225 protein-coding genes, 1 tRNA gene, 3 pseudogenes, 2 riboswitches and 3 other annotated features (2 of these 234 only partly in view) are annotated in these 230,686 nt (G+C 40.3%); of the genes and pseudogenes, 183 read left to right on the top strand and 46 right to left on the bottom strand.

What is annotated here, in order from left to right; translation table 11 throughout:
- The 11 genes from UR08_RS10020 to UR08_RS09970 all read left to right on the top strand — a co-directional run.
- Nucleotides 1-103 carry the 3' end of a LicD family protein gene (locus UR08_RS10020; protein WP_115753497.1) on the top strand. The gene continues 722 nt to the left of window position 1, outside the view, so the window shows 103 of its 825 coding nt (coding positions 723-825); the start codon falls outside the window, past its left edge; the stop codon is at nt 101-103.
- Between the two features lie 5 nt (nt 104-108).
- Nucleotides 109-543 carry an FAD synthase family protein gene (locus tag UR08_RS10015; protein ID WP_115753496.1) on the top strand — a complete coding sequence of 145 codons (435 nt, stop codon included), beginning with the start codon at nt 109-111 and terminating at the stop codon, nt 541-543.
- A 37-nt stretch (nt 544-580) separates the two neighbouring features.
- Nucleotides 581-2,122 carry a lipopolysaccharide biosynthesis protein gene (locus UR08_RS10010; RefSeq protein ID WP_165849984.1) on the top strand — a complete coding sequence of 514 codons (1,542 nt, stop codon included), beginning with the start codon at nt 581-583 and terminating at the stop codon, nt 2,120-2,122.
- 34 nt (nt 2,123-2,156) lie between these two features.
- A complete protein-coding gene (locus UR08_RS10005; protein WP_115753494.1) occupies nt 2,157-3,200 on the top strand; it encodes a glycosyltransferase family 4 protein in 1,044 nt (347 codons plus the stop codon).
- Entirely contained in the window at nt 3,197-3,886 is a 690-nt protein-coding gene (locus UR08_RS10000; protein ID WP_115753493.1) for a YveK family protein, read from the top strand. Before UR08_RS10005 ends, UR08_RS10000 begins: the two co-directional genes overlap by 4 nt.
- Before the next feature lie 18 nt (nt 3,887-3,904).
- A complete protein-coding gene (locus UR08_RS09995; RefSeq protein WP_115753492.1) occupies nt 3,905-4,609 on the top strand; it encodes a CpsD/CapB family tyrosine-protein kinase in 705 nt (234 codons plus the stop codon).
- A gap of 18 nt (nt 4,610-4,627) precedes the next feature.
- Nucleotides 4,628-5,419: an accessory Sec system protein Asp2 gene (locus tag UR08_RS09990; RefSeq protein ID WP_240616069.1), complete on the top strand. Its 792-nt coding sequence runs from the start codon at nt 4,628-4,630 to the stop codon at nt 5,417-5,419.
- Between the two features lie 45 nt (nt 5,420-5,464).
- Entirely contained in the window at nt 5,465-6,733 is a 1,269-nt protein-coding gene (locus UR08_RS09985; RefSeq protein WP_205757239.1) for a hypothetical protein, read from the top strand.
- Nucleotides 6,714-6,959: a helix-turn-helix domain-containing protein gene (locus UR08_RS09980; RefSeq protein WP_240616068.1), complete on the top strand. Its 246-nt coding sequence runs from the start codon at nt 6,714-6,716 to the stop codon at nt 6,957-6,959. Before UR08_RS09985 ends, UR08_RS09980 begins: the two co-directional genes overlap by 20 nt.
- Nucleotides 6,960-7,380: 421 nt before the next feature.
- Complete coding sequence (locus UR08_RS09975) at nt 7,381-10,707, top strand: SpaA isopeptide-forming pilin-related protein (protein WP_115753785.1); 3,327 nt, start codon at nt 7,381-7,383, stop codon at nt 10,705-10,707.
- Nucleotides 10,708-11,121: 414 nt separating this feature from the next.
- The gene (locus UR08_RS09970) at nt 11,122-12,876 is read left to right on the top strand and encodes a Cna B-type domain-containing protein (protein ID WP_165849983.1); all 1,755 of its coding nucleotides are present in this window, start codon (nt 11,122-11,124) and stop codon (nt 12,874-12,876) included.
- A gap of 64 nt (nt 12,877-12,940) precedes the next feature.
- On the opposite strand, the gene modA is transcribed toward UR08_RS09970, so the two are convergent.
- Nucleotides 12,941-13,726 carry a molybdate ABC transporter substrate-binding protein gene (modA, locus tag UR08_RS09965; RefSeq protein ID WP_115753489.1) on the bottom strand — a complete coding sequence of 262 codons (786 nt, stop codon included), beginning with the start codon at nt 13,724-13,726 and terminating at the stop codon, nt 12,941-12,943.
- A gap of 149 nt (nt 13,727-13,875) precedes the next feature.
- Here modA and UR08_RS09960 point away from each other — a divergent pair, with 149 nt between their 5' ends.
- From UR08_RS09960 to UR08_RS09930, 7 genes are all read left to right on the top strand, one after another.
- Nucleotides 13,876-14,307: a VOC family protein gene (locus UR08_RS09960; protein WP_115753488.1), complete on the top strand. Its 432-nt coding sequence runs from the start codon at nt 13,876-13,878 to the stop codon at nt 14,305-14,307.
- 338 nt (nt 14,308-14,645) lie between these two features.
- A complete protein-coding gene (abc-f, locus tag UR08_RS09955) occupies nt 14,646-16,265 on the top strand; it encodes a ribosomal protection-like ABC-F family protein (protein ID WP_115753784.1) in 1,620 nt (539 codons plus the stop codon).
- Nucleotides 16,266-16,405: 140 nt separating this feature from the next.
- Complete coding sequence (locus UR08_RS09950; RefSeq protein ID WP_115753487.1) at nt 16,406-17,083, top strand: Crp/Fnr family transcriptional regulator; 678 nt, start codon at nt 16,406-16,408, stop codon at nt 17,081-17,083.
- A gap of 55 nt (nt 17,084-17,138) precedes the next feature.
- Nucleotides 17,139-17,675 (top strand): O-acetyl-ADP-ribose deacetylase, encoded by a 537-nt coding sequence (locus UR08_RS09945; RefSeq protein WP_115753486.1) that lies wholly within the window; start codon nt 17,139-17,141, stop codon nt 17,673-17,675.
- A 718-nt stretch (nt 17,676-18,393) separates the two neighbouring features.
- A complete protein-coding gene (recQ, locus tag UR08_RS09940) occupies nt 18,394-20,175 on the top strand; it encodes a DNA helicase RecQ (protein WP_115753485.1) in 1,782 nt (593 codons plus the stop codon).
- 19 nt (nt 20,176-20,194) lie between these two features.
- A complete protein-coding gene (locus UR08_RS09935; RefSeq protein WP_115753484.1) occupies nt 20,195-22,354 on the top strand; it encodes a DNA topoisomerase III in 2,160 nt (719 codons plus the stop codon).
- A gap of 135 nt (nt 22,355-22,489) precedes the next feature.
- A complete protein-coding gene (locus UR08_RS09930) occupies nt 22,490-23,752 on the top strand; it encodes an MFS transporter (protein ID WP_165849982.1) in 1,263 nt (420 codons plus the stop codon).
- 270 nt (nt 23,753-24,022) lie between these two features.
- On the opposite strand, the gene UR08_RS09925 is transcribed toward UR08_RS09930, so the two are convergent.
- On the bottom strand, nt 24,023-24,268 hold the full coding sequence (locus UR08_RS09925) for a hypothetical protein (protein WP_115753482.1): 246 nt from the start codon (nt 24,266-24,268) through the stop codon (nt 24,023-24,025).
- A gap of 502 nt (nt 24,269-24,770) precedes the next feature.
- Here UR08_RS09925 and UR08_RS09920 point away from each other — a divergent pair.
- The 17 genes and pseudogenes from UR08_RS09920 to UR08_RS09840 all read left to right on the top strand — a co-directional run bounded on the left by UR08_RS09920 (nt 24,771) and on the right by UR08_RS09840 (nt 39,517).
- Complete coding sequence (locus UR08_RS09920; protein ID WP_115753481.1) at nt 24,771-25,460, top strand: cyclic nucleotide-binding domain-containing protein; 690 nt, start codon at nt 24,771-24,773, stop codon at nt 25,458-25,460.
- A 64-nt stretch (nt 25,461-25,524) separates the two neighbouring features.
- Nucleotides 25,525-26,958 (top strand): Ig-like domain-containing protein, encoded by a 1,434-nt coding sequence (locus tag UR08_RS09915; RefSeq protein ID WP_115753480.1) that lies wholly within the window; start codon nt 25,525-25,527, stop codon nt 26,956-26,958.
- 369 nt (nt 26,959-27,327) lie between these two features.
- A complete protein-coding gene (locus UR08_RS09910) occupies nt 27,328-28,512 on the top strand; it encodes an SIR2 family protein (RefSeq protein ID WP_240616067.1) in 1,185 nt (394 codons plus the stop codon).
- A complete protein-coding gene (locus UR08_RS09905) occupies nt 28,490-30,226 on the top strand; it encodes an ATP-binding protein (protein ID WP_115753478.1) in 1,737 nt (578 codons plus the stop codon). The genes UR08_RS09910 and UR08_RS09905 overlap by 23 nt, the downstream gene beginning before the upstream one ends.
- A gap of 538 nt (nt 30,227-30,764) precedes the next feature.
- Entirely contained in the window at nt 30,765-31,706 is a 942-nt protein-coding gene (locus UR08_RS09900) for a peptidoglycan amidohydrolase family protein (protein ID WP_115753477.1), read from the top strand.
- Nucleotides 31,707-32,148: 442 nt separating this feature from the next.
- A pseudogene (locus UR08_RS13140) lies at nt 32,149-32,376 on the top strand (recombinase family protein); the annotation flags it as partial.
- Nucleotides 32,377-32,576: 200 nt separating this feature from the next.
- Nucleotides 32,577-32,765: a hypothetical protein gene (locus UR08_RS09890; RefSeq protein ID WP_115753476.1), complete on the top strand. Its 189-nt coding sequence runs from the start codon at nt 32,577-32,579 to the stop codon at nt 32,763-32,765.
- A 128-nt stretch (nt 32,766-32,893) separates the two neighbouring features.
- A complete protein-coding gene (locus UR08_RS09885) occupies nt 32,894-33,268 on the top strand; it encodes a hypothetical protein (protein WP_115753475.1) in 375 nt (124 codons plus the stop codon).
- 404 nt (nt 33,269-33,672) lie between these two features.
- Nucleotides 33,673-33,966, top strand: coding sequence for a WXG100 family type VII secretion target (locus UR08_RS09880; RefSeq protein ID WP_036071444.1), 294 nt, complete (start codon nt 33,673-33,675; stop codon nt 33,964-33,966).
- A 125-nt stretch (nt 33,967-34,091) separates the two neighbouring features.
- Nucleotides 34,092-34,343 (top strand): hypothetical protein, encoded by a 252-nt coding sequence (locus tag UR08_RS09875; RefSeq protein ID WP_115753474.1) that lies wholly within the window; start codon nt 34,092-34,094, stop codon nt 34,341-34,343.
- A gap of 13 nt (nt 34,344-34,356) precedes the next feature.
- Nucleotides 34,357-34,719, top strand: coding sequence for a hypothetical protein (locus UR08_RS09870; RefSeq protein ID WP_115753473.1), 363 nt, complete (start codon nt 34,357-34,359; stop codon nt 34,717-34,719).
- Entirely contained in the window at nt 34,710-36,377 is a 1,668-nt protein-coding gene (locus UR08_RS09865; RefSeq protein ID WP_240616066.1) for a T7SS effector LXG polymorphic toxin, read from the top strand. Before UR08_RS09870 ends, UR08_RS09865 begins: the two co-directional genes overlap by 10 nt.
- Entirely contained in the window at nt 36,374-37,165 is a 792-nt protein-coding gene (locus tag UR08_RS09860) for a hypothetical protein (RefSeq protein WP_115753472.1), read from the top strand. The genes UR08_RS09865 and UR08_RS09860 overlap by 4 nt, the downstream gene beginning before the upstream one ends.
- A 127-nt stretch (nt 37,166-37,292) precedes the next feature.
- On the top strand, nt 37,293-38,141 hold the full coding sequence (locus tag UR08_RS09855; protein WP_133296345.1) for a hypothetical protein: 849 nt from the start codon (nt 37,293-37,295) through the stop codon (nt 38,139-38,141).
- A gap of 109 nt (nt 38,142-38,250) precedes the next feature.
- Nucleotides 38,251-38,547: a hypothetical protein gene (locus UR08_RS09850; RefSeq protein ID WP_115753470.1), complete on the top strand. Its 297-nt coding sequence runs from the start codon at nt 38,251-38,253 to the stop codon at nt 38,545-38,547.
- Entirely contained in the window at nt 38,520-39,002 is a 483-nt protein-coding gene (locus UR08_RS13030) for a hypothetical protein (RefSeq protein ID WP_165849981.1), read from the top strand. Before UR08_RS09850 ends, UR08_RS13030 begins: the two co-directional genes overlap by 28 nt.
- 323 nt (nt 39,003-39,325) lie before the next feature.
- The gene (locus UR08_RS09840) at nt 39,326-39,517 is read left to right on the top strand and encodes a hypothetical protein (protein WP_115753468.1); all 192 of its coding nucleotides are present in this window, start codon (nt 39,326-39,328) and stop codon (nt 39,515-39,517) included.
- Nucleotides 39,518-39,704: 187 nt separating this feature from the next.
- Here the strand turns inward: UR08_RS09840 and UR08_RS09835 are convergent, their stop codons facing one another.
- The gene (locus UR08_RS09835; RefSeq protein ID WP_115753467.1) at nt 39,705-40,898 is read right to left on the bottom strand and encodes an MFS transporter; all 1,194 of its coding nucleotides are present in this window, start codon (nt 40,896-40,898) and stop codon (nt 39,705-39,707) included.
- A 112-nt stretch (nt 40,899-41,010) separates the two neighbouring features.
- Between UR08_RS09835 and UR08_RS09830 the strand changes: the two genes are divergently transcribed.
- From UR08_RS09830 to UR08_RS09800, 7 genes are all read left to right on the top strand, one after another.
- Nucleotides 41,011-41,391 carry a winged helix-turn-helix transcriptional regulator gene (locus UR08_RS09830; protein ID WP_115753466.1) on the top strand — a complete coding sequence of 127 codons (381 nt, stop codon included), beginning with the start codon at nt 41,011-41,013 and terminating at the stop codon, nt 41,389-41,391.
- Between the two features lie 263 nt (nt 41,392-41,654).
- Nucleotides 41,655-42,716: a linear amide C-N hydrolase gene (locus UR08_RS09825; RefSeq protein ID WP_115753465.1), complete on the top strand. Its 1,062-nt coding sequence runs from the start codon at nt 41,655-41,657 to the stop codon at nt 42,714-42,716.
- 554 nt (nt 42,717-43,270) lie between these two features.
- Nucleotides 43,271-44,575: a D-alanyl-D-alanine carboxypeptidase PBPD1 gene (gene pbpD1, locus UR08_RS09815; protein ID WP_133296353.1), complete on the top strand. Its 1,305-nt coding sequence runs from the start codon at nt 43,271-43,273 to the stop codon at nt 44,573-44,575.
- A gap of 107 nt (nt 44,576-44,682) precedes the next feature.
- Complete coding sequence (locus UR08_RS13025; RefSeq protein WP_165849980.1) at nt 44,683-44,853, top strand: hypothetical protein; 171 nt, start codon at nt 44,683-44,685, stop codon at nt 44,851-44,853.
- Between the two features lie 25 nt (nt 44,854-44,878).
- Nucleotides 44,879-45,217: a DUF805 domain-containing protein gene (locus tag UR08_RS09810; RefSeq protein WP_115753463.1), complete on the top strand. Its 339-nt coding sequence runs from the start codon at nt 44,879-44,881 to the stop codon at nt 45,215-45,217.
- A 55-nt stretch (nt 45,218-45,272) separates the two neighbouring features.
- Nucleotides 45,273-45,372: riboswitch (guanidine-I (ykkC/yxkD leader) on the top strand.
- Nucleotides 45,373-45,434: 62 nt separating this feature from the next.
- Entirely contained in the window at nt 45,435-45,776 is a 342-nt protein-coding gene (locus tag UR08_RS09805; protein ID WP_115753462.1) for a DMT family transporter, read from the top strand.
- Nucleotides 45,776-46,090, top strand: coding sequence for a DMT family transporter (locus UR08_RS09800; protein WP_115753461.1), 315 nt, complete (start codon nt 45,776-45,778; stop codon nt 46,088-46,090). The genes UR08_RS09805 and UR08_RS09800 overlap by 1 nt, the downstream gene beginning before the upstream one ends.
- A gap of 38 nt (nt 46,091-46,128) precedes the next feature.
- Here the strand turns inward: UR08_RS09800 and UR08_RS09795 are convergent, their stop codons facing one another.
- Nucleotides 46,129-47,148 (bottom strand): LacI family DNA-binding transcriptional regulator, encoded by a 1,020-nt coding sequence (locus UR08_RS09795; protein WP_115753460.1) that lies wholly within the window; start codon nt 47,146-47,148, stop codon nt 46,129-46,131.
- Between the two features lie 189 nt (nt 47,149-47,337).
- On the opposite strand from UR08_RS09795, the gene UR08_RS09790 reads away from it, so the two are divergent.
- The 12 genes from UR08_RS09790 to serS all read left to right on the top strand — a co-directional run bounded on the left by UR08_RS09790 (nt 47,338) and on the right by serS (nt 59,847).
- Nucleotides 47,338-47,991 (top strand): ribulose-phosphate 3-epimerase, encoded by a 654-nt coding sequence (locus UR08_RS09790; protein ID WP_115753459.1) that lies wholly within the window; start codon nt 47,338-47,340, stop codon nt 47,989-47,991.
- Between the two features lie 15 nt (nt 47,992-48,006).
- On the top strand, nt 48,007-48,447 hold the full coding sequence (gene rpiB, locus UR08_RS09785; protein ID WP_115753458.1) for a ribose 5-phosphate isomerase B: 441 nt from the start codon (nt 48,007-48,009) through the stop codon (nt 48,445-48,447).
- An 87-nt stretch (nt 48,448-48,534) separates the two neighbouring features.
- Nucleotides 48,535-50,358 carry a beta-glucoside-specific PTS transporter subunit IIABC gene (locus UR08_RS09780; RefSeq protein WP_115753457.1) on the top strand — a complete coding sequence of 608 codons (1,824 nt, stop codon included), beginning with the start codon at nt 48,535-48,537 and terminating at the stop codon, nt 50,356-50,358.
- A 186-nt stretch (nt 50,359-50,544) separates the two neighbouring features.
- Nucleotides 50,545-51,609, top strand: a complete 1,065-nt coding sequence (ulaG, locus tag UR08_RS09775; RefSeq protein WP_115753456.1) for an L-ascorbate 6-phosphate lactonase — start codon at nt 50,545-50,547, stop codon at nt 51,607-51,609.
- 31 nt (nt 51,610-51,640) lie between these two features.
- A complete protein-coding gene (locus UR08_RS09770; protein WP_115753455.1) occupies nt 51,641-53,065 on the top strand; it encodes a PTS ascorbate transporter subunit IIC in 1,425 nt (474 codons plus the stop codon).
- A gap of 20 nt (nt 53,066-53,085) precedes the next feature.
- Complete coding sequence (locus UR08_RS09765) at nt 53,086-53,367, top strand: PTS sugar transporter subunit IIB (RefSeq protein ID WP_115753454.1); 282 nt, start codon at nt 53,086-53,088, stop codon at nt 53,365-53,367.
- Between the two features lie 11 nt (nt 53,368-53,378).
- Nucleotides 53,379-53,861, top strand: coding sequence for a PTS sugar transporter subunit IIA (locus tag UR08_RS09760; RefSeq protein WP_115753453.1), 483 nt, complete (start codon nt 53,379-53,381; stop codon nt 53,859-53,861).
- A 5-nt stretch (nt 53,862-53,866) separates the two neighbouring features.
- Nucleotides 53,867-54,514, top strand: a complete 648-nt coding sequence (locus tag UR08_RS09755) for a 3-keto-L-gulonate-6-phosphate decarboxylase UlaD (protein WP_115753452.1) — start codon at nt 53,867-53,869, stop codon at nt 54,512-54,514.
- Nucleotides 54,511-55,398: an L-ribulose-5-phosphate 3-epimerase gene (locus tag UR08_RS09750; protein ID WP_115753451.1), complete on the top strand. Its 888-nt coding sequence runs from the start codon at nt 54,511-54,513 to the stop codon at nt 55,396-55,398. The genes UR08_RS09755 and UR08_RS09750 overlap by 4 nt, the downstream gene beginning before the upstream one ends.
- Nucleotides 55,371-56,072 carry an L-ribulose-5-phosphate 4-epimerase AraD gene (gene araD, locus UR08_RS09745; protein ID WP_115753450.1) on the top strand — a complete coding sequence of 234 codons (702 nt, stop codon included), beginning with the start codon at nt 55,371-55,373 and terminating at the stop codon, nt 56,070-56,072. The genes UR08_RS09750 and araD overlap by 28 nt, the downstream gene beginning before the upstream one ends.
- A gap of 59 nt (nt 56,073-56,131) precedes the next feature.
- Nucleotides 56,132-58,246 (top strand): HTH domain-containing protein, encoded by a 2,115-nt coding sequence (locus UR08_RS09740; RefSeq protein ID WP_115753449.1) that lies wholly within the window; start codon nt 56,132-56,134, stop codon nt 58,244-58,246.
- Between the two features lie 20 nt (nt 58,247-58,266).
- Nucleotides 58,267-58,491 (top strand) — a binding site (T-box leader).
- Between the two features lie 69 nt (nt 58,492-58,560).
- The gene (gene serS, locus UR08_RS09735) at nt 58,561-59,847 is read left to right on the top strand and encodes a serine--tRNA ligase (protein WP_115753448.1); all 1,287 of its coding nucleotides are present in this window, start codon (nt 58,561-58,563) and stop codon (nt 59,845-59,847) included.
- A gap of 54 nt (nt 59,848-59,901) precedes the next feature.
- On the opposite strand, the gene UR08_RS09730 is transcribed toward serS, so the two are convergent.
- Entirely contained in the window at nt 59,902-61,425 is a 1,524-nt protein-coding gene (locus tag UR08_RS09730) for a helix-turn-helix domain-containing protein (protein ID WP_115753447.1), read from the bottom strand.
- A gap of 170 nt (nt 61,426-61,595) precedes the next feature.
- Between UR08_RS09730 and UR08_RS09725 the strand changes: the two genes are divergently transcribed.
- On the top strand, nt 61,596-62,303 hold the full coding sequence (locus tag UR08_RS09725; RefSeq protein WP_165849979.1) for an EAL domain-containing protein: 708 nt from the start codon (nt 61,596-61,598) through the stop codon (nt 62,301-62,303).
- Nucleotides 62,304-62,356: 53 nt separating this feature from the next.
- Here UR08_RS09725 and UR08_RS09720 read toward each other — a convergent pair whose 3' ends face one another.
- Together UR08_RS09720 and UR08_RS09715 are read right to left on the bottom strand one after the other, a co-directional pair.
- A complete protein-coding gene (locus UR08_RS09720) occupies nt 62,357-62,596 on the bottom strand; it encodes a hypothetical protein (protein WP_115753445.1) in 240 nt (79 codons plus the stop codon).
- Nucleotides 62,597-62,681: 85 nt separating this feature from the next.
- Nucleotides 62,682-64,229, bottom strand: a complete 1,548-nt coding sequence (locus UR08_RS09715; protein WP_240616065.1) for a helix-turn-helix domain-containing protein — start codon at nt 64,227-64,229, stop codon at nt 62,682-62,684.
- 357 nt (nt 64,230-64,586) lie between these two features.
- Here UR08_RS09715 and UR08_RS09710 point away from each other — a divergent pair, with 357 nt between their 5' ends.
- The 4 genes from UR08_RS09710 (at nt 64,587) to UR08_RS09695 (ending at nt 67,844) form a co-directional block, all read left to right on the top strand.
- On the top strand, nt 64,587-64,832 hold the full coding sequence (locus tag UR08_RS09710; protein WP_115753443.1) for a helix-turn-helix domain-containing protein: 246 nt from the start codon (nt 64,587-64,589) through the stop codon (nt 64,830-64,832).
- A 344-nt stretch (nt 64,833-65,176) separates the two neighbouring features.
- A complete protein-coding gene (locus UR08_RS09705) occupies nt 65,177-65,959 on the top strand; it encodes a WxL domain-containing protein (RefSeq protein ID WP_115753442.1) in 783 nt (260 codons plus the stop codon).
- A gap of 26 nt (nt 65,960-65,985) precedes the next feature.
- The gene (locus UR08_RS09700; protein ID WP_165849978.1) at nt 65,986-66,744 is read left to right on the top strand and encodes a WxL domain-containing protein; all 759 of its coding nucleotides are present in this window, start codon (nt 65,986-65,988) and stop codon (nt 66,742-66,744) included.
- Nucleotides 66,745-66,821: 77 nt separating this feature from the next.
- On the top strand, nt 66,822-67,844 hold the full coding sequence (locus UR08_RS09695) for a WxLIP family cell surface protein (protein ID WP_115753441.1): 1,023 nt from the start codon (nt 66,822-66,824) through the stop codon (nt 67,842-67,844).
- Nucleotides 67,845-67,883: 39 nt separating this feature from the next.
- Here UR08_RS09695 and UR08_RS09690 read toward each other — a convergent pair whose 3' ends face one another.
- Nucleotides 67,884-68,393, bottom strand: coding sequence for a GNAT family N-acetyltransferase (locus UR08_RS09690; protein WP_115753440.1), 510 nt, complete (start codon nt 68,391-68,393; stop codon nt 67,884-67,886).
- Between the two features lie 344 nt (nt 68,394-68,737).
- Between UR08_RS09690 and UR08_RS09685 the strand changes: the two genes are divergently transcribed.
- Complete coding sequence (locus UR08_RS09685; protein ID WP_115753439.1) at nt 68,738-69,253, top strand: GNAT family N-acetyltransferase; 516 nt, start codon at nt 68,738-68,740, stop codon at nt 69,251-69,253.
- Nucleotides 69,254-69,337: 84 nt separating this feature from the next.
- On the opposite strand, the gene UR08_RS13165 is transcribed toward UR08_RS09685, so the two are convergent.
- From UR08_RS13165 to UR08_RS13130, 3 genes and pseudogenes are all read right to left on the bottom strand, one after another.
- Nucleotides 69,338-69,514 (bottom strand): hypothetical protein, encoded by a 177-nt coding sequence (locus UR08_RS13165; protein WP_420812336.1) that lies wholly within the window; start codon nt 69,512-69,514, stop codon nt 69,338-69,340.
- Between the two features lie 57 nt (nt 69,515-69,571).
- Nucleotides 69,572-69,739 (bottom strand): annotated as a pseudogene (locus UR08_RS13160) (peptidoglycan recognition protein family protein); the annotation flags it as partial.
- Nucleotides 69,740-69,766: 27 nt separating this feature from the next.
- Nucleotides 69,767-70,099 (bottom strand): annotated as a pseudogene (locus UR08_RS13130) (NlpC/P60 family protein); the annotation flags it as partial.
- Between the two features lie 408 nt (nt 70,100-70,507).
- Between UR08_RS13130 and UR08_RS09675 the strand changes: the two are divergent.
- From UR08_RS09675 to UR08_RS13015, 18 genes are all read left to right on the top strand, one after another.
- Nucleotides 70,508-71,395: an Rgg family transcriptional regulator gene (locus tag UR08_RS09675; RefSeq protein ID WP_115753437.1), complete on the top strand. Its 888-nt coding sequence runs from the start codon at nt 70,508-70,510 to the stop codon at nt 71,393-71,395.
- 383 nt (nt 71,396-71,778) lie between these two features.
- Complete coding sequence (locus tag UR08_RS09670; protein WP_115753436.1) at nt 71,779-72,072, top strand: WXG100 family type VII secretion target; 294 nt, start codon at nt 71,779-71,781, stop codon at nt 72,070-72,072.
- A gap of 136 nt (nt 72,073-72,208) precedes the next feature.
- A complete protein-coding gene (gene esaA, locus UR08_RS09665) occupies nt 72,209-75,577 on the top strand; it encodes a type VII secretion protein EsaA (RefSeq protein ID WP_115753435.1) in 3,369 nt (1,122 codons plus the stop codon).
- On the top strand, nt 75,567-76,073 hold the full coding sequence (gene essA / locus UR08_RS09660; protein ID WP_115753434.1) for a type VII secretion protein EssA: 507 nt from the start codon (nt 75,567-75,569) through the stop codon (nt 76,071-76,073). Before esaA ends, essA begins: the two co-directional genes overlap by 11 nt.
- Nucleotides 76,074-76,087: 14 nt before the next feature.
- On the top strand, nt 76,088-76,339 hold the full coding sequence (locus tag UR08_RS09655) for an EsaB/YukD family protein (RefSeq protein ID WP_115753433.1): 252 nt from the start codon (nt 76,088-76,090) through the stop codon (nt 76,337-76,339).
- A 15-nt stretch (nt 76,340-76,354) separates the two neighbouring features.
- On the top strand, nt 76,355-77,530 hold the full coding sequence (gene essB / locus UR08_RS09650) for a type VII secretion protein EssB (RefSeq protein WP_115753432.1): 1,176 nt from the start codon (nt 76,355-76,357) through the stop codon (nt 77,528-77,530).
- A 12-nt stretch (nt 77,531-77,542) separates the two neighbouring features.
- Nucleotides 77,543-82,042 carry a type VII secretion protein EssC gene (essC, locus tag UR08_RS09645; RefSeq protein ID WP_115753431.1) on the top strand — a complete coding sequence of 1,500 codons (4,500 nt, stop codon included), beginning with the start codon at nt 77,543-77,545 and terminating at the stop codon, nt 82,040-82,042.
- A 15-nt stretch (nt 82,043-82,057) separates the two neighbouring features.
- The gene (locus UR08_RS09640) at nt 82,058-82,453 is read left to right on the top strand and encodes a chorismate synthase (RefSeq protein ID WP_115753430.1); all 396 of its coding nucleotides are present in this window, start codon (nt 82,058-82,060) and stop codon (nt 82,451-82,453) included.
- The gene (locus UR08_RS09635; protein ID WP_115753429.1) at nt 82,446-82,745 is read left to right on the top strand and encodes a WXG100 family type VII secretion target; all 300 of its coding nucleotides are present in this window, start codon (nt 82,446-82,448) and stop codon (nt 82,743-82,745) included. The genes UR08_RS09640 and UR08_RS09635 overlap by 8 nt, the downstream gene beginning before the upstream one ends.
- Entirely contained in the window at nt 82,742-83,458 is a 717-nt protein-coding gene (locus UR08_RS09630) for a DUF5081 family protein (RefSeq protein ID WP_115753428.1), read from the top strand. Before UR08_RS09635 ends, UR08_RS09630 begins: the two co-directional genes overlap by 4 nt.
- Nucleotides 83,439-83,786 (top strand): hypothetical protein, encoded by a 348-nt coding sequence (locus tag UR08_RS09625; RefSeq protein ID WP_115753427.1) that lies wholly within the window; start codon nt 83,439-83,441, stop codon nt 83,784-83,786. The genes UR08_RS09630 and UR08_RS09625 overlap by 20 nt, the downstream gene beginning before the upstream one ends.
- Complete coding sequence (locus UR08_RS09620) at nt 83,783-85,549, top strand: HNH endonuclease signature motif containing protein (protein ID WP_115753426.1); 1,767 nt, start codon at nt 83,783-83,785, stop codon at nt 85,547-85,549. Before UR08_RS09625 ends, UR08_RS09620 begins: the two co-directional genes overlap by 4 nt.
- A gap of 24 nt (nt 85,550-85,573) precedes the next feature.
- The gene (locus tag UR08_RS09615; protein ID WP_240616064.1) at nt 85,574-86,059 is read left to right on the top strand and encodes an SMI1/KNR4 family protein; all 486 of its coding nucleotides are present in this window, start codon (nt 85,574-85,576) and stop codon (nt 86,057-86,059) included.
- Nucleotides 86,060-86,439: 380 nt separating this feature from the next.
- Nucleotides 86,440-86,586 (top strand): hypothetical protein, encoded by a 147-nt coding sequence (locus UR08_RS13020; protein ID WP_165849977.1) that lies wholly within the window; start codon nt 86,440-86,442, stop codon nt 86,584-86,586.
- A gap of 197 nt (nt 86,587-86,783) precedes the next feature.
- Nucleotides 86,784-87,080 (top strand): SMI1/KNR4 family protein, encoded by a 297-nt coding sequence (locus UR08_RS09610; protein ID WP_133296344.1) that lies wholly within the window; start codon nt 86,784-86,786, stop codon nt 87,078-87,080.
- 339 nt (nt 87,081-87,419) lie between these two features.
- Nucleotides 87,420-88,115, top strand: a complete 696-nt coding sequence (locus UR08_RS13125; protein ID WP_240616063.1) for a DNA/RNA non-specific endonuclease — start codon at nt 87,420-87,422, stop codon at nt 88,113-88,115.
- Between the two features lie 12 nt (nt 88,116-88,127).
- Complete coding sequence (locus UR08_RS09600) at nt 88,128-88,568, top strand: DUF600 domain-containing protein (RefSeq protein WP_115753424.1); 441 nt, start codon at nt 88,128-88,130, stop codon at nt 88,566-88,568.
- 213 nt (nt 88,569-88,781) lie between these two features.
- Nucleotides 88,782-88,949 (top strand): hypothetical protein, encoded by a 168-nt coding sequence (locus tag UR08_RS13015; RefSeq protein WP_165849976.1) that lies wholly within the window; start codon nt 88,782-88,784, stop codon nt 88,947-88,949.
- Nucleotides 88,950-89,271: 322 nt separating this feature from the next.
- Here UR08_RS13015 and UR08_RS09595 read toward each other — a convergent pair whose 3' ends face one another.
- A complete protein-coding gene (locus tag UR08_RS09595; protein ID WP_115753423.1) occupies nt 89,272-90,033 on the bottom strand; it encodes an MBL fold metallo-hydrolase in 762 nt (253 codons plus the stop codon).
- A gap of 132 nt (nt 90,034-90,165) precedes the next feature.
- Here UR08_RS09595 and UR08_RS09590 point away from each other — a divergent pair, with 132 nt between their 5' ends.
- Entirely contained in the window at nt 90,166-90,579 is a 414-nt protein-coding gene (locus UR08_RS09590; RefSeq protein ID WP_115753422.1) for an Lrp/AsnC family transcriptional regulator, read from the top strand.
- A 142-nt stretch (nt 90,580-90,721) separates the two neighbouring features.
- On the opposite strand, the gene UR08_RS09585 is transcribed toward UR08_RS09590, so the two are convergent.
- Nucleotides 90,722-91,878, bottom strand: a protein-coding gene (locus UR08_RS09585; RefSeq protein ID WP_115753421.1) for an IS3 family transposase whose coding sequence is annotated in 2 segments (ribosomal slippage) — nt 90,722-91,620 and nt 91,620-91,878 — 1,158 coding nt in all. Because the reading frame shifts where the segments join, the coding sequence is not laid out codon by codon here.
- Nucleotides 91,879-92,011: 133 nt separating this feature from the next.
- Between UR08_RS09585 and UR08_RS09580 the strand changes: the two genes are divergently transcribed.
- The 3 genes from UR08_RS09580 (at nt 92,012) to UR08_RS09570 (ending at nt 94,167) form a co-directional block, all read left to right on the top strand.
- On the top strand, nt 92,012-92,389 hold the full coding sequence (locus tag UR08_RS09580; protein WP_115753420.1) for a hypothetical protein: 378 nt from the start codon (nt 92,012-92,014) through the stop codon (nt 92,387-92,389).
- Nucleotides 92,390-92,655: 266 nt separating this feature from the next.
- On the top strand, nt 92,656-93,120 hold the full coding sequence (locus UR08_RS09575; RefSeq protein ID WP_115753419.1) for a hypothetical protein: 465 nt from the start codon (nt 92,656-92,658) through the stop codon (nt 93,118-93,120).
- Nucleotides 93,121-93,390: 270 nt separating this feature from the next.
- The gene (locus tag UR08_RS09570) at nt 93,391-94,167 is read left to right on the top strand and encodes an SDR family NAD(P)-dependent oxidoreductase (RefSeq protein WP_115753418.1); all 777 of its coding nucleotides are present in this window, start codon (nt 93,391-93,393) and stop codon (nt 94,165-94,167) included.
- 45 nt (nt 94,168-94,212) lie between these two features.
- Here UR08_RS09570 and UR08_RS09565 read toward each other — a convergent pair whose 3' ends face one another.
- From UR08_RS09565 to UR08_RS09540, 6 genes are all read right to left on the bottom strand, one after another.
- Entirely contained in the window at nt 94,213-94,833 is a 621-nt protein-coding gene (locus UR08_RS09565) for an HAD family hydrolase (protein ID WP_115753417.1), read from the bottom strand.
- Nucleotides 94,834-94,844: 11 nt separating this feature from the next.
- Nucleotides 94,845-95,204, bottom strand: coding sequence for a hypothetical protein (locus UR08_RS09560; RefSeq protein WP_115753416.1), 360 nt, complete (start codon nt 95,202-95,204; stop codon nt 94,845-94,847).
- Nucleotides 95,205-95,286: 82 nt separating this feature from the next.
- Nucleotides 95,287-96,246: a LacI family DNA-binding transcriptional regulator gene (locus tag UR08_RS09555; protein WP_115753415.1), complete on the bottom strand. Its 960-nt coding sequence runs from the start codon at nt 96,244-96,246 to the stop codon at nt 95,287-95,289.
- Nucleotides 96,247-96,300: 54 nt separating this feature from the next.
- Nucleotides 96,301-97,644, bottom strand: a complete 1,344-nt coding sequence (locus UR08_RS09550; protein WP_115753414.1) for a hemolysin family protein — start codon at nt 97,642-97,644, stop codon at nt 96,301-96,303.
- A 106-nt stretch (nt 97,645-97,750) separates the two neighbouring features.
- Nucleotides 97,751-98,449: an NAD-dependent protein deacylase gene (locus UR08_RS09545; protein ID WP_420812329.1), complete on the bottom strand. Its 699-nt coding sequence runs from the start codon at nt 98,447-98,449 to the stop codon at nt 97,751-97,753.
- Between the two features lie 5 nt (nt 98,450-98,454).
- Complete coding sequence (locus UR08_RS09540; protein WP_115753777.1) at nt 98,455-99,657, bottom strand: multidrug efflux MFS transporter; 1,203 nt, start codon at nt 99,655-99,657, stop codon at nt 98,455-98,457.
- A gap of 155 nt (nt 99,658-99,812) precedes the next feature.
- Between UR08_RS09540 and UR08_RS09535 the strand changes: the two genes are divergently transcribed.
- Nucleotides 99,813-100,049: a hypothetical protein gene (locus UR08_RS09535; protein WP_115753413.1), complete on the top strand. Its 237-nt coding sequence runs from the start codon at nt 99,813-99,815 to the stop codon at nt 100,047-100,049.
- A gap of 71 nt (nt 100,050-100,120) precedes the next feature.
- On the opposite strand, the gene UR08_RS09530 is transcribed toward UR08_RS09535, so the two are convergent.
- Nucleotides 100,121-100,471 carry an SH3 domain-containing protein gene (locus tag UR08_RS09530; protein WP_115753412.1) on the bottom strand — a complete coding sequence of 117 codons (351 nt, stop codon included), beginning with the start codon at nt 100,469-100,471 and terminating at the stop codon, nt 100,121-100,123.
- Nucleotides 100,468-101,112, bottom strand: a complete 645-nt coding sequence (gene fsa, locus UR08_RS09525; protein ID WP_115753411.1) for a fructose-6-phosphate aldolase — start codon at nt 101,110-101,112, stop codon at nt 100,468-100,470. The genes UR08_RS09530 and fsa overlap by 4 nt, the downstream gene beginning before the upstream one ends.
- A 170-nt stretch (nt 101,113-101,282) precedes the next feature.
- Between fsa and UR08_RS09520 the strand changes: the two genes are divergently transcribed.
- Nucleotides 101,283-101,732, top strand: coding sequence for a MarR family winged helix-turn-helix transcriptional regulator (locus UR08_RS09520; RefSeq protein ID WP_115753410.1), 450 nt, complete (start codon nt 101,283-101,285; stop codon nt 101,730-101,732).
- Nucleotides 101,729-103,084, top strand: coding sequence for an MATE family efflux transporter (locus UR08_RS09515; protein ID WP_115753409.1), 1,356 nt, complete (start codon nt 101,729-101,731; stop codon nt 103,082-103,084). The genes UR08_RS09520 and UR08_RS09515 overlap by 4 nt, the downstream gene beginning before the upstream one ends.
- A 35-nt stretch (nt 103,085-103,119) precedes the next feature.
- Here the strand turns inward: UR08_RS09515 and UR08_RS09510 are convergent, their stop codons facing one another.
- From UR08_RS09510 to UR08_RS09495, 4 genes are all read right to left on the bottom strand, one after another.
- Nucleotides 103,120-103,797, bottom strand: a complete 678-nt coding sequence (locus UR08_RS09510; protein ID WP_115753408.1) for a VIT1/CCC1 transporter family protein — start codon at nt 103,795-103,797, stop codon at nt 103,120-103,122.
- Between the two features lie 114 nt (nt 103,798-103,911).
- Nucleotides 103,912-106,179 (bottom strand): bifunctional metallophosphatase/5'-nucleotidase, encoded by a 2,268-nt coding sequence (locus tag UR08_RS09505; RefSeq protein WP_115753407.1) that lies wholly within the window; start codon nt 106,177-106,179, stop codon nt 103,912-103,914.
- 132 nt (nt 106,180-106,311) lie between these two features.
- Nucleotides 106,312-107,568 (bottom strand): GHKL domain-containing protein, encoded by a 1,257-nt coding sequence (locus tag UR08_RS09500; protein WP_115753406.1) that lies wholly within the window; start codon nt 107,566-107,568, stop codon nt 106,312-106,314.
- 18 nt (nt 107,569-107,586) lie between these two features.
- Nucleotides 107,587-108,330 (bottom strand): LytR/AlgR family response regulator transcription factor, encoded by a 744-nt coding sequence (locus UR08_RS09495; RefSeq protein WP_165849975.1) that lies wholly within the window; start codon nt 108,328-108,330, stop codon nt 107,587-107,589.
- Nucleotides 108,331-108,618: 288 nt separating this feature from the next.
- On the opposite strand from UR08_RS09495, the gene UR08_RS09490 reads away from it, so the two are divergent.
- The 4 genes from UR08_RS09490 (at nt 108,619) to UR08_RS09475 (ending at nt 113,376) form a co-directional block, all read left to right on the top strand.
- Nucleotides 108,619-109,269 (top strand): cyclic nucleotide-binding domain-containing protein, encoded by a 651-nt coding sequence (locus UR08_RS09490; RefSeq protein ID WP_115753404.1) that lies wholly within the window; start codon nt 108,619-108,621, stop codon nt 109,267-109,269.
- 76 nt (nt 109,270-109,345) lie between these two features.
- Nucleotides 109,346-110,371 (top strand): DUF916 domain-containing protein, encoded by a 1,026-nt coding sequence (locus tag UR08_RS09485; RefSeq protein WP_115753403.1) that lies wholly within the window; start codon nt 109,346-109,348, stop codon nt 110,369-110,371.
- The gene (locus UR08_RS09480) at nt 110,355-112,679 is read left to right on the top strand and encodes an L-type lectin-domain containing protein (RefSeq protein WP_115753402.1); all 2,325 of its coding nucleotides are present in this window, start codon (nt 110,355-110,357) and stop codon (nt 112,677-112,679) included. The genes UR08_RS09485 and UR08_RS09480 overlap by 17 nt, the downstream gene beginning before the upstream one ends.
- Before the next feature lie 25 nt (nt 112,680-112,704).
- Nucleotides 112,705-113,376, top strand: a complete 672-nt coding sequence (locus UR08_RS09475) for a WxL domain-containing protein (protein ID WP_240616062.1) — start codon at nt 112,705-112,707, stop codon at nt 113,374-113,376.
- Nucleotides 113,377-113,414: 38 nt separating this feature from the next.
- Here the strand turns inward: UR08_RS09475 and UR08_RS09470 are convergent, their stop codons facing one another.
- Nucleotides 113,415-114,923, bottom strand: coding sequence for an IMP dehydrogenase (locus tag UR08_RS09470; RefSeq protein ID WP_115753401.1), 1,509 nt, complete (start codon nt 114,921-114,923; stop codon nt 113,415-113,417).
- Between the two features lie 164 nt (nt 114,924-115,087).
- Between UR08_RS09470 and UR08_RS09465 the strand changes: the two genes are divergently transcribed.
- Nucleotides 115,088-115,696 (top strand): LysE family translocator, encoded by a 609-nt coding sequence (locus UR08_RS09465; protein WP_115753400.1) that lies wholly within the window; start codon nt 115,088-115,090, stop codon nt 115,694-115,696.
- 67 nt (nt 115,697-115,763) lie between these two features.
- On the opposite strand, the gene UR08_RS09460 is transcribed toward UR08_RS09465, so the two are convergent.
- Nucleotides 115,764-116,273, bottom strand: coding sequence for a DUF2165 family protein (locus tag UR08_RS09460; protein WP_240616061.1), 510 nt, complete (start codon nt 116,271-116,273; stop codon nt 115,764-115,766).
- A 172-nt stretch (nt 116,274-116,445) separates the two neighbouring features.
- Between UR08_RS09460 and UR08_RS09455 the strand changes: the two genes are divergently transcribed.
- The 3 genes from UR08_RS09455 (at nt 116,446) to UR08_RS09445 (ending at nt 120,390) form a co-directional block, all read left to right on the top strand.
- A complete protein-coding gene (locus tag UR08_RS09455) occupies nt 116,446-117,093 on the top strand; it encodes a uracil-DNA glycosylase (protein ID WP_115753399.1) in 648 nt (215 codons plus the stop codon).
- A gap of 118 nt (nt 117,094-117,211) precedes the next feature.
- Entirely contained in the window at nt 117,212-119,587 is a 2,376-nt protein-coding gene (locus UR08_RS09450) for an ATP-dependent DNA helicase (RefSeq protein WP_115753774.1), read from the top strand.
- Complete coding sequence (locus tag UR08_RS09445; protein WP_115753398.1) at nt 119,584-120,390, top strand: Cof-type HAD-IIB family hydrolase; 807 nt, start codon at nt 119,584-119,586, stop codon at nt 120,388-120,390. The genes UR08_RS09450 and UR08_RS09445 overlap by 4 nt, the downstream gene beginning before the upstream one ends.
- Nucleotides 120,391-120,597: 207 nt before the next feature.
- On the opposite strand, the gene UR08_RS09440 is transcribed toward UR08_RS09445, so the two are convergent.
- Nucleotides 120,598-121,035 carry a MarR family winged helix-turn-helix transcriptional regulator gene (locus UR08_RS09440; RefSeq protein ID WP_115753397.1) on the bottom strand — a complete coding sequence of 146 codons (438 nt, stop codon included), beginning with the start codon at nt 121,033-121,035 and terminating at the stop codon, nt 120,598-120,600.
- A gap of 130 nt (nt 121,036-121,165) precedes the next feature.
- On the opposite strand from UR08_RS09440, the gene UR08_RS09435 reads away from it, so the two are divergent.
- Nucleotides 121,166-122,119, top strand: coding sequence for an alpha/beta hydrolase (locus tag UR08_RS09435; protein ID WP_115753396.1), 954 nt, complete (start codon nt 121,166-121,168; stop codon nt 122,117-122,119).
- A gap of 224 nt (nt 122,120-122,343) precedes the next feature.
- Entirely contained in the window at nt 122,344-122,853 is a 510-nt protein-coding gene (locus UR08_RS09430) for a DinB family protein (protein ID WP_115753395.1), read from the top strand.
- 46 nt (nt 122,854-122,899) lie between these two features.
- Here UR08_RS09430 and UR08_RS09425 read toward each other — a convergent pair whose 3' ends face one another.
- Nucleotides 122,900-123,730, bottom strand: a complete 831-nt coding sequence (locus UR08_RS09425; protein ID WP_115753773.1) for an STAS domain-containing protein — start codon at nt 123,728-123,730, stop codon at nt 122,900-122,902.
- Nucleotides 123,731-123,929: 199 nt separating this feature from the next.
- Between UR08_RS09425 and holB the strand changes: the two genes are divergently transcribed.
- The 23 genes from holB (at nt 123,930) to UR08_RS09310 (ending at nt 146,753) form a co-directional block, all read left to right on the top strand.
- Nucleotides 123,930-124,934, top strand: a complete 1,005-nt coding sequence (gene holB, locus UR08_RS09420) for a DNA polymerase III subunit delta' (RefSeq protein WP_115753394.1) — start codon at nt 123,930-123,932, stop codon at nt 124,932-124,934.
- The gene (locus UR08_RS09415) at nt 124,927-125,760 is read left to right on the top strand and encodes a PSP1 domain-containing protein (protein WP_115753393.1); all 834 of its coding nucleotides are present in this window, start codon (nt 124,927-124,929) and stop codon (nt 125,758-125,760) included. The genes holB and UR08_RS09415 overlap by 8 nt, the downstream gene beginning before the upstream one ends.
- 10 nt (nt 125,761-125,770) lie before the next feature.
- Nucleotides 125,771-126,139, top strand: a complete 369-nt coding sequence (gene yabA, locus UR08_RS09410) for a DNA replication initiation control protein YabA (protein WP_115753772.1) — start codon at nt 125,771-125,773, stop codon at nt 126,137-126,139.
- A 62-nt stretch (nt 126,140-126,201) separates the two neighbouring features.
- A complete protein-coding gene (locus UR08_RS09405; protein WP_115753392.1) occupies nt 126,202-126,942 on the top strand; it encodes a tRNA1(Val) (adenine(37)-N6)-methyltransferase in 741 nt (246 codons plus the stop codon).
- Nucleotides 126,926-127,189: a GIY-YIG nuclease family protein gene (locus UR08_RS09400; protein WP_115753391.1), complete on the top strand. Its 264-nt coding sequence runs from the start codon at nt 126,926-126,928 to the stop codon at nt 127,187-127,189. Before UR08_RS09405 ends, UR08_RS09400 begins: the two co-directional genes overlap by 17 nt.
- A 2-nt stretch (nt 127,190-127,191) precedes the next feature.
- On the top strand, nt 127,192-128,070 hold the full coding sequence (gene rsmI / locus UR08_RS09395; protein WP_115753390.1) for a 16S rRNA (cytidine(1402)-2'-O)-methyltransferase: 879 nt from the start codon (nt 127,192-127,194) through the stop codon (nt 128,068-128,070).
- 104 nt (nt 128,071-128,174) lie between these two features.
- Nucleotides 128,175-128,696 carry an SMI1/KNR4 family protein gene (locus UR08_RS09390; protein WP_115753389.1) on the top strand — a complete coding sequence of 174 codons (522 nt, stop codon included), beginning with the start codon at nt 128,175-128,177 and terminating at the stop codon, nt 128,694-128,696.
- Between the two features lie 121 nt (nt 128,697-128,817).
- Entirely contained in the window at nt 128,818-130,809 is a 1,992-nt protein-coding gene (gene metG / locus UR08_RS09385) for a methionine--tRNA ligase (RefSeq protein ID WP_115753388.1), read from the top strand.
- A gap of 119 nt (nt 130,810-130,928) precedes the next feature.
- Nucleotides 130,929-131,693 (top strand): TatD family hydrolase, encoded by a 765-nt coding sequence (locus UR08_RS09380; RefSeq protein ID WP_115753387.1) that lies wholly within the window; start codon nt 130,929-130,931, stop codon nt 131,691-131,693.
- A gap of 297 nt (nt 131,694-131,990) precedes the next feature.
- Complete coding sequence (locus UR08_RS09375) at nt 131,991-133,232, top strand: G5 and 3D domain-containing protein (protein WP_115753386.1); 1,242 nt, start codon at nt 131,991-131,993, stop codon at nt 133,230-133,232.
- A 102-nt stretch (nt 133,233-133,334) separates the two neighbouring features.
- Complete coding sequence (gene rnmV, locus UR08_RS09370) at nt 133,335-133,910, top strand: ribonuclease M5 (RefSeq protein WP_115753385.1); 576 nt, start codon at nt 133,335-133,337, stop codon at nt 133,908-133,910.
- Nucleotides 133,903-134,787 (top strand): 16S rRNA (adenine(1518)-N(6)/adenine(1519)-N(6))-dimethyltransferase RsmA, encoded by an 885-nt coding sequence (gene rsmA, locus UR08_RS09365; protein ID WP_115753384.1) that lies wholly within the window; start codon nt 133,903-133,905, stop codon nt 134,785-134,787. Before rnmV ends, rsmA begins: the two co-directional genes overlap by 8 nt.
- Before the next feature lie 109 nt (nt 134,788-134,896).
- Nucleotides 134,897-135,154 (top strand): biofilm formation stimulator Veg, encoded by a 258-nt coding sequence (gene veg, locus UR08_RS09360; RefSeq protein WP_115753383.1) that lies wholly within the window; start codon nt 134,897-134,899, stop codon nt 135,152-135,154.
- Nucleotides 135,155-135,290: 136 nt separating this feature from the next.
- A complete protein-coding gene (ispE, locus tag UR08_RS09355) occupies nt 135,291-136,160 on the top strand; it encodes a 4-(cytidine 5'-diphospho)-2-C-methyl-D-erythritol kinase (RefSeq protein ID WP_115753382.1) in 870 nt (289 codons plus the stop codon).
- Between the two features lie 179 nt (nt 136,161-136,339).
- Nucleotides 136,340-137,161 (top strand): pur operon repressor, encoded by an 822-nt coding sequence (purR, locus tag UR08_RS09350; protein WP_115753381.1) that lies wholly within the window; start codon nt 136,340-136,342, stop codon nt 137,159-137,161.
- Between the two features lie 122 nt (nt 137,162-137,283).
- Nucleotides 137,284-137,970, top strand: a complete 687-nt coding sequence (locus tag UR08_RS09345; protein WP_115753380.1) for an efflux RND transporter periplasmic adaptor subunit — start codon at nt 137,284-137,286, stop codon at nt 137,968-137,970.
- A 29-nt stretch (nt 137,971-137,999) separates the two neighbouring features.
- The gene (locus UR08_RS09340) at nt 138,000-138,686 is read left to right on the top strand and encodes an ABC transporter ATP-binding protein (protein ID WP_115753379.1); all 687 of its coding nucleotides are present in this window, start codon (nt 138,000-138,002) and stop codon (nt 138,684-138,686) included.
- Complete coding sequence (locus UR08_RS09335; protein WP_115753378.1) at nt 138,683-139,894, top strand: ABC transporter permease; 1,212 nt, start codon at nt 138,683-138,685, stop codon at nt 139,892-139,894. Before UR08_RS09340 ends, UR08_RS09335 begins: the two co-directional genes overlap by 4 nt.
- Before the next feature lie 715 nt (nt 139,895-140,609).
- Nucleotides 140,610-140,915: a septation regulator SpoVG gene (gene spoVG / locus UR08_RS09330; protein WP_115753377.1), complete on the top strand. Its 306-nt coding sequence runs from the start codon at nt 140,610-140,612 to the stop codon at nt 140,913-140,915.
- A gap of 128 nt (nt 140,916-141,043) precedes the next feature.
- Nucleotides 141,044-141,349, top strand: a complete 306-nt coding sequence (gene spoVG / locus UR08_RS09325; RefSeq protein ID WP_115753376.1) for a septation regulator SpoVG — start codon at nt 141,044-141,046, stop codon at nt 141,347-141,349.
- Nucleotides 141,350-141,706: 357 nt separating this feature from the next.
- Nucleotides 141,707-143,086, top strand: coding sequence for a bifunctional UDP-N-acetylglucosamine diphosphorylase/glucosamine-1-phosphate N-acetyltransferase GlmU (gene glmU / locus UR08_RS09320; RefSeq protein ID WP_115753375.1), 1,380 nt, complete (start codon nt 141,707-141,709; stop codon nt 143,084-143,086).
- Nucleotides 143,087-143,159: 73 nt separating this feature from the next.
- Nucleotides 143,160-144,119, top strand: a complete 960-nt coding sequence (locus UR08_RS09315; protein ID WP_115753374.1) for a ribose-phosphate diphosphokinase — start codon at nt 143,160-143,162, stop codon at nt 144,117-144,119.
- A gap of 309 nt (nt 144,120-144,428) precedes the next feature.
- Entirely contained in the window at nt 144,429-146,753 is a 2,325-nt protein-coding gene (locus UR08_RS09310) for a hypothetical protein (RefSeq protein ID WP_115753373.1), read from the top strand.
- 497 nt (nt 146,754-147,250) lie between these two features.
- On the opposite strand, the gene UR08_RS09305 is transcribed toward UR08_RS09310, so the two are convergent.
- The 6 genes from UR08_RS09305 to ptcA all read right to left on the bottom strand — a co-directional run bounded on the left by UR08_RS09305 (nt 147,251) and on the right by ptcA (nt 153,088).
- Nucleotides 147,251-147,571 carry a putative heavy metal-binding protein gene (locus tag UR08_RS09305; protein WP_115753372.1) on the bottom strand — a complete coding sequence of 107 codons (321 nt, stop codon included), beginning with the start codon at nt 147,569-147,571 and terminating at the stop codon, nt 147,251-147,253.
- Between the two features lie 46 nt (nt 147,572-147,617).
- Nucleotides 147,618-148,430, bottom strand: a complete 813-nt coding sequence (locus UR08_RS09300; RefSeq protein ID WP_115753371.1) for a MurR/RpiR family transcriptional regulator — start codon at nt 148,428-148,430, stop codon at nt 147,618-147,620.
- Between the two features lie 139 nt (nt 148,431-148,569).
- Nucleotides 148,570-149,514, bottom strand: a complete 945-nt coding sequence (gene arcC, locus UR08_RS09295) for a carbamate kinase (RefSeq protein WP_115753370.1) — start codon at nt 149,512-149,514, stop codon at nt 148,570-148,572.
- 16 nt (nt 149,515-149,530) lie between these two features.
- Entirely contained in the window at nt 149,531-150,625 is a 1,095-nt protein-coding gene (gene aguA / locus UR08_RS09290; protein ID WP_115753369.1) for an agmatine deiminase, read from the bottom strand.
- Complete coding sequence (locus UR08_RS09285; RefSeq protein ID WP_115753368.1) at nt 150,622-151,998, bottom strand: APC family permease; 1,377 nt, start codon at nt 151,996-151,998, stop codon at nt 150,622-150,624. The genes aguA and UR08_RS09285 overlap by 4 nt, the downstream gene beginning before the upstream one ends.
- A 67-nt stretch (nt 151,999-152,065) precedes the next feature.
- On the bottom strand, nt 152,066-153,088 hold the full coding sequence (gene ptcA, locus UR08_RS09280; protein ID WP_115753367.1) for a putrescine carbamoyltransferase: 1,023 nt from the start codon (nt 153,086-153,088) through the stop codon (nt 152,066-152,068).
- Between the two features lie 569 nt (nt 153,089-153,657).
- On the opposite strand from ptcA, the gene UR08_RS09275 reads away from it, so the two are divergent.
- The 4 genes from UR08_RS09275 to UR08_RS09260 all read left to right on the top strand — a co-directional run bounded on the left by UR08_RS09275 (nt 153,658) and on the right by UR08_RS09260 (nt 156,963).
- Nucleotides 153,658-154,650, top strand: a complete 993-nt coding sequence (locus tag UR08_RS09275) for a mannose/fructose/sorbose PTS transporter subunit IIA (RefSeq protein ID WP_115753366.1) — start codon at nt 153,658-153,660, stop codon at nt 154,648-154,650.
- Between the two features lie 33 nt (nt 154,651-154,683).
- A complete protein-coding gene (locus tag UR08_RS09270) occupies nt 154,684-155,493 on the top strand; it encodes a PTS mannose/fructose/sorbose transporter subunit IIC (RefSeq protein WP_115753365.1) in 810 nt (269 codons plus the stop codon).
- A gap of 24 nt (nt 155,494-155,517) precedes the next feature.
- Entirely contained in the window at nt 155,518-156,432 is a 915-nt protein-coding gene (locus UR08_RS09265) for a PTS system mannose/fructose/sorbose family transporter subunit IID (protein ID WP_115753364.1), read from the top strand.
- A 153-nt stretch (nt 156,433-156,585) separates the two neighbouring features.
- Entirely contained in the window at nt 156,586-156,963 is a 378-nt protein-coding gene (locus UR08_RS09260) for a DUF956 family protein (protein WP_115753363.1), read from the top strand.
- A gap of 55 nt (nt 156,964-157,018) precedes the next feature.
- Here UR08_RS09260 and UR08_RS09255 read toward each other — a convergent pair whose 3' ends face one another.
- The gene (locus tag UR08_RS09255) at nt 157,019-157,957 is read right to left on the bottom strand and encodes an L-lactate dehydrogenase (protein WP_115753771.1); all 939 of its coding nucleotides are present in this window, start codon (nt 157,955-157,957) and stop codon (nt 157,019-157,021) included.
- 335 nt (nt 157,958-158,292) lie between these two features.
- On the opposite strand from UR08_RS09255, the gene UR08_RS09250 reads away from it, so the two are divergent.
- From UR08_RS09250 to rplL, 36 genes are all read left to right on the top strand, one after another.
- Complete coding sequence (locus UR08_RS09250; RefSeq protein ID WP_115753362.1) at nt 158,293-158,919, top strand: 50S ribosomal protein L25/general stress protein Ctc; 627 nt, start codon at nt 158,293-158,295, stop codon at nt 158,917-158,919.
- A 173-nt stretch (nt 158,920-159,092) separates the two neighbouring features.
- Nucleotides 159,093-159,647, top strand: coding sequence for an aminoacyl-tRNA hydrolase (pth, locus tag UR08_RS09245; RefSeq protein WP_115753361.1), 555 nt, complete (start codon nt 159,093-159,095; stop codon nt 159,645-159,647).
- 110 nt (nt 159,648-159,757) lie between these two features.
- The gene (mfd, locus tag UR08_RS09240) at nt 159,758-163,300 is read left to right on the top strand and encodes a transcription-repair coupling factor (protein ID WP_115753360.1); all 3,543 of its coding nucleotides are present in this window, start codon (nt 159,758-159,760) and stop codon (nt 163,298-163,300) included.
- Between the two features lie 36 nt (nt 163,301-163,336).
- Complete coding sequence (locus UR08_RS09235) at nt 163,337-164,926, top strand: polysaccharide biosynthesis protein (RefSeq protein ID WP_115753359.1); 1,590 nt, start codon at nt 163,337-163,339, stop codon at nt 164,924-164,926.
- Nucleotides 164,927-164,954: 28 nt separating this feature from the next.
- Complete coding sequence (locus UR08_RS09230) at nt 164,955-165,236, top strand: RNA-binding S4 domain-containing protein (RefSeq protein WP_277619993.1); 282 nt, start codon at nt 164,955-164,957, stop codon at nt 165,234-165,236.
- A gap of 151 nt (nt 165,237-165,387) precedes the next feature.
- A complete protein-coding gene (locus UR08_RS09225) occupies nt 165,388-165,774 on the top strand; it encodes an FtsB family cell division protein (RefSeq protein WP_115753358.1) in 387 nt (128 codons plus the stop codon).
- Nucleotides 165,775-165,870: 96 nt separating this feature from the next.
- Complete coding sequence (locus tag UR08_RS09220) at nt 165,871-166,293, top strand: S1 domain-containing RNA-binding protein (RefSeq protein WP_115753357.1); 423 nt, start codon at nt 165,871-165,873, stop codon at nt 166,291-166,293.
- Between the two features lie 72 nt (nt 166,294-166,365).
- Nucleotides 166,366-168,306, top strand: a complete 1,941-nt coding sequence (gene hpt, locus UR08_RS09215) for a hypoxanthine phosphoribosyltransferase (RefSeq protein ID WP_115753356.1) — start codon at nt 166,366-166,368, stop codon at nt 168,304-168,306.
- 311 nt (nt 168,307-168,617) lie between these two features.
- Nucleotides 168,618-170,732 (top strand): ATP-dependent zinc metalloprotease FtsH, encoded by a 2,115-nt coding sequence (gene ftsH, locus UR08_RS09210; protein WP_115753355.1) that lies wholly within the window; start codon nt 168,618-168,620, stop codon nt 170,730-170,732.
- Nucleotides 170,733-170,850: 118 nt separating this feature from the next.
- On the top strand, nt 170,851-171,618 hold the full coding sequence (locus UR08_RS09205; RefSeq protein ID WP_115753354.1) for a type III pantothenate kinase: 768 nt from the start codon (nt 170,851-170,853) through the stop codon (nt 171,616-171,618).
- Nucleotides 171,619-171,633: 15 nt separating this feature from the next.
- Nucleotides 171,634-172,518: an Hsp33 family molecular chaperone HslO gene (gene hslO, locus UR08_RS09200; RefSeq protein ID WP_115753353.1), complete on the top strand. Its 885-nt coding sequence runs from the start codon at nt 171,634-171,636 to the stop codon at nt 172,516-172,518.
- A 120-nt stretch (nt 172,519-172,638) separates the two neighbouring features.
- Complete coding sequence (gene cysK, locus UR08_RS09195) at nt 172,639-173,565, top strand: cysteine synthase A (protein WP_115753352.1); 927 nt, start codon at nt 172,639-172,641, stop codon at nt 173,563-173,565.
- A 1,174-nt stretch (nt 173,566-174,739) separates the two neighbouring features.
- Nucleotides 174,740-175,564: a dihydropteroate synthase gene (gene folP, locus UR08_RS09185; protein ID WP_115753770.1), complete on the top strand. Its 825-nt coding sequence runs from the start codon at nt 174,740-174,742 to the stop codon at nt 175,562-175,564.
- A 5-nt stretch (nt 175,565-175,569) separates the two neighbouring features.
- Nucleotides 175,570-175,935: a dihydroneopterin aldolase gene (gene folB / locus UR08_RS09180; RefSeq protein ID WP_115753769.1), complete on the top strand. Its 366-nt coding sequence runs from the start codon at nt 175,570-175,572 to the stop codon at nt 175,933-175,935.
- Entirely contained in the window at nt 175,935-176,414 is a 480-nt protein-coding gene (gene folK, locus UR08_RS09175; protein ID WP_115753350.1) for a 2-amino-4-hydroxy-6-hydroxymethyldihydropteridine diphosphokinase, read from the top strand. Before folB ends, folK begins: the two co-directional genes overlap by 1 nt.
- An 87-nt stretch (nt 176,415-176,501) precedes the next feature.
- A complete protein-coding gene (gene dusB, locus UR08_RS09170; protein ID WP_115753349.1) occupies nt 176,502-177,497 on the top strand; it encodes a tRNA dihydrouridine synthase DusB in 996 nt (331 codons plus the stop codon).
- 126 nt (nt 177,498-177,623) lie between these two features.
- The gene (gene lysS / locus UR08_RS09165) at nt 177,624-179,117 is read left to right on the top strand and encodes a lysine--tRNA ligase (protein WP_115753348.1); all 1,494 of its coding nucleotides are present in this window, start codon (nt 177,624-177,626) and stop codon (nt 179,115-179,117) included.
- An 84-nt stretch (nt 179,118-179,201) separates the two neighbouring features.
- Nucleotides 179,202-179,419: a binding site (T-box leader), on the top strand.
- Between the two features lie 79 nt (nt 179,420-179,498).
- Entirely contained in the window at nt 179,499-180,125 is a 627-nt protein-coding gene (epsC, locus tag UR08_RS09160) for a serine O-acetyltransferase EpsC (RefSeq protein WP_115753347.1), read from the top strand.
- Nucleotides 180,122-181,537 carry a cysteine--tRNA ligase gene (gene cysS / locus UR08_RS09155; RefSeq protein WP_115753346.1) on the top strand — a complete coding sequence of 472 codons (1,416 nt, stop codon included), beginning with the start codon at nt 180,122-180,124 and terminating at the stop codon, nt 181,535-181,537. Before epsC ends, cysS begins: the two co-directional genes overlap by 4 nt.
- A 3-nt stretch (nt 181,538-181,540) precedes the next feature.
- Nucleotides 181,541-181,957, top strand: a complete 417-nt coding sequence (locus tag UR08_RS09150) for a Mini-ribonuclease 3 (RefSeq protein ID WP_115753345.1) — start codon at nt 181,541-181,543, stop codon at nt 181,955-181,957.
- A complete protein-coding gene (gene rlmB / locus UR08_RS09145; protein WP_115753344.1) occupies nt 181,944-182,693 on the top strand; it encodes a 23S rRNA (guanosine(2251)-2'-O)-methyltransferase RlmB in 750 nt (249 codons plus the stop codon). The genes UR08_RS09150 and rlmB overlap by 14 nt, the downstream gene beginning before the upstream one ends.
- A gap of 3 nt (nt 182,694-182,696) precedes the next feature.
- Nucleotides 182,697-183,209: an NYN domain-containing protein gene (locus tag UR08_RS09140; RefSeq protein ID WP_115753768.1), complete on the top strand. Its 513-nt coding sequence runs from the start codon at nt 182,697-182,699 to the stop codon at nt 183,207-183,209.
- 75 nt (nt 183,210-183,284) lie between these two features.
- Nucleotides 183,285-183,902, top strand: a complete 618-nt coding sequence (locus tag UR08_RS09135) for an RNA polymerase factor sigma-70 (protein WP_115753343.1) — start codon at nt 183,285-183,287, stop codon at nt 183,900-183,902.
- A gap of 131 nt (nt 183,903-184,033) precedes the next feature.
- Nucleotides 184,034-184,183 (top strand): 50S ribosomal protein L33, encoded by a 150-nt coding sequence (rpmG, locus tag UR08_RS09130; protein WP_077913506.1) that lies wholly within the window; start codon nt 184,034-184,036, stop codon nt 184,181-184,183.
- A 21-nt stretch (nt 184,184-184,204) separates the two neighbouring features.
- Nucleotides 184,205-184,384, top strand: coding sequence for a preprotein translocase subunit SecE (gene secE, locus UR08_RS09125; protein ID WP_036070117.1), 180 nt, complete (start codon nt 184,205-184,207; stop codon nt 184,382-184,384).
- A gap of 145 nt (nt 184,385-184,529) precedes the next feature.
- Nucleotides 184,530-185,063 carry a transcription termination/antitermination protein NusG gene (gene nusG / locus UR08_RS09120; RefSeq protein ID WP_036070118.1) on the top strand — a complete coding sequence of 178 codons (534 nt, stop codon included), beginning with the start codon at nt 184,530-184,532 and terminating at the stop codon, nt 185,061-185,063.
- Nucleotides 185,064-185,236: 173 nt separating this feature from the next.
- Entirely contained in the window at nt 185,237-185,668 is a 432-nt protein-coding gene (locus tag UR08_RS09115) for a DUF2712 domain-containing protein (RefSeq protein WP_115753342.1), read from the top strand.
- A gap of 60 nt (nt 185,669-185,728) precedes the next feature.
- Complete coding sequence (locus tag UR08_RS09110) at nt 185,729-186,526, top strand: hypothetical protein (protein WP_115753341.1); 798 nt, start codon at nt 185,729-185,731, stop codon at nt 186,524-186,526.
- Nucleotides 186,513-187,208: a hypothetical protein gene (locus tag UR08_RS09105; protein ID WP_115753340.1), complete on the top strand. Its 696-nt coding sequence runs from the start codon at nt 186,513-186,515 to the stop codon at nt 187,206-187,208. The genes UR08_RS09110 and UR08_RS09105 overlap by 14 nt, the downstream gene beginning before the upstream one ends.
- Before the next feature lie 15 nt (nt 187,209-187,223).
- Nucleotides 187,224-187,979: a hypothetical protein gene (locus UR08_RS09100; protein ID WP_115753339.1), complete on the top strand. Its 756-nt coding sequence runs from the start codon at nt 187,224-187,226 to the stop codon at nt 187,977-187,979.
- Between the two features lie 4 nt (nt 187,980-187,983).
- Nucleotides 187,984-188,631: an ATP-binding cassette domain-containing protein gene (locus UR08_RS09095; protein ID WP_115753338.1), complete on the top strand. Its 648-nt coding sequence runs from the start codon at nt 187,984-187,986 to the stop codon at nt 188,629-188,631.
- Nucleotides 188,631-189,173: a hypothetical protein gene (locus tag UR08_RS09090; protein WP_115753337.1), complete on the top strand. Its 543-nt coding sequence runs from the start codon at nt 188,631-188,633 to the stop codon at nt 189,171-189,173. The genes UR08_RS09095 and UR08_RS09090 overlap by 1 nt, the downstream gene beginning before the upstream one ends.
- Nucleotides 189,174-189,295: 122 nt before the next feature.
- Nucleotides 189,296-189,721, top strand: a complete 426-nt coding sequence (gene rplK, locus UR08_RS09085) for a 50S ribosomal protein L11 (protein WP_036070142.1) — start codon at nt 189,296-189,298, stop codon at nt 189,719-189,721.
- A 36-nt stretch (nt 189,722-189,757) separates the two neighbouring features.
- Nucleotides 189,758-190,447 (top strand): 50S ribosomal protein L1, encoded by a 690-nt coding sequence (rplA, locus tag UR08_RS09080; protein WP_115753336.1) that lies wholly within the window; start codon nt 189,758-189,760, stop codon nt 190,445-190,447.
- Between the two features lie 47 nt (nt 190,448-190,494).
- Nucleotides 190,495-190,637: a sequence feature (ribosomal protein L10 leader region), on the top strand.
- Between the two features lie 25 nt (nt 190,638-190,662).
- Nucleotides 190,663-191,163 (top strand): 50S ribosomal protein L10, encoded by a 501-nt coding sequence (gene rplJ / locus UR08_RS09075; protein WP_115753335.1) that lies wholly within the window; start codon nt 190,663-190,665, stop codon nt 191,161-191,163.
- A 55-nt stretch (nt 191,164-191,218) separates the two neighbouring features.
- On the top strand, nt 191,219-191,590 hold the full coding sequence (gene rplL / locus UR08_RS09070; protein WP_115753334.1) for a 50S ribosomal protein L7/L12: 372 nt from the start codon (nt 191,219-191,221) through the stop codon (nt 191,588-191,590).
- Nucleotides 191,591-191,618: 28 nt separating this feature from the next.
- Here the strand turns inward: rplL and UR08_RS09065 are convergent, their stop codons facing one another.
- Nucleotides 191,619-192,788 (bottom strand): helix-turn-helix domain-containing protein, encoded by a 1,170-nt coding sequence (locus tag UR08_RS09065; RefSeq protein WP_115753333.1) that lies wholly within the window; start codon nt 192,786-192,788, stop codon nt 191,619-191,621.
- Between the two features lie 145 nt (nt 192,789-192,933).
- Between UR08_RS09065 and UR08_RS09060 the strand changes: the two genes are divergently transcribed.
- From UR08_RS09060 to rpoC, 4 genes are all read left to right on the top strand, one after another.
- On the top strand, nt 192,934-193,902 hold the full coding sequence (locus tag UR08_RS09060) for an NAD-dependent epimerase/dehydratase family protein (protein ID WP_115753332.1): 969 nt from the start codon (nt 192,934-192,936) through the stop codon (nt 193,900-193,902).
- Nucleotides 193,903-193,979: 77 nt separating this feature from the next.
- Nucleotides 193,980-194,585, top strand: a complete 606-nt coding sequence (locus UR08_RS09055) for a class I SAM-dependent methyltransferase (RefSeq protein WP_115753331.1) — start codon at nt 193,980-193,982, stop codon at nt 194,583-194,585.
- A 492-nt stretch (nt 194,586-195,077) separates the two neighbouring features.
- Nucleotides 195,078-198,629 carry a DNA-directed RNA polymerase subunit beta gene (gene rpoB, locus UR08_RS09050; protein WP_115753330.1) on the top strand — a complete coding sequence of 1,184 codons (3,552 nt, stop codon included), beginning with the start codon at nt 195,078-195,080 and terminating at the stop codon, nt 198,627-198,629.
- 149 nt (nt 198,630-198,778) lie between these two features.
- On the top strand, nt 198,779-202,384 hold the full coding sequence (gene rpoC, locus UR08_RS09045; protein ID WP_115753329.1) for a DNA-directed RNA polymerase subunit beta': 3,606 nt from the start codon (nt 198,779-198,781) through the stop codon (nt 202,382-202,384).
- Nucleotides 202,385-202,456: 72 nt separating this feature from the next.
- On the opposite strand, the gene UR08_RS09040 is transcribed toward rpoC, so the two are convergent.
- The gene (locus UR08_RS09040; RefSeq protein WP_115753328.1) at nt 202,457-203,923 is read right to left on the bottom strand and encodes a glycoside hydrolase family 1 protein; all 1,467 of its coding nucleotides are present in this window, start codon (nt 203,921-203,923) and stop codon (nt 202,457-202,459) included.
- A 145-nt stretch (nt 203,924-204,068) separates the two neighbouring features.
- Between UR08_RS09040 and UR08_RS09035 the strand changes: the two genes are divergently transcribed.
- The 3 genes from UR08_RS09035 to UR08_RS09025 all read left to right on the top strand — a co-directional run bounded on the left by UR08_RS09035 (nt 204,069) and on the right by UR08_RS09025 (nt 206,059).
- Nucleotides 204,069-204,605, top strand: a complete 537-nt coding sequence (locus UR08_RS09035) for a TetR/AcrR family transcriptional regulator (protein ID WP_115753327.1) — start codon at nt 204,069-204,071, stop codon at nt 204,603-204,605.
- A gap of 64 nt (nt 204,606-204,669) precedes the next feature.
- Nucleotides 204,670-205,083 (top strand): MarR family winged helix-turn-helix transcriptional regulator, encoded by a 414-nt coding sequence (locus tag UR08_RS09030; RefSeq protein ID WP_115753326.1) that lies wholly within the window; start codon nt 204,670-204,672, stop codon nt 205,081-205,083.
- Nucleotides 205,084-205,099: 16 nt separating this feature from the next.
- Complete coding sequence (locus tag UR08_RS09025) at nt 205,100-206,059, top strand: ring-cleaving dioxygenase (protein ID WP_115753325.1); 960 nt, start codon at nt 205,100-205,102, stop codon at nt 206,057-206,059.
- A gap of 133 nt (nt 206,060-206,192) precedes the next feature.
- Here the strand turns inward: UR08_RS09025 and UR08_RS09020 are convergent, their stop codons facing one another.
- Nucleotides 206,193-206,288 (bottom strand): type I toxin-antitoxin system Fst family toxin, encoded by a 96-nt coding sequence (locus UR08_RS09020; RefSeq protein WP_115753324.1) that lies wholly within the window; start codon nt 206,286-206,288, stop codon nt 206,193-206,195.
- A 213-nt stretch (nt 206,289-206,501) separates the two neighbouring features.
- Between UR08_RS09020 and UR08_RS09015 the strand changes: the two genes are divergently transcribed.
- The 6 genes from UR08_RS09015 (at nt 206,502) to UR08_RS08990 (ending at nt 212,221) form a co-directional block, all read left to right on the top strand.
- Nucleotides 206,502-207,146 (top strand): histidine phosphatase family protein, encoded by a 645-nt coding sequence (locus UR08_RS09015; protein ID WP_115753323.1) that lies wholly within the window; start codon nt 206,502-206,504, stop codon nt 207,144-207,146.
- A gap of 108 nt (nt 207,147-207,254) precedes the next feature.
- A complete protein-coding gene (locus tag UR08_RS09010; RefSeq protein ID WP_115753322.1) occupies nt 207,255-207,854 on the top strand; it encodes a MarR family winged helix-turn-helix transcriptional regulator in 600 nt (199 codons plus the stop codon).
- 183 nt (nt 207,855-208,037) lie between these two features.
- On the top strand, nt 208,038-209,429 hold the full coding sequence (locus tag UR08_RS09005; protein ID WP_205757238.1) for a M24 family metallopeptidase: 1,392 nt from the start codon (nt 208,038-208,040) through the stop codon (nt 209,427-209,429).
- Nucleotides 209,430-209,563: 134 nt separating this feature from the next.
- Nucleotides 209,564-211,081, top strand: a complete 1,518-nt coding sequence (locus tag UR08_RS09000) for a flavocytochrome c (RefSeq protein ID WP_115753320.1) — start codon at nt 209,564-209,566, stop codon at nt 211,079-211,081.
- Nucleotides 211,082-211,205: 124 nt separating this feature from the next.
- A complete protein-coding gene (locus UR08_RS08995) occupies nt 211,206-211,835 on the top strand; it encodes a nitroreductase family protein (protein ID WP_115753319.1) in 630 nt (209 codons plus the stop codon).
- A gap of 20 nt (nt 211,836-211,855) precedes the next feature.
- Nucleotides 211,856-212,221: a DUF1304 domain-containing protein gene (locus tag UR08_RS08990; protein WP_115753318.1), complete on the top strand. Its 366-nt coding sequence runs from the start codon at nt 211,856-211,858 to the stop codon at nt 212,219-212,221.
- A gap of 50 nt (nt 212,222-212,271) precedes the next feature.
- On the opposite strand, the gene UR08_RS08985 is transcribed toward UR08_RS08990, so the two are convergent.
- Nucleotides 212,272-213,708, bottom strand: coding sequence for a glycoside hydrolase family 1 protein (locus UR08_RS08985; RefSeq protein WP_115753317.1), 1,437 nt, complete (start codon nt 213,706-213,708; stop codon nt 212,272-212,274).
- A gap of 168 nt (nt 213,709-213,876) precedes the next feature.
- Here UR08_RS08985 and UR08_RS08980 point away from each other — a divergent pair, with 168 nt between their 5' ends.
- Nucleotides 213,877-214,302, top strand: coding sequence for a DUF805 domain-containing protein (locus UR08_RS08980; protein ID WP_115753316.1), 426 nt, complete (start codon nt 213,877-213,879; stop codon nt 214,300-214,302).
- Between the two features lie 44 nt (nt 214,303-214,346).
- Here the strand turns inward: UR08_RS08980 and yidA are convergent, their stop codons facing one another.
- On the bottom strand, nt 214,347-215,159 hold the full coding sequence (gene yidA, locus UR08_RS08975) for a sugar-phosphatase (protein WP_115753315.1): 813 nt from the start codon (nt 215,157-215,159) through the stop codon (nt 214,347-214,349).
- A 123-nt stretch (nt 215,160-215,282) separates the two neighbouring features.
- Between yidA and UR08_RS08970 the strand changes: the two genes are divergently transcribed.
- Complete coding sequence (locus tag UR08_RS08970) at nt 215,283-215,798, top strand: GNAT family N-acetyltransferase (protein WP_115753767.1); 516 nt, start codon at nt 215,283-215,285, stop codon at nt 215,796-215,798.
- A 28-nt stretch (nt 215,799-215,826) separates the two neighbouring features.
- Nucleotides 215,827-216,249, top strand: a complete 423-nt coding sequence (locus UR08_RS08965; RefSeq protein WP_115753314.1) for a VOC family protein — start codon at nt 215,827-215,829, stop codon at nt 216,247-216,249.
- Between the two features lie 68 nt (nt 216,250-216,317).
- Here UR08_RS08965 and UR08_RS08960 read toward each other — a convergent pair whose 3' ends face one another.
- Nucleotides 216,318-216,884, bottom strand: a complete 567-nt coding sequence (locus UR08_RS08960; RefSeq protein WP_165849974.1) for a PadR family transcriptional regulator — start codon at nt 216,882-216,884, stop codon at nt 216,318-216,320.
- 148 nt (nt 216,885-217,032) lie between these two features.
- Between UR08_RS08960 and UR08_RS08955 the strand changes: the two genes are divergently transcribed.
- The 5 genes from UR08_RS08955 to UR08_RS08930 all read left to right on the top strand — a co-directional run bounded on the left by UR08_RS08955 (nt 217,033) and on the right by UR08_RS08930 (nt 223,467).
- Nucleotides 217,033-218,001: a Gfo/Idh/MocA family protein gene (locus tag UR08_RS08955; RefSeq protein ID WP_115753312.1), complete on the top strand. Its 969-nt coding sequence runs from the start codon at nt 217,033-217,035 to the stop codon at nt 217,999-218,001.
- Nucleotides 218,002-218,223: 222 nt separating this feature from the next.
- The gene (gene nrdD / locus UR08_RS08950; RefSeq protein WP_115753311.1) at nt 218,224-220,377 is read left to right on the top strand and encodes an anaerobic ribonucleoside-triphosphate reductase; all 2,154 of its coding nucleotides are present in this window, start codon (nt 218,224-218,226) and stop codon (nt 220,375-220,377) included.
- Nucleotides 220,370-220,921, top strand: a complete 552-nt coding sequence (gene nrdG, locus UR08_RS08945; protein ID WP_036070184.1) for an anaerobic ribonucleoside-triphosphate reductase activating protein — start codon at nt 220,370-220,372, stop codon at nt 220,919-220,921. The genes nrdD and nrdG overlap by 8 nt, the downstream gene beginning before the upstream one ends.
- Nucleotides 220,922-221,449: 528 nt before the next feature.
- The gene (locus tag UR08_RS08935) at nt 221,450-222,322 is read left to right on the top strand and encodes an ABC transporter ATP-binding protein (protein ID WP_115753309.1); all 873 of its coding nucleotides are present in this window, start codon (nt 221,450-221,452) and stop codon (nt 222,320-222,322) included.
- Nucleotides 222,323-222,327: 5 nt separating this feature from the next.
- A complete protein-coding gene (locus UR08_RS08930) occupies nt 222,328-223,467 on the top strand; it encodes an ABC transporter permease (protein ID WP_115753308.1) in 1,140 nt (379 codons plus the stop codon).
- A 276-nt stretch (nt 223,468-223,743) separates the two neighbouring features.
- Here UR08_RS08930 and UR08_RS08925 read toward each other — a convergent pair whose 3' ends face one another.
- The 4 genes from UR08_RS08925 to UR08_RS08910 are packed head-to-tail and all read right to left on the bottom strand — an operon-like array spanning nt 223,744 to nt 227,060.
- Nucleotides 223,744-224,523, bottom strand: a complete 780-nt coding sequence (locus UR08_RS08925) for a carbon-nitrogen family hydrolase (protein WP_115753307.1) — start codon at nt 224,521-224,523, stop codon at nt 223,744-223,746.
- A 25-nt stretch (nt 224,524-224,548) separates the two neighbouring features.
- On the bottom strand, nt 224,549-225,211 hold the full coding sequence (locus UR08_RS08920; RefSeq protein WP_115753306.1) for a methionine ABC transporter permease: 663 nt from the start codon (nt 225,209-225,211) through the stop codon (nt 224,549-224,551).
- Nucleotides 225,211-226,224, bottom strand: a complete 1,014-nt coding sequence (locus tag UR08_RS08915) for a methionine ABC transporter ATP-binding protein (RefSeq protein WP_115753305.1) — start codon at nt 226,222-226,224, stop codon at nt 225,211-225,213. Before UR08_RS08915 ends, UR08_RS08920 begins: the two co-directional genes overlap by 1 nt.
- Nucleotides 226,225-226,235: 11 nt before the next feature.
- A complete protein-coding gene (locus tag UR08_RS08910) occupies nt 226,236-227,060 on the bottom strand; it encodes a MetQ/NlpA family ABC transporter substrate-binding protein (protein ID WP_115753304.1) in 825 nt (274 codons plus the stop codon).
- Nucleotides 227,061-227,148: 88 nt separating this feature from the next.
- Nucleotides 227,149-227,262, bottom strand: a riboswitch (SAM riboswitch).
- A gap of 145 nt (nt 227,263-227,407) precedes the next feature.
- Between UR08_RS08910 and UR08_RS08905 the strand changes: the two genes are divergently transcribed.
- From UR08_RS08905 to walK, 4 genes are all read left to right on the top strand, one after another.
- The gene (locus UR08_RS08905) at nt 227,408-228,604 is read left to right on the top strand and encodes a pyridoxal phosphate-dependent aminotransferase (protein WP_115753303.1); all 1,197 of its coding nucleotides are present in this window, start codon (nt 227,408-227,410) and stop codon (nt 228,602-228,604) included.
- Between the two features lie 54 nt (nt 228,605-228,658).
- Nucleotides 228,659-228,731 (top strand) — tRNA-Asp (locus tag UR08_RS08900).
- Between the two features lie 217 nt (nt 228,732-228,948).
- Nucleotides 228,949-229,662: a response regulator YycF gene (gene yycF / locus UR08_RS08895; RefSeq protein ID WP_115753302.1), complete on the top strand. Its 714-nt coding sequence runs from the start codon at nt 228,949-228,951 to the stop codon at nt 229,660-229,662.
- 229 nt (nt 229,663-229,891) lie between these two features.
- Nucleotides 229,892-230,686, top strand: the 5' portion of a protein-coding gene (gene walK / locus UR08_RS08890; protein ID WP_115753301.1) for a cell wall metabolism sensor histidine kinase WalK. The gene runs 1,038 nt beyond the window's last position; 795 of the gene's 1,833 nt are visible here — the first part of the coding sequence; its start codon is at nt 229,892-229,894; its stop codon lies beyond the right edge, outside the window.

Here is a 230,686-nt window from a genome sequence, read left to right as displayed (position 1 = left end):
TCTTTTTTTGAAAAAGATTTATGGCGAGAATTACATGGCGCTTCCTCCAGTTGAAAAACGAATTACCCATAAGCCAACCCGAATCCAGTTTGAAGAGGAGTAAGTTGAATGAAGAAATATAAAGTAGGACTAACGACTGGCGTTTTTGATTTATTCCATGTCGGTCATCTCAATATTTTAAAGCAAGCAAAAGATCAATGTGATTTTCTAATCGTTGGCGTAAGTACAGATGAATTTGTTGAAGCTTATAAGAATAAAACGCCAGTTGTACCATTTGAAGATCGGAAAACGATCGTTGAAGCACAACGAGATGTTGATTTAGTAATTCCTCAAACCAGTCATGCAAGTAAACTCGATATAATCGATAACTACGATGTTGAAGTCATGTTTCATGGGAACGACTGGAAAGGAAGCTCAACTTTTGTTGAATTAGAAAGAGAATTAAAACGTCGTAATGTAGATGCTGTTTACTTCGAATATACTGCCGGTGTTTCATCTACGCAGCTTATTGAGCGAATTAAACAAACGATCAGTACTAGTTAAAAATGCATGTAAAAAAGTGAAGGAAGTTGTTGAAAAGGTGTCACAAACAAAAACAGAATATGTTGTTAAAAACTTAATGATTGGCAGTATCACACAAGTTATTTTCTTACTACTTAGCTTTGTTAACCGAACGATTTTTATTTACTATCTTGGAAAAGAATATCTTGGACTTGATGCACTCTTTACAAACATTTTAACGGTGCTTTCCTTCGCAGAATTAGGCATTGGGAACGCAATAATATTTAGTTTGTATAAAAGCATGGTTGATCAAAATAAAACGCGTATAAAAGCGATTATGGAACTTTATGCGAAGGCTTATCGAACGATTGGTCTTGTCGTCTTCTTAGTTGGAATGCTAATCATGCCATTTCTCAAATATTTAATTAAGGATCAACCCAATATACCTGAGAATATTCATTTTATTTATTTCTTATTTTTATTAAACACTTCAATTTCTTATCTGTTTTCATACAAGAAAGCAATTTTTTCAGCAGATCAAAAAGAATATGTGATCAATGTTTGTCAGCAAATATTCTTTTTTCTGCAATCTGCTGCGCAGTTAATTTATCTTTACTTTACGCGTGATTATATTGGTTTTGTCATCATTCAAGTCATCGGGACTTTTAGTTTGAACTTGTTTTTGGCAGCTTACGCCAATAGAAAATATCGATTTTTGACAGGAAAAACCATCCAGAAATTAGAAAAATCCGAAACACGAACTATTTTTCAAAACGTTAAAGCACTTGCAATGTATAAATTTGGTTCGATTATCATAAATAGCACAGATAGCGTCATTATTTCAGCTTTTCTAGGCCTTAGTGTAGTAGGGATTTATTCCAACTATTTACTAATTATCTCGGCGGCAGTAACGGTTCTTTCAAGAGCGCTTAGTTCCATTACGGGCAGTGTGGGACATTTAAATACTAGCACAGATAAAGATCGAAAAGAAAAGGTGTTTAAACAATTGTTTTTCATGGTTTCTTGGATCTATTTCCTTTGTGGAATCATGCTTTACAATGTCATCAATCCATTTATTTCACTTTGGATTGGGGATAGCTATTTACTTGGAAAAGGGACACTTCTAGTCATTATCATCAGTTTCTATGTGAATGGCATGCAGTTTGCGGCATACACTTATCGAACAACAATGGGGCTTTTTAGACAAGGTCGCTTTGTTCCGATTGCGATGGCGATACTGAATATCATTTTATCTCTTATATTTGTTCAGTATTGGGGACTTGTAGGTGTGTTAGTTGCAACGATTATAGCGAGACTCTTGACAACAACACTTGTGGATCCTTATCTAGTTTACCGATTAGGATTTGAAAAAAGTGTTTGGGATTATTTCAAGATGTACGGAATTTATGTAGTAATAACCGCGGTAATTTTTGTGGTTTCACTACCAGTAATGGATTTGATTTATAGAGGAAGTTGGTTTTCCTTTATCTTGGCAGCCGTTATTCTGTTCTTTTTAATAAATCTACTATATGTACTGATTTTCTATAGAACAAAAGAATGTCAGGCGGTTATTATGCGGATACGTAACATGATAAGCGGAAGAAAACGAATTAAACAATAATACCTAAATGGAAAGAAAAAGGAAGTGAAAACATATGAAAGTCATAGTTGTTGGGCCAGATAGTGAAGCAAAAGGTGGAATTGCTACAGTGATCCGCAATTTTGAAACCTATTTTAATTATAACGACGTAGAAATGACATTTTTAACTACTTGGCAAGAAGGATCGAAATGGCTTAGGTTAAAGCAGGCTTGGCGGAGCTTCCGGGAATTGCGTCGTGAAATTAAAAAGCAGAAAACAATTATTCATTTACACGTAGCTCAAGATGGGAGTTTCTATAGAAAAGCTATATTATTACTAGCAAGCTATAAAAAGGCAACGGTGATTATGCATATGCATGCTTCACAATTTGATGTTTTTTACAAAAAGCAAAACAATTGGATGAAAAAATGGATTAGAAGTATTTTTAATAAAGCAAACAGCATAGTGGTTTTGAGTGAAGAATGGCGAGAATTTTACGAACAATTAACGGAAACACCAATTACAATTATTGCTAATGCTGTTCCAATCCCTGAAGTAGACTTGTACCAAAAAAATGCAAAAAAAATTGTTACATTTGGTCGAATCGGCCATCGTAAAGGCAGTTTTGATATTTTGCAAGTGGCAAAGCAAATCTATACGAAGCATCCAGATTATCAGTTTGTCTTATATGGAGACGGTGAGATTGAAAAGACACAACATGAAATTGAGCGTATGAATCTTTCTAATGTCACACTTGGAGGTTGGATCACAGATTCAGAAAAAATGGAGGTTTTGCGTGAGTCAATTATTCACTTGCTTCCTTCCTATCATGAAGGGTTACCAATGGCAATTTTAGAGACGATGGCATCAGGAATTCCTAATATTGCTAGCCGTGTGGGAGGAATCCCTCAAGTTATAACGGAGCAAAATGGTCGCTTAGTGGATGCTGGAGACATTTCTTTGATTACAGAAGCACTTGAGGAATTGCTAAATGATGCTGAAAAGCGAAAGCTCCTCTCACAAAATGCACGAGAAACCATTTTTGAACGGTTTTCGATTGAAGCCTACATGCAACAATGGCATGATCATTATCAAAATTTAGAAAGGGTAAGACTATGAATCAAGAATTTAGTGTTAGTGAGTTAATTTATGCGTTATTAAAACATAAGTGGACGTTGACCATATCAAGTGTAGTTGGACTTCTGTGTGCGCTGTTTGTTTCTCTTTTTCTTATCACACCAAGTTATCAAATGACATCACAAGTTTTAGTAGTACCAAGTAATACAGAAGAGAGTGCAGTCTCGCAAAATGCAGAGGTACAGGCTAACTTACAGATGATTAATACTTATAAAGCGCTTATCAAAAGTCCAAAGGTGCTAAATAAAGTAAATCAAGAACTGGAAAATAAGTTTTCGGTAGGAGAACTTAAAGAAAGTATTCAACCAATAACAGAAGAAAATTCACAAATAATAAATATTGTCGTTACATCATCTGATTCGAAGGATGCTGCAATAATTGCTAATACCGTTGCAAAAGAGTTTGTAAATGTGACTCCTCAAATGATGAAAGCTAATAATTTAGAGCTTCTGGATCAAGCTAACGTGAATGCGAATGTTAGTCCTATTTTCCCGAGAAATTCGATTTTTGCATTAGGTGGACTTATATTAGGATTTTTAGGTGGAATTATCATTGTAGCTTGCATTACCATTTTCTCGAATAAAGTTAAATCTGAAGCCGACCTGGCAGACTTAGACACATTAGTTTTAGGAACAATAGGGCGTATCAAAGATTATTACCCAGAATAAGTAAAAGGATGGATAAACATGAAAAATAAAGTAAATAAGAAGGATTTACGAAATCGATTAGTTGCAATTTATGAACCAAGTTCTGGACAAGCTGAATATTTTCGAACACTCAAAACTAATATTGACATGGTAAGCCTTGATATAAACTTGCAATCTTTACTGATTACTTCGCCTACTCAAGACAGCGGGAAAACAATGATCGCAAGCAACCTTGCAGCAACTTACGCACAATATGACAAAAAGATTTTATTAATGGATTTGGATTTGCGGAAGCCATCTATGGGATACACTTTTCCGCAAACTCGGACATCAATTGGTCTTTCAGGGTTGCTTGATGTGAGTGCTGATTTTAAATTGGAAGACGCTATTGTACAAATTAATGATACAAATTTGTATGCACTTCCGGTAGGCGTGAAGATCGCTTCACCCCATACAATTTTAAATTCAAAAAGACTAGAAGACATTATTGCAGAGCTTAAAGAGCAGTTTGACATGATTATTATTGACACGCCACCTATTTTGGCTGTAACGGATGCTCTTGTATTATCTAAATTTGTAGATCGCTGTGTAATGGTTGTGAAGAATAACTACTCCCGTAAGGATGAAGTGAAAAAAAGTATTAATTTGTTATCTGAACTAGACTCGAAATATTTAGGAGTCGTCTTTAATAATGCTGAAATGAAGGAAAAAGAATACTATTACTACGGAGAAAGCAAAGAATAGGAATAAAGGAGAGTCAAAGTGATTAATACTATAAAAAAGTTTTTGAGTCGTATGTATATTTTAGTGACATTGTTTTTCGAAAAACAATTTAAAACGCCAGATTGTACGCTGCGCTATTTATTATTTAAAAAGAAAAAAACAAAACGTTTGCTTGTTATTTTTTCCTCGTACCCTGGAAAAGATCGTCCAGCACGTTATAACTATATTTTGAAGTTTAAAAAACTGAGAACTTCACGACTTTATATTTTGGATAACTTTGGTTTTGATAAGCGGGGAGCTTACTATCTTGGAGAAAATAAAGATTTCTATATTGAACGAGCTGTACACGAATTGATTGAATCCGTTCGTAAAGAGCTTGAATTGGAAAAGGAAAATGTGATTTTAACGGGGTCTAGTAAAGGTGGATTTGCTGCTATGTATTTTGAAAATAAATATAATTACGGTGCCTCCGTTGTTGGCGCTCCTCAAGTTCGACTAGGAAATTACTTGCGACTTGATTGGCACAAACAAATTTTCGAATTCATTATGGGTGAGGTAAATGATCAAAATTGTGATTTTCTAAATGACTTACTCTTCGATATGATCAATCAAAAAGAGACAAAGCCGAATATTTCTATTCACGTAAGCAAACAAGAGAGCATGTACACGAAACATGTCGTACCGCTTTTGGACTTTTTAGAAGATGTTGATTGCGATCTTGACCTCGATTTTGGTAATTATAAAAATCATTCAGATGTTGGACCGCATTTCGCTAACTATGCACTTAAACAAATTCCGTTACTTTTTAAGAAACTGGAACAAAAAAATTGACACGATTTAGTAGAAAAATGAGTTTAAAATAAAGGACAGATTACCATGCTATTTTTTATGATTTTATTTATCCTCGTTCTCTTTTCAGGCTTATTACAAAATATTATTCCTGTTATGGGAACGATCAACAACTTAATAGGGTTTCTGTTCATGGGGCTTGCACTTTATAAAGTGTTCTACCAAAATGCACGTGGCAGGAAAACAATAACACGCACAGGGATTTGGGTAATACTTACAGTTATTGTTCTCTTCATGATTGCCCTTATTCCAAACCTTGCTCTGCACGAACATAATCTTCTCAAGGAACAAGTGATTACTTTTTATGGGGATATCAAGTTTTTGATAATTTTCTTTTGTGGAAAATATTTCTTTGGTGGCATTGATTTACGAGGGACAGTTCTTTGGATGAAGCGCATTTCACTACTCTTTACCATTTCATGCTTTCTGGCATATGGACTGAATTTGGTAGTTCCGTTTTTAGATTCATTTGATACGCGTTTTGGGATTCATACCTATTCATTTGGTTTTGGGCATCCAGCACAATTTGCCTTAGTTGTTATTATATTTAGTGCAATTCGGTTTTTGTTTGCTTTGCTAGAAAAAACGACTCCACCTTATGTTTATCTGATTTCGAATTTTGTGCTGATTTTTATTGCAGGCAGAAGTACTTCGATCGGATTCTATATTTGTTTTCTTATATTAGCTTTTGTTCTTCCATACCTTAAACGAATTCCATTTAGTTTTGCTGGAATTCTTGGTGCAGTATTTATCTGGTTTGCTTGGGATCGGATTATGAATCAGATTTTTGGTTCAACGGGTGAAGCTCGAGGTTTGTTGCTTAGAACATCTATCCAAATCGCTAAAGAACATTTCCCATTTGGAGCAGGGCTAGGAATGTTTGGATCACATGCGGCTCGAGTTCATTATTCTCCCATATTTGCTAGATATAACCTTGATAGTGTTTGGGGGCTTTCTCCTAATAATCCACAATTTGCAACGGATTCTTACTGGGCGATGATTATTGGGGAGTTAGGATTTTTAGGTGCAATTTGTATGCTCATTTTATTTGGATTAACAATAGGTGTAATTTGGGTTGGTTTGAAAAATTTAAAATCAAAAATAAAAATGATCGTAGTTTTACCATTCTTTTATGCGATTATTACAAGTCCAATAGATACAATCATGGCATCTAAAAGTATTGTCATCGTTATGTTTGCAGTTTTATATATGTTTTTCATTTGTAAAAATTTATTAGAAAACACATCTTTGTGTGGAGATGAAGGAGGGGATGTTTATGACGATAGAGATTTCTAAAAAAGAACAGCTGGAATTTTTAGATGCGTATTTTTTATCAACAGCTGAAGCGATTGAAATGCTACAAATTTCGAAACAAAATTTTTATTCACTAGTTAATCGCAATAAAATACAGCGAATCAAAAAAAATGGCGTTGTTTTATACTTTCGCGATGAGATTTTAGAAAGACTGGATAATCAAAATGTGCTTAGAAGAAAGTATCGACCATTTGAATATCAAGACTAGAAATACTAAACAGGATCTAAGCAGAATTGCATCTTAGATCCCGTTATTCAGTTTTAAATCAAAAAAGATTTTTTTGTTTCACATAAAAAATTAATATTCTCTATTTGAAAATGGGAACTTTGATCAACTTGCCGAAGATTGGCTTAAAAGTCAATCTTTGTCAGGTTTTTTTTTATTTGATTTTCGTCTAGAACAGGGTTTCAAGTTGCTTTTGGAATGGGTGTTTATGAAGGAAAGTTTATCGTTTGGGCGAAAACCCTGATCAAAAATTGATGAAAATGGCGTTTGTGAATCTCGTTGCATGATATGCTAAATTCATAAATGTGTATGCAAGGAGGTTTTTGTGTTCAAAACTTATCAATGAAGAGAAAAAGAAAATTTGCATTAAACTAAATTACTGATGAATGGAGAGAAGTTTGTGATGAAAAAAGTTAGTGTTCTCTTTCTAGTTTTTGCATTAATTATTTCTTCGTGTTTAGCACAGGTTTCAGCGAACACAGAGGGAACAACGGCAAAAACTGTGAATAGTAGTATAAAGGTAAACCCTAATCCAATAAATCCTGCTCAAAATGTTGCTGTAGGGGTAAATATTAATGGGAGTGCAGGAGATTTTCAATCATCGAATGGAGACGTAGTTATTACTATCCCTAAAAATACAGTTTCGGATCCAAGTGAATTAAAACCGACTGGGGATGTAAGCCCGTTTGTTTACAGCGAAACAGTAACAGATGAAAATGGAGACTATAAAATTATTCTGAAGCTAGATCCAGACCAAGTTGATCCAGACGAAGCTATCAATTGCTCATTTACGATCAATTATAAAGCTCCTTTGTTTAGAGAAGATGATGAAGCTACATTTACTTTAGACTACGCAGGTGAAACAAAGAAAGAAGATGTACAAATCATTGGTGGAACAACACCGGCTGACAAGTTATTTTATAAATGGTATCAATATGCAGTAGATGAAGATTCAGTTGGGCTTTTAGATACTGATGCGCCAGGGAAAAACCGCTTTTTCCTAGCAGTAAACTATGCAGAGCTGGACTTACACAATGTTGTTGTAGAAGATACACTTCCAGCGGGCACAAGTTTAACGTATCCTGATCCTTTTAGTAAGGCGACGGGGGATATAACACCAGTTGACAACATTCGTATCATTCAAATTGAAGGTTTCAACTCGAAACATGAGCCGACTGGCTATCACTACGTAACTGAAAAATTTGCAGATCGGATTTCCTACGATGCGACAGCAAATAAATTACGTGTGGACTTTGGTGATATTAATAATGATGAATACTATCTAATTGAGTACGCGCTGCAAGTGGATGATCTAAATATGGGCACCCAAAAGAATTCAGCAACGCTAACATCTTCTGAATATCAACGTAATCGGGAATTTCCAGTTAAACCTCGGATTACTTCGAATAGTAGTTTTTCTTTAAAGAAAAGTGTAAATAAAACACAAGTAAATATTGGCGAGAATGATCTGGAATATACACTTGAATTTGGTGTGAAATCAGGAGCCAGCATTCCGGCGGGCATCTCCATTTCCGACCCATTACCAGATAAAATGACTGTGGCTGAGGTTACTTCAATTAATAGTGATTACTTTGACTACAATGTTTCAGATGATGGCACAGTTCTAAATTTAGTAACTAAAAAGGAAATTGGAATTGGAGATACACAAAAAATCACATTTAGGGTCAAAGTAAAAGATCCAGAAGTGGGAGACGTATTTGACAATAAGGCTATCCTGCACATTGCGGATAGTGATTTATATACAAATACGGCAACAACAATTGTATATGATGGCCGAACTCAGATTATTAAAGAAGACGACGCTACAAAGGAACGTTTAGCTGGCGCCGAATTTACAGTTTATGATAAAGATCGAAATGTAGTATTTGTTGGAACAACCAATGAAAAAGGCGAGTTGATGACAGATGCGCTAGAAATTGGAGACTATACAGTTGTTGAAACAAAAGCACCAGCAGATTATGAGCTATCGAAAAAAGAATACCCAATTAAAATCACTGGTAAAGAAACAGCGCCAATAAAGATAGCTATTGATAATACGCTTATCCCAGGTAATGTTAAACTCATTAAATCCGATGTTGCAGACAAGTCTGTATTACTTCCTGGAGCAGAATTCAAGATTCTTGATGAAAATGGCAAGGTCGTTCGAGAAAACTTGAAAACAGATGAAAATGGAGAAATCCTTGTAGAAGGACTTGCACCAGGAAACTATTCGTTTGTAGAAACAAAAGCGCCAGCAGGCTATGTACTTGATACAACACCAATTAAATTTACGATCGAGAAGTCGCAGAAAGAAACGGTAGTTGTGAAAGCCACTAATAAGTTAGATGTTGGTTCTGTAAAAGTAATAAAAGCAGATAGCAAAGATAAAAGTGTCTTACTAGCGGGTGCTGAGTTTAAACTTCTGAACGCGGACGGTCAATTGCTTCTAAATGGCTTAAAAACGGATGAAAATGGTGAATTACTAATTGAAAATTTGGTGCCAGGTGATTACCAACTTGTGGAAACAAAAGCACCAGCTGGTTACCTACTTGATGAGACACCAATTAAATTTACGATCGAAAAAGAGCAGAGTAAAACTTTAAACTTAACAGTTACTAACGTGAAAGACTTAGGTTCTGTAAAAGTTGTAAAAACAGATAGCAAAGATAAAAATCAATTGCTAGCGGGTGCTGAGTTTAAATTACTTGATGCAAAAGGTAATGTGCTTCAAGAAGGTTTAACAACAAATAAATCAGGTGAATTAGTTATTAAAGATCTAGTACCAGGTGATTACTCACTTGTAGAAACAAAAGCACCAGAAGGTTATTTACTTGATGAAACTCCAATTAAATTTACGATTGAAAAAGAACAAAGTAAAGAATTGCAACTAGGAATTACTAATGTAAAAGATGTTGGAAATATCGAGATTGTTAAAGTAGATAGCAAAGATAATCAAGTTTTCCTTAAAGGAGCAGAATTTAAGCTGCTTGATTCAGATGGAAATATGCTCCAAGACGGAATTGTAACAGATGAAAACGGAAAAGTTCTCATCAAAGATCTAGTGCCTGGAAACTATCAACTGGTAGAAACAAAGGCACCAACCGGATACTTGTTAGACGAGACGCCAATTCTGTTTACAATTGAAAAAGAACAAAAGAAAACATTAGAACTTGTAGTTGAAAATGTAAAAGATGTTGGTGACGTTCAACTGGTAAAAGTAGACAGTGCGGATCAAGCGACTAAGCTTGAAGGAGCAGAATTTAGTTTACTTGATGCGGATGGTAAAACGATTAAAACGAATTTAACTACGGATAAAAATGGTCTTATCATCGTAAAAGATCTAGAACCAGGGAATTATAGCTTTGTAGAGACGAAAGCACCAACAGGATACAAACTAGATAAAACTCCAGTTGCATTTACGATCACTGAAAAACAAGCAGAGATGGTATCTGTGACGAAAGAAAATGTAAAAGAAGAAAAACCTGGAAATCCAGACCCAGATGGCGACAAAAATGTGGGCGGCGGATCTTCAGGAGATAAAGATAACGGCAAAGATAAAGACAAAAATACAAATTCAAACAATAACAACTCAAATGGTGGTAATAATCAAGGAGACTCCAATGGTTCAAAACTTCCTACTACAGGGGATGAATCGTTGATGATGGTTGTATTAGCAGGGCTTCTATTGATGCTTCTTTCAAGTTATTACCTTAAACGTAAAACGCATTAATTGATTGATCTTGAGCGAATTTTCGCTCAAGATCTTTTGCTTAAATAAAGAATTTTAGTGCGTTTTTCGAATGGAAAATTTGATGTGTATTATTTGCTATAAAATAAATAACAAGGTGGAAATTATGTAAGGGTCTAATGCTTTTGGCTTCATGAGTTGTCCACTGTATTTAGAGGGTGAGACTTAATTCTGTTCATTTTACTTGTTGCCTAATAGATTGGTTTTTGGCGGAAGAAGTGAGCCAATATGATGTTTAAAGAAAATTAATTTGTGGAAAAAGACTAAAACCATGGTTTTGGTCTTTTTCTATTAAGGGATCTGCCATAAAAATGATAGACATAAAAATTAACCGCAAGGAGCTACGAAGTTCAGCTAAGAACTATCATTGTTACTTTTTTAGGGGGAGAGATGACAATGAAAAGGAAGATGAACAGTTGGCTGCTTGTCTTTGCTTTGCTTTTTGGCATGTTTGTCAATTTTGCAACGCCAGCATCGGCCGCTGAAAACTTGGATGCGAGTCAGTTTGTGAAAGGGGTCTCGCTTAGCAATTCTTCGGGGCCGGTTGGCGATAAGAAGATTAGTGACGCTTCATCTGTGAATGCTACATATGATTTGACTGTTGGAGATGGAAATCAAATCGACACGAGCCAACCTTATACAATGCCTTTGCCGCAAGAATTGAAGTATGAGACGACCACACCGATTGAACTTTTCACAACAAATGGAGATCGACTTGGAAATGTGACCATCCAAGCGGGGACGATCGCGATTCATTTCGATGAAAATGTGAAATCAATGCGCAATGTGGAAGTGTATTTTAACTTTTGGTCGAATTTTAACAAAGGAACCTTGGATTATGAAAATGGGAATGATTTAGCTTTTCCGCTGCAAACCAATCCGAATAATACCATTCATGTAAACTTTTCGAAAAGCATTTCAGGTGGCGGCTCGGGAACGAGTGCGGTTTCAAAGCTGCTAACCTATGATCAAGCGGATCCAACGATTGTACACTGGACGGTGACTGTCAATAATGGTGGGTATGAAGTAGCGGATTCGGTTTTTAAAGACACGATGGAAAATACCCAAGATTATATTCCAGGCTCAGCTAAGATTCAATATCGGAATTGGAATAAAGCGGTGATTGAAGAAAATACGAATGATATTCCGTTCACAGAAAACGCAGATGGAACGAAAACGGCGCAATTAGATTTTGGCTATTTAACGAGTGCTGATGCGAAGGAAGACACGGCAAGAACATCTGTCTTGGTTCGCTATGACACCAAATTAAATTATAATGCAGAAAACAACCGTTTCCCGAATCGTGCTTTTGCTTATGATGGCACGGAACTGATTGATGATGCGGTTTCTACGGCGACTTACCGGGGACAGGGCGGTGGCGGTTCTGGTGACGGCTACATTGATGTTGACGGCGAGAAACACTGGGACGACTACGAAAATAAATTTGGAACGCGGCCAGCGAGCATCACGGTTGAGCTCTTAAGAGATAATCAAGTCGTGGATGAAACGAATGTCACGAGCGACGGCACGGATGATTGGAATTATGCGTTTAAGGATTTGCCTGAGTACAAGGAGACTGGCGAGAAATACGTGTATACGGTTCGAGAAAAGAGCGTGCCAGAAGGCTATACGAGCGAGGTAAGTGGTACAGATATTACGAACCATTATGAAAATACGGAAGAAACAGCTGTTGCAGGAACGATTGATTGGAATGATTTAGGAGATGAACTTGGTATTCGTCCGGATGCGGTGACTGTCGAATTGCTTCAAAATGATGACGTGTATGATGAACAAGTTGTGAAGCGTGATGAGTTCGGTGTTTACAAGTATCATTTTGATAATTTACCTAAATATGATGAAGACGGAGATGCTTATAAATATACGGTTCGGTTAAAAGACGTGCCGGATGGTTATACGGCTGTTGCAGGTGATTCGGGGATGACTTATCGGCTAGATGATGTTACAACTGGGAAGGCGCTTGCGAAGCAACAAGGAAGCAGTGCTGATCCAACCGGGCAGGTTACTTTGATGGGCTCGAGTTCTGAGGTGTTACCACCAACAGGGGATGACGATGGGATTCCATTTGGTGGGCTCGCGGGATTTAGCTTACTAAGCTTAGGCGCGGCTTTATTATATGGACGGAGATTTTAAATAAAAGCGAGAAGAAACACGACTTTAGGTGTTTTTTCTCGCTTTTTGATGTGTAGTTTGAAAATTATTTTCCTGGTTTAAACCCATATTGCTTCAGAACTTTCTGTGCTTCTTCGCTGCGCATAAATTTCATAAAAGATTCAACATTTTTCTTGTGTTCCGTGTCCGTTACGATTCCAGAATAGTAGCCAATCGGGGCATGCAAATCATCTGGAATTGATTGAACGACGCTTACTTTTTTTGAAATCAAGGCATCCGTTTCATAAACAAAGCCAGCATCAGCATTACCAGCTGCCACATAAGAGAGTACTTGGCGAACATCTGAAGCGAGTACAAGTTGGTCTTTCATGCCATCATATAAATTCAGCTTTTCGAGTGTTTCTTTCCCGTATTTTCCAGCAGGGACGGATTCCGGATCTCCAAGAGCAAACTTTTGATAAGCTTTCAGTTTTTCTGCTAAATCAGCACTCTTTTTGGATTTGCTCGATGTCGGTTCAATCAAAACCAGCGTATTTTGTGCAAACTCAGCTTTAGATGTTGCCTTTTTCGCTTGAACTAGTTTGTCAATGTCGGATTCGCTTGCAAAAAGTACACCGTCAATTGGAGCACCACTTGTAACGCGTTCGCGAATTTGACCAGATCCGGCAAAATCAAAAGTCAATTTTGTGCTAGGATATTTTTTTTCATAAAGCGGTTTGATCTCGTCAATCGCATCTTTTAAACTAGCAGCAGCTGAAATATGTAAATCGATTTTTTCTTCTTTTTTAGACGAGTTAGCCGTATTTCCACAAGCTGTTAAAATAGCTAGTAGAAAAAGGACGGTTAGGATGCCCAAATTTTTGAGTTTCATAAGTTAGCCTCCTTTTCTTCTCTATTTTACCGCAAAGAGAGAAAGAAACTCTAGTTGTAACTAGCAAACTTTAAAAGTTGTAGGGTTTTCCCGGAACGTTTATTTCCATTACAATGTGGGAAAGTTCTACTGAAAGGAAAGGTGAGAGTATGCAAGCAGTTGAAATGGATTTTATTGTAGAAGATAGTCTAGCCGCGTTCGCGCTTTACGAGCGAATTTTTGATGCGAAGCGGATTGAAGCCACAAGCTTTGCGAAAGGTCAAAATGAGGCGGTTTTTGAAATTTACGGGACAAGGTTTCACATGCTCGATGCGAATGCGGATGCAGGTCTTGCGGCACCCGATCCGAAAGAAAATTTGCCAATTTGGTTCAATGTAACGGTGGAAGAAATTTCAGAAGCTTACAAGCGGGCGATGGATGCGGGCTGCACGGAAATTCAAGCCGTGACCGAGATGAAAGATTATGGCGTTAGCAACGCGATGTTTAAAGATCCTTTTGGCTATATTTGGATGCTGCACCAAGTTCATCGTGAAATCAGTTTTGAAGAGCGAGAAGCGATGCACCGCAAGAATATGGAGTAGGGCTTGGCTACTTGACAGTAAAACGTTTTCACGTTATTCTTAAAGCAATTAATTAGCGAAAGTAGGTGAGATTCAGATGTTTCTTTCAAAAGCGCAAGCAGGATTTTTAGCATATTTATACACTGTTCGTGCGATTTTTTCCAGAATGACAGTTGCAGGGGACAAGTCTGCCCTTTTTTATCAAAACTGTATAAATGGAAAATAAGTTGAGAAGCATGGATGAATCTCCGAGTTGAAATAATGGAGGCACCGGACGCTTGTCTGGTGTCTTTTTTGTGTATAAAAATGTTTCACATGAAACATTTGTGCTTTTCTTCAGGAAAAGAGGAGAAAAGAAAATGAAAATTGTAGATTTGAATCAAGTAACGAAAAGTTATGCTGGCGATAAGGTGCTCGAAGGGATTTCGATGCAAATTATGGAAGGCGAGCGGGTCGGGTTGATTGGACGAAACGGCGAAGGGAAAAGTACGATTTTAAAATTGATCGCCGGGATGGAAATGGCAGATAGCGGTCTTGTTACGCGGAAGAAAGATGCAGTTATTGGGATGCTGCGGCAAATTCCAGAGGAGTTTTCGGAACTAACTGTCGCTGAAGTGCTGGAGCGAAGTTTTGCAGAGCTTTTGGCGATTCAAAAGCAGATGGCGGACTTGGAACGGCAAATGGCAATAGATGCGAGCGAGAAAGTGATGGAACGCTACGGAAATTTGATGGCACAATTTGCGGAGCAAGGCGGATATGAGATGCAAGCTGAACTTGGAAAGGTGGTCGCCGGGTTAGGACTTGCGGAGCTTGTAAATAAAAAATGGCAGGCGCTAAGTGGCGGCGAAAAGACCAAAACGGCTCTTGGTGCGTTGCTACTTGAAAAACCGGAATTGTTACTTTTGGATGAGCCGACGAACCACTTGGATTTAAAGGCAGTAATTTGGCTAACTAAATTCTTGCAAGGCTATAAAGGAGCCGTTTTAGTCGTCTCACATGATCGTTATTTTCTCGATGAAGTGGTGACAAAGATGATTGAGCTTGAAAATAAGGAGCTGATTACTTATCAGACAAACTTTTCGGGCTATTTGAAGGAACGTGAAGAGCGACTTTTACGCGAATTTCAAGCTTATAAGGATCAGCAAAAGAAAATCAAAAAAATGAAGCAGGCGATCAAGCAACTGCGCGAATGGGGTGCGCGAGCTAATCCGCCAAATGATGCTTTTTTCAGACGAGCGAAAAACATGGAACGAATGCTCGATAAAATGGAGAAAGTAAAACGACCGGTTCTTGCACAAAAAGAAATGAATTTAGCATTTGAAGAGTCGAAGCGAAGCGGAGACGAGGTGGCAAGTTTCGAGGGTGTGAGCAAACGCTACGGGGAGAAAGTACTTCTAGTGGACGAAATGTTGTCGATTCGTCAGAAGGATCGTATCGCGATCGTAGGCGATAACGGGGCCGGAAAGTCCACGTTGCTTAAACTTTTGATTGACGCGGAAGAACCTGATGCAGGCACTGTAAAACTAGGTTCTAGCGTTAAGCTAGCCTATCTTTCACAACAAATGGAGGAACTTGATGCTCATGAAACAGTGCTAGAGGCTTTTCGAGACAAGGTACGCGTGACAGAAGGAGAAGCGCGAAATATGCTTGCTGGATTTATGTTTTATCAGGAAATGGTATTTCGTAAGGTGGCAAACCTGAGCGGAGGAGAGCGAATGCGATTACGCCTAGCTAGATTCATCCATCAGCCCGTTAATACGCTAGTTTTAGATGAGCCGACAAACCATCTTGATATTGCTTCCCGTGAGGTTCTCGAGGAAGCGCTACGTCATTTTAAAGGGACCATTATTACCGTATCGCATGACCGTTACTTTATCGATCAGATTTGTTCAAAAGTGCTTCATTTGCAGAATGGTCGGTTAAAAATGTATTCAGGAAATTATACGTACTTTGTTCAAAAGGTGAAAAAGAGTACGTAATCCCTAAATTTAAAACTGAATTTGTGTCTTTTTTGTGAATTTTTATTTGCTGGGTCAATTTTTTTCTGGAAAAGTGTTAACATCTGCTTATTTATAAAGTATGATTGCATCAATAAATACATTTTAAGGAGATTGTGAAGATGTACATGACAAAAGAACGAAAAAAAATGTATTCAGCAGATACAATTCTAACGCTTTGTAAACAAGATCCAGAATTTAATAAATATGCAAAAACATTTTATTTTAAAAAAAACCAAAAAATATTTGATTTAACGGATAGTAGCGGGAAGATTTTTTTCTTAATTACTGGGGTATTAATGTTTACCGTTCGATTTGGCGAAAGTGGAGAGGACGAAATCATTTTAAACTTCTTGAAAGAAAACAAATTGTTTTCTAAAAATATGCTTGCACAGATTTATCCTTCAACAAGTGAAGCGAAAGCTCTTTCAGATGGTGCTTGTTGGGCGATTGATCGATACTTTTTTGACCGTATTTTGACGGAATATGATGTGAAGGAACAATTCATTATTCATGAGTTATTAGGCCTTTCACGGGATACGTTCAGTCATTTGCGGAAAAGTACAACTTCGAAAGAGGAGCGCGTTAGAATGTGCATCAAACAAATCGGTGAGCAGCTCGGAACGAAAGGTGAAAACGGGGAAATCGTTCTGCCTGCTGCAATTACACAACCGATTATCGCGAATTTCTCGACGGCAACACGTGAATTTGTTGCATTAATCATTAAAAAATTAACGTCCGAAGGGATTTTACAAGTGCGTCCGAAGCCTTGGATTATTTTGGATGTAGATCGTTTGTGAGACGCTGGCACTTTCTTTTTCTATCGCTTACAATAGAAAAAGGAGGTGCTTTTTCGTGGAAGTGAAATTGATAAAGGGCGACATTACAAAGGAAAACGTGGATGCGATCGTAAATGCCGCAAATCACACGCTTTTAGGTGGAGGCGGCGTGGATGGAGCAATTCACAAAGCGGCAGGACCAAAACTTCTAGCAGCTTGCAAAGAAGTGATTAAGCGGATTGGGAGCTGTCCGACGGGAGAAGCAGTTCTGACAGAAGGCTACGAGCTTCCAGCGAGTTATGTGATTCACACGGTGGGACCAGTTTGGCATGGCGGAGATAAGCAAGAAACAAGTTCGCTCGCTTCTTGCTATTTTAAATCCCTTGACCTTGCAGCATCCAAAGGACTGACAAGTATTGCGTTTCCGAACATCTCAACGGGTGTTTATGGTTTCCCAAAAGAGCTTGCCGCGGAAGTTGCAACGTACACAGTGAAACAGTGGATCGAAGAAACGGCGTACGATTCAACGCTTAAAGAAATCCATTTTGTTTGCTTTGACGATGAAAACTATAAGTGGTATGAACAAAAAATGGTAGAGCAAAATTTAATTTAACTTTCAAGCAAGCCGCGAAAAGAATTTCGCGGCTTGCTTTATTTTTAAAAAGGCATCATGGTTTTCTTAGTAAACTTTCATTTTTTCCACAGTGAAATTTAGTTAAAAGTGGTTAATATGTATTTATAAGCTAACAACAAACAACTTTTTCATTCTTTCCCTTTTTTGAATGAAAATCTCAAACTCCCTTTTTGACCAGTGCGGTTTCCTCCCTTTTTTCCGCACTGGTTTTTTGTGTACAAAAATTCAGTTGTGACTATTTTGCAGATGAAAAGAAAAACTTTATTTTCTTAGTGAATTTTCATTTGCTCCACAGTGAATTTTAGTCAATGAAAAGTATGATATATGTATAAGCTAACAACAAACACAACATTTTCATTTTCCCCTATAAAATGAAAATCCCAAAACTCCCTTTTTTGACCAGTGTGGTTTCCTCCCTTTTTCCACACTGGTTTTTTGTGCGGAAAGTAGGAACTGTAGCAATATTTTAAATGTCGAGGTCAAACAGCAGCTGCCTTCAGATGGATTGTTTAAATGAAATTAAAATTCAGGTCAAAAGGTTTTTGGGACATGTCCCAAAAACCTTTTTTATGGTTCAAAATGATAAGGGAGGCTTGGAAAGGAGAGCTTTTCCCCGAAAATACGTTTTTCCCCAAAAGGGTTTTATTTAGCCTTTAAAAGCTTTATACTGAATGTAATGAAAAGGAGGCCGGCTGCGATGATGGAAGAAGCTCGTGCGGTTTTGCAACAACAATTTGGATATGCAACTTTTAGAGCAGGGCAGGAAGATGTAATCGCGCATTTGCTCCGTCACGAGGATTCGCTTGCTGTCATGCCAACTGGTGGCGGGAAATCGCTTTGTTATCAGATTCCGGCGCTTATTTTTGACGGATTGACGATTGTTGTTTCGCCGCTTATTTCGCTCATGAAGGACCAAGTAGATGCGCTTCAGGCAGCGGGGATTGGGGCGACGTTTATCAATAGTTCGCTTACGATGCGCGAAACGAATGAACGACTGAATTTGATTCGTTCCGGAAGTGGCATCAAACTGTTATATATTGCCCCTGAACGGCTTGAGGCAGCTGGGTTTAAAGAACTTTTGCAAGAAGTGGAAGTGTCGCTTTTTGCGATTGATGAGGCTCACTGTATTTCACAGTGGGGGCATGATTTTCGGCCAAGTTACTTGCGGCTGTGTGAGCATTTGAATGAGATGCTTAATCGGCCGCTTGTCGTTGCCCTTACGGCAACGGCAACCCCGGCTGTCGCAGATGACATCTGTAAGCTGCTTCGGATTCGGAAGGAAAATCGCGTGCAAACGGGATTTTCCAGGGAGAACCTGGCATTCCAAGTGGTCAAAGGCCAAGATAAGGATCGCTTTTTGATTGACTATTTGCGGAAAAATGAAGCGGAATCCGGGATTGTCTATGCGGCTACCCGCAAGGAAGTCGAGCGTATCGAAGCGATGCTCGTGAAATCGGGCATCAAAGCGGCAAAGTATCACGCGGGACTCTCGGATAGCTTTCGGGAAGAGACGCAGGAAGCTTTTCTTTATGATGATGTTCAAGTGATTGTCGCAACTAATGCCTTTGGAATGGGGATTGATAAGTCGAATGTGCGCTTTGTGATTCATTATAATTTGCCGCGGAATATGGAAGCTTATTATCAGGAAGCGGGCAGGGCCGGTCGGGATGGCCTCGCGAGTGATTGTATCTTGCTTTTTTCACCGCAAGATGCACATTTGCAGCATTATTTGATTGAACAATCGGAACTACCGGAAGACCGTAAGGAAAATGAATTTCGTAAATTGCGAGAAATGACGGGGTATGGTTACACGGAAATTTGTTTGCAAAAATATATCGTGCAGTATTTTGGCGAGGAATGTGAAAACTGCGGGAAGTGCAGCAACTGTTTAGATACTCGCGCCGAAACGGATGTGACGATTCTAGCGCAGCAAGTTTTTTCTTGCATCAAACGAATGGGCGAACGATTTGGTAAAGTCATGGTGGCGAAGGTGCTCACAGGCTCTAAAGATCAAAAAGTGAAGCAGTGGCATTTTGAAACGCTGAGCACACATGGCCTGATGAAAGATCAGTCACAAAAAGACGTTTTACAATTGATTGATTATTTAACGGCCGAAAAGTTTTTAGCAGCGGCGGATGGACAGTTTCCGTCTCTTCATTTAACTGCTAAAGCCGTGCAAGTGCTTCGCGGCGCGGAAAAAGTGATGCGGAAAGAAGCGGCTGAGGCAACTCGGATTGCTGTAGATGTGGATGCAGGGTTATTTGAACTACTGCGCGAAAAACGGCGTGAACTGGCAGAGCGAGATCATGTGCCACCGTATGTGATTTTTTCGGATGAAACGCTGCGCGAAATGTGTCGCTATTTGCCGCAAAATGAAGAAGAAATGTTGCGAATTAAAGGCGTTGGAGCTGTGAAATTGGAAAAATATGGTATGCTCTTCTTGCAAATTTTACAAAATGAAAAGATTGAACAAGATTGAAACAAAGAGAGGTTTAAAAATGACGAAAACACTTGTACTTGCAGAGAAACCTTCTGTTGGAAAAGATATTGCTCGCGTGCTAGGTGCTAAAGGCGGCGGGAAAAATGGATTTTTGGAAGGTTCAAATTATGTGGTCACTTGGGCGCTTGGGCATTTGATTACGCTTGCGGATCCTGAACAATATGACCAAAAATATAAATCGTGGGACTTGAATGATTTGCCGATTTTACCGGATCGGATGAAACTCGTGCCTATCCGTGATACGCGAAAACAATACGAAACGGTGAAAAAATTATTAAATCGTGGCGATATTGCTGATATTGTGATTGCAACGGATGCTGGGCGTGAAGGGGAACTTGTTGCGCGCTGGATTCTTGACTATGCGAAAGTGAAAAAAACCGTGAAGCGGCTTTGGATTTCTTCTGTGACGGATAAGGCGATTCGGGAAGGGTTCAAAAAGCTGCGTCCGGGTAGAGATTATGAGAATTTGTATCATTCCGCGGTTGCGCGTTCTGTTGCGGACTGGGTCGTGGGTATTAATGCGACTCGGGCGCTCACAACAAAATATAACGCACAGCTTTCTTGTGGTCGTGTGCAAACGCCAACCCTTGCGATGCTACTAAATCGTGAGAAGGAAATTCAAAGTTTCCAGCCTAAAGAATTTTACACGCTTACGGCGGTCACGGAAAAAGGAAATTTTGCTTGGAAAGAAGGGCAGACTTTCGACAAGCAAAAAGCAGAGGCGATCGAACGAGAATTGCGTGGAAAAGATGCGTTGATCGAGTCGGTTTCTGTGAAGGAAAAGAAAACCTTTTCACCGGGACTCTATGATCTCACGGAACTACAACGGGATGCCAATAAGCGTTATGATTTCTCGGCGAAAGAAACGCTTGCCGCGATGCAGACACTTTATGAGCGCCACAAAGCGTTAACGTATCCACGGACGGATTCACGCTATTTGTCGGATGACATTGTGCCTACGCTTAAAGAGCGACTTGAAGCTTGTGGCCGCGGTGAATTTGCGAAACCCGCCCGTCAAATTTTGAATAAGGGAATTAAAGCGAATGCTTCGTTTGTGGATAATCGAAAAGTAAGCGATCACCATGCGATTATCCCAACAGAAGAAAGTGTTTCCTTGGCTGATTTATCAGATCGCGAACGAAAAATTTATGAACTCGTTGTGAAACGCTTTTTAGCGGTGCTTTCCGAGCCATATATTTATGAAGAAACGCGGGCAGAAGCCAAAATTGGGAATCAAAACTTCGAGCTTAAAGGGAAAGTGGTAAAATCGCTTGGCTGGAAAGCTGTTTACGGGAAAGATGAGGAAGCGGACCTTGTGATGAAGGTGAAAAAAGGCGACCAAATCCCTGTGCGCGCTGTAAATCTCAATACTGGGAAGACGAAACCGCCTGCGCGCTTTAACGAAGCGACGCTGCTTTCGGCGATGGAAAATCCGGCGAAATATATGGATTCTAAGGATAAAGAGCTTGCGAAGACGCTTGGCGAAACGGGAGGACTTGGAACGGTTGCCACCCGCGCGGATATTATTGATAAGTTATTCAACAGCTTTTTGATCGAGAAACAAGGGAAAGAGCTGCACATCACTTCGAAGGGAAAACAACTGCTCGAGCTAGTTCCAGTCGATTTGAAGTCCCCAGAATTAACAGCCAAGTGGGAGCAGAAGCTGGCTCAAATTGAAAAGGGAAAACTAAAGGAGCAAGCCTTTACTGGCGAAATGCGTGAATACGCCAAAAAAGCAGTGCTTGAAATTAAGCAAAATGAAAAGAAATTTAGGCATGACAATGTGACTTCGCAAAAATGTCCAGATTGCGGCAAGTTGATGCTTAAAGTGAAAGGCAAACGCGGCACAATGCTTGTTTGCCAGGACCGGGAATGCGGCCATCGTGAACCGCTTGCGAAGCTGACGAATGCACGTTGTCCAAATTGCCATCGCAAATTAGAGTTGCGAGGCCAAGGGGATAAGCAGATATTCGTTTGCTCGACTTGTGGCCATCGCGAAAAACTTTCGGCGTTTGAAGCGCGTCGTGGCAAGGAGAAAAAAGGAAAAGTTTCCAAGCGCGATGTGGCGAATTACATGAAAAAGCAAAATCAATCGGAAGAAGAGCCATTTAATAATCCAATGGCAGAGGCGCTTGCGAAGTTGAAATTAGATAAGTAACAAGGAATAAGCTACTGGTTCTAAATCAGTAGCTTCTTTTGCGACTTGAGGCGGATGTTGCTGCTAGGCGAATCGAACTATACTTAAAAAGAAGTAGGGATTCGAAAATTTTTAGGAATGAAGGTGCAGCAAGAGATGGAAAAGCTAGAGAAAACTTCGCAAAAACAAATTGTTAAGGTATTACTCAGCACAATCACAGGAAATTTGGGCAGTAATATTCTTGCTTTTGTTATTGGGTTATTGATTTTAAGGGAGACAAATTCGGCACTCAATTTTGGGATTTCACAGATGATTGGGCCGATTGTCGCATTACTCCTTCTTCCTGTAACAGGGAGTATGGTCGACCGGTTTAACCGGAAGTTGATTATTGTTTATGCGCAGCTGCTTAGCATGGTAAGTCTGGCTGTGTACGCTGTTGTGATTTATTTTCAAGGGTTCGAGCATTTAATTTATACATATTTGCTACTTATTATGTTAAAGGTGGCAGACCAGTTTTTAACGACGGCTTTTACGGCTTCGGTATTGCACATTGTGATCACGGAGCATATTCAAAAACTGAAGTCAATTCAACAAGGCGTGACAGCGCTGATCATGATTATTGCTCCGATTTTTGGTGCGTTATTGTATAATTTGATACCGCTTACGGCTTTTGTTTTGATTGAAATCGGGATTGAGTGTCTCACGTTAGTTATTGTTTTGTGGATTAACTTTGATTTGACACGTGGATCTGGAGAATCGCATGAGGAAATGGCTTCGGGATCATTTTTTGAGCTGTTCAAAGAAGGCTTACAGTTTATGGCTAAGAGTCGCAAGTTGATTTTTACGATGGTTTTTTCGATGATCATTAATTTTATGGCTGGGGCTATCCATGTTGGATTGCCGTTTTTGCAAATTCAAGTGTTGCACTTCTCAAATAGTGTTTATGGAATTGTGGAGGCACTTTTTTCTGTGGGGATGATCGCTTCAAGTATTGTGTTATCTGCTTCGAAGGAAATTAAAACGCCACTTGCTTATTCTTGGAAGATGACGAATGCGATCGGACTACTTTTGGTTCTGCTAGGATGTTCATTGTTCTTTGCATTCAGCCAAGGTTATTACATTGCTTTCGTTGCGATTTATAGTTTCTTGACGGGGGCTTTTATCACACTCGTGAATGTGCCCATTAGCATTTGGATGACAAAAGAGATACCGATGCAATTTCAAGGGCGGGTCTTTAACATTTTGGGAACAGGAGGACAGCTTCTGATGCCACTTGGTATTTTACTGTTTTCCGGACTTTTCGATCATTTTAGTCCAGCGATGATTTTCACGATAGCGGGAAGCTGCTTGCTTATTTTCACATTATGCTATCCGTTTGTTTTTAAGGTGAATATGAAAGAAAGCAAACTGCTCGATTAAGGTTGATAGTAAAATAAAACGCTAATCTTGGTTTTTACTTGGGATGAGTGTTTTGAGTCTAGAATTTATAAATTCTAGACTTTTTTTGTGCTAACCGAAAAAGGCAGATTTTTATTACTTTTAGAATTAATCTTCACATATTTTAATTGATAAAGAACTAAAAAGACTGTTATCCTATCATGAGGGTTTAGCCACTATCTTTCTCACTTCGCAACATAAAACTCGACACATGTGAAGGGGCTAACTAAGAGTGACCCCGCTGTGTATTAATTATTTAATGTTTCCGACTAAACGCTCTCCACGATGAGTTAGATAATAACTGACAGTACTGCCTTTAGACGAATATACTTTAAAAACAAAGCCATATTCAAGGAGCGCAGTTAAAATTTCAAATATCGCTTTATGCGTAAATAACTGTAAATGCCCAGGCAATTGCTCAGAAGAGAGTGTAAGTTTTCTTGACTTTGTAAAGTACATGAGTAGCTGGTATGCGCATAGTTTCGGATCATTAATCATAAAAAAACCTCCCATGTGTTGCCTCAGCGGGGTCGGGAACGAGGGAGAACTTGTATAGTGTAACATGTTTCAATCACTAAAAGCTTAAAAGATGTTTAATAACTTCAAAAGTACATTATACAGTTTATCCGAAGGGGGAGATGTGGCCTTGATAAGGGCTCTTATCTTCCTTTCTCAAGGACAAACGTTCACAATTCAGACATACAAAACCTTTCCTCGCTTTCTTTAAGAACATTCAAGTCTAGATGTCTATGTTAAAGTATAATTAACATGCATGTTAACCCTAACCCTTTTTTGAACATATAGACAAACGAAAGTGACGACTTTCGGTTAATTAAATGGACATTTTCTATACAACCTGTTTTTTCCTTTAAATTATTTATTAAAAAGCTGGCTTTCCTTGGGAGAGGCAGCTTTTTTTATTTGGAATATTTTGGCGATTTGATGTTCAGAAAACGTCCATATTTTGAACATCGCTTTTATGATTGAAAGGATTGTGCCTATGTTTTATAAAACCTCAGAGTTTCAAGAGTGGCGTTCTATTTTTTGGAAGGCAACCTGTTACGAAACGGGACAAATCTGTTATAAAAGTAAAGAAGCAAGCAAGGATCAAGTACTACTCATTCGACGAGGGACTCTTTTGGTTCAAGTACTCAACCAAAAAAGAAAAAAAGTGAATACGGAAATTCTTGTAGAGGGGGAATTGTTGAATATAGAAGCTTTGTTGGACGATTCCTCTGATTTAAAAATTCTCCCATTCATTCAGTATCAAGTGATGGCGCTAACCCCAGTCACGATTTATGAGGTAGAAAAAGAATTTTTATTGTCTCACTTGTATGTAGAACCTCGAAAATATCATCATCTATTCGAAGGAAGTATTATGCAACTTCTCTATCTGTCCTTTTCTAATTTTCTTTCTCTTGAGCCTCCCTTGTTGAAGGTAGCTTGGGCATTGTTTCGGATCATTAGTAAAGTAGGGGAAGTTGCTGATCATGATGCAGAACTTATTTTTATCCCTTCCTTTGTGACGCAAATGTTTATAGCCCAACTGTCGAATTCAGGGATTGCTCGGTCGAATGAGGCGATTAAAGAGCTTTCAGAAATGGGGATTGTCGTAAACTGGAAGCCGAAATGTCGGCTGATTCATCTTGGACAGTTAACACAGTATTTGAAACAAGAAATTAGTGGATAAAGAGAAGAAGTGAACGTCTGAAAGAAAGCGAATTATTTTTATCTATTTTAGGAGGTAGAAGTTATTGAAAAAGAGTTTAGCACGTTTAAGCATTGTTTCACTCATCTTAACATTAGTCATGAGTGCAGTTTTTCCTAGGGGAGGAGAAGCCGAATTTCAAACAAACCCTCGTACAACAAAACAAGCTCAACCAGCCATTGAAAATACCGTGACCCCACCTATATTAGACAAAATTAGAGATGACGCTCTTTATTTTTCTGGACGAGCGGATCCCGGAAAAGAAGTGTTCATTCTTATCGCAAGGGTTGACGGATTGGAAATCGTCGCCAGAACAAAAGCTAGTAGTACCGGCTACTTTATTGTGGCTATTCCGAATGATTTGCTGCCACTCACACTCTACCAAAAATTCTATGCTGCGGTGATGGATGCGTCCGGTGGAAAGTACCTATCAAACAAACAACTCGTACAAGATACGACTCCACCGGAAGCTAAACCACTTAAACAGACCTTTAAGCAAGGGTCAGCTGTACCGAAGGATCCGCGCCAATTCTTAACAGATATCTATGATAATGCAGGCATAGGACCAGAAAACTTAACGGTGACGTATGACCCTGAACCTGACTTTTCTAAGCCAGGTGCACAAGAAGTCGGAGTGAGGTTGACGGACAAAGCTGGGAATCAGACCCTGATTCGTGTTCCTGTTGAAGTGACTGCGTATCAAACTCCGGTATTAAATAAAATTAAAGATCAAGATACGGCTTTTACAGGCCAAGCAGAACCTGGATTAACCGTGTCCATTCTAGATGCCAAACAACAAGAAGTAGCGCGAGCGAAAGCAGATGCGAATGGCCAATTTTCGGTCACGATTCCAACAGCTAAACGGCCGCTCACTCCTTATCAAGCATATGTAGCGGTGTCTATCGACGACGCGGGGAATAAGACACCCGTATCAAACAAACAACTCGTACAAGATACGACTCCACCGGAAGCTAAACCACTTAAACAGACCTTTAAGCAAGGAGAAGCTGCGCCAAAGGATCCGCGTCAACTCTTGACAGATATCTATGATAATGCGGGTATAGGATCAGAAAACTTAACGGTGACTTATGAAACAGCACCTGATTTTACTGAGTTAGGTGCACAAGTAGTCACAGTGAAATTGACAGATAAAGCTGGGAATCAGACATTAATCGGTGTGCCTATCGAAGTCGTTACTCGTGAAAGTTGTATTGGAAGCAGTACAGGTAGTGAAAATATTTCTGCAGGAACTGGAGGTTCACAACAGCTCGAAAACCACTTTTTTGAATCAGAAAATGTCATACAGGTTCAAAAATTAGCGTCTCAACCAAAAAGTCAATGGCATATTCGTGAACGTACTTTGCCAAGTACAGGGGACCGAGCGATGGACGGGGCAGTGGCTTTAGGCGTTTTCCTTCTTTTAGCTACGTCCACGTTGTGGATTTACCGACGGAAACAAAGAAAATCAATGAATGAATAATAGATGGACATTTCATTTCTCTATCTTTTTCTGAGTCTAGAATTTATAAATTCTAGACTTTTTTGTGATTACAAAAGAATACAGTTTGTTAAGCCTAAAAAAGCTTATTTTTAGTCTAGAACATAGGATATAAATGAAAGTCTAAAATATAGACAATTATGGACAAATGAAGATTTGAAAATTAAATAACGTGTTAAATCAAGATACTAGAGAAAATATTTTGTTGTGTAACAAGTAAAAGTTTTTTATGCTATACTTAATGTTAGAAATTTCTGTTCTTTAAACGGGAAGAAAATTAGATAATTATTAAGTATATTTAATTGGCCATGATGAGGCAAAAAAATCCTAACTACAAAGGAGACGATTTACTTGGAAGAACAACTAATCTATAAAGATGGTGAAAATGAAATTAAATATTGTAAAGAGGGGGTGAAAATTAATGGTGTAGTGGTAGATAAAGAAAAAACATCTAAGAGCGAGAATGCGGTAGATATAGCAGAGCGATATAGAAAATCATTTTTACATAAACATTTAAAACGTCAGTATGAAAATACCATTATTTTAACAGGTGCAGGCAGTTCTTTTGGAATTGGTAAAGGCAATATTCAAGGAAAATTAATGACTGGGCTCTGGGAAAAAGTGCGCGAGAAGCTTACTTACGAAAAAATTAAACAGATTTGTGGGAAAATAAATTTTAAAGAAATAAAAGAGGCTGATACAAATATCGAAGACCTACTCACCCATGCTCAGTTGTACCAACATATACATGATGATGATGAAGTAAACCATTTTATACTAGAATTCAAGGAAATTGTAAAAGAAAACTGTACATTAGAATTGCCAGATGAAAATTTTCATCAGCTATTTTTGAAAAAATTAGTATCAAAAAAGATGAAATATACTCGGCCAAAAATATTCACATTAAATTATGATACTTTATTCGAACAAGCTGCTGAAAAGAATGGCTATATGGTCATTGATGGCTTTTCTTTTAACTACCCTAGAAAGTTCAAAGGAACAAATTTTGATTTAGATGTGGTAACGAGAATGACAAATCAAAATGTATTAGAGGATAATTTCGTTTACAATGTTGTTCATATTTATAAACCACATGGATCAATTGATTGGAAACAAGAAAATAAAGATGATGTGATTAAGAGTGATACAGGTGAATCCTTAATGATATATCCGAGCTCTAATAAGTATGAGAGCTCGTATCAACAACCTTTTTTTGAGATGATGAGTCGCTTTCAACAAGAAACTAGAGCTAAAAATACTCTTCTAATAATTATTGGCTATAGTTTTGGGGATGAACATATTAATGCAATGATTTTTGAAGCCTTAAATGTCAATTCTAGTATCATGGTAATATTAGTTGCCCCTGATGCATGTGCAGAGGATAAATATGAAACATTGCATACTAAAGTTTCTCAAACTGGAAATGTAATATTAACGGGACAAAAATTCGAGGAATTTGTACAGATGTATCCCAATTCTAAAATCTATGCTCAAAATGAAGAGGAGGCTTACAATGGTTACGAAGAAACCATTTGATCATAATTATTTTATAGGTTATGTTAGCCATGTAAGTCCTCAATGTGTAAAAGTTCATTTCCCATCATCCATTTTATTAAATAAAACGATTTTTTCTGGGGAAGAATTTAATGGGGGTCTAGTAGGTAATTTTGTTACTATCGAAGCTGAAAATGATGGATTTATTGGTAAAATTTCTGAGATTAACTTACCTGAGAAAGAGAGGCTAGCTTTATCAGAAAAGTCATTTCAAAATTCGGATTTTCATCCGACAGCAACAATTGAGGTGTTACTGTCATTTGATTATTTTGATGGAATAGCCAAACACACACTGAATGCCTTCCCAAATATAGGAGCAAAAGTATTTGTATGTCCAAGCGGTTTTATTGAAGAGTATGTTAAAAATTTCGGACAAAAAAATGATAATAAAGAAGTTCCCTATGTTGATTTAGGCTGTTTGACCTCAAATTTAGATACGAAAGTATGTGTAAGTCAACAAGCTCTTTTCAATCGACATTGTGCTATTGTTGGGACGACAGGTGGAGGGAAGAGCTATACGGTAGCACGACTCATTGAGAATATGGTGGCTAATCAGTCTAAAGCTATTTTGTTAGATCCTACGGGAGAATACTCAGTTATGGAAAAAGGTGTTCAATCAGTTACCATAGGGAAGGATAGTTATTTTCCATATCAAAAGCTAACAAGAGAGGATTTATTCTTTTTAGTGAAACCGTCTGAAGGTGTTCAGAAACCGAAATTGTTAGAAGCGATCCGTTCTTTAAAAGCTGTTAAAATTTATCAAAAAATGAAAAGCACAAGTGAAAAAAATGGAGTCCGAAATTTGTTGAAAGCGTTTGTAAATGAGGACGAGACTTTAGTTATTAAAGAGGGTAACAATATTGTTGAATATGAGCGATTTAGTACGAAATATTTTAGTGATATCGAATCTGATAATTTGGAGTTAAGTATCAAAAATCTAGGGAAACAAGTAATTAATGAATGTATCTCTTATCCAAAGAATTCGAAAACATTTGGTAGCCGTAATGAAAACGATGTTAATTTCTGTTATGGAATGGTAAATCGAATATATAATTTAATAAATACAAAAGTATATGATGATGCTTTTAATTTTAGGGACAAAAGACTAGATAATCAGAACTTAACGGCAATTATTGATCAATTTATTAAGGAAGATCAACAAGATAACTTTGTTTTGAGAATTGGATTTGAAAGTATAGGGTATGAATTCCAAGCACGTGAAATTTTAGCTAATGCAATTGGACGATATCTTCTTAAATTAGCACGAGAAAAACAATTTAAAGAAAATCCATTAGTGTTTATATTAGATGAAGCACATCAATTTCTAAATAAAATAGTTGTGGATGATTTCTTTCAATCCACGGCTCTTAGTTCCTTTGAGCAAATCTCTAAGGAGAGCAGAAAAGATGGTTTGTTTTTGTGCTTATCAACACAGATGCCAAGGGATATTCCCACAGGAACATTATCGCAGATGGGGACATTTATAGTGCATAGACTTATAAATTATAATGATAAAGAAGCAATCCGACAATCTTGTTCTTCTGCCAATTCGGATATATTATCCTATTTGCCTGTACTTGGTGAGGGAGAAGCTATTTTAACAGGGGTAGATTTTTCAATGCCTTTGAGTATAAAAGTTTCAAAACCAAATGTTCCTCCAGATTCAAGCACACCTATGTTTAAAGTTCAAAAATAAAAAATTGAAGAGGTTGGGACAAAATGAAAAAATGAGGATACCCAGCCAAAAGTAAAAGAACAGAAATCGTTCAATGAAGCTATTTGTAAAAATGGTATGCTTGACGATTCTGTTCTTTTTTTGTTTTATGTCCCAAACTCTTTTCAGTGACAATAGAGTATACTCTATTGGTGCTCATTAAAATGAAGTATACTCGGTATCAGGAATAGGACAATAGAGTGGGACAAAATAAAAATGAATTTAAAGAGCTTCGCATCTTACAATTCACTCAAACATAAATAAATTTAACCTGGCAAGCAACGAGGATATTCATTTATTTATACTTATAGAAAATTCTTCAATTTTTTTGTATCTAAAAAAATTGAAATCAAATATCACGAAAAATAGTAAATATATTATAAAACAAACAAAAATAATATTTAAAAGTTTGTTTTTATGAGAATGTCAAAAAAAGTTCAAAAAGTGTTCGCTTTTTTTACTTTCTTGATGTGGTACACTATGGTGGTAAGCGATTACAACATGAAAGGGATGGATAAAGATGAAGAAAAACATGAGAAAAAGATGGTGGGCTTTAGGAAGTGTGCTATTGATCTGCTTGGGTATTCTCTTCTTTCAACCAAGTGAAGTAAAAGCAGCAGGAAATACAGAAGAAGTCATCAATTGGTTCAAGGCACGGGAAGGAAAAGTAACTTACTCAATGGCGAATCGAAATGGTCCTTATAGCTATGATTGTAGTTCAGCTGTTTATCATGCTTTAATAGAAGGTGGTTTTTTACCTAAAGGAACTGCAATTGGGAATACGGAAAGCCTTTATGCACTGGAGGGAAAATTGTTAGTGGCAATTTCCGCATCAGAAGTCAAACGAGGAGATATTTTTGTATCAGGTACTAAGGGAGGGAGTAGTGGAGGAAATGGACATACTGGTGTATTCACGAGTAGTTCCACGATCATTCATTGTAATGCGACAAGTAACGGCATCTCTGAAACACCAGTTATTGGCTGGGTAGGTGGTCCTCCAACTTATTATTACCGATTAATAGGCTCTACTAACGATTTTCCACGTCCAGCTATTGATGAATCTGTAGCAATTGTTCGATATGTGCCAGGCTATGGAGTTAACGGGTATCGTTCAGATGGCACAGTTATTCCAGGTTCCAATTTAAACTTGAAACACGGAACAAGTTGGAAAACATTTGGCTCTAAAATGATTAAAGGAAGAGAGATGTTTCTAGTCGGAAATAATTATTATCTTCCACGGGAATATACGAATTTAGATGCTTCTGTTTTAACAGTTAACTATACTCCTGGTTACGGAGTAAACACGTACCACCGGAACGGGCAATGGACAGGAAAGCGATTGCCAACGGGGTCAAGTTGGAAGGCATATGGTTTTGAAATGATAAACGGACAAATTATGTACGGCATTGGAACCAATGAATATTTGCCTAAACGATATACACAATTTGGGAATGGGAAATAAGCATCTATCAAGCTTCATAATAGGTGGAAGAAGTTTGGAATGGTATAAATTCCAAACTTCTTCTTTAGAATTCAGTGTTATCTAGAAGATCAGAATGACTTACTCTAACTCATAAAATACTCATCAAAGACTAGGATTTATAAATTCTAGTCTTTGATGAGTATAGAAGAAAGTCTTTTTTATAAAATAGAAATCATTTTGTAATGTGAAAAGCGTCTTTTTTTGTGTCCAGAAAATGGTCATTTACTGGACAGTTCTATTTATTTTCATGATAAATAAAGGTAAGTTGAGTTCATAAAACCGTCAATTGATCTACGTTCAGTGTATCTATGGTTATAAAGTTATATTACAATAGAAATGGATATTCATTAATTTAATTTTGAAAGGTATGAAAATTGGATATGAAAGCGTATCAACTTGAATCCAAAATTTAGATCTCCAAATGGACAGCTTAGAAAAGCACGGTTGTGAGAAAATTTTTAATGATCATGTGTGAGGTGTAAAAAGTAAACGACCCTAGATTAGAAGATGCCATTGAAATTTGTCGATCTGGTGATATGCTTGTGGTTGGGCGTCTAGACCTTCTAGGAAGAAATATGGAAGGTTTGATTCAAATTGTAAATCGGCTAAATGAAATGGAGTAAGCTTCCATAGCTTAAAGGAAAATATTATTCAAGCTCTACAGGTCAATTAAAAGTACTGCAGAGCACTAGCATGTGTCTCGAACAACCATTTATTGTTATCTTGAGAAATAGAAGGGGTTTTACTTCTTTTAATTATAGGAGTCATTATAGTCTCCGATTTTTAATAATAGGCTTTTAAAAATTAGCTTATATTTCTTAAATTTATATAGATAAAAGGAGAAGTGCTATGCATAAATCGGTGATTGGAAAAGCTATGTTAACACTCTTAACAATTTCAATGTTTTTGTTTTTGGTGTTAAGGAAATACAATTGGGAAATAGTTGTTGCAGGGATTGTTGTTACTATACTTGTAATTGTAATTTGGTCATTTAAAGAAATTGATATTTTAAAAATTAGTAAAGAAGGTGTAGAGTAAAGAGATCGATTTCTGAAGCAAAAACTTTAATTTCAGAATTAGATAGTAGGGTTGTTGATTATTTGATTTTGAACTTACAAAACTCAATAAAGATCGAAAGTGTTAAATCAACAGGAGACCTTACAGATTTGATGACTTATAAAAATATAATTAGCAAATACAAGATTTCAAATGATAAAGTTTCCGATTTAATACAAGAATATAAAAAAATTATTTTGAAAAATGATGTAAAGCAGTTAGCGCTGTTTTCGGCAGAAATTTATGCGAGTGTTGCTGGAAAAGAAAGTGGGGAAAATGTTAATATAATTGAACAAGAACTACAAAAATTATCACAGTCTGATGATATAATTCCAGTTTCAAAAATTAAAGAAGCATTTAATTCTTTAAAGCATGAGGTAGATAAGGAAAATGGGTTAAATAGTCAAGCTTCGTTGTTCTTACAAAGGTACAATGATTTGATGCTTTCCTATGAAATGAAATACAATACAATTAATTCTATATGATTTAAGAAGTACGCTGGAGATGGGAGAAGTATAATTTGCGAAGTAACCAATGCCGTTTTAATGCTAACTACATATGCTGTATTGATTAATTTTTCATCTGTTAAAGTGAGAGCTTAAATGAAATGAAGGAATTGACTCATGAATGATAAAAAATTCATATATTTGTTCAAGAGACCGAGCAACAATTACAGAATTGTGAAATGGAACAGAAAACGCTAGAACAAGAGGAAGATTGATTATTGAAACAAAGTAAAGAACTTGAACGATCATTTAAATGGAAAGACTAACTTTCAACTGCTTGTATTTAACAAAGAAAAATTCACAAATTCGACACAGACAATTATGCAAGCTTGTGCTATATTAAAAATTGAAAGAAAACAATACATCAGGAGGAGATGAATTTCATGTCTGGACAAATTAGAATGACCCCAGCGGAATTGCGGGATCGTGCCAAAACATACGGCACAAGCGCACGAGATATTGAACAAATGCTACAACGTTTGTCTCAATTACAAGAACAACTTCGGAGTGAATGGGAAGGGCAAGCTTTTGCTCGCTTCGATGATCAATTCAATCAATTAAAACCAAAAGTAACCGAGTTTGCAAATTTGATGGATCAAATTGAACAACAACTTCAAAAAACGGCGACTGCTGTGGAAGAACAAGATCAACAACTTTCTCAAAACTTCGGGTTTTAATCAGTCAAACGTCTCTTGGTGATTCTATAAGGGACGTTTTTTTGGTATAGTAAACAAATTGTGAGATTTTGCACAGCTGTGATAAAATGTGTTGTATACAAATAAAGAAGAAGGAAATTAGTAATATGGGAAAAATTGCTTCCAATACCAGTTCGGCTCAGACGGCAGTATCCGATGTGAAAAGTGTTTCTGTGGATAAAGGGGAACAGGTTTCTTTAGGGAAAAGTAACCTTTCCAGCATGAAAACGGGAAAAAAGGTAAATAATCAATTATTACCAGATCTAGTTGATTTAGTGGAATGTGTGCAGATGCAAAGTGAAAAATTCCCCAAAATCGCAGAGATGATGGCACTCCAAGATAGTCAAATTAAATTTTAAGGGATGAGGAAGGTTGAAAGAGAAAGCAAATGATCAAGAACGGACAACATACAACCAACTGATTATTCAAAAAGAAAATGAGATGGATCGGATGGGCGAAGGTCGAAAAGAAGTAGAAAAATCGCTTTATCGTCTGGATGAAGAACTTCATAGTGGCTTTCGGCAATTAAAAGAATTAAATCAAGAAAATGCGAAAGAGAAGCAAAATGAATTCTTTCGCATAGATCAACAGAATGACGATCAAGAAAGAAGGTTTCGACAACAAATACGAGCTGCACAGGAAGAATTCAACTACGCGTTTCAAAAAGAGATCCATCAAATGGACGATGAACGCGAAGAGCTATACAGAAAAAGGGGTGAGATTCCTTGGGATTGATTTATTCAAGTGGTGATTCACAGAAATTAATGCAGGCACTTTCTAAAAATTTGGCGAAAGCAAAAGAAGCTGTCACTCAATTAAAGGCGGGGAGTCAAAAAATTATTCAAGCTGTGGACGGGCATACATTGTCAGGTGCGGCTTATACAGCAGGTAAAGGATTATTCATTGATCTTATTCTGCCAACGATCGGAAAGGTAACATCTGCTTGCGACGCCATCGCACAAGAACTACAAAAATATCAGGCAGCTGATCCAATCGTTTCAAGTGAAGGGTTTTTAGATGAAGACAATTTAAAGAAACAAATTGAGACAAAGAAAAACATGAAGCTATCTGTAGATACGACAGCATCTATTTTACACGTGTTAATGAAGACAGGGATCGCGGATTCCATATTTGATGTGGCTCAGAATCGCAAAAGAGAGTTAAACCGGATGTCGGATGACTTGCAGCATGATATTGATGAGTTACAAAGAAAAATTGATAAATTACATGAATTTGATGGCCAAACCAAAAATCTTTTCAAGAGTAGCCTAGACGAATTAAAGCTTGCCATGCAGGGGGTGATGGTTCTAAATGCAACTACTGTAAATAGTGATGGTACATATAAATTGCCTGCAGGAGCAGATAAAAGTTGGTTTACTGAATTGAAAAGTAAAGACCAGCAAAAAGCGATGGAAGAAAAGGAAAAGAATGCACTTATTAAAGCACTAAATGATCTGTTTGAGAAGAATCCATTAGCTGCCATTGAGAAAGTTAAAAAAAATGATCGTCTGTTAGGCTATATTTTAGTTGGACTAGATGCTTGTCCGAAAAAAATGCAAGATGCCGTTTTAGGAATCTTTATTGCACAAGAAAGTTGGAATAAATTGCCTAAGGATGTGGCGATGAAGGTTTTGAATAGTCCTAAGTTTGCTTCCTATCTAAGTAAAGCACCTTTTGCAATAAAGGCGACAGCTTATAATGGATTAATAAAGCTAAGTGAAAAAGGATGGAGTGTTTTAGCACCTATTGGCTATGCGACTAAAATTTTGTCCAAGACAAGTCAAGGAGCTAAGCTCATAGCCGGCTCTAAAGTGGGACTAGATATGTTTAAAAAACTAAAGCCAGTTACTGACTTCATGGAAAAACATAAAATGGCAGGTAAAGGGCTTGGATATTTTGGAGATGGACTTAGTGTAGTTGCGTATGCCTATGACGAATATATTAATCCCAAAAGTCCTGCTTATGGAGATGCGAGTAAAGCAACATATGGCGGATTGAGCCTTTTCCTATGGAATGCAGGGCCATTAGAAGGAGTTCAATATGGAGGACCTGTTGGCGCAGTTGCGGGTACTTTAAATACGGTAGTTAAAGGTGTTGATATAAAAACACCTGAGATTAATATTGCCACGCCCTTAGGGAAAATTCAAATAGATTCTTATAATTTTTATCTCGGCTTAAGTGGCAGTGCTGCAGAGAAAGAGAAGAACAAGCAAAAGTGGCTTGAAAAAGTGTATAAACAATACGGAAAGCATGATTCTATAGCAACTGATAAAGAGTACAAGACAGGCGTACAACCTCAGAGCGGAAGTCCTAACTTTAATCCAAATTTCAAAAATAAAGGCAATAATTTAAACCTTAATAAACCCATTAATAGAAGTGGAGTTTTTAAATGAAAAAGATAATAAAGCAAGTCTCGTTTGAAGAAGCTAATCAATTAATTGATATGGAAAAAATGTATCTTCATTCTAAGGAAAATACATTTTCACGAAGCCTACAACTATTTATACTTGCCTTGTTTTGTGGATTTATGTCCCTATTGACTTTGAAGAACTCTATAATTATTACAAGTGTTCTGATTCTAATAATAGCAATAAGTTATTTTTTATTTTTCCATATAAAATTTAAAAATAAAGCATGGGAAGAATTTAGTTGGCAACTAGTTAAATACTTGATGTTACAGACTATTACCGTAAGTATCGTATTGGGAGTAAGAATAAATGATGGAAAACCTTTCGGAGATTTATATATTTTGTTCGCATTCTGCTATTTGATTTTTATTGTCATACTTAGCTACCTTCGTTGTAAAGCTATGATGCTCAATTATTTAAGGAAAAATGGCATGGATTTAAAAGAATCATCCGTATCTAAAATATGGAATAAAGGGATCTTTAAGCTGTCAATTGGATTGCTAGTAGCCATTATCTTGGGTACTCAGTTATACAGAGTTAGCAAATTTTTATTTATTGGAAGTAATAGTTCACCTGGCGAAATAACTATTCAAAATGAATGGCTAGGAGGATTGTTAGTTGTAGTTATCGGACTAGTGTTAGTGATTTTTTTCATTGTTTTTTCATTACTTCCAACGTTATTTTTTAATGCAAAAGTAATCACTGAAGGGATATTATTAAAAGAATATGAAGACGAATTTCGAAAGGAGTTTGATTTAGTAAAAGATAAATAAGTGGAAAATCACAGGATTGTTCTCCAAACTGGAGCCAAAGAGAAAACCTATAACGACATAAGTAAATTTATAATGATTTTCCAATATATAAAATGTAAGGGGATGGAGGTATTAATTGAGGTGTAAAATGAAGACCGTAAGACAAGCTATAAACCAAGTAACTTTTGAAGTAGCAGAGAATAATATAAAAAAAGAGTCAATTCAAGCGGGCGTTGGTGGTAAAGAAAACACGCTCATGAGTTATTTTTTCAAAAAAATACTTTTTTTCATAGGTTCTTTTATTGTGCCTATTATATTTTTTCTGGCAATGACAAGTTATGATATAAATCAAGTTCCTAAAAGTGGAAGGTATTTGTTTATAACGATCTTTTTTATTTTCATAATGGTGATTTTATTAAATGTATATGTGTATTTTAGAATGTATAGAAAAACTGGATTTCCTTATTTAAATCAATTTAATTTCAGACTACTAGCTTTTCTTTTATTAGAAATCAGTATGACAGGATATAGTAGTATTACAATACTTGGATCACTTAACAAGTATAATCCTGTCTTAGCAGTAGCTATTCTTTTATTATATTATTTAATGGTATATAGATTAGTAAAAGTAATTATTGATACCCAGATATATGAGGAACTTAATAAAAATTATGGTACAAAATATCAAATAAAAAACTGGAAACGTTTGTTGAGTCGATTTCCAATTGTTCTTTTTATAATTATCATTATTGGTATGCAAGGCTATCGAATAAGTAAATCTTATTTTATTTTCACACATGTGGATAGCCCTTTATCAATGGCGTATTCGATAATTGGAGACACAGGGGTAGTCTTATTAGCGATTTGTGTAACATTATTGCCTACAATTTCTTTTAACAGTGAAATCTTTGTTAGAGGAACTTTATTAAAAAATTATACTGAAAAGTTTCGAGAAAAGTACAAGTTTACAGAAACAGAATGGTACGGAGAAAAATGATGCACAACACGAATTAATATAACTGTAAAAACTCAAATAAAGAAAGATTTTAATTTTTTTGCTTTAATATGGGTGAATTTAACAACAGCCTTTCAAGGTGGTAATGATTATGAATAATGTGAGTTATGAAGAAGCAAAGGATAAAACAAGCGAGCAGGAATTATTACAACTTCAAGCAGCAAAGGAGAGTACATCTTCCCTAGTAGGAAAAATAGTGGGAAGTGCCGTGTTCGCCTTGCTGTTGAGTTTACCCGCAACCAATTATTATGCGGTATATGCAGGTATAGCTTTTATTCTTTTATGTGTTTTGTTAATCAGATATATAACGTTAAAACCTATTTTCAAAGTGTTGAATTATAACCTGATTCTATTTTTAGTGTGGCAGACTGCAGCGATCTTTTTTTAATTGTTTTTTTACGTGTGAAAGTTGATAGCTATCATCTTATTCCCTTATTTTATATTCTTTTGGGTTATATTCTCTCCTTTTTACTTGTAAGAGCTCGAATAAGAGCATATTTAAAAGCGACTTTTGAAAAGACATCTAAGAATGGGAAAAGTGTATTTTCAAAAACAATTACTCGATTATTGGGTGTTTTTTTAGCTATTGTGGTGCTTGCCCTCTTATTCTATCGAGGTAACAAATGGTGGCTTATGAATATGAGTACAAGTGTTGATGATCCCAGCTTTTTAGTCTATGCTGTCTGGGGAATTGGCTTATTGATATTGTTGTTTGGCTTCACTTTATTACCAACTTTAATTTTTTCACCATCTCAATATGTGAAAGCACGACTAATCAAAAAATACTCTGAAGACTACCGAAATGAGTATGGATTTTCGGAAAAAGAATGGTACGGAGAATAGATACCCAAAGGTGTTTAATAAACTATATAAATAATGAGTTTGGGGCATAAAACAAAAAAGAACAGAATCGTCAAGCAAGTCATTTTTGTAAATGGCTTCACTGAACGATTTCTGTTCTTTTGCTTTTGGCTCGTTAGCCTCATTTTTTCATTTTGTCCCAGTCACATTGTGAGAGGTTAATTTTATAGTATTGACTTGTGTTAAATCGAATTGTACAGATCTCAATTGTTTTATTGTATTCCAACAGTGTCAGAAAATGTAACGAATCACAGCTAATAAAAATAAAGTAGGAAACAGGGTTAACGTACCGGACATCGTTCTAAATGGACTGGCTAGCAATATTTATCGAACAAGAAATGATGGCCCATAAAAATGGTTCTTATATCAAAAATGGAAAGACATATGGACGTCCACAATTAACAAAATCTGTTAAAGAGCTTGCTGAAAAAGTATCAAGCTTGAATACCGACGCACAGGAGGGAAAAGGATTTTTATTGATGAAAAATATTTTATGATCTTAAGTCAAATTGCAATTTATCATTTTAAATATACTAGTAGATCATTACCATGGGCTCCGGTTGAAGTGGTAAAGGAGGTTCCAAAAGTCATTTAGTCTGACATAATGAGATTACCTCAGACTAAATTCACTTTTTTAATCGTTATTTTTAGTAGGAGAGATAGGGGTGTTACTACGCTGCTTTTTTAGTAAGAAGAATTATTCTTGCTTTTACTTTTACCTATAATTAACGTAAGAACAACTGCAATGATGGCAATTACAAAGCCAAAAAGTCCTGTAAAACGCATCCCGAAATATTCAAGGGCACCCCCGCCCACAAAGGTACCTAGGGAAATACCGACGTTAAATGCAGCAATACACAAAGCTGATGCCATTGTTACGCCATTAGGGAGATGCTTTTCTGCTTCCAAAACAACTAAAAACTGGGAAGCTGGGACGTTCATAAAAGCAAATAAACCAATACACAATAGCGTAACTAAGGCGAATATGGGATTTAGATAGCTAAAGTATAAAGCGAGCAGTGATAAGGCAAGTAAAAAATACATTCTCGGTAACATTTTTAATGGTCTGATATTTGATATTCTCCCACCTATGCCATTTCCTATGGCGACCATTGCACCATATAATAGCAAAATGATTACAATGCTACTCTCGGAATAATGTAGGTCTATGGCTAATATGGGAGAGATATATGAGTAAACCACGAATGTACTCCCGTATCCGATAATTGTTGCTAAATAAAGTAAAAACATTTTGCGGTGAAAAAGTACGGTAAAGATACTTTTAAGAGAAGACTTTCCAGAAATTGATAAGTTTCCTGGAATAACTACGGCATTTAAAATTAAGCCAATTAAACCAATCAGGCCAATTAAGGCAAAAGAAAATCTCCAACTTGTTACTTGCGCAACAAATGTTCCTAAAGGAGTTCCTAAAATGGTAGCAATTGTGAGGCCGCTAAGAACAATTGAAATAGCTGAAGCTCTTTTATCGCTGTCAACTAAATTTGCTGCAACAATAGGGGCTAAAGCCATAAAGCCTCCATGAGCAAAAGCGGAAATTACTCGACCTATCAGTAAAAAAAGGAAACTAGGTGCCAGAGCAGAAATGATGTGACCAATTACAAAAAAAGTAATAATCATTAATAATAGTTTCTTTTTTTTCTCAATAAAAGATGTAACTGCTGTAAGTAAGGGAGCTCCAATCGTAACACTACCTGCATAAACAGAAATTGTGAGGCTAGCTGTTCCTAGTGAAATATCTAAATCACTCGTCAACATGGGCAAAATGCCTGCACTAACAAATTCTGTAAAACCAATACCGAATGCTGTTAACGCAAGTGCAAAAAGAATGATTTTGGATGAATATATTTTGGTTGTCATTTTTTGTCCTCCTATTCTTACAAAATCATAATCCCTGGGCACCAAACTGTAAATAAGGCACTTTTTTGTGCGATAATCACTTATAGGTAACCATTTTGAAGGAGGAAGCAACATGAGCATAACTTATAATATCGGATCTGAAGTAGCTATCAGTGTTATTGGAGGAAAATGGAAAGTTGTTATTCTCTGCCATTTACAAGAAGGAACCAAGAGAAACAATGAGTTGAAACGCTTGTTGCCCACTATTACGCAAAAAGTACTGACTCAACAGTTGCGAGAATTAGAAGCAGATGGCTTAATTCATCGTCGTTCCTATCACCAGATGCCACCTCGAGTCGAATACTCACTTTCTGAATATGGAGCTTCGTTGTCAGATGCGCTGTATGAATTGTGCTTGTGGGGAAGCAAGCATGCAAAACACGTGAATGAAACGGAAAAGGAAGAAAAGTACATTCTATTGAAAAAAGAAGAGCCAACAAAATGGAGCCAATGACGAGATGTTGAACAGGATGAGATATCTGCTATAACAGGCGGTTGTCCCTTATCAAGAAATAAGTTGTAACCTTGGGAGAGGATTAGGAATATGAAGCCATTTTAAAAGGAAAAGCACACCCCTTATTTATGCTTAAATAGGGGGTGTGCTAAATTCTATCCATTTGAAGATATACGATAGTTATTGATGTGAAAAAATTAACATATGTGATATATTTAACGTGATAAATTTCACAATTTATCATTAAGATATGAGAGAGGAAGATGGAGATGTGCACGAGTATTACTTTAAAATCTAAAGAAGGAAACATGTATTGGTCAAGAACGTTAGATGAGACGTTTGAGGAAACGGTTGAAATTAAGATGTTTCCAAAGAATTATCCGGTACAAGGGAAAGATGGAGTATTTGAAAGTAAATATAGTTTCATGGGGGTAGGAGTATCTTTTTCAGACGCCTTAGCCGATGGAATCAATGAAAAAGGCTTAGTTGGTGGATTACTGGTACTGGTTGAGTCAAGCTGGTCATCAAGAGATGAAATTTTAGCAGAAGGTAAAAAGCCGATGTACGGCGAGGAACTGGTTACTTGGATATTAAGTCAATACAGCACTGTAGCTGAAATTGAGGAAGCGATGAAGGATATTGTTTTGGTTGATGAAGATTATATAGAAGGTGCTCATTTTCCACTGCACTATTGCTTTACTGATAGTAATCATGAACATATTGTTCTTGAGCCTACTGAAAATGGACATTTTAAGGTTTACCGAGATGCAATTGGAATATTAACGAACAGCCCGGCATACCCTTTCCATATCAGTAATTTGAGAAATTATATGCATTTGTCCGGTTATGATCGTAACGAACCCAATTTAATAAAAAATGAAGTAGTTAAACAAATTGGTTCAGGTTCAGGCTTATTAGGTCTTCCGGGAGATTATACTTCTCCAAGCCGCTTTGTTAAAGGTGCGTACTTAAGTGAATTTGCTGATCAACCAACAGATGCAGAGGCAATTACATCACTCTACCGGGTTTCAAGATCCGTGGCTATTGCTCCTGGTTGGGAAAAAATTGATGAAACAGGAGAAAGTGATCGAAATATCTACTGGTCTGGGTATGACCAAAACGAATTAACTATTTACGTTCAACCAGCAAGTACAAATACAATTTCAAAAGTGAAATTAGACACTGATAAATCCACAGCTACAAGTTATGAAGTATCTTATAATGATTCATTTTTTGAAAGTGTAGAACGTCGTGCTAGTCGTAGTGATGCTGAATTAGAACGCACAAAATTTGAGAAGGCTGTCTCAGCTAAAGTTTTTAAATAAAATTCATGCTAAAAATAGATTGATTAAACTTTGATAGACTATTTGATACTCAGATTTAGAGAGCATACTGCGCTGAGCAGTATGCTCTTTTATGTAAACTAAGAAAAGTGGGACACTAATTTCCAAAGTGTGGTTCCACTCCTAAATGTTGATGGATTTGGAAAGTTTTATATAAAAATATCTAAAACAAATAGAAATATTCTATAGGTATGAAGACTTATTTCTTGTTGATGATCCAAATAGTTGTAGGATTTATAAACAAGAAGCATTTCCTGCTTTTATGGCTAATCTGCATTCGCTTCTAAGTTCAGGAAAAAAGAAGAAGCAAATCCAAAAAGTTACTAAACATTTTGACCTAGAACGTTTGAATGATAAACGAGTTCGATTTATGCAGAACATCTCCTATACGTTGCCTTTTATTCATGTTAAAATAAATCCATGTGTAAATAAAATAGAAAAACTTGAATTGAATAACTGGCTGTTGCAAAGAAGCAGCTTTGAATAAAGGAGAAGGTATTTTGAAAAAATTATGGAATAAAATCGGCGCTGTCGTTATGGCAGGAACTTTGGCAATTTCTGGACTTGTTTTTGCACCAAATTCAGCGGCCGCGGCAGATGCACCAACAATTAATGCAAACGGAGCGATTGCAATCGAAGAAAGCACCGGGAAAATTCTTTATTCAAAAGATGCAGACAAGATGATGGGCATTGCTTCGATGACGAAAATGATGGATGAATATATTCTTTTCGAGCAAATGGATGCGAAAAAAATCAGCTGGGATGACAAGGTGAAAATTTCCGAGTACGCTCACAAAGTTTCGCAAGATACTTCCCTCTCAAACGTGCCTTTACGTGAAGGAGAAGAATACACCGTGAAAGAGCTTTATGAAGCGATGGCGATTTATTCGGCGAATGGAGCAGCGATTGCTCTTGCTGAAAAAATGGCTGGTTCGGAAGGCGATTTTGTGAAAATGATGAACAAAAAAGCCGATCAGCTCAAACTTGGCGAGCATCATTTTGTCAATTCGACAGGCTTGAACAACTCAGATTTGAAAGGCATGCAGCAAGTTGGCGATAAAAATGATGAAAACAAAATGACTGCAAAAGGCATGGCGAAACTTGCGCAACACTTAATTCAAGACTATCCAGAAGTTCTCAAAACAGCGAGCACGACGAAAAAAGATTTCCGACCTGGAACATCGGACCGAATTGCGATGAGTAACTGGAACTGGTTGTTACCGGGACTTATTTATGGTCGCAAAGGTGTGGACGGACTGAAAACTGGAACGACTGATTATGCCGGAATGTGTTTGACTGCAACAGCAACTCAAAATGGCATGCGCGTAATTACCGTTGTTCTCCATGCTAACGGCGGAAAAGGCAGCGGTCAGCACAACAGTGCGCGTTTTGACGAAACCAATAAAATGCTCGATTACGCGTTTGATAACTTTAAGTTAGAAGAAGTGCAGAAAAAAGGCAGCAAAATTAAGAAACCAGCTTCGGCAAAAGTAGAAGATGGGAAAGAAAGTACAGTTTCACTCACAGCAGGGAAAGACGTGTCACTTGTTGTGCCAAATGCGGCAGGTAAGCCAAAAGTAGATACAAAAGTTTCTTTGAAAAATAAAACCGTAACAGCTCCTGTGAAAAAGGGAGATAAGCTTGGAACAATGTCACTTTCGCTTAAAGGCGGAGACAACCTTGGTTATGTAGATGGCAAACAATCAGAAAGCATTCCCGTATTAGCGGGCGAAGATGTGGAAAAAGCAGGTATCTTTTCGCGTTCTGCGAAAGCAGTAGGCGGCTTCTTCCAAGGAATTGGGAACTATGTGGTAGATGGCGTGAAAGGCTGGTTTAACTAAAAATAAAAGCCGCTTTTTAGTGGCTTTTATTTTGGAATGAATAGTGGGAATCAGTTGTTGCCCTATGAGAAATATAAAAATTTACAGCAGGAATAGGAGAGCAAGACATGATTCTATTTGAGTGGATTGGTCGGTTCTTTTTATGGCTATTTGTGGAAATCATTGGGGAAGCTATCCAAGCATTTTTCGAATGGCTCGTAGATAAATTTCGGTTTCGCAACCGAACTAGGCGGCAAGACAGAAAATATGGGAAAATAAAAAAAGGTAAATACAACTAGAATTGGACGGAAGGAAAATGAAGAAATGAGTTTTGGACAAGCTTTTGTGACTTTTTGGAAAAACTATTTTAATTTTAGAGGAAAAGCTACGCGAAGTGAGTTTTGGTATACTGCTTTATGGATTGTGCTAGTGATGTTTACTTTATACGTTACTTTTCCGCTTCTTACTCAGTTTTTTAGAAGAGCTAGAGATGCGGGATTTAGTAAGAGTTTTATGGTGTTTTTCATTTTAACAGATTTCTTGATAGAAGTAGTAACGTATATGCCGAAGTTTGAAGACTCGATTGTACTCGCAGTTGTTTTAATCCTATATCTTATAGTTGTAATTTTTGTTGGCGTGAAGCCATCAAGAACAACCGAATAGACTAACATTGCTTTTTCTTTATAATTGTGTATAATATTACCTAATAATAAAATAATTAAAGGTTTTCTAGGGTTCCGCAGCATTTTTGCTGGGCTGGTCCGAGAGAAAACTCATCGTTTTTGACGATGTCACGGAAGGATAAAAGCCTGGGAGAAACTGATTAATTTATCAGTTGTCTCCCAGGCTTTTTTATATTCAAAAATTGGAGGTTTTTAAGGTGAATACAAATTGGATCAAAGTTTTTATCGCAGCATTTTTCGAAGTTTTTTGGGTAATCGGGCTCAAACACGCAACAGATACAGTGGAGTGGATCGAAACCATTATAGCAATCATCATTAGCTTTTCCCTCATGATTATGGCAGGGCGTAAATTACCAGTTGGAACAGTTTATGCCATTTTTGTCGGACTTGGAACAGCAGGAACCGTGTTTTCAGAAATTCTCTTTTTTAGCGAACCATTTAAACTGGCTAAAGTACTACTTATCTTACTACTTTTGGCTGGTGTGATCGGACTTAAACTCGTGACAAAAGATCAAACCGTAAAGGAAGGTGAAGCATAATGGCTTGGCTAGCGTTGATTATGGCAGGGATTTTTGAAATGTTCGGAGTGCTGATGATTAATAAATTACACAAAGATCAAAATCTGCGAGCTTTTTTGTTACTGGTTCTTGGATTTGGCCTTAGCTTTATTTTCCTCGCTTACGCGATGAAAACAATCCCGATGGGAACAGCTTATGCCATTTGGACGGGAATAGGCGCTTCTGGAGGAGCTATTCTTGGCATGCTGATTTATCATGAATCGAAAGATTGGAAGCGCCTCGTATTTATTGCAATGGTTCTAAGTGCGGCTATCGGCCTTAAACTTGTATCCTAATAAATCAAAACCCTAGCAAACGGGAAGTCTGCTAGGGTTTAAGTCGTTTCTCGCTCAACCAAATGAACAGGGACAAGTTGTTGCTTCGAAACAGCGAGACTTGGATTTTGAATAAGGCTTAAAAGGTTTTCACAAGTCGTTTCGGCCAGTTTCAGCGTGTCTTGGGCAACAGAAGAAAGTTTTGGCGAAGTATGCCGCGATAAAAGCGTATCATCAAAGCCGATTAGCTTCACTTGGTCAGGAACAGCAATGCCTAGTTCCTTCAAGCAATCAAGTGCTAAGATGGCCAAGTCGTCATTAATAGAGAAAATCCCATCACACGTTTCTAGCTTCGAAAAAGCTTTTAAAAATAATTGCCGTGTTTTTTCCTCTACGCGTAGGACATTTTTTCGTGAATCCACAACAAGTAAATTTGTGTCCGTTCGAAACGGCATGCCTGCTTCTTTAAGTCCGGCTTTAAAGCCCTTTAATCGCTCACTAGACGACGAGGATTCCCGGTTTTGCATCAAAATCACAGGAGATTTTACGCCTTTTTCAAGCAGATGTTTTGTCGCTAAATAAGCTCCCTCATAGTGGTTGGAGGCAATAAAAACAGAACTTGCTTTCCCTGTTGGCTTTCGGTCAATGCAGACAACGGGAATATTCATCGAGCTGTAATCGACTAGATCAAACTCCTTAATGCCAGAAATTACAATCAGCCCGTCGATCATTTTCGCTTTTAGCATTTCAAGATACGCTTTTTCCTTTTCAAGACTGCGATCCGTGTTGCAGATAATCGTGGAGTAACCATGCTCAAATAGCGTCTCCTCAATATGCTGCACAGTTCGCGCAAAGAAATAATTCGTAATATCAGGCACGAGAATGCCAATTGTGTTCGATTTTTGCATGCGGAGACTTTTCGCCACATAATTCGTCTGGTAGCCCGTCTCCTCAATCGCTTGCAAAACTTTTTTTCGCGTCGCTTCAGAAAAACGACCGTTATTATTAATTACGCGAGAAACGGTAGCGACCGATACCCCGCTTAATTCGGCTATTTGTTTGATAGAAACCTTTGTCATCTCATTCACCTCGTTAAGAGCTTGCTCTATCATCATGACACAGATTAAAAATAAATTCAATCCAGATTCTGTTGACAAAAAATTTGAAAGGTGATAGACTTTGGTCATGAAGGGTAAACGATTACTCAATTGTTTCGCCCTTTGTTATTTGTCTTTTGAGTAAACGATTACCCAAGGAGTGAAAAAAGTATGATTGAAAAACAACTTTGCCCGTCAATGATGTGCGCTGGGTTCGAGCATTTGGCTGATGAAACAAAAAAACTAGATGAAGCGGGCGCAGATATTTTCCACATTGACATCATGGATGGCTCATTTGTCCCTAACTTCGGGATGGGACTTCAAGATTTTAGTGCCATCCGAGCAAGCACGGCTAAACTTGTGGATGTCCATTTGATGATTCAAAATCCTGGAAATTACGTAGCGAAGTTTGCGGAACTTGGCGCAGACATTCTCTACATCCATCCAGAAGCGGATCAAAATCCGTCTGGAACCCTTGCCTTGATTCGCTCGCTCGGGAAAAAAGCAGGACTTGCCGTGAATCCAGGAACATCAATAGCAAGCATTGAAGGGCTGCTGCCACTCGTAGATTACTTGCTTATAATGACTGTGAATCCAGGCTTTTCAGGCCAGCCATATTTGGAGTTTGTGGAAGACAAAATTGAACAATTGGCGCCTTATCAAGATAAGTTTGCATTTCAAATTGTTGTCGATGGCGCGATTTCGGCAGAAAAAGTAACCAAGTTAGCTAGAATGGGCGTTTCGGGTTTTGTTCTTGGGACATCTGCTTTATTTGGAAAAGAACAAAGTTATCAAGCTATTTTAAGTAAACTTAGACAATCCTAAGGAGGTGCTAGTCAATTGAAAATCGCAATAGGAAGTGACCATGTTGGTTTCGAATTAAAGCAAACCATCAAAGCGTATCTGGAAGAACTGGGGCACGAAGTTACTGATTTTGGTCCCTTTGAAGCAAGCCGGACAGACTATCCCATTTATGGTGAAAAAGTAGCCAAAGAAGTTGCAAGCGGAGCTTATCCTGCGGGGATTTTAATTTGTGGAACAGGAGTGGGCATTTCCATTTCAGCTAACAAAGTAGCGGGCATCCGCGCCGTAGTTTGCAGCGAACCTTATTCGGCTAAATTATCCAAAGAACACAATAACACCAATATTTTAGCATTTGGTTCCCGCGTAGTTGGAGAAGACTTAGCGAAAATGATCGTTTCGGCGTGGCTAGATGCAGAATTTGAAGGCGGACGACATGCCAAACGAGTTGAAATGATTCGAAGCATCGAAAACGAATAGTTTAACAAATTTTATGCAACTAAATTCCAGAATCTTCTTGAAATTAGAACTATAAATAAGACTAACTAAAAAAGGAGTGTATCAAAGATGGAAAAGGATTTGGGGAAAAAGATTTTACAGCTTGTTGGCGGCGAAGCCAATATTTCTGCCATCACGCACTGCGCAACACGGCTTCGGATGTCTTTTCAAGATAAGAAAAAAGTAAACGAAGCAGGCATCAAACAACTTGATGGCGTTTTGGGAACAATGGAAAAAGGCGGTCAGTATCAAGTCATTATTGGGCCGGCTGTGGATCAGGTTTATCAAGACTTGATTCATGCAACTCGTTTTGAAAGCGGTATCAAAGAAGAAGGAACGAAAGGTAAGAAGAATATCATTACGCTTTTTTTAGATACCGTAGCTGGAATTTTCACGCCACTTTTGCCACTTCTTGCCGGATCAGGGGTTTTAAGAGGAATTGTTCTTCTTTTAACGCAAGTGGGATGGCTTAGCGAGGAAAGTAGTACTTACGTCATCTTAACAGCAGCTTCGACAGCCGTTTTCTACTTCCTGCCGATTCTACTAGCATTTACGGCCGCTAAGAAATTTGGTGCTAATCCATTTGTTGCCGTTGCAGTGATGGGTGCGCTCATCATGCCTGATTTTACGGCGCTTATGGGAAGCAAGGGAAATGGTGCGATCACACATTTTATCGGCATCCCGATTGTGCTTATGAACTACACTTCGACAGTTATCCCAGCCATTCTTGCCATTTGGTGCCAATCGAAATTGGAAAAAGGGCTTAAGAAAATAATCCCAACGAGTATGCAATTATTATTTGTTTCACTGATCACGCTACTCATCATGGTTCCCCTAACAGCAGCCATTTTTGGACCATTCGGCGTGTATGTCGGCGAAGCCCTAGCGAAATTTATTAATGCACTCATGAGTACAAATGGTTGGATCGCCGGAGCTTTCATTGGCGGCGTTTGGAATATCATGGTTATTTTCGGCTTACAATGGGCGGTTAACCCAATTATGATTCAAAATATCAGCGTGCTAGGCTATGACAAAATCGTTCCACTAAGCGCTGCAGCAAACTTTGGTATGGCTGGTGCTGCACTTGGAACACTCATCAAAACGAAAGACAAAAAAATGAAATCCTTCTCCGTTTCGGCATTACTTTCGATTTTCTTTGCAGGAATCACGGAACCAGCGATTTATGGAATTGCAGTTCGTTATAAAAAACCACTTATCGCAGCTGTGCTTGGCGGCGCGATCGGCGGTGCATTTATTGGCGGAATGAGCGTAAATGCTTATGCGTTTGTATTCGGCGGACTTACTACTCTACCAGCATTTGTAGGGAAAACATTTGTCTATTACGTGATTGGATTGCTCATTTGTTTTGTAGTTGGAACCGTAGCGACACTTATTCTTGGACTTGGTGAAGATGAACAAAAACCAGAAGCAACAGAAAACAAAACGAGCCCACAAAATCGTGAAGAAAATATCGAGCCGCCGCTTGTCGGCGAAGTGATTCAACTTGCAGAAGTGAAAGACCCCGTTTTCTCGCAAGAAACGTTAGGAAAAGGGTTTGCGATCGTTCCAACAAAAGGGGAAGTGCGAGCACCATTTGACGGCGTGGTTTCTATGGTTTTTAAAACGAAACATGCGATCGGCTTAAAATCAGACAATGGAACAGAGCTATTGATTCATGTTGGGCTAGATACCGTGCAATTAAACGGTGAATATTTTGAAACCACAGTAAAAGAAGGCGACCGGGTGAAAACGGGAGATATGCTTCTCACATTTAATCTAGCGAAACTGCAAGAAAAAGGCTATGACGTCACGACTCCAGTTGTTGTCACGAATTCAGCGCAAAAAGAAATTCACTTGAAAGCTGAAACAGACTTGCCTGTAGAATTTGCTTGAGAGGAAAAAACTCGCGATCTATGATGAACATGAGCAAACCGAATTGGAAGTAACACAATTGGATAAATATAAAACAGACCACCTCCGCACAGTTTTAGTGTGGAAAGGTTGGTCTGTTTTTTGTTGGCTGGCTTTCTTATTACAAAAATATAAAGCGCTTACTTTTTAGGAAGAGGAGAGAAGAAAATGAGTCAGATTAACGATGTAACACGTGAAAATTGGATTTTATCAACCTTCCCAGAATGGGGAACTTGGTTAAACGAAGAAATTGAAGCGACACAAGTTGAAAAGGATAGCTTTGCCATGTGGTGGCTGGGCTGCACAGGGATTTGGCTAAAGACGCATGAAGATACGAACATTTTGTGTGATTTATGGTGTGGAACGGGGAAGCGCACGCATGGGAACGGCAAGATGAAAAAAGGACATCAAATGCAGCGGATGAGTGGCGTTCAGAATTTACAGCCGAATTTGCGGACGCAGCCGTTTGTGATTGATCCATTTGCTATGCAAGGAGTTGATGCGCTTGTTGTGACCCACATCCATTCGGACCACTTGGATATTAATACAGCAGCCGCGGTTCTTCAAAATAGTTCGGAAAGTGTTCCCTTCATCGGGCCGAAAGAAGTCGTGGAAACTTGGATTGGCTGGGGAGTTCCGAAAGAAAGATGCGTTGTTGTGAAACCTGGGGATGTGGTGCAGGTGAAATCTGTAAAGATTACGGCGCTTGAAGCCTTTGACCGGACGGCGCTTGTCACGGCTTCGGAAGGCGAAACATTGGCAGGCAAGCTGCCGCAGGATATGGATCGAATTGCGGTTAACTATTTGTTTGAAACATCTGGAGGATCGCTTTACCACGCCGGGGATTCGCATTACGCCAACCAGTTTGCTCGCCACGGAAATGAACACAAAATCGACGTTTGCCTGGGGGCATTCGGAGAGAATCCGCGTGGCATTACAGATAAAGTGACCTCAATTGACATGTTGCGCATGGCGGAATCCCTTAATGCGAAAGTGGTTATCCCCGTTCACTATGATATCTGGTCCAATTTTGCAGCGGATCCAAAGGAAATTTTGACGCTTTGGAAAATGAAAAAAGACCGCTTGCAATATCAATTTAAGCCTTTTATCTGGCAAGTTGGCGGCAAATTTACCTATCCAAATGACCAAGACCGGTTGGAATTCAATTTTGATCGCGGCTTTCACGATGTGTTTACCACGAATCCAGATCTTCCTTTTCCTTCGTTTTTATAAAATCAGCAAGTAAAAAGGAGCAGAGACTAGAATGAATATTTTATTAAGCTGTTTTGAATGGTTTGCTAATAATATTTTGCAGAAACCCGAGTTTTTCATCGGAATTATCGTTTTTATCGGCTACTTACTACTTAAAAAGCCCATCTATGAATGCTTTGCTGGATTTGTAAAAGCAACCGTTGGCTACATGATTTTAAATGTTGGGGCGGCCGGGCTTGTATCCACTTTTAGGCCCATCCTTGCAGGACTAAATGACAGGTTTCACTTGGATGCCGCAGTTATCGATCCATATTTTGGCTTGAACGCAGTCAATGCGGCGATGAAATCCATCGGTCTAACCACTTCATGGACGATGATTGCGCTACTTGTCGGATTTATCCTTAACATTTTGCTTGTGCTATTCCGCAAATTTACCAAGGTAAGGACGCTATTTATCACAGGGCATATCATGGTTCAACAAGCGGCTACAGTTACATGGATTGTGTTCTTTATTTTCCCAGAATTCCGCAATGTGACGGGAGCCATCATGGTGGGCATCCTAACAGGGCTTTACTGGGGCGTAACATCCAATTTGACGGTTGGCCCTACCCAGCGCTTAACGGGAAATGCAGGGTTTGCCATTGGACACCAACAAATGATCGCTGTCTGGTTAACCGATAAGGTAGCGGGAAAACTCGGCGACAAAGATAAAAATCTCGATAATATCAAATTGCCGAAATGGCTCTCGATTTTTCACGACAATATTGTGGCAACCGGGACGCTAATGTTGCTGTTCTTCGGTACGATCATGGTCATTCTTGGCGAAGATTATATGCGCAGTATCAATCCTGAATTCACGGCAACCACTTCGTTCCCGATGTACATTTTGCAGCAATCGCTGATGTTCGCTGTTTACCTTGCGATCCTGATGCAAGGGGTTCGGATGTTCGTTGCGGAACTCACAAACAGTTTCCAAGGGATTTCTAATCGAATCTTACCAGGAGCGCTTCCGGCGGTGGATTGCGCGGCGACTTACAATTTTGCCCCGCCAAATGCGATTTTATTTGGTTTTATCGCTGGTGCTATCGGACAATTTATCACGATTCTTGGTTTGATTGTTTTCAAATCACCGGTGCTCATTATTACTGGTTTCGTGCCCGTGTTTTTCGATAATGCGACGATTGCCATTTACGCCAATAAGCGTGGCGGAACTCGTGCGGCGCTGATTTGTTCATTTGTTTCGGGCGTTCTCCAAGTAGCGATTAGCGCCTTTGCCGTCATGTTCGTTGGGCTTTATAAGTTCGGTGGCTGGCACGGCAATATCGACTTTGAACTTTACTGGCCTTGGGCAGCGGTAATCATGGATAAACTAGGTGTCATCGGTTATGCGATTCTGGTCATTTTGTTTTTACTGGTACCGATTTTGCAATACAAACGTGCAAAAAGCAAAGAAGCTTACGAACAAGGACTTGAATAAAATTAGAGGAGGAATTCAAGATGTTAAAAGTATTAGCGGCATGCGGGAATGGAATGGGATCGAGCATGGTCATTAAAATGAAAATTGAAAAGGCACTTCGAGAAATGAATGTGGCAGATTTTACGGTTGATTATTGCAGTGTTGGCGAAGCAAAATCACAAGCGGCAAGTTATGACATCGTTGTCGCATCCAAACATTTGATTCATGAACTGGATGGTCGCACAAACGGAAAATTGCTTGGGCTTGAAAACTTGATGGACGACGCGGAAATTAAATCGAAATTAGCAGAAAGTCTTGCATAGGAGGGGTTCAGATGAGTTCGGTTTCCTTAAAACAATCGCTTGTCGATAACCATTCGATCCGACTTAACGAAACAGCCGCGACTTGGCAGGAAGCCGTTTTGAAGGCTGTGGCGCCGCTTGTCGAAAGCGGTGCCGTTGAACCGAGATACGGCGAGGCGATCATTCGTTCAACAGAAAAATTTGGCCCTTATTACGTTTTAATGGAAGGAATGGCGATGCCGCATGCGCGACCTGAAGATGGCGTTTGCCATGATGCTTTTAGCTTGATTACCCTCGAAAAACCCGTGTCATTCTCGGACGGGAAACGCGTGGAAGTTCTTTTGGCGCTCGCCGCGACTTCAAGCGATATTCATACAGGCATTGCAATCCCGCAGATCGTAGCGTTGTTCGAAATAGAGGGGATTATTGAAAAATTACAAGCGGCAAGAAACGCGGAGGATGTCTTACACCTAATTGATGGGGCGGATATTTCCAAGTATTTAAGTAAGGAGTGAAGAAGATGGCAATTCCAAATTTACAAGTGGCACTCGATCAATCGAGTTTAAGTGAAGCGCTCAAAACGGTAAGAAAAGTGGGCGAGGAAGTTGATATCATTGAAGCCGGAACAATTCTGTGTTTGGCGGAAGGGATGCAAGCGGTGAAATGCTTGCGGGCACTTTATCCAGATAAGATTGTTGTTGCGGATACAAAATGTGCCGATGCAGGTGGAACGGTTGCAGGCAACGCCAGTGATGCGGGGGCGGATTGGATGACCGTGATTTGTTCGGCGACGATCCCCACGATGAAAAAAGCGGCCGAGCAAGTATCCGAACTGCAAGTGGAACTTTATGGGAATTGGACTTACGAAGATGCGGAAAAGTGGCTTGAAGCTGGGATTTCGCAGGCTGTGTACCATCAAAGTCGGGATGCGCTTTTGGCTGGGGAAACTTGGGGCGAGAAAGATTTGACGCGCGTTAAAAAGCTAGTCGAAATGGGCTTCCGGGTTTCTGTTACAGGTGGTCTTGAGAAGGAAACGCTGCAATTATTTGCTGGTGTAGATGTATTTACATTCATTGCTGGGCGTTCGATCACGGAAAGCGCGGATCCGAAAGCGGCTGCTCGTGAAATGAAAGAGGAAATGCGGCGGATTTTTGGTGACGCAAAATGAAACAGCCAATTTTGGGGATTTATGAAAAGGCCTTGCCGAAGTATTTTTCATGGCAAGATAAATTTGCTTTAGCGAAAGAACTCGGATTCGAATTTATGGAGCTTTCGATTGATGAATCCGATGAGCGGCTTGCGCGGTTAGATTGGTCGCGGAAGGAACGTGAAGAATTTCGGCGATTTAGTGTTGAATCAGGCATTCGAGTCTCTTCAATTTGTTTAAGCGGACACAGACGTTTTCCGCTAGGTTCAAACAAGCAGGAAACTCGTGAAGCGGGACTTGTCATGATGAAAAAAGCTATTGATCTCGCGGCGGATCTCGGCGTGCGTGTGATTCAACTGGCGGGATACGATGTGTACTATGAGGAAAAAAGTGTCTTAACGCGTGCGTATTTCATTGAAAATTTGCGTTTGGCGCTCGACTGGGCTGCCGAGAAACAAGTGGTGCTCGCGATTGAAATCATGGATGATCCGTTCATCAATTCGATTACCAAATATTTGCGGATAAAAGCTGAATTGGGATCTTCTCCGTGGCTCAAAGTCTATCCAGATATTGGGAATTTATCGGCTTGGCCGGAAAATGATGTTGGCTTTGAACTGGCGGAAGGAATGGCCGAAACCGTAGCGATTCATTTGAAAGATACGCTTCAAGTGGATGGATTATTTCCCGGGAAATTTAAGGAGGTTCCGTTTGGTACGGGCTGTGTGGATTTTGCTGGGGCGTTTAAGTCGCTACAGATGCTGCATTATGCGGGGCCGTTCTTGATTGAAATGTGGAGTGAATCAAGTCCTGATTATTATGAGGAATTGGTGGCGGCAAAGCGTTTCATTGAAGGAAAGTGGAAGGAGGCAACGGCAACATGGATGAAAAGCGAATCGCTGAACTGAAACAAGCGGTCTATGAGGCTAATATGGCGCTTCCTGAAGCAGGGCTTGTTAAATTGACTTGGGGAAATGTTAGCACGATCGACCGCGATGAAGGTGTGATTGTGATTAAGCCGAGTGGGGTTCCTTATGCGGAGATGGCGCCTAGTCAAATGGTGGTGACAGATCTTGAAGGGAAGCCGTTTTCTGGGCAGCTCAAGCCGTCATCTGATTTAGCCACGCATGTGATTTTGTATCAGAACTTTGAAGGGGTTGGCGCGGTGGTGCACACGCATTCGAAATGGGCGGCAAGTTTTGCTCAGGCGGGAAGGCCAGTTCCGGCTTATGGGACGACGCATGCGGATGCTTTTTATGGCGAGGTGCCGTGCACGCGGCAGCTGACGGAAGCGGAAATTACGCGTGACTATGAAGGCGAAACGGGGAACGTTATCGTGGAGACTTTCCGAGGGAATCAAGTGGATGCGGCCGCCGTTCCTGGCGTTGTGGTTCGCGGACATGGCCCGTTTTCTTGGGGAGAAGATCTTAAACAAGCGGTTGAAAATAGTATTATTTTGGATGAGGTTGCGCATATGGCGCTTTTGACGGAGCTGCTCGGCGGGAAGGAAACGATTCCAGACTATTTGCTCGATAAGCACTATTACCGCAAGCACGGCGCTAACGCTTATTACGGGCAGTGAGGCGGTTTTCAAATGAAAGAAATTCTGATAAGCTCGAAATAAAAGAGGTGCGGAACAAGATGCGGATGTTAGATACTCGGTTTTATTTGTTTTTAAAGCAGTTGGTGGAACAAAAAGAATTTCAAAGTATTTCTTCGCTTGCACGGATGTTGGGCTTTTCACGGCGAACGATTTATCATTATTTAGAGAAAGGCAATTATTTGTTGAAGAAAGAAGGGATCGAGCCGCTTGAAAGTGTTTCGGGGAAGCTTAGTTTATCCGCCAAGCAAGCGGCGGCAATTGAAAACTGGCTGAAACAAGCAAGTGAAACGAAGTATCTACTAAAAGCAGAGGAAAGAAGGCAGCTTATACTCGCGTTGTTTTTAGTGGAAAACCACAAGTGGCAATTAAGCTCATTACAGGCTGTGCTTGATGTTTCACGCAATACGATTTTAAAGGATATTCAAATTTTGAAATCACAGTTAGTAAAGCAAGGATTAGAAGTGAAATCAACGAAAGCTCGGGGTTACTTTATTTCGACGTTAGAAATAAAGCGCCGCGAGCTGCTTTACGATTTTGTTTATCGCATTGAAATGGAACGAAATGATCCGCTTTACGCGACTTTGCTTGAGTTGCTGCTCGGGGATGCGACTAAAAATGAGCAGGAATTTCTTGCGAAAGCTCGATGTGCGGTTGAGACAGCGGAAGAAATTTTAAGCAAGAAACTGTCGGAGCAAGATTTGCGGATTTTAATCAAAGCCATGCAGCTTTATCAGATTCGCGTGAATTCAAATCAGCCGTTTTACTGGGAAGCGATTGACCGAGCTTTGATTCATGAACGGCTAGAGTTTACAGCAGCAAAGGCATTGCTTGATGGGATTCCGGAACTGTCACGACCGGAAGAATATCAAGTGGAACAGGAATACTACGGAGCGCTTTTGCTTTGCTTAGATAAAAATGAAGATGCGCACTTTCAAAGCGTGCCTTTCGGGGAGTTGCTTCAAATTTCTGAGCGGATCATTCGACTGTTTGAAAAGATGATTGGCCTTTATATCAAACAAAAAGAAGAATTGACGGAGCATATCCAGACTTATATTAAAGTCTTATTTTATCGTCACCAGTTTCAAATGGAGTTGCCGGCGTACTCGCTTAATACTGTAAGTGAGCAATTTCAAAAAGTTTTTGGGCTGACGAAAAAAGTCATGCAACTCATGGAACAAGATCTTCTTTATAAACGTTATTTTAGTGTAGCGTTCAAAAATGAAGAATTAGCGCATCTGGCTGTTTTTTTCGAGGAAGCGATTGTCAAAGAACAAACTGATGTGAGCATTCCCAAGGTTTTGATCGTATCGGATTATTCAGATGTTCTTAACTCGCTTTTAAAAACACAAGTGAAGCAGTTACTTCCTGAAGTGATGCTCGTTGGTGCTTTTTCAAGTGAGGATGCTCGTTATTTTCCAGAAAAAGTGAATTTTTGCATTGCCACAGATCCGAGTTATTTTCATTTTACGGGGCAAACGATACATGTTCCGGTGATTTTGACGGAAAGCGCGAAAAAGAAAATTTTGCAGGGTTATAAAAATGGAGAAGCGAAGCCAAGAAAACGAGTTCAGCTTAAACAAATTTTAAAGCGGCAAGCGGGGCTTGAAGAAGTTTCTGAGCGTTTATTAAATCAAATTGAAAGTCTTTATGGGGAAATTTCCGAAGAAACGGTTGTAAAGCATTCTGAAACAACAAAATTAGAGACTTTTCTAACCGATTCGGAATTTGCACAAATTGAAACGAAGGCGAGCTCCATCACAGAGGTAATTCGAACGCTTAAGGAGCCATTGCTCGAGCGCAAGTTCGCGCAGGAAAGCTACTTTGAACGCTTGCTCATGGAAATGGAAGCGCACCGGACTGCTTTGATTTATCCGAAAGTCATGTTGATTTTAACAGACTACCGCTTTGGATCGTTTCGGGCTGGCGTAAGTTTATTGTATTTAAAGGAACCAGTTGTGTTTACGGAAAACGAGGAAGTGACGCTATTTGTTCTCATTACAACGGAAGAGAAAATGACGCACGTCCCTCTTTTATTTGAACTCGATCATTTGCTCCAAAATGGCTTTTTGGATGCTCTTAAATCTGGCTATACGATGTTCGAAAGTTTCTTGCTGGGAGAAAAAGGGGTTGCGAAGTCTGAAAATATCGAGTAAACTGGAGTTAATATAAAAACAAGAAAACGTTGACAAGAGCTAGTAGCAATTTTTGAGCTTGAAAGAGAGCAGGTGGCTGGTGAAAACCTGTAGCTGAAATTTGTGAATCCGTCTTGGAGTGAATGGTGGAACGCCCGCTTTGGCAAGTAAATCATTCCGGTTTCGGAGCCGTTAATCCTTAAGTGAGCTGGGGGTCTAATGATCTCAATCAGGGTGGCAACGCGGATACAACTTCCGTCCCTTTTCTGCATAGTTAGTGCAGGGAAGAGATGGGAGTTTTTTGTTTTTTTAGCTTAATAAAGGAGGAAAAACGAATGTTAGATGTAAAATTGTTGAGAAATCATTTTGATGAAGTAAAAGCGAAACTCGCACACCGTGGGGAAGATCTTGGTGAATTTGAGAAGTTTGGGGAACTTGATGCGCGCCGTCGTTCTTTAATTCTTGAAACGGAAACGCTCAAAGGGGAGCGAAATCGGGTTTCAGAAGAAATTGCCGTCCTCAAGCGGAATAAAGAAAATGCAGATGAAAAAATTGAAGAAATGCGCGTAGTTGGGGATAAAATCAAAGCACTTGACCTCGAATTAAAAGAAATTGATGATAAGTTAAACGATATTTTGATGTCGATTCCGAACATTCCGCATGAATCAACACCAATCGGGGATTCGGAAGATGATAATGTCGAAATCCGCAAATGGGGCGAGCTGCCGAACTTTGACTTCGAAGCAAAGCCGCACTGGGACCTTGGTACAGACCTCGATATTTTGGATTTTGAAAATGCCGCGAAAGTCACAGGAAGCCGTTTTGTTTTTTACAAGAAACTAGGAGCGAGACTTGAACGCGCTTTGTTAAACTTTATGATGGACCTACATTCAGAGGAACATGGCTACGATGAAATGCTTCCTCCTTACCTTGTGAACCGGACGAGCATGACGGGTACCGGACAACTGCCGAAATTTGAAGAAGATGCCTTCTTGGTAGAAAAAGAAGATTACTTCTTGATTCCAACCGCAGAAGTGCCCGTAACGAATTACCATCGTGATGAGATTCTCAATTCAGAAGACTTACCAAGAAAATACACGGCTTATAGTGCATGCTTCCGTTCAGAAGCTGGCTCAGCTGGCCGTGACACACGTGGGCTTATCAGACAACACCAATTCAATAAAGTGGAACTTGTTCAATTTGTTAAGCCAGAAGATTCTTATGAGGCGCTTGAGAAATTGACGAACAATGCAGAAGAAGTGTTGCGCCGCTTGGAACTTCCATATCGTGTGCTTAGCATGTGTACAGCGGATTTAGGCTTCACCGCTGCCAAAAAATACGATTTAGAAGTTTGGATCCCAAGTTACGGGACATACCGTGAAATTTCGTCTTGCAGTAACTTTGAAGCATTCCAAGCTCGCCGCGCTAACATCCGTTTCCGCCGTGAGAAAAACGCAAAACCTGAGTTTGTGCATACATTAAACGGATCGGGCTTAGCCATTGGACGAACAGTAGCTGCTATTTTAGAAAATTATCAAGAAGCAGATGGTTCTGTGCGAATTCCGAAAGTGCTACAAGGATATATGGGTGGCATCACAAAAATTGAGGCACCAAAAGCTTAAATGAATTAAATAAAAACCAGGTCAGGTGTGCTGAAAATAGCAACTTGACCTGGTTTATTTTGTGTTCAGTGTTTGTTTCTCTACTGTTATTTCATGCAAGTTTCTACCTAATAAGAGCATGTTTCGCGTTGTTAAACTACGATTGATAAAGATAATACGGTCACTTACATGGCGCTTAACATGTTGTTCAAGTGGAATGTTTGTAAGTAAAATGTCACTTTTTTCAGGTGCAGTTTCATCAATAAATTGAATGTTAAAGCTGTTGCCATATAGATTACAAATTCGTTCACGGATACGCAAATAAGCAAGATAGGGCAAGTCTGTTGATATTTTAATCGTTACTTTTGGTTCGTAAAAAAGATGGGCTCCAATGTAGCCGAATAGTAGTGCATACTTCGAAACTAAATAATCACTCTTTAAAAAGATTTCGTTTTTAGTTTTCTTATATAGATTATCGATTAGTTTGCGAATATTGGTCTGTAAACTCTTTACAATGGGCGAGGGTAAGCTTGGATCAAAAGCAACTTCAGAGTCGTAGCCATTGATATCGGTTGAAAAATGATGGAAAGTTTTTGCGAATAAATGGAATGAAAAAGCATTTAACAAAAACAATTCTTGCTTATCTTCTGGAATTTCCACGATAGTTTGATTGATTGTTTCAAAAAGTATTTCGGTCGCTTGGTAGACGGAACTATGATTTTTTTTGTTTTCAAGAAAGTTCATTTTAAGAAGCGGCAAAGTTTGCAGATTTTCATTTTGAATTATGAGTAGAAGATAAAGAAAAGCAATTTCACCGGGAGCAGAGTTGCTGAAGGTTGTAGAAAAAGGAGAAGTTTTCTGCTTAAAAAGTGAAAAAGCTCTGTTATTCTCTAGAACTTCTGCCCAAGCTGGTTCATATTCAACAAAATGCTGATTCCGTCGCCTAATCATTGCAATAGCAATTTGATACATTAACTGGCGTTTCTGTAGAGCCGTTAAATGAAGCTTTCCCTCTTTGATGAGTTCGTCCGTAAGAAAGTCAACATATTGTTCGTTGACACCATCAAATGGCCAGCCTTTCCCAGCATAAATTTTCCACAACACGATGTTTAGAAAGAGTCTGATTTGGGTTTCCTTTCCGTCTATAACAGCATTATTTCGCAAAATTTCTATTTCATAGGGCTTGATAGCATCACGAAACTTGTTTAGCGTGCGTCTGACAGTTGCATCGCTAACAAAATGATCATAGGCAAACTTTTGCGTAGAGCCAAAGTCTTCGTTTAACAGTGCCTTAAATAAGGCAAATCCAAGTGTTTCTTCAGTCAAAAAAATAAGCAAATCACGTGGATTGGCATCTGAATGGTTAGTTTTAAATCGTATACCTCGTCCTTTCGAGACAAGTACTTCTAATTGATTATCACCAAACTCATCAATATCTGAAACGAGCTTGTTAATTAATTTGAGCAAGTATGCAGGTGTAACGTCTAACTTTTCTCGTAACTCCTCAGTCGAAAACCAGCGATCTACTCCACGAAGGATCGCAAGCAAGTCCCATTCTTTCTTTAATGTGGAATCGAATATTTCTAGTCCAATCCTCATCTATCTTTCCCCCTTAATATAGCCCTATACTATTATTTTAGCCGTTTTCTCATTTGACTAAACAAAAATGCTCAGAAAACAAAAATGGCATTTTGAAAAGACGAAACCTGATTACTATTTTTAAAAATTTCGAGTAAGATGAGGTCATGAAAAGAGAAAGGACTGGGAAGATGTTTAAAAATTATCGATTACTTGCGCAACCTGTGTATGACATTAGACAAAAAAAAATCGTTATGTATGAGCTTGTAGTGGGGAAAGTGGGAGAAAAAGCTAGTTCTTTTATAGAGGAAAAAAATCAAATGAACACTTTTTTTGAAGAAAATTATTCAGGCTTTATCAACTGGTTGCAAAAAGAATTGATGAAAATTTTGGCGAAGAAAACATATCCCAAAATTTCAATTAATATCAGATCAAGTCAATTTTTTCATTTAGAAACTATGAAAATGTTTGAAAGGCTACGCACTCATAATGACAAAATTATTGTTGAAATTACTGAGGATTTAGTGCGTTTACCTGAAAATAAAAACCACCTCACACCGATGGAACTAGATGCCTTTTTATACGGTAAAATACGGTCATTACAAGCGTTTGGCTATGAAGTCATACTAGACGATGTCGGTTGTGGGATAAATAGTTTAGAACGAGTTACTTACTATTTACCTCTGATCTCAGGGTTTAAAATTTCGTTAGAAAAATTTGAACTTAATAGAATCGAACCATTTATCGCTGCTTGGAAAAAATTCGCCGACGAAAATGGGAAACAAGTAGTGTTAGAACATGTAAAAAATGAAACAGACTCCTCCGTTCTGTTAGGAATGAATCTCGCTTTACAACAAGGTAATTGGCTGGATAAGGTTGTAAAAAAAAGAGTGTCTTAACTTAGGAATAATGATTATAAAAAAAGAATACCCTCAGGGCATTCTTTTTTTATTTATTGATGTTGTTTAAAGGCTTTAAATTTTCTTTCGTTTCGCTCAAGGGCTTCATTTAAAAACTCAACATCCTTTACCACTGTTTGTGGAAAAACAGCTAACCAGTTTTCAATAACTTTATCTTTATCTAATAGCTGTTTTTCAATAACACTTCGTGTAAGGACTTTTTTAGGTTGCTCAGGTAGGATGAACTTAATTGTATAAATAAACCGCTCATCCCAAGGGTTAATAAATGTCATTTTCTTACTCCTTTATAGTTGATCTATCTTCCATCTTTATTATAAGCGATAAGAAGTAAACATGGACACCTAAAAAAGTGTTATGCTAACTAAATTTATGAAGTTTTTGATGCGCTTCTTTTCCTTCAGTAATATGATCAAGAGCTTGCCGAATAAGTGTAAAGTCTCGCGGAGCTAAAATGCGATGAATTGAAACAATTTCGGGAGCATTTGTTTTTCCAGACGACTCTTGCGTCGGAATATTTGTCAAAATCAAATCAGCTGGATCGTTATTATTATCATTGCCGATAAAGGTAATGTTGTAGACGTTTGTAAAGTATTCTTTTACTTGTGCAATTATTGATTTATTTGCAATGTAAGATAAATCCGTTTCTAGCCGAATTTTAATTCGTTGTTCGAAAATATGAAGTGGTGCGATTAGGCTAAGAAGTAAGGCATAACGAGGTGCCAAGAACTGCTTTTGCAAGAAAATGGGGTGGGCTGTTTCCTGATAAAGTTCATCAATTAATTGATTTAATTTGAACTTCAAATTTGCTAGCTTGTGATGTGAATAAGGAGCAAATTCATTGCCGCTGATACTTGTTGAGAAATTATGAAAAAGATGTGCGAATAAATGTTCAGAAAATGCAGCTAATAAAAATTGTCTTTTCTGACTGTGTGGGACTGGAATAATCTCCGTCTCGAACTTTTCCATAAATTGTTCAGTTGCCTGGTATAGAGGCGTGTTTTTAGAACGATTAAAGCGAAAATTACCGATTAAAAGAGGTACTGTTTGTGGTGACTCACTTTGGATAATTGTTAAAAAGAATAGAAAAGCCATTTCTCCGGGATAATTCTGCGTAGTGGGTGTAAAAGGACGGATTTTTTCCTTGAAACTAATAAAGCTCTCGTTGCCATCAATCAAATCATGCCAAGATTCTTCTATGGAAACATAGTGATTATTTCTTCTTCTGATAGTGCTAATAGCCAAAAGGTACATGACTTGTCTTTCCTGTACCTCACTCAGTTCAATGTTTGCTTCAGAAGCAATTCGTTTTGTTACAAAATAAAGATGATGTTCATCTATATTAGAAAATGGCCAAATTTTTCCAGCAAAAAGTCGCCAAAAAACCATGTTTAAGAAAAGACGAACTTGTACTTCTCTACCTGATAAAACAGCGGTACTACGATTTAAGGTCAGTTGGTATGGTTCAATGGCTTCTTTAACTTTTTTTATGTGCCTCCGCACAGTTGTCTCACTGAGAAAGTTTTCAAATGCGAACTTTTTGGCAGAAACAAAATTCTCCGTTACAATGCTGTAAAACAATTTGTAAGTGCTGGTACTTGTGATTAAAAAAATTAAAAACAAACCAATATCAATATTGCTGCTTTTGATTTCAAGATAGACACCTTTTCCTTTGGAAACGTGTAGTATCATTTGCTCACTATTAAATTCTTGTAAATTATCTCTTAGTGAAGCAATAGCTTTTAGAATTAGTGAAGAGGTCTTGTTTAAGCGTTTTGCAAGTTCCTCAGTTGAAAACCAACGATCTTCTTTTCGGAGTAAGTTCAAAATCGCCCATTCAAGTTCTATATTTGTATCAAGTATATCTAGATCTAATCTCATTAGGTTTCCCCCTCCCAATATTTCCATCAAATCTTATTTATTAAACCACATAATGAAATTTTAAAAGAGCATAAAAAGCGATATAAAAATGATAATTTTGATTATTAAGGTTTGGAATATATGATAATGTGAATACAGTTTTTGATAAGGTAATGCTTTTAAATAAATCTATAAGCGAAAATGCAATATTCATATGTATCATTTCGGTTTTTATGAAATAAATTTTTTGCTTTACTAAAGGTCAGTGGAGTAAATAATAAATATGAATTTTATGAGAGAAAAATTTGGGGGTGGAATAAGAATAGCATTTTTAGAATATCAAATTTTAATTTGAATTGAAGAATGAGATCGAACTTGTTAGTGAATGTTGATGAGGAGTGTAAAATGAAAACAAATATCACAAGAGAACGTCAATTAGAATTACTAGATCAATATTTTGTTTCGACTGTTGAAGCGCTAGATATATTACAGATATCAAAACAGAGTTTTTATTCATTAGTTAACCGAGAAAAAATCAATCGTGTCAAAAAAGGAGGAGCAGTTCTTTACTTTCGAGATGAAATTTTAGAACGCGCTCGAGAACAAGAATTTTTACGTAAAAAATACCGTCCATTTGATTATTTAAAATAAGTAGTATGAAAACATTCAATTGATGAAAGTGCTAATTTTTTCATCAATTGAATGTTTTTTGTTATAAAGTAAGGATTCTAATTATTCTTTGACACAAAAAATACATAAATAAAAAAATAGAATGGAACAAAGTGTCAAGAAAGATATGGCAGTTTTGGTAATCTAAGTATAGTAGCCTAAGTTTCGAAAGTAGTCATTTTAACTGAGAACTTAGATGGCATAAGAAGGGGGGCTTTCAAGTAATCAACTAAGTGAATAAAAAACCTATTTGTTCACTAGAATTTAACGTGGCAATTAAAAGATAAATTTTTTGTCATGCGAAAAGCATCAAGGAGGGAAAAAGAATGAAATTACGTAATTGGATAAGCTTAGGAGCTGCAGCAAGTGTTGTTCTTGCTGTACCAGTTTCCGTCTCAGCTGCAGATGGGGGCACTTATCAATCAAATGGAGTAGTCGAATTTGTTCCAAGTACTGGGTCAACAAAACCGATGAATCCAGATGCACCACAAGAAAATATTAACCCAGTCGATCCGACTACACCAAACGGTGAACCTCAACCAGGAACGCCAGGTCCATTAAGTATTGACTATGCATCAAGCATTGATTTTGGTGTGAACGAAATTAGTAGCCGCGATGAAACTTATTATGCAAAAGCTCAACAATTCAATCAAGAGGGTAAAGATGGTGGTTGGACATCGAATTTTGTACAGGTTACTGATAATCGCGGAACCAACGCTGGTTGGACATTAGTGGTAAGCCAAGGTGGACAATTCAGCAACCCGGATACACAAAATAAAGAATTGGTTGGCGCGCAAATCAAATTTGCAAATAGCCAAGCTGTTAGTAATGCAGAAGGCATGGAGCCACCTGCTGTGACAGATATTGTTCTTGATCCAGCAGGAGCAGAATCACCTGTAATGTCAGCAGCTGCTGGAAAAGGTGCTGGAAGCTGGATTGATAAATGGGGAAGCGTATCTGATGCGCCAGCTAAGGAAGGTAGCGAAGCAGATCCGACTAAAGTAAATAAGGCTGTTTCACTATTTATTCCAGGTAAATCAGCTAAAGATGCTGTTCAATATAAAACAACACTTACTTGGAAACTAACTGACACTCCAGGGAATAATTAATAATTATATAAAGAGAGGGAAAAGTTATGAAACATAAAACTATCAAGGTTGTAGCGGCCTCTGCTTTAACAGCGGGAGTGGCTTTAACAAGTTTTGGAATGAGTACTACTGCATCGGCAGTGGATTATAATACTAATGTTGTTGTGGAATTTGATATTAATGATCAAATTACAAAACCAGTAGATCCAACTGATCCTGCAAAGACGCCTGAAGATGGTAAAGGACCTCTTGACCCAACTAAACCAGGCGGACCAACAGAAGGAACTCCAGGGCCACTTAGTATTGACTACGCTTCAAGCTTTGACTTTGGGAAGCAAAAAATTTCATCGACTGATGAAGTTTACTGGGCAGCACCTCAAAAGTTTGGAGATGAAAGCCGCGGCGACGGCCCTAACTATGTTCAAGTAACGGATAATCGCGGTACAGAAGCAGGATGGACTTTGAAAGTGAAACAACAAGGGCAGTTTCTTTCAGAGCAAGATAAAAAGGAATTGACAGGAGCTCAGCTTGTTTTTGACAATGCCACTGTTGATACAGCCTCCGTTTCTGCTCGACCAAGTGCTCCGAAGACATTTACATTAACTCCTGATCAAGATGGAGTAGCGGAACCAATCATGGCTGCACAAGCTGGACAAGGTTCAGGTACTTATGTACTTAGATTTGGTGATGATGCGAATGCAGGAGACAGTGTTTCACTGAAAGTTCCTGGTAGCACAACCAAATATAAGGATAAATATTCAACAACTTTATTATGGACACTTGAAGATACACCAGGTAGTTTGTAAAATAACCGAGGACAAAAGGCATGTTTGGGATAGACAAATAGCGCCTTTTGTCTTGTTTTAAGGAGAATATAAAATCAATGAAAAAGGCTGTTGGATTCTTTTTAAGTTTTGTTTTAATTTGTTTAATAGGTGTCACAACAAAGGTGCATGCGGTAGAATTGAATTTTGCTGCCGAAACTCAAATTCCGAGCAACCAAATTGATAAGAAGCAATCTTATTTTAATTTGAAAATGAAGCCGGGGCAAAAGCAAACGTTAACTATTAAATTGCACAATGATACGGATGAAGCGGTAGTCATCAATCCGTTAATTCATTCTGCAACGACTAATATGCATGGCGTTGTTGAATACGGGGAAACGGCTACTAAAGCAGACAAGACTTTACCCTATTCGCTAGATGATTTAATTAAAGTAACCAAGGAAGTCACTGTTCCTGCTAAAAAAAGTGTGGATTTAAAATTAAATGTTACCATGCCGGATAAGCCTTATGAAGGATTGCTTGCTGGTGGGGTTACCCTAGAAGAAAAAAAGAAAAAAACGGGACAAAAAGAGAATAAAGGCTTAAGCATTGAAAATAAATATGCCTATGTTATTGGAATTACGTTACAAGAGTCAGACAAAGAAGTTAAGCAGGATTTAAAGCTTCATGAAGTAAAAGCAGGACAAACAAATGCGCGAAATGCGATTTTGTTTACTCTGCAAAATCCTACGTCCACTTATTTGAATCGTTTTGAGATAGATGCAAAAATTACACGGGAAGGAAAATCGGAGACGCTATATAAAACTTCGCAAAAGAATATGCAAGTTGCGCCCAATTCTCATTTTACGTACCCGGTTCCATTGAATGGTGAGGCACTTAAACCTGGGGATTATACTCTACATTTGAAAGCGAAATCCTCCAAGGAAAGTTGGCAGTTCACAAAGAATTTTCAAATCAAGCGTGATGAAGCAAACAAATTGAACGAAAAAGATGTAACGCTTGAAAGTCCTAATTACTGGTGGTTAATTGCTCTCATTGCGGCGGCTGTTGTTGTAATTGGTCTTGTTATTTTCTTCATTTGGAGACATAAAAAAAAGAAAAAGAAAAGAAGAGCTAGATGATGACTAAACGAAAAAAGGTGAAAACCCAAAACTTGGTTTTCACCTTTTTTCGTTTAGTAATTTTGCCATGTAGAATTCGTCGTAGTAGCGATTGTTCATATAGATAGCGTCTTTTTTTAAGCCTTCTTTTTGAAAGCCAAGCTTTTCATATAGTCTAATGGCTGGAAGATTCGCTGTGATTACCGTTAGTTCAAGTCGGTGTATTCCCTTGTTTCTCGCCCAAGTAAACAGTTTTTCAAAAAGTTTTGTGGCAATGCCGCTTTTTTGGAATTTCTTTTGTACACCAATTACGAGGTAGCCAGTGTGCTTGACCTTGGCGAGTTTGGAGGTTTGCGCAGAAATGAAACCGATAATCTGGTTTTGATATTTAACTCCTAACAAAATTCCGTTTTCTTGTGTCGTTTGAATGAAATGTTTTAGCTTTTTTTCTTGATAAACTCGCTCTCCAGGTAAATAAAGCATGAAATCAGTCTCTTTATCTAGCTGTTGCATGCAGTGAAATAGTTGTTTTGTTTCTTCAGGAAAGATTTTTTCATAAAAGATGCTCATGTAGTCTGACCTCCGTCCGTGTTTTTGTCTATTATAGCCGAATTAGTGGGAAATTAAAATGTTGTATTTGTAACAGAAATAAAGAATTTCGGAGCAAGAAATGTGCAAGATGTGCTACGGAAATTTAGGAGCATTGCCCGAGCTGTGAAAATTTGGGATGAGATGGTTTCATTGAACGTAAAATGGATAAACAGAATAAGAAGAACAAACAATTTAATATGTGGATATGATACTTTCCATTTGTTATACTCGAAAATGAGATTGAATCGTTAGCATGTTTAAAACACTGAAGCAGGATGGCATATAGTGAAAACGGCTTTATTAAGTGGAGAGGGTGAATTTGGATGATTACGATTGAACCTTGTAGTTTGGGACAACTTGATTTACTTCGATCGGTTAGCATTGATACGTTTATTGATACTTTTCGGGAAGAAAATACAGAAGAAAATTTGCAGGCCTATGTGGATCGTGCTTTTGGCGAGGAACAGTTAGAAAAAGAACTTGCTGAGCCGGAGTCGGCTTTTTATTTGATTTATCTGGATGGGCAACTAGCTGGGTATTTGAAGCTAAATTGGGGAAGTAGTCAAACGGAACAGATGGGGAATGATCATCTGGAAGTGGAACGGATTTATATTCGAACGATTTTTAAGAGAAAAGGACTTGGCCGAATGCTTCTTAATTATGCTTTTGATGAAGCCAAAAGTAAAGGGAAGCATGTAATTTGGCTTGGTGTTTGGGAAAAAAATCAAGATGCTTTGTATTTTTACAAGAAACTTGGTTTTTTTGAAGCAGGGGAGCATGTTTTTCAGTTTGGGAGCGAGCAACAAACGGATTTAATCTTAAAACAAGCTATTAGATAGAGTAACTTTGTAGATTAGTCAACTTAAATAAAAGAACAGAAATTTGAAGAGTAAAGCTCCCCAATATTTCTGTTCTTTTATTATTTATCTTGGTTGTAGCCAGTAAGTTGTAGTGTAATACCATTTCTTTTCGTTTGGATAATACAAGCTGTACATACCGTCGCTACGCTTATAATAGCTTAATTGGTGATCTGGGTAATATGTTTTTAATTTGCCCCCAGACATAGCTTGATTATCCCAAAGGATGGCGAATGCTTGAATTGTTGCGGTATATTTAGTGGTACCTGCGATTGGTTTAACGTCTTTTAAGAATCCGTGGTAAATATAACCGAGTGTCCATTTTCCGTTGTTTTCTACATAAGTTTTATACCAGTAATTGTTATGTTTATAGACTTGTATTTTTGTACCTGTTTTCCATTTGCGAATAGGAACTTGATTTTTAAATAGTGGGCTAGGCAGAAGTGGAGCAACATTTGTTACTTTACCATCTACTCGATTTGGATTAGATGGAGAGAAATTATAGTATCTACCATATCCTACAAGATATTTTGACCAATAAGAGCTTGTTAAACTATCATATTTAACACCATTATTTTGTGCATCAATCATTTGGTTACCACCGACGTAAATGCCTACGTGCGCAATTCCACTCCCATAATTGAAGAACACTAAATCTCCAGGTTTACGTTGAGCACTGCTGATTTTAGTAGCGCTATTATATTGTTGGGCTGCAGTTCGTGGTAAATTAACTCCCGTTGTTTTACTAAAAACATATTTTGTAAACCCTGAACAATCAAAAGAATTCGGTCCATTTCCGCCAAGCACATATGGCTTCCCAAGATGTTTTACTGCTTCATTTTTAAGTGTGTCAAATGATATAGCGGCGCTTGTGTGTGTCGGTGTAGGGAAAACAATCATTGACAAAACCATGGCTAGTGTAACGATAATTGTGAAAATCTTCTTTTTCATTTTGGCATTTCTCCCCTTTTCTAGTATGTAGTTGGAACTAAATCATTTTGATGATCAAATGATTCGCAAAAAATATTTCGATATGAGCTATACAATGAAAAGTATTGTTATGCTAAAATAAAAGTATACTTAAAATAATTAATATTATTCTGAATTGGTGACTATTTTAAGTAATGACTTTTAATCAAATAGAAATATTTCCCACAACGTCAATATAGCATGCAATTTTGAGTATATGTATAAATTGTATCTATTGTTACAACAACTTAGTAAAGGGATGAGAGGATGGAAAACAAAAGAACTGGAGAAGTTTTAAGAGAATTGAGAGAAAATTCCAATCAAAGTGTCAAAGATTTTTATGGCGGAATTATTTCTGAACATTATGGCTACAGGGTGGAAACTTGTAGACAGCAATTAAGCCAAGTAATTTTCCAACAAATTTTGGATAAACATTCAGTTACGTTATCTGAATTCGAGTTTATCAAAAATTCATATCAACTGAAAGAAAGCGATTATGTGGTTCGCGATTTTGTTTCTGTTATGCTTACGTCGAATGTGAAGGAGCTTCGATTGTTTGCGAAAAATTTGGCGAAAGAAAGTCATCCGGAACAAAGTTACTACAAATATTTTATAGAGATAGCTCTAACTCGCTCGAGGTATTTGCATCAAAATCAATTAGAAAAAATGCGAAAATCAATGGAGACGATTTGGAATGATTTATTAAAAAAAGAGCAGTGGACGTACATAGAACTTGTCGTTGTAAGCAATCTTATCTGTGTTTTTGATTCTGACTATAGAGATAGTATAGTGAATCGGATTTTTAAGTCATTGAATAAATATGCGAGCTATCAAGAGAGTGCCAAGGTAAGAATTTTAGCATTTAGAAATTATTGTGAGGTTCTTTTCCTTGATCACTCTTATCAAAAAGTGCGAAATTTTTCTAAAAAAATCTTGTGCGAAGCTTTAAAGCGACAAGATGGCTTGCTGAAATGTGAATGTGAGTTTCAACTTTGCAAATTAGAATGGATGCAGACTTGGGGACAGAAGAAGCAAATTTCTGAAAAAGTAAGCGAAATTTTATGGGTTCTGAAATTTATGCAGCAATCTAGTTTAGAGAGATGGATGAGAAATGAATGGATGCAGTGGGTGGAACAAGAAATCCAACATTGTTAGATTATGTTGTCTCAAATGAAAGTATAAACTTAACTAAAAATTGAAATGCTATGTATTTTTACAAGAAATGTTATTTTTTTATAGAATGTGGGGAATTAACTTGCTATTCCTTATAGAAATTATTTTAATAATTTCAAGTGGAATTGTTTTTATGAATATGGCTATTGAATGAAAAACGGCTCAACTATTGTGGTTGAGCCGTTTTGGGTTTCAGTTTTTGAGGATACAATTTATTTTTGTGTTATTTACTATGATAAATAAAAGACAAAATTGGTTATTTTCAAGAAAATCGAGAATAAAGTTCACAAAATGTCCACATATTTTTATCCCAAAGTATGGTAAAATTTTATCGAAATAATTACAAAAAGAGGAGATGAATTTTCATGTCTGGACAAATCAGAATGACCCCAGCTGAATTACGGGATCGTGCAAAAACTTATGGAACAAGTGCTCGTGACATCGAACAAATGCTACAACGCTTGTCTCAACTACAAGAGCAACTTCGCAGTGAGTGGGAAGGTCAAGCTTTCCAACGTTTTGATGATCAGTTTAATCAATTGAAACCAAAAGTGACTGAATTCGCGAACTTGATGGATCAAATTGAACAACAACTTCAAAAAACTGCAACTGCGGTGGAAGAGCAAGACCAACAGCTTTCTCAAAACTTTGGTTTCTAATTTTCTGCCTGGAAACATACATAATTGTGTGTCTTGAAAAGCCATGTAGCCCTTCGTTACATGGCTTTTTCTGAAAGATACACAAGTGTCTGGGAATAGAGCAAGTTGAAAAAAGCGGGAGTGACTAAACAGGATAATGCGGAAAATAAAATGGAAAATACTGCTGTTTTTGATTCTAGCAATCGGGTTAACGGCTTCTGTCTCTATTTTGGGGTTGAATCAGTCCATTAGCAAAAATCAAAATCAGAGCCAGAATGAAAAACGAGATAGTGCGACTAAAAGTGAGCAAGTACAAAAAATGAATGTGGCGCTAGTCAATGAAGACCAAGGAGCGAAACTTTCGGGAAAAGACTATTTGTTTGGAAATGATATCCAGACGAGTGTGTTGAAAGATAAAAAGCACGACTGGGCAACGGTAAGTCGTGGTGTTGCTGAAAGTGGACTAAAACGGGATATTTATAATTTGATGATCGTGATCCCAAGTGACTTTTCGAAAAAAGCCTTGTCACTGACATCGAATTCACCAGAGAAGATACAAATCTATTACAAGATTAATGATACGGGAAATAATGATTTAAAATCGGAAGCGGAAAAAACAGCTTCTGACCTACTTTCGGACATGAATCAGCGTGTGATTGATGTTTATTTTGCAAGCATTTTAACGAACTTGCAAGAGTCACAAGACAATATCAAGGATTTAGTTAATAAGGAAAAGAAACATAATGATCGTTATAACGTGGCGGTCCATGATCCGTTAGCAAGTTATACGGATCAATTTAAAGCAGTGCAAGACTACACAGGTAGCTCGAAAGAAAGTTTCACGGGATTTCAAGATTTGCTAAAGGGACATGAAAAATCTCTTTTAGAGGCGGATCAGGGAAATAAAGTTTACGGGACGGACCTTGCTAGTCTACTTAAGATGCAACAGGATCATACACCTTTTGGAGCGGCATTTGAAGACAATTTGCAGAAGTACACGGCGAGTTTATCTGCGGACAATGTGCAAAGTCAGCTGGGAGCTTTACAGCAAGCGAATGCACTTTTATATCGGGAACTAACAACGGCAGAAAATACGGCGTCGCTAATGACGCAAACGCAACAACTGCAAAATTATATAGCGGACGTTAATTCGCGAATTATGGCGGTTGACCAATCGCTTAATGATACGATCAATGCGGAAATTCAAGATGCGGTTAGACAAGATTTGATTCGGATTCTTTCCGGGGATGCTGGGGGATCGGATGAAAAATTCACGATGGCTACGCTTGATCCGGATATCAATAAGCGTTTTACGAAGACGATTGAGGATTCTATTCACAAATTGCAATATTTCACGGAAGATGACGCGGCGATGCTTGGTATTGATACGGAAGCGTACAAGAAGATTAAGAAACTGGCCAAGCAATACATGAATGAGCACCCTGAAAAATTCAACGATGCGGAGAAAGCGCAAAATCCATCTGAAAATCTCATTGATAGCCAGATTGTTAAGGCGCAAAACGAGAAAGTGCAGGAATTGAAGGAAACGGGGATGGCGATTGAATCGAAACCGCTCAATCTCCCTGAAACGGATCCTGGCACGGAAACGGAAATTCGTTTAAATTTGGATAGCAAGTTTGACTTGGAGAATTTAGTTTTGTCTAAAGATGGGCAAAATATAGGATTCCAATTTGTGGAGCAAAATGGTGGCCAAACTATTATTAAGTTTTCACAAGCGAATGGCGAAGCGGGAACTTATACGATTTCGGCGACGGCCAAATTGAAAGATGGCATAACAGCAGGTGAAGTTCCCATTTTTGGTTCGCTGAAAATTAATGCAGCGGCTATGCAGAAAGTTGAGAAAGAAGTGGTTGAAGATACAAGTGTAACGCCTGATCCAGGAACCGGAGGCGGGACGACTGGGTCGGATGGCTCTTCGGATGGAACGACAGGCGACGGGTCAACAGGTAGCGGCGAAGAAGGTGCAGGTGAAGGTGGCACTGGATCAGGATCTGAAGGAGGTCAGCCAACTGTTGAAACGAAGAAAGAAACGTTTATTCAGGAAGTTTATTCGTTTGAATTTGAAGACTTGCCGTTTTATAGCAAGGATGATTTTAATTTGACGAATATGTTTAAAGAGCTTCGTTCGATTGTGCGAAATTACGAGCGGACAGGGCTTTTATTCCAACTTTATTACGGACTTAATCCTTGGAATAGTGAATATACGCCAAGTGGTTCGCTGGATAGCCAAGCGACGGCTAATTCATACTATGCGATTTTTAACCGAGATGATTTGCTAGAAGCATTTGCGGCGAAAGCTTCGGGGAATTTGACAAAGGCTTATAAAGAAAAATTGGCTGCGTTTGAGTCGCGGATTGCTGATTATAAACAAGTGATGGGTGACGCGGATTCGCGTTCCCAAGATGTGGCAGCGCGGCTGATTGCAGCGAATCAAGAGGCGATTAGTCAAAATGAAAATCTAGCGAGAATGTTACAAGATATTGATACTTGGCGCGAGAAGAGTTCGGGGCTTGTTTCGGAAAATCAAGTTGTGCTTGGGAATAGTTCGGATGAAATGGCGGCTGCTATGGCGCTAGATAGTTCATTTGGAAGCTTGCTTGCTATGAGTCAGAGTTTGGCAGACTCGACAGGGCATAACTTGGATTCAGCAAAAGGCGTGTATGACACGTTTGATGCGATCGACCAGGAAGCGAAAAATATTCAAAAAAGTGGCGAAGATTTGATTTCAGAAGCGGGTGGCTTATCAGGCTCGCTTGCGAAAAAATTGCGAGCAGATCAAACTTTCTCGAAGAACTTTTCGAAGGTGATGAAGAACAGTCGAATTGGGGATCGTCAAAATGAAAACTTATATAACTTCTTGAGTAGTCCGGTTGAAAAAGTAAATGGTAAGGCGATTGTAGCGGCTGATAAAACGACACCTTACTATATGGTGCTGATTTGTACGATCATCGCTTTATTCTCAGGGTATGTGATTTCTGCCTTTGAGAAACGCCGCATTCAAAATGACCAATTCCGAGAAGAGCTTTCGCTTGCTTCGCGTAACTTGCCGATTACAAGTGTAACGGTTGGTGTCGCGGTCATTGAAGGATTACTGATCGGACTGATTTCTGGAAAGATTTTTGATGTGAGTGAAATTGGTTACTTCTTCTGGATGGGCATTTGTTTGCTCTTGATGCTACTTCTGGTATCGGGTTGTACGTATTTACTACGTCAATTGCAAATGGGTGGAATGTTTATCATCTTACTTGTATTAAGCATGTATTTATTCTTAACGGATGCGATCGGGCTAAATGTTGATAAGTCTTCTATGTTTGGAACGGTGCAGAAGTTTTCACCACTACAATATTTAGAAACGCTACTTAGCCGAATTTTGAATGGCGAAAGCAATATTTTGATTTTGACTTATGTTTGTATCGGTATTGCGATACTTCTGATTGTTTGTAACTTGTTCGTTGTGAAAAAAGGAATGGCTGAAGCGAAAGGAGAGGGAGCACATGAAAGTTAAGCTGTTAAGTTTAAGCTTGCTTGTGATACTGGCTTGTTTTTCTGCTGCTCCCCTCGCGCTTGCAGCAGGAACGGGTTATTTGGAAAGTGATGGCAGCATGGATTTAAAAACGGATCGCCTGCAAAAGACTGATGAGGAAAAGCAAGAGGAGCTTAAGAAGGCGGAGCCGACAATGCTCGATCAATTGGAATTGCCACTTTTCACCAAAGATCTTGAAAAAAAGATTAAAGCACAACAGAAAAAGGATAAAAAGAATTTTAAAGATATGCAGGATCAGCTGTTTACGGGAAAACCGGTGAAGGATGAGACGGCGAAAACCGCGCAGAAGGAGCTTTTTAAGAAAACGAACGTGGCTCAAGCTTCTGAGGCGGAGCTTGACGATCAAGCTAAGGAAGAAAAAAATACGGAATCTAAGTCGCTATTTGTGATTATTGGAGCCGTTGTTGTGGCCCTTGTTGGCGGGATTTATTTTGCAAGTCGAAACATCATGGAATAAGGGAGGATTAAGAAATGGCGAAAGAGACGCATTTGAACGTGACGGTGGATTTTTCGAAGTGGGGCGCTGAAGTATATGATTTGCGCATTCCTGTCGGGCAGCCGGTGCGGGCTTTGATTGATAATTTGAAAGAAACGCTTAAGATCGATATGCCAGATGCTTCGAAATGTTCTATTAAAGCTGTGAATAAAGGCATTTTATTAAGTGATGATGACAAAATGGTGGATTATCCGATTACAAACGGGGACATCTTAGAAATTTTATAAAAGGGAGCCGAGATGATGAAAAGTACAATTGAAATTGATGGTGTTACATATGATTTTACCTGCGAACAAAATGAATGGCGTGTGAGCTTTGTTGAATCGCGTACGCGGATTAAAGATGCGGCTCAACTAGAGATTTTAACGAAACCGTCGCCATACTTTGTTCCTGTGAAGATTGAACATGAAAAGGAAACGTATACGTTTTGCTATGAAATTGCAGATACGATGTACCGCTTTGAAGAGGTAAGTCAAATGGAGCGGAAAGATAAATTACGGGCACTTAAAAATGTGGCAGAACTAAAGGCGCTTATTGGGACGCGTTTTACGTTTTTCCTTCACCCGGGAAATCTTGTTTTTGATGAAAATTTGATGCCGAAAATCGTTCACCGCGGGTTAAAAGGGATTATTCATCCATATGATCTTACGGATGAGTTGTTCTTTAAGCAATATCAATCGCTTTGTGTGGCGATGTTTTCAAAGAAATACCAATTTGACAATTTATATGCCGGGTCTCTTAAAAACGCTCGGGGAACCAATTTTGAGCGGCAGTTAGCAGACGCAAAGACGACAGAGGAAATCGAAAGTTTCTTGCAAGAATCGTTTGAAAAAGAATTAGCGGATTCGAAACGGAAGATGATGTTGATTCCGAAGAAGCAGTTCCGGACGTTTAGAGGGCTTGCGGTTGGCTTTATCATTGCGACGTTGCTACTTGCTGGGCCGGTGGTTTATTTTGCGTTTTTCAAGGTGCCTTATCAAAACGACTTGCTTTTGGCGAACGAGGATTTCCTCAAAACGGACTATACGAAAGTGATTTCGGACTTGGAAAATGACAATCCGGAAAAATTACCGCAAGCTTCGAAATATGAGCTGGCTTATTCTTATTTGCAAGGCGAGAAGCTTGATGACAAGCGTAAAGACAACATCATGAAGAATGTTAGCTTGAAATCGGATGAGCAGTATTTGCTTTACTGGATTTATAATGGGCGTGGTGAATTTGGCGAGTCGCTCGATTCTGGAAAACGGCTTCAAGATAACGAACTCGTGGTTTATGCGCTTACGAAACAGCTGGAAGAAGTCCAAAATGATAAGACGCTTTCTGGTGATGAGTCTGTGAAGAAACAATCGGAAATTGAAGCAGAACTGAAGAAATACATGGAAAAAATCAACGGGAAAAACGATTCCGAATCCAAATAGGGGAGAATGAAGATGGGACAGAATACTTTACTTATTGTTAGTAACGGGAAAGCTTGTCATAAGCAGCACGTGTCTCCTGATAAGGTGACGGAGATCAGCGGCAACAAGGAAGCGGCGGTATTTTATCCAGAGTTTCCTGAAGCGGTTAACGTGCGTTTTGAAGACGATATGTGGATGGCAGGAAATACGGCACTTGAGCTTGATCAAAAGCAAGAGCTTGAAGTAGGCGAGAACGAACGGTTGTCGCTTTACCTGACAGAAAATGTGGATGTGCAGTCATTTGATACGGCTGGCAAACTTGTGCTCACTTTTGGTGCGGGAAAAGAAAATGATGTGGTGCTTGCGGGTACAAATGCGGATTTTGTCTTTGTACGCGATGACAAAACGCAAACTTTCTCCGTGCAAGTTTTCGCTGGAGAAGTTTATCACAATTTTGAACGCTTAACGGGGCGTGAAGAGCTCCAAGTTGGCGATCAACTGTATGTGGATGGGATTACGCTTACGATCGGTCAAGATGATTTGACGATTGCGGCGGTCAAATCTCGGATTTCGACGCATCTTGCGCCATTATTTGCGGCGGATAATGCTTTTGGACCGGATTATCCAGATTATCACCGTTCACCACGGATTATTTACCGTGCGCCAGAGGATAAGTTTACGTTAGCAAAACCTTCTGCAGTGCCTGCAAAGCCATCGGAAGGACTATTAAAATTGATTTTACCTCCGCTTGTGATGATTGCAATCACAGTGTTGATCTCGATTTTCCAACCACGTGGCATTTATATTTTGATGACACTTGCGATGACAGGGATGACGGTTATCATGTCACTTGTTACGTATATTAAAAATCGCAAGGAATATAAAGTGAAGACGAAAGAACGCGAAGAAAGCTACGATTTGTATTTGAAACGCCGCACGAAGGATTTCCATCAAGCGAGCGAGAAACAACGTCAAGCTTTGCTTTATCATTATCCATCTGTGGAAGAAATTGCGGAGATGGCAACGCGTGTGGATTCACGAATTTATGAAAAAACAAGATTGCATCATGACTTCCTGACTTTCCGAGTTGGGACGGGAACAGAGCCGATCAGTTTTTCTGTAGATTATAAGGAAGAGGAGTTTTCGCAAGATAAAGATCCACTTGCAGAAGCGGCAAGTCGGCTTAAAGGGCAATATATCGATGTGAACAATGTTCCAGTTGCGACAGATTTGATGAATGGCCCGGTTGGGTATATCGGTCCACGTGGTCTCGTGCTAGAACAACTGCAAATGCTTGTGATGCAAACGGCGCTATTTCATAGTTATTATGATTTGCAATTTGTGACGATTTTCCCGGAAGAAGAAAAGGAAAATTGGGAATGGATGCGCTGGCTGCCACATGCAAACTTGCGCGATGTCAATGTCCGCGGCTTTGTTTATCATGAGCGCTCGCGGGATCAAGTGTTAAATTCACTCTACCAAATTTTGAAAGAGCGGAAACAGGCACTTGCTGAAAGACCGAACAAAAATGAAAAACTGTTTTTTGCGCCACATTATGTGGTGTTGATTACCGATGAAAAATTGATTTTAGACCACACGGTGATGGAATTCTTTAATGAAGATCCATCGGAACTTGGAGTTTCGCTTGTATTTGTTCAAGATGTGATGCAAAGCTTGCCTGAACATGTGCGGACGGTTGTCGATATTCGTGACCATAGAAGCGGAAATATTATTCTTGAGCAAGGCGACCTTGTGAACCGGGCATTTGCACCCGATCACTTGCCGGAAAACTTTGATAAGGAAATGATTTCGCGTGCGCTTGCGCCGCTTAATCACCTTCAAAATTTGAAAAACTCGATTCCGGAAGCGGTGACGTTCCTCGAAATGTATAATGTGGAACGCGTGGAAGAATTAAATATTGGAAACCGCTGGACACAAAATGAAACATATAAGAGTTTGGCTGTGCCTCTTGGGCTGCGCGGAAAAGATGACATTGTCAACTTGAATCTGCATGAAAAAGCGCACGGGCCACATGGTCTTGTTGCCGGTACGACGGGTTCAGGGAAATCCGAAATTATCCAATCGTATATTATTTCACTTGCTGTGAATTTCCATCCGTATGAAGTGGCGTTTCTTTTGATTGACTATAAAGGTGGCGGAATGGCGAACTTGTTCAAGAACATGCCGCATTTACTGGGAACGATCACGAACTTGGATGGGGCGCAGTCGATGCGTGCGCTTGCTTCGATTAAAGCGGAGTTGCAAAAGCGGCAGCGTTTATTTGGTGAGCACGATGTGAACCATATCAATCAGTATCAAAAACTCTACAAACAAGGCAAAGCGAGCGAACCAATGCCGCATTTATTCCTAATTTCAGATGAGTTTGCGGAACTTAAATCGGAACAACCAGAATTCATGAAGGAACTTGTTTCAACAGCACGGATCGGGCGTTCGCTTGGGATTCACTTGATTCTTGCGACGCAAAAACCAAGTGGGGTTGTTGATGACCAAATCTGGTCGAACTCGAAATTTAAGTTGGCGCTTAAGGTACAAAATGCGAGTGATTCGAATGAAATCTTGAAAACGCCAGATGCGGCGGATATTACGCTTCCTGGGCGAGCTTACTTACAAGTCGGAAACAATGAAATTTATGAGTTGTTCCAAAGTGCTTGGAGTGGCGCGGATTATGTGCCTGATAAGGAAGATGAGGATTATCTCGATACAACGATTTATGCAATCAATGAATTAGGGCAATACGACATTTTAACGGAAGATTTGAGCGGGCTCGATAAGAAGGAAGACTTGACGAAACTGCCATCTGAACTGGATGCCGTGATTGACTACATTCATGAATATACGGAAGCGGAAGGGATTGAACCGCTACCGCGTCCTTGGCTGCCGCCGCTTGAAGAGCAAATCTTCTTGCCGGAGCTCCATCCAGTGGATTATATGACAGAATGGGCAGGCGAAAAAGCGCCGCTTCTTGCGACAATTGGTTTCTTAGATATTCCAGAAATGCAAGCGCAGGAACCACTTACGCTTGACCTTGCGAAAGATGGGCATTTAGCAGTCTTTTCAAGTCCAGGATACGGGAAATCAACTTTCCTTCAAACGGTTGCGATGGACCTTGCTCGAGAGCATAGCCCAGAACGGTTGCATATCTACTTGCTAGATTTAGGAACGAATGGCCTTTTACCGCTTAAGGATCTGCCGCAAGTTGCGGATACGATCATGGTGGATGAAGAAATCAAGATGCAAAAGCTGATTCGCCGGATTACGCGTGAACTTAAAGTTCGGAAGCAAAAACTGAGCGAATATGGGGTTGCGAACATTGGCATGTATGAAAAAGCTAGCGGGACAGAGGTTCCTTCGATTCTGCTTGTGATTGATGCGTTTGACTCGGTTGCGGAATCGCCATACAAAGATGACTTTGAAAGACTTGTTGCGCAAGTGGCTCGTGAAGGTGCGGGCGTTGGGATTCATCTTGCGATCAGTGCGGTACGTTCGAATGCGATTCGGATACAAGTGCTTGCGAATATTAAGACGCAGATTGCGCTTTACATGATTGACCCGACGGAACCACGCAATATTGTAGGGAAAACCGACTTGACGATTGAGGAAATCGCGGGGCGTGGACTTGTGAAACTTGAGAACCCAACTTCGTTCCAAACGGCACTTCCAGTTGCGGGTGCGGATACGCTTGAGATCATCGAGAATCTGCAGGCGGAAAGTAAGCGAATGAGCGAAGCATGGACTGGCAGCGTGCCGGATGCGATTCCGATGGTACCGGATGTTCTGCCGATTGCGGAATACTTGGAGAAGAAAGAAGTAACCGAGATGCTCGAAAACGGGGGAATCCCATTTGCGGTCGATTTCGAAGACGTTCAGCCGTTTGATTTATCATTAAATCAGCGTGGTCACACTCTCGTTCTTGCAGACTCACCAGATGTTGTGGAACGGTCGATGCAATCGATCTTGGAAATGGCTGTGAAGAGCGCGGGCATTCAAGTGGCGTTGTTTGATAATGGTTCATCTCGCTTTGGCACATACCAAAATCAAGTCGATTTATATGCGAGCGATGAGGCGAGCTTTACTTCTACGATTGTTGAGCTTTCAGGTGCGTTTGAAAATCGTGAACATGCTTGGCGAGACGTTCAGGCTACTGGCGTTACCTTACAAGAGTTTTCTAAGCAATTTGAACCAATCGTCGTGCTTGTGGCGGATACGGCATTCTTAGCGGAAACTGCTGCGCTTGATGCACAGAAACCACTCCAAAAACTTGTGGAGCAAGGCGAGAAGGTGGGCATCTACTTTGTTGCTGGTGCTGTAAGTGGACAAATTTACCGCGCTTACGACGAGATTTCGGGCGTATTCAAGAAACAAAAAGTTGGCATCTTAGTGGGCAGAATCATCGATCAAAATGTGCTTGAAGTCATGAACAAGCCATATAAAGAACAACCGCTACCGCCGTATGAAGCTTACTATATCAGACAAGGGCAAGCTGAGCGGATTAAACTGGTTGCACCACTATAAGAAGGAGGGGATAAAATGGGTATATTTGGATTTTTTAATACTCCGACAGAACAAAAGCGAGATGACTATGATAAATTGCACGATTTGCTAAAGGATGCAATTCGTGAGCACGATGATAAAATGGCTGAAGCTAAAGACACTTTTAGTAGCTATAAACACGGCGTACCCAATATGTCGAACAGTAAAATCCCCTCTAATGATTTTGATCAGAAACGGGAGAAATTAACGGCGAAGCTTGCGAAATACATCAGCAGTGAAGCAGATAAGCGTTCGAAGCTCGTCAGTGCGAAAAACAAAGCATATGACAAGTACGCAGAATACAAAGCACAAGCGATCCACGAAGCAGCTGTTAAGGAAGCGAAGAAAGAAAAAGAGCGGAAAGAACGGGAGGAGCGGCTAAAGAATGGGTAATGTGAAGATCAAAGCGAGCAAAGTTGCAGAAGCAAAAGCGCAAGCCAAAATTGTCGAAGACTCACTTCGCGAAACGCATAAAAAATGTTCAGACTTGACCTCCTATGTAGCCAGTGCAAAGTGGGACGGGAAAGCGCGGGATAGTTTTTTGACCTATATTGAGCTGATCGAAAAATACCACAAGGAAGTTAAATCACGCTACAAGAAGCAAAGAAAGGCTTTGCAGAAATTGTCTGAATTTGAAGCTGACTTTGAAGAATCAAGTCAAGTACGTGAGGTGAAACGACTATGACAGCACAGGATACTTTTCGTGTTGAAGAACTATTTTTGATCGCTTCTGCCTTTGGCGGGGAATCCGTTTTCGGTCTACCGGACCGAGCGGTTTTCCAGCTGCAAGGCGAAGATGGTTTTCGTGAAGGATATGAGGCGCTTCAAGAGAAAGGGATTCTAAATGAAACTGGCGAACTGACAGACGGGGGAGCACTCGTTGTAGAATCACTTGAAAATTATCAAAGCTGTCAGTCGTATGTTCGGCTCAATCAATTTCTATTCGGGTTTCGGGATGATGATTCTGAGAACGCGTATTTGCTGATTGAAGTGGAAGAGGATTCCGCTTACCGGTTCGAAGTCATGGATAAAGTATTCATTTTGCAACTTCTAAACCAGCAGTTCCCGCTACTTGGGAGAACGATGCCAGAAGAAGAGAAATCGTTTTTGATGCGCGAGCTTAGTGCGGAAGACGCTGAATTGGCGGCATTAAGTGAGCCTGACGAACGTTTTTTGAGCATGGAATATTTTCACGTAAACGAGGAGCCACGCGTGGAAGAAAACCGTGACTTTTATCAGCAGTATTTCTTATTTGTTTGGAAAGAGCGGCTGATTGCGGTTGACGTGGTACGTGAGGCGTATTATCAGGTGAGCGGTTATTGGCTGTGGAATGAGCTTTACCGTGAATTGAAGTTTCCAGTGAAGGAGGCGCTAGAAAATGGCACAACAGGCATTTAGTGGAGCGGGCGGTTCAGGAACGATCTCGATCAATCCGGATGAACTGACACATATTGCAAATGAACTAATGGCGATTGCCAATGAATTCGAATCGGTGATTGCGCCGGCGATTAAGAATATCAATCACCAAAACTATGTAACGGCCGGAAAAGCAAAAAAAGCGATGAAGAAAGTATCCGATGCAAATGATCGCGTTTTGGAATTGCAGGATCACTATGCACGTGCATCTTCACTTGTCTTTGAAACGCTAAATGCGATGATCCAAGCTGACCAAGAAGTGGGCGAAAAAATTATCGCATCGCTGAACATTGGAGGCGATAAAGGATGAAGGATGTTCACTACATCGAAGCGGATTTTGAGAAAGCCGAGAAAAGCATCGGGAGCTTAATCGGGAAAGGCGTTTGGGGAAAAGGCGCGATTGATAGCTTGAAGGCTGTTTCGAAAAACTTGGAAGAGGCTGAAAGTGATATTGCGAGGCTAGATGCAGATGGAGCCATTTCTTTTTCGCATACGGACAATAAAAGCAAATATCAAAGTTTATTCGAGGACTTTGAAGTTTTATATGATTTTGCGGGAGAAGCTGGAAGTCTTGTAGAGGACAAAATTGATCAGCCTTTTTATGAAGCGCTAGATGAATTTGTGGAAGGTATGCGCGATTTGGATGCTTCGAAGTTTACGACGAAAAACCGGATCGGTGCCACAACGACGATGACGACGTACGCAAATAGCTACACGCGGGAAGAAATTGAAGTTCCGAAAAAAGAAGTCAGTTTGGATGATTTACTGAGCGGCGATAATTATTATGCCGATCAAATGAAAATCCAGTATGAGGAATGGAAAAGGCAAAATAAGGATCAAGATGTGAGTCAAAAAGATTTCCGCGCAGCGATGATTAATTCACGGGCTTTTGAGTACACGTCGATCAAAGATGAACAACAGAAAAAAGAGTTTTGGGTGAATGTCGTGGCGACGGTGGCGATTGTTGGTGTGAGTATTTTCTGTCCGCCGGCAGGTCTAGCACTTGGTGTGGCTTATGGAACGCTCGAAATGAGTGCGGCTGTGCGCGGGAAGGACTGGCTGACGGGTCGCGAACTGGATACGTCGGAGCGCGTGATGCGTGGGGCGTTTTCGCTTCTAGATATTGTGCCTGGAATGAAAGCTTTTTCGGGCGGCACGCAGGCGATACGGTCGGGGTCGAAGCTGGCTAGTTTAAGTGATAATGTGCTGAAAGGGATGAAAAATATCCCGTCGAAAGCGGATGATTTGATTAAACTGGGCAAGAGTAAAGCCTTGACGCGGATTAACAGTTTGAAAACGACAGCGAAAGAAGCGGTACATAGAGGGATCGAGAAAGGAATCAAAGGGCTTGATGAAGTTGGGAAAGTGGCGGATAACTTTAAGGGCAATTTGAATTTGAACTCAAGGCGGAAACTCGCGGTGGATGGACTCGGTGCGCTTCCAGCAGGTGGAACTTCGAAAGTCGCGAATGCGACGGAGAAGATGAAAGATGCCTTGAGGAAGTATGATCTGAATTTGAGTAGCGGAAGACGCGGAGCGGATGATATAATTGGTGAAAGTAGCAAGATTGTAGGGAAAGAAGCTAGTGGGGTTAATGACTTTGTTAAAGGCACTGCAACATTTGATGATGTTGTAGAAGACTATGCAAAATTATATGCTGAAAAAGTTAAGTCTAATAAAACATGGAGTTGGCAAGATATTGTAGGGGGAGACAAGCTAACTGCAAAGCAAAGAAAAGAAATAAAAGAATTAGCAATAAATTCTGGTGACGTTCCTAAAATTAATATGAAGGCAGAAACTAAGTATCCAGATTTTGCAGAGGCAGGTGTCATTTATAAAATTGATGGAGAACATGTAATTAAAGATTTACCTGAATCGTTGTGGTTGAAAACTGATAAAGAACAATTCCAATGGTTAGATAGTCAATTACCAAATGGTGTTAGACCAGAAGGCTATACATGGCATCATAGTGAAATATCAGGGAAAATGGAACTTGTAGAATTTGGTATCCATAATTCAACCTGGCATAAAGGCGGGAGAGCACCAGGAAATTGGTCTCATGCACCTAGGTAAATATATTTTTAGAAAGGGCTGGTCATGATGTTTGAAGTACAAAAAGGTAGTATTTTAGTTCCTCCTTCTGACGAAACTGTGAAAAAATTTAATGATTTTTATAAGGTGCAGTTACCAACAGAATATGTAAAGTTTTTGAAAAAATATAATGGTGCTATTCCAGTTACAAATGTTTTTAGTTCAAGTAAGAAAGATTATTTAATAGAGAGATTCTTGTGCTTGTTAAGCAAAGAGGATAGGGATAGGCTGACAGACGTCAGTTGGAGTGAGATAGGTGTAGTTTTAACTGAGCTAGATGAAAGACTAGTTGATGACGAAGACTTAATAGGCATGAATATTATACCTATAGCTATACTTTTTGCGGGTGATTTTATATGTTTAGATTTTAGAGAAGATCGGGAATTACCAAGTGTTTGTGTTTGGCTACACGAGGAATCAGACGAGTTCATGCCTGTAGTAGAAAAAATTTCATCTGATTTTGTGGATTTTTTAAATGATTTACATGTTTAATATAATTAAAAAAACAAAAAGCATTTTGTCGCAAGATTAGTAATCGAGTGACAAAGTTTTAGCTATAGCTAGAGTAGTATGATTAACTAATCAAGTTGCAAATAGTTGTTGCATTTATTTGTGGTGTGGAAGAATAGAAAAACGATATTGGTACCACTTTTTAGAAGAAATGGCTCTTTACATTAGAATTTAAAAGGAACCTTTTGATGGTAAAGGTTCCTTTTCATATCCCCTTAGCTTCTAAATTTATATCTTGTGCCAGCCCAATTGTATGGTGAAGGAAGGATTTTAGTCTAGCGAGATATGTTGGAAGCATGAAGAAAAATTCAAAGCTAGCAAATGTCTTTAATCATCACAAGTTATGAGGTGAATAATAAGAAATGGACAAAGTAGAGTATTTGTCTCAATTTAGAAAAGAAGGGGAATTGCAAACAATAAAAGATATACAATTTCCTCAATTATTGGGGGATTGGTACGAAGTATTTCTTGAAGAAGATAGAAAAACACGTGTGATTAAATCAATATAAATTTGGAAAAGAGAAAATCAAGATGAATTACGAAATACTATTGCGTATCTATCTGAAAACTTGGTAGATGTTGATATTATCAAATCAAATGGGAGTTATTCGGTACTGTACTCATTAAAAATGATGGATGGGGAATAGATTACTATGAAGGGCTTATACCTTCTGAAAAGACATCAGATAGCTTGCGAGAATTTTGGATGAAAACCCCAGATTCTATTAAAAGGTTTTATGAAAAGGTGCATAATGGCTTTTATTATTTTCCTAGTCAGGCAATGGGCTTATTACCTACCAGTAAAATATATAAAATGAGTGAAGATGATTGGGGAATTCTAGATTTTTTGGAATCGCCAATTAAAATTCATTTAGAAACTTCTTTTCCTTTTTTTAGCACTGGCATGGGAGGATATGTTGTTTTAGACTATCAAAATCCAGTTGAAGAAAATGCCGCAATTTGGTTTGTTGATGATCAACCTGAACATTCTAATAATTTTTGAGGTATTGTAGATGAATGGATAGTATTAGGATTTGAATAAAATGAAGGACTGGTATATTTCGGTACTAGTTTCAGACTATCGAAAAACGCCAATCCCTCCACGAGAAATAGGAGGTATTGGTGTTTTCTATAAAAATGGGATGAAACTGTAGCTAATCAAATTGATAGTGTCAATAAAAGAAGGTGAGAGAAGCATGGAAAAAGAGATAAAAATTGATTCTGATTTTTTAAGAGAAGATGATCAACCCAAGGTTACCTCAAAAAACAGAGGGAGAATCCTAATATTCGAATGGAGTCCATTTAAAAGCTGGCGTCTGAATGAGACGTCAGCTTTTTTGATTTGTCACCGCCAATACGTTTAAATGATTTTGTCGCTCAGGAAACGCGGAAGGAGTCTTCGAAAAAAGTGGCGGATAACTTTAAGGGCAATTTGAATGTGAACTCGCAGCGAAAACTCGCGGTGGATGGACTCGGCGCGCTTCCGGCAGGTGGAACTTCGAAAGTCGCGAATGCGACGGAGAAGATGAAAGATGCCTTGAGGAAGTATGATTTGAATTTGAGTAGCGGAAGACGTGGAGCGGATGATATAATTACTGATGGGTCACATTTAGTTGATGGAAAGTTGAAGCCAAATGAGCAATATATCACTGGTGAATTCGGTTATCACTATAAAACGGACTCTTTGGGACGAATTGACAATTTTAAAACTGATGATCTTCAATTGACAAGTAGGACAGATAGACTGAAACATAACCCCAATACCCCTGGTAAGATACAGGGAGATCATGCAGGACATTTGGCAGGAGATAGATTTGGCGGTTCACCAGATATTGACAATTTGATTTCTCAAAGTAGTAAAGTTAATCAGGGAATGTATAAAAATATTGAAAATACATGGGCTAAAGCTATTGAAGAAGGGAAAAAAGTTAGTGTGGATGTTAAAGTCAACTATGATAATATTAGTTTGAGACCTTCAAGCTTTGATATTGACTACACAATTGAGGGTAAGTGGTATAGTAAACATATAGATAATTAGAGGGGTGAGGTCATGGTTAAAGTATTTGAAGATTATTTTAGTGAATTGCAAGCAGACATGGTGTCTATTTGTTTGGAATATGTAGAGAACACAGGGGATAACATATATATATATTGTTCTTATGAAAATAATGTTTATTCAGTGGGCTATTTTTATAGGATAAATGGAAAAGTAAAAGAAAGACACAAGATAAATGAAGAATTACCTAATTGTGATGTATCAATAGGTAGACAGAAAATAGTTATGCAAATATTGATGGATGATTTAAAGCAGATTAACAAAGTTTGTCAGCAATTTGGGAGGCCCATGCCTACTGAGATGAAGCTGGTTTACGATATTAAAAAAAATAGTTTAGAAGCAAAATATCAATATGACTTAGTTTATTCAAATGATGCTAAAAAAACAGCAGACGATGTTGAACAAAGTTGGCTTGAGGAAGTAGAAAATAATTAATGTAGCAGCGTCCCGCAAGTTTCGAACCAGTAAAGCTGGATCAGACGATTAAGATATAATATTAGTTGTGATAAAAAGGAGGACTTTTGATGATGAATCGGAAAGTTCTCCTTTTATATTTTGAACTAGATTTTCTAATCTCATAAGAAGAATAAATATACTAAAAGTTTAATAAGAGAAGGAATAGTATAGTTGGATTGAAGAAGTGAAGCTATGCCTGAAAACTTGGATTTGAATTCGAGGCGGCAACTCGCGGTGGATGGACTCGGTGCGCTTCCAGCAGGTGGAACTTCGAAAGTCGCGAATGCGACGGAGAAGATGAAGGATGCCTTGAGGAAGTATGATTTGAATTTGAGTAGCGGAAGACGCGGGGCTGGATAGATGTCAATAAAGTAGACACAAAAAGAGTAAATACTTAAAGACTTTCAAAATAAAGAGCCTCCTTTTCATTTGGAGTAAGCATCTCTTAATGTACCATGGAGGACGCTTTGTGTTGTAGAATCCTTCAGTATAGGTAAAACAAGATAATCGAACTTCTTCGATGGAATGGAATTGCCGACGATTTAATTCTTCTTTTTTCATATCATTATGGTCATTAGTAATAAATATTTAACAAAATTCGGTTATAAAGTGAAACACAAAAAACCAAAACTTCAATTCTACGTTGCTTTGAAGTTCTGGTTTTTTTAATAACATTCATTTATTAAAATGAAATATTTTCACCATCATTAGGAACAAAAACATTATCGCAGATTTCTTTTTCCTCAAGAAAAGCTTTTAAATTATTTCTAGATAATCCCCAGTGATTGACTGCTTCCATATGGACAGCAATAATTTTTGCTTGAGGAGCAGCTTTATAGACTTCATAGACATCTTTTTCGTTCATTACCAGTGAGCCGCCTTCTAAAAATTGATTGTCTCCAGCGTTAACGACAATAATTTCTGGTTTGTGTGTGTCAATTACTTCCTGCACAGCATCATACCATACAGTGTCTCCAGCAACATACAATGTTTTCTCAGAAGAATGCTTAAAAACTACACCGCACACATGACCCGCTAGTTCTAAAATTGGGCCTCTTCCATGCTCACCTTTTGTTTTGAATAATTGAATATCTCCAAAAACCGTATTTTCTCCTAAAACCTCAACATTTTGAAATCCAGCCTTTTGAATTTCTTCAGCATCTTCTTGATTTTGGGAAAATATTTTTATTTCCTTTGGTAACGCTTCTTTAGCGGCACCATCCCAATGGTCTTCATGAAGGTGTGTTACAATAACAGCGTCTACATCTTGAATAATAGAATCAATGGAGATAGGTAATTCAACTAAAGGATTTTTTTGGTCTTCTCGTGGAGCATTCTGAAATGCTGCCCATGTCCCTTTCTTGGATAGCATTGGATCTATTAAAAATTTCTTTCCTGCATATTCAACCACGAGGGTTGCATTACGAATTAATTGTATATTCATATTAAAAAACTCCTTTTTCTTTTGAAATATGTTTTGCATAATGTATAGCTTATACTAGAATCTAGACGGAATACATAAGGTAAATATAGTTTTTTTATGATTTTACTTTATTAATGAAAGGAGCTGTTACGAGTGCTGGATCATACGGATATGAAAATTTTGAAGGTTTTAATAACGAATAGCCGGATTACAATGAAAGAGTTAGGAGAGATTGTTCATTTGACTGGGCCGGCAACAGCAGCCAGAGTAGCAAAATTAGAAGATAACGGGATTATCGAAGGTTATACAATAGAAATAAATCAATCAAAATTGGGATATCCTATCCACGCCTTTCTCACAATCATCACCCAAAGTGTTAATCATCAGCCTTATTTAAATTTTATTAAAACGCAAGGTGAATTTTTGATAAATAACTATAAAATAAGTGGAGAGGGCTGTTACCTGTTGGAATGTAAGTTTCCTTCCAATAAACGAATGGACCAATTCTTAGAAGAGTTGAATCAGTTTGCAAATTATAAATTATCTATTGCTATTAGCCTTACTTAAAAAGGAATAATATCTTTTTAAGTTCAATTCTTCTTTTTAGTGTTCTACACTACTATCATCAATTTTATAGCTCTCAATAATCCCTTGATCGGTTAAAGCTTTGGATAGATGTCAATAAAGTAGACACAAAAAGAGTAAATACTTAAAGACTTTCAAAATAAAGAGCCTCCTTTTCATTTGGAGTAAGCATCTCTAATGTACCATGAGGACGCTTTGTGTTGTAGAAGCCTTCAATGTAGGTAAAACAAGCTAATCGAACTTCTTCAATGGAACAGAATTGCCGGCGGTTTAATTCTTCTTTTTTCATATATTTAAAAAAAGCTTCGGTTACGGCGTTGTCCCAAGGATAACCAGGTTTAGAAAGGGAATGAACAACCGGATGATTGTCTAAGAACTTTCTAAATTCAAAAGAGGTATACTGAGATCCCTGATCTGTATGGAAAAGAACAGAGTCCGTTAAAATTCGGGCACGAAGTGCCTTGTTTAATGTTGTAATGGCTAGGTTTGTATCAATGGATGCCCCTACGGTCCAAGTAATGACTTTTCTAGAAAACAAATCTAAAATAACGCATAAATAAGCAAATGTTCTCTGCCCGATAGGAATATAAGAAAAATCGCTTGTCCAAACTTGATTCGGTGCAGGTGGATTGAAGGCTTGATTGAGATGATTGGGACGTATCAAAGGAACCTTGTTTTTACTTTTTTTGAAAACAGGCTTTGCTGTAGACATTTTGGGTAGGTTCATTGATTTCATCAAGCGATAAACCCGGCCGATACTAATAGAAATGCCATAATCACGCAAAAAGATCCGCCGGATCTTTGCAGCCCCTATACGTTTTTGAGAAGAAGTATAAATGTCTAAAATCATTTTTCTTAAGCGCTGATTTTCTTTTGTTCTTGGAGCTACTTTTCCAGAAAAACGTTTGTAATAAGTAGAACGATTTACTTTAAGGGTGCGACAGAGGGTTACAATACTGTGCTCATACCGAAGAATGTGTATCGCTTTTAATCGTTCGTCGAGCGAGGCGTGAATATGGCAATCGCTTTTTTTAGGATGAGGTTTTCCTCCTCAAGTTGGGCGTTTCGCTTTTGAAGCTGTTTGATTTGACGAGCCGTAAGGATCGTATCGTCATCCATTTTCACTTCTGAATATTGTTTCACCCAACGGGCGATCGAAGAGAGAGCAATACCGTATTCATTCGCTAAAGCATTTTGAGTTTTACCACTTTCGTAAAGTTTAACAATAGATTTTTTAAATTCCTCATCAAACTTACGCGGTGATTTTCGGTTGTCTACCATAATAAAAAGTCCTTTCGACATTTGTGTCTATTTATTTACTAGTATATCAAAAAATGTGTCTACTTTATTAGGATACATGCAGGAAAAAGTTTCCAAATATAGAACTTAATATATTTACGAAGTAGGTGGAAAAATGAGCGAAATCAGTTATTTAGAAGCAAAAGAATTAACTTTAGAAGATTATGAAGATTTTATTGAAGATGAAGGGTTTAGTCCGAGTCAAGCAATAGCCGCAACTTTTGAAGATTCTGTATTAATGATGAAAAAAAGTCATAAAGTTTACGTATCAGTTATGATAAATCTTTCAATTTTAAGTTTAAAAGAAAATTTCATACCAGATTATCTATTAGAGAGACAAGAAAATCTATCTAAACTTGAAGACCTAAACGAAGAGGAACAATCAGCCTATAATTGGGATATTAATGCTTTGAACCAATTATTAAGTAATCAAAATTTTGAGATTGTTGAAGATGAGGAATACAGATTAAGAGTAAACATGCTGCTAGGGTAATACTCTAAATGAAAAAATTGGATTTTTAATATGCTATTTTGCTAGATTCTGAGGGTGAAAATGAGTAGCAGCTGTATTTTCTATAGACAGCAATTTTGTAGAAAGCATAAAGCAATTGAACGATATTGGTATGATGAGAAAGGTCTGCACATTGACCTAGTTCCTCGCTAGGAATTTTTCTCAGATCGTGTATCGGCTTGATCCACACCTAAGAAGAGAAAAAACGTAGAAACTCAAACTAATATTGATTGAGAAAAGGAGAAGTTATGAGTCAAGATTCTAAAAAACATTACGACGAAATGGAAGGAAAGTATGAGCCTTATTATGTTGAACCGAAAATGGAGAAAATTGGACGGAAGAGAACGCGTAAAACTCTCTTCATTCTAGCTATTATTTCAACGCTATTTTTATATCCTTACGGAGAAGGTGCTGCCACTTTTGTTATGGACGGTTATTTTGCTCCGATTTTGTTTCTGCTACCACTTGTTTTAACTTTTGCATTGCGAGGAAAAAGTCGTTGGCTTTATTTCATTCGTTTTCTTGTTATGGCTTATGTGTTTTATAGTTATTTCAAAGTTTATAGTCGAGTCGACAGGATATATCATATTCAAGCTATTCTTGACTATCGGCTTTGTTTTGCAATCTTGGTTTTATCCATGATTATTTATTGTATATTACAGGGACAGATGATAAAACCAAGGTTACCTCAAAAAACAGAGGGAGAATCCTAATATTCGAATGGAATCCATTTAAAAGCTGGCGTCTGAATGAGATGTCAGCTTTTTTGATTTGTCACCGTTAATACGTTTAAATGATTTTGTCGCTCAGGAAACGCGGAGGGGACTCTTCAAAAATTTAGTCTTGCTCCTGTTTCTTGCAAAAGTGGTTTTTATAACCTTTATAGTCACTTATCAAAATTCTTCATAACGAAAATCTTTATTAAAGCGCTTACATTTGGTATGATAGCGGTGAAAGCGAACAATACAAAAGGAGGCATCATTATGAGTAACATGTTTGATTTAACAGGGAAAGTTGCAGTTGTGACAGGGGCTTCAAGTGGTCTAGGACGGGACGCGGCGCTTTCTTACGCGGATTACGGGGCCGATGTGGCGCTTCTTGCACGTCGGAAAGAAAAATTGGATGAGGTCGCTCGGGAAATCGAAGCAAAGGGAAGAAAAGCGATTCCGATCGCTTGTGATGTTTCAGATGAAGCGAGTGTGAAGGCAGCGGTCGCAGAGGTTATTGAGCACTTCTCGAAAGTTGATATTTTGCTCAACAACGCGGGGATTGCGGTTGCTGGAACGGTGGAAGAACTTTCAGAAGCGGACTGGGATAAATCAATGGATATCAATGTAAAAGGGCTTTATTTGATGTCTAAATATGTTGTCCCCCACATGAAAAAACAAAAGTACGGTAAAATCGTCAATATCGCATCAATTAACGCCATTATTGCGGATAAGGGATATGATTTAGCAAGGCATGCTTACAATACCTCAAAAGCGGCTGTGCGCGGTCTGACGATGGGGATGGCGGCAACTTTCATGGAAGAGAATATTACGGTGAATTCGATCGGACCTGGTTTGTTTGAATCGGAAATGACGGCAGATTCGCTATTTAAACATGAAGGATTTATGAAACTCTACAATGGCCTTTCACCGGCGTCAAGACCAGGCAGGAAAGGTGAGCTAAACGGCACGATTATTTACTTGTCTTCCGATGCGTCAAGCTACGTGACGAGTCAACATATCATTGTGGATGGTGGTTTTTCAATCGTTTAAGCAAGAAAGGAAGCCTCCTAAAGAGGCTTCCTTTTTTTGGTCTTCCTATTCATTTTGGATGGCGACATGTGCGAGAATCTCGCTTGGCTGCCGAAAGACATGTTCGGCTTTTTCAAAGCCTTTTTCTGATTTTGCTCCCCACAGCGCCAAACCAAAATCGGCTCCGGCTGAATGGGCGCAAGCCATGTCGTAAGGCGAGTCGCCGATGTAAAGCACTTCCTGCGGGTTTCTTGCGAGTATCTCCATCGCTTTAAGTAGTGGATCGGGGTGTGGCTTGTGATTCATGGTGTCACTCGCACAAACGATCGCATTAAAATGCCCGCCAATGCCGAACGGGTAAAAGCCTTTTTCCATCTCATAGTTGTTTTTGGAAGTGACGACGCCACTTTCCGGGATTTGCGCTAGCACAGCCTCGATTCCATCAAAAAGCCGAACTTCGCTAGCCATTTGAACTTCCCGTTCCATCCATTTTGCGAGGATTTCCTCCTCGTTTTGGATATTTAAATGCTGAATCGCTTTTTCACCCGGAATGCCAAGCGCGAATCGCAGTTCTTCTTGTGTATAAGAATGACCTTCTTCGGCTAAAACCGATTGCAAGGAATGCAAAACCGCTTTTTCAGTATCTAAAATGGTGCCATCTACATCGAAAACAATCGCTTGATACATCTTGATCCTCCTCACTTCGAAAAAAAGTATTGGTGATGTGTCGTGTAGCGGCTTCTTTTCGGCTGCGGTGTGCCCTCTATTTTTTGCAAACCTTGTCCTGTGCGAAGTGCTTCATAAAAGGTATATAATTTTTCTTCCGTTCCTGCAATTTCAAAACAGATTTTTTCACAGCTAAAGGTTAAATAAACTTGGTTGTTTTCTGGTATCAGCGCAATGTTCTCTAAACCTTGTAAAGGATAAGTGTGGCGCTTCCCCATTTTGTAACCATAATTTTGTTCAAATACCAGATAATCTCGATCGATATAAAATTCTCCGTATTGATACTCCATACCAATTCCAGAATGGACTTTACAGATTCCTTCAAGTTGCACTGTTTTCACCCTCTTTATATGTTATACCTTAGTTGTAAATGATGAAACGGGTTTCATGTCAAGCAATTTCTTCTGGGAAACTTTATAAAGATTTTCGTTCCACGAGTTCATGATGGATTTTTTGCTTCTGCACCTCGCCGGAATGGAAAATCGAAAAAGCAGTGGTTCCAAGCCGTTTTAAATGATGATTCAGTGTTGAAATCTCCAATACCTCACTGATCGGTAAATTTTCTTGCCCCAAAATCGCGATATCTTCCGGCACTCGCAAGCCATTTTTTCGTGCGTAAGCGAAGATTCCTGCGGCGACTTCATCTCCCGTCGCATAGATCGCGTCAGGCTTTACAGGCGCTTTTTCCAAGAAATACTCGGCTGCGGCTTCCCCGTCCGAAACGTCATAGCAGTCGTTCAGCATGTTGGCGCGATTCGCTTTGGTCGCAAAAACTTCCTCAAATGCGGCAATTTTGTTTTGCGTGCTCGGACTGATTCGATCTGTTCGCCCGGTTGTAAAGGCCACGTTTCGATAGCCTTTGTTTTGAATGAAGCGGAAGCCATCTTGGAACGCTTGGAAACGGTTGATATATGCGCAGGAAAGCTCGGGATTCTTCGTTTCTTCGCAGAAAACTAGCTGCTCGGGATCGGCTGCTTCAAGCAAGGCTTCAAATGGATTGGCTCGAGACGTGATGATGATGCCATCCAGTTGTTTCGTCTTTAGCATTTCAAGGTGGTGCAATTCGCGTTTGGCATCGTAGCCCGTCGGTAGAAGCGTGACGGAATATTTTTCGCGGAAAGCAGCTTCGAGGATGCCACTTGCGATTTTGTCGAACCAAGGATGATCGGTATAAGGTAAAAGCACGCCAACTGTGTTCGTTTTCCCACGTGCTAAGTTCATGGCGCTGCGGTTGGGTATGTAATCCAGTTCTTGGATGATCGCTTCGACGCGTGCGCGTTTGTCGCTTGCCACGTAAGGATGGTGATTCAAAACGCGTGAGACGGTCGTGACGGAAACCCCAGCACGTTTGGCAATTTCTTTGATATTGGGCATTTGGATACCTCCTTTAGAAAAAAGACAGAGCGGCACCGCCGCTCTGTCTTTACGTTAAGCAAGTTCTAGCTTTATAGGTTCAGCTTCGAGCTTTTTTGCTCGCTCAACCCGAATGGAAACTAACCTTGCTTCTTTTATTTCGAGCGCCGTGAATGTAAAATCTTCATATTCTGCTACGACTTGTTCGCCGTCCTCAGGAATATTCCCGATGAGCGTAAGCACAAAACCTGCAATCGTATCAACACCACGAGACGGGAGTTCAACATCAAACATGCGATTAAAGTCATCAAGCGCAAGCATACCATCTAAATCATAGGTATTTTCATCTATTTTTGTAAATTCATTTGTCAAATCATCATATTCATCATCAATATCGCCGACGATTTCTTCGAGCATGTCTTCAATCGTGATCAGACCAGCCACGCCGCCATATTCATCCATCAGCACCGTCATTTGATTTCGCGTCTTCTGCATATTTTTCAGCAGGTCATCAATAAAAATCGATTCTGGCGCAAAGTAAGCATCTTTAATGAGCGAGTGGATATCAACATGGTCAAATCCGACTTGTCGTGCTGCGGCAAAATAATCTTTCAAGTGCAGAATACCTACAATCGAATCCGGATCATTTTTGTAGACCGGAATCCGCGAGTAATTCTCATTTAACAGCAGGTCGCAAATTTCACCCGGCGCCATGTCAATGTCGATCATGAACGCATCAGTCCGCGGCACCATCGCTTCTCTCGCATACTTATCATCGAGTTCAAAAACGCCACGAAGCATGCTGAGCTCTTCTTGCTCGATCACGCCTTCTTTCCCGCTGTTCTCGACAAGCAGCTGCATTTCTTCACGCGTCATCTTCTCCTCTTCACCATATTTGTCCATGCGCGTTAATTTCACGAGCGTGTTGGTGGAAAACGAGAGGAATTTGACGAACGGACGAAGTAGAAAACCGACGATCCGAATGGGTGTAACCGACAGCCGCGAAATCATTTCAGACTTCTGTAAAGCGACTCGTTTTGGATAAAGTTCACCAAAAACCAAGGTAATATACGACAAAATAACTGTGACAACGATGATCGCGAGTTCCTTCGCAAAAGTCCCTTCACCAAAAACCGGTTCAATCCGCGTTGCAATACTCGTTGCTGCCGAAGCACTTGAGAAAAAACCTGCAAGCGTGATACAGACTTGGATAGTTGCGAGGAAATTGCTTGGGTCTTCAAGCAGTTTCATCAATTTGATGGCTTTTTTATCGCCTTGATCGGCTTGGCTTTTTACGCGTCCCTTGTTGAGGGAAACCAGTGCCATTTCAGCTGATGCAAAAAAGGCATTCAGTAGCGTAAGAACTAAAATGAGAATTAATTGAAAGATAATCTGCTGACTCTCGGGGTCAGGTGACATAAAATCTACCACTCCTTAAAAGAAAATTTGGATAGCTAGAATTAGATCCAACTATCCAAATTTTACCACGTCACTAACCATTCGGTCAAAAATGCACGCTTTATTTTCAGATTTTTTTGAAGACCGTCATGGCGTCCGCTTCGATCATGGTATATCGGAAGGGAAGGAAAATCGGTTCTTTATTGACTGCAAAAACGCTTGCTTCTGGATTCCTATAATCAATCAAATTGCAAAATGGGCTGACTTTGAAACTCGTTCCGGCGATGACGACAAGATCGGCATTTTGCAAGGCTTGGATGGCTTGCTCGATGGCATCCGGATCAATGCCTTCCCCGTAAAGCACGACATCCGGCCGGATTCGGCCGCCGCAATTTTGATGGGTATCGGATTCCAAATAAGTTTCTGCTGGGACGGTTTGGCCGCATTTCATGCAGTAACAGTGATACAAGCTGCCATGGAAATCGACGACCGACTTAGAACCAGCCGCTTCGTGCAAGCCGTCGATATTTTGCGTAATAACTGTAACTGGCTTTGTTTCGCCGATTTCAGCCATTTTGAGATGGATCGGGTTGGGTTTCGCATCTGGATAGTACATATTTTGGGTGACAAATTGATAAAAAACATCTGGTTCATTTGCAAGGCAAGCCTCGCTTAATAAGTATTCGGGATTGTGCTTCCCTGCATAAAGCCCATTTTTTGAGCGGTAATCCGGGATCCCGGAAGGCACGGAAACGCCCGCGCCCGTCAAAAAGACAATCTGATTTGCGGCGCGCACGGCAGTGCGAAGTTGTTCGATTTGTTCCATCTTAATCATTCCTCCTGTTTCTTGTGATGAGTCGTTCGGTTAAAAATAGCTACAAGGCAGACGTTTAGCAAAATGAAGGCGGCGACAGCTAGGAAAACGTCGCTATAGCCGAAATGAGCCGCGATGCTTGAGCCAATCAGTGGCCCGATGACATTCCCAATGTAAAGAAAGGACTGGTTGTATCCGAAAATTCGCCCAGTAAGGTCGCGCGGTGCATTTTTTGAAAGTAGAGACTGAACGGCTGGGAGAAGCGCACAGTCTGCGATGCCAAGCAAGAAACGCAAAACGCCAAATTGGAATGGTGTCTCGGCAAAAGCCATCGGGATTTGTAGTAACATGGAGCCGATCAAAGCGCCGAGCAAGATTCGTTCGGTGCCGATTTTGTCGCCCCATTTTCCGAGGCGCGGGGCCGCGAGCAAGGAAGCGACGCCGGGAACGGCGGCGATCATCCCGCTGATGAAAGCAAGATTCGCGATGTTTCCAGCGAGGTCACGAACATAGAGCGTTAAAATTGGGCTAATCGCGTTATTTGAGACTTGGATAATCATCGAAGTGAAAAATAAAATGATAATGAGTTTCGGATTTTGAAGGGCGCCAAAGACTTCTCTGAAGGAGCGGACCTCCCGTTTCTCGACTGGAGTAAAATTCTCTTTTACAAAAAGAAGCGTCAGGAGGAAGCTGCAAGCGATTAGTGTTCCGGTGATGAAAAAGACGGGGCGAACGCCAAAGGTATCGGACAAGAACCCCCCAATTAGTGGTCCGATCAAAACGCCTGAAACGGCTGCGGTTGAAAGTGTCCCTAAAGCATAGCCGCTCTTATGACGAGGCACTTGTGTGGCGATCAGCGCATTCGCTGTTGAAATGTAGCCCGAGAAGATCCCCATGAGGAGTCTTAGTCCGATGAACTGGAAGACGTTTGTGACAAGTCCCATCAAAATCATCGCGATACTCATCCCAAGTGCGGCGCGAAGCAGCATTAAACGGCGCCCTTTACGATCGGCGAGCATTCCCCAAATTGGTGCCATAATGGCAGAAACAAAAAAAGTCGAGCTAAGCGCGACACCTGAATAAAGACTGACTTGGTCGGGATCATGGATGCCAAGTTCTTCTACATATAAAGGCAGGAAAGGCATAATCAAGTTGAGTCCGGTACCCGTTAAAAAACAGCCGATCCAAACGATATAAAGATTTTTCTTCCAATCTTTCAAAATTTCCACCCGATTTCCTGCAATTTTCTCTTCTATTATTTCATAATTTGAAAGGGTTTGAAAATGATTTGCTGAAAGACAGGGTTGCCATTCACGATGTTATCACCTATAATTTGTATCAAAACTAAAAGGAAGCATCCAAGAGGAGAAAGAAGATGAAAAAGGCTACTATAAGTTTGGGACAAATCATAGTATTTTTAATTTTGTCCGTTGTGATTCCAGTGATTGGAATGATATTTTCGATTTTGCTGATTAAAGATTTGAAAGAGACTGAAGAATTTGGCTGGGCAAGAGCACTAGCGATTGTGATACTTGTTCTCCAATTGCTTAGTTTAATTTTGATGTTAATAGGATGGCTGACTTTTTATTTGGCCACTCCAGAACTCGCGTAGCGTAGGCAAGCACAAAAAAGGCTGCTGAAATTGGATTATCCAATTTCAGCAGCCTTTTTTTACACCAAGCTTTATTCTTCTTTCAAATTCTTAAGTGGAACCCAACCACCAGTTCCATCTTCATCGATACACCAAGCCCAGCCGTTTAATTCACGGTTACTTTCAAGCTTATCGCCTTCTTCAACGTCAAGTTCGCGTGCGGAATAATCTTCCAAAACAGTTCCCGATTTGCTATCCGGAACGCGTGCGATAATTTGTTCCGGGATATAGCCTTCGACGCCACTTGATTTGATTTTACAAAGCATCCAACCAGGATAGGCTTTATCTTCATCAAACACCCAGATTTCTTCGTTTTTGTTTGCGAATAGAGGTTTGCTGATTTCTGGATGATGGGCTTTTTTTACAGTAAAATGTTTGTTCATTTTTTAGTCCCTTCATAATCAGCTAAGAATTTATCAATTCCAATATCAGTCAGTGGGTGTTTTAGCATTTGTTCGAATACTTTAAACGGCACAGTTGCAATATCTGCCCCCAGTTTGGCGGATTCGATCACGTGAATTGGATGACGAATGCTTGCTGCAATGATTTCTGTTTTGATGTCATGAACAGCGAAAATTTCTGCAATGTCGCTGATGAGTTCTAAGCCATCTTGACCAATATCATCTAGCCGACCAAGGAAAGGAGACACATAAGAAGCGCCAGCACGTGCAGCAAGTAGCGCTTGTGCGGCTGAGAAAACGAGCGTCACATTCGTTTTAATTCCTTCTTCATGTAACGTTTTGACGGCAGCCATGCCTTCACCTGTCATCGGGATTTTAACAACCATATTTGGATGAATAGCAGCCACAAGCCGACCTTCTTCCACCATTTTATCGGCTTCTAAACTGACAACTTCCCCGCTGATTGGCCCATTAACAATCGAAGTGATTTCTGTCACTACTTCTTTAAAATCGCGACCTTCTTTGGCGATCAAAGAAGGGTTAGTGGTCACGCCAGCGATAAATCCCATGCGGCTTGCTTTCTTTATTTCGTCTACATTTGCTGTATCAATGAAAAATTTCATACGTCATCCTCCTTATTTAAAACGCTTTCATTTATTATAACGCACTTGCTTGGTTTATGCCCTCATTATGCCTTTAAAAAAACAGTTGCAACGTCAACTAATTTTTAGTAAACTAGATTAGTTGACTGCGCAACTTTATTGCGAAAATAGTGAGATTTGAGGCGACTTAATTGGCAGAAAGACATGAAGCAATTGTAAAATCGATGGCGATGATTCATCGCTCTGAACATATTTTTAAAGACAGCAGGCTGAAAGAAACAGGTCTTTGTGTCGGACAGTTACGCTACTTGTTTACGCTTTACCGGGAAGACGGACTCGCTCAAGAAGCCTTTGTGAAGCGCTTTTCAGTTGATAAGGCGAACGTGACGAGGCACATCAAACGGCTATTGAAATTTGGGTTCGTGCGACGTGAGCAAGATCAAAAAGACAAGCGTATCCAGCGTATTTTTTTAACAGAAAAAGGGTTGGCACACAGAAGTTTGATCGAGGAGCTGACAGAGCAGTGGAACGACTGTTTAACGGCGGGATTTACGGAGCAAGAACGGGCGGATTTTTTTCGCTTGATCGCCCAAATGGCAGAAAACGCAACTTGTGCGGCTAAAAAGGAGGAACACATATGAAAGAACAAAGCAGAAGACTTGGCGAGGACAGTATCGGTTCCTTGATGGCGCGGCTTTCGATTCCAGCATTCATCGGGATGTTCGTCATGGGAATGTATAACATTGTCGATACGATTTTCGTCTCGTATGGTGTTGGGCCAAACGGGGTCGCGGCACTTTCGATCGCTTTTCCTGTTCAAATGATTTTGATGGCAATGGCCGCGATGTTTGGCATCGGTGGCGCTTCGATCATTTCGAGGTCGCTTGGTGCCGGTGAACAAAAAACGGCGAATACAGTATTCCATCAAGTGATTTGGCTCGTTATTTTTTCAAGTTTATTGATTGCAATTTTAACTTTTATTTTTATTGATCCACTGATTACCATGTTTGGTGCACCTGCTGAAATTCATCAAATGACGAAAGAATTTCTAGAAATCATCTTGCTTGGCGCTGTTTTCCAATCGTTCGGGATGGGGATGAACAATATCGTCCGTTCGGAAGGAAACGCTAAAACAGCGATGCTCACGATGATTATCTCAGCGGTCATCAACATGATTTTGAATCCGATTTTCATCATGGGACTGGATATGGGCGTTCGAGGTTCGGCGCTTGCCACATTGATTGCCCAAGCGATTGGTGCAGCGTGGCTGTTATTTTACTTCCTATCCGGGAAAAGCACGCTTTCGCTTAAAGGCTTTGGCTTGCGGATTGATGTGAAGCTTGGCTTGCGCATTATCGCGATCGGCTTCCCGTCGTTTATCATGATGGCTTCAGGTAGCGTGGTGACGATTGCGGTGAACTGGATGCTACAGATTTATGGAGGGACGATGGCGATTGCGGCGTTCGGGGTAGCTAACCGAATTGCATCGTTCGCGATCATGCCGATCAATGGGGTGACGCAGGGAATGCAGCCGATCGTTGGCTTTAACTACGGCTCGAAACAGTTTGGGCGAGTCAGTCATTCGGTGAAACTGGGGATGCTCGTTGCGACAATTTTGTCACTCATCGCGTTTGCGGTTGCAGAGATATTCCCAGCAGAACTAGCGAGAATTTTCTCATCTGACCCAGTTTTGATTGCAGAAAGTGAAGAAGCGCTCCGAATCATGTTACTTGCGGCGCCGACGATTGGTTTCCAAATTGTTTGTGGCGGCTTGTACCAAGCACTTGGGAAAGCGCGAATTTCCTTCATCATTTCGCTGATGCGGCAAATTATTTGTCTCGTTCCGCTGCTTCTCATTTTGCCAAACTTCTTTGGCTTATCAGGCGTGTGGTACGCATTCCCGATCGCAGACTTTTTGGCATTCTCGGTCTGTGTAGTGATTTTGTCGACTACTTGGCGGAAAGTTTTCAGGGAAACAGAGATGGTTCGTTAAAAAGCGAAGGAGCACGAGGCTCCTTCGCTTTTTATTTAAATTCCAATATAATGCCCAACGACATATGTAATCACCATGGTTAGCATGCCGACTAAACAATTTCGGATGACGGCGGGACGAGTTGGAGCGTTTCCGAGGTAGGCGCTCGTATAGCCAGTAATGGCCAGCGCGATCAGCACAGCGACGAACGTAAACCAGATTCGAATAGAAGCAGGGAGAAGGACGATTGTTAATAACGGCAAAATCGCACCGACTGAAAAAGAAAACAGCGAAGAGAGCGCAGCACTAAATGGATTGGCATAGTCATTTAGTTTGAAGCCTAAGACTTCCTGAGCTTGAACACCAAGAGCATCCTTTTTCATCAATTCAGTAGCAACTTGGCGAGCCGATTCATCTGACAACCCCTTTGCTTGATAAATTTCAATTAACTTTTGCAATTCCCCATCGTAATCCGTTTTTAGGGATTCTCGTTCTTGCTTAACGAGTGATTTTTCAGTATCTTTTTGGGTGCTTACAGAGACGTATTCACCGCCAGCCATCGAAAGTGCGCCTGCAAGAAGACCTGCAATACCAGAAATCAAAATGGTAAACGTAGAAGTTCTAGCTCCAGCGACCCCGATGACGATCCCGGCCACGGAAACAATCCCGTCATTGGCTCCGAGAACACCCGCGCGCAAGATGTTAAGCCGTTCACTTAATGTCATTTTCTTCATGATTCTACTCCTTTCTTTTGTTTCTCTATACCCGTTTTGAAGCTGCTTCAACGATAAATATTGCTAAAAAAACACAACTCACTTCTTTTTAAAAAGCGAGTTGTGCCAAATAATTTATGATTTTTTAAGCCTGTAAATCGCTAGGCTCGTAAGGAAGATTCCTGCAAGCGAAGCAAGTCCCGCCGAGTCGCCTGTTGCAGGGAGCACGCCTTTGTTTCCTGCAGGAGTGGTTGAAGAAGGTTTTTCTTGAGGTTTCGTTTCCGTGCTCGTGACAAGTTCGCCGTCAGATTCTGGGGCTTCCGGCCTTTCTGGCTGCACTTCGGTCTCAGCCGCCTCGACCCGAACCGTGAATGCCGTGCTATTTCCAGTTTTGTCCGTCACGTGCACCGTAAGTTCATCGTCCGCCGCAAGCTTGAGCGATGAAACTGCTAATTTGAACGCGCCTGATGAGTCAGCTGTGCTAGAAACAGCAGGTGCAGCTTGGACACTTCGTTTTGCTAACGCTTGACCCGCTTTTTGAACAGTGAGCGTTGCCCCGCCAAGCGTGCTCCCAGTCAAAAATTCATCCTGATCTGTCAACTTGTCAAAATGAGTCGCATCCCGAATCGCTTTTATCGCTTCCTGAGCAAGCTGATCCGCTGATTTATACGTTTTCCGGCCTTCCTCTTTCGCCGTAATCAGCTTCCCTTGTGCAGTTTGATCCTTGATATATTGAATAAACGTTTCCGTGTCTGGATCAATGGCAGATACAAGTTTCCCTTTGGTAAACGCCGAGAAACCATCCCCGCCACCATAAAGGAAATCATTGATCACCACTTTATAAGACTTGTTTAAGTCAAGCGGCTCGCCATTTTGAGTCGTAACATTCGCGACCTTGTAAGCATGCTCGAGATCATCCGTATCCGTAAACGTATATTTCAATCCCGAAATCTGCAAGAAATAGCGCTCATCACTTAAGTATTGCTGATTCAGCGCTTCAAGAATCGTGGCCCCATCCAGTTCAACCACCTGTAAAATATTCCCAAAAGGCTGTACCGCTTGAGCTGCGCCCCAAGTGATTTGATTATTCGCATCCGTCACAAGATCTGCGCGGATACCGCCATTATTGGTCATCGCAAAATCCGCTTTTACGCCAGCTTTTTCAGCCATTTCCAGTTGCGCATCCGTAATCAAGTTACCAAGCGCAGATTCCTTCGCATCAATTGCTGCACCACTTTGATTGGTTTCTCGCGTGATCGTTCCATTATCCGTTTTTCCGATCGGTTCATTGATCGTATCCGCAATCCGGTCGGCCGCATCTTTCGTAATTGCCGTGATGGCGCCATCCGGTGTGACAGAACGCGAATTATATGTAATTTTCGCATCCGGTGTCTTCACAAAATCGCCCGTTGCCGGATCAATTTCCCCTGTAACATTTGAAAAAGCCTTGCCATTGTTATAACTTTGCACAATCCGCGTCGTTCCAACAACCCCGTTCGTGTATTGGTGGTTATGTCCCGCAAGAACAAGATCGACCGAGTTTTCCGGATCGAGCTGATTGACTTTCATTATCATATTAGCTGCCTCGCCGTTCACATCTTTCCCAGTGCCCGTGTTCGGATTCCCATCAGAAAGCGCGGGAACATGCGACAGAACAACAATCGCGTTTACCCCTTGATCACGCAATATTTTCGCATACTTCGCAACCGTTTCCGCTTCATCAAGAAAATCATAATCCTTGATATGATTAGCAAGCACCAAATTAGGAATCTCCGTTGTCACAATCCCAATAAAACCAACCTTTTCGCCGCCGACCGTTTGAATCGTATAAGGCTTAAAGCCCTCCGCTACATTTGTTGTTCCTTTATCGACCACATTTGCCGCGACAATTTCCATATTGCTTTTCACACGAGGATAACTTTCGACGATCGGTCCAAACTTGTCCGTCGAAACCCCATCCAAGATTCGCTTATATTCAGGAAGCCCCTCATCAAATTCGTGATTTCCGAGCGTCCCCACCTTGAACTGCATCGTATCGAGTGCCTTCATCGTCGGCTCATCTTGAAGCAGCCCCGAAACAGCTGGACTTGCCCCAACCATGTCACCCGCTTGCACACGAATCGAGTTGTCTGCCGTAGCACTCGGATTTTGCGCCAAAAAGTCCGCTGCCGCAAGATCCAAATTAGCAGAAAGATAATCCGCACCGCCGATTGCATTTCCGGCCGCATCTTTAGAAGCCGTGTCGAGCGCCCCATGAAAATCATTGATCCCTAAAAATTGAACAGGAACAAGCGGTTCAGCTGCCGCCACTTTGTTTCCATTAAACGGTAAAGCAATCCCCAAAACCAAACTTGTTGCGAGTAATAAATGTGCCATACTTTTCTTCCAGTTTTTCACAAGCATACTCTCCTTTTATCCCTTTTTTGTAAACGCTTAACAGCTACATTTTAGCAAAGAGAGCAGCCAATAACAATTAATAAAGAGTAAAAAAACTGTGAATTTTTTAAATATATAGCCAAGAAACTAGGGAAAAGCCTACAGCGAATAAATGTGAAAACTGGCCGTGAATTTAGACTTGTCCACTTGAATCCCAGCTTCCGCATTATCATAGCGATCCATGATTTTAAATAAAATCCCAAGACCACGCCCTTTATGCCCGGCCTTTGTCGTAAAACTTTTCTTCGTAACTCTATCCGTATCAATCGCGACAGCAGGATCAATCTGATTTTCGACGACAACATCCAAATGCCCATCCAAATGCGTAAGCTTCACTTGAATGAAAGGCTCCGGCACATTTAAAGAAGCTTCAAAGGCATTATCCAGTAAAATCGTAAAACTACGAATGAAGTCAATCAAATCAATGCCAACATAATTGATCGTATCCGGAACGACTAACGCATACGGAATGTTATATTGGTCCAGCTTTTCCATGTAGAGTTTCAATAACCCTTGAACAGGAGGGACACCAAGCTTCAACAATGCCGTTTCATTTTGATGAAAAACATTGTCATTGAAGTAACGCGTTTGTTGTTTAATCAAATCGAGCGCATCATCATTTTCTTGTTTCTTGATGTGAATAGCGAGAGAGAGCAAAATATTATGATAATCGTGCTTAAAATCATGTAAATTTTCAGCTTGTATATGGTAATAATCAGCTTGGCTAGCCAAATGATTTAGTTGTTCCTGGCTTAACTCGCTGCGAATAAAAAAAGCTGTGAAAATGATGCTGTTCGTTGAGTAAAGGAAAATAATGAGAGAACTGTAAAAACTGCCGAATGTGGTTGGCCACGGATAGAAAAAGTGAATCGCATTGACGATGAAAAGGCCTGTGACGAGGATAAATGAAAATAGATAATATTTTTTTACAAGATGGTCGAACATCTCATAAAAATTAAAGCGGTTCAGTAGGTGGCGAATCAAGAAAGAAAAAAGCACAGTCAAAAGAATATTGATCAAGGCAAGGACAAGCGGTGGCTCGGTCCAAAATAATTGTGAAAAATCAAATGTTATAAACCAAATGAAACCGTTCATCGTGTATACAGTAATTAATAAAATCGCAGATAGAAGCCACTTTTTGGTAAAAAGATAGAAATTTGTGAAGACAAGTAGAAAAACAAGCGCGAGAGCCAAGCTTATCGAGAAGAAAGCGCGAAAAAGATAAAGTATAGCAAAAAGTGCTGTAATCGATAAGAGCATCATAGCAGTTTGCCGCTTATTTAAAAGAAGGTTGTAACTTAGAAGAAAAATAATGAAGAGTAGATTTAACATGTAATTGATTTCACTAATTAACAAGCAATCTCCTCCTTTAACTTAATAGTATTCTTCAAAAGCATCAGTTATTTTTTTGATGATACGCTTGCTGACAACAATCTCATAACCGGAACGAAAGAGTACATAACCCGACTTTTTTTCAATCGATTGAATGTGATTGAGATTCAGAATATATGATTTTAAATTAGTCATCATAAAAGGCGCCGTTAGTTGTGGCGCAATTTTACTGATAGAATTCCGAAAAATAATGTTTTCGCGTAACGTATGCAAGCTAAGATAGCCGCGCTGATGTGGAATGCTTTCGATCAAGATAATGTCGTTTATATCAATAAAGTGAGAGAGATTCCCTTGTTTGATTTCAAAAACACTTGAATGCGATTGCGCTTCTGAAATCAGCTTTTGCGCAACTTCGATAACTTGTTCTTCAACATTTTCAATTCTTTCGGGATCTTTCAGAATATAACCGGCAGGAAGAATACCACGATTGATGATTTCTTCTGCTTTTTGCGCATCTCCAGTGATGAAATAAATAGAGCAATGCGCATTTTGTTTGCGAATCGCTTCCGCTAAATCGACGCCATTCATTCGTGTCTTAAAATCAATATCAAGCAAAAAAGCATCCGTTCGTTTAAGACGATCTATTTTGTGGACATTCAGAAACTCATCTGCATTTAAAAAAGATTCGATTTCGACCGTTATTGGGCGATGTTCTAAAAATTTAGTGAGCGTCTTTTCTAAATAATCTTTCTGCAAAAAGTTGTCTTCGATAATAAACAATCTCAATTTAATCACCTCGAAAAATGACGATAAGTGCCAAATCATGGTTGCAATGTTCTCCAATGAGATAGAAAACATACTATCATTAAAATAGAAAATGTAAAATATTTTATATTAAAACAGTCATAAAATCGTCAAAAATCGCTAGGGTTATGCACAAAATTTTACTTTGTTTTGCATCAACAATAAGAAAGATAACGATTATACTTTAATATAGCAAAGAAATTCTACGAAAACAATACTATCCAGCTGCTTAACCCACAATAAGATTGATAAAAGCATTGGGGTGTGATTATGGAGTATTTAGATTACTACCAGATATTAAAAAAAGACAGTTTTATCGAAAATATAATTCGTGAACAACTAACAGGACAAAAAAAGCAAATCAAGCCAGGAGAACGAATTTTTCTTGAGAAAGATCGCATTTTACTGATTGATCGAGGGGCCCTTGTTTTGTGTAGTGGAAATACTTTTCTTCGTAGCTTTAAAACAAATGATTACCTTCATGCGATTGACCCACAAAAAGATCAAGGAGATAGGAAGATACTACTAGAAGCGATGGAACACACTATTTTACGTGAATATTGCGCTCAAGAGTTCTTGCAATTTTTAGAGCAAAAACAACTCCTTAGCAACTTCTTTTTACAGGAATTAGAAAAAGCCCAAAAATGGTCATATATGCAAGCAAATCGAATTATCATTTCAACAGAAGAACGAGTAATTTCTGTTTTACAAGAATTAGTAGAACGGTTTGGAAAAGAGGTTGCACATGGGAAAGTGATTTTGCCTAAATGGATCAAAATCGTCACTCTGGCAAAATTAAGTGGCTGTTCACGAAATATGGCCTCACGAAGTATCCAGTATTTAAAAAAACAAGGAATCCTTACGCAAGAAAAAAGCTTGTGGGAAATTAATGAGAAAGCATTAGCCAATTTATACTATTAGTAAGTAAAATAACAACTGAATTTTCAGATTTTTAAATAACGCATGCAAAGAATCTTTAAGATAAAGGGGGATTTAAATGAAAAAAGTATGCTACCTTATCGTTTGTTTAGTAGTAATTTGCCTTATATATCCCAAGGAATCATTAGCCGAAAATAAACCTTCCGAGATGGCTTATTATGTGGAAGCAATTATTCCGAGTAACCAAATAGACCAGACCAAAACTTATTTCGACCTTCTAGTAAAGCCTGGCGAGCGGCAAACTCTCCAACTACGCGTGCATAATGCGAGAAGCGAAGAATTAACCCTCGAAATTAAACCACATACAGCTCGTACAGGAACTGGGGGAGATATTGACTACAGTGGAGACAAAGAAAGTCCTCTTGCTGCAAGTTTATCCTATTCAATTGAAGAGCTGCTTGATGGAGAAGAACAAGTAACCCTTGAGCCGAATGAAACGAGAACTCTTTCATTCGTGTTAAAAGTTCCAGATAAAACATTCCATGGCGTTTTGCTCGGTGGATTTTATATCCATGAAAAAAAGCAAAGCGAGCAAGTGGAACCTAAAAAAGAAGGCGTTTCAATCAAAAATCAATATGCTTATGTGATTGGCTGCCAAGTGCGGATGGATAGCGAAGAGGAGCAGCAACAATTCACTTTGGAAACGCCCAAATTAACAAAATGGAATGACTTGCCAGCGATTCATGCGGGGCTTACGAATGAAGCTTCTCGGATTCTTTCGAAGTATCAGCTGCAAGGAGAGATTCGAAACCGTTCGGGCAAGAAAATACAAAAAATCAAGAAGCAGACATTTTCAATGGCGCCAGACTCGGTTTATCGATTGATGAGCAAAGTGAGTCTAGCTGATTTTCCAAGCGGGAAGTACAGCTATTTCCTGACCATTAAAGGAGAAAATGAAGTTTGGCATCTAAAAAAGGATTTTATGATTTCAAGCGATCAAATTAAGCAAGTTCAAACGGCTAAGGAAACAAATGGCCATCGTTTTCTAAGTATCCTGATTATTAGTCTCATCGCGCTTTTGTTTCTTGCCATCGTTGTTTTTATCTTAATAAAAAGGAGAAGGAAAAATGAATCGAGCAGCTAAATGGTTGGTTTGTGTAGGCTTTGTCTTTGGCTGTATCACTGCATCTGAGATAAAAGTAAACGCGGCGGCGGAACCACCTGCTCATATTAAAAAAATGGATGGCATCTTTGAAGTGAAAGAAGGTTCTGCTTCTTCGGTGGATGAAAATGGCGTCGTCACGATTACACCGAACACTAGTAATTCAGTTGGCACAATTTGGAGCACGGAAAATAATTTACTCGACTTTACGAAAAGTTTTCATTTGTCTACGTACCTTTATTTTGGTGAAAATGTGGCGAATGTAGGCGATGGTATGGCGCTAGTATTTCAAGCGGCAACGGATTCACCAACATGGTTTACGCATAATTCACTATCTATTGGTTATCTGGGTGATCAGCGTAATGATACATCTATTGGTATACCGAATAGTTTGGCGATCGAATTTGACTTATATAATAACCAAACGGATTCAGATGGCTGGTTTGATCAAAATGTACCGACAACCAATAAAGGGCAGCATATCGCTTATACCTGGCCAGGGGATTTGACTGAATACACGAGTTGGTGGGCTTGGTTTAATACACAACGGTCCATTCTTCACCATGATCCGCTTAGTTATCTTTTGACAGATGATAAGTGGATTCGACTGGATGTGGACTGGAATGTGGAAAGTCAGGTATTTCAATATGTCATCGATAACTCGACTATAGTTAACGTTCCTTATGAAGATTTATATAATCGCGTGTTATCAACTAATACGAAGGCTTACTGGGGCTTTACGGGGGCAACGGGAAACTATGCTGCTCCACAAAAGGTCGTTTTTCAAGAAGTCCCCAATTTGGTTGAAGTCGATCCAAAGATTGAAGTCTATAATGAAACGCGCGATCAAGCAGTTGTAGACGAAGGTGATGTGTATACGGATGAAACTTTGCGATTCGATTATTCAGTGGAATATCTTGACGGGAAACAAACTTGGAATAGTGTAAAAGCAGCTTTGACAGGAGATCCCAATTTTGTATTGGAGCCAGGGAGTATTACCGTAACAGCAGTGATTGGCGGACAAAATCAAAGTTACCTGATGGATGACTCAGCGCTCGTGGATGGCATTTTGAATTTTCCTGTTGGTACAGCAAATGGACCGACTTTTGGACTTGAAGGGAATTTTCCTTCCAAAATGATTATTTCTTATCAAGGTCATTTTAAAGCAGATACTCCTGCGGAACCCGTTGTATTATCAGCTCAGTATAACGGTGATAATGCGTTTGTTTCTTCGCCTAATTTTACGCTACACCCCAAATCAAGTGCCGCGCCGCAAATTAGGTTTTCTGAAAATCAGAATTGGCAAGTGCTGGATACGGATGAAAGGAAAAGCATCTCGGGAAGTTTTACCGATCCGAATAAAGGAAGCTTGAATTTGGATTATTACTTGGACGGAGAGAAGATTCATCAAGAGCAGGTAGATAGCACATCAGGAAGCGGCGAGTGGAGTTTGGAGCTTTCAGCGGAACAAGTGAGAGAGCTCGCAAACGGCGAACATGAAATCAAAGTGACTGCGACAAATTTGGTCAGCCAAAGTGCTACGATTCAAGCGGCTATAACTAAATATAGCGTTCCAGCCATTGAAGAGTTTGGGCTTGAAAATGAAGCGGAAACAATTATTAAGGGAGGTGATGTGAGCTTTCACGTAGCTTTTCGAGATGGAGACAGCAGTCGCGTGCAGTTTTTTTATCAGTTAGACGGGGCGGCACCAGTTGAAATTGGTACGCAAGAAAATTTAACACCTGGTGAGTTGCAAAGCTTTAATTGGAAATTGAGCACAAATGAACTCGCGATTGGCGAGCATACAGTGACGCTTTACGCGATTGATAGCGAAGGAATAGCCTCTAAAGAGGTTCAGCTTGTTTTTGCAGTGGATGGTAAAGTTTCGTTTTATGAGGCTCCACAAGATTTTACTTTGGAGACAGCACTTCCTAAGAAAAAGAAACGGGTAAAGGTAGAACTTAGTCCGATTCAAATTGAAGATAATCGAATTCAAAAGTCCAATGTTAAGCTTCATGTGAGGCTTACTCAGTCAGAAGATGGAGCGGAAGCTGGATTTCATAGCGCTTCAGGTTATCAGTTGCCAAGCGATGTGTTTCGTTATCGCGATGGAATAGGTGAAGAGCATGTGATTAATGAAGCAGGTGCAGATTTGTCACAAACTAATTCGCAGGAAATGATGGAAGTGGATCAAAAGGGCGAAGCTGGTTTTTATTTGGAACTAGCACCCTGGCTACATGCTGAAACCTATCAAGCGATCATTGAGTGGCAATTGATTGAAGCGCCTTAAGGTGAATAAAAAGGAGAGAGAAATATTGAAAAAAGAGTTATTGATTGCAAGTCTAGCAAGTTGTGTAGTTCTAACAAGTGGGGGTATTCAAGTATTGGCAGAAGATGTAAAAGGAGCTACGACTTCTGGAACAGTCAAGCTAATCAGCCCAACTGGGGAAGTAACACCACTAGATCCAGAAGAAACAGTGACTCCAGAAGATGGGAAGGAAACCGGAAATGAAGGTCCGTTAAGTATCGATTACGTTCCGAATTTTCTTTTTGGAGAGGTAGAGATTTCTGGTTCTACATTGACTTTACCAGATTTAAACTCTAATCCACTTGTTCAAGTGACAGACAACCGCGGAAGTGGAGCAGGGTGGACCTTAAAGCTTAGTGCAACGCCTTTCATCAACAACGAAGATGAAACGAAGCAATTAACAGGCACAACACTTAGTATTGGTGGAATCACACCAGAAGCTGTAGATGAAACCAATACATCTACTGCACCAACACCGTCTGCTCAAACTTATGGAGTGAGTGATACATCCGCTAAAACATTACTACGAGCTGGAGCAGATGCAGGAATGGGAAGCTGGAAGGGGAAATTTAAAACGAGCGACGGAGCGAACTCGGTTTCGCTAACGATTCCTGCAGGAAATAAAGTTGGTTCTTATACAAGTACACTCACTTGGTCGCTTGCAAACGCACCAGAATAAAAAAGAAGGCGGATCGATTGATTCGCCTTCTTTTGTGTTTAGTTCATGGTTTGGTTTGAAGCATCTTTTACAACAACATCGTGCGCGCCGCCTTCAACAATGGAAGTCGCCGAAACGAGTGTGATTTTCGCTTTTTGTTGTAATTCAGGAATCGTGAGCGCGCCGCAGTTACACATTGTGGAACGAACTTTGTTTAAGCTGATCGCCACATTGTCTTTTAACGAACCAGCATAAGGAACGTAAGAATCTACGCCTTCTTCAAATGAAAGCTTCTTATCGCCGCCCATGTCATAACGTTGCCAGTTGCGCGCGCGGTTAGCGCCTTCGCCCCAATATTCTTTCATGTACGTGCCGTTTAAGTTGACTTTGTTTGTTGGGCTTTCATCAAATCTTGAGAAGTAACGTCCAAGCATGATGAAATCTGCGCCCATTGCAAGTGCAAGCGTCATGTGGTAATCATAAACAATCCCGCCATCGGAACAAATCGGAATGTAGATACCTGTTTCTTCAAAGTACTCATCGCGTGCTTTAGCCACATCAATGACAGCAGTTGCTTGCCCGCGCCCAATTCCTTTTTGCTCACGCGTGATACAGATAGAACCGCCGCCAACACCGACTTTCACGAAATCGGCACCAGCTTCAGCAAGGAAGCGGAAACCATCGCGATCCACAACATTTCCTGCGCCAACTTTTACTGTATCGCCGTATTTGCCGCGAATCCAGTCTAGCGTGCGCTTTTGCCACTCAGTGAATCCTTCTGACGAGTCGATACAAAGAATGTCAGCCCCAGCTTCAACGAGTGCGGGCACACGTTCCTCGTAGTCACGTGTGTTGATTCCTGCACCAACAACATAACTTTTGTTTTTATCGAGCAATTCAAGTTGGTTTTCTTTATTGGAATCATAGTCTTTGCGGAAAACGAAATAAGCTAAATGATTTTTTTCATCGACTAATGGGAGAGCGTTCAGTTTATTGTCCCAGATGATGTTGTTTGCTTCTTTTAGCGTTGTTGTTGCTTGAGCAGTGATTAGTTTTTCGAACGGGGTCATGAAGTCACGAACAACTTCGTCTGGGCTCATGCGCGTTACGCGGTAATCACGGCTTGTGACAACGCCGAGTAATTTTCCGTTAGGGCTGCCGTCTTCTGTTACAGCCATTGTGGAGTGTCCTGTCTTTTCTTTCAAGTCAAGAACATCTTGCAGTGTTTGATCAGGACGGATATTGGAGTCGCTCACAACAAAACCAGCTTTATGATTTTTCACACGTGCAACCATTTTTGCTTCGCTTTCAATGGATTGTGATCCATAAATGAACGAAACGCCGCCTTCTTTAGCAAGTGCAATCCCCATCTCATCGCCCGAAACAGCTTGCATGATCGCAGAAACTAACGGGATGTTCATCGTAAGCTCAGGTTCTTCACCTCTTTTAAACTTTACAATTGGTGTCTTCAGATCCACCTTTGTTGGAATACATTCGGAAGAGGAATACCCAGGAACGAGTAAAAATTCACTAAACGTACGAGACGGTTCACTAAAATAAAATGCCAAAGCAAAACACTCCTTTTTAAGTTTTAAATACTTTCATTATTCCAGTAACCGGGCATAATGTCAATGCCTTCGCTTGATTTTCAGAAAAGAAAGCGAAAAAGCATTTAAATCCACAAAATCGTTATGTTACAATGGAAACACTAACCAAGAAAGTGGGACTGCAAATGATCAATTATTATGGTTTTTTGTTTTTAGTTATCATGCTCATTTTGGTTCCTGGACCAGATTATGTCATCATTACGAAAAACACCTTAGCTTCGGGCGCGAAAAGCGGGTTTCAAACGGTTCTTGGGACGGTTTCGGCACTTCTTTGCCACACCATATTTGCGGTTGTCGGGTTGTCTGCTTTGATTGTCAAATCTGCTTTTTTATTTAATGGACTTAAATATATAGGGGCTATTTATTTGATTTATTTAGGCGTTAAAAGCTTGTTCGCAAAAGATAGTCTTGTGTTAGCGAATGATAAAGCGAGCGAGACGAGAAATGCTTATAAACAAGGACTTGTTACGAACTTATTCAACCCAAAAGTGGCCGTTTTCTTTTTAACTTTTTTACCACAATTTATTGCGAAAGGAAACACGAGCTTTCTCCCATTTGCGGAACTTGGATTGACTTATGTTGTCTTGACGCTTGTGATTTACTGCGTCTATGTTCAATTTTTAGCGAAGGTTCGCCGATTTATGGAAAGCCCGCGTGTGCAAAAAGCGATCAATAAAATTTCAGGCGTCATTTTAATAGCTTTTGGAATAAAGTTGCTCACGGAAAAAGCCTAAAAAAAGCAGAAACCGCTGGACTCGCCTAATTGAAAAGGCAAGCCCACTTGGTTTCTGCTTTTTAGTTTTATTCGGCGGAATCTTTTTCTGGGAACATAAATACAATCAACATTCCCAGTGCGACTTGCGTGATGCCCATCGCAGTTTCTTTACCATTCCACGCTTCGGATTGCCACATGGCGAACCATTCGGAGCCGATTACGACGAAGCCCACATACCAAATTAGGAAAATGAGGATGAACATCAGATAGCCGGACCACTTGCGTGATTTAAACTCGGCTGCTGGTTTCTTGTAAGCCCGCAATAGGTTGATCGCCGTAAACCAGCCAAGGAAAGCGACGATGCCTTCTGCGATGATAATTCCCCAGTAGGCGATAAGCCAGATTGTGTGATTGTCGATCGAACGCCACATCAAATCGTTCCCCTTGAACGTTGTGTCCATCGAAAGGACGTGACGAACAAATTCATAATTGGAATTGAAATCCATCAAATTCCCCAAAAAGACAAATGTTGCAAAGAAGCCAAATAAAAATACAACAATGATTTGCATGATTCTTTGCCAGTTTAATGATTGCATAATAATTCCTCCTTTATTCATTACCTAATTGAGATTAGAACAAATTTAGACGGTAAAAGCGGAACTAAGTACCGATTATTAAAGAAAATAATGTCTAATATGTGAATACCCGTTTTTATTTGGCGTAAGCATTTTGATTCGCTATACTAGAATGGATGAGGAGGCAAAAGCGATGAACTGGCAAGAATTAATCAATGAAGAAAAACAAAAACCTTATTTTCAGGAACTGACAACCTTTGTAGACCAGGCTTACCAAACAGAAACCGTTTATCCTGCAAAAGAAGAGATTTACCGGGCTCTCGAGCTCACCCCTTATGAAGATGTCAAAGTGGTTTTGCTTGGTCAAGACCCGTATCACGGCGAAGCGCAGGCACATGGTTTGAGCTTTTCAGTAGCCTCGGGCGAAGCCAAATTCCCGCCATCTCTCCGAAATATATTCAAAGAATTGGAAAGCGACCTCGGCATTAAGCGCACGAAACGCGATTTAACGGATTGGGCAGAGCAAGGCATTTTGTTACTTAATACCGTTTTGACCGTTGATGCCGTCAAAAAAGCTGGATCGCACCGCAAGAAAGGGTGGGAAACCTTTACCGACCAAATCATTCGGAGCTTGAACGACCGAGAAAAGCCTGTCATTTTTGTACTTTGGGGAAATGACGCGAAAAAGAAGGCTGCGCTTATAACAAACCCGCAGCATAAAATCCTGACGGGCGTTCATCCGAGCCCGCTTTCGGCGAATCGCGGCTTTTTTGGCAGCAAACCGTTTAGTCAGATCAACGACTTATTGGAAGAACTAGGGGAAAAGAAAATAAATTGGTGAAGCAAGAAACGAGGCGTTTGGTTAAGCTGCTTGAGGTGGTTTAGTCGAACGCCTCGTTTCTAGTTTACGAACGAATGTTCTTGTGGTAAGCTTGTAGAAAACGGAACGAGTGGTTGATGTGGCAGAAGTGCGAATTTCGGTGCGGCATTTGGTGGAGTTTGTGAAGAAATCGGGTAGCATTGACAGCCGGATGAGCGAGCCAGACCGGGCGGTTTTAGGAACGAAAATCCATAAAAAACTTCAAAAAGAAGCGGGAGAAGGCTACGAAAGCGAGGTCCCGCTTGCCTTTGAATGCGAAGAAAAGGGAATCCAATTTTGCATCCACGGCCGCGCTGACGGGATCGTGGACGGGGAACTGATCGATGAAATTAAAACGACTCATGTGGCGACGGTGGATTTTGAAGGCGAGGGAGCCGAGGTTCACTGGGCGCAGGCGATTTTGTATGGCTATTTTTATGCGGTGCAAGAAGGAAAAGAAAGCATTCGCATACAGCTCACCTATTTTCATCTCGAAGAAGAGGCGATTTCACGATTCGAACGTACGATGACGCTTGCTGAAATGGCGCAATTCTTCAAGGAAATCATCGAGGAGTTTGCTGAGTTTGCCAAGTTGATGCACGACTTTCGAGCGGTGCGAAAAGAAACGATCCAACATATCGAGTTTCCATATCCAGCCTACCGCAAAGGACAGCGCGAACTTTCGATTGCGGTTTACAGAACGATCACAGCGGAAGAAAAGCTGTTTTGCGAAGCTCCAACTGGGATTGGCAAGACGATTTCAACGCTTTTTCCGGCCATCAAAGCCATCGGAGAAGATAAAACGGAGAAGATTTTTTATTTAACGGCTAAAACGGCGACGCGCCAAGTGGCTGAAGATGCAGTTCAAGAATTGCGGCGCCAAAAATTGCGACTCAAAAGCACGACGATCACAGCGAAAGACAAGATTTGCTTTTTGACCGAGCGGCGCTGCAATCCAGAGGACTGTGAGTTTGCCCGCGGCTATTTTGACCGGATTAACTTAGCGCTGTTTGACTTATTGAAACATGAAGATTTACTTTCAAGAGAAGTCATTGAAGCTTACGCGCGAAAGCACACCGTTTGCCCGTTTGAATTGTCGCTTGATGCCGCGCTTTTTTCAGATTTGATCATTTGTGATTACAATTATGTCTTTGATCCAACCGTTTATTTGCGGCGCTTTTTTGCAGATGCGAAAGGGCGTTACACATTTTTGATCGATGAAGCGCATAACCTCGTGGATCGGGCGAAAGAAATGTACTCAGCGGCGCTATCTAAGCGGCAAGTTTTGGATGTGTTGCGGCAAGTCCCCAAAGAAGACCGCAAACTTCATCGCGCGCTTGACCAGTTGAATAAACAAATGCTACAAATCGGCAAAGAAGTCGAACCAGAGACAGGGGAATTGGTACAAAAAGAAGCGTTAAAAACGTTCAATGAAAAAGTGTATGCGTTTAATGAAATCGCGCAAGAATGGCTCGGGAAGCATACCCCAACTAATACGCATCAAGCCGTATTGGAATTGTTTTTTGAAGCGCGGTCTTACGGAAAGATCGCAGAATTTTACGATGAACATTATCAAACCTTGGTGGAGGCAAAAAAAGATACCCAAATCAAACAGCTTTGCTTGGATCCATCGAAGCTGCTCGCGGAACGGATGGCGCTTGGAACTGGAAGCATTTTGTTTTCGGCTACTTTTTCCCCGCTCGCCTACTATACGAAGTTGCTTGGCGGCGAAGCGGATACAAGTCGATTGAGCTTCCCTTCGCCATTTCGGATGGAACACTTGCAAGTTTTAACACTATCCTATATTGATACCCGCTTTAAAGGGCGCGCGTCTAGCTATGCTTCCATTGCAGAAGCGCTTTTTGAGATGGTCGAAGCAAAGCGTGGCAATTATTTATTTTTCTTCCCATCTTATGCCTATATGGAAGAAGTTTATCGCCGCTTTTCGGATGCCCATCCAGATCTTGAAACGCGAATTCAAGAAGCCAACATGCCAGAAGAAGCGCGAACGGAATTTGTGGATGCGTTTCAGGAAGGGCGCGAAGTAGTGGGATTTGCCATTTTAGGCGGCGTTTTTTCAGAAGGTGTGGATTTAAAAGGCGCGCGGCTGATCGGAACCGCGATTGTGAGTGTCGGTTTGGCGCAGCCAAACCGAGCGCTTGATCTTGTGAAGGATTATTTTGATGAACGCGAGGCGGCATCAGGGTTTCGCTATGCTTACCAGATTCCTGGCATGAACAAGGTGCTTCAAGCGGCGGGACGAGTGATCCGCGGCGAACAAGACCGCGGCATCGTGCTTTTAATTGATCAGCGTTTTAATGAGCCGCGCTACGTAAGCGAATTCCCGAGGCACTGGCAAAACTGGAAATCCGTTTCTAGCCCAAAGGTTTTGAAACAGGAACTTGCGCGCTTTTGGAACTTCGCGTACACTTTAGAGGACGATTTTTTTGGGAGAGGAGCAGGCGGAAAGCGATGATTAAACTGGTAGCAATTGATATTGACGGCACGCTTTTAAACGATCAGCATGAAATTACGGAGGACGTGAAGCGAGCGATCGTGGAAGCGAAAAACCGGGGCATAAAGCCGGTGCTTTGCACGGGACGACCGCTTGATGGGATCCATCAAAGTCTTGCGACGCCTGATTTATTCGAGGGTGGCGACGTGGCGATCACGATGAATGGAGCGATGACGCTTGAAACGAAAACAAGGCGAGTTGTGGCGGATCAGGCACTTAATAAAGCCGATTTAGAAGTGATTTTCGATTTTTGTGATGCACATTCGGCTCATGTGACGTACTTTGATGCAGAAAAAATGTACGTGCCGCATCGCGAAATTTCAATATTGACGGCGCGCGATTCACTGCTTTTGAATATGCCGCTTTACTCGCAGCTCGTAAGTGAAGCAAGTGATGCGATCCGAATTCCGAAAGTGATGCTGCTTGATGAATCAGAGAAAATTGAAGAAGTGATGGCGGCGCTAACGGATGAACTCAAAGAACGCTACTACATTGTCCGGAGTGTGCCTTATAATTTAGAGTTTTTGCATAAACACGTAAGTAAAGGAGCCGCATTACAAGCTCTTAGTGAAAAACTAGGGATTTTGCCTAGCGAAGTGATGTGCCTAGGCGATGCCGAAAACGATGTGTCGATGTTCGAATTTGCGGGCCTACCGGTTGCGATGGGAAATGCGACAGAAAAAATAAAAAGCTTGTCGCGCCACATCACGAAAACGAATAACGAAGACGGTGTCGCCTACGCGCTTCGAACTTGGGGAGTTTGATGTTTTTTTCTAAGAAAGATGTTTTGTTTTCTGAGGATAAGGGAAGATTAAAATAACAAGAATGATTAATCAAAATAAAAGAACAGAAACTGCTAAATGAATCCACCTATAAAATGGAGTCCAAGCAATTCTGTTCTTTTTTGTATTTAGCAGCTTACTTTCTAAGTATTGCAGTGGTGTGAGTGTACGAATCAGTCTACAGATAAATTATTTCCGAGTGTCTTCGTATAGACGTCCGATCAGCCTAATCAGCTCATTCATTTCTTCTGAAGTTAGACTCGAGTGATTTAAAAGGATATTAGGAAGATCATAAGATTCTTCTCGTTTGGCCTTACCTAAGTCTGTGATAGTGATTCTAACAACACGCTCATCTTCCGTGCTCCGCAAGCGTTCTACTAAACCATGTTGTTCCATTCTTTTTAAAAGAGGAGTCAATGTATTGCTGGATAAGTCTAATTTTTCTCCTAATTCTTTCAGCGGAAGGGTTTCTAAATCATACAAAGTTACAAGAATTAAATACTGAGGATAAGTTAACCCATTTTTCTCTAAAGCTGGATGATAAAGGCGCTGAATAGCACGTGATGTGGCATAAAGTGAAAAACAAAGGTGGTCGCTTAAAGGTGGTAATTTCTTTTTAGAACGCATAGTACATTACTCCGTTTCTAGCATTTTTTTATAGTGTAGAACAAAAAAATCAATCACACAAGTTTTAATCCTTGACGATTTAATCGTGTGCGATTAAAATAAGATTATAAAATTAAAGGAGTGGTTAATTATGACAAAAAGAATTTCATTAGAAAAAGAAGCAATTGAATTTAGTGAGGCGAATGCACCTCATCCGCGTATTTATGAGTTAGATCCAAAAGATGGTAGAGCATTGCTTGAACAGGTGCAAGAGTCGCCAGTAAACAAGTACAACGTGGATATTGAAGATCAGTTGATGGATACTGGGGAATATGGAACCATTAATGTTCGCTTCATCCGTCCTGCTGGAAATTATGCGGTACTACCAGTGATATTTTACATACACGGTGCGGGCTGGGTATTTGGTAGTGCTAAAACACATGATAAACTTGTTCGAGAACTGGCAGTAAGAACAAATTCCGTTGTTGTTTTCCCAGAATATAGCTTATCTCCAGAAGCAAAATATCCAACAGCGATTGAACAAAATTATGCGATTCTACAACAATTAGCTTCGATTGCAGAATCCAAGAAAATGGATATCGAACGATTAACAGTTTCGGGCGATTCTGTAGGGGGAAATATGGCCACAGTCATGACCATTATGACCAAACAACGTAAAGGGTTACCTATTAAACAACAAGTACTTTACTATCCGGTTACAGATGCCAACTTTGATACAGAATCGTATAATGAATTTGCCGAAAACTATTTCTTAACTAAGGAAGGTATGCAGTGGTTCTGGAATCAATATACAACAGATGAAAATGAGCGTGCAGAAATCACAGCTTCTCCGCTAAGAGCGTCCATCGATGAACTAAAAGACTTACCAGCTGCAATGATTTTAAATGGAGAAGCAGATGTTTTACGTGATGAAGGAGAAGCTTATGCACGAAAATTACGAGATGCAGGTGTAGAAGTGACTCAAACTAGATTCCAAGGAATGATTCACGATTTTGTGATGGTCAATTCACTAGACCAAACAAAAGCTGCACGGGCGGCAATGACTTTATCGACTGAATGGGTAAATAGAAGAAATAACTTGTAATTAACGGCTGACTTAAGAAAAAATATTCTTGTGGCAAAAACGCTTATCTCTAGAAAGTAGAGATAAGCGTTTTTTGGTATCTTAAAACTTATGAGAACAAGGCATTTAGTACGGAAAAGAAAAGAAGATTGTGATCCAGAAATTCATGATTTAATCCTAAAATATAGGGAAGAATAGATAATGATTCATGATCATAATAGAAATAAACTGGGAGGAGAATAGGAATGAAAATCACACAACTGTCTATTGAAACTTTAGAACGGGCGCAAGAACGCTTTTTGGATACGCTTCAGCAAATGAATGTAGAGGAAGCGAATACGATGCCTAAACCACTTATTAAATCGGTCACTTGGCTGATTTGGCACACTGCGCGGGAGCTTGATTATCAAGTTTCTGATCTTGCGAATAAGGAACCGTTATGGCTAAGTGCGGGATGGTCGGCTAAATTTGCGCTGGATTTACCTGATGATACGGAAGACTGGCGGCACACTCCAGAAGAGGCTGCCAAAGTGGTGGTATCGGATAAAAACTTGCTGATTGATTATTTAGCGGCAAGCGTACAATTTGTTAAAGAATACTTGGAAAATGTAGAGGAAGCTTCGCTTGAAGAAGTTATTGATCGCAATTGGACGCCTGTTGTGACACGCCAAGTTCGGTTAGTCTCGGCGATTGATGATGCGGTCATGCACTCTGGTCAAGCGGTTTATACGAGAAGATTAGTAATTGGGAAATAAGAAATATCAATAGAAAAAGCTCAACCGCCACGCGCGGTTGAGCTTTTTAAAGTTGGTTTTTCAAAAATCCCTTCAATGAATGGTAAGCAGGGATATCAACATCCATGTTTACTCGAATCATTTCTTGCGCCATTTTCGGCTTAATACCGGATAGAACTAGTTCGATTCCAGACAACTTAGTGATGCTACTTAGATGGAAGAGCATTTCGGCAAGTGCAGTATCAAAAGTAGTGCTTGCTGAAAGATCTAAACAGAGATTGTCAATCGAAAGGTCATTACAACGCTTGATGGCACTTTCCATCAAATGTTGCGCTCGTTCGCGGTCGACTCGGCCTACAACAGGCAAAATAGCGATGCTATCGGTGATGGCGATAACAGGTGCGCTGATTTCATCAATAAATGAACGCTGACTTTCAATGTATTCCACAATTTGCGTATAATACATCGTCGTGAAGTCGCCAATGATTTTATCGAAAGCACGGTTAGCCAAGCGAATGGTTTCCGCAAAATCTTCTTTCGTAATTTCAGCATGTTGAATGGCAAGGTCAGCAATGGCATTTAAAACTTGCTGCCTCAATTTGTCAAGCGTCATGATGACTTCCGGTAACGGGACATCGTTTTTTATACGTCGCTGATACATGTGTTCTAGCCAGTCGTGCAGAGAGGTTTTGACTTTTTCTTGGTCATCTGCGAAAAAATCGGTGACAAGACCCACCGTTTGCTTGCTATCAGCTTTTAATTCTGCTTTATAAAGCGGCTCATAGACTGGGCTAGTGTATGGAGTTTTCATCGAATAGATGGAATCTAGCCATTTTTCAATAATATCGTCCATGTGCTCCACTAGATGTTGACTAATATGTTTTTGTATTTCTTTCATTTTACGCCCCCGCCTTTCTTGTTCCATTCTCAGATTTCCACTGCGCTCCCCACTATTTTATGCTGAAATGAAGCAACTGTCTATGTTTTAATTGTAAAAAAGACAAGAAAACAACAATTTTGTTTTTTTGCTAAAAATACCGACGAGATTTATAAGACGTGTTATAATAGGAAAGAATGAATCGGAAAGGAAGTTTTTTGTGGAACTACAAGCTGAATTAGAGGAACTGCAACCTGTTGTTATGAACCTGTTCAAACGCAGTAAGCGCGAAAATCGCTTATCACATGGTTATCTTTTTCATGGCCCAAATGGCGTTGGGAAAAAACGTTTGGCACTTTGGCTTGCGCAAAGTTTATTTTGTTTAGAGCAGACGGATGAAGTTCAAGTTTGTTCACATTGTGTAAACTGTACGCGAATCGCAAATGACAACCATCCCGACGTTCACTGGCTTGAGCCGGATGGTGCGAGCATTAAGATTGATCAAGTTCGTGAAATCCGCTCGGAACTCATGAAGCAGGGTATGGAATCCAATCAAAAAGTTTTGATTATAGATGAAGCAGACAAAATGACCGTTCAATCGGCTAATAGTCTGCTCAAATTCATAGAGGAGCCGGAAGCTGGGACGCTCTTACTTTTTCTAACCACGAACCCAGCGAAGATTTTGCCAACGATTGCTTCAAGACTTCAACCAGTTGCTTTTCGAGAGCTCCCTTTCGAACAACTCGTGAAGAAGCTCGAACAAGTTGGGATAAGCCAGCAAAAAGCTCGGATTTTTGCAAGTTTGACGGGAAGTGTTCAGGAAGCTGAACGATTAAATGAAGATGAATTTTTTCAAGAAGCGCGAAATGCGTCTGTGAAGTTATATGAAGGTTTGCACCATGATGGGCCAGAGCCACTGATTTTTATACAAGAAACGTGGATGCCGCTTTTTAAAGATAAGGCAGCTCTCGCCGTAGGCCTTGATTTGTTGTTATTGCTATATCGGGATGTCTTTCATTTAATGCTCGGAGAAAATTATGAGCCGATTTCAGCAGGGCAAGCCGAACTTTTAAAACGTGATGCACTTCGGTTTTCGCTTCAAGCGATTACGCAAGACATGGAAACGGTTTTAGAAGCTAAGAGAAAACTGGATTCCAATATGAATCAACAGCTTTTGATGGAAGAGCTGGTATTAAAGCTTAAAGGGGGTCATTTATTTGCTTAAAGTCGTAGGCGTCCGTTTTAAGGATGCTGGTAAAATATATTATTTTTCACCTGGTGATTTAGATATTGAACAAGATCAAGGAGTGATCGTTGAAAACGCGCAAGGAATCGAGTTTGGAAGAGCAGTTATCGAACCGCGTATGGTAGACGAGGAAGATGTCGTTTTGCCACTAAAAAATGTCATTCGAATCGCGACGAAGGAGGATTATCAATCGGTCAAGGAAAACCAATCCTCTTGCGAAAAAGCATTTTTGCTTTGCGATGAAAAGATTCGTGAACACGAAATTGAAATGAATTTGGTGGATGTCGATTACACGTTTGATCGCAATAAAATCATTTTTTATTTCACAGCAGAAGGCCGTGTTGATTTTCGTGAGCTTGTTAAAGATCTTGCTTCTGTTTTTCGGACGCGGATCGAACTCAGACAAATCGGGGTACGTGACGAAGCGAAGTTGCTTGGTGGGATCGGACCTTGTGGACGAATGCTTTGTTGTTCAACGTTTCTTGGCGATTTTGAACCCGTTTCGATTAAGATGGCAAAAGATCAAAATTTGTCGCTTAATCCAACGAAAATCTCTGGACTTTGTGGGCGACTTATGTGCTGCTTGAAATATGAAAATGATGAATATGAAGCGGCAAAACGTGAAATGCCAGATGTTGGCACGAAAGTGATGACACCAGATGGAGAAGAAGGAAAAGTAATAGGAATCAATTTGCTGAAACGTGTTTTACAAGTGCGACTTCCTGAAGAAGAACTTGCGCTTGAATACGAATTAGATGAATTGCGTCCATATAATGAATTTCTAGCTGAAAAGGTGAAGTCTTGAGGTGAAGAAAGTGGATAAAAAAGCACTATTTGATTCAGTAAGCAATATGGAAGAACAAATCGGAGAACTTTACCAACAGCTTGGCGAACTGAAAACCAATTTAGGCAGCATGCTTGAAGAAAACAGTCGCTTACAAATTGAAAATGATTATTTGAGACGTCGCTTAGGTGAGGAAAGTGTTGCGGGAACGGAAAGCGAAGGAGTTATGGCGGAAGAACGCAAAGAAGCCATGCAGCAAATGATTGAGCGGGGCGAAGGACACGATAATTTAGTCAAGCTCTACCAAGAAGGTTTTCACGTCTGCAATATTCACTTTGGTAGTCCGCGGACAAATGATGAAGATTGTTTGTTTTGCTTATCGTTGTTAAATAAAAAATAAACAGAACGCCTCTCTCAAGTTTTGCTCAAGGAGAGAGGCGCTTTTTTAAAGGTGAGAGAAAGATGTTAAAGGGTGACGAAAGACTGGATTATCTACTGGCAGAAAACATGCGGATCATTCAAAGTCCGACGGTGTTTTCGTTTTCGCTAGATGCTGTTTTGCTAGCGCATTTTACTTATTTACCAGTGCACAAAGGAAGTATCGTGGATCTTTGTAGCGGAAATGGCATTATCCCGCTTCTTTTAAGCAAACATACAGAAGCTCCGATTACAGCGGTTGAGATCCAACCGCGACTTGCAGATATGGCGCGGCGGAGTGTGGCTTACAATAAATTAGAAGACCAAATCACGGTGCTTGAAGCCGATATTCGAAATACGGCACCGGCGCTTCAAAAGGAGAAGCATTCGCTAGTGACTTGTAATCCACCTTATTTTGCGAGCCTTGAGACGAATAAATTTAATGAGAATGAGCATTTTCGGATTGCGCGTCATGAAGTGATGTGTACACTTGAAGATGCTGTTCGGGTCAGTTCAGAACTTTTGAAGCAAGGCGGGAAGGCAAGTTTTGTTCATAGACCGGAGCGCTTGCTTGAGCTAACGCAGTTGATGCAGCAGTACCGACTAGAACCCAAGCGAATTCAATTTGTTCACCCGCTAAAAGCGCGCGATGCTAATATGGTGCTCGTTGAAGGGACGAAAGATGCGAAGCCTGGCGTTCGCTACTTGCCGCCGATTATGGTCCATCAAGAAAATGGCGAGTATACGGCAGAAGTGAAGGAGATTTTATATGGCAAAGTCGAATGAGCATTTTTTCTACGTGTTAAAATGCGCGGATGGGACTTTTTATGGCGGCTATACGACAGATGTAACGCGGCGTGAAGAGGAACACAATGCTGGCATTCGTTGCAAATATACGAAGACGCGCCGCCCGGTTCATGTGATTCACTTTGAGAAGTTTGAAACGCGGAGTGAAGCGATGAAGGCGGAAGCGGCTTTTAAAAGTTTATCACGCAAAGCGAAAGAAAGTTATCTGGAAGGAAAGGCGGAGTGAAGATGCAAAGTCAAAAGAGTTTCCAAAATCAAGATGCAGGGACGCTTTATTTGGTGCCGACTCCGATTGGCAACCTGGAAGATATGACGTTTCGCGCTGTCAGAATGCTCAAGGAAGTGGATTTGATTGCGGCGGAAGATACGCGAAATACGATCAAGTTACTCAATTACTTTGAAATTCACACGAAGATGGTAAGCTACCACCAGTATAGCGAGCGTGAACGCGAAAACGAACTCGTCGAACAACTGCAAAACGGAGAAACGATTGCGCTTGTGAGCGATGCCGGCATGCCAGCTATTTCGGACCCCGGTTACGAACTCGTCGCAAAAGCCTTGCAAGAAGGGGTACCCGTTGTGGCGTTACCAGGGGCAAATGCGGCTCTTACAGCCCTAATCGCATCAGGACAGCTTCCCCAACCGTTTTATTTCCATGGGTTTTTACCTCGCAGTTCTAAGGAACGTGACGCGGCTCTTGCAAAGCTTGGGAAGCGTAAGGAAACTTGGGTTTTGTATGAATCGCCGCATCGCCTGAAGGAAACGCTCAAGGCGATTTTGAAGGCAGTAGGTCCAGAACGCGGGATTACGCTTTGCCGCGAGCTTACGAAGGTTTATGAAGAGTATTTGCGCGGGACGGTGGAAGAAGCGCTGGCGTGGAGCAAGGAAGAGAATGTTCGCGGCGAGTTTTGCCTTGTTGTTGCGGGAAGCGATGTGGAAGAAGTCGATGAAGAAGCGGCTTGGTGGCAAGAACTTTCTGCCCGGGAACATGTGGAGCAGTTGATGACGCGTGATGGCATCAGTTCGAAGGATGCGATCAAGCAAGTGGCCAAGGATCGCAATCTGCCAAAACGTGAAGTGTACGCGGTTTATCATGAAATTGAATAAAAACCAAAGCTGATCAAATAAGGATCAGCTTTTTTTGTGGGAATTGGTACAAGGTAACGAAAAAATACATACAAAAACTATTAAAATAGAAAAGGAGGGATCAGATGAACAAGAAGATGTATATTGAAAAATATTTAACAAGATTAGATCAGTATGATGAAGGAACAACAATTAGCTGGAACAAACTGAGCGAGGAAGAGTTGGATGCTTATTCGAAGGCGCTTGGAAAAGAGATTCCAAACAGCTATCGTTGGTTTCTAGAGACTTTCGGTGAAAGTAGTTTGTTTGGATTCGGATTTGAGGGGAAAATAGAATATTCTGGTTATACAATTGTGGATTTAAATAAAGAAAAAGTGGCTGAACTCGAACCGTTTTTAGGAGCTGGTCTAGAAAAGCGTTATTTGTTTTTCATTGATGAATCTTCTGATGGCTACGCGTTTGATTACGATCATATATTGATCGACAATGAACCAGAAATTGTTTGTTGGGACTGGATGGGATTTTATCCTAAGAGAAAGAACTTCTATAGCTTTCTCTGGGATGAAATCAAAAATTACTTTGGTGACGAAGAGGAACTTGCCTTTTTAATTGATGAAGCGGATAAGGAATATTTTGAATGGAAGTGAATTTTTACTGGGTGAAGTACTTTTTTAGAACCAGATAAATTTTTTGAAGTCTCTCCCGTAATCTTCCAAAAAATGCTATAATAGGTGGTAATTGTTAAGTTGATTGAAGGAGGGAACAGGAGTGCCAAAAGAGAAAAATACATTTTACATTACTACACCCATCTACTACCCAAGCGGAAAAGCGCATATCGGACATGCCTATACAACCGTTGCTGGAGACGCAATGGCTCGTTATAAACGTTTGAAAGGGTTTGACGTTTTTTATCTCACAGGAACTGATGAACACGGTCAAAAAATCCAAACAAAAGCGAAAGAACGCGGAATTTCCGAACAGGAATACGTTGATGAGTTCGCCGAAAACTTTAAGGGCCTTTGGGAGAAACTGGAGATTAGCAATACGGATTTTATTCGCACTACTGAGCCGCGTCACAAACGCGGCGTCGAGAAAATCTTTAAACGACTACTTGACCAAGGGGACATTTATCTGGGTGAGTATGAAGGCTGGTATTCCGTTTCCGATGAAGAATATTTCACCGAAACGCAGCTTGCTGAAGTGTATCGCGATGAAAATGGAAAAGTGGTCGGCGGAAAAGCGCCAAGCGGAAATGAAGTGGAACTTGTAAAAGAAGAATCCTATTTCTTCCGAATGAGCAAATACGCAGATCGCCTCGTTGAATATTACGATTCGCATCCTGATTTCATTTTGCCGGAATCACGCAAAAATGAAATGCTGAAAAACTTCATCGAACCAGGACTTGAAGACCTTGCCGTTTCGCGTACCACATTTGATTGGGGAATCAAAGTTCCCGGCAATCCGAAACACGTCGTTTACGTCTGGATTGATGCCCTTTCCAATTATATTACAGCACTCGGTTACGATTCAGATGATGATTCATTGTTCCAAAAATACTGGCCGGCAGATGTACAAATTGTTGGGAAGGAAATTATCCGCTTCCATACCATTTACTGGCCGATCATTTTGATGGCACTTGATTTGCCGCTTCCGAAAAAGATTTTCGGACACGGCTGGATTCTCATGAAAGATGGCAAAATGTCGAAATCAAAAGGCAATGTAGTGGATCCTTACATGCTTATTGATCGCTACGGTCTCGATGCGGTTCGCTATTATTTGCTTCGCGAAGTCCCATTCGGTTCTGATGGTTTATTCACGCCAGAAGACTTCATCGACCGGATTAACTATGATCTTGCGAATGACCTTGGCAACTTATTAAATCGGACCATCGCAATGATTAACAAGTATTTTGATGGCGAAATCCCAGCTTATAAAGGGCATGTAACCGATTTTGATGAAGCACTTGAAAATTTCAAAGACGAAGTTTTGAAGGAATATGAGGCAGGAATGGAAAATATGCAATTCTCCGTCGTCCTTGCCAAAATCTGGTCCTTCATTTCCCGTACAAACAAATATATTGATGAAACAACACCGTGGGTTCTTGCAAAAGAAGAAAAAAAGGCTGAACTTGCGAGCGTCATGACGCATTTAGCGGAATCTCTGCGCATTACGGCCGTGCTTTTAAAACCGTTCTTGACGAAAGCTCCGCAAGAAATCCTTAGCCAACTAAATCTCTCTTCCGAACAGAATTTTGATAGCTTGGTAGGCTTTGGTAAAATCCCAACTGGCACAAAAGTTGTGGCAAAAGGAACCCCAATTTTCCCACGTCTTGATGCCAAAGAAGAAGTGGCTTACATTCAAGAGCAAATGAAGGCGCAAAAAACTGTGCAAGCTGAGGAAGCCGAACAAGTGGAGGCGCAAGCTTTTGAAACGCCGCAAATCGGCATCGAAGACTTCGATAAACTCGATCTTCGGGTAGCGGAAGTCAAACAAGTGGAGAAAGTGAAGAAAGCTGACAAATTGCTTTGCTTCCAGCTTGATCTCGGTGAAGGTAAACTGCGCCAAGTCTTGTCTGGAATTGCTGAATTCTACGCGCCAGAAGATTTACTTGGCAAAAAAGTGATTGTAGTAGCCAATTTGAAGCCCGTTAAATTGCGCGGCTTGATGAGCGAAGGAATGATCCTTTCTGGCGAGTCAAATGGTAAATTGCAAGTCATTGAAGCAGGAAGCTCCCTTCCAAATGGGGCAAAAGTTAAATAAGTTGAGTGATCCTCATTGCGCGTTTTCGCGCAATGAGGATTTTTTCATGAAAGCAGAAAGTTTTCGAAGTGAATTTTAAATAGTATAATAGAAGGAAATGAAATTTTGGAGGGAAGAAAATGCTTTTTGATACGCATGTCCACTTAAATGATGAAGCTTTCCGTGACGATTTGGAAGATGTCATTCTTCGTGCCAAAGAAAATGATGTTTCTAAAATGGCGGTGGTTGGTTTTAATAAAGAAACAATTGAACGGGCGCTTGAGCTAGCAGAAAAATACGATTTTATTTATTTGATCCTCGGCTGGCATCCAACAGATGCCATTGATTTTACAGATCAAGATCTCGACTGGCTTCGTGAACTTACAAAGCATCCTAAGATGGTTGCGCTTGGGGAAATGGGCTTAGATTATCACTGGGATACGTCGCCTAAAGAAGTCCAATTCGAGGTATTTCGTAAGCAAATTCGCCTAGCAAAAGAAGTAGATTTACCCATCGTCATTCATAATCGTGAAGCAACAGAAGACGTGGTACGCATTTTGCGAGAAGAACACGCTGAAGAAGTGGGTGGCATCATGCACTGCTTTGGTGAAACGGTCGAAGTAATGGAAGAATGTCTGGCGCTGAACTTTTATATTTCATTCGGCGGAACTGTTACATTTAAAAATGCTAAATTACCTAAATTAGCAGCCGAAAAAGTGCCGCTCGATAAGTTTTTGATTGAAACAGATGCCCCGTATCTTGCGCCGCATCCTAATCGCGGGAAACGAAATGAACCAGCTTTTGTCAAGTTGGTTGCCGAAAAAATAGCGGAATTAAAAGAGCTTGAATATGAGGAAATCGCCCGCCTATCAATGAATAACGCAAATAAACTGTTTCGCTTATAATTTGCATTGTCATGGAACTGTAATAAAAGGAGTACTCTGTAACCTATTCTTAAGCTTTTTGGATACAAAAAGTAGAGTTTGGTCTAAACCACACGATTTTATGCCTAAGTCTCGAGTCGTAGTTGTTTGAAATATTTCTGTTACATTTAAAAAATGTTAGAAAAAATACCTTTTATATGCTTGATATTACAAGGTTTTCAGGCGTTATCAATAAAAATATGCAAAAAACTTCACAAAAATTGACAGTTCTTTAGTCCCCCGTATATAATCACTAGCGAGTAGAAAGGGGAGAAATATATGACCATGGAAAACAGCAGTAACTCTGTTCGATCATCAAAATGGAAATTACCGCTTATGATCGCAGGATTTGTTATTGTAGTATCATTGGTTTTTTATTTCGTTTTCGAAGGAACTAAAAACGATATCATTATTAATAACGCTGGTGAAAAAATCGAAGCAAAAACACATGCCAAAACAGTGGGAGAAGCATTAGATGAGTCAGGAATTAAACTTTCCGCACATGACGCAGTGTCTCCTGCGAAAAACACGAAAATCAAAGATGGCATGAAAATCGATTACACGAAAGCAAACCAGCTTACTATCATAGATAACGGCAACAAAGAAAAAGTGTGGAGTACGAAAAAAACGGTTGGTGACGTTTTAAAGGACGAAAACATTACAACGCGTCCACAAGATGCTGTTAACGTTGCGCTTGATGCAAAAGTTAAAGATGGCATGAACGTAAACATTAACCGAGCGATTGCACTATCGCTTCAAAATGGGGAGAAAAAAGAAAACGTCTGGTCAACAAAAAGCAGTGTTCAAGATCTACTTGATGAAAAAAATATCAAGCTAGGAAAAGATGATCGCGTATCACCTGAAAAAGACGCTGACTTAAAAGAAAACATGACAGTTTGTGTTACATATGTTGATAAAAAGACGGAAGAAAAAAATGAAAAGATTGCTTTTGACACTGTGTATAAAGAGGATTCCAGCTTGGAAAAAGGAGAAACAAAACTTCTTTCGGATGGAAAACACGGTACGAAGAAAGTCAAATATGAAGTTGTTTTTGAAAATGGCAAAGAGAAATCCCGCAAACGCGTAGGCGAATCTCTTCTAACAGATAGTAAAAATAAAGTGGTAGCGCGTGGTACGAAACAAATTCAAGTAGCGGCAGTTAGCCACAAAAATTCGGGTAAGAAAGCTGTAGCAGCACCACCTGAGCAAGCAAGTTCAGCATCAAGTAGCAGTAGCACACCAAGTGGCGGTAGAACGTTCACGATGCAGTCCACGGCTTATACAGGTGGTGGCGTGACGGCAACAGGCATTAACTTGTCTGCGAATCCAGGGATGAAAGTAGTTGCTGTAGATCCAAGTGTTATTCCACTCGGTTCACGCGTTTACGTTTCTGGATACGGTGAAGCAATCGCTGGGGATACTGGCGGTGCGATTAAAGGGAATATCGTGGATGTTTACTTCCCGAGTAACGCAGCTTGCATAAGCTGGGGACGCCGGACGGTGACCGTTACGGTTCTCTAATTAAAAACATGGATAAAGAGCGAGGCTGACTAATCGGGCTTCGCTTTTTCTTTTGGCTTATGATATGATAAGCTTACTGATTTTAGAAAAGGACGTTTTGAGATGGAAAAACCGGTCATAAAAGAAGTGATTGTCGTTGAGGGGCGCGATGATACCACAGCGATCAATCGGGCTGTAGAAGCGGATACGATTGAAACGAACGGTTCGGCGATCAATGAAGAAACGATTGAGCAGATTCGTCACGCGAATGAAAAACGTGGCGTCATCATTTTGACGGACCCTGACTTTCCGGGAGAGAAAATCCGCAAGACGATTGAAGCGCAAGTGCCTGGATGCAAACATGCCTTCATTAAGAAAAAAGATGCCTTACCAAAATTTGGAAGAGGGATTGGCGTTGAGCATGCTTCCCCTGAGGCGATTCGTGCTGCTTTGGAACGTTTCCATACAAGTCGCATAAAAAGAGCGGAGACCCCGCTTGTAACGCGCGAGAGGCTGATTGAAGCCGGCCTGCTATTTGGCGACGGGGCTAAAAGACGGCGTGAATTGCTTGGCGAAGAGCTGAGGATTGGCTATGCAAACGGAAAGCAGCTTGAAGCTCGATTAAATTTGTTCGAAATTACGGCTCAGGAATTTGAAGACGCGCTTGGCGTAGTTTTTCAGGAGGAGAGAAATGAGTAAAGATATTGCAACGCCCGGACGTACGGCGGAGATATTAAAGAAATACGGTTTTTTGTTTAAGAAGAGTTTGGGGCAAAATTTTTTGATCGATCCGAATATTTTACGGCGAATTACGGAAACGGCGGGTCTTACGAAAGAGACGAATGTTATTGAAATTGGTCCGGGAATCGGGGCGCTGACTGAACATTTGGCGAGGGAAGCGAAAGAAGTGGTGGCGTTTGAAATCGATCAGCGCTTACTGCCTATTCTTGCGGATACGCTTTCCCCTTATTCAAACGTGCATATTGAGCACGCGGACATTTTAAAAGCGAATGTGGAAGAAGTGATTGCGCAACAATTTGCGGATCCAGAAGCTCCGCTTAAAATCGTGGCTAATTTGCCTTATTACGTTACAACACCCATTATTTTAAATTTACTTCATTCGGAAATCCCTGTTAACTCGATGACGTTTATGCTGCAAAAAGAAGTAGCAGAACGGATTAGCGCGGTGCCGGGAACGAAGAGTTATGGCAGCTTGACGATTGCGATTCAATATTACATGGAAGCGAGTCTAGCTTTTATCGTCCCGAAAAACGTCTTTATGCCAAAGCCGAATGTGGATTCTGCCATCATTCACCTTGTGCGTAGAGAAGAGCCGCTTGTTCACGTGGAAGATGAAACTTTCTTTTTCGAAGTGGTGCGAGCATCGTTTGTGAACCGGCGGAAGACGTTGTGGAATAATTTAGCGCAAAAATATCCTGAATTAAAAGCGAAGCGGCAAGAAACGGAAGACCGGCTTGCGAAAATTGGGATCGATTTAAAACGACGTGGTGAAACCCTTTCGATTCCAGAATTTGCAGCAGTTGCTGCCGAATTGGCGGAAATTCTAAAAAAATAGCTCAAAATGGGATTTCTTTGTTGACATGGCTTGCTATCCCTGATAAAATATTATCTTATTGATTTTCACTGCTGTTTATGTTATACTAGTAAATAGTGAGGTGGAGATAATGCCAAAAACCATTGCAAGTATTAAGCAAGGTCTAGATGCTAGACTAGGAAAAGCACTAACTTTGAAAGCACACGGTGGACGCAAAAAAACGATTGAACGCTGCGGCGTTTTAGCGGAAACTTATCCATCCGTATTCATCGTTGAACTTGATCAAGATGAAAACAATTTTGAAAGAGTATCTTATAGTTATACGGATATTCTAACTGATGCTGTGGAACTGGTATTTACTGACGATAAAAAAGAACTAGCTTTATAAGAAATAAGCGAGCTGATCCTTTCGAAAAAAGGATCAGCTTTTTTTTGTGGAAGAAAATCAAATCAAGCTACATATTTCTTTCGGCTTATGATAGAATATACAAAGAGATTTTAGAGGACTGACGGAGGCAGATAGAATGAAAATAGATTTAAAGGCGCCGGCTAAAATTAATTTATCTTTGGACGCTCTATATAAGCGTGAAGATGGCTATCATGAAGTGGAAATGGTAATGACAACAATTGACCTTGCCGACCGCTTGGAGCTCGAACTCATTTCGAGTGATGAAATCATTCTTGACGTGCGGGCACATTTTATTCCGAATGACCACCGTAACCTTGTTTATCAAGCTGCCCTTCTTTTAAAAGAAAAATATAACGTGAGGATGGGAGCGCGAATAACGCTTGATAAGCAAATCCCGGTTTCGGCGGGACTGGCCGGAGGAAGCACGGATGCCGCTGCAGCGCTTAAAGGGTTGAATGAACTTTGGAAACTTGGACTTTCGCTTGAAGAACTGGCAGAACTTAGCGCAAGAATCGGATCGGATATTGCTTTCTGTCTTTACGGGGGCACCGCGTTTGCGACTGGTCGTGGTGAAGTTATTCAAAAGCTACCGATGATGCCTAGCTGCTGGATCATCCTAGCCAAGCCGAGTATCAGCATCTCAACGCCGTCTGTTTATAAAGAACTTAAATTGGACGAAGTCGAGCATCCAGATACCAAACGAATGCTTGCAGGTATTGAAGCGGGAGATTTAGATGCAATCTGTGATTCAATGGGAAACGTGCTTGAGAGTGTCACGCTTGAAAAGAATCCAAAAGTTAAACAGCTGAAGCAAAAAATGCTTGAATTTGGTGCAGACGCAGCGATGATGAGCGGAAGCGGACCAACAGTGTTTGCTATCGTAAAGCAATATTCACGTGCTAAGCGAGTATATAATGGCTTACGTGGTTTTTGCTCAGAAGTTTATATGGTGAGACCCTGGAATGATGAAGGGATAAACAAATAGCGCGACGCCATTTGGGGTGGCGCTTTTTTTATGTAGTAAATCAATAAAAAACTATGAAAATCCCTGAAAATACTTCTTGGTAGTTGTCAATTCTACGAAGTCGTTTTATAATGAAGAAAATACGGACAAAACATATAATTTTTTTAAAATTATGCGGATTTTGAAGAGGGAGAGAGACAATGAAAGTTCGGCGCAGTGAACGGTTAATTGATATGACGCAGTTTTTGCTGGCACATCCACGAAAACTGATCCCGCTTACGATGTTTGCAGGACGCTACGGTTCCGCTAAATCATCTATTAGTGAGGATTTAGTCATCATCAAGAAAACATTCGAAGATCGTGGCATTGGCACGCTTGAGACGGTTCCAGGAGCAGCTGGTGGCGTGCGTTATATTTCAAAAGCTGATAATGCAGATGTGCTTGATTTTATCCAGACGCTTTGCAACCGAATTGCAGAGCCGGATCGTTTGCTTCCTGGCGGCTATTTATACTTATCTGATTTGCTTGGAGAGCCAGTTACACTGAAAGCGATCGGCAAAATTTTAGCGACGAAATTTAACGATAAACCGATTGATGCGATTATGACCGTTGCCACAAAAGGGATTCCGATCGCGCAAGCAGTGGCAGAACATTTAAGCGTGCCGTTTGTGATCGTGAGACGTGACAGCAAAGTAACAGAAGGTTCGACAGTAAGCATTAATTACGTTTCCGGTTCTAGCAAGCGCATTGAAAAAATGGAGCTTTCGAAACGGAGTTTACCAGAAGGATCGCGCGTTGTGATTGTGGATGATTTCATGAAAGCGGGCGGAACCATTAATGGAATGAAAAATCTTTTGGATGAATTTAAGGCGACGCTTGTCGGAATTGGTGTCTTAGTCGAGTCGGAATATGCGGAGGAACGCCTCGTTGATGACTACGTTTCGCTCGTTAAGATCAAAAATGTAAATGTGAAAGAACGACAAATTGAAGTGGTTGAAGGTAACTACTTTTCAGCCGAATAAAGAAAGCTGCCACAGCAGCTTTCTTTTTTTATGAAATTCAGTCTAGCGCCGCACGTTCAAATGCTTCTAATTATGGTAAAATATGGGTTATGTAATTCTAGATTCGAGTAGGAGGAAACAGTATGAAAAAGTGGGTCAAATGGTTGATCGCAATCGTGGTTATCATTGTTATTGCAGGAGTCGTCATTACCTTTTTAAATAAGGATAATAAAGATGCTGCAACAAATAGTTCGAAAAGTGATGGAGTCGAAACAAAAGTGAAACAAGGCGAGATGAAAATTGACGCAACTGCAACGGGGGTTATCGTAGCGGCGAATAAAGCAGTCCCTAATTATGATGAGCTAGAACTTCAAGTACAAATGGACGAGCTTGATATTCCGAATGTTAAAGTAGACCAAGAAGTAACCGTTAATGTGACGGCGCTTCCTGATAAAACCTTTAAAGGAAAAGTGAAGCAAATTGCGGAGCAAGGACAAGTGCAAAATGGCGTATCTTCATTCCCAGTGATTATTTCGCTTGACCAAACAGACGGACTGAAAGCAGGGATGACAGCAGACGCATCAATTCTCGTGCAAGAAAAAGCAAATGCAGTTTACTTGCCAATTGAAGCCGTTCAAAAAGATGATGATAACCGTTACTATGTAATGTTACCGAAAAAAGATAAAAACGGAAAAGTGAAAAAAGAAAAGAAAATTGTTACAACTGGCTTGCATAACGAAGATAATATTGAAATCACAAAAGGTCTTTCTAAAGGGGATAAAGTTATCCTGCCTTCCAACAAGTCAAACACACAAGAGTCTGGATTTTAATGACTGAAAAAAGGAAGGAGGGATCACGTATGAATCCGCTGATTGAAATGAAAAATATCACGAAAACCTATACTTTAGGCGACGAAACCTTTAAAGCGCTTGATGATGTTTCCCTTTCAGTAAATGAAGGTGATTTTCTCTCCATTGTCGGACCATCCGGATCGGGAAAATCCACTTTGATGAATATGATCGGCTGTTTAGATGTTCCAGATGAAGGCAGTTATCATCTTGATGGCGTGGACGTTTACGAACTAAATGATAATAAACTTTCCGAGATCCGTAATAAAAAAATCGGCTTTATTTTTCAGCAATTTAACTTGCTTACGAAACTATCGGCACTTGAAAATGTGGAATTGCCGCTTATTTATGGAGGTTACAGCTTATCGAAGCGAGAAAAAATCGCACTTGATTCCCTTGGGAAAGTTGGCCTTTCAGACAAGAAAAATAACTTGCCAACACAACTATCAGGAGGGCAGCAGCAGCGTGTGGCGATAGCGCGCGCGTTATCCGCGAACCCGTCCATTTTATTAGCCGACGAACCAACTGGCGCGCTTGACTCCAAAACCGGCAAAGAAGTGATGAGCATCCTGAAAGACTTAAACAAAGCCGGAAACACTATTGTAATGATTACGCATGATCTTGAGTTAGCAAAATATGGCACGCGTAGCATCCGCATCCAAGACGGACGGCTTTATCATGAGGAGGTGGCAAATTGAGCGCACTTCAAAGCATGAAAATGGCATTTAAACAACTTCGCTCAAGCAAATTGCGTTCCTTCTTGACTATGCTTGGGATTATCATTGGAGTGGCTTCCGTCATTCTCCTTGTTTCTTTAGGAAATGGCGTAACTCAAAAAGTGAACGAACAAATGGGAAGCTTAGGTTCCAATCTTGTGACCGTCATGAATAATTCAACCAATCCAAACGATAAATTCAGCTATGATGAAGCGATGAAATATCAGTCGATTGACGGCGTGAAAAGCGTGTCACCCGAACTTTCTGGCCAAGCAACAGCGACCAATGATTACCAGTCGAAAAACTTAAAAGTCATCGGAACAAACGACCAGTACAAAGGAGCGAGAAGCCTTGAGCTAGAAAACGGGCGCTTCCTTTTACCGATTGATATTGAATACGGTCAAAAAGTGGCGGTGATTGGCCCGACAGTTGCTAAAGACCTTTTTGGTTTTGCTAACCCGGTTGGGAAAACGATCCGCTTAAACGGGCTGCCATATAAAGTGGTTGGTGTTCTTAAAGAAAAAGGCGCATCCATGATGGGCTCAAGCGACGACCAAGTCTTCATCCCGATCATGGCGGCACAGCGCTTGCTTAAGGATGCAAATGTCCGCACCATCTATGTAGAAGCTAAGACAGCCGAAGACGTCGATTTTGTGGTGAGCACCTTAGAATCGCGCTTATCCATTAAATTCAATCAAGATACCGACGACAAATCCAAGCCGGCATCCGATACCGGGCTTGAACAGCCGTATCAAGTCATCAACCAACAAGAAATCCTAAGTGCCTTTAATACGATCAGCGGCACCCTTACGACGGCTTTAGGGGCAATCGCGGCCATTTCCCTTATCGTCGGCGGAATTGGCATCATGAACATCATGCTTGTCTCTGTGAGCGAGCGAACCCGCGAGATAGGTATCCGTAAAGCGCTTGGTGCAAAAAAACGTGATATCCTTACACAATTTTTAATTGAATCTGTTGTTATCAGCGTTGTTGGAGGCATTATCGGCATCATCATTGGAGTAAGTGGTGCGCTTATCTTTGGGAATGTAGCAGATATTCCATCTGGTGTGACCGCAGGCACCATTATTTTCTCCTTTGTCTTTTCACTATGTATCGGCATCATCTTTGGGCTTGCACCTGCGAATAAAGCATCTAAACTTCGTCCGATTGACGCACTTCGATCCGAATAAGAATCAATGAACATGCTTTAAATAAACGTATGACTCTTTATTTAAAGCATGTTTTTATGTGAATGTAGAAGAAAGGGGATCACATAAGAATATAAAAACTTGGTTTTTGTTCGAAAAACGTAATATATATTATATACAAGTGTCTTGTCATTCAATTTTAACAATTTTGTTACATAAGAACTAAAAATCTACACTTTAATTCTTACCTTCAAAGTGTGAATTAAAAGAAAATGGCTTTTTGACAACGTTTTCGAAAGATTCTTTTGTGATATTGTGAAAAAATACGCAAAAATTTTGAATGCTATTTTGTAAAGTTTTTCTTTTCAGCACTGCAAAAAAATAAATTTTTATTGTGCACAGTTTTTATCAAATTTATCTTTTGAAAGCTAATGGTAAGAAATGAATTTTATAAAAACTCAGTCATTGAAATAACTGATCCAAAAGGATTACAAGAAAATTCAATATCTAGTTGAACAATTTAAAACAATTAAAAAACAATCACTTTTTGTCAATGGTTTAAGGATATGAAAGTGATGAAAAAACTTAGAGTTCACAAAGTTGTCAAATTCATCTTTTTTTATTATCATATGAATATAGAAAACGAGGTGCCTGGTGAGAAAGTATGAATCTCTGTTTTCTGTAAATCAAGACTAATTTTGTTGCACAGACAGCTAGGTTGAAAAGCTGAGCAACTAGACTTAAGGTGGTGAAGAAAATGGAAATTACAGATGTGAGATTACGTAAAGTATTGACAGATGGAAGAATGAAAGCTATTTCTTCAATCACAATTGACGGAGAATTCGTTGTACATGATATTCGTGTCATCGATGGAAATGATGGGCTTTTTGTAGCGATGCCAAGCAAGCGGACTCCTGATGGGGAATTCCGTGACATTGCGCATCCAATTAACTCGGATACGCGTGCGAAAATTCAGGAAGCAGTTATTGCTGCTTATGACGTAGCAGAAGAACCAGTTGCAGTTGATGGAAGCTCTGAAAGTGAAGAAGCTGCGGCAGAATAAAGAAATCCCCTTATTTAAAGGAAATGCGGCGAGATATGGAACAGAGAGGGGATTAAATCTGTTACCGAAAGAAAAATCGCAAACCGCATCTTTGGCTAAGGGCATTAGGGATAAGGAGTGACGAGAGAATGCAAGTAACAGATGTTAGACTTCGTCGAGTGGAAACTGACGGAAGAATGAGAGCAATTGCTTCAATCACATTAGATGAGGAGTTTGTCGTACACGATATTCGTGTGATTGACGGAAACAACGGTCTTTTTGTAGCAATGCCAAGCAAACGCGGTGTTGATGGGGAATTCCGTGATATTGCACATCCAATTAATTCGGATACACGTGGTAAAATTCAAGATGTAGTTCTTGCAGAATACGAACGTGTTGGTGAAGAAGAAGCAAATGCTGCGTCAGAGGAATCTGATCCAGAATCTGCTGAATAATATGATGATCAAATGCTAGGACTATCGCCTTTTTGGCGATAGTCCTTTTTGGTTTCGCTCTTTTTTTAGCTGGGTGGCTATGTTATAATGGAGGAAATTGTTGAAATGAGGTTCTGATGTTGCAAATGCTCCAGAAAAAGAAATTGAAGGATACAAAAACTTCTTTAGAGAAAACCAAAACGAAATTTCAATTTTTTACAAAGCAGCGAACAAGGACAAAAACAAATTGACTGTGCTTTCCGTGAATAGGAAGGCTTTTTTGCGTGAATAAGAACCATTCTGGGGTTTCTTGAAAAAAACGTGATTTTACGGTATGATTCATAGTGGTAGATTAGTGATAATTGGGGGTTCTGAAAGATGACAAAACAGTATGCTGTTGTTTTGGCGGCAGGTCAAGGAACGCGAATGAAATCGAAACTTTATAAAGTTTTGCACCCAGTATGTGGTAAGCCAATGGTTGAACATGTAGTGGATCAAATTAGACGTTTAAATGTTGATAAAATCGTAACAATTGTAGGCCATGGTGCAGAAGACGTTCGTACGCATCTAGAAGGAAAAAGTGAATTCGTCAAACAAGAAGAACAACTAGGTACAGCTCATGCTGTTTTACAAGCTGAGGAACTGCTTGCAAATTTAGATGGCACGACGATTGTGGTTTGTGGGGATACGCCATTAATTGAAAGTGATACGATTGGTGCGCTAGTTAAGTACCACAGTGAAAAACGTGCTAAAGCAACAATTTTAACAACGACGCTTGATAATCCAACTGGTTATGGTCGGATTATTCGTGATGATCTTGGTATTGTTGAAAAGATCGTCGAGCAAAAAGATGCAACGGAAAAAGAGCAACGCGTGCAGGAGATCAATACAGGAACTTATTGCTTTGATAACCGCGCGTTATTTAATGCGCTCTCGAAGGTGTCGAATGATAATGCGCAAGGTGAATACTATTTGCCGGATGTTATTAAGATTCTAAAAGATGAAGATGAAGTCGTTGCCGCTTATCGGATGGCTAATTTTGAAGAATCGCTTGGCGTGAATGATCGTGTGGCACTTGCTGAAGCTGCGCGCTTGATGCGTCACAGAATCAATGAACGGCACATGCGAAATGGCGTAACGCTCATTGATCCAGCAAGCACATATATTGATGTAGACGTTGAAATTGGGCAGGATACGGTGATTGAAGCTAATGTCACGCTACGTGGGAAGACGAAAGTCGGATGTGACTGTGTGATTTCGAATGGCTCTGTTTTTGATAATGCTGAAATTGGCGACCGTGTACACGTGCGTAGTTCTGAAATTGAGGATAGCAAAGTGGAAGATGATGTTACAATTGGGCCGTTTGCTCACCTTCGTCCAGGTTCGGAAATTAAAACGGGCGTGAAAATTGGGAACTATGTAGAGACGAAAAAAGCGGTGATCGGAGAAGGTACGAAATTGCCTCATTTCATTTATATGGGCGATGCCGAGGTTGGCAAGAATGTCAATGTTGGCTGTGGAACGATCTCGGTGAACTATGATGGGTTTAATAAGTTTAAGACAAAAATTGGCGACAATGTATTTGTGGGATGCAATTCGAATCTCGTTGCGCCAGTTGAGATAGCGGATAATACGTATATTGCGGCAGGATCTACAATTACAGATGACGTGCCAGAAGATGCACTTGCGATAGGAAGAGCGCGCCAAGTGAATAAAGCAGGCTATGTGAAAAAAATTCGCGCAAAGCACGATAAGTAAGGAAAAGGGAGTCCCGGTTTCTAGCCGAGAGAATAAATTCATTTATCATTTTATAAATTAGTGGAGGCTGATTATGTCAAACGATTATTTTGATCCAAAGTTGAAAATTTTTGCACTAAACTCGAATCGTGCGTTAGCGGAAGAAATTGCGAAAGAAGTTGGGATCGAACTAGGGAAATCAAGTGTTACGCATTTCAGCGATGGTGAAATTCAAATCAATATCGAGGAAAGTATCCGTGGCTGTCACGTTTATGTAGTTCAATCAACGAGTTATCCTGTCAACCAAAATCTGATGGAGCTACTCATCATGATTGACGCATTAAAACGAGCTTCGGCAGCAACGATCAATATTGTTATGCCTTATTATGGTTATGCACGTCAAGACCGTAAAGCGAGAAGTCGTGAACCCATTACAGCTAAACTCGTAGCCAATTTAATTGAAACGGCTGGGGCGACAAGAATGATCACGCTTGATATGCATGCTCCGCAAATCCAAGGATTCTTCGATATTCCGATTGACCATTTGAATGCTGTTCGCTTATTAAGTGATTATTTCAGCAATCTTGGGCTATCAAGTGAAGATATCGTGGTCGTTTCACCAGACCATGGTGGCGTAACACGTGCACGCAAAATGGCAGACCGTTTGAAAGCGCCGATTGCGATTATTGATAAACGTCGTCCACGTCCAAATGTGGCGGAAGTGATGAATATTGTTGGGAATGTAGAAGGCAAAGTTTGTATCTTAATTGATGATATCATCGATACAGCAGGAACGATTACACTTGCGGCTAATGCGCTTCGAGAAAGTGGCGCAACACGTGTTTTCGCTTCTTGTACGCATCCCGTACTTTCAGGCCCAGCAATGGAACGAATCAGTAATTCTCCAATCGAGAAATTGGTTGTAACAAATTCAATTGCAATGCCAGAAGATAAATGGATTGATAAAATGGAACAACTTTCAGTTGCGCCACTGTTAGGTGAAGCAATTGTTCGCGTTCATGAAAATGAATCGGTAAGTTCTTTGTTTGAATAAAAAGCAGTTTTTAGGGCTGTGAACCAAGTTTTAAACTTGGTTCACAGCCTTTTTTGTTAGGGAAGGGCTCATTGTTTTATGAAAAAACAGTTTTTATGTGATTGTAAAAAGAGAGTTTGAGTTGGGATAAACTACAACTTTCAGGTTGAAAAATTATTATTTCACATAAAAGTCAAAATGTTAGGGTGTGAATGAAACAAAGTTCCAGTAATATCTTAGTTATTTTGAGTTAAAATGGTAAATATACGACAATATGTGATTTTTATTGTGATTGTGGATAGCATTAGAAAGTAGGGGGAGACGAAGTTCATGAAGAAATGGTTAGATGTATTAATTGGTTGTATAGGTTTGTTTGCGATTGGTGTGTTCATATTGAGTTTTTCTCATGTTTTTGCTGAGAAGGATCAATCTGATTCATTGCTAATTTCTTCAAATGTCGGGAAAGTGGCAGTGAATTCGCCATTTGAAATTACTATACAAGATAAAACGAATAGTTTAGAGAAAGTATATGTCCCGATCACTGAAGGTCTGGCTTATCAAGAGTTAAAACAAGGTAATGCAACGATAACAAATGATTCTGTAAATCACCAGCTAATCATAGAATGGAAGAAGAATCAAGAACATAAAGTTGTTCTAGGTTTCACTTCTTCAAAACCTAAAACGGTCTCTCTGCAAGCGGTTGATGATGCTAATAATACTTCCAATAGCGTTTCTATTGTCGTTCAAAAAGAAGAAAAACATGCTGAGAATCCCCCTTTTTCTAATCGCGCAGCTTATTCCATGCTAGAGGGGCTCACTCCTCCTGATAAATCACCTTATGGTACAATTATGGATGCCAAAGGGCAATATGTATCGGGGAAAGAAGTTCAAAAATCAAGAGAAATCATACCACTTATTCACTATGGAAGTATTTCTGCAGCAAAAGATATAACTGTAAATGGAGGTCCTCCACCATTTCCGCAGACATTTAATAGATTTCCTGTCGGTACGGTTTTAAAAGTTAATAATGTAGGGTTTCATAACGGAGAACCATGTGTATTAGCGATTAAGACCCTCCTTCCTAATATGTCTCTAGATACTTTCTCGAATTTTCCGATGACTATGTCAGCGATATTGGATCCAGTAGAATTTTCTGTTGAAATTTGGCTGGAGGATGGGAATGGAAATGAAATTAAAGATCCTGGGATTACTATTTTACTTCCAATGCAACTTAGAATTTCAACTTTAAGTGATGGAGCGAATCGAAACGTTATAACGCAGATCTCAGACAAATCGGCTGTTAATAATATTCTCGCTAGGGATGCTACCATAACAGGAGCTGGTGAATCCTTTTTAGATCCTATGGGTAACAGTTATCAATTTGTGAGCCGAGAAAGGTCGAAAATGGATTATAATATCCTTTATAACGCATCTCAACATTTACGTGTTTCTGGTAGCTTGAGAGATAACGACGGGAAGCTAGTACCATTTAAGGACCATGAAGACTTTTTATACTATCAAAGACTATTTTCGTCCAATAGTAATGATTTAGTTCTTATGTTGCCCTATACAGCGCCTACTATTGAACCAATGAAAAATGAAAAAACTGTTAAAGCTGAATTTAATATTGGGCAATCATTGATCACTCAAAATGCTGCGATGTATCCTGATTCGTTTTCGGTTGATTTTAATATGGGAGATTTGGTGAAGAATAATCAATTATACGCTATTCGGGTAGTAGATAGTAGCAAAAAAGCGGTAACATCAAGTAAAACATTTGATGCTGAGACTAATACATTCCATGCGGAATTCACAAAGTCCACCATGTCTCAACTTAAAAATAATGAGCTATCTATAACAGGGAGCTTTGATTTAAATACAGATGCACCTGATTTGATTGATACATTTCAACCTGATGGCTTTTTCCATATTCCGATTGAAGCGGTAAACAGTGATCAACCAGATTTGAAAGTGAAAGGTGAAACGCTGGTCAAAATGCCGGCTCCAACAGCTACGCCTGTTCCTCAAGTGGTTTCTCTACACTCGAGTCCAGAAGAGTTAGACCCATCCGATTTAGTGACTGATTTAAAAAGTATCTTACCACAAGACAAGATTAAAGTTATCGGGATTAAACAAAAAGAAAAATTTGAAACACTTGGAAGTACAACTGTTGACGTAGTTATTGAAAGCGAACTTACTCATGTACAGGGCGTTATTACAGTACCAGTTGAAGTTGAAACGGGGAGTTTGAGCTTTGAAAGTGCACCGAAGAGCATTGATTTTGGAACTGTGCAAATTGGGCCAGCTCTAGTAGATGTGCCAGTAAAAGAAACAGTAAATGATTTAGCTGTTCAGGATACACGATTTTTGGGGAAATGGGAACTAGGGGTTAGAGTTAGCAAGCCTTTAACAGGTTTGGTTCACAAAAAGCCGCTAGGCCAACTTTTTTACCTAACAGATGATGCAAAGATACCTCTCTCAAATCAGTACCAGCCTGTGGTAGGTGGTGGCTATACAGGGAGAAAAGAACCGTTCAATGTTTCTGGGGATTGGAATGAAAAACACGGTTTGATTTTAGAAATTAAACAAGGAGAAGCTTTGCGCGAAAAATATCAAGGGGTAGTAATTTGGAGTTTGCGTGATGTGCCTGCATAATTCTTAAGAACACATGAATTTATAAATATAAAAGCACAGTAATTGTGACAAAAATAATTTATTCCTGATAAAACGGATGCTAATAAAATTAGTATCTGTTTTGTCAGGATTTTTTTATGTTAAAGATAAGTTCTTGTTAAAGTAAAAACAGCGGTGCCTCAGTTGATTCTAACTAAAGTATAAAGCAAGAGTTAGTAAAAGAGATTTTGGTAAAAGATTAGCTTCTTAGTAGCTATATTAAAAAAATGGATATGGGATACAAATTATGGCGCAGTAAAATAATAATGGTGCTAGGTATTTATTTTAGATTTGCTTGGAGTATTTAGTAGCCATTTCGATCTTACAAGAAAAGTAATCAAGTATTGCTGCTAACTGTAAAGGTGGTGTACTTTTAATCTTCTTCATAATCATATTTTTTTGCATGGAATAATCCCATACATAATAAATAAAAAACTCCTCAACTTTCCTAAGCGACTGGAAAGGAGGAGCTTTTAAGATTAATCAACCACAACGGCTGTGCCAGAAGCTGTGACCATTAGCATACCATTATCAGAACCAAGGACTTCGTAATCAATGTCAACGCCGATAATGGCGTTTGCACCAAGATCTGCAGCTCGTGCTTCCATTTCTGCGATCGCTTCTTCTCGTGCATTGATCAGTTCTTGTTCATAGCCTTCAGAACGGCCGCCGAAGAAGTTTCTTAACCCAGCTCCGATGTCCTTCATAAAATTAACGCCCGTAATTACTTCGCCGAATACAATTTTTTTATACTCGATGACTTGTTTGCCTTCTACATTTGGGGATGTTGTTGTAATCATTAGAAAACCTCCTTTTCTTCAAGTGTACTTGGGTTTTGACTGTTCGTCAAAAGTGGATCTCATTTTGATCGTTTGATTGAAGTAGCTTCTGGTTCGTGTTTTCCATATGTTGGTATAAAATCAGCTCCATGATTGCAATTGTGGAAATTCGTGAAGTCATATCGAGGTTGTTGATTTCGATTTCATCAGTGAAAATATATAAGTTAATGTCGCTCATGTTCTGGATAATATTGTTGTCGGCGCAAGTAATTGAAATAAGCAGGGGAGAATCTTTACGTGCTTTCAGTCGCTGCGCTGTTTGAACAAGCTCAACGTCGTGTCCAGCATAAGTTAAGATAAAAACCATGTCTTCAGTGCCGATGTGCGGTAAAATGGCTTGGCGATACTGATAATCCTCAGGGAATTCGACCAGAAAGCCATTCATCGTATAGAGATATTTGACATATTCAGCGGCGTGTTTGCTTAAACCTTTGGCAAAAAAATAAATCCGAGGTTTTTGTTCAAGCTTAGTTGTGATTTGTTCTAATTTGGAAGGCTCTAGGACTCGAACCGATTCAATAATATTTTTCAAATATTCTTCGCGGTAATCCTTCTGCTTAACGACAAAAGGAGGAGATTGAATGTCGGGTTTTCTGGATTCTGTGAATTTTAAAACAGTTGTAAATTCACTGTAGCCTGTGAATCCGAGTTTGCGTACGAAACGCAGGAAAGTAGTGGTAGAAACAAAACATTCCGCAGATACTTCTCGAATGCTTTGGTTTTTGATGCGTTTCATGTTCTTAACAACATAGTCGAATAAGATCCGTTCATTTCTTGTTAAGTTAGTGATGGACCTGCTAGCGATTTCAAAAAAGTCCATAAATTCCATCCTTTCCATGTGACGTATTGAACGATTTCCCGTAAATTGTATCATATATTTGCGGTTCGATAAACTCCCAAAAAACAACAAAAAAAGCGAAACTTAAGCTTGGAAAGCCAAAGTTTCGCTTTTGCTTTTATCAATCAGCAGTAATTACAGTTCCCGATCCATTTGTAAGGAAGTTCTCGATATTTTCTAGTGATGTAATAACAGCGCGACTTCCGGGACGGCTTTTGACAAATTCAATTGCTGCTTCGATTTTAGGAAGCATGCTCCCTTCAGCAAACTGCTTTTCTGCTTTCCATTTTTCGAGTTCAGAAACAGTAACCTGCTCCAATTTTTCTTGGCTCGGTTGATTGAAATTCACAAAAACATGATCAACCCCTGTTAGAATGACAAATAAGTCGGCTTCTACCATTTCGGCAAGACGCAGGGAGGCAAAATCTTTATCAATGACCGCTTCAACGCCGGTGAATTCACCGTCTTTTTCGACAACAGAAATGCCTCCGCCACCAGCCGAGACCGTAACGACACCGCTTTCAACCAACTTTTTGATCGCTTCATGTTCTTTGATATAAAGAGGTTTTGGCGATGGAACGACCTTGCGATAGCCGCGCCCAGCATCTTCAACGAACACCGCACCCGTTTTTTTCGCCTCGAGATCGGCCTCTTCTTTGGAAAGAAACGGACCAATAGGTTTTGTTGGGCGAGAAAACGCAGGATCATCTTTATCAACGATGACTTGCGTAACAAGCGACACAGTTTCCTTTATCATTTTACGCTTAGCAAAGGCGTTATCAAGTGAATTTTGTAACCAGTAACCAATGCTACCTTGAGTCATTGCAACACAAGAATCAAGTGGCATAGCTGGGTTTTTCACGGAATCACTTTCCTGCTGCTGGATGAGCAAGTTGCCAACTTGAGGCCCGTTGCCATGGGAAACAATTAATTCATCTCCATTTGCTACAAATTGAACAAGATGCTCTGCCGTTTGATCTAACGCTTTTTGTTGCGCATGGGCACTAGCATCATCCGAAAGAATGGCATTTCCGCCAAGCGCAACAACAACTTTTCTATTTTTCATAAAAACTCCCTCGCAATCATCCTTTAGGAACTTGTTGAGTAATGCAGTGGATATTTCCGCCGCCGAGTAAGATTTCACGTGCTGGAACGCCCACTACTTCGCGATCTGGATATAGTTTTGCAAGCGTTTCGCGCGCCAAGTCATCATGCGGGTCACCAAACAGTGGGAAAACAATCCCGCCATTCGCTGCATAATAATTGATATAACTTGCCGCAAGACGGTCGCCTGCTTCACGTGGAAGAGTTCCATCCACAGCATCAACGCCGCGACTTTCTTCTTCCGTAATCAAGATAGGCTTCGGAACAAGAAGTTTATGCACTTTCAATTTGCGACCCCTTGCATCCGTTTCGCTTTCCAAAATATCAAGACATTCCTTCGAAATTTCATATTGCGGATCCGTCGTGTCATCCGTCCAAGCAAGCGCCACTTCGCCAGGTGCAACATAGTTCAAAATGTTATCCACGTGGCCATTTGTTTCATCCAAATAAATCCCGCGTTTCAACCAAATGATCTTTTCGAGATTCAAATATTCCTTTAAAATTTGTTCAATTTGTGCTTTTGAAAGCTCAGGGTTGCGGCCTTCTGAAAGCAAGCATTCTTCCGTTGTAATCAGCGTGCCTTCACCATCTACATGGATGGAGCCGCCTTCAAGGACGAAGTTTTCCAAGCGGTAGCGGTCGGCAGATTCGAGTTCGGCCACTTTTTGCGCCACTTGATCGTCTTTATCCCAAGGGAAATAAAGTCCGTCAACAAGTCCGCCCCAAGCGTTGAAAGTCCAATCCACGGCGCGGATTTCTTCCTTGTCGTTTTTCACAAAAGTAGGCCCACAGTCACGGATCCATGAATCGTTATTATCAATTTCAACAGTACGCACATAATCAGGTAGCATATGACGAGCGTTGCTATATTGTGTGGAAGAAACACCTACGGTTACAGGTTCGAATTTGGCAATTGCCGTTGCGACCGCTGTAAATGCTTCTTGTGCAGGTTTAGCACCGTTGCGCCAGTTGTCTGGACGTTCGGGCCAAAGTAAGTAACAACCGCGATGTGCTTCAAATTCGCCGGGCATTCTGAATCCATCTTTTCTAGGAGAACTATCTAAAGTTTTCAATCTTTTTCATCCTTTCTATTTCCCTTCCGTTTACCTGCCATGTGAATACAAATTTCACCCACAATAAAGGCGGCGACAGCCCCGATTAAAATAGGGATTTTTTCGTTTAGTTCAGCCGCGGAACCGTTTAGCGGTACAGCTGAAAAGACCAGTGTAATCACAAGAAGTACAACAGGAACGTACGTAAATAAATGCAAGAGCACTTTTCCGCCAAATACTTTGAATGGACGAGGTCTGTCTGGATCGATTTTCCGAAGTTTTAAGAAAGCTGGGAACATCATAATGTAGGAAGCAAGAAGCGCGACCACATTTAGCGCAAAGAATGCCCAGAAAATATTTTCATTTGGAATGAGTGGTGCAATAATGATGAGCACTGATGCGACAACACCATTTAAGATACTTGCGCCGACCGGCATTTCGTTTTTCTTATTTTGGATGCCAAATACGCGAGGCAAGTCGTGGTTTTTAGCAGCATACATTGCGACATAGTTGACGCCAAGTGCCCACGAAATCAAGTTAGCAATCAAAGTGTACATAAACATGATCCCAATCACAATAACAAACGGATTGAGTTTACCGACAAGCATAATGAAGCTGTCGATCATGCCGCCTGATGTAGATAGTTGTGACGTTGGGATTGCAGCGCCCATTCCGAATGCTGCAAATAAGTAAAAGAATGCAATTAAGATACCACCGATGATAATGGCTTGCGGAATTTGTTTCTTTGGATTTTCCATGTCGCCAGCAAGCGTTGTGACAACTTCGAATCCAAGGAAGTTAAATAAGATAATCGAGATGAAAGACAAACTATTCAAGTCGAAACTTGGTAAGAGCGCCTTTCCAGAGAAGTCATTGGCAAGTCCTTTTGTGACAGCGAAGTAAACGCCCAGAATGCCAAGGCTTAACATGATGAATACTTTACAAAAAGCTGCTAAGTTTAAAATCCATTTGCTATCGCTGACTGGGTAACAACTGATGAGCACAACGACCCAAACGAATAATAACTGAATCAAGATGGAAACTGGTGTGCTAAGGTGTAACTTGAAAATTTGTGTAGCTACTTCCATGAATAGTACAGCAAGGCTTGCCATCCAGATTGGATAGTTGATCCAGTAGAGCCATGCAACGCGGCCGCCCCATCTATTTCCAAATGCCCGTTTCACCCAGTCGTAGATGCCGCCTTCGTCATCGTAAGTGGTTCCTAGCTCAGCGGAGATGAGTCCGTAAGGGAGGAAGAACAAAATGAGCAAAGCGATCCACCAGAAAAATTGGGAGGAGCCAATTGCGGCAGCTGGAGCAGCAGATTCGACGACTAAGATCACGCAGACAGCCATGAGAACAGCATCAAACAAACGAAACTTTTTCTTTTTCAAAAAACCCACTTCCTCTTTTAATGGGAAGAAGAAAAATTCTTCTTCCCGGATGGTTTGTTAGTTGTGCTTAGTCAACGTAATTTCTAAGGAGTTTTTGGATATCAGCATCGAATTTTGTGCAAGTTGCTTCTTCAGCGTAGTTCAAATAAGGTTTAAGGAAGTAAACAAGAAGTGAACGCATAGCTGTTAAGCGGTTTTCTGCTTCGTCAAGGACGATTGAAAATGGTGCATCAAGCACTTCGTCAGTCACTTCTTCACCACGTGTTGCTGGTAAGCAGTGCATGAATTTAACATGAGGAGCTGCTTTTTTCACTAGATCCATATTGACTTGGTATTTTGGATAGAAGACTTTCATTCTTTCTTCTTCAGAAAGTTCAGCTTCATAAAGGCCGTACCACACATCGGTATAAATGAAGTCAGCATCTTTAAGCGCTTCATCAGCGTCTTCTGTGACTAATACACTACCGCCGGAAAGTTCGCAGTTTTTGCGTCCAATTTCAAGATGGTGTTCTTTAAGTTGGAAACCTTTTGGCCCAAATTGGACGAAATCCATACCAAGTTTGGTAGCCATAAACATGGTTGAAGCACAAACCTGTGTAGCATCGCCAACAAAGACGATTTTGCAGTCTTCAATTCGTTTACCTTCAGGCAAATGTTCAATCATTGTAATCGCATCCCCAAGTTCTTGCGTTGGGTGGTTATAATCACTCATTCCATTAATAACAGGAATTGTGGCATCTTTAGCGAGAGCGACAACGGTGTCGTGACGTTCAACGCGTGCCATTAGGATATCAACAAGACGAGATAAAACGCGAGCTGTATCGCCGACGCTTTCGTGTCCGCCGAGTTGGATTTGACCTGGAGCGAGATATTGAGCATGTCCGCCAAGTTGGGTCATCGCCGTTTCAAAGGAAACACGAGTCCGAGTGGAAGATTGTTCAAAAATCATGCCAAGCGATTTATTGCGTAAAATAGGTGGATAATAGCCATTTTTAATCGCTTCTTTTAGTTTTAATGCTAAATCAATTAAGTACACAACTTCTTCTTTTGTAAAATCATTTGTATCAATGTAGTCTCTTTTTTTAATCATTCGTTTTCACCTCAAAAATAAGTTTGGGAATCGCACGGGCATACTCGAGTATTTCTTTGCCACAGCAACATCATAGTATATGCCTGTTTGTTTGGAAATGCTTTTTAAAGCTTTAAAAACGAAGAAAAAAAGATTGTAACCTGTTACATTTTGAGTAACAAAGAAACAAATTGGCTCTCTTGAAAGTGGGAAGTTCTATTTGGGCAGGAAAATGGTGAGGGGCTATGCTAATTTGTAAAATAATACACTGTATTTTATGAAGTAGAAACGTATTGGTTTATGATACACTAGCAGTTTCTTGTTAAAAAAGCATTTGAAAAGGGCTATAGAACAAGATTCTATTTTCAATACACTAAGTTGGCACGGAACTTGCGATATATTATTTAGGCGAAGTTGCGGTGAAAATGGAAGCGGTAAAACTTTTTATTGCGCAGCTTTAGTAGAAGGATTTGAAAACTTGAAAGGGGGCGGTGAAAAAAGGGAGAGCCGTCTTCTGAGCAGGAAGCTATCTGAAACTAACTAGCTCGCCTGTTTAGGAAAATAAATTGAACTTTTTAGGAGGTAAAAAAATGGTAGGAATTATCCTCGCGACCCATGGGGAATTTGCTGCAGGGATCTTACAATCTGGTTCTATGATTTTCGGAGAACAAGAAAATGTTAAAGCCATTACTTTGATGCCGAATGAAGGCCCAGATGATGTTAGAGCGAAAATGGAAGAAGCCATTTCTAGCTTTGACAATCAAGATGAAGTACTATTCTTAGTTGATCTTTGGGGAGGTACTCCATTTAACCAAGCAAATAACCTATTTGAAGACCACAAAGATAAATGGGCAATCGTGGCAGGGCTTAACCTTCCGATGCTGATCGAAGCTTATGCTTCTCGCTTTACGATGGAATCAGCGCAAGAAATTGCTGCACATATTATCGAAACAGGTAAAGAAGGTATCCGTATCAAACCGGAAGAACTTGAACCGAAACAAGAAACGGCAGGAGAAGCTTCGGCTGATGCACAACCAAAAGAAGCGCTTGCGCCTGGAACAGTTGTTGGCGACGGAAAAATCAAATTCGTTTTAGCGCGGATTGACTCTCGTTTGCTTCATGGTCAAGTTGCAACGGCTTGGACAAAATCAACACTTCCAAACCGAATCATCGTTGTATCAGATGCAGTTTCAAAAGATGATCTTCGTAAAAAACTAATTGAACAAGCTGCGCCTCCGGGTGTTAAAGCAAATGTTATTCCAATTAGTAAAATGATCGAAATCGCGAAAGACCCACGTTTTGGAAACACAAAAGCGCTCTTGTTGTTTGAAAATCCAGAAGATGTGTTGCGTGTTGTCGAAGGTGGCGTTGACATTGAAGAAGTGAACGTTGGCTCGCTTGCACACTCCGTAGGGAAAGTCGTTGTAAGTAAAGTTCTTTCAATGGGACAAGAAGACGTCGAAGCTTTCAAGAAACTGAAAGAAAAAGGTGTGAAATTCGATGTGCGTAAAGTTCCGAATGATTCACGTGGAAATATTGATGAGCTTTTGCAAAAAGCAGAAACAGAATTGAAAAAACAATAGAAGTAACGCAAATAAAAAAGTAGGAGGTCAATTATGACTATAATATCAATGATTTTAGTAATAGTTGTTGCCTTTCTTGCGGGGATCGAAGGGATTTTGGATGAATTTCAATTCCATCAACCGCTTGTGGCATGTACGTTAATCGGTTTAGTAACTGGTAACTTAACAGCGGGAATCATTCTTGGGGGAACTCTTCAAATGATCGCGCTTGGTTGGGCAAACATTGGAGCGGCTGTGGCTCCCGATGCGGCACTTGCGTCCGTTGCGTCAGCAATTATTTTAGTATTAGGCGGACAAGGTGTTAGCGGGATCCCTTCTGCGATCGCTATTGCGATTCCACTTGCAGTAGCAGGTCTTTTCTTAACAATGATCGTTCGTACGTTAGCTGTTCCGATTGTTCACTTGATGGACGGTGCAGCGGAGAAAGGGAATATTCGTAGAATTGAATGGCTTCACGTTGGAGCTGTGTGTATGCAAGGTTTGCGTATCGCGATTCCTGCTGCAGCACTTCTTTTCATTCCAGCACATACTGTACAATCGTTCCTAGAATCTATGCCAGCTTGGTTAACAGATGGTATGGCAATTGGTGGGGGCATGGTCGTAGCCGTTGGTTATGCACTTGTTATTAACATGATGGCAACAAAAGAAGTTTGGCCATTCTTCATCCTTGGTTTCGTACTTGCAGCAATTTCTGAACTTACACTTATCGCGCTAGGAGCAATCGGTGTCGCACTTGCACTCATTTATCTACAACTTTCCAAAATGGGTGGCAGCTCAAATGGCGGCGGAGGCGGCGGAAGCAGTTCCAATGATCCGCTCGGCGACATACTAAACGATTATTAATCTGGAAAAAAGGAGGAAAAGAAAATGGCAGAAGAAAAAATTGAATTAACGAAACGAGATCGCCTGAAAGTCGCTTGGCGTTCAACGTTTATCCAAGGATCTTGGAACTATGAACGTATGCAAAATGGCGGCTGGGCATTCTCGATGATTCCAGCAATCAAAAAATTATATAAATCAAAAGAAGATCGTTCTGCGGCGTTAAAACGTCACCTTGAGTTCTTTAATACTCACCCATACATTGCTTCTCCTATTCTTGGGGTAACGCTAGCACTGGAAGAAGATCGTGCAAAAGGTGCTCCAGTTGATGATGTAGCAATCCAAGGGGTTAAAGTTGGTATGATGGGGCCACTTGCTGGTGTTGGTGACCCTGTATTCTGGTTTACGGTTCGTCCGATGCTTGGTGCGCTAGGAGCTTCGCTTGCTATGAGTGGAAACATCCTCGGACCAATCATTTTCTTCGTTGCATGGAACATTATCCGTTGGGGCTTCATGTGGTATACGCAAGAATTTGCTTATAAAGCTGGTTCTAAAATTACGGAAGACCTTTCTGGTGGTTTGCTGCAAAATATCACAAAAGGTGCATCGATACTCGGTATGTTCGTGCTCGCCGGACTTGTTGAGAGGTGGGTTTCAATCAAATTTATGCCAGTTGTCTCTAAAGTTAAATTAGATGATGGTGCGTATATTGATTGGGACAAACTTCCAAAAGGTGCTGCGGGAATTCAAAAAGCCCTCGAACAGCAAGATGCTGGTTTATCGCTTACGAAAGTCAAGGTTACGACTTTACAAGATAACTTGGATAATTTGATTCCTGGACTTGTTCCGCTACTTCTTACATTCTTATGTATGTGGTTGCTTAGAAAGAAAGTCAGCCCGATCATCATTATCCTCGGTCTATTCGTTGTCGGTATCCTAGGACACGTAATCGGACTTCTATAAGAAACTTTTTGGCAGGTTTGTTCTGCTTGAGAAATATAGAAGCTCGCTTTGAGCGGTTGGTGATTCGTTGCATCAGCCGCTTTTTTATTGGCTTCTTGAAAAAAGAAACGTATAATGAAATGAAATAAGTAATGAGAAATGGAGCGAGGCTAATTGGTTCAATCGATCAATACGAAAGTCGACCTAACGGAGGATGCCACTGCATTTACCGGACTGACAGATTACGGGAAAATCATGATTGGTGACAAAGGATTTGAATTTTTCAATTCGCGAGATGTACGTAAATTCATTCAAATTCCTTGGGAAGAAGTGGACCAAGTTATCGTTTCAGTGATGCTGAAAGGGAGATGGATTCCACGCTTTGCGATTAAAACAAAGCGTAATGGAACATATACGTTTTCAGCTAAGAAACCAAAACTAGTACTTCGTGCGATTCGAGTATATGTTGATCCGGCTAATATGGTCCCTTCGCAAAGCTTTTTTGATGTCATTAAACGAGCTTTTCGGTCTAAATTTAAGAAGAAAAAATAAAAAAGCACAAAAAAAACAGACCAAAATTTTTGGCCTGTTTTTTTGTGGGTAAAACTCAAACTTCTTTCATTGCGTCATCAAGCACTTTTTTCAGTGTATCTGCAGAAGCTTTCATTTTCGCTTGTTCTTCTTCGGTTAATTTCATTTCCACAATGTGGCGCACGCCGCGACGGTTAACAACTGCTGGAGCACCGATGTAGATATCGTTTAAGTTATAATGACCATCTAGGTAAACAGAAAGAGGCAAGATCGCATTTTCGTTGTTTAAAATAGCTTGTGTGATACGTGCAAGTGCAGCAGCGATTCCGTAGAATGTAGCGCCTTTCTTATTAATGATTTCATAGGCGGCATCACGAACACTTTCGAAAATCGTATCCATAGCGCCTTGTTCGTCTTCTTTAATCCATTCGGAGATTGGAAGTCCACCAACGGTTGTATGGCTCCAAGCTGGGAATTCAGTGTCCCCATGTTCACCAAGAATGTATCCGTGCACGTTTCTTGCATCGACTTTAACATAATCAGCAATCGAAGAACGGAAACGAGCTGTATCTAAACTTGTTCCAGAACCAATAACGCGTTCTTTTGGAAGTCCAGAGAATTTCCAAGTTGCGTAAGTTAAAATATCAACTGGGTTTGAAGCGATTAAGAAGATGCCATCAAAGCCGCTTGCCATGACTTCATCAATAATTCCCTTCATGATTTTGATATTGCGGTTTACTAGGTCAAGACGAGTTTCACCAGGTTTTTGCGCAGTACCAGCTGTGATAACAATTAGATCGGCATCGCCGCAATCGCTATAATTAGCGGAATAGATTTTCTTCGGTGTAGAGAATGGGACAGCGTGGCTAAGGTCGATAGCGTCTCCTATCGTTCTATCTTTATCGATGTCGATGATACCAAATTCTTGTCCGATTCCAAGGTTAACGCATGCAAATGCATAACTAGAACCTACAGCGCCATCACCAATCAAAATAATTTTTTGGTGGTCTTTAATCATACAACTTCCTCCTTAGAAAACTTTTTACTAACACAGTATAACACTTTATTACAGTTTGTGAAACTATGAACGTCCTTAATTTGGAAATTTGTACTAATGAATTTTTGTAAGCGCTATAATACAGTTTGTAATCCTTTTCATTCCAAATAATGATGCGAAAAATTTTGAGAGCTCGAAAAATTGCGATACAATAGAAGCGTAATAACAAAGTTTCACACTAGTTTTTGTTTACCATTAATTATGGGAAGATAAACATTTTGTTTAAAAACAAACAAGTGGGGTAAACTTTAGTTGTTAAAGAATACAAATTGAATGAGTGGAGTGGATTTTTTATGGCAACGACATTAGAAGTTCAAAAAAGAGATACGAAACCGCATTCACAAGTGACAGAAGTACGTGAATCTGGACGTATCCCAGCGATTATTTATGGTTATAAAACTGAAAACGTTCCTGTTTCGGTTGATGGACTTGAATTAATCAAAGCGGTACGTGAGCACGGAAAGAACGCAGTATTCGCTGTAAATGTTGGCGGCTCAAAATTTAATGTGCTGCTACATGAATATCAAAAAGATCCTATTAAAGATGAAGTTATTCACGTTGATTTCCTTGCTGTTAATATGAGCGAAGAAGTAGAAGCTGAGGTTCGAGTTGACCTCGTTGGTGAATCTGTTGGCGTAAAAGCTGGCGGCGTATTGCAGCAAATTCTATATGAAGTAAATGTGAAAGCGACTCCAGATAAACTTCCAGAATCGATTGAAGTCGACATTTCAAAACTTGAAATTGGTGATTCACTTGCCGTTAGTGATCTTCAAGCTAATCCTAACTATGAAGTGATGACAGATGGTGAAGAAGCTATTCTGACGATTGCAGCACCACGTGTTGAAGAAGAAGCAGAGGCAGACACTGCTGCTCCTGAACCAGAGGCTGCTCATGGAACCGCTGAAGAACCAGTTGAATAATATTACCAAAAAACAAACGTGAAAGCGTGATGCCATAAGGCATCACGCTTTTTTTGCGAAATGGCGGAAACTTTAAAAACGACTAGAATCATGTTATAATCAAACAAATAATCATTACAGAGTGAAAACCAGTTCGCGAAATGAAGTGGTTTTATTGAGCGGGGAGAATAATAATGAAGATGGTTGTAGGGCTCGGTAATCCCGGGAAGAAATATGAACGAACAAGGCATAATGCGGGCTTTATGGTGGTAGATGAACTGAGCTTTCGCTTTCAAACACCGTGGAAAAGCACAAAGTTTAACGGAATGATCAGCACTCCGATTATTAATGGAGAGAAAGTTATGCTTGTGAAACCGTTAACTTTTATGAACGCATCTGGAGAATGCGTACGCCCACTTATGGATTATTATAATATCGCAGTAGAAGATTTGATTGTTGTTTATGATGATCTAGATTTACCAATTGGTAAAATCAGATTGCGGCAAAAAGGAAGTGCAGGTGGGCACAACGGCATGCGTTCGCTGATTGCTCATTTGAAGTCGCAAACGTTTGACCGTATACGCGTGGGGATTGATCGCCCAGAGCACGGTGAAATCATTCACTATGTATTAGGAGACTTTAGCAAAGCTGAACAGCCAGAAATTATTGCTGCGATTAAAAAAAGTGCGGATGCGATTGAAGATGCTGTGAAATTGCCATTTATTGATGTTATGAATCGTTATAATTAAGCATGCTTAGCCGGGTTTCTGAACGCCCAATTAGCATGCTGCCTTACTCGTTTCACAAAGAAGGAATTTTCAGAAAAAGAAGCCAGATTGGATTGAAGGAGAGGATCGTTTTGAAGGGCTTGAAACAGCTAATCTACGACCAAAAAGAAATCCGCGACATTGTGAGCGCGGTTGCAAATAAAAAAGAATCTCAGCTTGTTACGGGACTTTCAGGGTCAGCACGTGCGCTTTTTGCAAGTGTCATCGAGAATGCGACGAAACGACCGGTACTTTTGATTACACATAATTTATACCATGCACAAAAGTTATATGACGATCTTTTATCGTTGATGGATAGCGATCGTTTATTTTTATATCCAGCCGATGAACTCATTTCTTCGGAGCTAAGCGTTTCTAGTCCAGAGCTCCGCGGGCAACGTGTTGAAGCACTTAATTTCTTGCTTTCGAAGCGACCTGGAATTGTGGTTGTGCCCGTTTCTGGACTGAGAAAGTTACTTCCGCCCGTTTCGCTTTGGGAAAAATATAACCTTCGTTTAGTTCAAGGAGAAGAAATTGAGCCAGAGCAGCTGAAAGAAAGCCTTGTGACAATGGGATATTCTATGAGTGGCATGGTCAATACACCTGGAGAGTTTAGCGTCCGTGGTGGAATCATTGATGTTTACCCGATTACAGAGGAATACCCGATTCGAATTGAATTGTTTGATACAGAAATCGATTCATTGCGTTATTTTGATGTGGAAACGCAACGTTCGCAAAATAAAATTGAAGAGTTCCAAATTTTACCTGCAACGGAAATTTTGCTTGAAGCCGCTTATTTCCCAGATATTGTAAAACGATTGGAAAAAGGGCTTTCGGATACACTGGTCAACATGAAAAATCCTGAAGACAAAGAATCGCTTGTAAATAATATTGAAACGGATCTTGAATTGTTACGTTCTGGCATCAAGCCAGATTTGTTTTTTAAATATATTGGTTTAGCTTATCCAGATCCGGCGTCGCTATTTGATTATGCTGCAGAAAACGCGGTGCTCGTTTTAGATGAATTTGCGCGTATCCAAGAAACAGACGAGGGTTTAGAGCGAGAAGAAGCGGAGTGGCAGACGGAAACACTTAGTCGGTTAGAAACTGTTCGTGACGTGAAGCTCGGGCACCACTTTCATGACTTAATGGAAGAAAATCGTTCGCCGAAAATTTATTTAACTTTGTTCCAGAAAACTCAAGGGAGTCTCCGAGTTTCCAAGACGACCAACTTTGTTTATAAACAAATGCAGCAGTTTCACGGGCAAATGTCGGTGCTGCAAACCGAAGTGGCGAGCTGGCACAAAAATAATTATGCAGTTGTGATTCTTGCGCCAACGCTCGAGCGTGCGGAAAAAATGCAACAGACGCTTGCGGATTATGATATGGAAAGCGTTGTGTTAAAACGCGAGGAAGATGTCCCGAAATATGGGGTCATCCAATTTGTGATTGGTAGTTTCCAAAATGGCTTTGAATTGCCACTTTCAAAAGTTGCGATCATTAGCGAAACAGAATTGTTTAATAAGCAAGTGAAAAAGGCGAAAAAACGCCAAAAACTTTCGAATGCAGAACGAATCCAAAGTTATTCAGAACTTAAAGTGGGCGACTATGTCGTTCACGTTAACCACGGGATTGCGCGTTACGTTGGGATGGAAACGCTTGAAATCAGCGGCGTACACAAAGATTATCTGCTACTTGTTTATCAAGGGGAAGATAAACTGTTTATTCCAGTCGAACAACTTGACCTTGTGCAAAAGTATGTTGGGGCAGAAGGAAAAGCGCCGAAACTCAATAAACTCGGCGGAAGCGAATGGAAACGCGTGAAGACGAAAGTAAAAGCATCCGTGCAGGACATTGCGGATGATTTGATCAAGTTATATGCGGAGCGTGAAGCTGAACAAGGATTTGCCTTTAGCCCGGATAGTGATATGCAACGGGAGTTTGAAGATTCCTTCCCGTATCAAGAAACGGATGACCAACTTCGGTCGATCAAAGAAATCAAAAAGGATATGGAACGAATTCGCCCAATGGACCGATTGCTTGTTGGGGACGTAGGTTATGGGAAAACGGAAGTAGCGCTTCGGGCTGCTTTTAAAGCAATGATGGACGGGAAACAAGTTGCTTTCCTAGTCCCGACGACGATTCTTGCCCAGCAACATTATGAAACGATGAAAGAACGTTTTCAAGGTTTCCCGATCAACGTTGGTTTGCTTAGCCGTTTCAGAACGCGAAAAGAACAAAATGAAACCATAAAAGGCCTTGCAAGTGGGACAATTGATATTGTTGTTGGGACGCACCGCTTGCTTTCAAAAGATGTTAAGTACCGGGATTTAGGCTTTCTTGTTGTCGATGAGGAGCAACGTTTTGGTGTAACCCATAAAGAAAAAATCAAGCAAATTAGATCTAAGATTGATGTGCTTACTTTGACAGCAACGCCAATTCCACGAACACTTCATATGTCGATGATTGGCGTGCGCGATTTATCGGTGATCGAAACACCACCTGCCAATCGTTTCCCCGTTCAAACTTATGTGACTGAGCAAAATAACGTTTTAGTACGCGAAGCGATTGAACGTGAACTGGCGCGTGACGGGCAAGTTTATTATCTTTATAATCGCGTCGAAACGATTTTGAAAAAAGCAGATGAAATCAGTGCGCTTGTTCCAGATGCACGTGTTGGCGTTGCTCATGGGCAAATGACAGAATCCGAACTAGAATCCGTTATTTTAAGTTTCCTTGAAGGCGAATATGACGTGCTCGTTACAACGACGATCATCGAAACCGGCGTGGATATTCCAAACGTGAATACCCTTTTTGTACAGGATGCTGACCGAATGGGGTTATCGCAGCTGTATCAATTGCGCGGCCGTGTTGGGCGTTGGAACCGAATTGCTTATGCTTATTTCATGTATAAAAAAGATAAAGTTTTGCGAGAAGAGGCAGAAAAACGACTTCAAGCAATTAAAGAATTTACAGAGCTTGGTTCTGGATTTAAAATTGCAATGCGTGACTTGTCTATTCGCGGGGCGGGGAATATCCTTGGGGCTCAGCAACATGGCTTTATTGATTCTGTCGGCTTCGATCTTTATTCGCAAATGCTGAAAGATGCTATTGAAGAAAGAATGCCATCAGAAGAAAAAGAAGAAGTGGCTCCCGTTGAAATTGACATCCAAGTTGATGCTTACATTCCTGAATACTACATCACGGATAGTCGCCAAAAAATTGAAATGTATAAACGATTCCGCAATGTGACAAGTGAAGAAGAACTCGAGACGCTTCGGAGTGATATGATTGACCGCTTCGGTGAGTATCCAGAAGAAGTGGAGTATTTGTTTGGTGTGACGGAACTTCGGATTCTTGCACTGCTAGATGGAATCGAAGTTATAAAAGAAGAAGGCAAGAAAATCATCTTGATGTACTCAGATGAAGGAACGAAGCGAGTTCGCGGAGACGTTGTGATGGAAGTAGTAGGTGAGTTTGGACGCGCTATTGGTGTTGGAATGGACGGTGCGGCGCTAAAACTCACGATGAACATCCAAAATAAAGCCTTACAAGAATGGCTTTTCACTACTAAAGAACTGCTTAAAAAACTTGGAAATGCTGTAAAAGAAGAAGAATCCGCTGACAAAGCCTAGAACTAGGTAAGGAAAAAGCGAGAAAGGCGGCGAATCATGGCAGAACGCTCAATTAAAAATTTAATGCATGGCGCTTTACTGTTAACGCTCGCCTCGCTTGTTTCTAAAATTTTAAGTGCCATTTACCGCGTGCCCTTTCAAAATTTAGTTGGAGACGTTGGTTTTTATATTTTTCAACAAGTCTATCCAATTTATGGAATAGCGATGACGCTTGCTTTAGGTGGGTTCCCAGTTGTGGTATCGAAAATGATGGCCGAAGCAGAACACGACCTTCGTAAGCAGCGAATTATCTTGCAATCCATATATCGAACACTTAAAGTGCTCTGCTATAGCTTATTTGGGATCCTTTTCCTTGGAGCTGGTTTATTTGCGAGTTTAATGGGAGACGGCGAACTTTCTAGCCCAATTCGAGTCATCAGCCTAGTTTTCTTGCTTACCCCACAACTTGCCTTTTTACGAGGTTATTTTCAAGGACAAGAAGACATGCGCCCGACAGCCGTTTCACAGACCGTCGAACAAATCATTCGCGTGTCGATCATTTTACTTGGCTCGTGGCTTGCGCTTCGCTTTGGTAAAAGCCTGTCAGAAACCGCCAGTTTTGCGATGAGCGGAGCCGTATTTGGCGGACTTGCTGCCGTATTTTTATTGCGCTATTTTTACAAGAAACGACTATTAGAGGGCGGACTCAAAATTTGGGGAGCTTTCCCGAACAAAACAGAAAAGAAGGGGATCGGCCGAGAATTCTTACGACAAAGCCTTGCCATTTGTACCGTTAGCGCGATGCTCATTTTGTTCCAGCTTGCAGATTCCTTCCAAGTTTACCGCTTGATGGCAGAAAGCGGCATCCCGGAACTCACTGCAAAATCGCTTAAAGGGATTTACGATCGGGGCCAGCCAATCCTGCAACTTGGGCTTGTCCTCTCATCTGGCTTAGCGCTTGCGCTTGTTCCGATGATTACCGCGGCTCGAGTGAAAAATGAGCGGAGGCAATTGGAACGCTCTGTGAAGCTTGCCGTAAAACTCACTTTGATTCTCTCGGGTGCCGAAACAGTCGGTTTGATCATCATTATGCGGCCGCTCAACCAGATGCTGTTTGAAACAAGCGACGGGACTTTCGTCTTGCAAATGTTCATCCCGGCTGTGCTACTCAGCTCGCTTATCATTATGACGAGCAGTATCCTTCAAGGCTTTGGCAAGATTGCAGTTCCCGCTGTTGCCGTTGTCGTGGGGCTTGCGATCAAGATCCTTTTCAACTCATGGCTTGTTCCCGAATGGTCAACACTGGGTGCCGCAATTTCCACATCAATCGGACTTCTTGCAATTTTGCTTATTTGCGGCTATGCTTTAAAGCAAAATCTACGGGTCGGCTTCATAGCGCCGCATGTTTTGCTAAAACTTGGATTGGCACTGCTATTCATGTGTGTCATCCCAGTTTGCTGGGAGCTTTTCATCCCATTTGGATCCCGTTTAGGTAGCGCGGTTCAGGCGATTGGGGGAAGCCTTTTAGGCGGACTAGTTTTTCTATTGTTTACATTACGATATCGATTGTTAGAAGCTCAAGATTTTGTCTATCTGCCATTTGGATCGAAACTTTATGGACTGAGTCGCAGAGTGATTAAAAAATAATAAAGGTGGAATGAAGATGGCTCAAGTTATGCGCTTGGATAAATTTTTGAAGGTTTCAAGACTGATTAAACGGCGAACTGTCGCGAAGGAAGTGGCAGAAAAAGGTCGGATCATGATCAATGGAACTGTCGCAAAACCAGGAACCAATGTAAAGCCTGGCGATGAACTTGTCATTCGTTTTGGACCTAAGACGGTGACGGCTGTTGTAGAGCGCTTAGAGGAAAATGCGCGTAAAGAAGCTGCAACAGAAATGTATAAAATTGTAAGCGAAGTACGAAATGATCAAGAAAATGGAGAAAGCGGTCGCTAATGTGGCCGTTTTTTCTTGTGAAAAAAATCAAAAAAAGGTGTTGAATTTGATTAGATGACGATGGACAAATTGTGAATTTATTGATATTATCTTTATAAGAATCCTTTCAATCTGATTAGGTTTCAGCTGAAGGCTTATGGAGGTGTAGGGCATGAACGAGAAGAAGACGGTTACGCGTATGCAAAATCGTTATATTAAAGATAAAGAAACGCTTAATAAAGCTAGAAATAGACGCCGTGTTGCCCTAGCCAGAAGACTAGCTGTACTTCTTGCTGCCATTGCCGTTGTTTTTTCTGCTCTCTTCGTGCTTTATACGAAGCAAACAATGCTTTTACAGGACAAAAAAGCTGAAAAAGTGAAAGTGGAGAAAAAACTTGCAGACGCTAAGCTGGAGGAAAAACAGTTGAAAGGTGAAATTAGCAAGCTGCATGATGATGATTACATCGCAAAACTTGCTCGCAGTGAGTATTATTTATCGAAAGAAGGGGAAATCATCTTTAATACTCCGACTGAAAAGAAAAAGGAAAAATCTGAGTAAGCGCCTGTTCGATCCAAGTCAGGTGTTTGACACGTTTTTTTAAATCGTTATAATTAGGCTGTATAGAGTGAAAATTTAAGGAGGAAGCTTTTTTTTATGTCGATCGAAGTAGGCAACAAAGTACAAGGGAAAGTTACAGGGATTACCAATTTTGGAGCGTTTGTTGAGCTGGAAGGTGGAAAAACCGGTTTAGTTCATATTAGTGAAGTCGCAGATAATTATGTAAAAGATATTAATGACATTTTATCGGTTGGGGATGAAGTAACGGTAAAAGTTATGAACGTCGGAGATGACGGTAAGATTGGTCTTTCAATCCGCAAGGCAGTTGATCGTCCACGTCCAGAACGTAACTATGATCGGAAACCGAAGTATAACAAAAAACCAGCTGCTCAGTCCAAACAGCCTGAAGATTTTGAAGACATAATGGCTAAATTCTTGAAAGATAGTGACGAAAGATTGTCGACTATCAAGCGCCAAACGGAATCAAAACGTGGTGGCCGTGGAGCAAGACGAGGCTAAGCGTATATTCATAAACGAAACGGTAAGGATGGGCATTTTACCCATCCTTATTTTGGAAGAAAGGTTTTTAGAATGGATGAATTTTCAAGGCGTGTCGAAAACTTTATTCTAAAGCATGATTTAATCCGGCCAGATGAGAAATTGCTTGTGGCAGTTTCCGGAGGACCGGATTCTTTCGCGTTGTTGCACTTTTTGCTTGAGCGCTATAATGGGAACGTGAGTATTGCGCACCTTGATCACGCGCTTCGAGTGGAAAGTGTTGATGAAAAAGAATATCTAGAACAGTTTGCGAGGGAACGCAATGTGCCATTTTATAGTAAGCGAGTTGATATCAAGAAACTTCAAGTGGAGATGAAGATGAGTTTTGAAGAAGCAGCGCGCTATGCGCGCTATGCGTTTTTTGAAACGGTGGTTGCGGAACAAGGCTTTGATAAATTAGTTCTTGCACATCACGCAGACGATCAAGTGGAAACGATTTTGATGAGGCTTGTTCGTGGGAGCTTCGGGAGCGGGTATGCAGGTATGAGAGCGATTCGTCCGTTTAGTTCAGGGAAGCTCATTCGTCCGTTTCTAGAAGAGACGAAAGAAACGATTTTGACTTACGCACAGGCGGCGGGGCTACACTATTTTGTGGACGAAACCAATGACAGTCCGCTTTATACGAGGAATCGTTACCGACGTGAACTTGTTCCTTTCTTAAAAAGAGAAAATCCACGTGTATCAGAACATTTTGCGCGTTTTTCGGTTGAATTGCAGGAAGATATGGATTTTTTGGATGAACTTGCTCAGCAAAAGTTTGCGGAATTTGGCGAAGTGAAATCAAGTGGAGTTGAACTTCAAATTTCCGGGATAAAAAGTGCGGCCTTTCCTTTACAACGCCGCTTAATTCATTTACTATTAAATTATCTGTATAAAAACGGTGAAATGAAGGAGATTTCTGCAAGACATGTCGAAGAAATTTTAAAGCTTGTCGAAAGGGATAATCCTTCTGCAAAATTAAACTTGCCGAACGGAAGAGAAATCCGTCGAGTTTATGAGCGGATTGAGGGACTCTTTCCCGTGGGACAGAAAAATCAAGAGTTTTATCATCAGATGGAAATCGGAGACCGAATTGTTTTGCGCGATGGTTCGGAACTCAAGATGCGTCAAAAAAGCGCAGGTGTGGAAACATCTGGATTAGATGGCATCATTGTAGATGCAGAGGAAGTGACGCTTCCGCTCATCATTCGAACACGCCTTCCTGGCGATAAAATGAAGCTAAAGGGAAGCGGCGGCACCAAAAAGATAAAAGAAATTTTGATTACGGAAAAAGTTCCCCGTCATTTGCGGGATAGCATTCCGATTGTGACAGATTTTACGGGACGAATTTTATGGATTCCCGGCATCAAGAAATCAAATCAAGATACAAAACCGAGTCGCGAAAAAAAACAGTATATTATTAGATACCGCAAAAATTTAGGAGGAAAAATGAGTATGCATGACGATATTCAGAAAGTGCTGATCAGTGAAGAGAAAATTCAAGAGAAAATTCGTGAACTTGGTGTGGAGCTAACAACGGAATATGAAGGACGAAATCCGCTTGTGATCGGCATTTTAAAGGGAGCAACTCCTTTTATGACAGATTTACTGAAACGAATAGATACATATCTAGAAATGGATTTTATGGATGTTTCTAGCTATGGAAATGGGATGGTTTCTTCTGGAGAAGTGAAAATCATCAAGGATTTGAATACTTCTGTTGAAGGAAGAGATGTTCTGGTTGTAGAAGATATTGTGGATAGTGGCAGAACACTTAGCTATCTAGTAGAGATGCTTAAATATCGTAAAGCGAAGTCAGTTAAACTTGTGACATTGCTTGATAAACCAGAAGGACGAAATGTTGATATTCATGCTGATTACGTCGGTTTTGTTGTTCCCAATGAATTTGTTGTTGGCTATGGTTTAGATTTTGCGGAAAAATACCGTAATCTTCCTTATATTGGAGTTTTAAAACCAGAAATTTACGCAGAATGATTTCTATTTCACTTTCTATTCTTTTTTCGGTAAAATGTAGAAAAGAAGGTTGATTTTAACGTGAAAGAAATTGCCTACAAAACCGTGCAAAATAGTAGGCAAGGCGAATTCGTTGTGCTATGATTAGTCATAGTTTTTCAGTTAACATACTTATTTGTAAGTTTAAAAAATATTAATTCATGAATCTTCGTAAGAGGTTACAAACTCGGATGTGTTTTTCGGAAAAATCTAGGGAAAGGTACTAGTGGACCGCTCCTTTGAAAAACTTTTGAAACGATTAGTCCAGGCTCTTGCGTGGGAGGAGGTAAGGAATGAACAGATTTTTTAGAAATGCGATATTTTATGTCATAATTTTTCTCGTGATTATCGGGATTGTTGCTTCCTTTAATACCAATAAAGAGGCTGCGAAAGATATCAGCTATAACGAATTTATGACGAAGCTACAAGATGGGGATGTCAAATCATTTACGATTCAACCCGATCGAAGCGTTTATACTATTGAGGGAGATTTTAAGTCTTCTGATAGTTCAAAAGAAAAATCTTCAGGTTTAGGACAAAATAAAAGTGATACAGCTTTTACAACGTATGCCATCAACAGTGATTCACTGTTAAAAGAAGTTCAAACGGCTGCGGATGACAATAAAACTAAAATGGAAGTAGTTCCAGCTAAGCAAAATAGTGGCTGGGTAACATTCTTCTCTTCCATTATTCCATTCTTGATTATCATCATTCTGTTCTTCTTCTTAATGAGCCAATCGCAAGGCGGTGGCGGTGGTAAAGTGATGAGCTTTGGGAAAAGCAAAGCGAAACTTTACAATGATGATAAGAAGAAAGTCCGTTTTACAGATGTAGCGGGTGCAGATGAAGAAAAACAAGAACTTGTTGAAGTAGTTGAATTTTTGAAAGATCCACGTAAGTTTTCTGATCTTGGAGCACGTATTCCAAAAGGGGTGCTTCTTGTTGGACCTCCAGGAACTGGTAAAACGCTCTTAGCTCGTGCTGTTGCAGGCGAAGCTGGCGTACCATTCTTCTCGATCAGTGGTTCTGATTTTGTTGAAATGTTTGTCGGTGTCGGTGCAAGCCGTGTCCGTGATTTATTTGAAAATGCGAAGAAAAACGCGCCATGTATCATTTTCATCGATGAAATTGATGCAGTTGGTCGTCAGCGTGGAGCTGGTATGGGCGGCGGTCACGATGAACGTGAACAAACCTTAAACCAACTTCTTGTTGAAATGGATGGTTTTGGTGGAAACGAAGGAATTATCATTATCGCGGCAACAAACCGTGCAGATGTTCTTGACCCAGCTCTTCTTCGTCCAGGACGTTTTGACCGTCAAATTATGGTTGATCGCCCAGATGTTAAAGGACGTGAAGCGGTACTTCGTGTTCACGCAAGAAACAAACCACTTGCGAAAAGTGTTGATTTGAAAGCTATCGCACAGCGAACTCCAGGGTTCTCGGGTGCCGATCTTGAAAACTTACTGAACGAAGCCGCGCTTGTGGCTGCTCGGGCAGATAAGAAGCAAGTTGATATGAGTGACATTGATGAAGCAACTGACCGGGTAATTGCCGGACCAGCGAAGAAAAACCGCGTGATCTCACCAAAAGAACGACGCGTTGTGGCTTATCACGAAAGTGGGCATACAATCGTTGGGATGGTGCTAGATGAAGCGGAAACGGTTCATAAGGTTACGATTGTCCCACGTGGACAGGCTGGCGGTTATGCTGTTATGCTTCCAAAAGAAGATCGCTTCTTGATGAGCAAACCAGAATTGCTTGATCGGATTACTGGGTTACTTGGTGGTCGTGTTGCCGAAGAGATTACATTTGGCGAAGTAACGACTGGTGCAAGTAATGACTTTGAACGGGCAACTGAGATTGCTCGTCGGATGGTTACTGAATGGGGTATGAGTGATAAGATTGGCCCGCTTCAGTTCACTTCTGGAAACGGACAAGTCTTTATGGGACGCGATTTTGGAAACGGACAAGATTTCTCAGATAAAATTGCTTATGAGATTGACACGGAAGTTCAAAGCATTATTCGTTACTGCTATGACCGTGCTAAAAATATTATTCTAGAACATCAAGCGCAACATAAACTGATTGCGGAAACATTGCTTGAAGTTGAAACACTTGATGCGCGTCAAATTCGTTCCTTGTTCGATGATGGGGTTATGCCTCCAGATCTTGATAAGGAAGCTCAAGATGAGTATCCTTCTGAGAAGGAAGAAAAAACTGAAACTGAAGATGCGAAATCGTTTGTGGAAGAGAAAGAGGATGCGAGCGCGGAAGACAAAGTTGACCGCGAAGAAGCAACTGAAAAATTCGAAGCAGAGGATAAGGAAATTCAGGAAGAAACGAATTCGGATGCTGATCAAACTCCAACTGTGGATGATAGCAAAGATAGCAAGAAAGATAACGAATAAATGTGAAGGGCTAGGTCGAGAAATCGGCTTAGTCCTTTTTAAACCAAACAGATTAATCGACAGTTGGATTCGCTTAATGATATGATACGAGAGATCTCTAGAGAAAGTAGGACGATTCATGATTTTAGTGATTGATGTTGGAAACACAAATTGTACGCTTGGCATTTACCGGGAAGACAAGCTGGTGCAGACATTTCGGATGGCGACGGATAAGGCGAGAACGGCAGATGAGCTTGGGATGCTAGTTTTAGGCTTCTTTCAGCAAGCCAGGCTTAAACCGGCTGATGTGCACGCCATCACCATTTGTTCGGTTGTGCCGCCCGTCATGCATGCAATCACGACAATGTGTCGCCGCTATTTCGAGATTGAACCGCTTGTTGTTGGACCGGGAATCAAGACGGGACTCAATTTGAAAGTGGATAATCCGCGCGAAGTGGGAGCAGACCGAATCGTGAATGCTGTTGCAGCGATTCATGAATACGGGAAGCCGGCGATTGTTGTGGATTTTGGAACGGCAACCACTTTTTGCTATATTGATGACAAAGGCATGTATCGTGGCGGAGTGATTGCACCGGGGATTATGATTTCGACGGAGGCGCTTTATACGAAAACGGCAAAGTTGCCACGGGTCGACATCACGGAACCGGAACATGTGATTGGTAAGTCAACGGTCAGCGCGATGGAAGCTGGGATTTTTTATGGCTTCATCGGGCAGTGTGAGGGCATCATTCGAGAAATGATGCGTGAAACGGATTCGAAGCCAACGGTAGTTGCAACTGGAGGGCTTGCGCGGTTCATTACCGAGAAGTCTGAACTAGTTGATGTAGTAGATCCCTTCCTTACACTAAAAGGGTTGAACTTGCTTTATCAGCGAAATAAATCTTAAGGAGATAAGAAATATATGAGTGATTATTTAGTAAAAGCTTTGGCTTATAATGGATATGTTCGAATTTATGCGGCAGTGACAACGGAAACGATTCGTGAAGCACAAGAGCGACACGATACTTGGCCGGTGGCTTCAGCTGCGCTTGGTCGGACGATGACTTCGACTTTATTTTTGGGTGCGATGCAAAAGGAAAACCAAAAGATCACGACGAAAGTAGAAGGAAATGGCCCGATTGGGACGATTATTGCGGATGGTGACACGGAAGGAACGATTCGCGGTTATGTGATGAACCCGCATGTTAACTTTGAGGAATTGAATAGTGATGGCAAGCTTGATGTTAGGCGCGGTGTTGGAACTGAAGGGATGCTTTCTGTTGTGAAAGACCTTGGTTTTGGTGAAAACTTTACTGGGCAAGTTCCGATCGTTTCTGGTGAAATCGGTGAGGATTTCACTTATTATCTAGCAAATTCGGAGCAAGTGAATTCTTCGGTTGGGGTTGGCGTGCTTGTGAACCCGGATACGAGTATTCGCGCAGCTGGTGGGTTTTTGGTGCAGCTGCTTCCAGGTGCTGATGAAGCAATTATTGAAGAAATTGAACGGAATTTGGCAAGTTGTCCAACTGTTTCCCGTATGATTGATAGTGGCGAAACTCCGGAAGATATCATCGCACATCTAGCAGGTGGGAAGGAAAACGCGCAGATTCTTGAAAAATTGCCAGTGAAATTTGAGTGTAACTGCTCGAAAGATCGCTTTAAAACAGCAATTCAGTCGCTTGGTAAAGATGAAATTCGCGCGATGATCGCAGAAGATCATGGTGCAGATACGGAATGCCATTTCTGCAGACGTCACTATGAATTTTCGGAAAGTGATCTTGAAGAAATTTATCAAGAAGCTAAATAATGAATTTGAAAAGTTGTTCAGATTATCTGGACAGCTTTTTTGTAGGAAAACTTTAAATTTGACAAAAATACTCGGAATTAGATAAAGTAAGAATAGAAACGAATGTGAGGAGCGAGGTAAATGAAAAAAATTGTAAATTCGATTACGGAATTAATTGGACAAACACCAATTGTGAAACTAAATCGCTTGCCTGAGGCGGGCAGCGCTGATGTTTATGTCAAACTAGAATTCCAAAATCCTGGTGGTAGCGTGAAAGACCGGATTGCCAATGCAATGCTTGAAGAAGCAGAAAAAGAAGGTGTGATTAAGCCCGGCGATACGATCATTGAACCGACAAGTGGGAATACTGGGATTGGCCTAGCGATGGTTGCGGCTGCAAAAGGCTATAAGGCGATTTTTGTGATGCCAGACACGATGAGTTTAGAACGTCGCAAATTGCTTCAAGCTTATGGTGCTGAGCTTGTGTTAACACCTGGAGCTGAAGGGATGAAAGGTGCGATTGCCAAAGCTGATGAATTAGCGCAAGAAAATGGTTACTTTATTCCACAACAATTCCATAATCCAGCTAATCCTAAAGTTCATGAAGAAACGACGGGACCTGAAATTGTGGAAGCGTTTGGTAAAGACGGACTGGATGCCTTTATCGCAGGCGTTGGAACTGGTGGAACGGTTACTGGCGTGGGTCATGTGCTTAAGGAAAACTATCCTGATGTGAAAATTTATGCGCTTGAACCGGAAGAATCTCCCGTTTTAAGTGGTGGCGAACCTTCTCCGCACAAAATTCAAGGAATCGGTGCAGGTTTTGTTCCAGATACGCTAGACACGAAAGTATATGACGAGATACTAAAAGTTTCAAGTGAAGATGCGATTGAAACAGCTCGCGAAGTAGCTAAACAAGAAGGGATTCTTGCGGGAATTTCCTCAGGAGCCACGATTAAAGCGGCGCTTGATTTGGCGAAGGGACTTGGCGAAGGGAAAAAAGTTCTAGCTATTGTCGCAAGTAATGGCGAACGCTATTTAAGTACACCCCTTTATAACTTTGAATGACTAAATAAGAGAAAGTAAATAATTTTCTTAGTGAATTTTAATGATTTCCACAGCAAGAACACTTTTTTGTTAGGTAAGATGTATGTATAAGCTAACAACAAGCAATTTTCATTCTTTCCCTTTTTTGAATGAAAATCCCAAAACTCCCTTTTGACCAATGTGGTTTACTCCCTTTTTCCACATTGGTTTTTTATGTGCAAAAGGTTGAAAGGTTGAATGAGGAAATATTTTTCTTTTTCTTAGTGAATTTTCATGAAACACAAAGCAAATTTTATTCTTCGAACGATAGAATATATGTATAAGCTAACAACAAACAACTTTTTCATTCTTTCCCTTTTTTGAATGAAAATCCCAAAACTCCCTTTTTGACCGATGTGGTTTACTCCCTTTTTCCACATCGGTTTTTATATGCCCAAAAATCTAAGAGAATTCTTTTATTTTCTTAGCGGTTTATTATAGAATTCCAAGTTCATTTTATTCTAAGCAGGTTAAGATGTATTTGTAAGTTAACAACAAACAAAACTTTTTCATTCTCCTTTTAAGAAGAATGACTATCCAAACTTCTCTTTTGGTTGATGTGGTTTTCCTTCCTTTTTCCACATCGACTTTTTTCTGTTCAAAATGAAAAAAAGTTTTTTTGATTCTTAGTAAACTTTCATAGAACTCCAAGCAGACTTTTTTCTTAGGTGGTTAAAATGTATTTATAAGCTAACAAACAAGCAAAACTTTTTCGTTTTCTTTCTCCCAAGAAATGAAATCCCAAAACTCCCTTTTTGACCGATGTGGTTTTTCCTCCCTTTTTCCACATCGGTTTTTTTGTACAAAAATGAAGGAAAGTTTTTTTATTTCTTAGCAAATTATCATAAAATTCCCAGCTAGTTTTATTCTAAGCTGGTTAGAATATATGTATAAGCTAACAACAAGCAAAACTTTTTCATTTTCTTTCTCCCAAAAGAATGAAAATCCCAAAACTCCCTTTTTGATCGATGCGGTTTACTCTCTTTTCCGCATCGGTTTTTTTGTGTCTGGAATTTGAGAGTGAAAATGAGGAATAGGTGTATCAGATTTGCTATAAATGGCTTGGGAAGGATTGCTCAGTAAAACGCTTTCTTTTTTTGTAAAAACTAGCGTAAAGTTGCTTAGTTTTTGCTATAATAACGATGAGGTGAGCGGAATGAAAAAAATGTGGACCAAAGATCACCCAAGTATGGTGATGGGAATTTTAAACATGACTCCAGATTCGTTTTCTGATGGAGGAAAATACATAGAGCTTGAAAAAGCTGTGGAACATGCCATTCAAATGGCGGCTGATGGCGCAGAAATTATTGATATTGGTGCTATTTCAACACGGCCAGGTCATGGACCCGTTTCTGTGGACGATGAGAGAAAGCGTCTTTTGCCTGCAGTTCGAGCAGTTCGAGCAGCGCTTCCGGATATTTGGATCTCCGTGGATACTTGGCGAAGTGAAGTGGCTGAAGAAGCGGTTCTTGCTGGTGCTGACTTTTTGAACGATCAGTGGGGCGCGAAGTTTGATCCGCGGATGGCAGATGTGGCAGCCAAATATCAAATTCCAATTTGCTTGATGCATAATCGTAAGGACCAAGCGTATACAAACTTTATGGAAAATGTGAAGGAAGACTTGCTGGAAAGTATTCAGATTTGTAAGGATGCAGGTGTTCCGGATGAGCTTATTATTCTTGATCCTGGTTTTGGTTTTGTGAAAACTAAAAATCAAAATCTCGAAGTTTTGCGTCGTGTGGATGAGCTCGTGGATTTGGGTTACGAAGTGCTTCTTGGAACAAGCAGGAAAGGGACGATCGGATGGGTGCTGGATCTTCCATCAGACGAGCGTGTGGAAGGTACGGGAGCTACGGTGGTTTATGGAGTTACGAAAGGTTGCTCGATTGTGCGTGTGCATGATGTGTTACCGGTTGCTCGGATGGTTAAAATGACGGATGCGATCACTGGGAAAGTGGTTTTGGATGAGGAGAAGGGATGAAAACATTGGATAAAATTTATATGAATGAACTGAGTTTTTATGGGTATCATGGTGTTTTGCCGGAGGAAAACAAGCTGGGACAAACATTTCAAATTTCACTTGTTTTGCATCTGTCAACGAAGAAGGCAGGGGAAACGGATAGTGTGGAAGATACGGTGAGCTACGCGGATGTGTATGAGACGGTGAAGGCGGTTGTGGAAGGGAAGCGGTTTAAGTTGATCGAAGCAGTCGCGGAGACTATTGCGTCGGAGGTTTTGACAGGTTATCCACTTCTTTCGCGGGTAACTGTCAAAGTGGTGAAGCCGAACCCGCCGATTCCTGGCCATTATCATTCGGTTGCAGTGGAAATTGAACGGGAGCGTGCTTTGTGATGAAGACAGCTTATCTTTCGCTTGGAACAAATATGGGGGATCGCTTGCAAAATTTGACGGATGCTGTGCAAATGCTAGCGGCGTCAAGCGGAATTTCTGTTATAAAGGTTTCAAGTGTTTATCAGACGGATCCGGTTGGTTATGAAGATCAAGATATCTTTTTTAATATTGCGGTTGAAGTTGCGACAAGTCTTTCACCAGATGAATTGCTTGAGCGTTGTCTTGCAATTGAGCTTGAACTTGGACGTGTTCGTTTGTTCAAGTGGGGACCGCGTTTGATTGATATTGATGTTTTGTTGTATGAAGATGTTGTGATGGATACAGAAAAGCTTAAAATCCCACATCCTTATATGAAAGAGCGTGCTTTTGTCATGATTCCTTTGCGAGAAATTGCTGAATCTGTGGCTATTGACTATTGGTGCGAAGATTTGATTGCTGGGCAAACGGTTTTAAAAACAGATTTTCAAGTAAAACTGTAAAAAATGGCTTGCGAATCTTTGAATCTGTGTTAACATATCACTAGCGCATGAATAAGGAACTTTTTGGAAAAAGGAAGGGGTTTTTAAATGTTTCAAATTGGTGATGTGGAGATTAAGAATCGCGTGGTTGTTGCACCGATGGCCGGCATTTCAAACTCTGCGTTTAGGCTTACGGTAAAAGAATTTGGTGCAGGCCTTGTTTGCTGTGAAATGATCAGCGACAAAGGGATTGCTTACCGCAACAAGAAAACAATTGATATGCTTTATATAGATGAGCGTGAAAAGCCGCTTAGTTTGCAAATTTTTGGCGGCGAAAAAGAAACGCTTGTTGAAGCAGCGAAATTCGTTGCTGAGAATACGACAGCAGATATTATAGACATCAACATGGGTTGCCCAGTGAATAAAATTATTAAGTGTGAAGCTGGGGCGAAGTGGTTGCTTGATCCGAATAAAGTGCATGATATGGTCAAAGCCGTTGTGGAAGCCGTGGATAAACCTGTGACGGTTAAAATGCGAATCGGCTGGGATGACGAACATGTCTTTGCAGTTGAAAACGCACTAGCTGCGGAAAGTGCAGGGGCATCTGCTGTTGCGATGCATGGTAGAACGCGTGTGCAAATGTATGAAGGAAAAGCGAACTGGGATATTCTTCGTGATGTGAAGCAGGCTGTTAAGATTCCGTTTATCGGAAATGGTGATGTGAAAACGCCTGAAGATGCGAAGCGGATGCTTGAAGAAACAGGTGTTGATGGTGTTATGATCGGACGCGCGGCACTTGGTAATCCGTGGATGATTTACCGAACGGTGAAATATCTGGAAACAGGCGAGCTTCTTCCTGAGCCGGAACCACGTGAAAAAATCGAAACGGCTTTGCTTCATCTTGACCGTCTCGTAGCTTTAAAAGGTGAAAATATCGCGGTTCGAGAATTTAGACAACATGCGGCTTACTATTTGAAAGGCGCTCGTGGAAGTACACGTGCAAAAGTCGCGGTTAATCAAGCGAGTGAAAAAGAAGAAATGGAAAAAATTCTGCGTGATTTCGTTGCGCAATATGAGCAAAAAACGTTATCTAAGCAGTCTTAATACATGGAAAAGTTGTCTGAATTTAAATTTAGACAACTTTTTTTCGTTTTAGGCTAGAAAAAAGAGGGGGTTTAAGCGTATAATGGAAGCATCTGTAGATATTGAAAAGAATAGGAGTGTCATGACATGAGTCACGAAAATCACGAAGAATTAAACGACCAGCTGATTGTTCGCCGTGAAAAAGTGGATACACTGCGTGCTGAAGGCGTCGATCCTTTCGGCGGAAAATTTGACCGTACGGCAAGTCCGGAAGAACTGGAAGAAAAATATAAAGATAAATCGAAGGAAGAATTGGAAGAAGCAGACATTGAAGTATCCGTTGCGGGACGAATCATGACCAAACGTGTCAAAGGAAAGGTCGGCTTTACGCACATCCAAGATCGCTTCCATCAAATTCAAATTTATATTCGTAAGGATAATATTGGTGAAGAGGAATATGCAATTTTTAAACAAGCCGATTTAGGAGATATCATTGGAATCAAGGGGACGGTATTTCGAACAAATACGGGCGAGCTTTCAGTAAAAGCAACGGACTTTATGATGCTTACAAAAGCGCTTCGTCCGCTACCGGATAAATATCATGGCTTGAAAGATGTAGAACAACGTTATAGACAACGTTATTTGGATTTAATTACTAACGAGGAAAGCCAAAAACGTTTTGTGATGCGTAGCCAAATTTTAAAATATACGCGTGACTACATGGATGACCATGGCTACTTAGAAGTGGAAACACCAGTACTTCACACTGTTGCAGGTGGTGCAGCAGCTAAACCGTTTATTACGCATCATAATGCACTTGATATGGATTTGTATTTGCGTATCGCACTTGAACTTCACTTGAAACGTTTGATTGTGGGCGGCATGGATAAAGTGTATGAAATCGGACGGGTATTTCGGAATGAAGGGATTTCAACACGTCACAACCCTGAATTTACGATGCTTGAGTCTTATGCGGCATATGAAGACTTTGAGGACATCATGAACTTAGTGGAAGGTCTTGTTTCTTATGTGGCTGAAAAAGTAACTGGGGGAACGACGATTACTTATGGGGAATATGAAGTGAATCTGGCGCCAAAATGGAGAAGAGTTCACATGGTTGATGCCGTTAAGGAATATACGGGCATTGACTTTTGGAACGTTACAACGGAAAAAGCGCGTGCGCTTGCGAAAGAACATCGTGTGGAAATTACGGAACATATGACTTATGGACACATTTTAAATGAGTTCTTTGAAACGTTTGTTGAAGAAAAATTGATTCAGCCAACTTTTGTTTACGGGCATCCGATCGAAATTTCACCACTTGCTAAACAAAATAAAGAAGATGGCAGATTTACGGATCGATTTGAACTCTTTATTGTAGGTCGCGAACATGCGAATGCATTCTCGGAATTGAATGATCCGATCGATCAAAGAAAACGTTTTGAAGCTCAAATCGTTGAGCGGGAACAAGGAAACGATGAGGCACATGAAATGGATGAAGACTTCCTGACTGCTCTAGAACAAGGGCTACCACCAACTGGTGGACTTGGAATCGGAATGGATCGCTTGATTATGCTTTTAACGAACGCTCCTTCAATTCGTGATGTACTGCTATTCCCAACGATGAAACATCGGGACTAATACGATTTAGGCGGCTCTTGCGGGATTAAAGTTTGTGTGCTTGCGCTTCTAAATTTTGCTGTTATAATAAAGGTATTCAAATGAACGAAAACGTAGATGGGAAGAAGTACAAAGCGGGAAACTTAAAGAGAGAGTCCGGTGAGCTGGGAAGGACTTAGTGAAACGACTTTGGAAATGCATCCTGGAGTTCTTGCGGGAAATAAAGTATCGCAAGACGGCGCAGGCCGTTAGAACTAGTAATGAGGTGGGGCTTTTTTTGAGAAAAGCTCAATCAGAGTGGAACCGCGCAAGGCGTCTCTGTTTTTATGGAGGCGTCTTTTTGTTTTGAATAAATGTTCGTTTGATAGGAGTCAGCAAAAGAGGGATCTAGGAGGAAACGACATGGTATGGAAAGTTAAGGAGGATTTGCGTGCGATTATGAAAAATGACCCAGCGACACGAAGTTATGTGGATGCGTTTTTCACAAATGCTGGTGTTCATGCCATTTGGGCATATCGGTTGGCTCATTTTTTCTACAAGCGCAAGTTGATACTTTTTTCAAAAATCATTTCGCAAGCAGCGCGATTTTTAACGAATATTGAAATCCACCCGGGAGCAGAACTTGGTAGACGTTTATTTATTGATCACGGGGCTGGTGTTGTCATTGGGGAAACTGTGGAGCTTGGAACGGATGTAGTGCTATTTCATGGTGTAACGCTTGGCGGAACGGGGAAACATACGGGTAAGCGGCATCCAACGGTGAAAAATGGTGCAATGATTTCAGCTGGCGTGAAAGTGCTTGGTCCGGTGACAATTGGTGAAGAATCGAAAATTGGCGCGGGAGCGGTAGTGTTAAAAGATGTACCACCATATGCGACGGTAGTTGGGATCCCAGCTAAAGTGGTCAGAATTAATGGGAAATCTGTTGGACATGCTGAGCCCAATCTGGAAAATTTATATGAACGAATTGAAGTGTTAGAACGAAAATTAGCTCAATATGAGGAGAAAAAGGAGTCGATGGATAAATGACTTTGCAGATTTATAACACGTTGACGCGGGAGAAGGAAGCTTTTAAGCCAATTGAAGATGGGAAAGTGAAAATGTATGTATGTGGGCCAACGGTGTATAACTACATTCATATTGGTAATGCTCGTCCAATCATTGTGTTTGATACCGTACGCCGCTATCTCACTTATCGCGGATACAATGTGAACTTCGTTTCGAACTTCACGGATGTGGATGATAAACTGATTCGGGCTGCGGAAGAATTGAAACTTACCGTCCCAGAAGTAGCAGACAAGTTTATTGGTGCATACTTTGATGATGTTGACCGATTAAATGTTGCCAAGGCTACTGTGAACCCACGTGTTACGGAAAACATGGATGAAATCATCGCGTTTATTTCTGCTCTGATTGAAAAAGGGTTTGCTTATGAATCTGGTGGGGATGTTTATTACCGGACGCGGAAATTTGCTGATTATGGCAAGCTCTCTCATCAACCAATTGAAGAGTTACGTCATGGTGCACGTGTTGAGACAAATGAATTAAAAGAAGAGCAATTGGATTTTACGCTTTGGAAAAAAGCTAAACCGGGTGAAATTTATTGGGAAAGTCCTTTTGGAAACGGACGTCCTGGCTGGCACATCGAGTGCTCAACGCTAGCGAAGAAATATCTTGGAGATACGATCGATATTCATGCTGGTGGTCAGGATTTGATTTTTCCGCACCATGAAGATGAAATTGCGCAGTCGGAAGCTTTAACGGGACATACGTTTGCTAATTACTGGATGCATAATGGCTTTTTAAATATTGATGGTGAGAAAATGTCGAAATCACTTGGCAATTTTATTACGCTACATGATCTTCTTCAGGAGATTGACCCAAATGTAATTCGCTTTTTCATGCTTTCTGTTCATTATCGTCGGCCTATTTCGCTTAGTGATGCCACGCTTAGTGATGCAGCAAATGGCTTAGAGCGTTTGCAAACGGCCTACCAAAATCTGAAATATCGCCTTGAAACGGTGGAAGAAGATCATTTTGAATTAGAGCATCAAGATGAGTGGCTTGAACAATTAACGGAATTAAAACAGCAGTTTGAAGCGGAAATGGATGACGATTTTAATACGGCGAATGCAATTACGGCTTTTTATGAACTCGCAAAGCGCTCTAATATTTATTTAGCGCGTGATAAAGTCTCGGTAACGGTACTCCGTGAGTTTTTGAGTATGCTACAACTTTTTGCTAATGTATTGGGAATTAAACTAGAGCAGACGGCCGTTTCTGGGCTGGAAGATGCTGAAATTGATGAGTTGATCGAAGAACGGCTCCAAGCAAGAAATGAGCGAAATTTTGCGCGTGCAGATGAAATTCGTGATTTATTGAAGGAAAAGAATATTATTTTGGAAGATACGGCGCACGGGACGCGCTGGAAACGAGGTTAAGCGATGTCTCGAGTAAAAGATTATAAACAGTTAAATGGCTTGACGCTTGCCTATATGGGAGATGCAGTTTATGAAAAATATATTCGTGAACATTTGCTTATTTCAGGTAAAACAAAGCCGAATCAACTTCATAAGACAGCGACAAAGTATGTTTCCGCAAAAGGACAAGCGAAGGTTTTAAACAGACTTATAGAACAAGGCTTTTTAACGGAAGAAGAGGAAGCGATTTGTCGGCGTGGTCGAAATGCAAAATCGCATTCGGCTCCTAAAAATACGGATCTTGCGACTTATAACTTATCGACAGCTTTCGAAGCTGTGATTGGCTATTTATATTTAGGTGAAGAGGAAAGTCGACTTGAGGAATGGCTGCTTTTGGCAGTGCAAATGATTGAGGAGGAGAATCTGGATGGCAAAAAATGAAGATTGGATTGGTGGGCGAAATCCAGTTCTCGAAGCGTTGCGCTCAGGACGGGAAATTCAACAGATTTTAGTTGCAGAGGGTTCGAACAAGGGTGTGATGCAACAAGTGATTCGTCTTGCAAAGGAAAGGAAAATTGATGTACGCTTTGTTCCAAAAGTGAAAATTGATAAGGTTGCAGAAGGGGCTCACCAAGGTGTGGCGGCGCAAGTGGCGGCCTATCATTATTATGAACTGGATGATTTGTTTAAGCGGGCAGAAGAAAAAGGCGAACAACCATTTTTTATTATTTTGGATGAGCTTGAAGATCCACACAACTTAGGTTCGATTATGAGAACTGCAGATGCGGTTGGTGCACACGGAATTATTATTCCTAAAAGGCGCTCTGTTAGTTTGACGCAAACGGTTGCCAAAGCATCTACCGGAGCAATTGAATATATCCCAGTTGTGAGAGTGACGAATATTTCGCAGACGATGGAAGAGTTGCAGAAACGTGGCTTGTGGATTTTTGGGACAGATGCATCTGGCAGTAGCGACTATCGTACGATGGATGCGGAGCTTGCTCTTGCGCTCGTGATCGGGAGTGAAGGGAAAGGGATGAGCCGCTTGGTTCGTGAGAAGTGTGATTTTTTAATTCATTTACCGATGATAGGAAAAGTAACGTCGCTTAATGCCTCAGTCGCTGCAAGTCTTTTGATGTACGAAGTCTATCGCAAACGGAATCCGTTGGAGAATTGAATGATGAGGCGGATACTACTTGTCGATGGCTACAATGTCATTGGTGCTTGGCCTAACTTGAGTCGCTTGAAAGATTATGATCTTGAATCGGCTAGGAATATGCTAATTGAACTTATGGCTGAGTACCAAAGTTATTCGGGCTATCAAGTTGTTGTTGTGTTTGATGCACAGTATGTTCGGGGTATTAAAAGAAAGCTTCGTCAAAATAATATTGATGTGATTTTTACGAAGGAAGATGAGACTGCGGATGAGTATATTGAACGCAAGGCGGTAGAATGGAAAAATGCCAAAACGCAAATTATGGTTGCAACGAGTGATTATGCAGAGCAGTGGGCCATTTTTGGGCAAGGTGCACTTCGGATTTCGTCACGCGAACTCTTGTTTGAAATTCAAGAAATGGGGCGGGATATTGATAAGAAAATCAAAAGCATCCAGGAAGAAAAGCCGAAATCGAAACTAAACTTGGATTCTGAAGTGATTAAGCAGCTAGAAAACTGGCGAAGAGGCGAAAAATAGTCGTTGACGGTAGAAGTTCTGCTTCGTTATAATAAGGCAATCTAAAAATCTTCTCACAAAGGAGCTTAGCCGACATTGAAGCAAGAAAATAATGAAGAACGTAATGAACTGGATTTGCTTGAACTCGCTCGGGATGGAGATGCGGATGCGCTTGAATATTTCTTTTCAAAGTATCAGCCGGTAGTTTACTGGAAGGCTACGCAATATTTTTTGCAAGGAGCGGAACGAGATGATTTGATTCAAGAAGCTATGATCGGCCTTTTTAAGGCGATTCGCGATTTTGACCCAGAAAAGGAAGCTTCTTTTAAATCATTTGCCGAAATGTGCATTAATCGGCAATTGCTTTCGGCTGTGAAGCGCTCACTGCGAAAGAAGAACATGCCTCTTAATCAGTCGGTTTCGTTAGATACGCCGCTTACGTCGGATGAAGATGTGGTCGACTGGACGTTAATAGATGTGATTTCAGAAAAACAAGCGGAAACTCCAGAAGATTTCTTGATAAAAAACGAAGATTTGGCTCATGCAGTTAAAAAATTAGAACAAGTTACGAGTCCGTTTGAGAAAAAGGTTTTGCAGCAATATTTGGAAGGAAGAAGCTACCAAGAAATGGCTGAGAACTTCGATGTGAAGGAAAAATCAATTGATAATGCCTTGCAGCGCATCAAAAGAAAAATGGGGCAGGAACTTTCTTGAGCAAAAACTGTAACAAAATCTTCACAGAATTGGGTTTGACGTTTGGGGGCAACTAGTGATATATTTATAAAGGTGAATAGTCTTCTTTGAAACACCACGTAGTGAAATAGTATCGGAGTTGAAAGAAGTCAATGAAAAAGAAAACTTCACTTGCATGTAGCGAGTGTGGCTCAAGAAATTACACAGTAAGTGCCAGTGGATCAAATAAGCAGGTTCGATTAGAAGTGAAGAAGTTTTGCCGGCACTGTAATAAACACACTTTACATCGAGAAACGAAATAGAGGTATTGGAGGTTTATAAGCATGTCCGCAATTACGAGATTCTTTAAAAATGTAGCGTCTGAAATGAGCAAAGTAACATGGCCGACGCGTCAAGAAATGGTGAAATATACAGTAACTGTAGTAATCACAGTTATTCTTTTTGCTGTCTTCTTCATGGTCTTAGATTTTGGAATTGAACAATTGATTCAACTTCTTATGTAAAAGCTAGGATTTTTTTAAAAAGAATGATATAATACTACTTGAGCTAAAACCCGATTGATGCGGGTTTTTTGTTTTGAGAAAAATGAGTCTGAAGATAAATGATTAATTTGAAGGAGGAAGGCAGCACAGGCTGTCAAAAAATGCGATGGAAAAAAATTGGTATGTGGTTCACACTTATTCTGGCTATGAAAACAAAGTGAAAGCGAATCTTGAAAAACGTGTAGAATCAATGGGCATGTCGGATAAAATTTTCCGTGTAATCGTCCCTGAAGAAGAAGAAACAGAAGTTAAAAACGGCAAAACGAAAACAATCAAACGAAAAACTTTCCCAGGTTATGTGCTAGTTGAAATTGTGATGACGGATGATTCTTGGTATGTCGTGCGGAATACGCCAGGCGTAACTGGTTTTGTTGGTTCGGCAGGATCAGGATCAAAACCAACACCGCTTCTTCCAGATGAAGCTGACCGGATCTTGAAAAGTATGGGAATGGTCGACAAAGCTGCAGAAGCTGATTTCGAAATTGGCGAGACGGTTATGGTTAAAGAAGGACCATTTGCAGATTACTCTGGTAAAGTGGATGAAATGGACTTCGATAAAGGCAAAGCCAAAGTTATGGTTAACATGTTCGGGCGGGAAACGCCAGTTGAAGTTGACTTTGACCAAGTTGAAAAAATTTAACTTAGAAAACAGTTCGCGTAAGCGGGCTGTTTTTTTATGTAGTTTTTAAATGCAACGAATTTGTGAACAATGAGTGGGACTACTTAACTTTTTTGGACATAGGTATTCTAAAGGTCCTGTTGCCTATGCTACACTGAAAAGTGACTAAAATGACATCAAGGAGGAGTTTCAACATGTTGAAAAGAATACTAGCAGTTAGTTTTGGGATGGTTTTGATAGCGGGAAGTTTTGGAATAGTGAATGTTAATGCAGTTGGGAATACCGGAGATACTACATTTAATTTGAGATTAGCACCATCGAAAAATGATCCAGATTACGATCATACTAAATTTCGTAAAAAAAATAATACTTCGGCTGTTTATATGAAAGTTAATTACGTAAAAAACAATAAAAACAAAGTACCAGCATGGGTTCTTGGTGGTAATGGGTGGACAAGTAAGAAGTGTTCAGGTGGAAACTATTATAGTGCACATGTTCGTGGAATAAAGAAGATGACGAACTATGTGAGAGAAGAAGGAAGAACAAGCGCTTCGATCAAAGCTGGAGCTGATCCAAAACATCCCAATAATGTTGAAGGAGCCTGGAGTCCTGACTCGAGAAGATAGTTAATCAGAAAGATTCACGGTCAGCTGACTATGGATCTTTTTATAAAAAGGAGTGGTAGGGTGCACCATTATTTTATTCGACGTATTTTTAAACGAAAACCATTTCAGATTGCATTAGCTACTGGAATGTTGTTATCTCTTTTTTATTTAATTGCAGACATTTATCCTAATCGTTTTTATGGAGGTTCTCCTTATACGAGATGGATCGAGAGTTTTACAGGATCGGAAGTTCCTCATCTATTATTTAAGTTTATGCCAATTATTGCAGCAATGGCAGCTGCGAATATTTATGCGTCTGATAAAAAGGCCGGATTTTTTGACCATATCTATCTGAAAAGGAAAAAAATAAGTTACTTTGCTAATTTATATGGCTATAATTTCATTCTTGGAGGTGTGATTTTTATAGCCCCACTTTTACTAAATATCTATGGCTGTTTTATGCTGCTACCCAATCATCAGCCTGATTTAGTAGTCACGACGAATGAAGCCGTTCCATTATTAAATTCTACGACACTGTTTCCAGAGTTATATTATGCACATCCTTTTTTACATATGTTGATGTATATTGGTATTGCTTTTTTCTCTGCTGGAATGTTCGCAACGATCGCATTAGCGGCTGGAATGTTTTTGAAACAAAGTTTTGTGATATTTCTTACCGCTTACATCATAGACTATCTTTGGAACTATGTTATTCCAGACGATGTTGAGAATGTCTTGTCATATTATCCAACTCTTTTTTCTAAGCAAATTACGTCCCCTGTTTTATCTTGGCAAATTATGGTAGGTGTCTTGTGTGTTGGAACGGCGCTAGCGACAATCGGTTATATCTTTGGAGTTAGAAAAAATGTTATTAAATAAGTATGCGTTTAAGCAAATGGCACTGGATATCCAAGCAAAAAAATGGCTTTTTATAGGCATTTGGATAGCCGTTTTTGCAGCGGTTATGAACGCGGCGTTTTCATCAGAAATTACTGATGGAATCGATTTGCTCACCTTTTTTGGTGGCGGTTTGTTAGAAAAAATCATTTTGCCAGCTTTCTCCATTTTATTATATATTATGGTTGTAAATTGCTTGCTGACTAACCATGTTTTCGCATTAGGCAGCAGATCCAAATTAGTCTCTGTCTTAATCGGAAGATCCGTACTTACTGCGACGGTCTATATCTTCGCTTATACTGTTTTCGTTTTTTTGGCAAGTTTTTTTGCGAACGGTAGTATCTCTTGCTCGCTGAGTATGTTAGTTAAACTCGTTTTGCTATATTGGAGCTTCTTGGTTTTTATTGCAGCTATCTTTATTCTCGCCACTGTCTTGATTCGTTACTTTATTGCGGCGATTATAATCGTGCTATTTATCTTGCCGATCGATCAAAGTATTGATGTGTATTTCAATAAATCCATCATTAATAAACGAATTCTTTGGAGTGCGCCAGAAGATTTGTTTTTCTCGGAAGCGCTGATACGGATTTCCTTTTTCATCGGCATCAGTTTATTGCTTTTTGTTGTGATAGACAGCATAATCAGGCAGAAAAATTTCTATTGATGAGGAGGCAAGAAGATGCAACAACTTCGCTTATTAATGAGGCGTGACTGCCTGCTACTCGCTGCGAAAAGCTACAAACGAATGATTGCGGTTTTATTTATACTAATCGGAATAACCTTTAAGGAGGCCAAGACTACCGCTTTCGAACAAAACTCAGTCGCCGACTTACTTATCAATATGATGGGTGGCATCCCGATCGAAGTTTTGAAAGATAACCCTCTGCAATTTCCGGCAACATGGTTTCTCCTGCTCTTAATTCCCATCCTAATCTCGCATGATTTTTTGCGTGTGGATTTATTCGGCGAAGCGAGTCACGTGCTTGTTAAACTTTCAAACCGGTCGCTTAACTGGCTAAGTAAGTGCAGTGTCATCTTGATGTTAAATATTGTACTGCTTCTTAGCTACATCTCTATTATCATGGCTGTCAGTTTGTTATTCAGGTTTGACTTTTCTGGTTTTTTACCGTACGCTGGCTATTTGTTTTTAGGGATGAATCTCAGTTGTCTATTTTTCATGCTCCTGACACTCTTCATGAAGGAAATTGCAGCTGTTCTTTTGGTGATGTTTTTTTTGTGTAGTGGACTGAGAAGTACGAATTTATTTTTCCCAACAGGGCATTTGATGTGGGTGAGGCACACAGATGTGACGCAGTTCGTGCTCTCGGCAAAGAGCACGCTCATATATGGAGGTGTGCTGGGAGCGATGTTGATGGGAATTGGACTTTTGGGGATTACTCGGATTGATATTTTGACGACTAAAAATGAGGGGTGAATATATGGGAAGTTTGGTTCAACTTGAGAATGTGACGAAGGTTATTAAGGGGAGGACTGTTCTTAGTCAAGTGACAGGGACTTTTGGTAGGAATCAAATTACAGGCATACGTGGTGAGAATGGATCAGGAAAGACGATGTTGCTTCGGGGGATTTCAGGACTAATTAAGACGGATGGTCGGATTTTGTTTGATGGAAAGGAGCAACTTGCAAACGGCAAATTTGCGCAAAATATGGGCATTTTAATTGAGCGCCCGGGATTTTTGAATGAATTTACTGGTTATAAAAATTTGGAACTTTTAGCGCTTTTGGATCGAAAAAAGCGAGAAATTGGTGATGAAATAAAAAAAACGTTGGAGCTTGTCGGGCTTGATCCAAATGATAAAAGGAAATTTGGCAAATATTCGCTTGGAATGAAACAGCGACTCGGGATTGCGCAAGCGATTATTTTTAAACCAGATGTGATTTTGCTGGATGAGCCGACGAATGCGATTGACGAAGGTGGGGTTGAAGAGTTGATAAATTTGCTACTCAAACTTAGGCAGCAAGAGACAACACTTATCGTGGCAAGTCATGACTCCTCTTTTTTACAAAAAATTGCTGACGTGACGTTCGTTATGAAAAATGGCGTTTTAAGTGAAGGTGAAGCGTGATGGTGAAAAAGATTTTGTGGGCAATTTGTATTACACTTTTGGCCGTTCTCTTTATTGGTGGTAGTATTTGGCGATATATGGTGCTTAATGAGGCAGGATATTTTATTGAGGAAACAACACATCATTTCGGTGAGGAGGTTGCGATGGGGAAACTGACCTATAAAATTGGAAAACCGCGGATAAAAAAGGTATATGCAAAGGAATATGACGATTATGTAAATCAATATTTTATTCCATTCGAAGCGGAAAATAAAACAACAAACAGTTCGGTGACGCAAAAAGTGACGATTGATGATCTTGTGATTGTGAGTGCTGGGTCGAAGTGGCAGGTTGATCCGTTTGCATCCGCTGATTTAGGGGTGAACCGGAAACTTAAGAAAAAACTTCAACCTGGCGAAAAAACAAGCGGCGAGATGTTGATTGAAATTCCAATTGATAAAAAGGGCGAGGGCTACTACACGGCAGATGTCTTAAAGAATTATCAACTGTATTTTGTGGAGCATCATAAACGAGGAGCCGATAAATATAAATTTCAAAACTAGTCTTGCTATCATGCTTGAATAATGGTATCATGTAAAAGTACGTTTTTGCGTACTTTTTGTCGTGGGAGGGGAAATCTCAATCCCCATCATAACCACAGCACGGACTTAAGGAGGTATGTCTCGTGGCTAAGAAAGTTATCAAAGAAGTGAAGCTTCAAATTCCAGCAGGTAAAGCAAATCCTGCACCTCCAGTCGGACCTGCACTAGGTCAAGCTGGTGTAAACATCATGGGCTTCTGTAAAGAGTTTAACGCTCGTACAGCCGATCAAGCTGGTCTTATCATTCCTGTTGTTATCAGTGTATTTGAAGACCGTTCGTTTACGTTCATCACTAAAACTCCACCAGCTGCTGTTTTGCTAAAAAAAGCTGCTAAAGTGGAAAAAGGATCTGGTGAACCTAACCGTAACAAAGTTGCTAAAGTGACTCGTGCTCAAGTACAAGAAATTGCTGAACTTAAAATGCCTGACCTAAATGCTGCAAACGTTGAGTCTGCAATGCGTATGGTTGAAGGTACTGCTCGTTCTATGGGATTCACTGTAGAAGACTAAGTTTTAAGTAATTCTGAACAATAAGGAGGAAAAGAAATGGCTAAGAAAGGTAAAAAGTATCAAGAAGCTTTGAAAAAAGTAGATACAGCAAAAGCGTATTCTGTTGAAGAAGCAGTAGCGCTTGCTAAAGAAATTGATTTCGCCGGTTTCGATGCGACTGTTGAAGTAGCATTCCGTCTTGGCGTAGATCCTAAAAAAGCAGATCAACAAATTCGTGGTGCCGTAGTACTTCCAAACGGTACTGGTAAAACTCAACGTGTTTTAGTATTCGCTAAAGGAGAAAAAGCAAAAGAAGCTGAAGCTGCTGGCGCTGACTTCGTTGGAGATGCTGAATATGTTGAAAAAATCAACCAAGGTTGGTTTGATTTTGATGTAATCGTAGCTACACCTGACATGATGGGTGAAGTTGGTAAACTAGGCCGTGTGCTTGGACCAAAAGGCTTAATGCCAAACCCTAAAACTGGTACGGTTACTATGGACGTAACAAAAGCAGTAAACGAAATCAAAGCTGGTAAAGTGGAATACCGTGTTGATAAAGCCGGAAATATTCACGCTGCAATCGGAAAAGTTTCGTTTGATACTGATAAATTAGTTGAAAACTTCCGCACTGTAAATGATGTGCTTCAAAAAGCTAAACCAGCGGCAGCTAAAGGAACTTACGTGAAACATTTGAGCGTAACAACAACTTTTGGCCCTGGAATTCAAGTAGACCCAGCGTCATTTTAATACTAGCTTGACGCAATAGTTGTTTTTTGTTAAAATAACTAAGGCTTATTAAGTGAATATCCTTACCGTAGACAGCAGGTACACATTTGTGTTTAAATTTGCCCGCCGAGGAGATTAACGATAAAAACAGTTTAGGCTGTTTTCTCGACCCTTGCTGATACGGTGGCAAGGGTCATTTTTATGTAGCTGATATCGTTTTGGACGGAGGTGTAAAAATGAGTGCAATCTTAGATGCTAAGAAAAACAATGTTGAAGAAATTACAACAAAACTTACGGACAGTGTCTCTACAATCATTGTAGACTATCGTGGACTTAATGTAGCAGAAGTTACTGAATTACGTAAACAATTACGTGAAGCAGGTGTTGACTTTAAAGTTTACAAAAACACGATGGTACGCCGTGCTGTTGAAGCGAAAGGTTTTGAAGGACTTGAAGAAGTCCTAACTGGACCAAACGCTATTGCGTTCAGTAATGACGATGCTGTTCTTCCTGCTAAAATCTTGAATGACTTCGCGAAAGATCACGAAGCACTTGAAATTAAAGCGGGTATCATTGAAGGTAAAGTATCTTCTGTGAGCGATGTCAAAGCTCTTGCGACACTTCCATCGCGCGAAGGTTTGCTATCCATGCTTTGCAACGTGTTACAAGCGCCAGTCCGCAACTTCGCACTTGCTGCGAAAGCTGTAGCTGATCAAAAAGAAGGACAAGAAGCTTAAGTTTGTCTAAAGGGAAATAAGTCCCTAATAAAACATTAAATGGAGGAATTTTAAAATGGCTTTAAACATTGAAGAAATCATTGCTTCCGTTAAAGAAGCATCTGTATTAGAACTTAACGATTTAGTAAAAGCAATCGAAGAAGAATTTGGTGTAACTGCAGCAGCTCCTGTAGCTGTAGCAGCTGCTGGCGGTGCTGGTGGTGGCGCTGAAGAACAAACTGAATTCACTGTAGAACTTACTTCTGCTGGGGATTCCAAAATCAAAGTTATCAAAGTGGTACGTGAAATCACTGGTCTTGGCTTGAAAGAAGCTAAAGAATTAGTAGACAACGCTCCAAAACCACTTAAAGAAGGCGCTTCTAAAGAAGAATTTGAAGAAATCAAAGCTAAACTTGAAGAAGTTGGCGCTAGCGTAGAAGCTAAATAAATTTTGCTTTAAGCAAACAAAAAGCCTGTTAGGATTCGTTTCCTAACAGGCTTTTTTTATATTCGCTAGGTGTCATTCCGACTTCCTCGAGAAAAGCTCGGTTGAATGAACGAACAGAGTTAAACCCGGTGAGATCTGAAATTTGGCTAAAGCTAGATGGAGTTGTTTGAATGAAACTTTTGGCGTAACTTATTTTGATGAATATGGCGAGTTCTCGAGCGCTCATTTGGAAGGTTGCTTGCAGTGCTTGTTCGATATTTTTCTTGGAAGTGAAAAATATTTTCTCAAGCTTTGCAAGCGAAAGATTAAGTTTGAAGTTTTCGGTCATGAAAATATAAACTTGAAAAGCTAAAGTCGGCTCCGCCTTTTTCGATGCTTGTTTATGATAATCTTTGGGTGTTTGGGTATAGAGTAGTTTAAATTGCCGGTTGAAACTAGGGAATGAACGAAATCCAACGCTAGAAGCAATGGTTTTGATGGGTAAGTCAGTGACCTGCATAAGCGCTCTAGCATGGTTAAACCGAATTTGAGTCAGATTTTGTAATAAATTTTTCCCAGTGAGTTCTTTTAGTTCTTGGTTGAGTTTTTCGGGTGTGATCTTGAAATGCTTGGCAACTTTTGCGGTATTTAATGGTTGACTGAAATAATAGTGTAGGTATCTTAGAGCTTTCCAGCCAGTAGTGGTACTGAATTTTGGTTTTTCTTTATAAATTTGTCGTAAATAAAGCAAAATGATTTTTGTAACATTGGCAAGAACGATGGTTTCGAATAAGGGATCTTTAACTTCTGATTCATGTAGAGCTTCGCGGAATAGCTGCTCTAGTTGTTCGGCGTCTGGATAAGTGATAACGGGTGAGAAATAATTTTGAAACATCATTTTATGCAATTGAGCTTGGTCGGGACCATCAAGAATCTGCAATAAAACGCGGAGTGGAAAAGCAATTTCGATCACTTCAAGATTTTCTGCGTCAGCTAGGCTTGTTGAATGATAAGGGAAAATCCATGAAAGTGAGCCTCGTGAAATGGGATAGCGTACGCCGTTGATTTTAATGATGCCGTGTCCTGAGATTGTGGCAAATAAACGAAGTCGCTCGGTTTCATGATCTTTACGAGCTCCGGTGGTTAAGTGTCTAAAAATGTTGAAAATAGGTGTTTCCCATAAGTTGTTAGAATAGGGATTCGTTTGCGATTGTTCCAATGTCTATCACCTCATTTTTATTATAGCTGGAATCAGGATAATAAAAAAGCTTATTTTGTCTCATTTAACATGGGAAATCGTGTTAAAGTAATATTGTGATTAATTTCACTAAGTTTTATTAGACAACTGAAAGCGAGGGAAAAACATGGAAAAAATATTTGTTTTAGGCGGCACTGGGTTTTTAGGCTACTATACGGTGAAGGAACTTTTGAAACGTGGCTATCAAGTGGAAACGGTTGCGCTACCACCAATGCCAGAAGAGGACTTGCTGCCAAAAGAAGTTAAATGTACCCTTGGCGATATTGGAGCCATGTCGGATGATGATATAAAAGCAATGCTTAAAGGTGTTTCGGGTTTTATTTATGCAGCTGGTGCAGATGAACGGATAATACCAAAAGCGCCAGCAGAAAAATTCTTTTATGAAGCGAATGTTCTCCCAACACAGCGTCTGGCTCGACTAGCTAAAGAAGCTGGAGTCAAAAACTTTGTTGTGTTCGGATCGTATTTTGCAGAGTTTGCAGAACGCCTTCCAGAAATGGGTTTGAAAGATCAACCTTATCCGAATACGCGTTTACTGCAAGAGCAACTAGCGTTTGCTGAAGGTGAGGGTTCGATGAATGTTTCGAGTTTGCGCTTGCCTTACATTTTTGGAACAATGCCTGGCAGAATGCCGCTTTGGAAAATGTTTACCGATCAAATTAAAGGACAAACTGTTTTCCCTGCGCTTAAAGGCGGAACTGCGATGGTGACGGTGGAACAAGTTGCGGAAGCGGCAGTTGGTGCGCTTGAAGCTGAAAAACACCGCGCTACTTATGCGATTTGCGGAGAAAATATGAAATATCAAACTTTTTATAAATACATGGTCGATGCTTTAGGGCAAGAAACGGAAGTGCCCGTTGTATCACTTGATGCGGTTCGTGATGTCTATGAAGGGATGGATCAAGCGTCAGCAGCTGATGGAACTGAGCATGGCATTCATTCGATAGTAACAGCAGAACTTCAAGAGTTAGATTTATATTTAAATCCCGAAGATACGAAAACAGTTCTTGGGATTCGAGATCATGATGTCGAGCGCTCGATTCATGAAACGCTTGCGAAATGTGTAGCTGAATAAAAAGTGAGCCCGCGGTAAAAAAATATGTGCCACGGGCTTTTTGTATGGTAGAATACACAAGTGAAGGAGGTAGTTGAATGACAAATAATCATTATTTTACAAACGATCAAAATTTATCATCAAACCGACAAACTTTTAACTACCAGTTGCGAGGCTTTAATTTGCAGTTTATTAGTGACGAAGGCGTGTTTTCTAAAAAAACTGTGGATTTCGGTTCACGACTTTTAATAGAAACATTCGAATTCCCCGAGCTTGCAGGAAAGGTGCTTGATGTTGGCTGCGGATACGGACCCATTGGACTCGGACTTGCGAAAGATTTTCCAGATCGGGAAATAGAAATGGTAGATGTGAATCTGCGAGCGCTAGCGCTCGCAAAGGAAAATGCGGCGCTGAATGACGTTCAAAATGTGCAGATTTATGAAAGCTCTGTTTATGATCGTGTAGAGGCAAAAAACTTTACAGCGATTGTGAGCAATCCGCCGATTCGAGCAGGGAAAGTCGTAGTTCATGCTATTTTAGAAGGGGCATATGAGCGCTTAGCTCCGTCTGGTGAGCTTTGGATTGTGATTCAAAAGAAACAAGGCGGACCATCTGCAGCTCACAAAATGGAGCAGACTTTTGGAAATGTAGAGGTTGTTAAAAAAGATAAGGGCTATTATATTTATCGAAGTGTAAAAGCATAAAAGAAGTCTTGATTTTAAGGCTTCTTTTTTGTAAACTAATGGGTTGACTTTTTTTCTAGGGTGTTGTATCATAGTAAGATGCCAAAAGAATCTAGACTGTTATTTCGCATGCCCATTTTTCTGAAATGAGTTAGAGAAATGAAGTGTTTGCAAGGGTTTTGGCAAAATAAGACATGGATGTGGTTTTCAGAGCTGACAAAGCAAATTTTAAATTTAGCTGTTGTCGTGAAACTTTTTTAGGAAAGGATCAAAGCAAGTTGAATTCCGCTTTCTTTTTGTCTAAAAACAGGCTAGATTAATTGCTCAAGTCCCACTTTCTTTCTTGTAGAATAAAGGCAAGTAGCAGGAAACTTTTGATGAACGTTTGTTTAAGCGAGTATTTTTTACACGTGTAGAAAGCTCTTTGCTTAAATGACGGGTGCGGGGGGTTCCACTGTTTCGCGATTCTATTGAAAGCAGAAAGTGTGCTTATAAATTTTAAAAATTTGAGGGGTGAAGAGTTTGTCAGGACATGTAGTACAATACGGCAGACACCGTAAGCGTAGAAGTTTCGCTCGGATTAGTGAAGTGCTTGAATTACCGAATTTGATCGAAATTCAAACAGCTTCTTATCAGTGGTTCTTAGATGAAGGTCTTCGGGAAATGTTCCGCGATATTTCTCCAATTGAAGACTTTGCAGGAAATCTTTCACTTGAATTTATTGATTATGACCTTGGAGAACCGAAATATTCGGTTGAAGAGTCTAAAAACCGCGATGCAAACTACGCAGCTCCGCTTCGTGTGAAATTGCGCCTGATCAATAAAGAAACTGGTGAAGTAAAAGACCAGGAAGTTTTCATGGGTGATTTCCCGCTTATGACTGAAATGGGAACATTCATTATCAACGGTGCTGAACGTGTTATTGTTTCACAATTAGTTCGTTCACCAGGAGTTTATTTTAATGACAAAGTGGACAAAAATGGTAAAAAAGGTTTCGGATCAACCGTTATTCCAAACCGTGGTGCTTGGTTAGAGTATGAAACAGATGCAAAAGATGTTGTGCATGTTCGTATTGACCGCACGCGTAAATTACCAGTTACAGTCCTTCTTCGCGCTCTAGGATTTGGTTCCGACCAAGAAATCATTGACCTAATCGGAGACAATGATTATCTGCGCAATACGCTTGAAAAAGATAATACAGACAATGCAGAAAAAGCGTTGCTTGAAATTTATGAACGACTTCGTCCAGGTGAACCACCAACTGTGGAAAACGCTAGAAGTTTGCTGATCTCTCGTTTCTTTGATCCAAAAAGATATGATCTTGCAAGCGTTGGACGTTATAAAATCAACAAAAAACTTCATCTTAAAAATCGTTTGTTCGGTCAAGTATTGGCTGAAACACTCGTTGACCCAGAAACAGGGGAAATCATTGCATCTAAAGGAGATATCTTAGATCGTCGCAAACTCGATGCAATCATTCCAAACCTTGAAAATGGAGTTGGATTCCGTACACTTCACCCACGTGATGGCGTTATGGAAGATGAAGTACTTGTTCAGTCGATTAAAATTTATGCGCCAGAAGATGAAGAAAAAGAAATCAACATTATTGGTAATGCGTACATTGATGAAAATGTAAAACACATTACGCCTTCTGATATTGTTTCGTCAATCAGTTATTTCTTTAACTTACTTCATGGTGTAGGTGGAACAGATGATATTGACCACTTGGGAAATCGTCGTCTTCGTTCTGTCGGAGAACTTCTTCAAAACCAATTCCGAATTGGCTTGTCACGGATGGAACGTGTTGTCCGTGAACGGATGTCTATTCAAGATATGAGTACAATTACACCGCAACAATTAATCAATATTCGTCCAGTTGTTGCGTCGATTAAAGAATTCTTCGGAAGCTCGCAGCTTTCACAATTCATGGACCAATCGAACCCACTCAGTGAGCTTACGCATAAACGTCGTCTCTCTGCGCTCGGACCAGGTGGTTTGACGCGTGAACGTGCAGGTTATGAAGTTCGTGACGTTCACTATTCACATTATGGTCGTATGTGTCCAATTGAAACACCGGAAGGTCCGAACATCGGACTAATCAACTCGCTTTCTTCTTATGCGAAAGTGAATCGTTTCGGTTTTATTGAAACACCATATCGTCGCGTTGATCCAGAAACGCATCAAGTTACAGATACAATTGATTATCTAACAGCTGATGAGGAAGATAATTATGTTGTAGCGCAAGCAAACTCGAAACTTGATGATAACGGCGTCTTCACGGAAGAAGAAATCATGGCTCGTTTCCGTTCTGAAAACTTAGCGGTTGAAAAAGAACGGGTTGACTACATGGACGTGTCGCCAAAACAAGTTGTGTCTGTAGCGACTGCATGTATTCCGTTCCTTGAAAACGACGATAGTAACCGTGCCTTAATGGGTGCGAACATGCAACGTCAAGCTGTGCCACTTATGCACCCTGAAGCTCCATTTGTTGGAACAGGGATGGAACACGTTTCTGCAAAAGACTCCGGTGCTGCTGTTGTTGCAAAACACGACGGAATCGTTGAACACGTTGAAGCGAGAGAAATCTGGGTTCGTCGCGTTTCGATGGTTGACGGAAAAGAAGTTACGGGAGGAATCGACAAGTATACGCTACGTAAATTTGTTCGTTCTAACCAAGGAACTTGTTATAACCAACGTCCGAATGTTTCAGAAGGAGATCGTGTTGTAAAAGGCGAAATTCTTGGGAATGGTCCTTCAATGGATTCTGGGGAACTAGCACTTGGAAGAAACGTTCTCGTTGCCTTCATGACTTGGGATGGTTATAACTACGAGGATGCGATCATCATGAGTGAACGCCTCGTAAAAGATGATGTGTATACATCTATCCACATTGAAGAATTTGAATCTGAAGCTCGTGATACAAAACTCGGACCTGAGGAAATGACGCGTGACATCCCGAATGTCGGTGAAGATGCGCTTCGTGACCTTGATGACCGTGGGATTATTCGTGTCGGAGCAGAAGTTAAAGATAATGATTTGCTTGTAGGGAAAGTAACGCCAAAAGGTGTAACAGAACTTACGGCTGAAGAACGTTTGCTTCATGCCATTTTTGGCGAGAAAGCACGTGAAGTTCGTGATACTTCACTTCGTGTACCTCACGGCGGTGGCGGAATTGTCTTGGATGTGAAAATCTTTACGCGTGAGGCGGGAGATGAATTACCACCAGGCGTGAACCAACTTGTTCGTGTGTATATCGTACAAAAACGTAAAATTCATGAAGGAGATAAAATGGCTGGTCGTCATGGTAACAAAGGGGTTATTTCCCGGATCTTACCTGAAGAAGATATGCCGTTCCTTCCTGATGGAACACCTGTTGACATCATGCTTAACCCACTAGGGGTACCGTCTCGGATGAATATCGGGCAAGTGCTCGAATTGCACCTTGGAATGGCTGCTCGTAAGCTTGGTATTCATGTTGCAACGCCTGTATTTGATGGTGCAAATGAGGAAGACGTTTGGAGCACTGTTGAAGAAGCTGGAATGGCACGTGATGCGAAGACGGTTCTTTACGACGGACGTACTGGGGAACCATTTGATAACCGTGTATCTGTTGGGGTCATGTATATGATTAAACTGGCTCACATGGTTGATGATAAACTTCATGCTCGTTCAACTGGACCATACTCGCTAGTTACGCAACAACCACTCGGAGGTAAAGCACAATTTGGTGGACAACGTTTCGGGGAAATGGAAGTTTGGGCACTAGAAGCTTATGGTGCCGCTTATACACTCCAAGAAATCCTCACAATTAAGTCAGATGACGTTGTTGGACGTGTTAAAACGTATGAAGCAATCGTGAAGGGAGAAAGCGTGCCTAAACCAGGTGTGCCTGAATCCTTCCGCGTCTTGATTAAAGAATTGCAAAGTCTTGGAATGGACGTTAAAATCTTGTCTGCTGACGAAGAAGAAATTGAAATGCAAGATTCGGATGAAGACGATTTTAATGGTCAAAACGATGCTTTCAATATTGTAAAACCAGAGGAAACTACCGAGCAGGTTGATTAACCCGCCCGATTATAAAACTCCAAAATAAATGAAAAACGAATGTTTTTGCCGATAAACTAGGTGTGTTTCTAGAAGTAGCGACTGATGAGTGGGAAAAACTTGTGAGGCTACTTCTAGTGAACTGCCAACAAAATTAGGAGGTAGGGCACTTGATAGATGTTAATAATTTTGAGTATATGAAAATAGGGCTAGCATCTCCAGATAAAATTCGTTCTTGGTCGCATGGCGAAGTGAAAAAGCCAGAAACGATCAACTACCGTACACTTAAGCCTGAACGTGACGGTCTTTTCTGTGAACGGATTTTTGGCCCAACAAAAGACTGGGAATGTTCTTGTGGGAAATATAAACGCGTGCGCTATAAAGGGGTTGTCTGTGACCGCTGTGGCGTAGAAGTTACAAAATCTAAAGTTCGTCGTGAACGTATGGGACACATCGAACTTGCTGCTCCTGTATCGCATATTTGGTATTTCAAAGGAATTCCAAGCCGTATGGGTCTTGTTATGGACATGAGCCCACGTGCCTTAGAAGAAGTCATTTATTTTGCTTCTTATGTCGTTACAGAACCAGGCGATACACCGCTTGAGAAGAAACAACTTCTTTCTGAAAAAGAATATCGTGCTTATCGCGACAAATATGGCCAAACATTCCAAGCTGGTATGGGTGCTGAAGCGATCAAGAAAATTCTTTCGGATATCAATCTTGAGAAAGAAACGAACGAATTAAAAGAAGAACTTGAATCTGCACAAGGACAACGTCGTACGCGCGCGATTCGTCGCTTGGAAGTCATGGAAGCCTTCCGTAACTCTGGAAACGATCCAAGTTGGATGATTCTTGACGTTCTTCCAGTAATTCCGCCTGAACTTCGTCCAATGGTTCAACTTGAAGGTGGACGTTTTGCAACAAGTGATTTGAACGATTTGTATCGCCGTGTTATCAACCGGAATAATCGTTTGAAACGTTTGCTTGATCTTGGAGCACCTACTATCATCGTTCAAAACGAAAAACGGATGCTACAAGAAGCAGTTGACGCACTAATTGACAATGGTCGTCGTGGCCGTCCAGTAACTGGACCAGGAAATCGTCCATTAAAATCACTTTCACATATGTTGAAAGGGAAACAAGGTCGTTTCCGTCAAAACTTGCTCGGAAAACGGGTTGACTATTCTGGTCGTTCTGTTATCGTCGTTGGACCAAACCTTAAGATGTATCAATGTGGTCTTCCAAAAGAAATGGCGCTTGAGCTCTTTAAGCCATTTGTGATGAAAGAACTCGTAGAACGCGGTTTGGCACACAACATTAAGAGCGCAAAACGTAAAATTGAACGCATGGCTCCGGAAATTTGGGATGTACTTGAAGAAGTTATTCGTGAACACCCAGTTCTCCTAAACCGTGCCCCTACACTTCATAGACTCGGTATCCAAGCTTTCGAACCAACGCTTGTTGAAGGACGTGCAATTCGCCTTCACCCGCTTGTATGTACTGCTTATAATGCCGACTTTGATGGTGACCAAATGGCGGTTCACGTTCCGCTTTCTGCTGAAGCACAAGCGGAAGCTCGTATTTTGATGCTAGCTGCTCAAAATATCTTGAACCCGAAAGATGGTAAACCAGTTGTTACACCTTCACAAGATATGGTACTAGGAAACTATTACTTGACGCTTGAACGTGAAAATGCTGTTGGTGAAGGAATGATCTTCAAAGACTTGAATGAAGCAAACCTAGCTTATCAAAATGGCTATGTGCATCTTCACTCTCGTATCGCTGTTTATGCCGGTTCAATTCCAAATGAACGCTTTACAGACGAACAACGCAAGCAACTATTGATTACGACAGTTGGTAAATTGATCTTTAATACAATTCTTCCAACATCGTTCCCTTATATTAATGAACCAACGAAATATAACTTGGAAATAGAAACGCCTGAGAAGTATTTTGTTGATACGACAACGGATGTAAAAGCGCATATTGCTAAACAACCGCTTGTTGAACCATTCAAGAAGAAAATTCTTGGAAACATCATCGCAGAAGTCTTCAAACGATTCCATATCACGGAAACGTCGAAGATGCTTGACCGCATGAAAGATCTTGGCTTTAAGATTTCAACAAAAGCTGGGATTACGGTTGGGATTGCGGATATCTTAACGCTTAGCGAAAAAGGAGAAATCCTTGAAGAAGCGCATGATATGGTGGAAAAAATCACGAAGCAATTCCGTCGTGGTTTGATTACAGACGAAGAAAGATACGAACGCGTTATCGGTGTTTGGAACGCGGCTAAAGATGAAATTCAAGAAAAACTAATTGATAGTTTGGAACGTCTCAACCCAATCTTCATGATGCAAGACTCTGGAGCTCGTGGTAACATCTCGAACTTTACACAGCTTGCTGGGATGCGTGGACTCATGGCTGACCCATCTGGACGTATCGTTGAACTTCCAATCACATCGAACTTCCGTGAAGGTCTAACAGTCCTTGAATACTTCATCTCGACCCATGGTGCTCGTAAAGGTCTTACCGATACAGCCCTTAAGACAGCCGATTCTGGTTATCTTACTCGTCGTCTTGTTGATGTCGCTCAAGATGTTATCATTCGTGAAGATGACTGTGGAACTGATCGTGGCTTAACAATTAAAGCCATTCGTGAAGGTACTGAAATCATCGAATCGCTTGAAGAACGACTTGAAGGTCGTTATGCTCGTAAAACTGTTCGTCATCCTGAAACAGGAGAAATCCTTGTTAAGGAAAACGAACTAATCACAGAACCTGTTGCACAAGCTATCGTGGATGCAGGAATCGAAGAAGTTTCAATTCGTTCTGCCTTCACATGTAACACGAAACATGGTGTATGTAAGAAATGTTACGGTAAAAACTTGGCAACTGGAACTGAAGTTGAAGTTGGAGAAGCAGTGGGAATCATTGCCGCTCAATCTATCGGGGAACCAGGAACACAGCTTACAATGCGTACGTTCCATACCGGTGGGGTTGCCGGAGACGATATCACACAAGGTCTTCCACGTATCCAAGAAATTTTTGAAGCACGGAATCCGAAAGGTCAAGCAACGATCACAGAAGTAGCTGGTGAAGTTGTTTCGATTGAAGAAGGACGTGACCGTGGTCAAGAAATTACAATCCAAGGAACGGATGACCGCCGCAGCTATACGGTACCTTATACAGCTCGCTTACGTGTGCAAGAAGGTTCAGTAGTTGACCGCGGGGAAGCTCTTACAGAAGGTTCGATTGATCCGAAAGCATTGATCCGTGTACGTGACGTCTTGTCTGTTCAAGAATACTTGCTTGCAGAAGTACAAAAAGTTTACCGGATGCAAGGGGTAGAAATTGGCGACAAACACGTTGAAGTTATGGTTCGCCAAATGCTTCGTAAGATCCGTGTCATGGATACTGGGGATACAGATATTCTTCCTGGTACACTCATGGATATTCAGTCGTTTACAGAGGCAAACCGTGATGCAATCATGAATGGTAACCAACCTGCTACAGGTCGTCCAGTCTTGCTTGGAATCACAAAAGCATCTCTTGAAACTGATTCGTTCTTGTCAGCTGCATCGTTCCAAGAAACAACACGTGTTCTTACGGACGCAGCGATTAAAGGCAAACGCGATGAACTTCTAGGACTGAAAGAAAATGTTATTCTTGGAAAACTTGTTCCAGCGGGGACAGGAATTGGTCGTTACCGCAAGCTGAAATCAGAAGTTGTGGGAGCGAAACAAGAAGATAGCGAAGAAACAACAAATGCGTAAAAATAAATAGGCAAGAAAAAAGTTCTCCAAGTTTTGGCTTGGAGAACTTTTTTTAGTATTAACCGAATTTATTCAACTTAAATCTTCACCATTTGTAGCGATGACTTTTTTATACCAATCAAAAGAGTCTTTTTTGGATCGATTCAATGTTCCATTACCGTCATCGTCTTTGTCTACATAAATAAATCCATAGCGCTTGGACATTTCGCTTGTAGAAGCACTGATTAAATCAATTGGTCCCCAACTTGTATAGCCGATCAAGTCGACGCCGTCTTTGATGGCTTCTTTCATTTGTTCAATGTGTTTACGCAAATAATCAATTCGGTAGTCATCATGAATTTTTCCATCCGCTGTAACGGTATCATAGGCACCAAGACCATTTTCCACAATGAATAGTGGCAATTCATAGCGACTATAAAAGTCATTTAATGTATAGCGCAACCCTTTCGGATCGATTTGCCAGCCCCAATCGGACGTTTCTAAGTATTCATTTTTGACACCGCCCATGAAGTTGCCACCTGTTTGTTTCCCATCAGGATTTGCTGAAGCTGAAAGCGACATGTAATAGCTAAAAGAAATGAAATCGACCGTGTGCGCTTTCAAGATTTCATCATCCCCAACTTCTTTTTGGATCGAGATGTTATTTTCTGCAAAGTAGCGCTCCATGTAGCTTGGATATTCCCCGCGAGCCTGAACGTCTGTGAAGAAGAGGTTCATTTGATTCAAATGTTGTGCTTTCAAAACGTCATCTGGATTATTAGTCGCTGGATAAGTAGCCATCCGAGCAAGCATACAGCCCACTTTGGCATCTGGGATGATTTCGTGAGCAAGTTTTGTGGCAAGCGCGCTTGCCACAAATTGATGATGCGCCGCTTGATAGCAAACTTCTAAGCGATTTTTGGCATCTTCAACTAAGACCCCGCCGCCTGTATAAGGGCTGATTGCAATAATATTAATTTCATTGAAAGTGAGCCAGTATTTGACTTTGTCTTTATAGCGCCTAAAGACTGTTTCAGCATAAGTCGTGAAGAAATCAATCACACGACGGTCACTCCAGCCATTATAGTTAAGTGTTAAATTTAATGGCGTTTCATAATGGGAAAGTGTCACAAGCGGTTCAATCCCGTATTTTAAACATTCATCGAAAACGCGGTCGTAGAAGGCAAGTCCCGCTTCATTTGGGGTTTTATCGTCTCCATTTGGAAAAATTCGCGACCAAGCGATCGAAAGTCGGAACGTTTTAAATCCCATTTCGGCAAATAAAGCAATATCTTCTTTGTAGTGATGATAAAAATCGATGCCTTCTCGCTTCGGAAAGCGCGCATCCTGAGTGTTTCCCGCTAGAATTTCTTCTATTTGTTTTTTCGTCACATCAAGCGCGTGTTCTCCCGTTTTACGTTCGGATTTCGGAATAAACCGCACCATATCCGCAGTTGTGAGGCCTTTGTCATCTTCGTTATAAGCGCCTTCAATTTGGTTTGCCGCTGTTGCGCCGCCCCATAAAAAACCTTCAGGAAAGCCTGTTTTCATCTTCGCCATCATTGTCACTCCTTCAGAATATTTATTTCTTTTTTATCGTACGCTATGTAATGCATTACATGTCAAGCCGGAATTTTTCGCGTGTGAGCATTGCTAAAAAGTGGTTTTTTCGGTAAACTTTAAAAAAAGAGCAATGGAGGCAGCGATGACTACAAAAGAAAAAATTATTGAATCCGCAATTTCTGTCATTCAAAGTGAAGGGACAACGAACTATAGCTTAGCAAAAGTGGCCGAGAAAACGGGGATGACCAAAGCCGCGATTTTTTATTATTTTAAAAACAAAGCGGAACTAACGCGCTCCTTAATTAGCTACACGATTGATGCGTATGAAAAAATTCTTCAAGAAGAATATCAACTTGCAAAGCCACACTCAGCATTTCCATTCACAGAAGCCTATATTAATGGGAACTTGAGTCAGCTTGATGATGAAAAATTAGTCGGGCTTCACGCTGCACTCATTGGAACAGTCGTATCGGGCGAAGCAACCGGATATGACTGGAATGAAGCTTATTTGAAAGATTTTGAGCGGCTTGTTCCAGAAATTGGAGAAGAACGTGCGGAATTTGTTCGCTATACGATTGATGGCATGTGGCACGCGCGTATTCTTAAAATTCCTGAATTTGCTATGGAAGGAAGAAAAAGCGTGGCTGCAAGTCTGTTATCCATGATTAAGCAAAAGTGAGAAACATTTTGCTTGCATTTTATATAGTTTAGTTCTAAACTATGATCGAAGGAGGCCGATAAAAATGGTAAAATCGGAGGAAAGATTAGGTATTTTATTATGGTTCAGATTGAGCCGTTTCTATAATCAAAATATCAAGAAAACCAATCAAAACTTAAAAGAAGCTGGGATTTCGACGGCAATGTTTGACTGCATCGCACAGATCGGCCCTGGAAATAAATTAACGCAACAGGATCTTGGTGAAAAACTGGTCGTGACAAAAGGGAATATTACGCAGTTGCTCGTCAAGTTAGAAAAATTAGAACTTGTAAAACGTGAAAAAGTCGGGCGAGAAAAATTTATTGTTCTAACAGAAAAAGGAATCGCTTGTTACAAGGAATTTGTTCCCAAACAAGAAACTTTTCAGCAAGAACAATTTAGTCGGTTAACAAGGCCAGAACAAAAAGAACTTTTAAGGTTACTCAAAAAATTGGATTAAGATGGAGGGATTTTAAATGGAATTAAAAGGACTACATCATGTTTCGATTTTTACTGAAAATGCAAGGCGAAACTTTGATTTTTATACAAAAGTATTGGGACTTCGCTTGGTGAAAAAAACGGTGAACCAAGATGATCCATATACGTATCATTTATATTATGCAGATGAAATTGGCAATCCAGGAACGACAGTCACTTTTTTTGAAGTACCCAACATGGCAAGGAATCGCTTAGGTCGCAATCAAATTTCCGCACTGGGCCTCCGTGTTCCAAATGATGAGGCGCTTCAATTTTGGAAAAAGCGCTTGGATGAATTCCAAATTTTCCATAGTCCGATTGAAATGCGTTTCAATCGGAAGACCATGCGGTTGAAGGATCCAGATGGCTTATTGATTTGGCTTGTTTCGGATGAATTAAATGAAGGGGTTCAAGGCGGGAATCCTTGGAAGGAAAGCCCCGTTCCAACTGAGTATGCCATCACTGGACTTGGGCCTGTTAGGATTTCTGTTTTTAAGAAGGAAAGAACAGCACAAATGCTTACGAAAATACTAGGTTTCAAGAAAGTAGGCGAATATCAAGATGCTGGAAATTCGGTAACGGTATTCCAAACAGGTGAAGGTGGAACTGGCGCAGAAGTACATCTAGAGGAACGTGCGGATCTTCCAGAAAATAATTTAGGCGCCGGAGGGATTCATCATGTTGCTTTTCGAGTTGCAAATGATGATGAGATGATGGAGTGGATTGAGCGAATTTCGGATGCAAATTACCCGAATTCGGGTTATGTAGATCGCTACTATTTCCATTCACTTTATTTCCGTGAATCGAATGGGATTTTGATTGAACTTGCCACTGATGGGCCTGGTTTTAGAACAGATTTTGAGGTGGAACACGGCACTTATGTGGAATTGCCGCCAAAACTAGAAGCTCGTCGGGAAGAGATTTTGGAGCACCTTTCGCCACTTGATACCGATCAGTGATTTGTAGATGATTGACGAAAGAGTGTGATGGTGGTAGAATAATGACAAAGAAATGGACATTTTGAAAAATGAAAACCCCTCGCTGTTGCAGCAGCGAGGGGTTTTTATTTAGCTGGACATTGTCGCCTAGCTTTCATTTGTTGTTTTGCTTGTCCAGCATGTATTTGAACCAAGCGATTCCGCATCCGACAAGAAGTGGAGCAATAAACTCTGAAAAGAAAGTGGACATTTTGACTAGAGCCTCCTTTCTTTAAAAAATTCGTCAAGAAAGGTAGACGACGGATGTATTATAGCATCTGCTTTTTTGCCGTCAAATTGGGAAAAGGGGATTTTGACACTTCAGAAAAAGAGATAAATGGACGCAAAGGCCCATCCCCACTTTTAAATCAAAGAAAAGCGTGCTAAAATGAAGCGAAATGTTTTTTTCTAGGAGGATTTTTAGTTGGCATCTCAAAGTTTAAGGTTTTATTTTGTGAGACATGGTAAGACGGAGTGGAATTTATCTGGGCAGATGCAAGGCTGGGGCGATTCGCCGCTCGTTACAGAGGGGAAAAATGGTGCGATCGCTGTTGGCGAAGCGTTGCAAGATGTCAAGTTTAGAAATGCTTATGTGAGTCCGAGTAAGCGGACGCAAGAAACAGCAAAATATATTATTGGTTCGCGGAAGATTCCTGTTCAGTTGATGGACGATTTTCGAGAAATGGGTTTTGGTTCTTGGGAAGGGGAATATATTAGTAATCTTGATGTGCGTTTTAAAGAAGCGCGCACGGAAATGCTCACTAGCCCAGCGACTTTTGATGCCAAGGAAAATGGCGGAGAAACGTTTTATGAATTAGAGGAACGTGTTTTACGTGGCGTCGAAACGATTATTCAGCAGGAGAAAAAAGGTGGAAATGTCTTGGTCGTTTCACATGGCATGGCACTGACGCTTCTTTTATACGTGCTTTCTGGTGGCGAAATGAGTGACCATAGAACGAAAGGGACACGAATTCTTAATACGAGTATTAGTGTTGTCGAATATCAAGATGGTAAGTTCCATATTTTAGATTTGAATAATACGGATCATTTGGATTCAATTCGGGTTTAAGAAGGTATCGAAAGGTACCTTTCTTTTTTTTTGTTGACATTTTAGTCAGGTACCTTTATAATGTTTTTTGTAAGGTACCTTTCTATTAAATTCATTGGAGGAATCATAATGGAAAATCAAGATTTAATGAAACAATTTTTGAAGCTCGACAAAATGATGCACCGCTATCAAGGAATGCGCATGCAGCAATTTGGCCCGATAGGAAACCCTTATCGTGGTCAAGGTCGTGTTCTGACACTTCTTAAGATGCAGCCTGAAATTACGCAAAAAAAATTAGGCTTTTTACTCGATATGAGAACACAGTCGCTTGGGGAACTGCTTGCTAAACTCGAAAAACAAGGACTTATTACACGTGAACCATCTGAAGCGGATCGTCGTGTGATGAATGTTAAACTAACGGAAAGTGGTAAAGCACGTGCGGAAGAAATTGGACAAAACGATCAACAATCGGGTGAGTTGTTTGATTGCCTCTCAGACGAGGAAAAAGAACAGCTCGCGGAATTATTAAACAAAGTCTCTAATCATCTTGAAAACTTGCATCAAGAGCAAATGCAAAATTTTGGAGGATTTGATGGATCAGATAGAGAAATGCCGTTTGGATTTGGTGGGGGAATGGATCCGTCCAAAGCAGGTTTGCGTGATTGGAAACACATGCACCGTAGACATCATCATTTCGGATTTGGTGGATTTCCTGGGGATTTTGAATGATCTTAATAAAGAACTAAGTTAAAAAAGCAGCGGAGCAAGAGGATTTCTCATTGTTTCGCTGCTTTTTGTTTGGAAATAGCTTATAATGAGGATATGGATAAGGTGTAAGTAGATTTTGATTGCGCTTTATCTGTTTTTTTATAGCAAACTAACTATTATAATCGACCAAATAAGGAGAAAATCATGCAAATAAAGGAAATTGTTTTAAAGCAAGTGAAAGAACCAACAACTTTTCAAAATGTCGCACCAACGTTTTTAACAGATGACACGATGAATAAAAGGAAGCGTCAATTGTTAAATCGGATGAAAGAAGAGGCTTTTGATACGCTCGTGATTTATGCAGATAAAGAACACGGCAGTAATTTTGAATATTTAACAGGTTTTATCCCGCGATTTGAAGAAGGTTTATTAGTCGTGGAAAGCTCAGGAAGTTGCACGGCAATTTTAGGAAATGAAAACTTGAAATTAGCTCCTTTTTCACGCACGCCAGTCGAACTCATTCATAGTCCACTTTTCTCGCTTCCAAATCAGCCAATGGATAATGATGAAACGCTAGAAGCAATTTTTAAAAAGCTGGGTTTCGCTAAGAAAAATAAAATCGGGATTATCGGTTGGAAGATGTTCACAACGAAAGCAAGTGATTCGAGTAAGTTGTTTGATGTGCCACATTTTATCGTTCAAGCGCTCATGAATGCAAAGTCAGCCCAAGCTGAAATGTATAATGCGGCTTATCTTATGATTGGTGAAGACGGGGTACGTACGGTAAACAATGCTAACGAAATTGCTCACTACGAATATGGCGCTAATTTAGCTTCTCGCTGTATGTTAAATGCAATGAATCAAGTTGAAATTGGGGCAAAAGAATCGGAACTTGGAGCGGCTTTATCGGCTGAGGGACAATATCATTCGGTTGTGACAATTGCGGCTACTGGGAAACGTTTCGAAATGGCGAATATTTATCCGACGCATAAACAAGTACAATTAGCTGACCCGCTTTCTTTGACGGTAGGCTATAAAGGCGGTTTATCCAGTCGAACTGGTTTTGCCATCAAAGAAGAAAAACAATTGCCGGAAACCCAAAAAGATTACTTGGATAGAGTTGCGAAGCCTTATTTTCGTGCGGTAGTGAGTTGGTTAGAGGGAATCCAGATTGGGACGAAAGGAAAAGAATTATATCAGCTTGTTGAAGAAACTTTTCCCAAAAAAGAGTATCACTGGCATTTAAATCCTGGACATCTGGTTTCGGATGACGAATGGATGTCATCACCGGTTTACATTGACTCGAGTCAAGTTTTGAAAAGCGGCATGATTTTTCAACTTGATATTATCCCATCTGTTGAAGGCTATACGGGCGTTAGCGCCGAAGAATGTGTGGCTCTGGCAGATGAAAGTTTGCAAGAAGCGATCAAGATGGAATATCCGGCACTTTGGGAGAGAATCTCTCTTAGAAAGAACTATTTGAAAAACGAATTGAATATTGAGCTCAGTCAAGATGTTATTCCGCTTTCGAATACAGTAGCTTATATGCGGCCATTCTTCCTTGCTAAAGACTTGGCTTTTCAAGTGAAAAAATGACGTGAAACAAACCGGATAAGTTAACTTGTCCGGTTTGTTTAATAGGGAAATAAGTTTATGTAAAATAATATGTGAAAAAAGTAACAATCATGTTATACTGAAAAAGGGTAAAATTGAAAAACGGAGGGAAAGGCATGAAAAAGAAATGGTTAGCTGCGCTTAGTTTGATTTTGGCGGTAATTCTAGTAGTTGCTGGTTGTGGGTCAAATGCTGACAAAGCGAAAGAAAAAAAGGCGAAGAAGTCTGAGAAAACGGAAGCAAATTCAGGTGCATCAGAAGCAAGCTACACAGAACTTAGTAAGTTAAAGGAAAAATATGATATTATCATCATCGGAGCTGGCGGTGCCGGAATGACTGCAGCGCTTGAAGCTAAAGAAAAGGGCATGAAACCGGTAATTTTTGAAAAAATGCCTGTTGCAGGTGGAAATACGTCCAAAGCTTCTTCCGGAATGAATGCGTCTGAAACGAAATTTCAAAAGGAACAAGGAATTAAAGACAGCAACGATCTTTTTTATGAAGAAACACTTGTAGGTGGACACGGAACGAATGATAAAGCGATGCTACGCTACTTTGTCGATCATTCTGCAAGCGCCATTGATTGGTTAGATGGGAAAGGAATTCGTTTAAATAATATCACGATTACAGGCGGAATGAATGAAAAACGGACACACCGGCCAGAAGACGGATCGGCTGTCGGACAGTATCTCGTGGATGGGCTACTGAAAAATGTGAAGGAAGAACAAATTCCAATTTTTGTAAATGCCAATGTAGTTGATATCTTAGAAAAAGATGGCAAGGCAGATGGTGTGAAAGTACGCTTCAATGATACAAAGGAAAAAACGGTTCACAGTTCAGCGGTTGTTGTGACAACTGGCGGATTTGGCGCGAGCAAGGAAATGATCGAAAAAGCGCGACCAGATCTTAAAAATTATGTCACTACAAATCAAGAAGGAAGTACTGGCGATGGCATCAAGATGATCGAGAAACTTGGTGGGACAACGGTCGATATGGATCAAATTCAAGTGCATCCAACGGTACAACAGGATAAATCTTATTTGATTGGCGAAGCTGTCCGCGGGGAAGGAGCGATCCTTGTTGATAAGGATGGCAAGCGATTTGTAAACGAAATGGATACACGCGACAATGTAACAGATGCTATCAATAAATTGCAAGACAAGTCGGCTTATTTGATTTTTGATGCTGGCGTGAAAGACCGCGTGAAGGCAATCAAACAATATGAAGAAATGGGCGTTGTGAAAAAAGCGGATTCAGTCGATGCGTTAGCAAAAGAAATGGATATGTCAGCTGATACGCTATCGGCTACTGTGGATACTTGGAATAAGTCGGTGAAAGATAAAAAAGATGCAGCATTTAAGCGGGCAACTGGGATGGATCATGATTTGTCGAAAGCGCCGTTTTATGCAATCAAAATCGGACCAGGGATTCACTATACGATGGGCGGCGTCAAAATCAATACGAATACCGAAGTTCTTAATAAGGATGGGAAGCCGATTCCGGGCTTGTTCGCAGCTGGAGAAGTAACGGGCGGCTTACACGGCGAAAACCGAATTGGTGGTAACTCGGTTGCGGAAATTATTATTTTTGGCCGTCAAGCGGGTGTGAAATCTGCTGAGTTTGTAGAGAAAAATTAAGTGAAGTAAGGAAGACCTCTTTTTCTTGCGAGAAGAAGGGGTTTTTGTTTTAGGCATATTAGTTGAAAGGTTTGGTCATTTATTCGTATACTTAAAACAATTTTGAAAGAAAGAAGTGTGTGTGATGCGTGAAAATAATAATTTTGAAGAAATTTTAACGGGAAGACGCTCTGTGCGTGTTTATGATGAGAAAGTGAAGATTTCTAAGCAAGAAATGAAGCAAATCCTTGAAGAAACGGTGCTTGCCCCATCTTCAGTTAACATGCAGCCTTGGCGCTTTGTAGTTGTGGAAAGCGATGAAGCGAAGGAAAAGCTTCGGCCATTAGTTCGCTTTAATACACGCCAAAATGATACTTCCGCGGCGATGATTTTGATTTTTGGCGATTTAGAATGCTACGTTTATGGAGAAGAAATTTACAATCAGGCTTTTCAAGCGGGAAAAATCCCTGAGCAAATTAAGAATGAGCAGCTAGAAACAATCATTCCACTTTATGAGAGCCTTAGTAAAGAAGAAATGAGTCGCATTGTAGCGATCGATGGAAGTCTTGCTGCGATGCAACTTATGCTTGTTGCGCGCTCTTACGGTTACGATACAAATCCAATTGGTGGTTTCGAGCACGACAAGCTAGCTGAAACTTTTGAGATGGATAAGAAGCGCTATCTCCCTGTGATGATCTTGTCCATTGGCAAAATGAAAGAGCCAGGTTTTGAATCGGTTCGTTTGCCGATTGATAAAGTGGCTGAGTGGAAATAAACAAGAAAAGAGGAGAACAAATGTCGCTTATTTCGAGCATACTTTGCGTAATTGTCGCATTGGAACACTTTTATATTTTTTACCTAGAAACGGTGGTGCCAGCTTCTACAAAAACAGCGAAGACTTTTCAACTGCCACTTAGCTTTACGAAAGACAAGATGGTTCAAACGCTCTTTAAAAATCAAGGAGTTTACAATGGGCTGTTTGGAATCGGCTTACTGTACGCCACTTTTGTATCAGAAAATGGTTTTGAAATGGCCACATTGTTCATTTGCTTTGTGATTATCGCTGCGCTTTATGGCAGTATCACAAGTTCGGCTTCCATTTTGGTTAAACAAGGCGGACCGGCAATTTTAGCGCTACTCAGTTTAATTATTTTCCATTAAAGTCAAAGCCGCAAGCTGCTTAATCAGCAACTTGCGGCTTTTTTATAGTTTTAAAGCTCAGCTCCGTTTGTTTCAATCACATCTTTATACCAGTAGTAACTCTTCTTAGGAATCCGAGTCATTGGATCCTCATCGGAAATGTCGCGATCAATATAAACAAAGCCATAGCGTTTTTGATAGCCATTTAGCCAGCTAAGAAGATCCGTGAAGCTCCACGTGCAGTATCCGATCACCTCAGTGCCATCACTGATGGCATCTCGGATAGCACTCACGTGACTTGCCAGATAATCAATGCGATAATCATCATTTACCTCGCCGTTTTCAAGCTTATCAAATTCGCCTAGCCCATTTTCCGTGATCAAAACAGGCAAATCGTAGCGACTCGTGATGCGGCGAAGCGCAATTTGAAGGCCTTTCGGATCGATTGTCCAATCCCAGTTTGTCGTTGAAACAAATGGATTGACGACCTTTTTATAAACCCCTTCGACGCCTGTTTCCTTGGCGGTTCCTTTTTTACCAGTATTGTTAATTTCATTGCTCACCCCAACCCCATCAAGCGGATTGTAGGCAACCGTTGCCGATTGATAATAATTCACGCCCATAAAATCAGGTTTGGCACGTTTTAAAAGTTCCATATCCCCAGGTTTGATCTCAGGAGAGAGACCGTTTTCTTTCAAGTAGTGCATCACAGCGCGCGGATAGCGGCCATATGCGTAGACGTCCATCCAGAAGTAACTGTTTAATTCCTCGGCGTCATCAGCAGCTTGGACGTTTTTCGGGTCGGTATCAATTGGGTAATGCGGTGTGTAGGCGAAACTTGGCCCAATTTTCCCATCTGGAACAAGCTCGTGAAAGGCTTCAATCACGCTTGCGTTTGCCAAATTGGCGATATGATTGACAGCATACATCCGCTTCATGTCAGCAACCTTCGGCGGGTGCAAAGCTTGGCCGTAACCCATCCCAACGAAAATATTTTGCTCATTCAAGGATACCCAGTATTTCACACGGTCACCGTAACGCTTGAACAAGGTTTTCGCATAATGCGTAAAGTCGGCAATCACTTCGCGTGACTCCCACCCCCCATATTCATCAAAAAGAGCTTGTGGAATATCCCAGTGATAAATCGTTACGAGCGGTTCGATGTTATATTTTAGCAGTTCGTTGATCAAATTATCGTAAAACGCGAGTCCCGCTTCGTTTACTTCTCCTTTTCCTTGTGGGAAAATCCGCGACCAAGCAATCGAAAAGCGATAGGCTTTCAGTCCCATGTCGGCCATGAGTTTGACGTCTTCTTTGTAGCGATGATAATGGTCAACCGCCACATTTCCAGTCGTTCCTTTATAAGTAGCCCCGGGAATCCGAACGTATTCGTCCCAGACGGAAGCTCCCTTGCCATCTTCGTCCCATGCGCCCTCGATTTGATAAGCCGCTGATGCGGAACCCCATAAGAAATTAGCCGGGAACCGCTGGCGAGTCTTGTGTTCCATAATTATCCCTCCTACATCCACATTTTTCCTAAAAAATTGAACATCTTTCTTTTAAAGTATAGCCTTTTTTATGCTGGATGAAAAGTAATAATTCACAAATTCGTCACACATAGCTCATGACTTTTGGTGTATAATCAGGAGAATCGTGTACGAAGGGAGACTGTTATTTTGGGTTTTTTAGAAGCTTATAAATCTTTTTGGCGGAATTACGCTAATTTTTCGGGGCGTGCATCACGGTCTGAATACTGGTTCAATATTTTGTGGACTGGGATTATTGCGATAGCTTATTACATAATAGCGCTAGTTTTTGGGCTTTCTGCAGCTCTTACTTTTGCATCAACAGGAGGATCTGGGCTTTCAAACGTGATTGCGCTTGGCCCAATCTTATTTATTGGTCTTGTTTTCTGGCTTTATGCACTGGCTATAATTGTTCCATCTGTGAGCTTGATAGTTCGCCGAATTCGAGACACAGGAAGAAGTCCATGGATGATTTTTCTTGGCTTTATTCCAGTTGTGGGTCCAATTATTCTTTTTGTATTCACACTTTTACCAAGTGCGTATGCGGATTTTGATATTGATCCATATGGCTACTAAGAAAAAACGAACGTGCCCAGCGGCACGTTCGTTTTTTTTCATGATTATTTCTCAAAAATAAATTTATCAAATGCGACAGCCACGCCATCTTGATTGTTGCTTGCCGTGACAAAATCCGCAATTTCTTTTAATTTCGGAATGGCATTTCCCATCGCAACCGCTGTTCCGGCATATTCAAGCATCGTTGTATCGTTTTCGTGGTCGCCAATACACATGACTTCATTTTGCTTAATATGAAGAAGTTCAGCGAGTTGGTGGACAGCATTTCCCTTGCTGGCATCGCGATTCAACACTTCAAGGTAATAAGGAGCGCTTCTCACCAGATGATATTTATCATAAAAATCAGCAGGGAGTTTTTCGATGCCCGCTTCAAGGATTTCCGCTTCATCAATTATCATAGCTTTCGAAACTTTGAAGTCATCTGGAACATTTTCGATTTCTTCATAGATCAATTGGCTGTTTGTCAAGTAAGCTTCGACAACCGTATATTTGCCGATATGGCGATTTGGCGTATAAAGCGCGGATTCATCGAAAAAGTGCATGTGCAGACCCGCTTTTTCTGCTGCATCTGCAACTTCAACCAAGTCTCCTTTTGTCAAAGTGAGATGTGAAACCACTTCTTTACTGAAAGTATCCTGAACGAGAGCGCCGTTAAAACTGATAACATAATCGCCTTCCTCGCGAAGTTTCAGTTCGGATAAATACTGTTCCACGCCGACGAGCGGACGTCCGGTACAAAGAACCACTTTCACGCCGCGCGCTTTTGCTTTTTGGATCGCTTCATTCACTTTTGGTGAAACCTCGTGATGGTCATTTAAGAGCGTGCCGTCGATATCAATTGCTACTAATTTAATCATTTCATGCGTCCTCCATCTAAATTTCATACATGTTCAGTATAGCACAGTTGGGATGAGGATTGAAACTTGGATGAAAATATGGCAAACTGGTCTGGAGAGAATCTTTTAGAAGAGAGTGAAACGATGAAGAAAAGTTATCACGTGAAATTTTTAACGAACAAACCAGAAGATATTGATCTTGCAGAAGCGGTATGCAAGAAATGCGAGGATTACTACAAACTTGAGAAGGGACGGACGGCAACGCGTGAAGATGCGGCAGCTGTCATTTTGGGACTCCCTGAAGGTAAGACACGCTATGATAAATTTGCGATGGCCATTTTAGATGAAGCGAATACGCCAATTGGGCTGATTGACATCGTTGCAGACTATCCCAAAACCGGGGAATGGATCATTGGACTCTTGCTTCTTGTGCCAGAAGCGCGAAATGGCGGAATGGGACGTGTTCTCCACGAAGTCATCCGCGAATGGGCGCAAGATAGTGGAGCGGATTCACTCCGGGTGGGTGTACTCAAATCGAATAGATCTGCGGCTGGCTTTTGGCGCCATCTTGGCTACGAGCATCAAGGGGACAAAACCATCCAAGTTGGTGGACGTGAAAACGAGGTAGAGGTTCTAACACGCAAAATTGACAAGGCTTAATGAAAGTTTCTTGCCAGGAGGCGGTTTTATGAAAGCACGTGTGACGGTTTTGACGCTCGGGGTAGCTGATCTTGATCGGGCAGTGGCATTTTATCGCGACGGATTAAAGTGGCAGACGGAAGGGATCATCGGGCAAGAGTACGAGTATGGGGCGGTAGCTTTTTTCGATTTGGAATCGGGAATGAAGCTTGCGCTCTGGAAACGAGAGGATATTGCACATGATACGGGTCTTTCGGCTAGGCAGCCAAACCAAACGGAACTCACGCTTGGACACAATGTTTCTAGTAAGCTTGAAGTGGATCAAGTGATGCAAGAAGCGGAAAAGGCTGGGGCTACGATTGTTAAGGCGGCTCACGATACGTTTTGGGGCGGCTACTCGGGCTATTTTCAAGATCTGGATGGGCATTTGTGGGAAGTCGTTTGGAATCCAGAATGGTCGATTGAAAATTAAATTTTACTTGCGGATAAAAAAACCAGCGCGTCATCCTAATTAAAGGATGACGCGCTGGTTTTTCTTGATTAGTTAGCAAAAAATTGTTCGATATCATAAGTAACTTGTGGCTTTAGCTCATCGTTTTGGATTTTCTGATACAAGCTTGTGAGCCACTCTAAATCAATGGTAAGGTGTTGGATAGCATTTTGCGTAATGTAGGCGGTGATGCTGCCTTCTGGATGTTTATTTTCTTCAAAACTTTGATGTAGTTCTTTTTCAATTCTTTGGCGGCGCTCATCTAACAACTGGAGTAGCCGTTCTTTTTCAGCATAATTGAAAAAGAGTAACGCTGGGTAAATCAGTTTGAACGAATGAACATCTTTTTTGAGAACTTTTTCTAATTCTTTTTCGATTTGTGCCCGTCCAGCTTCCGTAATTTGATAAATCGTTTTGGTTGGTGTTTTTTCGTTTTCAACCACTTCGGAAACTTCCACAAATCCGCCTTTTTCAAGCGATTCGAAAGCGTAATAGATCTTTGCATCGCTGATTTGGAAGAGATAATCCCATTTGTAACGTTTTAAAAAGCGTTTGATGTCGTATGGATGCACATTGTGACGGTCTAAAACGCCTAAAATGACAAGTTTTAATGACATACTTGAACCCCCATCTTCAGTTTTTACCTTTACTATAGCATTGTTTGGAAGCGAATTCGAATGATAAGAAAAGTATATACTTTTTGACATCAGTTTCAGGAAAACATATAATAAATACCATAGAAGGCAAGAGGAAAGGGTGTCACTTATGAGTAATTTGAATTGGGCTATTGTCGGACCGGGCGGAATCGCTCACCAATTTGCGGATGCAATGACAAAAGAAGGTCGCACGGTTCATGCTGTTGGGGCTAGAAATAAAGAAAAAGGCGAGGCGTTCGCCAAGGAATATGGGATTGGGCTTGTGTATGATGATTTTGATGCACTTTTTGCGGATGAGAATATTGATGCGGTTTATATCTCAACGCCGCATTCGAATCATTATGAATATATGATGAAGGCTGTACAAAATGGAAAGCATATCTTGGTCGAGAAGGCGATTACGGTGAGTTCCCGTGAACTCGAGGCGGTTCTCCAAGTTTCTCGCGAGAAAAAGGTTGTGGTTATGGAAGCGATGACGATTTTCCACATGCCGCTTTATGCGAAACTTAAGGAAATAGCGGTCGAAAAGAAGCTGGGTGCTTTAAAAATGATTCAAGTTTCCTTTGGCAGTGCGAAACCGAATGATCCAAGTAATCGCTTTTTCAGCATGGATCTTGCGGGCGGTGCGCTGCTTGACATTGGGACTTATGCGCTCTCGTTTGCGCGCTATTTCTTGAGTGAGAAGCCTACTGAAGTGCTTTCGACGGCGAAGAAATATGAAACGGGCGTGGATGAACAATCCGGTATTTTACTGCGAAATGCGCAGGATGAAATGGCGACTATCAGCTTGACTTTCCGGGCGAAAATGCCAAAACGTGGGATTGTGGCTTATGAAAATGGTTTTTTGACGGTAGACGATTTTCCTCGTGCGGACCGGGCGATGCTCACTTATACAAATGGGGAGTCGGAAGAAATTACAGCGGGAGATACCGCTTCGGCACTGCAATACGAAATTCGGGATATGGAAAAAAATATTGCAAACGGTGAAAATCCGCTTAGTGAATTGACGGAAGATGTTGTTGAAATCATGACAAAAGTGCGGTCCGACTGGGGTATTGAATTTCCATTTGAAAAGTAAAGACGCGAGAAAAGCTGATTTTTCCATTTTTTAATGGGAGGTCAGCTTTTTTATTTTGTACTTGCTTTTTTGATGCAAGGGACAAAAGAAGCTTTTTTTAAATTTGTTTTTAGGAACGAAAGACCTAATTTTGTGAATGTGCACACTATCACTTTTCATTTAACGATATATTGTGCTATATTAATTAAGCAGATACCATATATAGAAAATGGGGGAGTAATCATGTATAGCGAACAAATAACGGATCAACAGGTTGTGAAGCGAGACGGTCGGAAAGTAACCTTTGATTTGATTAAAATCCGCAACGCTGTTGAAGCATCGATGAAAAGCATTCAAGTAGAGGACGATATCTTTTTGGAGAATGTGATCGTTTCGATTGTGAATAGTTTACCAAATGAAGCGGAACTGACGATTGATACGATTCAAGAAACGGTAGAAAATGTTTTGATGAAATCAAGCTATCCAAGTGTTGCGAGAAGCTACATAGAATACCGTCATGATCGTGACGCGAAACGTGCGAATTTGACGGATATGACGAAAAGTGTGCAAAAGCTGCTTGAAAAAGACGAAGCAGTCGTAAACGAAAATGCTAATAAAGACGCAACGGTGTTCAATACGCAGCGAGATCTCACTGCAGGTGCCGTAGCGAAAAGTTATGCGTTAAAATATATGCTCCCAAAACACGTTGCGAATGCTCACTTAAAAGGGGATATTCACTTTCACGATCTTGATTATAGCCCGTATCACGCGATGACAAATTGTTGTTTGATTGATATCCGTGGCATGCTTCAAAATGGCTTTACAATTGGGAATGCCAATGTGGAAAGTCCGAAATCGATTCAAACGGCAACGGCTCAAATCGCTCAAATTATTGCAAATGTGGCAAGTTCGCAATATGGCGGCTGCTCGGTCGACCGGATTGATGAAATTCTTTCGGATTATGCCAAATTGAACTATGCGAAGCATGAAAAGGAAGCGGCGGATTGGGTTGTTCCAGAGAAACAACAGGAATACGCGGAAAGCCGAACGAAAAAAGATATTTATGATGCGATGCAAAGTTTGGAATATGAAATCAACACGCTTTATACGAGCAACGGCCAAACGCCTTTCGTGACGCTTGGATTCGGACTGGGCGAGGATTGGTTTGCGCGCGAAATTCAAAAAGCAATCTTGAATGTGCGAATTGGCGGGGTTGGAAAGGATAAACATACGGCGATTTTTCCAAAACTAGTATTCTCACTAAAACGGGGCACGAATTTAGAAAAACAGGATCCGAACTACGATATTAAACAATTAGCGCTCGCTTGTTCGGCGAAACGGATGTATCCGGATGTGCTGAGCTACGATACGCTCACTCGGTTAACGGGTGATTTTAAAGTGCCGATGGGATGCCGCTCGTTTTTACCTGCGTGGAAAGACGAGGAAACAGGCGAGAATGTAAATGCTGGCAGGAACAATTTAGGTGTCGTAACGTTAAACGTACCGCGGATTGCTTTACAAAGCCGAGGAGATCAAGCTAAGTTCTGGGAAATTTTCCACGAAAGAATGAAGACCGTGAAAGATGCGCTATTATTCCGTTTAAATCGCGTTCGTGAAGCGCAACCGGAAAATGCGCCGATCCTTTACAAATATGGAGCATTTGGCAAGCGTCTTGAAGACGGGGAAAGTGTCGACCAACTATTTAACCATAACCGCTCTACGATTTCAATTGGATACATTGGACTTTATGAAGCGGCAACGGTTTTCTATGGCGGCGAATGGGAACAAAATGCTGAAGCCAAAACCTTCACTCTTGACATTGTTAAAGCTCTTAAAAAATACGCAGATAGCTGGAAAGAGGAGTATGGCTACTGGTTTAGTGTGTATTCGACCCCGAGCGAAAGTTTGACTGACCGATTTAATCGGCTGGATAAAGAGAAATTTGGTATCGTGAAGGATATTACGGACAAGGAATACTATCAAAATTCTTTCCATTATGACGTCCGCAAGAAAATTACGCCATTTGAAAAAATCGACTTTGAAAAAGACTATCCTGAATACTGTTCGGGCGGTTTCATCCATTATTGTGAGTATCCGAAACTTGTGCACAACACGAAGGCGCTTGAAGCTGTGTGGGATTACGCGTACGACCGGGTTGCGTATCTCGGCACGAATACCCCGATTGACAAGTGTTACGAGTGTGGATTTGAAGGAGAATTTGCCCCAACGGAAGAAGGATTCAAATGCCCACATTGCGGCAATACCGATCCAGAAAAGGCGGATGTCGTAAAACGAACTTGTGGCTATCTTGGGAACCCAATGAAACGCCCAATGGTGCACGGTCGTCATGTTGAAATTTCGAAACGCGTGAAGCACATGGAGCTTCGAGATGAATAACCCCGCTCCAAAAGAATGGCAATCGAGTCGCTTAAGCCGCGGTTATATTGCCGATTACAAGCCATTTAATTTTGTCGACGGGGAAGGCGTGCGTTGCAGTTTGTATGTGTCTGGCTGCCCGTTCCACTGCGAAGGTTGTTACAATAAAGCAGCACAGTCCTTCAAGTACGGCGAACCATTCACAGAGGAATTACTTGACCAAATTGTTGCAGACGTTGGCCACGAAAGCGTGCAAGGACTCACACTTCTAGGCGGCGAACCATTTTTAAACACGGAAACCTGTCTTACAGTCGTCAAGAAACTCCGGGAAGTCTACGGAAATTCGAAAGATATTTGGTCCTGGACGGGCTATACATTCGAAGAAATGCTACAAGAAACAGAAGACAAGTTAGAATTGCTGTCGCTGATTGATGTACTAGTTGATGGCAGGTTCGAGCAGTCGCTATTTGATCCAAACTTGGCATTTCGAGGCTCCAGCAACCAGCGAATTATTGATGTGAAGCAGACACTTAAAGCTGGAGAAGTTGTCTTGTATATAGAATAGAGAGATGAAAGGCAGACGTGCTTAAGCACGCCTGCCTTTTTATGTAGACTATAGATAACAGTGGAACTTTGTATCTTAAAATTACTTACAAAAATCTAAATTGTCACATAATTTACACAGACTTGATATATTCTGACATGTTAGAATAAACAAAAAAAGGAAAGTGAGATGTATTGAAGAAGAAAAAAATGTCGATAATACTATTGATTATGATTGTGGGCGCATTGCTCGTCAGTGGAATGGGAATGAAAAAAGCAGAAGCACGACAAACAGCAAATGTTTTGTATTACTATGAAAAAGGGTGGTTTCGTTCTGTGTGGAGTATCAAATATTATACTCAAAATAAGCGTTACAAAACAATCTACTTCAATCGAGGAGCTACGTACACAGAGAAGAAGAGAATGGTATTCGCTTACTCAAGCTCTGCTTGTTATTCCTACACAAGGACGTGGAGAACGTACTGAATTTTATAATAAAGTCGCAAAAGTATAGTGGTTGCGGCTTTATTTTTAGAAAGGAAAAAGCTAAATGTTAATGGCTAAACAATTAAAAAAGAAAATCCATTCTAAAGAGGTTATTAAACAGTTTTCATATCAATTTACTCAAAAACAAATTACTGCCATTATAGGACCAAATGGGAGTGGAAAAACAACTTTAATGAGAATATTGTCTGGCATATACACACCAGATCAAGGTGAAGTCAGTTGCTCAGGTGAAACTCAAAGTTTATTTTTTTTACAAGATGGTGAAGTTCTATATCCGTATTTAACAGGGGGAGATCATTTAACTTACATACAATCTATTTATAAAAGCAAGATAACTATTAAAGAGGTTGCGGACAATTTAGGGATACTTGAGCTATTAAATAAAAAAATAAAATCTTATTCCTTAGGTATGAAGCAACAGTTGCTGTTTGCTGAAATTGTCATTTCTGATGCTGATATTTTAATTTTGGACGAGCCTTTTAATGGCTTGGATCCGTCATATAATATTCGATTTAAGGAGATTCTAAAGAAGCTAAAAAACGCAGGAAAGACGATTCTTATTTCTTCTCATATTTTAGCGGATATTGAAGAATTAGCAGACAAACAAATATTTATAAAAAATGGAGAAATTGTGGAAATAGTAAATCGGGATGCAGAAAGTGAATCTGAAAATGATCAATTCTATAAAATTATTATTCCAAATTTAGAAAAAGAAATGGTAAAGCGAATCGAGAAGATTTCAGCTGTTTTAGCAGTTGAAGTGGCTAATAATGATCAATTACTTGTTCAGATAAAGCCAGGCCATTTTAAGATGATGGTGGAAGCATTTAAAGAGGCAGACATAGAATACAAAGACGTCATAAAATTAGATCAAGACCTCACTCAGTTATATAAGAAAATTTACAATAAGGATTGACGAATATGCTATTTCATTTTGAAATAAAAAAAGCAGTAAAAAAGAAAATAATTTTTATTCTACTCATTATCATGTTATTGTCCGTTTGCGTGTTGTTTTATTTTTACCAAGTGCAAAATAGAAATCAAGTAGATTTTCAATTGGAAATGCAGCAAGAAAATATAAGAAGTATAAAATCTGCGATTACGGAAGTTAAAGCGGATCCAGTGGCATCTTCTAAAAAAGGTGAGGTGTTGCAAGAATATAAAAGAGATTTAAAATTAGCAGAAGGGACTTTAGAAGCTATAAAAAAGAAGGAAACAAAAAAGAAGCTCTTCTATCAAATAAAAGAAAAGGAAAACTTGTTAGAGGATTTGGAAAAAGGAAATACATATACATCTGATCCAGTTTGGAAAATTAAACAAGACCTAGCTCTGCAAAGGGTGGTTTACCAAAAGGGATACGATTATAATGAAATGGGGTATGCTACAGATAGTTATTCTTTTTCTAGAGATATATTAAAATTACTTTTTCCATATGTATTTATATTTTTTGTGTTGCTCGTAACTGCAAATATTGTTGGAGGAGACATTGAAAGCCGAAAATTACGTTTTTATTGGGCTTTACCACTGAAAAGGAATAACTTAATGACTAGTAAAATTTTAGCGACATTTTTAATTTCGTTCGTTTCGTTAATGTTGCTCGTGACGGGTGCTTTTTTGTTAGGAGCGCTCGGGGGATCAAAAGGCCATTTTGATTATCCTGTAGTGGTTCAAACTGCACAAAATAACTTTAAATTAGTAGATATTGGTCTGTTTATTATTCAATTTTTTATCTTAGCTATTTTTACTGTGTTTTTTTTGGTAGTTCTTTTTGAGTGTTTGATGCTTTTATGCAGAAATAGCATTATAGTTATATCAATTATTTTAGGACTTATCTTTTTAACTAACTTTCTAATAGGATTTGCAAAAAACTTAACGGGGTTGTTAGTAGTAATCAATCCTTTTAGCTATACAAATATAACTGCAATAATAGATGGAAGCTTGGCAGTACAAACAGGACAAGCAATAAACTGGGCAGTTGGGAGTATTATATTATTCCTCTATACTGTTACGCTATTCTTTTTGAGCAAACTGTTACTAAAAAAAGAAGAACTAGTATACTGATAACAAATCCAAAATAAAAAGGAACGCTTGTTAGTGGTGTAGCCATCAATAGTACAGTCCCGATGATTAGTCGTTCAAAATAGGGATAGTAATGCGAGCTTTTCTCATCGGAGTTAATTAATATATAGAAAGTGACTGTAGATGTGCTCGCTCATAAATAAAGAAGCGCTATAAAATTAAGCCAGCACTTCTTTCTTATTTTATCTAATACCCCTGAATTCCACCTAAATATTATTGTCCATGTAGGTATCTTTTTTGGTTACGCATATTCTGTATTTAATAAAGTTCCGGACGTCTATCCTCGAAAACGGGGATGCGGCCGCGAACTTTTTTTATTTCACTGAGGTCAATCGTTGTGTAGAAATTGCCTTCGGACCCATCTGCTTGAAGCAAAATTTCACCACGCGGGCTTACAACGAGCGAGCGCCCGCCAAATTCATTTTTCGGATCCTTTCCGACGCGGTTTACTGCTACTACAAATGCTTGATTTTCAATGGCACGCGCCACAGCTAGCTTTTCCCAGTCATGGATGCGTTTGCTTGGCCACTCAGCCGCAATGAAGAGAACTTCGGCGCCGCGCGCGGTATGTGCGCGGAACCATTCCGGGAAGCGCAAGTCGTAGCAAATGAAACCAGCTGCTTTTTTGTCGTCTAGCAAAAACAAATTCGTGTCGTTTCCTGCCTCAAGAAAAAGATGTTCGTCCATTAGCTGGAACAAATGCGCTTTTTTGTAGCTCGAAAGAAAATCACCGTGCGCATCGAACGCGTACATCACGTTTGCGAATTTGCCGTCGTCTTTTACGGAAACAGAACCGCCGATGATGTTTAGCGAATACTCGGCCGCAATTTCAGACAAAAACCGCTTCGTGCGCTCGCCGTGACTGTCAGCAAGACTGCCAAGCTCGGTTAAGGCGTACCCAGTATTCCACATTTCAGGTAAGACGGCAACGGTTGCTCCCTTATCGGCTGCCTCAGCAAGCGCTCGCCGAACCCGTTTGAAGTTCGTCTCAGGCTCCCCGAACGCAATATCAATTTGGCAAAGTGCAATTTTCCACATGTAATAAATTCCCCCAGTTTGTAAGCTAATCTTTTTTTAAGCGTCGTGCTAACACATTGCCAAGTGATTGCAGGAGTTGCACCATAATAATCAAAATCACAATCGTTGCGTACATCACGGTTGGTTCGAAACGCTGGAACCCGTATTGATAGGCAATCGTTCCAAGTCCGCCAGCTCCAACAAGTCCTGCCATCGCGGTCGCGCCAATTAAACCGATCGTCGCAATCGTTAAACCAAGGATAATTCCTGATCGAGCTTCACGAATGATGACGTTCCAAATGATTTTTGTGGTTGAAATCCCCATCGCCTGGTAAGCTTCGATGACGCCGCGATCCACTTCAAGCAAAGCGGACTCCATTAATCGCGCGATATAAGGCGCCGTGAAAAATACCAGTGGCAAAATAACACCCTTAACGCCAATTGTAGTGCCAACGACGAGTTTTGTAAATGGCAGAATCAAAAAAAGCAGAATAATAAACGGCAGGGAACGCAAGATGTTAATGACCCAATTGAGTAGCGTATAAACGACTTTGTTTTCCGCTTGTCCGCCTGAGCGCGTCAGGATGAGCAGAATGGCAAGTGGAAGTCCAATCACAATCGCTATCACAAGCGTAATCGCAGTCATTTCAAGCGTTTCAAGAAAGCCAGTCCAAAGGGTCTCGCCCCATTCAGAAAAAAAGTTGCTCATTAGGATGCCACCTCCCGGACAGTAATGCCTTTTTCAATTAAAAATTGAATGGCGCTATTATATGCTTCTTCTTCTCCTTTTAAATGAACAAGCAGTTTTCCAAGGGTATCGTTTTTTAAGTTTTCGATGCCGCCTGCAAGAATGCTTGGTAATACATCAAAATGACGAGATACAAGAGCAAGAGCAGGTTCATCTGTACTTTGCCCGACAAAATATAGAGAAACTAACTTGCCCGTTTGTTTATAATGTTCAAGCAACTCGGGTGGAATCTCGAAGCTTGCTTCTGAGCCGACAAATCGTTTCGTTGTTTCTTCTCTAGGATTTGTGAAAATGTCGAGTACGGAACCTGCTTCAACAATTTTTCCTTGCTCCATCACCGCAACTCGGTCACAAATCCGCTCGATTACTTCAAGTTCATGAGTGATTAGAAAAATGGTGATTCCTAGCGTTTGGTTAATCTCGAGTAACAGTTTTAAAATCGAGTCTGTCGTTTCAGGATCGAGTGCGCTGGTTGCTTCATCGCTTAAAAGAATCTCAGGTTCGTGTGCGAGCGCTCGAGCGATCGCGACACGCTGTTTTTGTCCACCGGAAAGCTGAGCAGGATAATGTTCCTTTTTGTCCGTTAACCCAACGATACTTAAGTATTTTTCGACACGTTCCTGAATCAATTGCTTTTCTAAACCTTCAAGTTTGAGCGGCAAGGCGACATTTTCATGAACTGTCGCCGTTTTTAAAAGATTGTAGCCTTGAAAAATCATCCCAATCTTGCGTCTTGCTTCTCGAAGTTCTTTGGCATTTAAACTTGCCAAGTCTTGCCCAGCAATTTTTACGGTTCCCGATGTCGGTTTCTCAAGGAAGTTGATACAGCGGACAAGCGTACTTTTTCCCGCACCGCTGTACCCAACAACGCCATAAATTTCTCCTTTTTCGACGCGGAGAGAAACCTCTTTAACCGCTTCGACCGTCGTTTCTCCGAGCTTGAAATTCTTCGATACATTCGTTAGTTCAATCATTCAAACCCCTCCTAAAACGCTGGTACAACAGAACCGCTGAATTCTTTTTCAATAAATTGCTTCATGTCCTCAGATTGGTAGATCTTTTTCAGTTTCTTCACGATTTCATCTTCTTTATTGCTTGATCTAACAACGAAAACATTCGGATAAGGATTGTTTTTCGTTGGTTCATGGTAAATCGAGTCGTCGTTGATTGTGAGGCCTGCGCCCATCGCGAAGTTCGTGTTGATCGCTGCCGCTTTTACTTCTTTTAACTGGGCAGGAATCTGCGAAGCTTCGAGTTCAACAATTTCAAGATCAAGCGGATTTTCTGCTAAATCATTTTTCGTTGCTTTTTCTTCCACACCTTTTTTGAGCTTCAAGACACCAGCATCTTCAAATAACTTGAGCGCCCGATATTCGTTTGAAGGATCATTCGGAACAGCAATTTTATCGCCTTTTTTGAGTTCTTTTACCGATTTTAGCCCCTCGGAATAAATCCCCATCGGAAATGCAACCGTTTTAAAGGCAATGGAGAGTTTGTAGCCTTTGTCTTTTTTCTGCGTTTCTAAAAACGGAATGGTTTGATAATTATTGGCATCTAAGTCGCCATCATTTAGTGCTGTGTTCGGCGTATTGTAATCATCAAACGTTTTAATTGTGATATGTAAATTATCTTTTTTGGCTAACTTTTTAGCTTCTTCAGCAATTTGCTGATGCGGCCCGCCTGTCACGCCAATTGTAATTTCATCTGTTGCTAGCGCCTCGTCTTTTTTGTCACCTCCACAAGCTGCGAGTGAGAATAAGGCAACTCCTGTTAAAATTCCTGCTAAACTTCTTTTTTTCCACTTTTTCATTGTCATTTTCCTCCTAAATGGGTATTTTAGGCCATAAAAAAGACTTCTCTAAAAGATTAGAGAAGTGAATACAAAAGTGGATTCGCTTCTCTTATCTCTCAAACTAACGTCATGTCAGTTTGCTGGAATTAGCACCTTCACTTTAAAAAAGTTAGGTTGCCGGGCGTCGCAGGGCCAGTCCCTCAGCCGCTCTTGATAAGAGAATTCAGTTTTAATGAAACCTGTTGCTGAACAATATACCAAGATTAAAATACTTTGTCAATGGTTTTTAAAATTTTTTATAACCAGACTAGACAAAATTAGTAGAAAACTTTATCATGTTTATCAAACTGAAAGTGGGGATGAACATGAAACAAGCAAAACGACTTCAAAATTTACCAGAACAATTTTTTTCCAAACTCGTACAAGATGTGAATCAAAAAATTCGGGAGGGTGTTGATGTTATCAATTTGGGGCAAGGGAATCCTGATCAACCTACGCCAGACCACATTGTAAAGGCACTTGCTCGTGCTGCGGAAGACCCGCAAAATCACAAGTATTCGCTGTTTCGCGGTAAGCCAGAATTCAAGCGAGCGGCTGCGAATTTTTACCAAAGAGAATATGGGGTGAGGCTTGATCCAGAAATGGAAATTGCGATTTTATTTGGCTCGAAGGCGGGTCTTGTTGAACTGCCGCTTTGCTTTTTGGATGAAGGCGATTTGATGCTTCTGCCAGATCCGGGCTACCCAGATTATTTATCGGGCATTTCGCTTGCAGATGCACGGTTTGAGACGATGCCGCTTCGCGAAGCAAACCAGTTTTTACCGGATTATCATGAAATTACGGCGGAAACGCGGGAACAAGCGAAGTTAATGTTTTTAAATTATCCCAACAACCCAACAGGGAGCACGGCAACGAAGGAATTTTTTGCGGAAACGATTCAGTTTGCAAGGGAAAATGAAATCGGTATCGTGCACGATTTTGCATATGGAGCGATTGGATTCGAAGAGGAGAAGCCGATCAGTTTTCTAGCGAATGAAGGAGCAAAAGACGTCGGAATTGAACTTTATACACTTTCGAAAACGTATAATATGGCCGGATGGCGCGTCGGTTTTGCGGCGGGAAACCGAGAAATGATTGAAGCAATTAATTTGCTTCAAGACCGCCTTTACGTGAGTTTGTTCCCAGCCATTCAAGAGGCAGCTTGCGCGGCACTTTTAGATTCCCAAGAAGCGGTGCAAGACCAAAATGAGCGCTACCGGAAACGCCGAGATGCCTTTCTCAGTGCAGCTGCGAAAATTGGATGGCAAGGCTCAGCGCCAGCGGGTTCCTTTTTCGCTTGGATGAAAGTTCCAGCAGGTTATACGAGCAGCAGTTTTGCTCAATACTTGCTTGATGCGGCTGGGGTTGCAGTGGCGGATGGAAGTGGCTTCGGGACATTTGGCGAAGGTTATGTGCGAATCGGTTTACTTGTAAGTGAAGCTCGGCTTGAAGAAGCGGTGGATCGAATTGGGCAACTAGCAGTTTTTCAAAAAGCAGAAGAAAATTTCATAAAAAGTTATTGACGCGATTTCGGAAATGTGGTTTAATTAGTAGGTGCCTGTTTTAAGGTGCTGAAAGGTTCCGTGGTGTAGGGGTTAACATGCCTGCCTGTCACGCAGGAGATCGCGGGTTCAAATCCCGTCGGAACCGTAAAAAAGAGGACGTCAATCCACTGGATTGACGTCCTCTTTTTGTAGCATTTCATTTCATTTGCACTGTAATAATTCAGAAAATTTGTGGCTTGTGTTATAATGATTACAGGTGATTCTAAAAAAGTTTTAGAGCCTTGACTGAAATGAAGATAAGTTGAGGAACACTGTTTGATAAGACACACTATATGAAATCCATTTTGGGAGGACTGTGTAACATGTCAGAGAAAAAAGTATTAGTTGTAGATGATGAGAAACCAATTGCAGATATTGTTAAATTTAATTTAAATAAAGAAGGATTCGATGTTTACTGTGCTTACGATGGTGATGAAGCGCTCGAGCTTGTCGAAGAGGTACAGCCGGATTTGATTTTATTAGATATTATGTTACCTGGTAGAGATGGTATTGAAGTTTGCCGTGAGGTGCGTAAAAAGTATGATATGCCAATCATCATGGTAACAGCAAAGGATTCCGAGATTGACAAGGTGCTCGGACTTGAACTAGGTGCTGATGATTATGTGACGAAACCATTTAGTAATCGGGAACTGATTGCACGAGTCAAAGCGAACTTACGTCGCCATAGCCAGACTAGTTCACAAGCGGCAGAGGAAAATGAAAATAGCGAGCTTGAAATTGGCTCACTTGTGATCCATCCGGATGCATATGTGGCATCGAAACGTGGTGAAACAATTGAGTTGACGCATCGTGAATTCGAATTGTTACATTATTTGGCAAAACATATGGGGCAAGTTATGACGCGTGAACATTTACTACAAACTGTATGGGGTTATGATTATTTTGGAGACGTGCGGACAGTTGATGTCACTGTGCGGCGTTTGCGTGAGAAAATTGAGGATAACCCGAGCCACCCAGCTTGGCTTGTGACAAGACGTGGCGTAGGCTACTATTTGCGCAATCCAGAACAGGAATAATGGACGCTTCAAATGTAGGAAATCGAAGGGAGGACTGATTAAAGCAGTCTTCCTTTTTGTGCGTTTTAGAGACGTGTGGAACAGGCTTTCTTGCCCGTTTTTTTGCTGGTTTCTTTCGTTTGAAAAAGTATGCTATACTTAGTTAGAAAAATAATGATTTAGCGGGTTTTAGGTGCTTGAAAATACATGTGAAATTTTGATTTCATCCCGAACAGGAGTAGAAGCTTTTATGCAAAAAATAAAAAAGTTTTTCCAGTCGGTTCAGTTCCGTCTGGTGATGATTTATCTCTTGCTTATCCTTGTAGCCATGCAGGTTATCGGTGCATACTTCGTTCGCGAACTTGAAGGGCAGCTCGAAAAAAACTTCCAAGATTCGATCAAAAGCAGTACAAAACTGCTAGATTATAATGTTCGCGAAGAGATTTTGAAGAATAGCGATAATAGTGCACAACTGCAAACGGATATTCGTGAATTGCTGGTAGATTTTGCGCGAAATAATGGTAGTTTAGACGAAGTTCGAATCGTTGATGACAAGGGGAAAATTCTTGGAACTTCGGACATGGATAATCAAGGGATCGTTGGTCAAAAATCAACGACGCCACTGATTAAGCGATCTCTTTCGCTCAGTTCTGCGGAAGATAAAATTTATATGGATGAGTCAGACGGAAATAAACGCGTTTGGGTCAATGTCTTGCCGATTAAAAATAAAGACAATGTGATCGGGGTTATTTACCTTGTCGCAGATATTGAGTCTGTTTATACGCAAGTCAACTCGATTACAAGCATTTTTGTAACTGGGACGTTGATTGCGATGGCAATTACGGCGGTGCTTGGCATTTTACTATCGCGAACGATCACTAAGCCATTAATTGATATGAAACGTCAAGCTTATGCGATGGCGCGTGGGAACTATAGTCGTAAAGTAAAGGTTTATGGGCTAGATGAAATTGGTCAGCTTGCGGAAAGCTTTAACTCGCTTACGAGAAAAGTTCAGGAAGCACAAGCGATGACAGAAGGGGAGCGA

This window comes from Listeria kieliensis (genome assembly GCF_003369925.1).
GTDB classification, from domain to species: Bacteria; Bacillota; Bacilli; order Lactobacillales; family Listeriaceae; genus Listeria; species Listeria kieliensis_A.
This window is presented reverse-complemented; position numbering and strand designations above follow the sequence as displayed.

Bases quoted from the DNA above. Each gene is read 5' to 3' on its own strand.
- UR08_RS09235 (WP_115753359.1), top strand. From the start codon at position 163,337: ATGGCAGAACGCTCAATTAAAAATTTAATGCATGGCGCTTTACTGTTA.
- UR08_RS09510 (WP_115753408.1), bottom strand. From the start codon at position 103,797: ATGAAGAAAATGACATTAAGTGAACGGCTTAACATCTTGCGCGCGGGT.
- rplJ (WP_115753335.1), top strand. From the start codon at position 190,663: ATGAGTGCAATCTTAGATGCTAAGAAAAACAATGTTGAAGAAATTACA.
- UR08_RS09555 (WP_115753415.1), bottom strand. From the start codon at position 96,246: ATGCCCAATATCAAAGAAATTGCCAAACGTGCTGGGGTTTCCGTCACG.
- UR08_RS08970 (WP_115753767.1), top strand. From the start codon at position 215,283: ATGAAGAAAAGTTATCACGTGAAATTTTTAACGAACAAACCAGAAGAT.
- UR08_RS09305 (WP_115753372.1), bottom strand. From the start codon at position 147,571: ATGATTACAACAACATCCCCAAATGTAGAAGGCAAACAAGTCATCGAG.
- rplL (WP_115753334.1), top strand. From the start codon at position 191,219: ATGGCTTTAAACATTGAAGAAATCATTGCTTCCGTTAAAGAAGCATCT.
- UR08_RS09925 (WP_115753482.1), bottom strand. From the start codon at position 24,268: ATGATTAATGATCCGAAACTATGCGCATACCAGCTACTCATGTACTTT.
- UR08_RS13020 (WP_165849977.1), top strand. From the start codon at position 86,440: ATGGACAAAGTAGAGTATTTGTCTCAATTTAGAAAAGAAGGGGAATTG.
- epsC (WP_115753347.1), top strand. From the start codon at position 179,499: ATGGTATGGAAAGTTAAGGAGGATTTGCGTGCGATTATGAAAAATGAC.
- UR08_RS09600 (WP_115753424.1), top strand. From the start codon at position 88,128: ATGGTTAAAGTATTTGAAGATTATTTTAGTGAATTGCAAGCAGACATG.
- UR08_RS09205 (WP_115753354.1), top strand. From the start codon at position 170,851: ATGATTTTAGTGATTGATGTTGGAAACACAAATTGTACGCTTGGCATT.
- UR08_RS09730 (WP_115753447.1), bottom strand. From the start codon at position 61,425: ATGAGGATTGGACTAGAAATATTCGATTCCACATTAAAGAAAGAATGG.
- esaA (WP_115753435.1), top strand. From the start codon at position 72,209: ATGCGGAAAATAAAATGGAAAATACTGCTGTTTTTGATTCTAGCAATC.
- hslO (WP_115753353.1), top strand. From the start codon at position 171,634: ATGAGTGATTATTTAGTAAAAGCTTTGGCTTATAATGGATATGTTCGA.
- rsmA (WP_115753384.1), top strand. From the start codon at position 133,903: ATGAGTAAAGATATTGCAACGCCCGGACGTACGGCGGAGATATTAAAG.
- UR08_RS09465 (WP_115753400.1), top strand. From the start codon at position 115,088: ATGATCAATTATTATGGTTTTTTGTTTTTAGTTATCATGCTCATTTTG.
- UR08_RS09345 (WP_115753380.1), top strand. From the start codon at position 137,284: ATGAAAAAGTGGGTCAAATGGTTGATCGCAATCGTGGTTATCATTGTT.
- fsa (WP_115753411.1), bottom strand. From the start codon at position 101,112: ATGAAATTTTTCATTGATACAGCAAATGTAGACGAAATAAAGAAAGCA.
- UR08_RS09840 (WP_115753468.1), top strand. From the start codon at position 39,326: ATGGACTGGCTAGCAATATTTATCGAACAAGAAATGATGGCCCATAAA.
- UR08_RS08920 (WP_115753306.1), bottom strand. From the start codon at position 225,211: ATGAGCAACTTTTTTTCTGAATGGGGCGAGACCCTTTGGACTGGCTTT.
- UR08_RS09580 (WP_115753420.1), top strand. From the start codon at position 92,012: ATGAGCGAAATCAGTTATTTAGAAGCAAAAGAATTAACTTTAGAAGAT.
- UR08_RS09705 (WP_115753442.1), top strand. From the start codon at position 65,177: ATGAAATTACGTAATTGGATAAGCTTAGGAGCTGCAGCAAGTGTTGTT.
- UR08_RS08955 (WP_115753312.1), top strand. From the start codon at position 217,033: ATGAGTAATTTGAATTGGGCTATTGTCGGACCGGGCGGAATCGCTCAC.
- UR08_RS10015 (WP_115753496.1), top strand. From the start codon at position 109: ATGAAGAAATATAAAGTAGGACTAACGACTGGCGTTTTTGATTTATTC.
- nusG (WP_036070118.1), top strand. From the start codon at position 184,530: ATGGAAAAAAATTGGTATGTGGTTCACACTTATTCTGGCTATGAAAAC.
- UR08_RS09830 (WP_115753466.1), top strand. From the start codon at position 41,011: ATGAGCATAACTTATAATATCGGATCTGAAGTAGCTATCAGTGTTATT.
- UR08_RS09380 (WP_115753387.1), top strand. From the start codon at position 130,929: ATGCTTTTTGATACGCATGTCCACTTAAATGATGAAGCTTTCCGTGAC.
- UR08_RS09960 (WP_115753488.1), top strand. From the start codon at position 13,876: ATGCAAGCAGTTGAAATGGATTTTATTGTAGAAGATAGTCTAGCCGCG.
- UR08_RS09095 (WP_115753338.1), top strand. From the start codon at position 187,984: ATGGGAAGTTTGGTTCAACTTGAGAATGTGACGAAGGTTATTAAGGGG.
- UR08_RS09025 (WP_115753325.1), top strand. From the start codon at position 205,100: ATGGAATTAAAAGGACTACATCATGTTTCGATTTTTACTGAAAATGCA.
- veg (WP_115753383.1), top strand. From the start codon at position 134,897: ATGCCAAAAACCATTGCAAGTATTAAGCAAGGTCTAGATGCTAGACTA.
- UR08_RS09405 (WP_115753392.1), top strand. From the start codon at position 126,202: ATGTTAAAGGGTGACGAAAGACTGGATTATCTACTGGCAGAAAACATG.
- nrdD (WP_115753311.1), top strand. From the start codon at position 218,224: ATGTATAGCGAACAAATAACGGATCAACAGGTTGTGAAGCGAGACGGT.
- UR08_RS09340 (WP_115753379.1), top strand. From the start codon at position 138,000: ATGAATCCGCTGATTGAAATGAAAAATATCACGAAAACCTATACTTTA.
- UR08_RS09595 (WP_115753423.1), bottom strand. From the start codon at position 90,033: ATGAATATACAATTAATTCGTAATGCAACCCTCGTGGTTGAATATGCA.
- UR08_RS09030 (WP_115753326.1), top strand. From the start codon at position 204,670: ATGGTAAAATCGGAGGAAAGATTAGGTATTTTATTATGGTTCAGATTG.
- UR08_RS09950 (WP_115753487.1), top strand. From the start codon at position 16,406: ATGTACATGACAAAAGAACGAAAAAAAATGTATTCAGCAGATACAATT.
- UR08_RS09140 (WP_115753768.1), top strand. From the start codon at position 182,697: ATGAGGCGGATACTACTTGTCGATGGCTACAATGTCATTGGTGCTTGG.
- UR08_RS09880 (WP_036071444.1), top strand. From the start codon at position 33,673: ATGTCTGGACAAATTAGAATGACCCCAGCGGAATTGCGGGATCGTGCC.
- UR08_RS09545 (WP_420812329.1), bottom strand. From the start codon at position 98,449: ATGGAACAAATCGAACAACTTCGCACTGCCGTGCGCGCCGCAAATCAG.
- essC (WP_115753431.1), top strand. From the start codon at position 77,543: ATGGGACAGAATACTTTACTTATTGTTAGTAACGGGAAAGCTTGTCAT.
- UR08_RS09575 (WP_115753419.1), top strand. From the start codon at position 92,656: ATGAGTCAAGATTCTAAAAAACATTACGACGAAATGGAAGGAAAGTAT.
- arcC (WP_115753370.1), bottom strand. From the start codon at position 149,514: ATGAAAAATAGAAAAGTTGTTGTTGCGCTTGGCGGAAATGCCATTCTT.
- UR08_RS09835 (WP_115753467.1), bottom strand. From the start codon at position 40,898: ATGACAACCAAAATATATTCATCCAAAATCATTCTTTTTGCACTTGCG.
- folP (WP_115753770.1), top strand. From the start codon at position 174,740: ATGAAAAAAATGTGGACCAAAGATCACCCAAGTATGGTGATGGGAATT.
- UR08_RS09610 (WP_133296344.1), top strand. From the start codon at position 86,784: ATGAAAACCCCAGATTCTATTAAAAGGTTTTATGAAAAGGTGCATAAT.
- ftsH (WP_115753355.1), top strand. From the start codon at position 168,618: ATGAACAGATTTTTTAGAAATGCGATATTTTATGTCATAATTTTTCTC.
- UR08_RS09310 (WP_115753373.1), top strand. From the start codon at position 144,429: ATGAAGAAATGGTTAGATGTATTAATTGGTTGTATAGGTTTGTTTGCG.
- UR08_RS09115 (WP_115753342.1), top strand. From the start codon at position 185,237: ATGTTGAAAAGAATACTAGCAGTTAGTTTTGGGATGGTTTTGATAGCG.
- UR08_RS09725 (WP_165849979.1), top strand. From the start codon at position 61,596: ATGTTTAAAAATTATCGATTACTTGCGCAACCTGTGTATGACATTAGA.
- UR08_RS09995 (WP_115753492.1), top strand. From the start codon at position 3,905: ATGAAAAATAAAGTAAATAAGAAGGATTTACGAAATCGATTAGTTGCA.
- araD (WP_115753450.1), top strand. From the start codon at position 55,371: ATGGATGAAAAGCGAATCGCTGAACTGAAACAAGCGGTCTATGAGGCT.
- UR08_RS09780 (WP_115753457.1), top strand. From the start codon at position 48,535: ATGGAAAAGGATTTGGGGAAAAAGATTTTACAGCTTGTTGGCGGCGAA.
- rlmB (WP_115753344.1), top strand. From the start codon at position 181,944: ATGGCAAAAAATGAAGATTGGATTGGTGGGCGAAATCCAGTTCTCGAA.
- UR08_RS09250 (WP_115753362.1), top strand. From the start codon at position 158,293: ATGGCAACGACATTAGAAGTTCAAAAAAGAGATACGAAACCGCATTCA.
- UR08_RS09150 (WP_115753345.1), top strand. From the start codon at position 181,541: ATGTCTCGAGTAAAAGATTATAAACAGTTAAATGGCTTGACGCTTGCC.
- UR08_RS09485 (WP_115753403.1), top strand. From the start codon at position 109,346: ATGAAAAAAGTATGCTACCTTATCGTTTGTTTAGTAGTAATTTGCCTT.
- spoVG (WP_115753377.1), top strand. From the start codon at position 140,610: ATGGAAATTACAGATGTGAGATTACGTAAAGTATTGACAGATGGAAGA.
- nrdG (WP_036070184.1), top strand. From the start codon at position 220,370: ATGAATAACCCCGCTCCAAAAGAATGGCAATCGAGTCGCTTAAGCCGC.
- UR08_RS09800 (WP_115753461.1), top strand. From the start codon at position 45,776: ATGGCTTGGCTAGCGTTGATTATGGCAGGGATTTTTGAAATGTTCGGA.
- UR08_RS09850 (WP_115753470.1), top strand. From the start codon at position 38,251: ATGAATAATGTGAGTTATGAAGAAGCAAAGGATAAAACAAGCGAGCAG.
- UR08_RS09220 (WP_115753357.1), top strand. From the start codon at position 165,871: ATGTCGATCGAAGTAGGCAACAAAGTACAAGGGAAAGTTACAGGGATT.
- UR08_RS09105 (WP_115753340.1), top strand. From the start codon at position 186,513: ATGTTATTAAATAAGTATGCGTTTAAGCAAATGGCACTGGATATCCAA.
- UR08_RS09890 (WP_115753476.1), top strand. From the start codon at position 32,577: ATGCATAAATCGGTGATTGGAAAAGCTATGTTAACACTCTTAACAATT.
- UR08_RS09750 (WP_115753451.1), top strand. From the start codon at position 54,511: ATGAAACAGCCAATTTTGGGGATTTATGAAAAGGCCTTGCCGAAGTAT.
- UR08_RS08935 (WP_115753309.1), top strand. From the start codon at position 221,450: ATGTTAATGGCTAAACAATTAAAAAAGAAAATCCATTCTAAAGAGGTT.
- UR08_RS09970 (WP_165849983.1), top strand. From the start codon at position 11,122: ATGAAAAGGAAGATGAACAGTTGGCTGCTTGTCTTTGCTTTGCTTTTT.
- yidA (WP_115753315.1), bottom strand. From the start codon at position 215,159: ATGATTAAATTAGTAGCAATTGATATCGACGGCACGCTCTTAAATGAC.
- UR08_RS09005 (WP_205757238.1), top strand. From the start codon at position 208,038: ATGCAAATAAAGGAAATTGTTTTAAAGCAAGTGAAAGAACCAACAACT.
- UR08_RS09630 (WP_115753428.1), top strand. From the start codon at position 82,742: ATGACAGCACAGGATACTTTTCGTGTTGAAGAACTATTTTTGATCGCT.
- UR08_RS09685 (WP_115753439.1), top strand. From the start codon at position 68,738: ATGATTACGATTGAACCTTGTAGTTTGGGACAACTTGATTTACTTCGA.
- UR08_RS09570 (WP_115753418.1), top strand. From the start codon at position 93,391: ATGAGTAACATGTTTGATTTAACAGGGAAAGTTGCAGTTGTGACAGGG.
- UR08_RS09860 (WP_115753472.1), top strand. From the start codon at position 36,374: ATGAAAAAGATAATAAAGCAAGTCTCGTTTGAAGAAGCTAATCAATTA.
- UR08_RS08995 (WP_115753319.1), top strand. From the start codon at position 211,206: ATGCGTGAAAATAATAATTTTGAAGAAATTTTAACGGGAAGACGCTCT.
- UR08_RS09490 (WP_115753404.1), top strand. From the start codon at position 108,619: ATGGAGTATTTAGATTACTACCAGATATTAAAAAAAGACAGTTTTATC.
- UR08_RS09435 (WP_115753396.1), top strand. From the start codon at position 121,166: ATGACAAAAAGAATTTCATTAGAAAAAGAAGCAATTGAATTTAGTGAG.
- UR08_RS09740 (WP_115753449.1), top strand. From the start codon at position 56,132: ATGCGGATGTTAGATACTCGGTTTTATTTGTTTTTAAAGCAGTTGGTG.
- UR08_RS09905 (WP_115753478.1), top strand. From the start codon at position 28,490: ATGGTTACGAAGAAACCATTTGATCATAATTATTTTATAGGTTATGTT.
- UR08_RS09700 (WP_165849978.1), top strand. From the start codon at position 65,986: ATGAAACATAAAACTATCAAGGTTGTAGCGGCCTCTGCTTTAACAGCG.
- UR08_RS09900 (WP_115753477.1), top strand. From the start codon at position 30,765: ATGAAGAAAAACATGAGAAAAAGATGGTGGGCTTTAGGAAGTGTGCTA.
- rpmG (WP_077913506.1), top strand. From the start codon at position 184,034: ATGAAAAAGAAAACTTCACTTGCATGTAGCGAGTGTGGCTCAAGAAAT.
- essA (WP_115753434.1), top strand. From the start codon at position 75,567: ATGAAAGTTAAGCTGTTAAGTTTAAGCTTGCTTGTGATACTGGCTTGT.
- UR08_RS09550 (WP_115753414.1), bottom strand. From the start codon at position 97,644: ATGTCACCTGACCCCGAGAGTCAGCAGATTATCTTTCAATTAATTCTC.
- UR08_RS09875 (WP_115753474.1), top strand. From the start codon at position 34,092: ATGGGAAAAATTGCTTCCAATACCAGTTCGGCTCAGACGGCAGTATCC.
- UR08_RS09670 (WP_115753436.1), top strand. From the start codon at position 71,779: ATGTCTGGACAAATCAGAATGACCCCAGCTGAATTACGGGATCGTGCA.
- UR08_RS08985 (WP_115753317.1), bottom strand. From the start codon at position 213,708: ATGGAACACAAGACTCGCCAGCGGTTCCCGGCTAATTTCTTATGGGGT.
- pth (WP_115753361.1), top strand. From the start codon at position 159,093: ATGAAGATGGTTGTAGGGCTCGGTAATCCCGGGAAGAAATATGAACGA.
- UR08_RS09565 (WP_115753417.1), bottom strand. From the start codon at position 94,833: ATGTATCAAGCGATTGTTTTCGATGTAGATGGCACCATTTTAGATACT.
- UR08_RS09375 (WP_115753386.1), top strand. From the start codon at position 131,991: ATGACCATGGAAAACAGCAGTAACTCTGTTCGATCATCAAAATGGAAA.
- UR08_RS09720 (WP_115753445.1), bottom strand. From the start codon at position 62,596: ATGACATTTATTAACCCTTGGGATGAGCGGTTTATTTATACAATTAAG.
- essB (WP_115753432.1), top strand. From the start codon at position 76,355: ATGAAAAGTACAATTGAAATTGATGGTGTTACATATGATTTTACCTGC.
- UR08_RS09825 (WP_115753465.1), top strand. From the start codon at position 41,655: ATGGAGATGTGCACGAGTATTACTTTAAAATCTAAAGAAGGAAACATG.
- UR08_RS08930 (WP_115753308.1), top strand. From the start codon at position 222,328: ATGCTATTTCATTTTGAAATAAAAAAAGCAGTAAAAAAGAAAATAATT.
- UR08_RS09390 (WP_115753389.1), top strand. From the start codon at position 128,175: ATGAACAAGAAGATGTATATTGAAAAATATTTAACAAGATTAGATCAG.
- pbpD1 (WP_133296353.1), top strand. From the start codon at position 43,271: ATGGCAGGAACTTTGGCAATTTCTGGACTTGTTTTTGCACCAAATTCA.
- UR08_RS09620 (WP_115753426.1), top strand. From the start codon at position 83,783: ATGAAGGATGTTCACTACATCGAAGCGGATTTTGAGAAAGCCGAGAAA.
- UR08_RS09265 (WP_115753364.1), top strand. From the start codon at position 155,518: ATGGCAGAAGAAAAAATTGAATTAACGAAACGAGATCGCCTGAAAGTC.
- UR08_RS09275 (WP_115753366.1), top strand. From the start codon at position 153,658: ATGGTAGGAATTATCCTCGCGACCCATGGGGAATTTGCTGCAGGGATC.
- UR08_RS09855 (WP_133296345.1), top strand. From the start codon at position 37,293: ATGAAGACCGTAAGACAAGCTATAAACCAAGTAACTTTTGAAGTAGCA.
- UR08_RS09975 (WP_115753785.1), top strand. From the start codon at position 7,381: ATGAAAAAAGTTAGTGTTCTCTTTCTAGTTTTTGCATTAATTATTTCT.
- hpt (WP_115753356.1), top strand. From the start codon at position 166,366: ATGGATGAATTTTCAAGGCGTGTCGAAAACTTTATTCTAAAGCATGAT.
- UR08_RS09710 (WP_115753443.1), top strand. From the start codon at position 64,587: ATGAAAACAAATATCACAAGAGAACGTCAATTAGAATTACTAGATCAA.
- UR08_RS09755 (WP_115753452.1), top strand. From the start codon at position 53,867: ATGGCAATTCCAAATTTACAAGTGGCACTCGATCAATCGAGTTTAAGT.
- UR08_RS08905 (WP_115753303.1), top strand. From the start codon at position 227,408: ATGAAACAAGCAAAACGACTTCAAAATTTACCAGAACAATTTTTTTCC.
- UR08_RS09430 (WP_115753395.1), top strand. From the start codon at position 122,344: ATGAAAATCACACAACTGTCTATTGAAACTTTAGAACGGGCGCAAGAA.
- UR08_RS09000 (WP_115753320.1), top strand. From the start codon at position 209,564: ATGAAAAAGAAATGGTTAGCTGCGCTTAGTTTGATTTTGGCGGTAATT.
- UR08_RS09020 (WP_115753324.1), bottom strand. From the start codon at position 206,288: ATGTCCACTTTCTTTTCAGAGTTTATTGCTCCACTTCTTGTCGGATGC.
- UR08_RS09715 (WP_240616065.1), bottom strand. From the start codon at position 64,229: ATGGAAATATTGGGAGGGGGAAACCTAATGAGATTAGATCTAGATATA.
- UR08_RS09690 (WP_115753440.1), bottom strand. From the start codon at position 68,393: ATGAGCATCTTTTATGAAAAAATCTTTCCTGAAGAAACAAAACAACTA.
- UR08_RS09100 (WP_115753339.1), top strand. From the start codon at position 187,224: ATGCAACAACTTCGCTTATTAATGAGGCGTGACTGCCTGCTACTCGCT.
- UR08_RS13025 (WP_165849980.1), top strand. From the start codon at position 44,683: ATGATTCTATTTGAGTGGATTGGTCGGTTCTTTTTATGGCTATTTGTG.
- UR08_RS09985 (WP_205757239.1), top strand. From the start codon at position 5,465: ATGCTATTTTTTATGATTTTATTTATCCTCGTTCTCTTTTCAGGCTTA.
- UR08_RS09270 (WP_115753365.1), top strand. From the start codon at position 154,684: ATGACTATAATATCAATGATTTTAGTAATAGTTGTTGCCTTTCTTGCG.
- UR08_RS09480 (WP_115753402.1), top strand. From the start codon at position 110,355: ATGAATCGAGCAGCTAAATGGTTGGTTTGTGTAGGCTTTGTCTTTGGC.
- UR08_RS09765 (WP_115753454.1), top strand. From the start codon at position 53,086: ATGTTAAAAGTATTAGCGGCATGCGGGAATGGAATGGGATCGAGCATG.
- UR08_RS09930 (WP_165849982.1), top strand. From the start codon at position 22,490: ATGGAAAAGCTAGAGAAAACTTCGCAAAAACAAATTGTTAAGGTATTA.
- UR08_RS09035 (WP_115753327.1), top strand. From the start codon at position 204,069: ATGACTACAAAAGAAAAAATTATTGAATCCGCAATTTCTGTCATTCAA.
- UR08_RS09460 (WP_240616061.1), bottom strand. From the start codon at position 116,273: ATGCAATCATTAAACTGGCAAAGAATCATGCAAATCATTGTTGTATTT.
- modA (WP_115753489.1), bottom strand. From the start codon at position 13,726: ATGAAACTCAAAAATTTGGGCATCCTAACCGTCCTTTTTCTACTAGCT.
- UR08_RS09760 (WP_115753453.1), top strand. From the start codon at position 53,379: ATGAGTTCGGTTTCCTTAAAACAATCGCTTGTCGATAACCATTCGATC.
- UR08_RS09010 (WP_115753322.1), top strand. From the start codon at position 207,255: ATGGAAAATCAAGATTTAATGAAACAATTTTTGAAGCTCGACAAAATG.
- UR08_RS10000 (WP_115753493.1), top strand. From the start codon at position 3,197: ATGAATCAAGAATTTAGTGTTAGTGAGTTAATTTATGCGTTATTAAAA.
- spoVG (WP_115753376.1), top strand. From the start codon at position 141,044: ATGCAAGTAACAGATGTTAGACTTCGTCGAGTGGAAACTGACGGAAGA.
- UR08_RS09675 (WP_115753437.1), top strand. From the start codon at position 70,508: ATGGAAAACAAAAGAACTGGAGAAGTTTTAAGAGAATTGAGAGAAAAT.
- UR08_RS09515 (WP_115753409.1), top strand. From the start codon at position 101,729: ATGAAAGAACAAAGCAGAAGACTTGGCGAGGACAGTATCGGTTCCTTG.
- UR08_RS10005 (WP_115753494.1), top strand. From the start codon at position 2,157: ATGAAAGTCATAGTTGTTGGGCCAGATAGTGAAGCAAAAGGTGGAATT.
- UR08_RS09440 (WP_115753397.1), bottom strand. From the start codon at position 121,035: ATGCGTTCTAAAAAGAAATTACCACCTTTAAGCGACCACCTTTGTTTT.
- UR08_RS08915 (WP_115753305.1), bottom strand. From the start codon at position 226,224: ATGATTGAACTAACGAATGTATCGAAGAATTTCAAGCTCGGAGAAACG.
- yycF (WP_115753302.1), top strand. From the start codon at position 228,949: ATGTCAGAGAAAAAAGTATTAGTTGTAGATGATGAGAAACCAATTGCA.
- UR08_RS09635 (WP_115753429.1), top strand. From the start codon at position 82,446: ATGGGTAATGTGAAGATCAAAGCGAGCAAAGTTGCAGAAGCAAAAGCG.
- UR08_RS09060 (WP_115753332.1), top strand. From the start codon at position 192,934: ATGGAAAAAATATTTGTTTTAGGCGGCACTGGGTTTTTAGGCTACTAT.
- UR08_RS09425 (WP_115753773.1), bottom strand. From the start codon at position 123,730: ATGAAAGAAATACAAAAACATATTAGTCAACATCTAGTGGAGCACATG.
- UR08_RS09225 (WP_115753358.1), top strand. From the start codon at position 165,388: ATGAACGAGAAGAAGACGGTTACGCGTATGCAAAATCGTTATATTAAA.
- UR08_RS09640 (WP_115753430.1), top strand. From the start codon at position 82,058: ATGGGTATATTTGGATTTTTTAATACTCCGACAGAACAAAAGCGAGAT.
- ptcA (WP_115753367.1), bottom strand. From the start codon at position 153,088: ATGATTAAAAAAAGAGACTACATTGATACAAATGATTTTACAAAAGAA.
- rsmI (WP_115753390.1), top strand. From the start codon at position 127,192: ATGCAAAGTCAAAAGAGTTTCCAAAATCAAGATGCAGGGACGCTTTAT.
- UR08_RS09505 (WP_115753407.1), bottom strand. From the start codon at position 106,179: ATGCTTGTGAAAAACTGGAAGAAAAGTATGGCACATTTATTACTCGCA.
- UR08_RS09935 (WP_115753484.1), top strand. From the start codon at position 20,195: ATGACGAAAACACTTGTACTTGCAGAGAAACCTTCTGTTGGAAAAGAT.
- UR08_RS09400 (WP_115753391.1), top strand. From the start codon at position 126,926: ATGGCAAAGTCGAATGAGCATTTTTTCTACGTGTTAAAATGCGCGGAT.
- lysS (WP_115753348.1), top strand. From the start codon at position 177,624: ATGAGTCACGAAAATCACGAAGAATTAAACGACCAGCTGATTGTTCGC.
- UR08_RS09615 (WP_240616064.1), top strand. From the start codon at position 85,574: ATGATGTTTGAAGTACAAAAAGGTAGTATTTTAGTTCCTCCTTCTGAC.
- secE (WP_036070117.1), top strand. From the start codon at position 184,205: ATGTCCGCAATTACGAGATTCTTTAAAAATGTAGCGTCTGAAATGAGC.
- UR08_RS09790 (WP_115753459.1), top strand. From the start codon at position 47,338: ATGATTGAAAAACAACTTTGCCCGTCAATGATGTGCGCTGGGTTCGAG.
- UR08_RS09445 (WP_115753398.1), top strand. From the start codon at position 119,584: ATGATTAAACTGGTAGCAATTGATATTGACGGCACGCTTTTAAACGAT.
- UR08_RS09300 (WP_115753371.1), bottom strand. From the start codon at position 148,430: ATGGACTTTTTTGAAATCGCTAGCAGGTCCATCACTAACTTAACAAGA.
- ulaG (WP_115753456.1), top strand. From the start codon at position 50,545: ATGAGTCAGATTAACGATGTAACACGTGAAAATTGGATTTTATCAACC.
- dusB (WP_115753349.1), top strand. From the start codon at position 176,502: ATGTTTCAAATTGGTGATGTGGAGATTAAGAATCGCGTGGTTGTTGCA.
- rnmV (WP_115753385.1), top strand. From the start codon at position 133,335: ATGGAAAAACCGGTCATAAAAGAAGTGATTGTCGTTGAGGGGCGCGAT.
- UR08_RS09695 (WP_115753441.1), top strand. From the start codon at position 66,822: ATGAAAAAGGCTGTTGGATTCTTTTTAAGTTTTGTTTTAATTTGTTTA.
- UR08_RS09230 (WP_277619993.1), top strand. From the start codon at position 164,955: ATGCGCTTGGATAAATTTTTGAAGGTTTCAAGACTGATTAAACGGCGA.
- UR08_RS09625 (WP_115753427.1), top strand. From the start codon at position 83,439: ATGGCACAACAGGCATTTAGTGGAGCGGGCGGTTCAGGAACGATCTCG.
- UR08_RS08965 (WP_115753314.1), top strand. From the start codon at position 215,827: ATGAAAGCACGTGTGACGGTTTTGACGCTCGGGGTAGCTGATCTTGAT.
- UR08_RS13015 (WP_165849976.1), top strand. From the start codon at position 88,782: ATGCCTGAAAACTTGGATTTGAATTCGAGGCGGCAACTCGCGGTGGAT.
- UR08_RS08910 (WP_115753304.1), bottom strand. From the start codon at position 227,060: ATGAAAAAGTGGAAAAAAAGAAGTTTAGCAGGAATTTTAACAGGAGTT.
- UR08_RS08925 (WP_115753307.1), bottom strand. From the start codon at position 224,523: ATGTGGAAAATTGCACTTTGCCAAATTGATATTGCGTTCGGGGAGCCT.
- UR08_RS09980 (WP_240616068.1), top strand. From the start codon at position 6,714: ATGACGATAGAGATTTCTAAAAAAGAACAGCTGGAATTTTTAGATGCG.
- UR08_RS09920 (WP_115753481.1), top strand. From the start codon at position 24,771: ATGTTTTATAAAACCTCAGAGTTTCAAGAGTGGCGTTCTATTTTTTGG.
- UR08_RS09055 (WP_115753331.1), top strand. From the start codon at position 193,980: ATGACAAATAATCATTATTTTACAAACGATCAAAATTTATCATCAAAC.
- serS (WP_115753448.1), top strand. From the start codon at position 58,561: ATGTTAGATGTAAAATTGTTGAGAAATCATTTTGATGAAGTAAAAGCG.
- UR08_RS08960 (WP_165849974.1), bottom strand. From the start codon at position 216,884: ATGTCATTAAAACTTGTCATTTTAGGCGTTTTAGACCGTCACAATGTG.
- UR08_RS09090 (WP_115753337.1), top strand. From the start codon at position 188,631: ATGGTGAAAAAGATTTTGTGGGCAATTTGTATTACACTTTTGGCCGTT.
- UR08_RS09040 (WP_115753328.1), bottom strand. From the start codon at position 203,923: ATGGCGAAGATGAAAACAGGCTTTCCTGAAGGTTTTTTATGGGGCGGC.
- UR08_RS09655 (WP_115753433.1), top strand. From the start codon at position 76,088: ATGGCGAAAGAGACGCATTTGAACGTGACGGTGGATTTTTCGAAGTGG.
- abc-f (WP_115753784.1), top strand. From the start codon at position 14,646: ATGAAAATTGTAGATTTGAATCAAGTAACGAAAAGTTATGCTGGCGAT.
- UR08_RS09315 (WP_115753374.1), top strand. From the start codon at position 143,160: ATGTCAAACGATTATTTTGATCCAAAGTTGAAAATTTTTGCACTAAAC.
- UR08_RS08990 (WP_115753318.1), top strand. From the start codon at position 211,856: ATGTCGCTTATTTCGAGCATACTTTGCGTAATTGTCGCATTGGAACAC.
- UR08_RS09530 (WP_115753412.1), bottom strand. From the start codon at position 100,471: ATGAACAAACATTTTACTGTAAAAAAAGCCCATCATCCAGAAATCAGC.
- UR08_RS09810 (WP_115753463.1), top strand. From the start codon at position 44,879: ATGAGTTTTGGACAAGCTTTTGTGACTTTTTGGAAAAACTATTTTAAT.
- purR (WP_115753381.1), top strand. From the start codon at position 136,340: ATGAAAGTTCGGCGCAGTGAACGGTTAATTGATATGACGCAGTTTTTG.
- glmU (WP_115753375.1), top strand. From the start codon at position 141,707: ATGACAAAACAGTATGCTGTTGTTTTGGCGGCAGGTCAAGGAACGCGA.
- UR08_RS09795 (WP_115753460.1), bottom strand. From the start codon at position 47,148: ATGACAAAGGTTTCTATCAAACAAATAGCCGAATTAAGCGGGGTATCG.
- cysK (WP_115753352.1), top strand. From the start codon at position 172,639: ATGAAAAAAATTGTAAATTCGATTACGGAATTAATTGGACAAACACCA.
- UR08_RS09455 (WP_115753399.1), top strand. From the start codon at position 116,446: ATGAACTGGCAAGAATTAATCAATGAAGAAAAACAAAAACCTTATTTT.
- recQ (WP_115753485.1), top strand. From the start codon at position 18,394: ATGATGGAAGAAGCTCGTGCGGTTTTGCAACAACAATTTGGATATGCA.
- cysS (WP_115753346.1), top strand. From the start codon at position 180,122: ATGACTTTGCAGATTTATAACACGTTGACGCGGGAGAAGGAAGCTTTT.
- folK (WP_115753350.1), top strand. From the start codon at position 175,935: ATGAAGACAGCTTATCTTTCGCTTGGAACAAATATGGGGGATCGCTTG.
- UR08_RS09535 (WP_115753413.1), top strand. From the start codon at position 99,813: ATGAAAAAGGCTACTATAAGTTTGGGACAAATCATAGTATTTTTAATT.
- ispE (WP_115753382.1), top strand. From the start codon at position 135,291: ATGAAAATAGATTTAAAGGCGCCGGCTAAAATTAATTTATCTTTGGAC.
- UR08_RS09770 (WP_115753455.1), top strand. From the start codon at position 51,641: ATGAATATTTTATTAAGCTGTTTTGAATGGTTTGCTAATAATATTTTG.
- rplA (WP_115753336.1), top strand. From the start codon at position 189,758: ATGGCTAAGAAAGGTAAAAAGTATCAAGAAGCTTTGAAAAAAGTAGAT.